Annotated in this window: 222 protein-coding genes, 2 tRNA genes and 2 pseudogenes (1 of these 226 running past the window's edge); 119 read left to right on the top strand and 107 right to left on the bottom strand. The window is 68.9% G+C overall.

Annotated elements, in window-relative coordinates; genetic code table 11:
* Positions 1–89: 89 nt before the first annotated feature.
* The gene (locus tag HNQ73_RS10650; RefSeq protein WP_183334818.1) at positions 90–698 is read right to left on the bottom strand and encodes a YqgE/AlgH family protein; all 609 of its coding nucleotides are present in this window, start codon (positions 696–698) and stop codon (positions 90–92) included.
* 127 nt (positions 699–825) lie between these two features.
* Here HNQ73_RS10650 and HNQ73_RS10645 point away from each other — a divergent pair, with 127 nt between their 5' ends.
* Both HNQ73_RS10645 and HNQ73_RS10640 read left to right on the top strand, forming a co-directional pair.
* Entirely contained in the window at positions 826–1,713 is an 888-nt protein-coding gene (locus HNQ73_RS10645; protein ID WP_183334817.1) for a protein-disulfide reductase DsbD domain-containing protein, read from the top strand.
* A gap of 49 nt (positions 1,714–1,762) precedes the next feature.
* Positions 1,763–2,248, top strand: coding sequence for a peroxiredoxin (locus HNQ73_RS10640; RefSeq protein ID WP_183334816.1), 486 nt, complete (start codon positions 1,763–1,765; stop codon positions 2,246–2,248).
* 22 nt (positions 2,249–2,270) lie between these two features.
* Here the strand turns inward: HNQ73_RS10640 and HNQ73_RS10635 are convergent, their stop codons facing one another.
* The 3 genes from HNQ73_RS10635 to HNQ73_RS10625 all read right to left on the bottom strand — a co-directional run bounded on the left by HNQ73_RS10635 (position 2,271) and on the right by HNQ73_RS10625 (position 4,646).
* Positions 2,271–2,918: a ribonuclease HII gene (locus tag HNQ73_RS10635; RefSeq protein WP_183334815.1), complete on the bottom strand. Its 648-nt coding sequence runs from the start codon at positions 2,916–2,918 to the stop codon at positions 2,271–2,273.
* Positions 2,919–3,000: 82 nt separating this feature from the next.
* Positions 3,001–3,441, bottom strand: a complete 441-nt coding sequence (locus tag HNQ73_RS10630; protein WP_183334814.1) for a VOC family protein — start codon at positions 3,439–3,441, stop codon at positions 3,001–3,003.
* An 11-nt stretch (positions 3,442–3,452) separates the two neighbouring features.
* Entirely contained in the window at positions 3,453–4,646 is a 1,194-nt protein-coding gene (locus tag HNQ73_RS10625) for a PA0069 family radical SAM protein (RefSeq protein WP_183334813.1), read from the bottom strand.
* Positions 4,647–4,987: 341 nt separating this feature from the next.
* Between HNQ73_RS10625 and HNQ73_RS10620 the strand changes: the two genes are divergently transcribed.
* Positions 4,988–5,494, top strand: coding sequence for a glycosyltransferase family 2 protein (locus HNQ73_RS10620; protein ID WP_183334812.1), 507 nt, complete (start codon positions 4,988–4,990; stop codon positions 5,492–5,494).
* Positions 5,495–5,515: 21 nt separating this feature from the next.
* On the opposite strand, the gene moaB is transcribed toward HNQ73_RS10620, so the two are convergent.
* From moaB to HNQ73_RS10595, 5 genes are all read right to left on the bottom strand, one after another.
* Positions 5,516–6,067, bottom strand: coding sequence for a molybdenum cofactor biosynthesis protein B (gene moaB / locus HNQ73_RS10615; RefSeq protein WP_183334811.1), 552 nt, complete (start codon positions 6,065–6,067; stop codon positions 5,516–5,518).
* A gap of 26 nt (positions 6,068–6,093) precedes the next feature.
* Positions 6,094–6,981, bottom strand: coding sequence for a KPN_02809 family neutral zinc metallopeptidase (ypfJ, locus tag HNQ73_RS10610; RefSeq protein WP_183334810.1), 888 nt, complete (start codon positions 6,979–6,981; stop codon positions 6,094–6,096).
* Between the two features lie 111 nt (positions 6,982–7,092).
* Positions 7,093–8,097: a cytochrome d ubiquinol oxidase subunit II gene (gene cydB, locus HNQ73_RS10605; protein WP_183334809.1), complete on the bottom strand. Its 1,005-nt coding sequence runs from the start codon at positions 8,095–8,097 to the stop codon at positions 7,093–7,095.
* A 10-nt stretch (positions 8,098–8,107) separates the two neighbouring features.
* On the bottom strand, positions 8,108–9,505 hold the full coding sequence (locus HNQ73_RS10600) for a cytochrome ubiquinol oxidase subunit I (protein WP_183334808.1): 1,398 nt from the start codon (positions 9,503–9,505) through the stop codon (positions 8,108–8,110).
* A 107-nt stretch (positions 9,506–9,612) separates the two neighbouring features.
* Positions 9,613–10,476 (bottom strand): uracil-DNA glycosylase, encoded by an 864-nt coding sequence (locus tag HNQ73_RS10595; RefSeq protein ID WP_183334807.1) that lies wholly within the window; start codon positions 10,474–10,476, stop codon positions 9,613–9,615.
* A gap of 200 nt (positions 10,477–10,676) precedes the next feature.
* Between HNQ73_RS10595 and HNQ73_RS10590 the strand changes: the two genes are divergently transcribed.
* From HNQ73_RS10590 to HNQ73_RS10580, 3 genes are all read left to right on the top strand, one after another.
* The gene (locus tag HNQ73_RS10590) at positions 10,677–12,353 is read left to right on the top strand and encodes an electron transfer flavoprotein-ubiquinone oxidoreductase (RefSeq protein WP_244650091.1); all 1,677 of its coding nucleotides are present in this window, start codon (positions 10,677–10,679) and stop codon (positions 12,351–12,353) included.
* A gap of 160 nt (positions 12,354–12,513) precedes the next feature.
* The gene (locus tag HNQ73_RS10585; RefSeq protein ID WP_183334967.1) at positions 12,514–14,295 is read left to right on the top strand and encodes a tetratricopeptide repeat protein; all 1,782 of its coding nucleotides are present in this window, start codon (positions 12,514–12,516) and stop codon (positions 14,293–14,295) included.
* A gap of 122 nt (positions 14,296–14,417) precedes the next feature.
* Entirely contained in the window at positions 14,418–15,329 is a 912-nt protein-coding gene (locus HNQ73_RS10580; protein ID WP_183334806.1) for a 4-(cytidine 5'-diphospho)-2-C-methyl-D-erythritol kinase, read from the top strand.
* Between the two features lie 4 nt (positions 15,330–15,333).
* Here the strand turns inward: HNQ73_RS10580 and HNQ73_RS10575 are convergent, their stop codons facing one another.
* A complete protein-coding gene (locus HNQ73_RS10575; RefSeq protein ID WP_183334805.1) occupies positions 15,334–16,350 on the bottom strand; it encodes a polyprenyl synthetase family protein in 1,017 nt (338 codons plus the stop codon).
* A gap of 143 nt (positions 16,351–16,493) precedes the next feature.
* On the opposite strand from HNQ73_RS10575, the gene HNQ73_RS10570 reads away from it, so the two are divergent.
* Both HNQ73_RS10570 and HNQ73_RS10565 read left to right on the top strand, forming a co-directional pair.
* Positions 16,494–16,718, top strand: a complete 225-nt coding sequence (locus HNQ73_RS10570) for a putative signal transducing protein (RefSeq protein WP_183334804.1) — start codon at positions 16,494–16,496, stop codon at positions 16,716–16,718.
* 25 nt (positions 16,719–16,743) lie between these two features.
* On the top strand, positions 16,744–17,490 hold the full coding sequence (locus HNQ73_RS10565; RefSeq protein ID WP_244650089.1) for a tRNA1(Val) (adenine(37)-N6)-methyltransferase: 747 nt from the start codon (positions 16,744–16,746) through the stop codon (positions 17,488–17,490).
* A 3-nt stretch (positions 17,491–17,493) separates the two neighbouring features.
* Here HNQ73_RS10565 and HNQ73_RS10560 read toward each other — a convergent pair whose 3' ends face one another.
* On the bottom strand, positions 17,494–17,817 hold the full coding sequence (locus HNQ73_RS10560) for a hypothetical protein (protein WP_183334802.1): 324 nt from the start codon (positions 17,815–17,817) through the stop codon (positions 17,494–17,496).
* A gap of 178 nt (positions 17,818–17,995) precedes the next feature.
* Here HNQ73_RS10560 and HNQ73_RS10555 point away from each other — a divergent pair, with 178 nt between their 5' ends.
* Complete coding sequence (locus tag HNQ73_RS10555) at positions 17,996–18,853, top strand: S49 family peptidase (RefSeq protein WP_183334801.1); 858 nt, start codon at positions 17,996–17,998, stop codon at positions 18,851–18,853.
* Positions 18,854–18,857: 4 nt separating this feature from the next.
* Here HNQ73_RS10555 and HNQ73_RS10550 read toward each other — a convergent pair whose 3' ends face one another.
* Together HNQ73_RS10550 and HNQ73_RS10545 are read right to left on the bottom strand one after the other, a co-directional pair.
* Positions 18,858–19,073 (bottom strand): hypothetical protein, encoded by a 216-nt coding sequence (locus tag HNQ73_RS10550; RefSeq protein WP_183334800.1) that lies wholly within the window; start codon positions 19,071–19,073, stop codon positions 18,858–18,860.
* 25 nt (positions 19,074–19,098) lie between these two features.
* A complete protein-coding gene (locus tag HNQ73_RS10545; protein WP_183334799.1) occupies positions 19,099–19,515 on the bottom strand; it encodes a hypothetical protein in 417 nt (138 codons plus the stop codon).
* Between the two features lie 253 nt (positions 19,516–19,768).
* Here HNQ73_RS10545 and HNQ73_RS10540 point away from each other — a divergent pair, with 253 nt between their 5' ends.
* From HNQ73_RS10540 to HNQ73_RS10530, 3 genes are all read left to right on the top strand, one after another.
* On the top strand, positions 19,769–20,686 hold the full coding sequence (locus HNQ73_RS10540; protein ID WP_183334798.1) for a glycine--tRNA ligase subunit alpha: 918 nt from the start codon (positions 19,769–19,771) through the stop codon (positions 20,684–20,686).
* Between the two features lie 116 nt (positions 20,687–20,802).
* Positions 20,803–22,935, top strand: coding sequence for a glycine--tRNA ligase subunit beta (glyS, locus tag HNQ73_RS10535; RefSeq protein WP_183334797.1), 2,133 nt, complete (start codon positions 20,803–20,805; stop codon positions 22,933–22,935).
* Positions 22,936–23,013: 78 nt separating this feature from the next.
* Positions 23,014–23,160: a DUF3096 domain-containing protein gene (locus HNQ73_RS10530; RefSeq protein ID WP_183334796.1), complete on the top strand. Its 147-nt coding sequence runs from the start codon at positions 23,014–23,016 to the stop codon at positions 23,158–23,160.
* Here the strand turns inward: HNQ73_RS10530 and HNQ73_RS10525 are convergent, their stop codons facing one another.
* Positions 23,161–24,039: a DMT family transporter gene (locus tag HNQ73_RS10525; RefSeq protein ID WP_183334795.1), complete on the bottom strand. Its 879-nt coding sequence runs from the start codon at positions 24,037–24,039 to the stop codon at positions 23,161–23,163.
* 116 nt (positions 24,040–24,155) lie between these two features.
* On the opposite strand from HNQ73_RS10525, the gene HNQ73_RS10520 reads away from it, so the two are divergent.
* The 5 genes from HNQ73_RS10520 (at position 24,156) to HNQ73_RS10500 (ending at position 30,180) form a co-directional block, all read left to right on the top strand.
* A complete protein-coding gene (locus tag HNQ73_RS10520) occupies positions 24,156–24,725 on the top strand; it encodes a MarR family winged helix-turn-helix transcriptional regulator (protein WP_183334794.1) in 570 nt (189 codons plus the stop codon).
* 117 nt (positions 24,726–24,842) lie between these two features.
* Positions 24,843–27,521, top strand: coding sequence for a pyruvate, phosphate dikinase (gene ppdK / locus HNQ73_RS10515; RefSeq protein WP_183334793.1), 2,679 nt, complete (start codon positions 24,843–24,845; stop codon positions 27,519–27,521).
* Positions 27,522–27,527: 6 nt separating this feature from the next.
* On the top strand, positions 27,528–28,388 hold the full coding sequence (locus HNQ73_RS10510; protein ID WP_183334792.1) for a potassium channel family protein: 861 nt from the start codon (positions 27,528–27,530) through the stop codon (positions 28,386–28,388).
* A gap of 185 nt (positions 28,389–28,573) precedes the next feature.
* Positions 28,574–29,782, top strand: coding sequence for a cell wall hydrolase (locus HNQ73_RS10505; RefSeq protein ID WP_183334791.1), 1,209 nt, complete (start codon positions 28,574–28,576; stop codon positions 29,780–29,782).
* Between the two features lie 107 nt (positions 29,783–29,889).
* Positions 29,890–30,180 carry a hypothetical protein gene (locus tag HNQ73_RS10500; RefSeq protein WP_183334790.1) on the top strand — a complete coding sequence of 97 codons (291 nt, stop codon included), beginning with the start codon at positions 29,890–29,892 and terminating at the stop codon, positions 30,178–30,180.
* A gap of 15 nt (positions 30,181–30,195) precedes the next feature.
* On the opposite strand, the gene nadC is transcribed toward HNQ73_RS10500, so the two are convergent.
* The 4 genes from nadC to HNQ73_RS10480 all read right to left on the bottom strand — a co-directional run bounded on the left by nadC (position 30,196) and on the right by HNQ73_RS10480 (position 34,785).
* Positions 30,196–31,053, bottom strand: coding sequence for a carboxylating nicotinate-nucleotide diphosphorylase (gene nadC, locus HNQ73_RS10495; protein WP_183334789.1), 858 nt, complete (start codon positions 31,051–31,053; stop codon positions 30,196–30,198).
* A 23-nt stretch (positions 31,054–31,076) separates the two neighbouring features.
* Positions 31,077–32,621: an L-aspartate oxidase gene (locus tag HNQ73_RS10490; RefSeq protein WP_183334788.1), complete on the bottom strand. Its 1,545-nt coding sequence runs from the start codon at positions 32,619–32,621 to the stop codon at positions 31,077–31,079.
* On the bottom strand, positions 32,618–33,676 hold the full coding sequence (nadA, locus tag HNQ73_RS10485; protein ID WP_183334787.1) for a quinolinate synthase NadA: 1,059 nt from the start codon (positions 33,674–33,676) through the stop codon (positions 32,618–32,620). Before nadA ends, HNQ73_RS10490 begins: the two co-directional genes overlap by 4 nt.
* A 200-nt stretch (positions 33,677–33,876) precedes the next feature.
* Complete coding sequence (locus tag HNQ73_RS10480) at positions 33,877–34,785, bottom strand: LysR family transcriptional regulator (protein ID WP_183334786.1); 909 nt, start codon at positions 34,783–34,785, stop codon at positions 33,877–33,879.
* A gap of 114 nt (positions 34,786–34,899) precedes the next feature.
* Between HNQ73_RS10480 and HNQ73_RS10475 the strand changes: the two genes are divergently transcribed.
* The gene (locus HNQ73_RS10475) at positions 34,900–36,144 is read left to right on the top strand and encodes an MFS transporter (protein WP_183334785.1); all 1,245 of its coding nucleotides are present in this window, start codon (positions 34,900–34,902) and stop codon (positions 36,142–36,144) included.
* Between the two features lie 14 nt (positions 36,145–36,158).
* Here HNQ73_RS10475 and HNQ73_RS10470 read toward each other — a convergent pair whose 3' ends face one another.
* Positions 36,159–37,112: a LysR family transcriptional regulator gene (locus HNQ73_RS10470; RefSeq protein WP_183334784.1), complete on the bottom strand. Its 954-nt coding sequence runs from the start codon at positions 37,110–37,112 to the stop codon at positions 36,159–36,161.
* Positions 37,113–37,368: 256 nt separating this feature from the next.
* Here HNQ73_RS10470 and wrbA point away from each other — a divergent pair, with 256 nt between their 5' ends.
* On the top strand, positions 37,369–37,968 hold the full coding sequence (wrbA, locus tag HNQ73_RS10465) for an NAD(P)H:quinone oxidoreductase (RefSeq protein WP_183334783.1): 600 nt from the start codon (positions 37,369–37,371) through the stop codon (positions 37,966–37,968).
* A gap of 48 nt (positions 37,969–38,016) precedes the next feature.
* Here wrbA and HNQ73_RS10460 read toward each other — a convergent pair whose 3' ends face one another.
* Entirely contained in the window at positions 38,017–39,042 is a 1,026-nt protein-coding gene (locus HNQ73_RS10460; protein ID WP_183334782.1) for an L-threonylcarbamoyladenylate synthase, read from the bottom strand.
* A 127-nt stretch (positions 39,043–39,169) separates the two neighbouring features.
* On the opposite strand from HNQ73_RS10460, the gene HNQ73_RS10455 reads away from it, so the two are divergent.
* From HNQ73_RS10455 to HNQ73_RS10440, 4 genes are all read left to right on the top strand, one after another.
* Positions 39,170–40,969: an acyl-CoA dehydrogenase family protein gene (locus tag HNQ73_RS10455; RefSeq protein WP_183334781.1), complete on the top strand. Its 1,800-nt coding sequence runs from the start codon at positions 39,170–39,172 to the stop codon at positions 40,967–40,969.
* A 5-nt stretch (positions 40,970–40,974) separates the two neighbouring features.
* Positions 40,975–41,841 carry an SDR family NAD(P)-dependent oxidoreductase gene (locus HNQ73_RS10450; protein WP_183334780.1) on the top strand — a complete coding sequence of 289 codons (867 nt, stop codon included), beginning with the start codon at positions 40,975–40,977 and terminating at the stop codon, positions 41,839–41,841.
* 3 nt (positions 41,842–41,844) lie between these two features.
* Positions 41,845–42,699 carry an SDR family oxidoreductase gene (locus HNQ73_RS10445; RefSeq protein ID WP_183334779.1) on the top strand — a complete coding sequence of 285 codons (855 nt, stop codon included), beginning with the start codon at positions 41,845–41,847 and terminating at the stop codon, positions 42,697–42,699.
* Positions 42,700–42,781: 82 nt separating this feature from the next.
* Positions 42,782–43,786, top strand: coding sequence for a magnesium transporter CorA family protein (locus HNQ73_RS10440; protein WP_183334778.1), 1,005 nt, complete (start codon positions 42,782–42,784; stop codon positions 43,784–43,786).
* A 29-nt stretch (positions 43,787–43,815) separates the two neighbouring features.
* Here the strand turns inward: HNQ73_RS10440 and HNQ73_RS10435 are convergent, their stop codons facing one another.
* Positions 43,816–44,286: a hypothetical protein gene (locus HNQ73_RS10435; protein WP_183334777.1), complete on the bottom strand. Its 471-nt coding sequence runs from the start codon at positions 44,284–44,286 to the stop codon at positions 43,816–43,818.
* A gap of 195 nt (positions 44,287–44,481) precedes the next feature.
* Between HNQ73_RS10435 and HNQ73_RS10430 the strand changes: the two genes are divergently transcribed.
* Positions 44,482–45,237: an SOS response-associated peptidase gene (locus tag HNQ73_RS10430; protein ID WP_183334776.1), complete on the top strand. Its 756-nt coding sequence runs from the start codon at positions 44,482–44,484 to the stop codon at positions 45,235–45,237.
* 3 nt (positions 45,238–45,240) lie between these two features.
* On the opposite strand, the gene HNQ73_RS10425 is transcribed toward HNQ73_RS10430, so the two are convergent.
* The 19 genes and pseudogenes from HNQ73_RS10425 to pdxH form a co-directional block, all read right to left on the bottom strand.
* Positions 45,241–45,537, bottom strand: coding sequence for a hypothetical protein (locus HNQ73_RS10425; protein ID WP_183334775.1), 297 nt, complete (start codon positions 45,535–45,537; stop codon positions 45,241–45,243).
* Positions 45,538–45,636: 99 nt separating this feature from the next.
* Positions 45,637–46,119: pseudogene (locus HNQ73_RS10420) on the bottom strand (GNAT family acetyltransferase); the annotation flags it as partial.
* A complete protein-coding gene (locus tag HNQ73_RS10415; RefSeq protein ID WP_183334773.1) occupies positions 46,083–47,501 on the bottom strand; it encodes an FAD-binding oxidoreductase in 1,419 nt (472 codons plus the stop codon). The gene HNQ73_RS10415 and the pseudogene HNQ73_RS10420, both read right to left, overlap by 37 nt.
* Positions 47,498–48,763 (bottom strand): class I SAM-dependent RNA methyltransferase, encoded by a 1,266-nt coding sequence (locus HNQ73_RS10410; protein WP_244650087.1) that lies wholly within the window; start codon positions 48,761–48,763, stop codon positions 47,498–47,500. Before HNQ73_RS10410 ends, HNQ73_RS10415 begins: the two co-directional genes overlap by 4 nt.
* Positions 48,756–49,481, bottom strand: a complete 726-nt coding sequence (locus tag HNQ73_RS10405; protein ID WP_183334772.1) for a TlyA family RNA methyltransferase — start codon at positions 49,479–49,481, stop codon at positions 48,756–48,758. The genes HNQ73_RS10410 and HNQ73_RS10405 overlap by 8 nt, the downstream gene beginning before the upstream one ends.
* 138 nt (positions 49,482–49,619) lie before the next feature.
* Positions 49,620–51,536: a 1-deoxy-D-xylulose-5-phosphate synthase gene (gene dxs / locus HNQ73_RS10400; RefSeq protein ID WP_183334771.1), complete on the bottom strand. Its 1,917-nt coding sequence runs from the start codon at positions 51,534–51,536 to the stop codon at positions 49,620–49,622.
* Positions 51,537–51,624: 88 nt separating this feature from the next.
* Positions 51,625–52,542: a pirin family protein gene (locus HNQ73_RS10395; protein WP_183334770.1), complete on the bottom strand. Its 918-nt coding sequence runs from the start codon at positions 52,540–52,542 to the stop codon at positions 51,625–51,627.
* 26 nt (positions 52,543–52,568) lie between these two features.
* Positions 52,569–52,823, bottom strand: coding sequence for an exodeoxyribonuclease VII small subunit (locus HNQ73_RS10390; protein ID WP_183334769.1), 255 nt, complete (start codon positions 52,821–52,823; stop codon positions 52,569–52,571).
* 127 nt (positions 52,824–52,950) lie between these two features.
* Complete coding sequence (locus HNQ73_RS10385) at positions 52,951–55,815, bottom strand: DUF2339 domain-containing protein (RefSeq protein ID WP_183334768.1); 2,865 nt, start codon at positions 55,813–55,815, stop codon at positions 52,951–52,953.
* Positions 55,816–55,917: 102 nt separating this feature from the next.
* On the bottom strand, positions 55,918–56,907 hold the full coding sequence (locus HNQ73_RS10380) for an NUDIX hydrolase (protein WP_183334767.1): 990 nt from the start codon (positions 56,905–56,907) through the stop codon (positions 55,918–55,920).
* A 6-nt stretch (positions 56,908–56,913) separates the two neighbouring features.
* Positions 56,914–57,429, bottom strand: a complete 516-nt coding sequence (locus HNQ73_RS10375; protein ID WP_183334766.1) for a tyrosine phosphatase family protein — start codon at positions 57,427–57,429, stop codon at positions 56,914–56,916.
* 103 nt (positions 57,430–57,532) lie between these two features.
* Positions 57,533–58,141, bottom strand: a complete 609-nt coding sequence (locus HNQ73_RS10370) for a YfbR-like 5'-deoxynucleotidase (protein ID WP_183334765.1) — start codon at positions 58,139–58,141, stop codon at positions 57,533–57,535.
* A gap of 185 nt (positions 58,142–58,326) precedes the next feature.
* Entirely contained in the window at positions 58,327–58,950 is a 624-nt protein-coding gene (locus HNQ73_RS10365; RefSeq protein WP_183334764.1) for a DNA-3-methyladenine glycosylase I, read from the bottom strand.
* Positions 58,951–58,968: 18 nt separating this feature from the next.
* Positions 58,969–59,847 carry a CAF17-like 4Fe-4S cluster assembly/insertion protein YgfZ gene (gene ygfZ, locus HNQ73_RS10360; RefSeq protein ID WP_183334763.1) on the bottom strand — a complete coding sequence of 293 codons (879 nt, stop codon included), beginning with the start codon at positions 59,845–59,847 and terminating at the stop codon, positions 58,969–58,971.
* 91 nt (positions 59,848–59,938) lie between these two features.
* Positions 59,939–60,196, bottom strand: a complete 258-nt coding sequence (locus HNQ73_RS10355) for a hypothetical protein (RefSeq protein ID WP_183334762.1) — start codon at positions 60,194–60,196, stop codon at positions 59,939–59,941.
* 180 nt (positions 60,197–60,376) lie between these two features.
* Positions 60,377–60,796 carry a TIGR02301 family protein gene (locus HNQ73_RS10350; protein WP_183334761.1) on the bottom strand — a complete coding sequence of 140 codons (420 nt, stop codon included), beginning with the start codon at positions 60,794–60,796 and terminating at the stop codon, positions 60,377–60,379.
* On the bottom strand, positions 60,793–61,236 hold the full coding sequence (locus HNQ73_RS10345; protein ID WP_183334760.1) for an NUDIX hydrolase: 444 nt from the start codon (positions 61,234–61,236) through the stop codon (positions 60,793–60,795). Before HNQ73_RS10345 ends, HNQ73_RS10350 begins: the two co-directional genes overlap by 4 nt.
* Positions 61,237–61,244: 8 nt before the next feature.
* Positions 61,245–62,000 (bottom strand): SDR family NAD(P)-dependent oxidoreductase, encoded by a 756-nt coding sequence (locus tag HNQ73_RS10340; RefSeq protein WP_183334759.1) that lies wholly within the window; start codon positions 61,998–62,000, stop codon positions 61,245–61,247.
* 44 nt (positions 62,001–62,044) lie between these two features.
* Positions 62,045–62,659: a pyridoxamine 5'-phosphate oxidase gene (gene pdxH, locus HNQ73_RS10335; protein ID WP_183334758.1), complete on the bottom strand. Its 615-nt coding sequence runs from the start codon at positions 62,657–62,659 to the stop codon at positions 62,045–62,047.
* A gap of 92 nt (positions 62,660–62,751) precedes the next feature.
* Between pdxH and HNQ73_RS10330 the strand changes: the two genes are divergently transcribed.
* The 6 genes from HNQ73_RS10330 to ribB all read left to right on the top strand — a co-directional run bounded on the left by HNQ73_RS10330 (position 62,752) and on the right by ribB (position 68,487).
* On the top strand, positions 62,752–63,204 hold the full coding sequence (locus HNQ73_RS10330) for an RT0821/Lpp0805 family surface protein (RefSeq protein WP_183334757.1): 453 nt from the start codon (positions 62,752–62,754) through the stop codon (positions 63,202–63,204).
* 94 nt (positions 63,205–63,298) lie between these two features.
* A complete protein-coding gene (locus HNQ73_RS10325; RefSeq protein ID WP_183334756.1) occupies positions 63,299–64,228 on the top strand; it encodes a DnaJ C-terminal domain-containing protein in 930 nt (309 codons plus the stop codon).
* Positions 64,229–64,479: 251 nt separating this feature from the next.
* Positions 64,480–65,310, top strand: a complete 831-nt coding sequence (fabI, locus tag HNQ73_RS10320) for an enoyl-ACP reductase FabI (RefSeq protein ID WP_183334755.1) — start codon at positions 64,480–64,482, stop codon at positions 65,308–65,310.
* The gene (locus HNQ73_RS10315) at positions 65,307–65,900 is read left to right on the top strand and encodes a histidine phosphatase family protein (protein WP_183334754.1); all 594 of its coding nucleotides are present in this window, start codon (positions 65,307–65,309) and stop codon (positions 65,898–65,900) included. The genes fabI and HNQ73_RS10315 overlap by 4 nt, the downstream gene beginning before the upstream one ends.
* 101 nt (positions 65,901–66,001) lie before the next feature.
* The gene (aroC, locus tag HNQ73_RS10310) at positions 66,002–67,117 is read left to right on the top strand and encodes a chorismate synthase (RefSeq protein ID WP_183334753.1); all 1,116 of its coding nucleotides are present in this window, start codon (positions 66,002–66,004) and stop codon (positions 67,115–67,117) included.
* A 68-nt stretch (positions 67,118–67,185) separates the two neighbouring features.
* Entirely contained in the window at positions 67,186–68,487 is a 1,302-nt protein-coding gene (ribB, locus tag HNQ73_RS10305; RefSeq protein WP_183334752.1) for a 3,4-dihydroxy-2-butanone-4-phosphate synthase, read from the top strand.
* A 57-nt stretch (positions 68,488–68,544) separates the two neighbouring features.
* Here the strand turns inward: ribB and HNQ73_RS10300 are convergent, their stop codons facing one another.
* A complete protein-coding gene (locus HNQ73_RS10300; protein ID WP_183334751.1) occupies positions 68,545–69,477 on the bottom strand; it encodes a histone deacetylase family protein in 933 nt (310 codons plus the stop codon).
* Between the two features lie 199 nt (positions 69,478–69,676).
* Between HNQ73_RS10300 and HNQ73_RS10295 the strand changes: the two genes are divergently transcribed.
* A complete protein-coding gene (locus HNQ73_RS10295) occupies positions 69,677–70,264 on the top strand; it encodes a L,D-transpeptidase (RefSeq protein ID WP_183334750.1) in 588 nt (195 codons plus the stop codon).
* Positions 70,265–70,270: 6 nt separating this feature from the next.
* Here HNQ73_RS10295 and HNQ73_RS10290 read toward each other — a convergent pair whose 3' ends face one another.
* From HNQ73_RS10290 to HNQ73_RS10275, 4 genes are all read right to left on the bottom strand, one after another.
* Positions 70,271–71,179 carry a metallophosphoesterase gene (locus HNQ73_RS10290; RefSeq protein WP_183334749.1) on the bottom strand — a complete coding sequence of 303 codons (909 nt, stop codon included), beginning with the start codon at positions 71,177–71,179 and terminating at the stop codon, positions 70,271–70,273.
* Positions 71,180–71,196: 17 nt separating this feature from the next.
* The gene (locus HNQ73_RS10285; RefSeq protein ID WP_183334748.1) at positions 71,197–71,409 is read right to left on the bottom strand and encodes a hypothetical protein; all 213 of its coding nucleotides are present in this window, start codon (positions 71,407–71,409) and stop codon (positions 71,197–71,199) included.
* Positions 71,410–71,646: 237 nt separating this feature from the next.
* Positions 71,647–73,074: an amidase family protein gene (locus tag HNQ73_RS10280; RefSeq protein WP_183334747.1), complete on the bottom strand. Its 1,428-nt coding sequence runs from the start codon at positions 73,072–73,074 to the stop codon at positions 71,647–71,649.
* 39 nt (positions 73,075–73,113) lie between these two features.
* Complete coding sequence (locus HNQ73_RS10275; protein ID WP_183334746.1) at positions 73,114–73,620, bottom strand: MarR family winged helix-turn-helix transcriptional regulator; 507 nt, start codon at positions 73,618–73,620, stop codon at positions 73,114–73,116.
* A gap of 200 nt (positions 73,621–73,820) precedes the next feature.
* Between HNQ73_RS10275 and HNQ73_RS10270 the strand changes: the two genes are divergently transcribed.
* Positions 73,821–74,603: a DUF1499 domain-containing protein gene (locus HNQ73_RS10270; protein WP_183334745.1), complete on the top strand. Its 783-nt coding sequence runs from the start codon at positions 73,821–73,823 to the stop codon at positions 74,601–74,603.
* A 3-nt stretch (positions 74,604–74,606) separates the two neighbouring features.
* On the opposite strand, the gene HNQ73_RS10265 is transcribed toward HNQ73_RS10270, so the two are convergent.
* Complete coding sequence (locus tag HNQ73_RS10265) at positions 74,607–75,518, bottom strand: MBL fold metallo-hydrolase (protein WP_183334744.1); 912 nt, start codon at positions 75,516–75,518, stop codon at positions 74,607–74,609.
* A gap of 202 nt (positions 75,519–75,720) precedes the next feature.
* On the opposite strand from HNQ73_RS10265, the gene HNQ73_RS10260 reads away from it, so the two are divergent.
* From HNQ73_RS10260 to HNQ73_RS10190, 15 genes are all read left to right on the top strand, one after another.
* Positions 75,721–76,290 carry a hypothetical protein gene (locus HNQ73_RS10260; protein WP_183334743.1) on the top strand — a complete coding sequence of 190 codons (570 nt, stop codon included), beginning with the start codon at positions 75,721–75,723 and terminating at the stop codon, positions 76,288–76,290.
* 29 nt (positions 76,291–76,319) lie between these two features.
* Positions 76,320–76,715: a helix-turn-helix domain-containing protein gene (locus tag HNQ73_RS10255; protein ID WP_183334742.1), complete on the top strand. Its 396-nt coding sequence runs from the start codon at positions 76,320–76,322 to the stop codon at positions 76,713–76,715.
* 85 nt (positions 76,716–76,800) lie between these two features.
* Entirely contained in the window at positions 76,801–77,706 is a 906-nt protein-coding gene (locus tag HNQ73_RS10250; protein WP_244650084.1) for a helix-turn-helix domain-containing protein, read from the top strand.
* Between the two features lie 67 nt (positions 77,707–77,773).
* A complete protein-coding gene (locus tag HNQ73_RS10245) occupies positions 77,774–78,796 on the top strand; it encodes a TRAP transporter substrate-binding protein (RefSeq protein ID WP_183334741.1) in 1,023 nt (340 codons plus the stop codon).
* Positions 78,797–78,826: 30 nt separating this feature from the next.
* Positions 78,827–79,336 carry a TRAP transporter small permease gene (locus HNQ73_RS10240; RefSeq protein WP_183334740.1) on the top strand — a complete coding sequence of 170 codons (510 nt, stop codon included), beginning with the start codon at positions 78,827–78,829 and terminating at the stop codon, positions 79,334–79,336.
* Between the two features lie 63 nt (positions 79,337–79,399).
* Entirely contained in the window at positions 79,400–80,680 is a 1,281-nt protein-coding gene (locus tag HNQ73_RS10235) for a TRAP transporter large permease (protein ID WP_244650082.1), read from the top strand.
* A gap of 24 nt (positions 80,681–80,704) precedes the next feature.
* Positions 80,705–81,547 carry a dihydroorotate dehydrogenase electron transfer subunit gene (locus HNQ73_RS10230; RefSeq protein ID WP_183334739.1) on the top strand — a complete coding sequence of 281 codons (843 nt, stop codon included), beginning with the start codon at positions 80,705–80,707 and terminating at the stop codon, positions 81,545–81,547.
* Complete coding sequence (locus HNQ73_RS10225; RefSeq protein ID WP_183334738.1) at positions 81,541–82,509, top strand: dihydroorotate dehydrogenase; 969 nt, start codon at positions 81,541–81,543, stop codon at positions 82,507–82,509. Before HNQ73_RS10230 ends, HNQ73_RS10225 begins: the two co-directional genes overlap by 7 nt.
* A complete protein-coding gene (locus tag HNQ73_RS10220; protein WP_183334737.1) occupies positions 82,506–83,783 on the top strand; it encodes a hydantoinase/carbamoylase family amidase in 1,278 nt (425 codons plus the stop codon). The genes HNQ73_RS10225 and HNQ73_RS10220 overlap by 4 nt, the downstream gene beginning before the upstream one ends.
* 1 nt (position 83,784) lies before the next feature.
* Positions 83,785–84,852 (top strand): dihydroorotase, encoded by a 1,068-nt coding sequence (gene pyrC, locus HNQ73_RS10215; protein WP_183334736.1) that lies wholly within the window; start codon positions 83,785–83,787, stop codon positions 84,850–84,852.
* Between the two features lie 30 nt (positions 84,853–84,882).
* Positions 84,883–85,554, top strand: coding sequence for an orotate phosphoribosyltransferase (locus tag HNQ73_RS10210; RefSeq protein WP_183334735.1), 672 nt, complete (start codon positions 84,883–84,885; stop codon positions 85,552–85,554).
* Between the two features lie 106 nt (positions 85,555–85,660).
* Complete coding sequence (locus HNQ73_RS10205; protein WP_183334734.1) at positions 85,661–85,975, top strand: hypothetical protein; 315 nt, start codon at positions 85,661–85,663, stop codon at positions 85,973–85,975.
* A 248-nt stretch (positions 85,976–86,223) separates the two neighbouring features.
* Entirely contained in the window at positions 86,224–87,198 is a 975-nt protein-coding gene (locus tag HNQ73_RS10200) for a tripartite tricarboxylate transporter substrate binding protein (protein ID WP_183334733.1), read from the top strand.
* Between the two features lie 102 nt (positions 87,199–87,300).
* Positions 87,301–87,777 carry a tripartite tricarboxylate transporter TctB family protein gene (locus HNQ73_RS10195; protein WP_183334732.1) on the top strand — a complete coding sequence of 159 codons (477 nt, stop codon included), beginning with the start codon at positions 87,301–87,303 and terminating at the stop codon, positions 87,775–87,777.
* Between the two features lie 7 nt (positions 87,778–87,784).
* Positions 87,785–89,287, top strand: coding sequence for a tripartite tricarboxylate transporter permease (locus tag HNQ73_RS10190; protein WP_183334731.1), 1,503 nt, complete (start codon positions 87,785–87,787; stop codon positions 89,285–89,287).
* Positions 89,288–89,362: 75 nt separating this feature from the next.
* On the opposite strand, the gene HNQ73_RS10185 is transcribed toward HNQ73_RS10190, so the two are convergent.
* From HNQ73_RS10185 to HNQ73_RS10155, 7 genes are all read right to left on the bottom strand, one after another.
* On the bottom strand, positions 89,363–90,751 hold the full coding sequence (locus HNQ73_RS10185) for a M20 family metallopeptidase (protein ID WP_183334730.1): 1,389 nt from the start codon (positions 90,749–90,751) through the stop codon (positions 89,363–89,365).
* A gap of 36 nt (positions 90,752–90,787) precedes the next feature.
* Positions 90,788–92,254 carry an amidase gene (locus tag HNQ73_RS10180; RefSeq protein WP_183334729.1) on the bottom strand — a complete coding sequence of 489 codons (1,467 nt, stop codon included), beginning with the start codon at positions 92,252–92,254 and terminating at the stop codon, positions 90,788–90,790.
* An 11-nt stretch (positions 92,255–92,265) separates the two neighbouring features.
* Positions 92,266–93,234 carry an ABC transporter ATP-binding protein gene (locus HNQ73_RS10175; protein WP_183334728.1) on the bottom strand — a complete coding sequence of 323 codons (969 nt, stop codon included), beginning with the start codon at positions 93,232–93,234 and terminating at the stop codon, positions 92,266–92,268.
* Positions 93,231–94,214, bottom strand: coding sequence for an ABC transporter ATP-binding protein (locus HNQ73_RS10170; protein ID WP_183334727.1), 984 nt, complete (start codon positions 94,212–94,214; stop codon positions 93,231–93,233). Before HNQ73_RS10170 ends, HNQ73_RS10175 begins: the two co-directional genes overlap by 4 nt.
* 4 nt (positions 94,215–94,218) lie before the next feature.
* A complete protein-coding gene (locus tag HNQ73_RS10165; protein WP_183334726.1) occupies positions 94,219–95,115 on the bottom strand; it encodes an ABC transporter permease in 897 nt (298 codons plus the stop codon).
* 1 nt (position 95,116) lies between these two features.
* The gene (locus tag HNQ73_RS10160; RefSeq protein ID WP_183334725.1) at positions 95,117–96,034 is read right to left on the bottom strand and encodes an ABC transporter permease; all 918 of its coding nucleotides are present in this window, start codon (positions 96,032–96,034) and stop codon (positions 95,117–95,119) included.
* Between the two features lie 193 nt (positions 96,035–96,227).
* Positions 96,228–97,751, bottom strand: a complete 1,524-nt coding sequence (locus tag HNQ73_RS10155; RefSeq protein ID WP_183334724.1) for an ABC transporter substrate-binding protein — start codon at positions 97,749–97,751, stop codon at positions 96,228–96,230.
* Between the two features lie 255 nt (positions 97,752–98,006).
* Here HNQ73_RS10155 and HNQ73_RS10150 point away from each other — a divergent pair, with 255 nt between their 5' ends.
* Together HNQ73_RS10150 and hemN are read left to right on the top strand one after the other, a co-directional pair.
* Positions 98,007–98,969, top strand: a complete 963-nt coding sequence (locus HNQ73_RS10150) for a LysR family transcriptional regulator (RefSeq protein WP_183334723.1) — start codon at positions 98,007–98,009, stop codon at positions 98,967–98,969.
* Between the two features lie 84 nt (positions 98,970–99,053).
* On the top strand, positions 99,054–100,403 hold the full coding sequence (hemN, locus tag HNQ73_RS10145) for an oxygen-independent coproporphyrinogen III oxidase (RefSeq protein WP_183334722.1): 1,350 nt from the start codon (positions 99,054–99,056) through the stop codon (positions 100,401–100,403).
* Positions 100,404–100,576: 173 nt separating this feature from the next.
* On the opposite strand, the gene HNQ73_RS10140 is transcribed toward hemN, so the two are convergent.
* The 13 genes from HNQ73_RS10140 to HNQ73_RS10080 form a co-directional block, all read right to left on the bottom strand.
* Positions 100,577–101,254: a helix-turn-helix domain-containing protein gene (locus HNQ73_RS10140; protein ID WP_183334721.1), complete on the bottom strand. Its 678-nt coding sequence runs from the start codon at positions 101,252–101,254 to the stop codon at positions 100,577–100,579.
* A 166-nt stretch (positions 101,255–101,420) separates the two neighbouring features.
* Positions 101,421–101,795 (bottom strand): response regulator transcription factor, encoded by a 375-nt coding sequence (locus tag HNQ73_RS10135; protein ID WP_183334720.1) that lies wholly within the window; start codon positions 101,793–101,795, stop codon positions 101,421–101,423.
* 127 nt (positions 101,796–101,922) lie between these two features.
* Entirely contained in the window at positions 101,923–102,552 is a 630-nt protein-coding gene (fixJ, locus tag HNQ73_RS10130) for a response regulator FixJ (protein WP_183334719.1), read from the bottom strand.
* Positions 102,542–104,080, bottom strand: coding sequence for a PAS domain-containing sensor histidine kinase (locus tag HNQ73_RS10125; RefSeq protein WP_183334718.1), 1,539 nt, complete (start codon positions 104,078–104,080; stop codon positions 102,542–102,544). Before HNQ73_RS10125 ends, fixJ begins: the two co-directional genes overlap by 11 nt.
* Before the next feature lie 111 nt (positions 104,081–104,191).
* Positions 104,192–105,178 carry an inositol 2-dehydrogenase gene (iolG, locus tag HNQ73_RS10120; protein ID WP_183334717.1) on the bottom strand — a complete coding sequence of 329 codons (987 nt, stop codon included), beginning with the start codon at positions 105,176–105,178 and terminating at the stop codon, positions 104,192–104,194.
* Positions 105,179–105,261: 83 nt separating this feature from the next.
* Positions 105,262–106,062 (bottom strand): 5-deoxy-glucuronate isomerase, encoded by an 801-nt coding sequence (gene iolB, locus HNQ73_RS10115; RefSeq protein ID WP_183334716.1) that lies wholly within the window; start codon positions 106,060–106,062, stop codon positions 105,262–105,264.
* 40 nt (positions 106,063–106,102) lie between these two features.
* Positions 106,103–107,002, bottom strand: a complete 900-nt coding sequence (gene iolE / locus HNQ73_RS10110; RefSeq protein ID WP_183334715.1) for a myo-inosose-2 dehydratase — start codon at positions 107,000–107,002, stop codon at positions 106,103–106,105.
* A gap of 71 nt (positions 107,003–107,073) precedes the next feature.
* The gene (iolD, locus tag HNQ73_RS10105) at positions 107,074–108,903 is read right to left on the bottom strand and encodes a 3D-(3,5/4)-trihydroxycyclohexane-1,2-dione acylhydrolase (decyclizing) (RefSeq protein ID WP_183334714.1); all 1,830 of its coding nucleotides are present in this window, start codon (positions 108,901–108,903) and stop codon (positions 107,074–107,076) included.
* The gene (locus tag HNQ73_RS10100; RefSeq protein ID WP_183334713.1) at positions 108,900–110,813 is read right to left on the bottom strand and encodes a bifunctional 5-dehydro-2-deoxygluconokinase/5-dehydro-2-deoxyphosphogluconate aldolase; all 1,914 of its coding nucleotides are present in this window, start codon (positions 110,811–110,813) and stop codon (positions 108,900–108,902) included. The genes iolD and HNQ73_RS10100 overlap by 4 nt, the downstream gene beginning before the upstream one ends.
* The gene (locus HNQ73_RS10095) at positions 110,813–111,592 is read right to left on the bottom strand and encodes an ATP-binding cassette domain-containing protein (RefSeq protein WP_183334712.1); all 780 of its coding nucleotides are present in this window, start codon (positions 111,590–111,592) and stop codon (positions 110,813–110,815) included. Before HNQ73_RS10095 ends, HNQ73_RS10100 begins: the two co-directional genes overlap by 1 nt.
* Positions 111,592–112,689 carry an ABC transporter permease gene (locus HNQ73_RS10090; protein WP_183334711.1) on the bottom strand — a complete coding sequence of 366 codons (1,098 nt, stop codon included), beginning with the start codon at positions 112,687–112,689 and terminating at the stop codon, positions 111,592–111,594. Before HNQ73_RS10090 ends, HNQ73_RS10095 begins: the two co-directional genes overlap by 1 nt.
* Positions 112,690–112,757: 68 nt before the next feature.
* Positions 112,758–113,702, bottom strand: a complete 945-nt coding sequence (locus HNQ73_RS10085; RefSeq protein WP_183334710.1) for a sugar ABC transporter substrate-binding protein — start codon at positions 113,700–113,702, stop codon at positions 112,758–112,760.
* Positions 113,703–113,894: 192 nt separating this feature from the next.
* Entirely contained in the window at positions 113,895–114,710 is an 816-nt protein-coding gene (locus HNQ73_RS10080) for a MurR/RpiR family transcriptional regulator (protein WP_183334709.1), read from the bottom strand.
* 108 nt (positions 114,711–114,818) lie between these two features.
* Between HNQ73_RS10080 and HNQ73_RS10075 the strand changes: the two genes are divergently transcribed.
* From HNQ73_RS10075 to HNQ73_RS17960, 3 genes are all read left to right on the top strand, one after another.
* Positions 114,819–115,937, top strand: a complete 1,119-nt coding sequence (locus HNQ73_RS10075; protein ID WP_183334708.1) for a Gfo/Idh/MocA family protein — start codon at positions 114,819–114,821, stop codon at positions 115,935–115,937.
* A 72-nt stretch (positions 115,938–116,009) separates the two neighbouring features.
* Complete coding sequence (locus tag HNQ73_RS10070) at positions 116,010–117,257, top strand: HTH domain-containing protein (RefSeq protein ID WP_244650080.1); 1,248 nt, start codon at positions 116,010–116,012, stop codon at positions 117,255–117,257.
* Positions 117,149–117,388: a glutathione binding-like protein gene (locus HNQ73_RS17960; protein ID WP_306415751.1), complete on the top strand. Its 240-nt coding sequence runs from the start codon at positions 117,149–117,151 to the stop codon at positions 117,386–117,388. The genes HNQ73_RS10070 and HNQ73_RS17960 overlap by 109 nt, the downstream gene beginning before the upstream one ends.
* A gap of 70 nt (positions 117,389–117,458) precedes the next feature.
* On the opposite strand, the gene HNQ73_RS10065 is transcribed toward HNQ73_RS17960, so the two are convergent.
* Positions 117,459–117,533, bottom strand: a tRNA-Gln gene (locus tag HNQ73_RS10065).
* A gap of 261 nt (positions 117,534–117,794) precedes the next feature.
* Here HNQ73_RS10065 and HNQ73_RS10060 point away from each other — a divergent pair.
* Positions 117,795–117,871: transfer RNA gene (locus tag HNQ73_RS10060), tRNA-Pro, on the top strand.
* Between the two features lie 244 nt (positions 117,872–118,115).
* Here the strand turns inward: HNQ73_RS10060 and HNQ73_RS10055 are convergent.
* Both HNQ73_RS10055 and msrB read right to left on the bottom strand, forming a co-directional pair.
* Positions 118,116–120,212, bottom strand: a complete 2,097-nt coding sequence (locus HNQ73_RS10055) for a S9 family peptidase (RefSeq protein ID WP_183334707.1) — start codon at positions 120,210–120,212, stop codon at positions 118,116–118,118.
* Between the two features lie 29 nt (positions 120,213–120,241).
* Positions 120,242–120,661: a peptide-methionine (R)-S-oxide reductase MsrB gene (gene msrB / locus HNQ73_RS10050; RefSeq protein WP_183334706.1), complete on the bottom strand. Its 420-nt coding sequence runs from the start codon at positions 120,659–120,661 to the stop codon at positions 120,242–120,244.
* 380 nt (positions 120,662–121,041) lie between these two features.
* Here msrB and HNQ73_RS10045 point away from each other — a divergent pair, with 380 nt between their 5' ends.
* The gene (locus tag HNQ73_RS10045; RefSeq protein WP_183334705.1) at positions 121,042–121,473 is read left to right on the top strand and encodes a Ros/MucR family transcriptional regulator; all 432 of its coding nucleotides are present in this window, start codon (positions 121,042–121,044) and stop codon (positions 121,471–121,473) included.
* A gap of 137 nt (positions 121,474–121,610) precedes the next feature.
* On the opposite strand, the gene HNQ73_RS10040 is transcribed toward HNQ73_RS10045, so the two are convergent.
* Positions 121,611–122,882 carry a GGDEF domain-containing protein gene (locus HNQ73_RS10040; protein ID WP_183334704.1) on the bottom strand — a complete coding sequence of 424 codons (1,272 nt, stop codon included), beginning with the start codon at positions 122,880–122,882 and terminating at the stop codon, positions 121,611–121,613.
* Between the two features lie 351 nt (positions 122,883–123,233).
* Here HNQ73_RS10040 and HNQ73_RS10035 point away from each other — a divergent pair, with 351 nt between their 5' ends.
* Positions 123,234–124,091 carry a DUF6456 domain-containing protein gene (locus HNQ73_RS10035; RefSeq protein WP_244650076.1) on the top strand — a complete coding sequence of 286 codons (858 nt, stop codon included), beginning with the start codon at positions 123,234–123,236 and terminating at the stop codon, positions 124,089–124,091.
* Between the two features lie 11 nt (positions 124,092–124,102).
* On the opposite strand, the gene HNQ73_RS10030 is transcribed toward HNQ73_RS10035, so the two are convergent.
* Both HNQ73_RS10030 and HNQ73_RS10025 read right to left on the bottom strand, forming a co-directional pair.
* Positions 124,103–124,534 (bottom strand): SufE family protein, encoded by a 432-nt coding sequence (locus tag HNQ73_RS10030; protein WP_183334703.1) that lies wholly within the window; start codon positions 124,532–124,534, stop codon positions 124,103–124,105.
* A 119-nt stretch (positions 124,535–124,653) separates the two neighbouring features.
* Positions 124,654–125,001 (bottom strand): hypothetical protein, encoded by a 348-nt coding sequence (locus HNQ73_RS10025; RefSeq protein WP_183334702.1) that lies wholly within the window; start codon positions 124,999–125,001, stop codon positions 124,654–124,656.
* A 354-nt stretch (positions 125,002–125,355) separates the two neighbouring features.
* Here HNQ73_RS10025 and HNQ73_RS10020 point away from each other — a divergent pair, with 354 nt between their 5' ends.
* The 3 genes from HNQ73_RS10020 to HNQ73_RS10010 are packed head-to-tail and all read left to right on the top strand — an operon-like array spanning position 125,356 to position 128,181.
* Positions 125,356–127,158: a sensor histidine kinase gene (locus HNQ73_RS10020; RefSeq protein ID WP_183334701.1), complete on the top strand. Its 1,803-nt coding sequence runs from the start codon at positions 125,356–125,358 to the stop codon at positions 127,156–127,158.
* The gene (locus HNQ73_RS18150) at positions 127,151–127,831 is read left to right on the top strand and encodes a peptidoglycan-binding domain-containing protein (protein WP_183334700.1); all 681 of its coding nucleotides are present in this window, start codon (positions 127,151–127,153) and stop codon (positions 127,829–127,831) included. The genes HNQ73_RS10020 and HNQ73_RS18150 overlap by 8 nt, the downstream gene beginning before the upstream one ends.
* Before the next feature lie 5 nt (positions 127,832–127,836).
* Positions 127,837–128,181 (top strand): DUF1491 family protein, encoded by a 345-nt coding sequence (locus HNQ73_RS10010; RefSeq protein ID WP_183334699.1) that lies wholly within the window; start codon positions 127,837–127,839, stop codon positions 128,179–128,181.
* Positions 128,182–128,207: 26 nt separating this feature from the next.
* On the opposite strand, the gene HNQ73_RS10005 is transcribed toward HNQ73_RS10010, so the two are convergent.
* The 4 genes from HNQ73_RS10005 to HNQ73_RS09990 form a co-directional block, all read right to left on the bottom strand.
* Positions 128,208–129,320 (bottom strand): DUF2336 domain-containing protein, encoded by a 1,113-nt coding sequence (locus HNQ73_RS10005; protein WP_183334698.1) that lies wholly within the window; start codon positions 129,318–129,320, stop codon positions 128,208–128,210.
* A 419-nt stretch (positions 129,321–129,739) separates the two neighbouring features.
* Positions 129,740–130,300, bottom strand: a complete 561-nt coding sequence (locus HNQ73_RS10000; protein WP_183334697.1) for a DUF1254 domain-containing protein — start codon at positions 130,298–130,300, stop codon at positions 129,740–129,742.
* Complete coding sequence (locus HNQ73_RS09995; protein ID WP_183334696.1) at positions 130,297–130,866, bottom strand: DUF1214 domain-containing protein; 570 nt, start codon at positions 130,864–130,866, stop codon at positions 130,297–130,299. Before HNQ73_RS09995 ends, HNQ73_RS10000 begins: the two co-directional genes overlap by 4 nt.
* 120 nt (positions 130,867–130,986) lie before the next feature.
* The gene (locus HNQ73_RS09990) at positions 130,987–133,215 is read right to left on the bottom strand and encodes a transglycosylase domain-containing protein (RefSeq protein WP_210305101.1); all 2,229 of its coding nucleotides are present in this window, start codon (positions 133,213–133,215) and stop codon (positions 130,987–130,989) included.
* Between the two features lie 143 nt (positions 133,216–133,358).
* Between HNQ73_RS09990 and HNQ73_RS09985 the strand changes: the two genes are divergently transcribed.
* Entirely contained in the window at positions 133,359–133,895 is a 537-nt protein-coding gene (locus tag HNQ73_RS09985) for a YcgN family cysteine cluster protein (protein ID WP_183334694.1), read from the top strand.
* Positions 133,896–133,916: 21 nt separating this feature from the next.
* On the opposite strand, the pseudogene HNQ73_RS09980 reads toward HNQ73_RS09985, so the two are convergent.
* Positions 133,917–134,376, bottom strand: a pseudogene (locus tag HNQ73_RS09980) (GFA family protein).
* Between the two features lie 82 nt (positions 134,377–134,458).
* Positions 134,459–135,226, bottom strand: coding sequence for a L,D-transpeptidase (locus HNQ73_RS09975; RefSeq protein ID WP_183334693.1), 768 nt, complete (start codon positions 135,224–135,226; stop codon positions 134,459–134,461).
* A gap of 505 nt (positions 135,227–135,731) precedes the next feature.
* On the opposite strand from HNQ73_RS09975, the gene HNQ73_RS09970 reads away from it, so the two are divergent.
* The 7 genes from HNQ73_RS09970 to HNQ73_RS09940 are packed head-to-tail and all read left to right on the top strand — an operon-like array spanning position 135,732 to position 140,672.
* The gene (locus HNQ73_RS09970; protein WP_183334692.1) at positions 135,732–136,037 is read left to right on the top strand and encodes a hypothetical protein; all 306 of its coding nucleotides are present in this window, start codon (positions 135,732–135,734) and stop codon (positions 136,035–136,037) included.
* Positions 135,973–137,280 carry a DNA-packaging protein gene (locus tag HNQ73_RS09965; protein WP_244650072.1) on the top strand — a complete coding sequence of 436 codons (1,308 nt, stop codon included), beginning with the start codon at positions 135,973–135,975 and terminating at the stop codon, positions 137,278–137,280. Before HNQ73_RS09970 ends, HNQ73_RS09965 begins: the two co-directional genes overlap by 65 nt.
* A gap of 21 nt (positions 137,281–137,301) precedes the next feature.
* Positions 137,302–138,513 (top strand): phage portal protein, encoded by a 1,212-nt coding sequence (locus HNQ73_RS09960; protein WP_183334691.1) that lies wholly within the window; start codon positions 137,302–137,304, stop codon positions 138,511–138,513.
* 8 nt (positions 138,514–138,521) lie between these two features.
* Positions 138,522–138,713: a hypothetical protein gene (locus tag HNQ73_RS09955; protein ID WP_183334690.1), complete on the top strand. Its 192-nt coding sequence runs from the start codon at positions 138,522–138,524 to the stop codon at positions 138,711–138,713.
* Positions 138,710–138,889: a hypothetical protein gene (locus tag HNQ73_RS09950; RefSeq protein ID WP_183334689.1), complete on the top strand. Its 180-nt coding sequence runs from the start codon at positions 138,710–138,712 to the stop codon at positions 138,887–138,889. Before HNQ73_RS09955 ends, HNQ73_RS09950 begins: the two co-directional genes overlap by 4 nt.
* An 11-nt stretch (positions 138,890–138,900) precedes the next feature.
* Entirely contained in the window at positions 138,901–139,446 is a 546-nt protein-coding gene (locus HNQ73_RS09945) for an HK97 family phage prohead protease (RefSeq protein WP_373284894.1), read from the top strand.
* Positions 139,443–140,672 (top strand): phage major capsid protein, encoded by a 1,230-nt coding sequence (locus HNQ73_RS09940; protein ID WP_183334688.1) that lies wholly within the window; start codon positions 139,443–139,445, stop codon positions 140,670–140,672. The genes HNQ73_RS09945 and HNQ73_RS09940 overlap by 4 nt, the downstream gene beginning before the upstream one ends.
* A gap of 7 nt (positions 140,673–140,679) precedes the next feature.
* Here the strand turns inward: HNQ73_RS09940 and HNQ73_RS09935 are convergent, their stop codons facing one another.
* Positions 140,680–141,465, bottom strand: coding sequence for a S1 family peptidase (locus HNQ73_RS09935; RefSeq protein WP_244650070.1), 786 nt, complete (start codon positions 141,463–141,465; stop codon positions 140,680–140,682).
* An 84-nt stretch (positions 141,466–141,549) separates the two neighbouring features.
* On the opposite strand from HNQ73_RS09935, the gene HNQ73_RS09930 reads away from it, so the two are divergent.
* From HNQ73_RS09930 to HNQ73_RS09815, 24 genes are all read left to right on the top strand, one after another.
* Positions 141,550–142,104, top strand: coding sequence for a head-tail connector protein (locus HNQ73_RS09930; protein WP_183334686.1), 555 nt, complete (start codon positions 141,550–141,552; stop codon positions 142,102–142,104).
* Position 142,105: 1 nt separating this feature from the next.
* On the top strand, positions 142,106–142,441 hold the full coding sequence (locus HNQ73_RS09925; RefSeq protein ID WP_183334685.1) for a head-tail adaptor protein: 336 nt from the start codon (positions 142,106–142,108) through the stop codon (positions 142,439–142,441).
* Positions 142,438–142,854 (top strand): DUF3168 domain-containing protein, encoded by a 417-nt coding sequence (locus tag HNQ73_RS09920; RefSeq protein ID WP_183334684.1) that lies wholly within the window; start codon positions 142,438–142,440, stop codon positions 142,852–142,854. Before HNQ73_RS09925 ends, HNQ73_RS09920 begins: the two co-directional genes overlap by 4 nt.
* A 37-nt stretch (positions 142,855–142,891) precedes the next feature.
* Positions 142,892–143,299, top strand: coding sequence for a phage major tail protein, TP901-1 family (locus HNQ73_RS09915; protein WP_183334683.1), 408 nt, complete (start codon positions 142,892–142,894; stop codon positions 143,297–143,299).
* 7 nt (positions 143,300–143,306) lie between these two features.
* Positions 143,307–143,639: a gene transfer agent family protein gene (locus tag HNQ73_RS09910; RefSeq protein ID WP_183334682.1), complete on the top strand. Its 333-nt coding sequence runs from the start codon at positions 143,307–143,309 to the stop codon at positions 143,637–143,639.
* A complete protein-coding gene (locus HNQ73_RS09905) occupies positions 143,636–143,884 on the top strand; it encodes a rcc01693 family protein (RefSeq protein WP_183334681.1) in 249 nt (82 codons plus the stop codon). Before HNQ73_RS09910 ends, HNQ73_RS09905 begins: the two co-directional genes overlap by 4 nt.
* Positions 143,881–144,456, top strand: a complete 576-nt coding sequence (locus tag HNQ73_RS09900; protein WP_183334680.1) for a phage tail tape measure protein — start codon at positions 143,881–143,883, stop codon at positions 144,454–144,456. Before HNQ73_RS09905 ends, HNQ73_RS09900 begins: the two co-directional genes overlap by 4 nt.
* A gap of 10 nt (positions 144,457–144,466) precedes the next feature.
* Complete coding sequence (locus HNQ73_RS09895; protein WP_183334679.1) at positions 144,467–145,108, top strand: DUF2460 domain-containing protein; 642 nt, start codon at positions 144,467–144,469, stop codon at positions 145,106–145,108.
* Positions 145,109–145,131: 23 nt separating this feature from the next.
* Positions 145,132–146,028 (top strand): DUF2163 domain-containing protein, encoded by an 897-nt coding sequence (locus HNQ73_RS09890; protein ID WP_183334678.1) that lies wholly within the window; start codon positions 145,132–145,134, stop codon positions 146,026–146,028.
* Positions 146,025–146,468: an NlpC/P60 family protein gene (locus HNQ73_RS09885; RefSeq protein WP_183334677.1), complete on the top strand. Its 444-nt coding sequence runs from the start codon at positions 146,025–146,027 to the stop codon at positions 146,466–146,468. Before HNQ73_RS09890 ends, HNQ73_RS09885 begins: the two co-directional genes overlap by 4 nt.
* Complete coding sequence (locus HNQ73_RS09880; protein ID WP_183334676.1) at positions 146,468–150,397, top strand: baseplate multidomain protein megatron; 3,930 nt, start codon at positions 146,468–146,470, stop codon at positions 150,395–150,397. Before HNQ73_RS09885 ends, HNQ73_RS09880 begins: the two co-directional genes overlap by 1 nt.
* A 27-nt stretch (positions 150,398–150,424) precedes the next feature.
* The gene (locus tag HNQ73_RS09875; protein WP_183334675.1) at positions 150,425–151,204 is read left to right on the top strand and encodes a glycoside hydrolase family 108 protein; all 780 of its coding nucleotides are present in this window, start codon (positions 150,425–150,427) and stop codon (positions 151,202–151,204) included.
* A 72-nt stretch (positions 151,205–151,276) separates the two neighbouring features.
* Complete coding sequence (locus tag HNQ73_RS09870) at positions 151,277–151,588, top strand: PepSY domain-containing protein (protein ID WP_183334674.1); 312 nt, start codon at positions 151,277–151,279, stop codon at positions 151,586–151,588.
* 22 nt (positions 151,589–151,610) lie between these two features.
* Entirely contained in the window at positions 151,611–152,276 is a 666-nt protein-coding gene (locus tag HNQ73_RS09865) for a response regulator transcription factor (RefSeq protein ID WP_183334673.1), read from the top strand.
* A 7-nt stretch (positions 152,277–152,283) separates the two neighbouring features.
* On the top strand, positions 152,284–153,666 hold the full coding sequence (locus HNQ73_RS09860; RefSeq protein WP_183334672.1) for an ATP-binding protein: 1,383 nt from the start codon (positions 152,284–152,286) through the stop codon (positions 153,664–153,666).
* A gap of 87 nt (positions 153,667–153,753) precedes the next feature.
* Positions 153,754–154,860, top strand: coding sequence for a c-type cytochrome biogenesis protein CcmI (gene ccmI / locus HNQ73_RS09855; RefSeq protein ID WP_183334671.1), 1,107 nt, complete (start codon positions 153,754–153,756; stop codon positions 154,858–154,860).
* Positions 154,857–155,336, top strand: coding sequence for a cytochrome c maturation protein CcmE (gene ccmE, locus HNQ73_RS09850; protein ID WP_183334670.1), 480 nt, complete (start codon positions 154,857–154,859; stop codon positions 155,334–155,336). The genes ccmI and ccmE overlap by 4 nt, the downstream gene beginning before the upstream one ends.
* Positions 155,337–155,342: 6 nt before the next feature.
* Entirely contained in the window at positions 155,343–157,316 is a 1,974-nt protein-coding gene (locus HNQ73_RS09845) for a heme lyase CcmF/NrfE family subunit (RefSeq protein ID WP_183334669.1), read from the top strand.
* Between the two features lie 4 nt (positions 157,317–157,320).
* Positions 157,321–157,794, top strand: coding sequence for a cytochrome c-type biogenesis protein (locus HNQ73_RS09840; protein ID WP_183334668.1), 474 nt, complete (start codon positions 157,321–157,323; stop codon positions 157,792–157,794).
* A 154-nt stretch (positions 157,795–157,948) separates the two neighbouring features.
* Complete coding sequence (locus HNQ73_RS09835; RefSeq protein WP_183334667.1) at positions 157,949–159,121, top strand: M20 family metallopeptidase; 1,173 nt, start codon at positions 157,949–157,951, stop codon at positions 159,119–159,121.
* Positions 159,122–159,238: 117 nt separating this feature from the next.
* Positions 159,239–160,759, top strand: coding sequence for a Do family serine endopeptidase (locus HNQ73_RS09830; RefSeq protein WP_244650068.1), 1,521 nt, complete (start codon positions 159,239–159,241; stop codon positions 160,757–160,759).
* Positions 160,760–160,884: 125 nt separating this feature from the next.
* On the top strand, positions 160,885–161,568 hold the full coding sequence (locus tag HNQ73_RS09825) for a response regulator transcription factor (RefSeq protein WP_183334960.1): 684 nt from the start codon (positions 160,885–160,887) through the stop codon (positions 161,566–161,568).
* On the top strand, positions 161,552–162,991 hold the full coding sequence (locus HNQ73_RS09820; protein WP_183334665.1) for a HAMP domain-containing sensor histidine kinase: 1,440 nt from the start codon (positions 161,552–161,554) through the stop codon (positions 162,989–162,991). The genes HNQ73_RS09825 and HNQ73_RS09820 overlap by 17 nt, the downstream gene beginning before the upstream one ends.
* A gap of 19 nt (positions 162,992–163,010) precedes the next feature.
* Positions 163,011–165,965: a bifunctional [glutamine synthetase] adenylyltransferase/[glutamine synthetase]-adenylyl-L-tyrosine phosphorylase gene (locus HNQ73_RS09815; protein WP_244650067.1), complete on the top strand. Its 2,955-nt coding sequence runs from the start codon at positions 163,011–163,013 to the stop codon at positions 165,963–165,965.
* 15 nt (positions 165,966–165,980) lie between these two features.
* Here HNQ73_RS09815 and HNQ73_RS09810 read toward each other — a convergent pair whose 3' ends face one another.
* The 3 genes from HNQ73_RS09810 to HNQ73_RS09800 all read right to left on the bottom strand — a co-directional run bounded on the left by HNQ73_RS09810 (position 165,981) and on the right by HNQ73_RS09800 (position 172,593).
* On the bottom strand, positions 165,981–168,284 hold the full coding sequence (locus HNQ73_RS09810; RefSeq protein WP_183334664.1) for a sensor histidine kinase: 2,304 nt from the start codon (positions 168,282–168,284) through the stop codon (positions 165,981–165,983).
* A gap of 196 nt (positions 168,285–168,480) precedes the next feature.
* Positions 168,481–171,114 carry an aminopeptidase N gene (gene pepN, locus HNQ73_RS09805; protein ID WP_183334663.1) on the bottom strand — a complete coding sequence of 878 codons (2,634 nt, stop codon included), beginning with the start codon at positions 171,112–171,114 and terminating at the stop codon, positions 168,481–168,483.
* Between the two features lie 24 nt (positions 171,115–171,138).
* Positions 171,139–172,593 (bottom strand): cation diffusion facilitator family transporter, encoded by a 1,455-nt coding sequence (locus tag HNQ73_RS09800; protein WP_183334662.1) that lies wholly within the window; start codon positions 172,591–172,593, stop codon positions 171,139–171,141.
* A 75-nt stretch (positions 172,594–172,668) separates the two neighbouring features.
* On the opposite strand from HNQ73_RS09800, the gene HNQ73_RS09795 reads away from it, so the two are divergent.
* Positions 172,669–173,109, top strand: a complete 441-nt coding sequence (locus HNQ73_RS09795; RefSeq protein ID WP_183334661.1) for a VOC family protein — start codon at positions 172,669–172,671, stop codon at positions 173,107–173,109.
* Between the two features lie 135 nt (positions 173,110–173,244).
* Here the strand turns inward: HNQ73_RS09795 and HNQ73_RS09790 are convergent, their stop codons facing one another.
* Entirely contained in the window at positions 173,245–173,406 is a 162-nt protein-coding gene (locus HNQ73_RS09790) for a hypothetical protein (RefSeq protein WP_183334660.1), read from the bottom strand.
* 177 nt (positions 173,407–173,583) lie between these two features.
* On the opposite strand from HNQ73_RS09790, the gene HNQ73_RS09785 reads away from it, so the two are divergent.
* The 7 genes from HNQ73_RS09785 (at position 173,584) to HNQ73_RS09755 (ending at position 181,960) form a co-directional block, all read left to right on the top strand.
* Entirely contained in the window at positions 173,584–174,639 is a 1,056-nt protein-coding gene (locus tag HNQ73_RS09785; RefSeq protein WP_183334659.1) for an aldose epimerase family protein, read from the top strand.
* A gap of 125 nt (positions 174,640–174,764) precedes the next feature.
* On the top strand, positions 174,765–176,237 hold the full coding sequence (gene xdhA / locus HNQ73_RS09780) for a xanthine dehydrogenase small subunit (RefSeq protein WP_183334658.1): 1,473 nt from the start codon (positions 174,765–174,767) through the stop codon (positions 176,235–176,237).
* Positions 176,224–178,641, top strand: a complete 2,418-nt coding sequence (gene xdhB, locus HNQ73_RS09775; RefSeq protein WP_244650065.1) for a xanthine dehydrogenase molybdopterin binding subunit — start codon at positions 176,224–176,226, stop codon at positions 178,639–178,641. The genes xdhA and xdhB overlap by 14 nt, the downstream gene beginning before the upstream one ends.
* 6 nt (positions 178,642–178,647) lie before the next feature.
* Positions 178,648–179,565 (top strand): xanthine dehydrogenase accessory protein XdhC, encoded by a 918-nt coding sequence (gene xdhC, locus HNQ73_RS09770; protein WP_183334657.1) that lies wholly within the window; start codon positions 178,648–178,650, stop codon positions 179,563–179,565.
* A gap of 130 nt (positions 179,566–179,695) precedes the next feature.
* Positions 179,696–180,619 carry a sugar kinase gene (locus tag HNQ73_RS09765; protein ID WP_183334656.1) on the top strand — a complete coding sequence of 308 codons (924 nt, stop codon included), beginning with the start codon at positions 179,696–179,698 and terminating at the stop codon, positions 180,617–180,619.
* Positions 180,620–180,695: 76 nt separating this feature from the next.
* Positions 180,696–181,091, top strand: coding sequence for a c-type cytochrome (locus HNQ73_RS09760; RefSeq protein WP_183334655.1), 396 nt, complete (start codon positions 180,696–180,698; stop codon positions 181,089–181,091).
* 80 nt (positions 181,092–181,171) lie between these two features.
* Positions 181,172–181,960 (top strand): enoyl-CoA hydratase-related protein, encoded by a 789-nt coding sequence (locus HNQ73_RS09755; RefSeq protein ID WP_183334654.1) that lies wholly within the window; start codon positions 181,172–181,174, stop codon positions 181,958–181,960.
* A 1-nt stretch (position 181,961) separates the two neighbouring features.
* Here the strand turns inward: HNQ73_RS09755 and HNQ73_RS09750 are convergent, their stop codons facing one another.
* On the bottom strand, positions 181,962–182,285 hold the full coding sequence (locus HNQ73_RS09750; RefSeq protein WP_183334653.1) for a c-type cytochrome: 324 nt from the start codon (positions 182,283–182,285) through the stop codon (positions 181,962–181,964).
* A gap of 222 nt (positions 182,286–182,507) precedes the next feature.
* Here HNQ73_RS09750 and HNQ73_RS09745 point away from each other — a divergent pair, with 222 nt between their 5' ends.
* Complete coding sequence (locus HNQ73_RS09745) at positions 182,508–183,344, top strand: IclR family transcriptional regulator (RefSeq protein ID WP_183334652.1); 837 nt, start codon at positions 182,508–182,510, stop codon at positions 183,342–183,344.
* 6 nt (positions 183,345–183,350) lie between these two features.
* Here HNQ73_RS09745 and otnC read toward each other — a convergent pair whose 3' ends face one another.
* The 3 genes from otnC to HNQ73_RS09730 are packed head-to-tail and all read right to left on the bottom strand — an operon-like array spanning position 183,351 to position 186,374.
* A complete protein-coding gene (otnC, locus tag HNQ73_RS09740; RefSeq protein WP_183334651.1) occupies positions 183,351–184,028 on the bottom strand; it encodes a 3-oxo-tetronate 4-phosphate decarboxylase in 678 nt (225 codons plus the stop codon).
* A complete protein-coding gene (gene otnK / locus HNQ73_RS09735) occupies positions 184,025–185,299 on the bottom strand; it encodes a 3-oxo-tetronate kinase (protein WP_183334650.1) in 1,275 nt (424 codons plus the stop codon). The genes otnC and otnK overlap by 4 nt, the downstream gene beginning before the upstream one ends.
* Positions 185,300–185,333: 34 nt before the next feature.
* Positions 185,334–186,374: a LacI family DNA-binding transcriptional regulator gene (locus tag HNQ73_RS09730; protein ID WP_183334649.1), complete on the bottom strand. Its 1,041-nt coding sequence runs from the start codon at positions 186,372–186,374 to the stop codon at positions 185,334–185,336.
* Between the two features lie 108 nt (positions 186,375–186,482).
* Here HNQ73_RS09730 and ltnD point away from each other — a divergent pair, with 108 nt between their 5' ends.
* Positions 186,483–187,403, top strand: a complete 921-nt coding sequence (ltnD, locus tag HNQ73_RS09725; RefSeq protein WP_183334648.1) for an L-threonate dehydrogenase — start codon at positions 186,483–186,485, stop codon at positions 187,401–187,403.
* Positions 187,404–187,434: 31 nt separating this feature from the next.
* The gene (gene otnI / locus HNQ73_RS09720; RefSeq protein ID WP_183334647.1) at positions 187,435–188,217 is read left to right on the top strand and encodes a 2-oxo-tetronate isomerase; all 783 of its coding nucleotides are present in this window, start codon (positions 187,435–187,437) and stop codon (positions 188,215–188,217) included.
* A 13-nt stretch (positions 188,218–188,230) separates the two neighbouring features.
* On the opposite strand, the gene HNQ73_RS09715 is transcribed toward otnI, so the two are convergent.
* Complete coding sequence (locus HNQ73_RS09715; protein ID WP_183334646.1) at positions 188,231–188,683, bottom strand: MarR family winged helix-turn-helix transcriptional regulator; 453 nt, start codon at positions 188,681–188,683, stop codon at positions 188,231–188,233.
* A 160-nt stretch (positions 188,684–188,843) separates the two neighbouring features.
* Between HNQ73_RS09715 and HNQ73_RS09710 the strand changes: the two genes are divergently transcribed.
* Positions 188,844–189,278 carry a VOC family protein gene (locus tag HNQ73_RS09710; protein ID WP_183334645.1) on the top strand — a complete coding sequence of 145 codons (435 nt, stop codon included), beginning with the start codon at positions 188,844–188,846 and terminating at the stop codon, positions 189,276–189,278.
* Between the two features lie 20 nt (positions 189,279–189,298).
* Here HNQ73_RS09710 and HNQ73_RS09705 read toward each other — a convergent pair whose 3' ends face one another.
* Positions 189,299–190,342, bottom strand: coding sequence for a LacI family DNA-binding transcriptional regulator (locus HNQ73_RS09705; protein WP_183334644.1), 1,044 nt, complete (start codon positions 190,340–190,342; stop codon positions 189,299–189,301).
* Positions 190,343–190,526: 184 nt separating this feature from the next.
* On the opposite strand from HNQ73_RS09705, the gene HNQ73_RS09700 reads away from it, so the two are divergent.
* The 5 genes from HNQ73_RS09700 to HNQ73_RS09680 are packed head-to-tail and all read left to right on the top strand — an operon-like array spanning position 190,527 to position 196,319.
* Positions 190,527–191,585, top strand: coding sequence for a sugar phosphate isomerase/epimerase family protein (locus tag HNQ73_RS09700; RefSeq protein ID WP_183334643.1), 1,059 nt, complete (start codon positions 190,527–190,529; stop codon positions 191,583–191,585).
* A 3-nt stretch (positions 191,586–191,588) separates the two neighbouring features.
* Positions 191,589–192,758 carry a Gfo/Idh/MocA family protein gene (locus HNQ73_RS09695; RefSeq protein WP_183334642.1) on the top strand — a complete coding sequence of 390 codons (1,170 nt, stop codon included), beginning with the start codon at positions 191,589–191,591 and terminating at the stop codon, positions 192,756–192,758.
* A gap of 4 nt (positions 192,759–192,762) precedes the next feature.
* Positions 192,763–194,313, top strand: coding sequence for a sugar ABC transporter ATP-binding protein (locus HNQ73_RS09690; protein WP_183334641.1), 1,551 nt, complete (start codon positions 192,763–192,765; stop codon positions 194,311–194,313).
* On the top strand, positions 194,306–195,313 hold the full coding sequence (locus tag HNQ73_RS09685; RefSeq protein ID WP_183334640.1) for an ABC transporter permease: 1,008 nt from the start codon (positions 194,306–194,308) through the stop codon (positions 195,311–195,313). Before HNQ73_RS09690 ends, HNQ73_RS09685 begins: the two co-directional genes overlap by 8 nt.
* Before the next feature lie 55 nt (positions 195,314–195,368).
* A complete protein-coding gene (locus HNQ73_RS09680) occupies positions 195,369–196,319 on the top strand; it encodes an ABC transporter substrate-binding protein (RefSeq protein WP_183334639.1) in 951 nt (316 codons plus the stop codon).
* Positions 196,320–196,364: 45 nt separating this feature from the next.
* Here HNQ73_RS09680 and HNQ73_RS09675 read toward each other — a convergent pair whose 3' ends face one another.
* Entirely contained in the window at positions 196,365–197,318 is a 954-nt protein-coding gene (locus HNQ73_RS09675) for a LysR substrate-binding domain-containing protein (protein ID WP_244650063.1), read from the bottom strand.
* Positions 197,319–197,415: 97 nt separating this feature from the next.
* On the opposite strand from HNQ73_RS09675, the gene HNQ73_RS09670 reads away from it, so the two are divergent.
* Positions 197,416–198,114, top strand: coding sequence for an FMN-dependent NADH-azoreductase (locus HNQ73_RS09670; protein ID WP_183334638.1), 699 nt, complete (start codon positions 197,416–197,418; stop codon positions 198,112–198,114).
* Positions 198,115–198,121: 7 nt separating this feature from the next.
* Here the strand turns inward: HNQ73_RS09670 and HNQ73_RS09665 are convergent, their stop codons facing one another.
* On the bottom strand, positions 198,122–199,090 hold the full coding sequence (locus HNQ73_RS09665) for a LysR family transcriptional regulator (protein ID WP_183334637.1): 969 nt from the start codon (positions 199,088–199,090) through the stop codon (positions 198,122–198,124).
* Positions 199,091–199,202: 112 nt separating this feature from the next.
* Here HNQ73_RS09665 and HNQ73_RS09660 point away from each other — a divergent pair, with 112 nt between their 5' ends.
* Both HNQ73_RS09660 and HNQ73_RS09655 read left to right on the top strand, forming a co-directional pair.
* Positions 199,203–199,823 carry an FMN-dependent NADH-azoreductase gene (locus HNQ73_RS09660; RefSeq protein ID WP_183334636.1) on the top strand — a complete coding sequence of 207 codons (621 nt, stop codon included), beginning with the start codon at positions 199,203–199,205 and terminating at the stop codon, positions 199,821–199,823.
* 98 nt (positions 199,824–199,921) lie between these two features.
* Entirely contained in the window at positions 199,922–200,749 is an 828-nt protein-coding gene (locus HNQ73_RS09655) for a deaminated glutathione amidase (protein ID WP_244650061.1), read from the top strand.
* Between the two features lie 400 nt (positions 200,750–201,149).
* Here HNQ73_RS09655 and HNQ73_RS09650 read toward each other — a convergent pair whose 3' ends face one another.
* The 4 genes from HNQ73_RS09650 to HNQ73_RS09635 all read right to left on the bottom strand — a co-directional run bounded on the left by HNQ73_RS09650 (position 201,150) and on the right by HNQ73_RS09635 (position 202,284).
* Positions 201,150–201,452 carry an I78 family peptidase inhibitor gene (locus HNQ73_RS09650; RefSeq protein WP_244650059.1) on the bottom strand — a complete coding sequence of 101 codons (303 nt, stop codon included), beginning with the start codon at positions 201,450–201,452 and terminating at the stop codon, positions 201,150–201,152.
* 69 nt (positions 201,453–201,521) lie between these two features.
* A complete protein-coding gene (locus tag HNQ73_RS09645) occupies positions 201,522–201,800 on the bottom strand; it encodes a hypothetical protein (protein WP_183334635.1) in 279 nt (92 codons plus the stop codon).
* Between the two features lie 154 nt (positions 201,801–201,954).
* Positions 201,955–202,104 (bottom strand): hypothetical protein, encoded by a 150-nt coding sequence (locus HNQ73_RS09640; protein ID WP_183334634.1) that lies wholly within the window; start codon positions 202,102–202,104, stop codon positions 201,955–201,957.
* Positions 202,105–202,146: 42 nt separating this feature from the next.
* Positions 202,147–202,284 carry a hypothetical protein gene (locus HNQ73_RS09635; protein ID WP_183334633.1) on the bottom strand — a complete coding sequence of 46 codons (138 nt, stop codon included), beginning with the start codon at positions 202,282–202,284 and terminating at the stop codon, positions 202,147–202,149.
* 280 nt (positions 202,285–202,564) lie between these two features.
* On the opposite strand from HNQ73_RS09635, the gene dusA reads away from it, so the two are divergent.
* The 3 genes from dusA (at position 202,565) to HNQ73_RS09620 (ending at position 205,058) form a co-directional block, all read left to right on the top strand.
* On the top strand, positions 202,565–203,575 hold the full coding sequence (dusA, locus tag HNQ73_RS09630) for a tRNA dihydrouridine(20/20a) synthase DusA (protein WP_183334954.1): 1,011 nt from the start codon (positions 202,565–202,567) through the stop codon (positions 203,573–203,575).
* A 92-nt stretch (positions 203,576–203,667) separates the two neighbouring features.
* Positions 203,668–204,117 carry a PaaI family thioesterase gene (locus tag HNQ73_RS09625; protein WP_183334632.1) on the top strand — a complete coding sequence of 150 codons (450 nt, stop codon included), beginning with the start codon at positions 203,668–203,670 and terminating at the stop codon, positions 204,115–204,117.
* Positions 204,118–204,203: 86 nt separating this feature from the next.
* Positions 204,204–205,058 (top strand): sulfite exporter TauE/SafE family protein, encoded by an 855-nt coding sequence (locus HNQ73_RS09620; protein ID WP_183334631.1) that lies wholly within the window; start codon positions 204,204–204,206, stop codon positions 205,056–205,058.
* Between the two features lie 3 nt (positions 205,059–205,061).
* On the opposite strand, the gene HNQ73_RS09615 is transcribed toward HNQ73_RS09620, so the two are convergent.
* Together HNQ73_RS09615 and HNQ73_RS09610 are read right to left on the bottom strand one after the other, a co-directional pair.
* On the bottom strand, positions 205,062–205,760 hold the full coding sequence (locus HNQ73_RS09615) for a retropepsin-like aspartic protease family protein (protein ID WP_183334630.1): 699 nt from the start codon (positions 205,758–205,760) through the stop codon (positions 205,062–205,064).
* An 8-nt stretch (positions 205,761–205,768) separates the two neighbouring features.
* Complete coding sequence (locus HNQ73_RS09610; protein WP_306415750.1) at positions 205,769–206,641, bottom strand: adenosylcobinamide-GDP ribazoletransferase; 873 nt, start codon at positions 206,639–206,641, stop codon at positions 205,769–205,771.
* Positions 206,642–206,729: 88 nt separating this feature from the next.
* Between HNQ73_RS09610 and cobT the strand changes: the two genes are divergently transcribed.
* Positions 206,730–207,782, top strand: a complete 1,053-nt coding sequence (gene cobT, locus HNQ73_RS09605) for a nicotinate-nucleotide--dimethylbenzimidazole phosphoribosyltransferase (protein WP_183334629.1) — start codon at positions 206,730–206,732, stop codon at positions 207,780–207,782.
* Positions 207,783–207,798: 16 nt separating this feature from the next.
* Here the strand turns inward: cobT and HNQ73_RS09600 are convergent, their stop codons facing one another.
* Positions 207,799–208,734, bottom strand: a complete 936-nt coding sequence (locus HNQ73_RS09600) for a LysR family transcriptional regulator (protein WP_244650057.1) — start codon at positions 208,732–208,734, stop codon at positions 207,799–207,801.
* 388 nt (positions 208,735–209,122) lie between these two features.
* Between HNQ73_RS09600 and HNQ73_RS09595 the strand changes: the two genes are divergently transcribed.
* Together HNQ73_RS09595 and HNQ73_RS09590 are read left to right on the top strand one after the other, a co-directional pair.
* Positions 209,123–209,656, top strand: coding sequence for a thermonuclease family protein (locus HNQ73_RS09595; protein ID WP_183334628.1), 534 nt, complete (start codon positions 209,123–209,125; stop codon positions 209,654–209,656).
* Between the two features lie 314 nt (positions 209,657–209,970).
* A complete protein-coding gene (locus HNQ73_RS09590; RefSeq protein ID WP_183334627.1) occupies positions 209,971–210,714 on the top strand; it encodes an MBL fold metallo-hydrolase in 744 nt (247 codons plus the stop codon).
* Between the two features lie 54 nt (positions 210,715–210,768).
* Here HNQ73_RS09590 and HNQ73_RS09585 read toward each other — a convergent pair whose 3' ends face one another.
* The 4 genes from HNQ73_RS09585 to HNQ73_RS09570 form a co-directional block, all read right to left on the bottom strand.
* Entirely contained in the window at positions 210,769–211,677 is a 909-nt protein-coding gene (locus tag HNQ73_RS09585) for an NAD(P)-dependent oxidoreductase (RefSeq protein WP_276513675.1), read from the bottom strand.
* 13 nt (positions 211,678–211,690) lie between these two features.
* On the bottom strand, positions 211,691–212,401 hold the full coding sequence (locus tag HNQ73_RS09580) for an ABC transporter permease (RefSeq protein WP_183334625.1): 711 nt from the start codon (positions 212,399–212,401) through the stop codon (positions 211,691–211,693).
* Positions 212,398–213,117 carry an ABC transporter permease gene (locus HNQ73_RS09575; protein ID WP_183334624.1) on the bottom strand — a complete coding sequence of 240 codons (720 nt, stop codon included), beginning with the start codon at positions 213,115–213,117 and terminating at the stop codon, positions 212,398–212,400. Before HNQ73_RS09575 ends, HNQ73_RS09580 begins: the two co-directional genes overlap by 4 nt.
* A 131-nt stretch (positions 213,118–213,248) precedes the next feature.
* Entirely contained in the window at positions 213,249–214,025 is a 777-nt protein-coding gene (locus HNQ73_RS09570) for an ABC transporter substrate-binding protein (protein WP_183334623.1), read from the bottom strand.
* Between the two features lie 201 nt (positions 214,026–214,226).
* On the opposite strand from HNQ73_RS09570, the gene apbC reads away from it, so the two are divergent.
* The 3 genes from apbC to HNQ73_RS09555 all read left to right on the top strand — a co-directional run bounded on the left by apbC (position 214,227) and on the right by HNQ73_RS09555 (position 217,858).
* Positions 214,227–215,348, top strand: a complete 1,122-nt coding sequence (gene apbC, locus HNQ73_RS09565) for an iron-sulfur cluster carrier protein ApbC (RefSeq protein ID WP_183334622.1) — start codon at positions 214,227–214,229, stop codon at positions 215,346–215,348.
* Between the two features lie 161 nt (positions 215,349–215,509).
* Complete coding sequence (locus tag HNQ73_RS09560; protein WP_183334621.1) at positions 215,510–216,598, top strand: TRAP transporter substrate-binding protein; 1,089 nt, start codon at positions 215,510–215,512, stop codon at positions 216,596–216,598.
* A gap of 171 nt (positions 216,599–216,769) precedes the next feature.
* Complete coding sequence (locus tag HNQ73_RS09555; protein ID WP_183334620.1) at positions 216,770–217,858, top strand: TRAP transporter substrate-binding protein; 1,089 nt, start codon at positions 216,770–216,772, stop codon at positions 217,856–217,858.
* Positions 217,859–217,940: 82 nt separating this feature from the next.
* On the opposite strand, the gene HNQ73_RS09550 is transcribed toward HNQ73_RS09555, so the two are convergent.
* The 5 genes from HNQ73_RS09550 to solA all read right to left on the bottom strand — a co-directional run.
* The gene (locus tag HNQ73_RS09550; RefSeq protein WP_183334619.1) at positions 217,941–219,770 is read right to left on the bottom strand and encodes a TRAP transporter large permease; all 1,830 of its coding nucleotides are present in this window, start codon (positions 219,768–219,770) and stop codon (positions 217,941–217,943) included.
* 29 nt (positions 219,771–219,799) lie between these two features.
* Positions 219,800–220,402, bottom strand: coding sequence for a TRAP transporter small permease subunit (locus HNQ73_RS09545; RefSeq protein WP_183334951.1), 603 nt, complete (start codon positions 220,400–220,402; stop codon positions 219,800–219,802).
* Positions 220,403–220,587: 185 nt separating this feature from the next.
* Positions 220,588–221,793: a multidrug effflux MFS transporter gene (locus HNQ73_RS09540; protein WP_183334618.1), complete on the bottom strand. Its 1,206-nt coding sequence runs from the start codon at positions 221,791–221,793 to the stop codon at positions 220,588–220,590.
* Positions 221,790–222,719 carry a DMT family transporter gene (locus HNQ73_RS09535; protein WP_183334617.1) on the bottom strand — a complete coding sequence of 310 codons (930 nt, stop codon included), beginning with the start codon at positions 222,717–222,719 and terminating at the stop codon, positions 221,790–221,792. The genes HNQ73_RS09540 and HNQ73_RS09535 overlap by 4 nt, the downstream gene beginning before the upstream one ends.
* Before the next feature lie 33 nt (positions 222,720–222,752).
* Positions 222,753–223,034: the 3' end of an N-methyl-L-tryptophan oxidase gene (solA, locus tag HNQ73_RS09530; RefSeq protein WP_183334616.1), read on the bottom strand. The gene runs 864 nt beyond the window's last position; the window shows 282 of its 1,146 coding nt (coding positions 865–1,146); its start codon lies off the right edge, out of view; the stop codon is at positions 222,753–222,755.

The raw sequence follows: 223,034 nt of genomic DNA, 5'->3' as shown, positions 1-223,034 counted from the left end.
GCCGGTTCTGGAATGCAGGGCAGGCGTCGCCGCGCCTCACCGGTGCGTGGCGCACCGTTGCGAACAGGGCTGATCGAGGGGTAGGGCGCTCACGCGTGCCCGGCGTCGCCGGAGAGCATGCCAGGGTCGATACCCAGCCTACGCAGGGCGCGGTCGTATTTCGCCTCCAGCGGCACGTTGAAGATCAGCTCCGGGTCGGCCGGGCAGTGCAGCCAGCCGTTGGCCTGGATCTCGCTCTCGAGCTGCCCGGCACCCCAGCCAGCATATCCGAGCGCCAGCAGGGCGCTGTGCGGGCCCTGGCCGCGGGCGATGGCGCGCAGGATGTCGATTGTCGCCGTCAGGCAGATGTCGTCGTCGATCGGCAGCGTCGAATTGTCGATGAAGAAGTCGGGCGAGTGCAGCACGAAGCCGCGCCCCGTCTCCACCGGCCCGCCGCGCAGCACGAGCACCCGGTCACGCTGGGGCAGGCGGATCGCCTCCTCGGCGTTGATGATGTCGAGCTGGACGAGAAGGTCGGGGAAACTGAGCTCCGTCGCGCGCTTGTTGACGACGATGCCCATCGCCCCCTCTTCCGAGTGGGCGCAGATGTAGATCACCGAACGGGCAAACCGTTCGTCCTGCATGCCCGGCATGGCGAGCAGCAGCTGGCCGTCCAGATAATCCTTGCCGGTCCCGGCCGACTTTCGCACGAGCGACATCAGCTCTCCTTCTCTCACAGATATGCTAAGGCGCGCCTATAGCTTTTCAATGCTTTTTGATGCCTTCTTGTTGCGCTTCACGGCTTCGTGGCTCGCCAGCGCAGTACGGGCAGGGTATTGGGCCGCCATGCTGAAGCGACATTCTTGTTACGCGGCCACCCGGCGGGCGCTGGCCATCTGCGGTGCCCTGGCCCTGTCCGCCGGTCTCACGCTCGCGGCCGATCTGGGCACGACCGCCCTTGCGCAGGCCGCACCCGCGGCGAGCGCCCGGGGCGAGCGCTCGTCCATCGCGCTCCTGTCGGCCGGCCGCCTGCCGGACGGCAGCTGGCGCGCCGGCCTCAGCATCGCCCTCGATCCCGGCTTCAAGACCTACTGGCGCGAGCCCGGCGATTCCGGCGTGCCGCCGGTCTTTGACTGGTCGGGCTCGCGCAACGTCGCCCGCGTCGAGGTGGAATGGCCGGCGCCCCGCCGCTTCTTCGACGGCGCGGGCTGGTCCATTGGCTACAAGGACGACGTGGTGCTGCCCCTGCGCATCGTGGCGAAGGATCCCGGAGCCCCTGTGGTGCTCGATCTGCGGCTCGACTACGCGGTGTGCGAAAAGCTCTGCATCCCGACGGGCGGGCACGTGGTGCGGGAGCTGACCGAATCGGCCGAGGACGCTGCCCTGCTCGCCCCCTTCGTCGCCCGCGTCCCGCGCGAGGTGGCGCCGGGCGAGGAGGCCGCCGGCCTCAGGCTCGAGACGGCGGGCATCGACGGGCAGGGGGACGACGTGACGGTCGTCGCCCTCATCGCCGGCGAGGGGCTGGAGGATGTGTTCATCGAGGGTGAGAGCGGCTGGTACTTCGACAGGGCCGAGTTGACGCGCGAGAGTGACGGCCGCACGCGCGTGCGCATCCCGGTTGCCGAACGGCCGAAGGACGCGGCCGAAAAGACCTCCGCCAGGCTCACGATCGTCGGCAGCGCCGGTGCGATATCCGTCACGGCAACGCTCGACGCCGTGCCCAAGGCGCGTTAACTCAGAAAAGAGCCCGTGGAGCGGGACCTTTCCTCAAAGGAGCGTTGTCATGACCATTGCAGTTGGAGACCGCCTGCCGCCCGTGACCTTCCGCGTCATGACGCCCGACGGACCGGCGCCGCGGACCACGGATGACATCTTCAAGGGCCGCAAGGTCGTGCTGTTCGCCGTGCCGGGCGCCTTCACGCCTACCTGCCACAAGAACCACCTGCCGGGCTTCCTCGCCAAGGCGGACGAGATCAAGGCTCGTGGCATCGATGCCATCGTGGTGACGGCGGTCAATGACGTCTTCGTCATGGACGCCTGGAGCAAGGCGACGGGCGCTGCGGGCGTCATCGAGTTCCTCGCCGATGGCAATGCCGATTTCGCCAAGGCGATCGGACTTGCCTTCGATGGCTCGGGCTTCGGCCTCGGCACACGCTCGCAGCGCTACTCGATGGTGGTGGAAGACGGCGTCGTCCGGCAGCTCAATGTCGAGGACGCGCCCGGCAAGGCCGAGGTCTCCGGCGCGGAGCACCTCCTCTCCCAGCTCTGAGGCTGCCGGCCGGCGGCCCCGCTCATTCCACCCGCAGGGGCGCGAAGCTCATGCGGTGGAACGGGGAGGGGCCGTGCGCGGCGATGGCGCTGAGATGAGCCTGCGTGCCGTAGCCGGCGTGGGACGAGAAGCCGTAGACGGGAAACTGCCGGCACAGCCGGGACATCAGCCGGTCGCGCGTGACCTTGGCGACGATCGAGGCCGCCGCGATCGAGGCGACCGTGAGGTCGCCCTTGACGACCGCCTCGGTCGGGCAGGGGGCATCGGGAGGGCAGTCCCTGCCGTCGACGAAGGCGTGCAGCGGCCGCACGGGCAGGCCGCGCAGCGCCCGCGCCATGGCGGCGAGCGTCGCCTGGCGGATGTTGATGCGGTCGATGACGCTGGCCGGCACGCTCGCCACCGAGACGGCCGCGCTCTCGAGGATGAAAGCGTAAAGTGCCTCGCGCCGCGCGGGCGTGAGCTTCTTGGAATCCGTGAGGCCCTCGGGGATGCGGTCAGGATCGAGCACGACCGCTGCTGCGACGACAGGGCCGGCGAGGGGGCCGCGTCCCACCTCGTCCACTCCGGCGACTGGCCAGAGGCCACGCCGGCGGCAGTCCTCCTCCCGCGCGAAAGAGGCTGGCGCGAAAGCCGGGCCTGCCGGCGAATCAGTGTCGTCGATACGCTTCATGCGGCCATCATGGCGCGCACGGGCGAAGGCTCAAGGCCGGAAGGTACAGTCCCGCGCCCGCGGCACGCGGGCGTACGGCGAGTCAGTCCGGCAGAACGAGCAGCCCGCGCTCGTCGAGTGGCATGAAGGGGTTGAACGCCACCTCCCACGGATGGCCGTCGGGGTCGGCGAAATAGCCCGAATAGCCGCCCCAGTCTGCCCTGGCGCCCGGCTTCAGCACGCGCCCGCCTGCGGCCACCGCCGCCTCGAGCGCAACGTCCACCGCCTGTTCGTCCGCCACGTTGATGGCGAGGGTGAAGCCGCCGAACCCTGGAGGCGTCGGCGGCAGCCCGGCATCCACGGCAAGCTGGCCCCGGTCCCAGAGGGCGAGCACGAGATTGTCGAGGGCGAGAAAGGTGATGGCGTCCTCGAAGGCCCGGGCCTTCGGCTGCCAGCCGAGCTTCTCGTAGAAGTGCCGGCTCGCGGCGCGGTCCGTGACGCCGAGGGTGATGAGGTTGACGCGGGCGGGAACGGCGGCGGACATCAGTCTTTCCTTCAGAAGAGGCTGAGCTGCTCGGCGCCGCGGCGGGGCGGGCAGAACAGGTCTGTCCGCAGCCGCGTGCGGCGCTTGTTGAAGCCGAGGCGCTCGGCCGCCATTTCGAAGCGCCGGCCGATCATCCAGGCATAGGGGCCGGAACCGACCATGCGCTGTCCCCAGCTCGAGTCGTAGTCCTTGCCGCCGCGCGTTGAGCGCACGAGCGACAGCACGTGCCTGGCCTTGTCGGGATAGTTGCTCATCAGCCAGTCGCGCACGATGTCGCGCACCTCGAGCGGCAGGCGCAGCATGACGTAGCCCGCCTCTCGCGCACCCGCGGCGTGGGCGGCGGCGAGAATATCCTCGATCTCCGCATCGTTGATGGCCGGCACGATGGGGGCGACGAGCACGGAGACGGGAATGCCGGCCTCACTGAGGCGGCGGATGGTGTCGAGCCGGCGCTGCGGCGTCGCGGCGCGCGGTTCCATGGTGCGGGCGAGCCTGGCATCCAGCGTGGTGACGGAGATCGCCACCTTGGCGAGGCCCCGCTCCGCCATCGGCGCAAGAAGGTCGATGTCACGCGCCACGAGGGCCGACTTGGTGACGATCCCCACCGGGTGCGAGGCCCGGTCCAGCACCTCGAGGATGCCGCGCATGAGGCGGAACTTGCGTTCGATGGGCTGATAGGGGTCCGTATTGGTGCCGATGGCGATCGTGCGCGGCACGTATCCGGGCCGGGACAGCTCCTTCTCGAGCAGCGCCGGCGCGTCCGGCTTGGCGAAAAGCTTCGACTCGAAGTCGAGCCCCGGCGACAGGCCCATGTAGGCATGGGTCGGCCGGGCGAAGCAGTAGACGCAGCCGTGCTCGCAGCCGCGATAGGGGTTTACCGAGCGGTCGAAGGCGATGTCCGGTGAATCGTTGCGCGTGATGATGGTGCGCGCCTTCTCGGTCTGCACCTCCGTCTTGAACGGCGGCAGGTCGGCAAGGCTCTCCCAGCCGTCGTCCACGTCCTCCCGATGGGTTGGCTCGTAGCGCGCGGCCGGGTTGCTGACGGCTCCGCGGCCGCGCCTGCGCTCCGGATCGATGCGGTTGCCGATGTGGGCGAACGGGTCCGCCGGGCAGACCTGCGGCAGCTCCTTCAGCGGATCGCGCCCCCGTCCGGCGCGCGGTGGCACGGCAGGGACAGGTGAATGAGAGACGGCTCGGGCCCGCATGGGCGCCTCCGATTCCAGCGATCGTGAATGAGAACATATAGAGAACAAATCGGGCGGTTGTCCAGCGGGCCGGCCTTGCGCAATGTGGAGAAGGTCTCGCGCAGCCGCGCCCGGCGTGACGGGCGCGACGGCCTGCAGGAACGATGCCAAGACCGCGGAAAGACAGGATGCCTGCGAAGGACATGTCGACAGCGCCAGATGGAGGCGTGAGAACACGGCGCACCTCCCCCGGCGGCAAGTGCCGCAGCCCACGGCCGGAGCGCGCTGCCTGCCATGCAGCCGCGGCCGCTAAGACAGCGTGCCGCAGCGCCACGCTTCCGGGCCTGCGCTAGGCTTTGCGTATGATTTCCGTCCTCATCATGGCCAACGGCGATACGGAGCGCCTCGGGGCGACGCTGGCCGCCCTGGTGCCCGGCGTCGCGGCTGCGGTCGTGCGCGAGGCCATCATCATCGATTGGCGGGAGGACCGGGAGACAGAGCAGGTGGCCGAGGCCGTCGGCGCTTCGCTCGTGCGGGCCGGATCCCCTGGGGAAGGCTGGAGCGAGGGCATCCGCGAAGCGCGCGGCCGCTGGCTGATGCTGCTCGAGGCCGGCGACGTGCCGGCGGCGAACTGGATCTCGGTGATGGAGCGCTTCCTGCGCCGCGAGGATACCGGCCGGGTCACGGGCTTCTGGCTCGGCGGCTCGTGCATCGTGCCGCTCGGCCGCCTGCGTTACGTGGCACGGGCCCTCCTCGGCGGAGCGCCGCTCGGCCCGCGCATGCTCCTGTCGAAGGCCCATGTGGTCGCCGGCCATCGCCGGCCGATGATGCTGCCGGCACTGCCCGTCACCTTCGAGGCGACCGTCTGAGGCCGGTGCCGTCCCGCCGGCTCAGCCGCCGGCGCCCCGCTTCAGGTGCTCGTCGAGCCGCGGCATGATCTCGACGAAGTTGCAGGGCCGGTGGCGATAGTCGAGCTGTGCGGCGAGGATGCCGTCCCACGCATCCTTGCAGGCACCGGGGGAGCCGGGTAGCACGAAGATGTAGGTTGCCCCCGCCACGCCTGCCGTCGCGCGCGACTGCAGGGTGGAGGTACCGATCTTGTCGTAGGAGATGCGGTGGAAGACGTCGGAAAAGCCGTCCATGCGCTTCTCGAACAGGGGCTCGATGGCCTCGGGTGTCACGTCCCGGCCCGTGAAGCCCGTGCCGCCCGTGGTGATGATGACATCGACGCCGGGGTCGGCGATCCAGCCCTTCACCACCTTGCGGATCTCCTCCACGTCGTCCGGCACGATGGCGCGGGCGGCGAGCCGGTGGCCTGCCGCCTCGATGCGCCCGGCGAGCGTGTCGCCGGAGCGGTCGTCTGCGAGGGTGCGTGTGTCCGAGACGGTGAGGACGGCAATGGAAACCGGGATGAAGGGGCGCGTTTCGTCGATGCGGGACATGGCCTCTGCCTGATGGGATGGAACCGTCACAGCCTGCTGGCGCCGAAGGTGTCGCACGCCTGCACGCGGCCGTCCTTGAGCCCGGTCATGAACCAGCGCACGCGCTGCTCGGACGAGCCGTGGGTAAAGGTCTCGGGCACGGCATAGCCCTGGCCGGCCTTCTGCAGGCGGTCGTCGCCGATGGCCTCGGCCGCGTTCATCGCCTCCTCCACATCGCCGGGCTCCAGTGCCTTCCAGCGCTGCTCGCTGTGGTTGGCCCACACGCCGGCCAGGCAGTCGGCCATCAGCTCCACGCGCACCGACAGCTCGTTCGCCTGGCGCTGCGAGACCTGGCGCTGCGCCTGCTGCACCTTGGGCAGGATGCCGAGCAGGTTCTCCACATGGTGTCCGACCTCGTGGGCGATGACATAGGCATAGGCGAAGTCGCCGCCCGCGCGGAAGCGCCGGCGCATGTCGTCGAAGAAGCTGAGGTCGATGTAGACCGTCTGGTCCAGGGGGCAATAGAAGGGGCCCATGGCCGACTGGGCGAAGCCGCAGCCCGACCGCGTGGCGCCGGAGAAGATCACCATCTTCGGCGCCTTGTAGGCGATGTTCGCCTGCTGCGGCAGCACCTCTGTCCAGACATCCTCCGTATTGCCCAGAATGGCGGCGGCGAACTGCCCGGCCTCGTCCTGCGGGGCGCCGCGCGTGCCGGTCTCCGCCTGCTCGTAGGACGAGCCGCCGCCCGAGAGCATCTCGGCACCGCCGATGAGGATGCGCGGGTCGATGCCGAGCGCCCAGCCGATGAGCCCGAGCACGAGAATCGTGCCGATGCCGAGGCCGCCGCCACGGCCCCCGCCGGGGATCTGAAAGCCTCCACCGCTGTAGCGCCGGTCCTCGACATTGTCCGACCGGCGAAAATCACCCCAACGCATGTCCTGCCTTCCATTGACGCACCTGCCGGCAACGGCAGGCTGGCCAGCATAGCCTGCCGCGATGCACCGGCCAACGACCGGCGGACATGGCGCGGCTGCAGGGAAGGCGGGCTAGTGGTAGCCCTCTCCCTCCTTCAGCTTGCCGCGGAACGTCCAGTACACGAAGACGGTGTAGCCCAGGATCATGGGCAGCAGCGGCAGGGTGCCGATGAGGACGAAGATCTGCGATGCAGGCACCGCCGCTGTGTCCCACACCGTCAGGGTGGGCGGCACGAGATAGGGGAAGTTGGAGATGGCGAGCCCGGCATAGCACAGGAGGAAGATTCCGATCGTGCAGAAGAAGGGCAGCGCCGTGCGCCCCCGACGCATCCCGTGCCAGGCGAGGAGGAAGAGGCCGGCTGTCGCGGCCGGCAGGAGCCACAGGAAGTAGATGTTCGGCGTCGAGAACCAGCGGTCGGCGATGCGTCCGAACGAGGCCGGCGTCCAGATGCTCACGAGCGCGGCGCAGATGCCGACGGCAGCGAGGAAGAGCGGGGCCAGCCGGCGGGCGTGGTCGGCGGTCGGGCCGTGCGTCTTCATGATCAGCCAGCAGCAGCCGATGAGCCCATAGCCGGCGACGACGCCGACGCCGCACAGCAGCGGGAACGGCGCCAGCCAGTCGAAGGCACCGCCGGCGAACTCCCGGTTCTCCACCCGTATGCCCTGCAGCAGGCCGCCGAGGATGACGCCCTGGGCGAAGGCCGCGACGATGGAGCCGCCGGAGAAGGCGAGGTCCCACATGCGGTGGCGGGGCTTGGCCACCCAGCGGAACTCGAAGGACACGCCCCGGAAAATGAGGGCGAGCAGCATCACGATGACGGGCAGGTAGAGCGCCGGCATGATGACCGCATAGGCGTGGGGGAAGGCGACCCACAGGCCGCCGCCCCCCAGCACCAGCCAGGTCTCGTTGCCGTCCCAGAAGGGGGCGACGGAGTTCATCATCTCGTCCCGGCGCGCCTCCTCCCGCGTCGTGGGAAAGAGTATGCCCATGCCGAGATCGAAGCCATCGAGGATGACGTAGAGCGCGACGGCCGTGGCAATCAGCCCGGCCCAGATGATGGGCAGATACCATTCCATGGCATGCTCCTCACGGTCCGGGTTGCATGGCGGCGCGGGCCGCCTCCTCGGCGGCCGACAGCGGGCGGTTGGGCAGGCCCTTCGGCTCGACGGCGACCTCGGGAGCGGGGCCCTTCACAATGAGCCGGTTGATGTAGCGGATGCCCATGGTGAAGACGATGCCGTAGACGACCACGAAGAGCGCCAGCGTGACGGCAACCGTGGCCGGGGCGACCGGCGAGCTCGCGTCCACCGTGCGCAGGATGCCCGTCGCCACCCAGGGCTGGCGGCCGATCTCGGCCACGAACCAGCCGGCGATGATGGCGACGAAGCCCGTCGGCCACGACCACGAGGCGATGCGCAGGAAGGGCCGCGAGGTGAAGAGCTGCCCGCGCAGCCAGAGATAGCCGCCCCAGAAGGCGAGCCCTATCATGAAGAAGCCGAGACCGACCATGACGCGGAAGGAGAAGAACACCGGCGCCACCGGCGGTCTGTCCTCCGGCGGGAAGGCCTTGAGGCCCGGATAGACGCCGTTCCAGTCGTGCGTGATGATGAGGCTGCCGAGATGGGGGATGGCGATCTGGAAGTCGTTGGTTTCCGTCCGCTCGTTCGGCCAGCCGAAGAGGACGAGCGGCGCCACCTCGCGCTCCGGCCAGTGCCCCTCGATGGCGGCGAGCTTCACCGGCTGGTACTCGGCCGTCTTGAGACCGTGCGCATCACCAATGACGGCCTGCAGCGGCGCGAGGATCAGGGTCATGCCGAGGCCCATGCCGATCATCGTGCGGCCGTGGCGCTCATGCACACCGGCCAGCAGATAGCGCGCCCCGACGGCGAGGACGACGATGGCCGTGGTCAGATAGGCCGCCGCCACCATGTGCGCGAGGCGCAGCGGGAAGGTGGGGCTGAAGACGATGGCGAGCCAGTCAACCGGATAGGCGATGCCGTCGCGCACTTCGTGCCCGGTCGGAAACTGCATCCAGCTGTTGGCGGAGAGGATCCAGAACGCCGACATGCAGGTGCCGACCGCCACCATGAGCGCCGCGAAGAAATGCAGCGCCGGTGGCACCCGGTTCCAGCCGAAGAGCATGATGCCGAGGAAGGTCGCCTCCAGGAAGAAGGCGGTCAGCACCTCGTAGCCGATGAGCGGGCCGATGGTGTTGCCGACCACGGACGAGAAGCGGCTCCAGTTGGTGCCGAACTGGTAGGACAGCACGATGCCGGACACGACGCCCATGGCGAAGGACACGGCGAAGATCTTCGTCCAGAAGCGGGCGAGCGTGCGGTAGTGTTCGTCGCCGGTATAGAGCCAGCGGCCCAGCAAAGTGGTGATGAAGGCAGACAGGCCGATGGTGAAGGCCGGAAAAATGATGTGGAAGGTGACGGTGAAGGCGAACTGGATGCGCGCCAGCATCGTCGCGTCGATATCCATGTCGCCGGCCCTCCGATGATCGGGCCTCCATCGAACCCGATGTGTAATACTACATCACAATTGTCGCGGCCGGGCTATGGAACCGTTGCCCCTTGCGGGCGGAATATTCAGCTCCTCAGAGCGACGCCGATTTCGTCAAGGACCTTGCGCAGGGCCCGCAGGTCGCGCCAGGCGAGCCGCTTCTGGGCCGGCTGGCGCAGCAGATAGGCGGGATGAAGCGTCGCGAGGGCGCGGATGGTGCGCCGGCCGGTGTCGTAGTCGAACCACTTGCCGCGCGTGCGCAGGATGCCCTCTCGCACCCCGAGCAGCGCCTGGGCCGACGGGCCGCCGAGGCAGACGAGCACGTCAGGATCGCACAGCTCGATCTGGCGCTCGATGAAGGGGCGGCAGATCGCTGCCTCCTGCGGCGTCGGGGTGCGGTTGCCGGGCGGACGCCACGGCACGATGTTGGCGATGTAGACGCTGCTGCGGTCGAGGCCGATCGCCGCCAGCATCCGGTCGAGCAGCTGTCCCGAGCGGCCGACGAAGGGCTTGCCCTGGATGTCCTCCTCACGCCCCGGCGCCTCGCCCACCAGCATCACGCGGGCGCCCGGCGTGCCGTCGGCGAAGACGAGATTCTTGGCAGTCGCCTTGAGCGCGCAGCCGTCGAAGGCCGCGAGTGCCTCGCGCAGCTCCTCGAGGCTTGTCGCCGCGCGCGCCGTGGCCCGGGCGGCGAGCGCCGTCTCGTCCGCCGAGGCCGTTGCATCGAATGCCGGCGCGGCTGCGGAACTTGCCTGAGCCGGTTGCCGTTGGACCGGGGAAACGGCAGGCGTGCCTGCCGGCGAAGCGGCCGGCTGGGGCCGGTCCGGCTCGGCGAAGCGGTTGTGCGGCGTCTCGTCGATGGCCAGATCGACGCCGGCCTCGACATAGAAGTCGAGGAGCGCCTCGAGGGCTGCCTCGCGGGCTCCAGGCTCGGCGGACGGGTGCGACATGCGTTTATTCTAAAGGCCGCGCCGGTGCCTTGCCAGTGCCGGATCGCCGCCGTCCTCCGCTTCGACAGGTCGCGCCCGCAGTGCAACATGCAGTCTGGAACGGCTCGAAGACTTCGCGTATCGATGATTGCGAGCCGTGAACTTTTGTTTGTATACAAACAAAAATCCGCAAAGGTGCCGATAGACCGAGGAGAGGCCTGATGGATCTGCCCGAACGGGAGAGGATGGACTACGACGTCGTGATCGTCGGCGCGGGCCCTGCCGGCCTCGCCGCAGCGATTCGCCTCAAGCAGCTTGCTGCCGAGGCGGGGCGGGAGGTGTCGGTCGTCGTCGTCGAGAAGGGCTCCGAGGTGGGAGCCCACATCCTGTCGGGTGCCGTGATCGACCCGATCGGCCTCGACCGGCTGCTGCCCGACTGGCGCGAGGATCCCGACCGGCCGCTGAAGACGCAGGTCAGCACCGACCGATTCCTCTATCTCGGCCCCGCCGGCGGCGTCAGGCTGCCCAACTTCATGATGCCGCGGCTCATGAACAACCACGGCAACTTCGTCGGCTCGCTCGGCAACGTGGCGCGCTATCTGGCTGCGCGGGCCGAGGCGCTCGGCGTCGAGATCTATCCCGGCTTCGCCGCGGCCGAGGTGCTCTACGGTGACAGGGGCGAGGTGGTCGGTATCGCCACCGGCGACATGGGCATCGGCCGAGACGGCAAGCCGAAGGCCGATTTCACCCGCGGCATGGAGCTGCGCGGCAAGTACACCCTGTTCGCAGAGGGCGCGCGCGGCTCGCTGTCGAAGCAGCTCATCAAGCGCTTCTCGCTCGACGAGGGGCGCGAGCCGCAGAAGTTCGGCATCGGGCTCAAGGAGCTGTGGCAGATTCCGCCGGAGAAGTTCCAGCCCGGCCTCGTGCAGCACACCTTCGGCTGGCCGCTCGACAACGGCACCGGCGGCGGCTCCTTCCTCTACCACTTCGACGACAACCTGGTTTCGATCGGCTTCGTCGTCCACCTCAACTACTCGAACCCGACGCTGTCGCCGTTCGACGAGTTTCAGCGCTTCAAGACCCATCCTATGATCCGTGGCATGCTGGAGGGCGGCAAGCGCATTGCCTATGGCGCGCGCGCCATCACGGAGGGTGGCTTCCAGTCGGTGCCGAAGCTCGTGTTCCCCGGCGGGGCGCTCATCGGCTGCTCGGCGGGCTTCGTCAACGTGCCGCGCATCAAGGGCTCCCACAACGCCATCCTGTCCGGCATGCTCTGTGCCGAGCACGTCTTCGCTGCGCTCGGCGAGGGGCGTGAGCACGACGAGCTCACCGGCTACGAGACCGGCTGGCGCCGCTCGGACATCGGGCGCGACCTGCATAAGGTGCGGAACGTCAAGCCGCTGTGGTCGCGCTTCGGCACCATGGTGGGCGTCGCGCTGGGCGGCATCGACATGTGGACGAACGAGCTCTTCGGCTTCTCACTGTTCGGCACGCTCGGCCACGGCAAGCCCGACCACGCGAGCCTGAAGCGAATCGACGAGGTCAAGCCCATCGTCTACCCCAAGCCCGACGGCGTCGTGTCCTTCGACAAGCTCTCGTCGGTCTTCCTGTCCAACACCAACCACGAGGAGGACCAGCCGGTTCACCTCAAGCTGGCCGATCCCGCCATCCCGATCGAGCGCAACCTGCCGCTCTACGGGGAGCCGGCGCGCCTCTACTGCCCGGCGGGGGTCTACGAGGTGGTGTACGACGACCCCCAGGCGCGCACCAATCCCCGTTTTGTGATCAACGCGCAGAACTGCGTGCACTGCAAGACCTGCGACATCAAGGATCCGGCCCAGAACATCAACTGGGTCACGCCCGAGGGTGGCGGCGGGCCCAACTACCCGAACATGTGAGGGGCGGGCGCCGGCCGGGCCATCGCACCTCGGCCGGCGGCTGCCGATTGCCGCGCCGCTATTGCCGATGCACCGCAAAAAGGTCATGTTGCATGGTGATACAAGAGACGCCGCGCCTCCCGGCCAGCGGCGCAAGAGCGGCAAGAGACACGTGACCCACATGACCTTCCGGCGCCTCTCGCGCATCGCCATTTCGGCTTGCTGCATCTTTTCCGTCATGGCCTTCGGGCATCCGGGCACGCTCTCGGCCAAGGCCGAGGATGCGGATCTTCTCGACAGCCTGCCGGGTCCGGCCGAGAGCGCCGCGGGCAACTATCTTGCCGCTGTCGTCGCCGGGGCAGCGCGGGACACGCGGGCGGCTGCGCTTTACTTCCGCGAGGCGCTGCGCGACGACCCCAACAACCCTGAACTTCTGGAGCGCGCCTTCGTCGCCCTTCTGGCGAACGGCGACATGCAGGAGGCCTTCTCGGCCGCGCGCCAGCTCCTCAAGCGCGATTCCAGCAACGGTCTCGCCCGCCTCGCCCTTGGCGTCGAGGCCATCAAGGCCCGCCGCTATGTCACCGCGCGCAAGTATCTTGGCAGCGGCGGCCGCGGCCGCGCGGCCGACCTGACGGCGACGCTGCTGACGGCCTGGTCCTGGGTGGGCTCCGGCGACCTTCGCCGCGCGCTCGACACGGTCGAGCGGCTCAAGGGCGAAACGTCCTACAACGTGTTCCGCGACTATCACGCCGGCCTCATCGCCGCCGTGGGCGGCAATCGCCGCGAGGCCGAGAACCGGCTGAAGGCGGCCTACGACGTCGAGCGCACGACGCTGCGCGTCGTCGACGCCTACGGGCGGCTGCTGTCGGTGCGCGGCGAGACAGAGGAGGCCCGGCGCGTCTACGAGGCCTTCGACCGGCTGCTGCCGCGCAATCCCATCGTGCAGGATGCGCTGAAGCGCCTCGACGCGGGCCAGACCCTGCCTGCGCTGATCGCCAACACCCAGGAGGGGGCGGCCGAGGTGCTTTACGGCCTCGGTGCCGCCGGCAACAGCCAAGGCGACGAGATCGCGGCGCTCATCTACCTGCGCCTTGCCACCTTCCTAGCCCCGAAGCACGAACTCGCCATCGTCACGCTCGGCGACATGCTGGAGCGGCTCAAGCAGTATTCCTCGGCCATCGAGGTCTTCGACACGATGCCCGCAGATTCGCCGCTGCGGTCGAGCATTGACATCCAGATCGCCATCTCGCTGGAGCTGATGGGCGAGAAAGACAAGGCCCAGAAGCATCTGGAGGAGATGATCGAGGCCAACCCCGGCGACGTGGAGGCGTTGATCGCGCTCGGCAACCTCCTGCGCTCGCGCAAGGAGTTCGCCGAGGCCGCCAAGATCTATACCCGCGCCGTCGAGGCCATCGGAACGCCCGACCAGTCGCGCTGGACGCTCTTCTACTTCCGCGGCATCGCCTACGAGCGGTCCAAGGAGTGGCCGAAGGCCGAGGCCGACTTCAAGAAGGCCCTGGAGCTCGCCCCCGAGAGTGTCGGCAGCGACCGCGCGCTGGTGCTCAACTATCTCGGCTATTCGTGGGTCGACCGGCACATGAATCTCGAAGAGGCCTTCGAGATGCTGAAGCGGGCAGTCGAGCTCAGGCCGCGGGACGGCTACATCGTCGACAGCCTCGGCTGGGCCTACTACCGCCTCGGCCGCTATGACGATGCCGTGCGCGAGCTGGAGCGCGCCATCGAGCTGCGCCCGGCGGATCCGACGATCAACGATCACCTCGGCGACGCCTATTGGCGCACGGGCCGCAAGCTCGAGGCGAAGTTCCAGTGGAACCACGCCCGCGATCTCGGCCCTGAGCCGGAGGATCTGCCGAAGATTCTCGAGAAGATCGAGAAGGGCCTGCCGGACGAGGACAAGCCGGCGGCGGCCGAGGCAGTCGAGAAGCCGCAGAACGGCGGGTGAGAACACTCCCCCGCTTGGTGCCGCCTCTGCAACTCCCCCGCGCGACGGATGGGGAGGGGCCGGCAGCGCCGTCCGCAATCCTCATCTTTAAACGAGAACCGGCTGCGGTTCGCTAGTCGCCGATGTCCCTGCCGCCCAGTCCGTACTCCGCCGGCGCCGGCCGTCTTCTCGTCGAGCGCGCACCGGCCAAGGTCAACCTCTCGCTCCACATCATCGGCCGTCGGGCGGATGGTTACCACCTGCTCGAAAGCCTCGTGGCCTTCGCCGGCTGCGGCGACCGCCTTTCTCTTGATCCCGGCCGGCCGCTCGGCCTTACGGTCTCCGGTCCGGGCGCTGAGGCCGCGGGGGCAGGGCCGGACAACCTCGTGCTGCGGGCGGCGAACCATCTCATGGCGCGGCGGCCGGGGCTCGTCGCCGGCCATTTCCATCTCGACAAGCGCCTGCCTGTCGCAGCCGGGCTCGGCGGCGGTTCGTCGGACGCGGCCGCAGCCCTGCGCCTCATGGCGCGCCTCAACGGCCTTGACCGCAACGATCCCGCCATCCTGGCCGCGGCTGCCGCGACGGGGGCGGATGTGCCCGTCTGCCTCGACGGCCGGGCGCGGGTGATGGCCGGCATTGGCGAGAGACTGTCGCCGCCGCTCGCCCTGCCACCGCTGTTCGCCGTTCTCGTCAATCCCCGCGTACCGCTGGCGACGGCTGACGTCTTCCGCAGGCTCGGGCTTCCTCCCGGCGCTATGAGGGATGCGGCGCCGCAGCCGGCGACGCCTGCCGGCGGATGTGACGGGAGCGAGGCTCTCGCCGTGCTCGCCAGGGCGCGCAACGATCTCGAGCCGCCGGCGAAGGCACTGTCGCCGGCCGTCGCGGAAGCGCTCATCCTGATGCGGGATCTGCCGGAGTGCCGCCTTGCCCGCATGTCCGGCTCGGGCGCGACCGTGTTCGGCCTGTTCGACGACTGCCGCGCCGCCACGCGCGCGCGCCGGCTGCTGGCGGCAGCGCGCCCTACGTGGTGGGTGCGCGCGACGGTGCTGCGCTAGCGGGTCAGTAGGCGCGGGCGATGCAGAAGTCCACTGCGTCGAGGAGAGCCCGCTTCATCGGCCCGTCCGGGAAGACTGACAGCGCCTCGCAGGCCGCATCGCCATAGGTACGGGCCCGCGCGATCGTGTCCTCGATGGCGTGGTGGCGGCGCATGATGCGCTGCGCCTGGGCGAGGTCGTCGTCGCGCACGTCCCCCTTCTCGAGCGTGCGCTGCCAGAAGGCACGCTCCTCCTCGTCGCCGCGGGCGAGCGAGAGCACGACCGGAAGGGTGATCTTGCCCTCGCGGAAGTCGTCGCCGACGTTCTTGCCGAGACTGGCGCTGGAGCCGCCGTAGTCGAGCGCATCGTCGATGAGCTGGAAGGCGATGCCGAGGTTGGTGCCGTAGCTGCGGCAGGCGGCCCGCTCATGGGCGGGGCGCCCCGCCAGGATGGGTCCCACCTCGCAGGCGGCGGAGAAGAGCGCGGCCGTCTTCGCCTCCACCACAGCGAGATAGCCCTCTTCGGTCGTCGAAAGGTTCTTGGCCGCCGAGAGTTGCCACACCTCACCCTCGGCGATGACGGCGGCCGCATCGGCGAGCACGGCGAGCGCGTCGAGCGAGCCGACCTCCACCATCATCTTGAAGGCCTGGCCAAGCAGGAAATCGCCGACGAGCACGCTCGCCTCATTGCCCCACAGCATGCGGGCTGCGAGCTTGCCGCGGCGCATGTCGCTCTCGTCGACCACGTCGTCGTGCAGCAGCGTCGCCGTGTGCATGAATTCGACGCTCGCAGCGAGCTTGACGTCGCCGTCACCCTCGTAGCCGCAGAGCTGGGCGGTGGCGAGCGTGAGCATGGGGCGCAGGCGTTTTCCGCCGGACGAGATGAGATGGTTGGCGACTTCGGGAATGAGCGCCACATCCGAGCCCATCCGCGACAGAATCAGCTTGTTGACGCGGGCCATGCCGGGGGAGACCAGCGCCACGAGCCTGTCGATACCGGTCTGCTCCTGAGCGCTTTCCTCCATGGGGACGACGACACCCACGCTCTCTTCCTCCAACTTGACGCCACCAGCAGCCGCGACAAATAGCGATATTTGCTGCACCTTGCACGCACCAATGACGAGCCGCAACGGGCTGGATTGCCGCAAGGCCGGCACCACGCGGCCGCGGGCAGGGGAAGGCGGGGATGAAGGAACTCTTGCGCACGAATGACATCGTCCTTCTCGGCGCCGCCGAGGCGCTGCTCCGGGCAGCGGAAATTCCCTGCTTCGTGGCCGATACGCATATGAGCATCCTCGAGGGATCGATCGGCGCCTTCCAGCGGCGGCTGCTCGTGGCAAATGATGATGAGACGAGGGCGCGGCAGCTTCTCTCGGACGCGGGCTTTGGAGCAGAGCTGCGCAATGCGTGACGGGAAATGCCCCGCTCACGGGGACGTGACCGAAGATGCGCTGCTCGACGGGCGCGTGCGGCTGGTGCAGCCACGACGGGGCCACCGTGCCGGGTCCGACGCCGTGCTGCTGGCAGCCGCCTGCGGCGAGGCCGATGGGGAGACAGTGGCGGATTTCGGCGCCGGCGTGGGCGCCGTCGGCCTGATGGTGGCGGCGCGTCACCCGTCATGCCGCGGTGTACTGGTGGAGAACGATCCCGCGCTGGCCGCCCTCGCGCGGCGCAATGTCGCGCTCAACGGTCTCGCCGACCGCTTCAAGGTCTGCGAGGCGGACATCCTCGCGCCGGCGTCTATCCGTCGGCAGGCGGGGCTGGAGGCCGGCTCGGCGGGGCTTGTGGTGACGAACCCCCCCTTCTGGCCGGCGGGGCGGGTGCGCACATCGCCCGATGCCGGGCGCCGGGCGGCGCATGTCATGGCCGACGAGGCCCTGGACGGGTGGGTGCGCGCCGCGGCCGACGTGCTCGCGCCGGGCGGGCGTCTCGTCCTCATCCACCGCGTCGACGGGCTCGCGGGGCTTCTCGCCACCCTTGCAGGCCGCTTCGGCGACATCGCGGTTCGGCCGGTTCATCCCCGTTGCGACAGGCCTGCCGTGCGGCTGCTCGTGGCAGCGCGCAAGGGCAGCCGCGCGCCGCTGCGTCTTATGCCGGGCTTCGTGCTCAACGGACCGGACGGCCGTTTCACGCCCGAGGCGGACGCCGTGCACAGGGGCACGGCGTCCATCGCGATGGAATGACGCTCACCGCCTCGGGCGGCAGATGCGGCGCGGCCCCCAATCCGTGAAGACGGTGCGGCAGACGACGCGCGAGCGTGGGGGTGGCGGGCCCCAGTGGCGGCCGCGCCAGGGGTTGCCGCGCCAGTGGCGGTGGTGGTGCCGCGGCGGGGGGCCCCAATGACGCCGCGGCGGGCCGTGGTACTGCACCCTCTCGATGTCAGTCGCCGTGGCGAGCCGGGCGGCGTCCTGCGACGCGGCGAGCGGGCTCGCCGCAGCCGGCTGGGCGGCAGCGAGGCCGATGAGGCCCGCCAGCAGAGCGCCTGCACAAATCCTGCTCGTTCGGAACATCACTTCCTCCTTTTCTCGCCTGCTCCGGAGAGCCTGCGGCGAAGTACGCGGGATCATCGGCGATGGCAGATGAACCTGAGATGTATGAACAACGCCGGCGGGCGCGCCTTGTTTCCCGCCTTGTTTCCCCCCGGGGGGCGGCTATGCTGGCGGCCCGGTTCGCGATCCCGCAGGTGTCATGGTTTCAGCGCCCCTGTTCATGAGACGCTTCCTGCCTGCGCGCTTCCGCGCCCGGCAGCCGCTGGTGCCGGTCGTGCGCCTGCAGGGCACCATCGGAATGCCGATGCCGCTGCGCTCGACGCTCACGCTGGAATCGGTGGCGCGGTCGCTCGAAACCGCCTTCGGCTTCGGTGACGTCGCGGCGGTGGCCATCATCGTCAACTCGCCGGGCGGCTCGCCGGTGCAATCGCATCTCATCATGCAGCGGGTGCGTGCGCTGGCCGACGAGAAGGGCGTGCCGGTCTTTGCCTTCGCGGAGGACGTGGCCGCGTCGGGCGGCTACATGGTGCTGCTGGCGGCGGACGAGATCTTCGCCGACAGCTTCTCGCTCGTCGGTTCCATCGGCGTCGTTTCGGCCGGTTTCGGCTTCGACAGGCTCATTGACCGCCTGGGCATCGAACGGCGCGTCTACACGGCCGGGGACCGCAAGATGATGCTCGATCCCTTCCGGCCCGAGCGGCCGGAGGACGTGGCGCGCCTCAAGGACATACAGGCTGAGATCCACCGCAGATTCATCGCCATCGTGAAGGAGCGGCGCGGTGCCCGCCTGACCGGCAGCGACGAGGAGCTGTTCTCGGGCGCGTTCTGGTCGGCGCAGGAGGCGCTCGATCTCGGCATCATCGACGGCATCGGCGACCTGCGTTCGGTGATGCGCCAGCGCTTCGGCGAGAATGTGCGGCTGCCGCTCGTGGCCGACAGGCGCTCGCTCTTTCCCCGTGGGCTGCTGGGCAGGGCCGGGGCTTCCGCCCTCCTCGACCCCGTCGAGGTCATCGCCGCGCTCGAGGAGCGAGCGCAGTGGGAACGCTTCGGCCTCTGACACCTCAGCGGTCGCGGCAGACCACCGGCTCGCCGTAGCCGGCATAGACGACGCGGATCGGCTTGAGGCAGGGCGCCGCCTGGGGCGCGCCGGGGCGGGAGGCGGCCGGTGTGCCGGCCGCCTCCGTCCTCGTCGGGGTCCGTCCCATGGCGCTGACGGCAAGAGGCGTCAGGGCCGCCGACAGCGCGGCGAGGGCGGTGATGGCGAGCAGGGTGCGCATGGTGTGTCCCCCGATCAGAGGTGGATCAGCGCCGAGGGAGCGGCTGGCAGGCGTACCAGAGGGCGTGTCCGTTGCGGTCGTAGACGACGCGCAGCGGCATGCCGCAGCTTTCGTCGACATTCACGGGCTGGATCTGCGGGGGCCGGCGCGGTGGCACGCGCCCGTTGCAGTTGGCGCCCGGCGTGCAGTTGGAGCTGTTCACGTGGGTGAGGCGATCCTGCGCCATGATGCGCCGGTAGATCGCGTGATCGTCGCCGCCTTCGCCGGAACCGGCCTGGCCGCCGGCACCCCCGGCGCCGCCACCGCCACCGCCACCGCCCTGCCCGCCGGCCGACTGGGCGAGGGCAGGGGAGGCTGCCGTGAAGGCAAATGCCCCGACGGCAGTGGTGGCGAGGGAGAGGGCGAGCATCGCAGCCCGTGTGGCTTTCGTCATCGTGGTCATGGCCGTTCTCCTGTCTTCCCGGCGGTTCGTTCCGCCTATGACAGGAGCATGCCGAGCAACGCCCGACGGCGATGTGCGCGGCTGCACGCGTTGGCAACGAGCGCAAGTTTGCGGATGCTGTCCTCAGGCCAAGAGGAAGCCGTTGACTTGAAGGGCCCGACGGCTAGGTTGCCGCGAGCCCGCCTGCGGGCGGATGGATGATCTCGATGAAGGGGCGGCGATGAGTGCGGCCGAACGGATGACTGATAGCCACATGAGCCCTGCGCGGTCCTTCCAGGGGCTGATCCTCACCCTGCAGCGCTTCTGGGCGGAGCGCGGCTGCGTCATCCTTCAGCCGTACGACATGGAGGTCGGCGCCGGGACCTTCCACCCGGCGACGACGCTCCGGGCGCTGGGGCCCAAGCCCTGGCGCGCCGCCTACGTGCAGCCCTCGCGCAGGCCGAAGGACGGCCGCTACGGCGAGAACCCCAACCGCCTGCAGCACTACTACCAGTTCCAGGTGATCCTGAAGCCGAGCCCGAAGGACCTGCAGGATCTCTACCTGCAGTCGCTCTACGCCATCGGCATCGATCCGGCGCTGCATGACATCCGCTTCGTCGAGGACGACTGGGAAAGCCCGACGCTCGGCGCCTGGGGCCTCGGCTGGGAGTGCTGGTGCGACGGCATGGAGGTGAGCCAGTTCACCTATTTCCAGCAGGTGGCGGGCTTTGAGTGTGCGCCCGTGGCCGGCGAGCTGACCTATGGCCTCGAGCGCCTCGCCATGTACGTGCAGGGCGTGGAGAACGTCTACGACCTCAACTTCAACGGTGGCGAGGGGGAGGACAAGGTCACCTACGGCGACGTGTTCCTGCAGGCCGAGCAGGAATATTCCCGCTACAACTTCGAGCACGCCGACACCGAGATGCTCTTCCGCCACTTCCGGGACGCGGAGGAGGAGTGCCGCCGTCTCATCGCCGCCGGGACGGCGGGCGAGAACGACCCGGACAAGCGCCACAAGCTCGCCCTGCCAGCCTACGACCAGTGCATCAAGGCGAGCCACGTCTTCAACCTGCTCGACGCCCGCGGCGTAATCTCGGTGACGGAGCGCCAGAGCTACATCCTGCGTGTGCGCGAACTCGCCAAGGCCTGCGGCGCCGCCTGGCTGGCGACGGAAGGCGGCGGGGCGGCCTGAAGAGGCGCGTCGTGACATCTTTCGCCGTGATGCTGGACACCATCCTTCGCACCCAGCATACCAAGCACTGAAACCCCGGCTCCTCCCGCGGGAGGGGCATGACAGGCGCTCGATCCATGCCCGACCTTCTCCTCGAACTGTTCTCCGAAGAAATTCCCGCCCGTATGCAGCGCAAGGCGGCGGAGGATCTGAAGAAGCTCGTCACGGACGCGCTGGTCGAGCGCGGCCTCGTCTACGAGGGTGCCAAGGCCTATGTGACGCCGCGGCGGCTCGCCCTGCAGGTCGTCGGCCTGCCGGCGCGCCAGCCCGACGTGCGCGAGGAGAAGAAGGGCCCGCGCGTCGGCGCGCCCGAGGCCGCCGTGCAGGGGTTCCTGAAGAGTGCCGGCCTCGCCTCGCTCGACGAGGCGAAGATCGTCTCCGATCCCAAGAAGGGCGAGTTCTACGTCGCCGTCATCGAGCGGCCGGGGCGCAACACGCCCGAGGTCATCGCCGAGATCATGCCGGACGTGATCCGCAATTTCCCCTGGCCGAAGTCGATGCGTTGGGGCAAGGCCTCGGCAGAATCCGGCTCCCTGCGCTGGGTGCGGCCGCTGCACTCCATCCTGTGCACCTTCGGCGCCGAGACGGAGATGCCGGACGTGGTGCGCTTCCAGGTGGGCGGCATCGTCTCCTCAGACGTGACCTTCGGCCACCGCTTCATGGCGCCGGGCCTCATCCTCGTGCGCCGCTATGCCGACTATGTCGCCTCGCTGGAGCAGGCCAAGGTCGTGCTCGACCTCGACCGCCGCAAGGACATCATCCTCAACGAGGCCAGGAACCTCGCCTTCGCGCAGGGGCTTGAGCTCGTCGAGGACGAGGCGCTGCTGGAAGAGGTGGCAGGCCTCGTCGAGTGGCCGGTGGTGCTGATGGGCTCGTTCGACGAAGCTTTCCTCTCGGTGCCGCCGGAGGTGATCCGCGCCACCATCCGCGCCAACCAGAAGTGCTTCGTGCTGCGAGACGCCAAGACCGGCAAGCTCGCCAACCGCTTCATCCTCGTCGCCAACGTCGAGGCCAAGGATGGCGGTGCCGCCATCGTCGCCGGCAACGGCCGCGTGGTGCGCGCCCGCCTGTCGGACGCCAAGTTCTTCTGGGAAACGGACAAGCGCATCAAGCTGGAAGAGCGGCTGCCAAAGCTCGATTCGATCGTCTTCCACGAGAAGCTTGGCACCCAGGGCGAGCGCGTCGCGCGCCTCGTGGCGCTGGCGCGCGAGCTTGCGCCGATCGTCGGGGCCGATCCCGCCAAGGCCGAGCGGGCGGCGCGCCTCGCCAAGGCGGACCTCGTCAGCGAGATGGTCGGGGAATTCCCCGAGCTGCAGGGTCTCATGGGCCGCTACTACGCCGCCGAGCAGGGTGAGGACCCCGCCGTCGCCGCCGCCATAGAGGAGCACTACAAGCCGCAGGGCCCGTCCGACCGGGTGCCCGACGCGCCGGTGAGCATCGCGGTGGCCCTCGCCGACAAGCTCGATACGCTCGTCGGCTTCTGGTCAATCGACGAGAAGCCGACGGGCTCCAAGGATCCCTACGCGCTGCGGCGCGCCGCTCTCGGTATCATCCGGCTGGTGCTGGAGAACGGTGTGCGGCTGAGGTTGCTGCAGTTCCTCGACGACCTCGTCGTCGTCGGCAAGCTGACATCGACCTACGAGCTGCCCGCCGGCACGCCGAAGGTCTCGACGCTGCAGGACCTGCTCGCCTTCTTCGCCGACCGCCTCAAGGTCTACCTGCGCGACAAGGGCGCGCGGCACGACCTCATAGACGCCGTCTTCGCGCTCGAGGGGCAGGACGACCTCGTCCTCATCGTCCGGAGGGTCGAGGCGCTCGGCCGCTTCCTCGACACGGAGGACGGGCGAAACCTGCTCGCCGGCTACAAGCGCGCCGCCAACATCCTGCGCATCGAGGAGAAGAAGGATGGGCGCACCTATGACGGGGCGCCCGATCTCACGCTCATCGCCAAGGCCGGACAGATCGAGGAGAAGGGCCTCGCGGTGGCGCTGGACGCGGCGCGGCGTGATGCCTCGGCCGCTGTCGCGCGCGAGGATTTCGAAGGCGCCATGCGGGCGCTTGCGGCGCTGCGGCCGGCGGTCGACGCCTTCTTCGACAAGGTCACCGTCAACGCCGAGGATGCCGCCCTGCGCGAGAACCGGCTGAAGCTGCTGAACGCCATCCGCGAGGCGACCCGCGAGGTGGCGGACTTCTCCCGCATCGAGGGCTGACAGCCCAGGGCCGGAACAGCCGGCGATTGCGGGGCGTTGCCTGGCGGGACGCGACTTCGCGCCCGTCAGGAGAGCGTCATGATCGCCAATCTCGTCGTCATCCAGCCGCTGGTGGCCCTCATCGCCGGCGTGCTGATCCTCATAGTACCGCGCCTGCTCAACTACATCGTGGCGCTCTACCTCATCGTCGTCGGCATCCTCGGCCTCTTCGGCGGGCGGCTGTGATCAGGCTGGGCTGCGGCGCGGCGTGACGAGAAAGACGCCGCCCGCGATCAGGACGAGGCCGGCGAGCATCGCGAGCGTCACCGTCTCGGCGAAGAGGGCCACCGCGATGGCGACGCCGAAGCCGGCCGCGACATAGCCGATCTGGCTGAGATAGACTGGCCCGGCAACACGCTGGAGCTGGAAGTAGAGCACGTACATCACTGCCGAGACGCCGACCTGGGCGGCGACGAGCGCGCCCGCCTCGCTCGTCGGGCCGAGGGCGAGGAGGTGCGCGCCGTTGGCAGTGACGAAGGGCGACAGCCACAGCGCAGCTGCCAGCAGCATGGCGGCGGCGAGCGCGAGCGGCGCCGAGCCCTTCGGCCAGTAGAGCGTGCGGTGCACGTTGCCGAAGGCGACAGAGAGCGGCACGAGCAGGGCGGCAAGCAGCCAGGCGGGCGACGTGCCGTCGGCCCGCGCCATCATGTTGGCCACCACGAGGGCCGTGCCGAAGCAGCCGAGCACCAGGCCCGCGACCCGCCTCGCCGAGGGGGCGTCGAGCCGGACGGAAACGGCAAGCGCATAGGTGATGAGCGGCGACAGTGCATAGGGCACGGAGGCATAGGCCGCGCCGGCGCGGGCTGCCACCTCGAAGCCGATGTAGTTGGGCGCCGCGACGGCGAGGAGGCCGGCGAGCGCATAATAGAGCAGGTGCTCCCGCGTCAGTGCCGGGCGCTCCCCGCGGGCGAAGGCGAGGACGAGCAGCACGAGCCCTGCACCGAGAGCCATCCAGAAGGCGAATTCCGGCCCCGCGATGCCGAGGGTGGCGGCCGCCTTGGCGAGATTGACCGTGAGGGCGATGAGAAAGCCGACGCCGACGAGCAGTGCGAGAGCCATGGGCATTGAGGGTTCCTCATCCGGCGCTGCTGCGCGCCCTTGCACCGCGCGGCACCTGGCGCCAGAATATCTTTAAGTCAATAATCTTGAATTCAATATAATTGTCAAGCGGACGACTTGCGATGGACGAGACGATCGGGCCGGAGCGCGCGGAGCGCATAGCGGAACAGTGGCGGCGGGAGCGGCCGGACATCGATCCTTCGCCGATGGTGCCCCTCGGCCACCTGTCCCAGGCGGCGCAGCTTCTGTCCGAGCGGCTGGGGGCGGTGTTCCGCCGGCACGGCCTCGGGCGGGGGGATTTCGACGTGCTGGCCTCGCTGCGCCGCGCCGGGGCGCCCTACGCGCTGACGCCCACGGCCCTGTGGTCGCAGCTCATGCTGACCTCCGGCACCATGACGAGTCGGCTCGACCGGCTGGAGAAGAACGGCTTCATTACGCGCGAGCCCTCGCTGCAGGACCGGCGCGCGGTGATCGTCCGCCTGACGCAGAAGGGGCTCGCCACAGTCGATGCGGCCGTGGTGGACCATGTCGCCAACGAGCGGCGCATCCTGTCCGTCTTCTCGCCGCAGGAGGTCGAGCAGCTGTCGCAACTGCTCGCGCGCCTCATCGTCTCGCTCGGCACGACGGAAGAAGAGGAGGGGGGCTGCGGCGACAAGACGCGCAACGGCGATTCCGCGGCAAAATCGATTTGATCCGGGGCGACAGGAACCGCCTCGCCGTTCGGTGCATTGCCTTTTGCGGCCGGATGCGCCAAGCCTTCAGCGCCTGTGCTGCAGGCGCGAAGAAAATGACCACGAACGGGGTCGGTGATGACTAAATGGGTCTACACCTTCGGCGATGGCAAGGCCGAAGGCGAGGCGGGGATGCGTAACCTGCTTGGGGGCAAGGGCGCCAACCTTGCGGAAATGTCGAACCTCGGGCTGCCGGTGCCGCCCGGCTTCACCATCACCACCGAAGTCTGCACCTATTATTACGACCACGACCGCAGCTATCCCGAAGATCTTCCCGCCCAGGTCGAGGAGGCTCTCGCCCACGTCGGCCGCCTGACCGGGAAGACCTTCGGCGATGCCCGCAACCCGCTGCTCGTCTCCGTCCGCTCCGGCGCCCGCGCGTCGATGCCGGGCATGATGGACACCGTGCTCAACCTCGGCCTCAACGACGTGACGGTCGCCGCCGTCGCCGCCGCGTCCGGGGACCAGCGCTTCGCCTGGGACAGCTACCGCCGCTTCATCACCATGTATTCGGACGTGGTGCTCGGCGTGGAGCACCACCATTTCGAGGAGGCGCTGGAGGACTACAAGGCGCGCAAGGGCTACGAGCTCGACACCGACCTCCTGGCCGAGGACTGGCAGGTCCTCGTCGCGCGCTACAAGGAAATCGTGGCGAAGGAGCTGGGCAAGCCCTTCCCGCAGGATCCCAAGGAGCAGCTGTGGGGCGCCATCGGCGCCGTCTTCGGCTCCTGGATGAACAACCGCGCCATCAAGTACCGCGAGCTGCACGGCATCCCGGCCTCGTGGGGCACGGCTGTCAACGTGCAGGCCATGGTCTTCGGCAACCGCGGCGAGACCTCGGCGACCGGCGTGGCCTTCACTCGCAACCCCTCCACGGGCGAGAAGGAGCTCTATGGCGAGTTCCTCATCAACGCCCAGGGCGAGGACGTGGTGGCGGGCATCCGCACGCCGCAGGACATCACCGAGAAGGCGCGGATTGCCTCCGGCTCCGACAAGCCGTCGATGGAAAAGGCGATGCCGGAAGCCTACGCCGAGCTGGTGCGCATCTACGAGCTGCTCGAGCGCCACTACCGCGACATGCAGGACCTCGAGTTCACCGTCGAGGAAGGCAAGCTGTGGATGTTGCAGACGCGCTCGGGCAAGCGCACGGCCAGAGCCGCCCTCAAGATCGCGGTGGATCTCGCCAATGAGGGGCTGATCACCCGTGAGGAAGCGATCACCCGCATCGACCCCATCGCGCTCGACCAGCTCCTGCACCCGACCATCGACCCCAAGGCCGAGCGACGCGTCATCGCCACGGGACTGCCGGCCTCGCCAGGCGCGGCCTGCGGCGAGATCGTCTTCTCCTCGGAGGAGGCGGAAGAGGCCAAGAAGGCCGGCCGCAAGGTCATCCTCGTGCGCATCGAGACGAGCCCCGAGGACATCCACGGCATGCACGCTGCCGAGGGCATCCTGACGACGCGCGGCGGCATGACCTCGCACGCTGCCGTCGTCGCCCGCGGCATGGGCAAGCCCTGCGTCTCGGGCGCCGGGTCCATCCGCGTCGACTACCGCGCGGGCGTGATGCTGGCCGCCGGCCAGACCTTCAGGAAGGGCGACATCATCACCATCGACGGCGCCACAGGGCAGGTGCTCGCGGGCGAGGTGAAGATGCTCGAGCCCGAGCTCTCCGGCGAGTTTGCCACCCTCATGGGCTGGGCAGACAGCGTGCGCCGCATGAAGGTGCGGGCCAATGCCGAGACGCCTCTCGATGCCAAGACCGCGCGCAGCTTCGGCGCCGAGGGCATCGGCCTGTGTCGCACGGAGCACATGTTCTTCGAGGGGGACCGCATCATCGCGGTGCGCGAGATGATCCTCGCCGACGACGAGGCCGGCCGTCGCGCCGCCCTCGCCAAGCTCCTGCCGATGCAGCGGGCCGATTTCATCGAGCTCTTCACCATCATGCAGGGCCTGCCGGTGACGATCCGCCTGCTCGATCCGCCGCTGCACGAGTTCCTGCCCCACACCGACGCGGAGATCGCCGAGGTGGCGGCCCGCTTGAAGGTGGATGAGGACAAGCTGCGCCGCCGCGCCAGCGAGCTGTCCGAGTTCAACCCGATGCTCGGCTTCCGCGGCTGCCGCCTTGCCGTGCGCTATCCCGAGATTGCGGAGATGCAGGCGCGCGCCATCTTCGAGGCGGCGGTCGAGGCGGGCAAGCGCACAGGCGAGCCGGTGGAGGTCGAGGTCATGGTGCCACTCGTCATGACGCGGGCGGAACTCGACCTCGTGAAGGGGCGCATCGATGCCATGGCCGAGGCAGTGAAGGCCGAGACGGGCGTTGCCGTGTCCTACAAGGTCGGCACCATGATCGAGCTGCCACGGGCGGCGCTGCGCGCCGGCGAGATCGCCGAGACGGCGGCGTTCTTCTCCTTCGGCACCAACGACCTCACGCAGACGACGCTCGGCATCAGCCGGGACGACGCCGCATCCTTCCTCGGCGCCTACACGGCCGGCGGCATCCTGCCCGCCGATCCGTTCGTGACGCTCGACCAGGAGGGTGTTGGCGAGCTCGTCAAGCTCGCCGCCGAGCGCGGCCGCGCGGTGCGGCCCGACCTGAAGCTGGGCATCTGCGGCGAGCATGGCGGCGACCCCGAATCGATCCGCTTCTGCGAGGGGGCCGGGCTCGACTATGTCTCCTGCTCGCCCTACCGCGTGCCGATCGCCCGCCTCGCGGCGGCCCAGGCGGTCCTCGGCAAGAGGGCTGCGAGCCAGGCCTGACGTGTCATGGCGCAGGGCAAGACGGCGAAGGGGCGCAGCGGCCGGGCCAGGAAGGCCAGGCACCGCCCTCTCACAGAAGCCGTCTCGCCCAGGCGGGCCAAATGGCGGCGGCATCTGGCGATCCTCTATTTCGGGGACAGCCGGCCGAGCTTCTGGTTCCGGATGGGGCTCATCGGCTTCGATGCCGTCACCATCCTCTATTTCCTGATCGCGACCGTCATCTACCCGGAGGGCGACCGCCACTGGATCGACTATCTCGTGGCGGCGCTCCTGACCCTCGACTATGCGGCGCGCATGGCGATCGCGCCGACGCCATGGCGCTTCCCGTTGCGTGGCGCATCGCTCATCGATGCGCTCGTCATCTTCTCGCTCGTCGTGCCGGTGCTGGCGAACAACTTTGCCTTCCTGCGCCTGCTGCGCATCTCGCGCTTCCTGCAGTCGCCCTACATGTCGCGCGAGATCGCCGCGGTCTTCCCGGCCTATCGCGAGAACGAGGAGGCGGTGAGGGCCGGCGTGAACCTCGCCGTGTTCATCCTGATGATCACCTCGGTCGTCTTCGTGTGGGAGTACGGCCGCAACCCGCGCATCAACAACTATCTCGACGCGCTCTACTTCACCGTCTCCACGCTGACGACGACCGGCTTCGGCGACATTGTCATGACGGATACGGTGGGCCGGGTGCTGACCGTGGTCACCATGGTCGTCGGCGTGGCGCTGTTCGTGAACCTGGCGCGCGCCATCTTCCGGCCGGCCAAAGTCTATCATGTCTGCCCTGCGTGCGGACTCGAGCGGCACGACGCCGACGCAGTGCACTGCAAGCACTGCGGGCGCGTGCTCAACATCGCCTCGGACGGCTTTCCCGACTGAGAGCCGCTTTGGCACAGCCCGCCCGGCGCCGCTTAACCCTCTCTCAACGTTACGACGCGATAACCTTGTCCGAGAGGGACGGGCGTTTGCCTGTGGCGTAGCCGCAACGCTCCCCGTCCCGCCGATGGTCGAGAGCGGCGTTGGGTGACATGCGTTTGCGTCGTGTACGTTGGCGGCGGTCGAGATTGGGCTGGATCTTCGGCACCGTCGCGCCGTGGGCACTGGCCGGCGGCATGCTTGTCTCGTTCACGGCGACCGCGGGGCAGGACCTGTCGAGCGGCATCAGCGCCGCCCCGCTCGCGCCCATCGTCGCGCCCAGGCTTGCCACCCTCGTGCCGTCTTCGGCCGCGCTTGGCGAGGCGCTGATGCGCGGCCCGGCCGGCGGCGCCGGCGAGCTGTTTGACATCGCCGCGCTCGACCACCTGTCGGAGCCAGATCCGGAGGCTGCCCTCGAGGCGCCGCCGCGCGACGAACTGAAGGCGCGTCCCCCTGCCTTTCCCGAAGTGGACCGCACCCTCAAGGGTGACCCGCCGGTGCCCCTGCGGCCCAGTCTCAGCCGTCTCGGCCGCAGCGAGCGCGAGACGCGCGCCAGCATGCTCTCGCGCATGCTGCTGTCGCGCGACGAGCGCCTGCTGCCGCCCACCCTCCTCATGCCGGGCGACCTCGAAATCCCGTCGCCGGACGACATGGCGGCCTTCGAGCCGTGGTCGGACGATGACACGATGACCGAGCGCTCCTTCGCTCCCGGCTCGCCGCCGGTCGCGGCAAGCGTCGGCACGGGTGTCACGCTCGCGGACGGGGCAACCCCCGCCGTCTCCCGCGCCGAGAGCCTCGCCTCCGCCACGCCGGCGCCCGCCGACGCGACGCCCATGCAGATCGCCGGCGCGCCCGTGTCCTATACCGCCGTACGCATCGGCGACGGTGTCTCGGCGATGGAGAAGAACCGGGAGCGCCCGCAATACGCCGATCTCATCGACCCGCAGCGGATGTCGAGTGAGCAGCGCTGCCTCGCCGAGGCCATCTATTTCGAGGCCCGGGGCGAGAGCGAGGCCGGGCAGGCTGCGGTGGCCCAGGTGGTGCTCAACCGTGTACGGTCGGGCCTCTATCCTTCGACTGTCTGTGGCGTCGTCTACCAGAACCGCCACCGCTACAAGGCCTGCCAGTTCTCCTTCGCCTGTGAGGGACGCGCCCTGCGTATCACCGAGGCCGCCGCGTGGCGGCGGGCGGTACGCATCGCCCGCGAGGTCACGGAAGGCACGACCTATCTCGCCGACGTGGGCGGGGCGACGCACTACCACGCCAACTACGTGCGTCCCTACTGGGCCAAGCGCCTGAAGAAGATGGATGTCATCGGGCGCCACGTCTTCTACCAGCTCCGGCCCGGCCAGCGCTGAGCCCCGGCTTTACCTTAACGAAGCGTTGTCGTTGCACCGGCGGCGCTTTCGGCCTTTCGTTGCGTGCGGGAAAGCGCAACGGGCGCCATACCCGGCCGGAGGCGTCGATGATCGTGCATGTGAGAATTGCGGCTCTCGCCGCGTGTCTGGTCGCCGCGCCGGGCGCGGCCCTGGCAGGCGGCTTCTACAGCGATGGCTGCCACCGCTGCGTCCATGGGGAATGGCCCGTTGCCGCCTGGCGCGGCGGCGGCGCAAACGTCCGCTATTCGGGCGGCGTGGTCTTCGCCAGGGACTATTGGCCGGCGCGCCGTCACCATGTGCACCGCCACTATTACGGGCAGCGCATCGTCACGAAATCGGCGCTGCCGCCGCCGCGGGTCATCTACGGCCCGCGGTAGCCGCAGGCGCGCCGGTCAGGGCGCGCCGCCCACGGCGATATCGAGCCCGATGTCCAGCACCGGCGCCGAGTGGGTGAGGGCGCCGACCGAGATAGCGTCGACGCCGGTCTCGGCAATGGCGCGGACGGTCGACAGGTCCACGCCACCCGAGGCCTCGGTGCGCATGCGCCCGCCCACCATGGCGACCGCCTCGGCCAGCATCGCGGGCGGCATGTTGTCCAGCATGACGACATCCGCCCCTTCCTCGATCACTTCGGCAAGCTGCTCGAGCGTATCGACCTCGATCTCGATCTTCACGAGATGGCCCGCAGCGGCCTTGGCCGCACGCAGCGCAGGCCGCACGCCGCCCGCGACAGCGATGTGGTTGTCCTTGATCAGGATGGCATCGTCGAGGCCGAAACGGTGGTTGAGCCCGCCGCCGCAGGCGACGGCATATTTCTCGAGCGCCCGAAGCCCCGGCGTTGTCTTGCGCGTGTCGCAGATGCAGGCGCGCGTGTGTGCCACCTCGGCCACGTAGGCGGCCGTCAGAGTCGCGATGCCGGAGAGGCGGCCGACAAAGTTGAGCGCCACGCGCTCGGCGGCCAGGATGGTGCGGGCCGGTCCCTCCACCGTGGCGAGGGCGTCTCCGGCGCGAAGCGCCTCGCCGTCCTGGCGGTGGGCGGTAAAGCGGATGCCCCCGTCCATCAGGCGGAAGGCGGCTTCCGCCGCCTCGAGCCCGGCGAGGCGGCCGTCCCGGCGCGCGACGAGCTGCGCCCTCGCGCGGCGGTCTGCGGGAATGCAGGCGGCGCTCGTGATGTCGCCGGTCCGGCCAAGATCCTCGGCGAGCGCGGCACGCACGATGTCGGCGAGAAGCAGGGGGTTGCCGAAGTGCATCGATGAGGTTCCTCGTTTGTGCGTCAGCCTGCCTGCCGCAGCCGCGGCTGCAGGGCATCCTCGAGCGCGTTGATCGTCGTCAGGGTGCGCTGCGCCGGGCCGGCAAAGGGCCTGTCGGCGCGGTAGTGGCCGCCGCGGCTCTCCTGGCGGAGCAGCGCCGCGGCGGCGATCAGGAAGGCGCAGTCGGCCATGGTCGCGAGGACGGGATCGGCGCCCGTGCGCATCGCGCTGATCTCGGCGAGCGCTGCCGCCAGCCCCTGGCCGTCGCGGACCACGCCGACATGGTCCTGCATCGTCCGGCGCAGGGCGGCGACGCCGGCCGGGTCGGCCTGCGGCGCTGGGGCGGAGGGCAGGTCAGCCATGGTAGCCTCGGCCGGCCCGCCCGCGTCGCGCAGGGTGCGTGCAACGTCCTGCGCCGTCCGGGCGCCGAAGACGACGGCCTCGAGCAGGGAGTTGGAGGCGAGGCGGTTGGCGCCGTGAACGCCGGTGGCGGCCACTTCGCCCACCGCCCAGAGGCCGGGCAGGCTGGTGCGCCCCCACAGATCGGTGGCGACGCCGCCCATGTGGAAATGGGCGGCGGGCGCGACGGGCAGAAGATCACGGGTCGGGTCGAGCCCGGCGGCGATGGCGGCCGCATGGACGGTCGGGAACCGCCCGGCGAACTCAGGGCCGGGTGCGGTGCGCGCGTCGAGGAAGGCCCCGTCGCCCCCGAGGATGGCGGCGTGGACGGCGCGCGCCACGACATCGCGCGGCGCAAGGTCGAGCGCCGGATGCGCGCCCTGCATCAGGCGGCGCCCGTCGCGGGTCACGAGCACGGCACCGTCTCCGCGCAGCGCCTCGGTGGCGAGCGGAGCGGGGTCGCGGCCAACGTCGAGGGCAGTGGGGTGGAACTGCACGAACTCCGGGTCCGCGACGAGTGCGCCGTGCCGTGCCGCCGCCGCGAGCCCCGCCCCCACCGCGCCGGGCGGGTTGGTGGTGACGGCATAGAGGCCGCCAATGCCGCCGGTGGCGAGCACGGTGGCCGGCGCCGTGACGGCGAGGCCCGGCCCGCCGTCGCGCGCGCGGAAGGTCGCCCCGCGCACGCGTCCGCCTGCGAGCGTGAGGTCGTCAAGCAGATAGCCCTCGATGACCGTGACTGTCGGCGTGCGGCGTATGGCCGCGATGAGCGTCTGGACGATGGCGAGGCCGCTGCGGTCGCCATCGACGGCGAGCACGCGGGCACGGCTGTGGGCCGCCTCGCGCGAGGGTTTCAGCCGGCCGTCGCCCGACCGGGCGAAGGGCACGCCGAGCGCGACGAGGTCGTCGATGCGCGCCGGCGCCTCGGAGCAGAGGATGCGGGCCGCTTCCTCGACGACGAGGCCGGCGCCGGCAGCAATGGTGTCGGCAAGGTGCAGGTCCGGCGTATCGTCGGCGCCGATGGCCGCGGCGATGCCGCCCTGCGCCCAGGACGACGCAGCGCCGTCGCCGAGGGGGTGGGGCGAGACGAGAATGACTGGCAGCGGAGCGAGCTTCAGCGCCGTGAAGAGGCCGGCCAGTCCCGCCCCGACGACGAGGACGGGGCCGCTCACTGGACGACCGCAGAGGGCTTGCCGGCCAGCGCCACCATGCGCTCGACGGCGCGGCGTGCCCGCGCGGCAAGCTCCGGTTCGACCGTGACCTCGCCGCTCATGTCCCGCAGGCAGGCGTAGATCTTCGGCAGGGTGATGCGCTTCATGTGCGGGCAGAAGTGGCAGGGCCGCACGAACTCGACATCCGGCACCTCGGCCTCGACGTTGCTCGCCATCGAGCACTCGGTGACGAGGACGACACGGCGCGGGCGCTCGCGCTTGACCCAGTCGATCATGTGCGCCGTCGAGCCGGCGAAGTCGGCGGCGGCGACCACGTCCGGCGGGCATTCGGGGTGGGCGATGATGCGCACGCCCTCGTGGATCTCGCGCAGGGCGCCGATGTCCTCGGCGGTAAAGCGCTCGTGCACCTCGCAGGCGCCGTGCCAGGCGATGATCTCGACCTTCGTCTGCGCCGCGACATTGGCGGCGAGGTAGCGATCGGGCAGGAAGATGACGCGCGGGGCGCCGAGGCTCTCGACCACATCGAGGGCGTTGGAGGACGTGCAGCAGATGTCGACCTCGGCCTTCACAGCGGCGGAGGTGTTGACGTAGGCGACGACGGGCACGCCCGGATAACGCTCGCGCAGCAGGCGGATGTCCTCCGGCGTGATCGATTCTGCCAGCGAACAGCCCGCCTCCCGGTCAGGGATCAGCACGGTCTTGTCCGGGTTCAGCAGCTTCGCCGTCTCGGCCATGAAATGCACGCCGCACTGCACGATGACGCGGGCCTCGATGCGGGCCGCCTCGCGCGCGAGCTGCAGGGAATCGCCCACGATGTCGGCCACGCAGTTGTAGATCTCGGGCGACTGGTAGTTGTGGGCGAGGATGACGGCGCCGCGCTCCCGTTTCAGGTCGTTGATCGCCTTGACGTAGGGCGCATGGAGCGGCCACTCGGCAGGCGTGACGATGTGGCGCACGCGTTCGTAGAGATGGGCCGTGGCGCGCTCGACTTCGGGCGTGAAGGCAAGCGGCGCGTCTTGGCCATTTGGCCCATGGAGCGCGACTTCCGCGTGCATGGCACTTCTCCTTATATGCTCAAGTTGAGCATATTGATGGTACACAAATAGACCGCTGAGGCGGTCGTGAATTTGCTCATATTGAGCATAACTATATTAACAGAAACCGCCTGCAGTGGCCAGCTTCGCGTGCCTGCACAAAGACGGTTTTCCGCCGGCAGCTTCGTTGCCGGGCGCGGGCGGGACGCTTGCTCGCGGCCCTATTCCGCGGCAGCAGCCACGGGTCCCAGCTCGCCGACGATGGCCTCTTCCAGGCGGGCGAGCGCATGGGCCGTGCAGGGGGCGATGTTGCGTCGCGCGATCATCCACACCGCGAGGCGGGCGTGAAAGTCGGACACGTCAAGCACCTTGAGCTGGTCGCGCCAGGGGCTGGCCGCGACGAGCCGGGCCGGGACGAGGCCGAGGCCGAGGCCGCGGGCGACAAGCGAGAGCTGCACGTCGACACCCCAGAGCTCAACGGATATGTCGAGCGTGTGGCCGGTCGCGGCAAGCGCCCTGTCGAGCAGGTGGCGGAAGCCGCAGCCGTCCGGATTGATGACCCACGCTTCCCTCGCGAGCGAGGAGAGTGGAATGCAGCCGGTGGCCGGATGATCGGCCCGCGCCACGACCACCACCTCCTCGGATGCGATGTGCCACAGCGACAGCTCCGGCATGTCGGCCGCGCTGCCGCGCCGCATCCCGATGACGGCGTCGAGCTCCTGGGCCGCCAGCTTGGCGACGAGCCGCTCGGTCCAGTCCACCATGACGACGAGCTTTGCCTGCGGCACCGTGCGCCGCACCGCGTCAATGCCAACGGACAGCACAGAGTCGGCGATGCCGCTGCTGATGCCGATACGCAGGGGCGGTTTGGCCTGGCTCGAGCGCAGTGCGCTGGCGAACTGGTCGGCCGCGCTCAGCACCTTGACGCCCTCTCGGTAGGCGTGTTCGCCTGCGGCGGTCAGACGGGCCGGCTTCTGCTCCCTGTCGAGCAGCTGCGCGTTCAGCTCCGCCTCGAGCCGCTGCAGGCGCCGCGTCACGGCCGGCTGGGTGATGTTCAGGCGGCTCGCCGCGCGGGCGAGGGAACCCGTCTCAGCAACGGCGACCAGGGCACGCAAATCTTCCAGATTCATGCGGAATCATCATGTTAAAAATGATAAACATTCAATATCATTATCATCCGTGAGGCGCTAGATTGCGCGGCACAAGTCGCGGCGCATGGAGCGGCGCGTCTCCCGGAGCTTTCCATGACTCAAACAGTTTCCGAGTCGCGCGAAGCGCAACGTGCCGTCCCGCCGGAGATCATCGTCGTCGCCGGCTGCCTCATTGCCCTCATCACCTTCGGGCCGCGTGCTGCTGCCGGCCTGTTCCAGATCCCCATGACGGAGGCTTATGGCTGGGGCCGCGACGTCTTCAGTCTCGCCATCGCCGTCCAGAACCTCCTCTGGGGCCTGGGCCAGCCCTTCGCCGGTGCCGTTGCCGACAAGTTCGGCGCAGTGCGCGTCATCTGCGTCGGCGCTCTGCTCTATGCCGCCGGCCTCGTCGTGATGGCCTATGCCACCTCCGCCGGCCTTCTCAACCTCGGCGCGGGCATCATGATCGGTTTCGGCCTGTCGGGCTGTTCGTTCAACCTCGTGCTCGGCGCCTTCGGCAAGCTGCTGCCAGAGCGCTGGCGCCCGCTCGCCTTCGGCGCGGGCACGGCCGCCGGCTCCTTCGGCCAGTTCCTGTTCCCGCCCATCGGCAACGCCCTCATCCAGGGCTTCGGGTTCGAGATGGCGCTGCTCGTCTTCGCCGCGAGCGTGCTGCTTGTTCTGCCCCTGTCGCTGGCACTGGCCACTCGCGACGCGGCGGCGAAGGCGGCCATCAACGCCGGGCCGTCCCAGTCCATTGCCCAGGCGCTGGCCGAGGCCTTCCGCCATCCGAGCTACGTCTTCCTCGTGCTCGGCTTCTTCACCTGCGGCTTCCAGCTCGCCTTCATCACGGCGCACATGCCGGCATATCTGAAGGACACGGGCCTGCCGGTGTGGGTCGGCGGCTGGACGCTCGCGGTCATCGGCCTCGCCAATGCGGCCGGTTCGCTCTTCTCGGGCTTCCTGTCCTCGCGCATGTCGAAGCGCTGGCTGCTCTCGCTCATCTATCTCGGCCGCTCCCTTGCCATCGCCGCCTTCATCCTGCTGCCGGCCACGCCGGTGACGGCGATCGCCTTCGGCATCACCATCGGCCTGCTGTGGCTGTCGACGGTGCCGCCCACCTCGGCGCTCGTCATGCTCATGTTCGGCACGCGCTACATGGCGATGCTCTACGGCTTCGCCTTCTTCTCCCACCAGGTGGGCGGTTTCCTGGGCGTCTGGCTCGGCGGCATCCTCTACGAGAGCATGGGCTCCTACACCTTTGTCTGGTGGCTGTCGGTGGCCCTCGGCGTCGCCTCGGCCATCATCAACCTGCCCATCAAGGAGCGGCCGGTGGAGCGAGCGGTGCCTCAGGCGGCATAGCGTCCGCCGCCCCGTTACTGCGCCGGCAACAGCTTCTCGCCTTCGATGACGACGCGGCGCCGGGCGATCTCGGCGCCGCAGAAGTCGAGGAAGGCGCGCACGCGCGGCGAGTGGCGCAGGTCTTGGTGGGTCAGAAGCCACAGGCCGGTAGAGAATTCCGGCGCCGGCGCCGTCAGACGCACCAGCGCGGGGCGCGTATCGGCGATGAAGCAGGGCAGGTGGCCGATGCCGATGCCCGCCTCGATTGCCTCGGCGAGGCCGAGAACCGTGTTGAGCTTGTAGACGATCTTCTCTGCCGGCACCTTGTCACGGACGTAGCGGGCGACGTGTATCATGCCGAAGTTGTCGCCGAGCGCGACCCACGGCCGCTCGAAGAGGGCGAGAAGATCGAGGTCGTGTCCCCCGTCGGGAAAATCCTCGCGCCGGCCGTAAAGCGCCCAGTGGATGGTGGCAAGGCGCCGGCCAATGAGTGTCTCAGGCGGCTTGTCCGTGGCGCGGATGGCGATGTCGGCGTCGCGCTTGGAAAGGTTCAGCGCCTGGTTGCCAATGACGATGTCGAGCCGGATGTTGGGATAGGCCTCGCGGAATGCGGCGAAGACCGGCGTCAGCAGGTGCATCAGCAGCGTGTCGTTGGTGGTCACGCGCAGCTCGCCGGCCGGCGAGACGGCACAGCCCGCAAGGCGCATGGAGACGCTGGCGAGATCCTCCTCGATACGCTCGGCGAGCGCGGTGATCTCCTCCCCCGGCGGTGTCGGCGCATAGCCGGCCCGGTGCCGGTCGAACAGCTTGACGCCGAGCTGCGCCTCAAGCTGGCCGAGACGGCGGAACACCGTGGAATGGTTGATGCCGAGCCGCTCGCCAGCGCCGGCCATACCCTTCGCCTCAGCAATGGCTTTGACGAGACGGATATCGTCCCAGGAAATCTGGTGAACGGCCGCCGTGGAGGCGAGAACGTTTTCTGGCGGCATCCTTGCGTCCGCGCAATGTTCTGCTTGCGATCATACTTGTAGCTTTGCGCGTAGGGAAACACAAAATGCCGGGAAGTTCGTGACCATCCCAACCAGTGCCCCCGGAGCCGCTGCCATCATGCTCGACACGCGTACCGCGCCCTACGGGCTCTTCCTGCTGCGCGTCTCGACCCTGCCGCCGGTGACAGCGCTGCCAGCCGTGGCCGCCTGATCCGATTTCCTTCCCCCTTGCTGAATGAACCAGAGGAGTATCGCCATGACCAAGGTTCTCGTTCTCTACTACTCGTCCTACGGCCACATCGAGACGATGGCGAAGGCCGTGGCCGAGGGCGCGCGCTCGGCCGGTGCCGATGCCGTCGTCAAGCGCGTGCCGGAGCTGGTGCCGGCCGAGGCGGCGGCGAAGGCGGGCTTCAAGCTGGACCAGGAGGCGCCCGTCGCGTCCGTGGACGAGCTGGCGGATTACGATGCCATCATCTTCGGCACGCCGACCCGCTTCGGCAACATGGCGGCGCAGATGCGCAACTTCCTCGACCAGACAGGGGGGCTGTGGGCCAAGGGCGCGCTCATCGGCAAGGTCGGCTCGGTCTTCACCTCCTCCGCCACGCAGCACGGCGGCCAGGAATCGACCATCCTGACCTTCATCCCCACCCTGATGCACCATGGCATGGTCATCGTCGGGCTGCCCTATTCCTTCGCCGGACAGACCGGCGTCGACGAGATCAAGGGCGGTTCACCCTATGGCGCCTCCACCATCGCCGGTGCCGACGGCAGCCGCCAGCCCTCCGCCGTGGAGCTGGAGGCCGCCCGCTTCCAGGGCCGGCATGTCGCCGAGATCGCGGCCAAGCTCAGGGGCTGACTCGTCCCGGTTTCCAGCGTGGACAGGCCCGGCTCGCCGGGCCTTTTCTCATCGCGGGGCTGCTGCCCGGCGCAGACGGTCGTTGATGGCCTCCCCGAGGCCGTGCGCCGGGATGGGGGTCACAGCGATGGCCTCCACCCCGGCATCGTCGATTGCTCGCAGGTACGCGAAGAGATTGGCGGCGGCCTCCACGAGGTCGCCGCTTTCGCTCAGATTGCGGACGGCGCGCGCCCCCTCGATACCCCGCGGCCGCCCGCTGCCAAAGAGCAGGGCGCCTTCGCCCGGCCGCACGTCGTCCGCCGCAAGCCTCACGAGTGCCCGCGGCGCGTAGTGGGACTCGAGCATGCCTGGCGCGCGCGGCGCTTCCTCATCCTTCGATGCGGGGCCATCGAGGAGCGTGCGCCCCAGCACCTCCTCGATGGCCTCACGCGGCACACCGCCGGGACGCAGCAGGCGCATCTCGCCGTTGAGGCAGGAGACGATCGTCGACTCGAGCCCCACGTTAGTTCCGCCGCCGTCGATAACCGCATCGATACGGTCGATGAGGTCGGCAAGCACGTGGTCGGACCGGGTAGGGCTGACACGTCCCGAGCGGTTGGCCGACGGCGCGGCCACCGGCCGGCCGACGAGGGAGAGCAGGTCGCGCGCAAGCGGCAGGCCGGGCACACGCAGGGCAACGGAGTCGAGCCCGGCCGTCGCAAGATCGCAGATGTGCGATGTCTCCGCCCGCGGCACCACCAGCGTCAGCGGGCCAGGCCAGAAGGCGCGGGCGAGCCGCATCGCGTCCTCGTCGAAGACGCCCTCCCGCTCGGCAGCCGCGATATCGGGCAGGTGCGATATCAGCGGGTTGAAGGAGGGGCGCTGCTTGGCCGCGTAGATGCCAGCGACCGCGCGCGGATTGGTGGCATCGGCCCCGAGGCCGTAGACTGTCTCCGTCGGGAAGGCCACGAGCCGGCCGAGCCGCAGGAGGTCGGCCGCGCGGGCCAGACCGCCGGCGTCCGCCGTCAGCAGCTCGGTGACACGTTGCCCATGCCCGTCTTGGGACGCAACGGGCGTTGATCGATCATTGTTCACGTTTAAACTGTCTCTGCTCTTGCCTGCCAGCCTTTGACGCGGCTTATGATGCGCGTCAATGGGCCGCGTGGCACGCACAAAATGCGCGGTCTCATATGGCCGCACGGATCAGGAAGAGGAAGCGGCGATGACCTATCGGGCACCGGTCGAAGACCTGGCCTTCACCATGCGGCATGTGGCCGGACTGGAAGAGGGCATCGCCGAAGGGCTGTACCCCGACCTTTCCCTCGATCTCGTGGAGCAGGTCCTGGAGGAGGCCGGCCGGTTCGCCTCCGAGCGTATCGCGCCGCTCAACGCGCCCGGCGACCGGGCTGGAGCACGCTTTGCCGACGGGGAGGTGACGACCGCCCCGGGCTGGAAGGACGTCTATCGCGACTGGACCGAGGCGGGGTGGAACGCGCTGCCATGCGATCCCGAGTGGGGCGGGCAGGGTTTGCCCAGCCTGGTGCAGACCGCCTGCGTCGAGTTCTGGAACGCCGCATGCATGTCCTTCGCCCTCGGCCCGTTGCTCACGGCCGGCGCCGTCGAGGCCATCACGACCCATGCAAGCGAGGATCTGAAGCGGCGCTACCTCGCGAAGCTCGTCTCCGGCGAGTGGATGGGCACCATGAACCTCACGGAGCCGCAGGCCGGCTCCGATCTCAACGCGGTCAGGACCCGCGCGGAGCGCGCGGACGACGGCACCTACCGCATCACGGGCTCGAAGATCTTCATCACCTACGGCGAGCACGACCTCACCGAGAACATCGTGCATCTGGTGCTTGCCCGCCTGCCGGATGCGCCGCCCGGCACGCGCGGCCTCTCGCTGTTCCTTGTGCCGAAGTTCCTCGTCAATGACGACGGCTCACTTGGCGCGCGCAACGACGTGCGCTGCCATTCCATCGAGCACAAGCTCGGCATCCACGCCTCGCCTACCTGCACCATGGTCTATGGCGACGCGGGCGGCGCGGTCGGCTGGCTGGTCGGTGAGGAGAACCGCGGCCTCGCCTGCATGTTCACCATGATGAACAACGCCCGCCTCGCCGTCGGCACGCAGGGCGTCGCCATTGCCGACCGGGCCTACCAGCAGGCCCTGTCCTATGCCCGCGAACGCCGGCAGGGGCGGGCGCCAGGCGCCGCCGCGGGAGAGGGCATGAGCCCGCTCGTCCTCCATCCGGACGTGCAGCGCATGCTGCTCACGATGAAGGCAATGACCCACGCGGCGCGCGGCATCTGCCTGATGACGGCGGCCGCCATCGACCGCGGCCGCCTCAGCGGCGACGCGGAAGCGCGTCGCAGGGGGCACGAGCTCGCCTCGCTGCTGACGCCCGTCGCCAAGGCCTTCTCCACCGACATCGGATGCGAGGTCGCCTCGCTCGGCGTGCAGGTGCACGGCGGCATGGGCTTCGTCGAGGAGACGGGGGCTGCCCAGCACCTGCGCGACGCGCGCATCGCGCCGATCTACGAGGGCACCAACGGCATCCAGGCCATCGACCTTGTCATGCGCAAGCTGCCCCTGTCCGACGGCGCCACCGTGCGCGGCGCCATCGCGGACATGCGCAAGGTCGGCGCCCGGCTCGTCGCCAGCCGCGACGAAGCCTTCGGCGCCTCGGCGGCGCGGATGCGCGAGGCGGTGGATGCGCTCGACGATGCCACCTCCTTCCTCCTCAAGGCGCTTGCCGGCAACAGTTCCGCCGACGTGCTGGCCGCGGCGACGCCCTATCTGCGTCTCTTCGGTATCGCCCAGGGTGGCACGGCCCTCGCAAAGGCGGCGCTCGCCGCGAGCGAGGCGCGCGCCGCCGGCGACACCAACCCCGCCCACGCCGGGCGCATCGCGCTTGCGCGCTTCTTTGCGGAGAACATTGCCACCGGCGCGCGCGGCCTCGCGCAGACTGTGATGGCGGGCGCATCCGCTCTCGCCGACGCCGAGGCAGCCCTCGCGGGCTGAACGACGTGGCGGGTGGGCCTCTCTCCGGCCGCATCTGCGTCGTCGCCGGCGCGTCCCGTGGCGTGGGGCGCGGCATTGCCCGCGGTCTCGCCGAGGCTGGCGCGACGGTGGTCGTGACCGGCCGGTCGAGCGAGGCCGGGCCGCGTACCGACGGGCGGCCGGAGACCATCGAGGAAACGGCGCGCCTCGTCGAGGCGCTCGGCGGCCGCGGCTATCCCTATCGGTGCGACCATACCGTGGAGCGCGAGGTCGACGGTCTCGTCGCCTGGATGCTGCGCCGCTTCGGTCGCGTCGATCTCGTCGTCGATGCCGTGTGGGGCGGCGACGAAGGGTTCGACGGCGAGCGCTATCCCGACGGTTCGGCGTGGGGCACGCCCTTCTGGCGCCGGCCGGCGGCGCGCCTCGGCACCGTGTTCGAGAGCGGCGTCTACGCCCAGCTGCTTCTCGCCAGGGCCTTCGCGCCTGTGATGGCGGGCGCGCGCGCCGGCCTTTTCGTCACCGTGCTCTTCGACGACGGTGGCGCCTATCTCGGCGATGTGTTCTACGATCTCGCCATGGCGTCGATGGCGCGGCTGACGCTCGCCATGGCGAGCGAGCTTGCGCCCCACGGCGTGACGGCGCTCGCCCTTTCACCCGGCTTCGTGCGCACAGAGCGCGTCGCCGGCTCATCCCTGGCGACGGAGGCCCAGGAAACTCCGCTCTATGCCGGACGAGCGGTGGCGGCGCTCGCGTGCGATGCGGACGTTACACGTCACGCGGGCAGGATCCTCCATGTTGGCGACCTCGCCAGCCTCTATGGCTTCACCGACGCGGACGGTCGTCGCCCGCCGCGCTATTCCATCGCCGAAAGAGCCGCTGACCGGGAGGATTGAGCCATGTCACTGTCCGGCAAGACCTTGTTCATCACCGGCGCCTCGCGCGGCATCGGCCTCGCCATCGCGCTCAGGGCTGCGCGGGACGGGGCCAATGTCGCCATTGCCGCCAAGACGGCAGCTCCGCATCCGAAACTTCCCGGCACGATCTTCACCGCTGCCGCCGATATTGAGGCTGCGGGCGGGCGGGCGCTGCCGCTCGTCGTGGACGTGCGCAACGAGGACGAGGTGGCTTCCGCAATCGCCCAGACGGCCGAGACCTTCGGCGGCATCGACATCGTCGTCAACAATGCAAGCGCCATCCAGCTCACCGGCACGCTCGAGACGGACATGAAGCGCTTTGACCTGATGCACCAGGTCAACACGCGCGGCACCTTCATGGTGTCGAAATACGCCATTCCCCATCTCGAGAAGGCGGAGAACCCGCACATCCTCATGCTGTCGCCGCCGCTTGACATGAAGGAGAAGTGGTTCGCCCCTCATCTTGCCTATTCCATCGCCAAGTACGGCATGAGCCTGTGCGTGCTCGGCCTCGCTGGTGAACTGCGACCCAGGGGCATCGCCGTCAATGCGCTGTGGCCGCGCACGACCATCGCGACGAGCGCCATCCGCAACCTCCTGGGCGGCGAGGCGATGATGGAGGCGAGCCGCACGCCCGAGATCATGGCGGATGCCGCCTATGCCATCTTCAACAAGCCCGCGCGCAGCTTCTCGGGCCACTTCCTCATTGACGACCTCGTGCTCGCGGCTGAGGGTGTGACGGACTTCGAGCAGTACCGCGTCGATCCCACGAAGCCCCTGATGCCGGATTTCTTCGTGCCGGACGATACGCCCCCGCCTCCCGGTTCGGCCCATTGAAGGCGGCTGTGCCTGCCGGATTTCTCCCGTGCGCCGGATGGGCTAGACAACAGAGCCGTTCGAGACTGGCGGAGCGCAGGAAATGATCGTCGTCTACCGCATGGTCGACCGCACGAAGCAGGACGCCGCGGACGTCTGCCGGCTCGAGCGGTACATTCTGCCGCCGGGCGAGCCGCTTCCGGCCGATGCCGTGTGGATCGATCTCGTGGCGCCGACCCACGCGGAGGACCGGGTGGTCGAGCAACACCTGGGCATCGAGATCCCGACCCGCGAGGACATGGAGGACATCGAGCCCTCCGAGCTGCTCTACAGCGAGAACGGCGCACGCTACATGACGGTGCGCCTGCTCTATGCCGCCGACAGCGCCGATCCGGACATCACGGCCGTCACCTTTATCCTCAAGGGCTCGACTCTCGTCACCGTGCGCTACGAGGAGCCGCGCGCCTTCACCATGTTCGCGCACCGGGCCGGCAAGCCGGGCGGCTGCGGCGCGAGCGCGGAGGAGGTCTTTGCCGGTCTCATCGAGACCATCATCGACCGGCTGGCCGAGATCCTGCAGGCGACAGCCAGCAGCATCGACAGGATCTCCCGCGACGTCTTCGACGTGGCCGACAAAACGGTCGGCCGCCATGGGGAATATCAGAAGACGCTGCGCGATCTCGGCCGTTACGGCACGCTGATTTCCCTGAGCCGCGAAAGTCTCGTCTCCATTGAGCGGCTGCTGCTATTCCTCTCGGTCGTCTACCGCGCCACGCGGGTGCCGGTCGAGCTGCGCGAGCAGGTGCGCACCACCCTGCGCGACCTGCAGTCGCTGGAGGAACATGCGAGCTTCCAGGCGGGAAAGATCCAGTTCCTCCTCGATGCGACGCTCGGCCTGGTCAACCTCGAGCAGAACAACATCATCAAGCTGTTCTCGGTCATGGCTGTGGTCTTCATGCCACCGACGCTGATTGCGTCGATCTACGGCATGAACTTCCGGGTCATGCCAGAGCTCGACCTGTGGTACGGCTATCCGGCGGCGCTCCTCGCCATGCTGGTGGCGGCCATCGCGCCCTATCTTTTCTTCCGCTGGAAACGGTGGCTGTGAGCGCCGGGCGCCCGTGGCGCGGCCTTTCCTCAGCCGCGCCCCCAGCGGGCCATGAGCCGGTCGATGGTGCCCTGCATCTCAGCGTAGCTGAAGCTGCGCCAGTCGCGCCCTTCGGTGCGGATGAAGCTGGCGGCGGCCTCGATCATGCGCCGCAGCAGGGAGGAGGCGGTGGCGGCGATGGTCGCGCGTTCCTCGACATCGCCGGCCTGCTTCAGCGCGCGGATGGTGCCAGTCACCACGTCGTCCATGGCAAGGCGCAGGTTCTCGAAGGCGAGCCGGCGCTCCGGCGCCAGCGCCTCGTAGGCCTTCAGCGCATCCTCAGCGAAGCGCAGCTGCGCGTGCTTGGCGAAGTGTTGCCGGTAGCTGCGCGGCTGCCATTCGTCGAGCGTCTCCATCAGCTCCGCATCATCGGCCACGAGCTCGATGATCATCAGCACTTCGTTGTACTGGTTGAGGAAGTCGGTGGAGAGGGACGGCGCGGGGGGCGCCTGCGTGGGCATGTCGCCGTCATCCCTGCCTGTGCCCGTGGACATGCCCGCAGCCACTTCCGTCCCTCGTCCTTCAACTGCGCAATCGGGTGCACGACGCTTCTGTGCACAACACCATGCCGAGCCCGCGTGAGTCTTGCCCAGCCTTTGCCATCACCAGACTGTGGCATCATCAAGCAAACAAATTCGTAACAGTCAGGAATCCCCATGTGCGGACGCTTCGCGCTGACACTCCTTCCCGAGCTGGTGCGCGCCGAGTGCGGCTATGAGGAAGAGGTCAGTTTTCCGCCGCGCTACAACATCGCGCCGACCCAGCCGATCGGCGTCGTCACGGCCGACACTGCGGGCCGCAGGCACTTTGCCCTGATGCGCTGGGGTTTCATTCCCGCCTGGGCGAAGGATCCGGCGGCGATGCCTCTGCTGTTCAACGCCCGAGGCGAGACGCTCGTGCAGAAGGCGGCCTTTCGCACGGCCGCCCGCCACCGCCGCTGTCTCGTGCCGGCCAGCGCCTTCTACGAATGGCGCCGGGACGGGACGAAAACCACGCCCTTCATGATCGAGCGCGCCGATGGCGGCCTCATGCTCTTTGCCGGCGTCTGGGAGACCTATGCGAGCCCGAACGGCAGCGAGATCGACACTGTCGCCATCGTCACGACCAGTGCCAACGGCGCGCTCGCGTCACTTCACCCGCGCATGCCTGTCATCATCGCCGCGAATGATGCCGGGCTGTGGCTCGACTGCTCGCAGCCCGGCCTCGAGGCGCTCGGCCTCGTGCGGCCTGCGCCGGACGACCTGCTGACGATGCGCCCCGTTTCAGCGAACCTCAACGATGCGCGTCGCGACGACGCGACGGTGCAGCAACCTGCGGCCGGCGAACCGCCGACCGCCGCCCGCGGCCAGCAAAAAGGCGGGCGCAAGCGCCCGCCCGATACGCAGCTGTCGCTGTTCGGAGACGGCGGCTGAGGCTCAGTAGCGCCGGCAGACACGCTCCATCTTGCAACGCGGCGGGCCGCGGCGCACCCAGCGCACCTCGTCCTCGCACACGCGGCGGGGCGCCATGCCGGGGCGGCGCACCATGCGGCAGTGGGTGACGACCTCGCGCACCGGCCGCGGCTGCGTGCATACCCGTTCCGTCCGGCAGACGGTCCGCGCTTCGGCGGAGGTCACGGCAGGGCCGGAGAAGCTGACAAACGCCGCTGCCGCGGCGCCGAGGACGAGGGGCAAACCGCGCTTCAGGGTTAAGGGCAGGGAAACAGACGGCATTTCGAATCTCCGCATCGTGGATCGTGAGGCGCTTTGCCTGTCGCCGTTGCTATCAAACAACGCACAAGATGAACGGAGGATGTACGCCGGCCGCCTTTTCTATCGCGGAGGCGGCTTTCGCGCCGGATCGAGCCATTTTTCCATGTAGATGCGTGGCTGAGCCTCGAAGCCGAGCCGCTCGTAGAAGTGCTGCACCGCCTCGTTGCCTGCCCGCACCAGCAGGTTGAGCTTCCACACGCCGCGCGCCCTGAGCCACGCCTCCGCCGCCGCCATGATGGCGCGGCCGTGGCCCGCTCCGCGCGCGGCCGGGTCGACCGCCACATAGTAGACGACGCCCCGGTGCCCGTCGTGGCCCACCATGCAGGCCGCAACGATGGCGCCGTCGGCCGCACGCCGCACGAGTACGTCGCCGTGGCCCGAGGCGCGGCAGAAGGCGATGTCCTCGGCCGGGTCGTTCCACGGCCGCGTCAGGCCCGCGGCCTGCCACAGGGCGACGACGGCCGGCAGCTCCGCCTCGGTCATCGGGCCGGCCGTGAACGGCCCTGTCACAGCATCGCTCCCGGATTGAGCAGACCGTCGGGGTCGAGCGCCGCCTTGAGCTTGCGCATGAGATCGAGCGCGACGGGATCCTTGACGGCCGGCAGCAGGTCACGCTTGAGGCGGCCGATGCCGTGCTCGGCCGAGATGGAGCCGCCATGCTTCAGGACGACAGCATGCACGGCTTCGTTCATCGCCTCCCAGCGGTCCAGGAAGGCCTGCTTGTCGGCGCCGACCGGCTGGCTGACGTTGAAGTGCACGTTGCCGTCGCCGAGATGGCCGAAGGGCAGCGGCCGGCAGCCGGGCACCAGGGCCTCCGCGGCCGCCGTCGCTTCCTCGAGGAACTGCGGCACCAGCGCCACCGGCACGGAGATGTCGTGCTTGATCGAGCCACCCTCGTACCGCTGGACTTCGGACAGTGCCTCACGCAGCTTCCAGAAGGCGTTGCGCTGGTCGAGGCTCGCGGCGATGGCGGCGTCGTCGACGATTCCGCGTTCCAGCGCCTCCCCGAGGATGCGCTCCATCACCTCGTCGAGGCCGCCCTCGGCCGCGGAGGACAGCTCCATCAGCACGTACCAGGCGTGCGGCCCGTCGAGTGGGTCGCGCGTACCGGGCGCGTGCCGCAGCACGAACTCGAGCCCGAGCCTCGGCAGGAACTCGAAGGTCGTCACCGCGCTGCCCGCTTCGGCCTTGGCGAGGGCGAGGAGGTCGAGCGCCGCCTGCGGCGAGGCGAGGCCGCAGAACGCGGTGGCCCGTCCCTTCGGGCGAGGGAAGAGCTTCAGCACCGCGGCGGTCACGATGCCGAGGGTGCCCTCCGAGCCGATGAAGAGGTTCTTGAGGTCGTAGCCCGTGTTGTCCTTGCGCAGCTTGCCGAGGCCGTTCCAGATGCGGCCGTCCGCCAGCACCACCTCAAGTCCGACGACGAGGTCGCGCGTGTTTCCGTAGGCGATGACGGCGGTGCCGCCGGCATTGGTGGCGATGTTGCCGCCGATGGTGCAGGAACCTTCCGAGGCGAGCGAGAGAGGAAAGAGCCGGTCTGCGGCCTCGGCCGCCTCCTGCGCCTTGAGCAGCGTGACGCCCGCCTCCACGGTCATCGTGTCCGTCAGGGCATCGACTTCGCGGATGCGGTCGAGCTTCTGCAGGCTGAGCACCACCATCGGCCGGCTCGCGTCCGGGATCTGCCCGCCGACGAGGCCGGTGTTGCCGCCCTGCGGCACGACGGCGACACCCGCCGCGCGGGCGCGGCGCATCACCTCGGCCACCTCCGGCGTCGTGCCAGGTCGAACGACGGCGAGCGCCTCTCCGCGGAAGAGGTCGCGCGGCTCGCGCAGGAAGGGCAGGATGTCGTCCGGCGCGCTCAGCACATTGCCTGGCCCGACCACCTCGGTGAGTGCCTTCAGGAAATCCTCCTTCGTCCCCGTGCTCACGAACGCCCTCCTTTGCCTTTCTTCTTCTGCTGTGTCGGGCGTGCGAAGACGCCGACGACCTCCACATGATGGGTGTAGCGGAACTGGTCGACCGGCACGACCCGGATCGGCTGCATGCCGGCCTCGACGAGGATGCGGGCATCACGCGCGAAGGTGCCCGGATCGCACGAGACGGAGACGGCGAGCGGCACCCTCGAGAGCGCGATCTGCCGCACCTGCGCCTCCGCGCCAGCGCGGGGCGGATCGAGCACCACAGCGTCGAACCGGTCGAGCTCCGGCGGCAGCAGCGGGCGGCGGAACAGGTCGCGCGCCTCGGTGGTAACCGGCTTCAGACCCTGGGTGTTGCGCACGGCCCGCTGCAGGGCCACGAGGGCCTCGGCGCCGTTCTCCACGGCATGCACCTTGGCCTGCCGCGCCAGACGCAGCGCAAAGGGACCGCAGCCGGTAAAGAGGTCGGCCACGTGGCGCGCGCCGGTGCAGGCTTCCATCACGAGTGCGGCGAGGGTCTCCTCGCCGGCTGCGGTCGCCTGCAGGAAGCTGCCGGGTGGCGGCACCACGGCGGCCGGCCCCATCGTAACGAGGGGCGGGCGACGCTCGATAAGGATGTCGCCGTGCAGCGACAGGCGCGCGAGGTCGAGCGCGCGGGCAGCGTCGACCAGCGCCGCACGCAGCCTGTCGTCGGCCTTGCCGAGCCCGCGGATGTCGATGTCGAGTCCGCCGGACGTGTCCGTGACCTGGATATCGAGCGGCTTGCCGCGCGGCAGGAGAAGGCCGGCCAGCGCCCGCGCCTTCTGTGGCGCCGAGGCGAGGCCGGGGGTCAGCACAGGACAGCTCTCGATGCGCACGAGCGCGTGGCTGCGCGCCGCCATGAAACCGACGGTGGCCTTGCCCTCGACCTGGCGGGCATGGAAGGTCACGCGTCGGCGCCCGGCCCCATGCGCATCGACGAGCGGCGACACCTCGGCCTCGACGCCGGCATGGGCGAGAGCGCGGAGGACGATGTCACGCTTCCAGCGGCTGTAGGGCAGCGGCGCCATGTGCTGGGCGGCGCAACCGCCGCAGTGGCCGAAGAGCGGGCACTCGGCGGCCTGCCGGTCGGGCGATGGCGTCTCGACGCCGAGGAGCCGGCCGCGCTCGCCCTCCACGTCGGCTGTCACGACCTCGCCCGGCAGGGCGAAGGGCACGTAGACCGGGCCGTGCGGTCCTTCTGCGATGCCGTCGCCGCGGGCGCCCAGGCGGGTGATGGTCAGCGTCTCAGTCACGGCGCGCCCCGATCAGATATTCCACGTTGCCATCCCCGCCCGCGATGGGGGAGGGCATGGTGCCGAGAACGGCAAGGCCGAGGTCGCCCACCAGGGCGGCGATCTCCTCCACCACCGCCGCCCGCACGGCCTCGTCGCGCACGATGCCTTTCTTGAGGTGCGCCCGGCCGGCCTCGAACTGCGGCTTGACGAGGGCGACGAGGTGGCCGCCCGTCGCGATGCGGCCCGTCACGGCGGGCAGCACGAGCTTTAGCGAGATGAAGCTGACATCCGCCACGATGAGGCCGACCGGCTCCGCCACGTGGGCGGCGGTCAGCTCCCGCGCGTCGAGCCCCTCGAGGGAGACCACGCGCGGATCGGCAGCGAGCCGCGGGTGAAGCTGGCCGTGGCCGACATCAACCGCATAGACCTTCGCAGCGCCCCGCGTGAGGAGCACCTCGGTGAAGCCGCCGGTCGAGGCGCCGACATCGAGGCAGACGAGGCCGGCAGGATCGATGATGAAGGCATCGAGCGCCGCCGCCAGCTTGACGCCCGCCCGTGACACCCAGGGGTGCGGCGCCTCGGCCACGATGACCGCGTCAACGGCCACGGCGTCGGACGCCTTGCGCACCGGGCGCCCGTCGGCCGTGACGCCCCCCGCGGCAATGGCCGCCTGCGCCTTGGCGCGGCTGTCGAAGAAGCCGCGTTCGACAAGAAGGAGATCGGCGCGTTTACGCATGGGTTGAGCTTGTCCGGCGAGCAGGGAAGCGTGTCCGCTGCGAGATCGGCTGCCCTTATAGAGCAGCGGCGGGCCGCGCGACATGGCAGCGCGCGGGATGCACAGTCGCAGGGACACGCCGGCCGAGGCGAGGGCAGGTCAGGCCGTCAGCGCCGCTGCATCCGACGCATCCGTACCGAGCGCGGCAAAAACCGTGGCGACGATGCCGGCGGCGTCGAGGCCCGCCTTCGCATACATCCGTTCCGGCTTGTCGTGGTCGATGAAGACATCGGGCAGCACCATGGTGCGCACCTTGAGGCCACGGTCGAGCGCGCCCTCGCGGGCCAGCAGGTGCAGCACCTGCGTGCCGAAGCCGCCGATGGAGCCTTCCTCGACCGTGACGAGGCATTCGTGCTCGCGGGCGAGGGCCAGCACCAGCCCGGCATCGATAGGCTTGGCGAAACGCGCGTCAGCGACGGTGGTGGGAAGGCCCCGCGCCTCGAGCTGCTCGGCAGCCTTGAGACATTCCGCCAGCCGCGTGCCGAGGGAAAGGAGCGCGATGCGCCCGCCCTCGCGCACGATCCGGCCTCGTCCGATGGCCAGCGGCACGCCGCGCTCCGGCATCTCGACGCCGACGCCCTCGCCGCGCGGGTAGCGGAAGGCGATGGGCCCCGCGTCATGGGCCGCTGCCGTGGCCACCATATGCACGAGCTCCGCCTCGTCGGCCGCGGCCATGATGACCATGTTCGGCACGCAGCCGAGGAAGGCGATGTCGAACGAGCCGGCATGGGTCGGCCCGTCGGCGCCGACGAGCCCCGCCCTGTCGAGCGCGAAGCGCACCGGCAGGTTCTGGATGGCGACGTCGTGGACGATCTGGTCGTAGGCGCGCTGCAGGAAGGTGGAATAGATGGCGCAGAAGGGCTTGAAGCCCTCGGCTGCGAGCCCCGCCGCGAAGGTCACGGCATGCTGCTCGGCGATGCCGACGTCGAAGGTACGCTGCGGAAAGGCCCTGCCGAAGATGTCGAGCCCGGTGCCCGACGGCATGGCGGCGGTGACGGCAACGATGCGGTCGTCCTGCTCGGCCTCCCGCACGAGGCTTTCGGCGAAGACTTTCGTATAGCTCGGCGCATTGGCCTTGGGCTTGGCCTGCGCGCCGGTGACGACGTCGAAGGTGACGACGCCGTGGTACTTGTCGGCGGCGGCCTCGGCCGGGGGATAGCCCTTGCCCTTCTGCGTCACGACATGGACGAGGATGGGCCCGGCCTCCGCATCGCGCACATTCTTCAGCACCGGCAGCAGGTGGTCGAGGTTGTGGCCGTCGACCGGCCCCACATAGTAGAAGCCCAGCTCCTCGAAGAGCGTGCCGCCCGTCCAGAAGCCGCGCGCAAACTCCTCCGCCCGCTGGGCCTTCTCGTAGATGAATTTCGGCAGCCGCCGGGCGAGCTGCTTGCCCACCTCGCGCAGGGTGCGATAGGTGCCGCCCGAGACGAGCCGCGCGAGATAGGCGGACATGGCACCGACGGGCGGCGCGATGGACATGTCGTTGTCGTTGAGGATGACGATGAGCCGCTCGTTCATCGCCCCGGCGTTGTTCATGGCCTCGTACGCCATGCCCGCCGACATCGCGCCGTCTCCGATGACAGCGATGACGTTGCGCTTCTCGCCCTTGAGGTTGCGTGCCACCGCCATGCCGAGCCCGGCGGAGATGGAGGTGGAGGAATGGCCCGTGCCGAAGGGGTCGTACTCGCTTTCGGCGCGCTTGGTGAAGCCCGAGAGGCCGCCGCCCTTGCGCAGGGTGCGGATGCGCTCGCGCCGCCCGGTCAGGATTTTGTGCGGATAGGCCTGGTGGCCGACATCCCAGATGAGCCGGTCGTGCGGCGTGTCGAAGACGTAGTGCAGCGCCACCGTAAGCTCGACGACGCCGAGCCCGGCGCCGAGATGCCCGCCCGTGACCGAGACGGCGTCGATGGTCTCGGCGCGTAACTCGTCCGCCACCTGTCGCAACTGTGCCTCGGGCAGGCGGCGTAGATCCGCCGGAAACTTGATGGTGTCGAGCAGCGGCGTATCGACGGGCACGGCAATCCCTCGCGCGCGTGGGTCATCGGCTGCAACCGGACATAGGGCCTCGTCCGGCGCCGGTCAAAGGTATCCGCTGCCGCAGGGCTCACAGTTCGGGCAAAGGAATGAACTCGTCGTCGCCCGGCACACCGCCGAAGCGCCCCATCTTCCAGTCCTCCTTCGCCTGCTCGATGCGCTCCTTGCGCGAGGAGACGAAGTTCCACCAGATGTAGCGCTTGCCGTCCATCGGCGCGCCGCCGAGCATCAGGAAGCGGGCCGGCGTCCGGGCCGTGACGGTGATGGCATCCCCCGGCTTGAAGACGAGGAGGCGGTGCGCCTCGAAACGGTCGCCGGCGATGTCGATGTCCCCGGAGACGGTGTAGATCGCCCGTTCCTCGGCCACGGGGTCGAACGGGATGCTCGCTCCAGCCGACAGCGCGACATCGGCGTAGATCGCCTCGCTGGCGGTAGCGACGGGCGATGTGGAGCCAAAGAGCGTGCCGGCGACGACGCGCACGTGCTTGCCCTCGCCGACGATGTCGGGCAGGGCGTTCTCGTCGTAGTGGCTGAAGGAAGGCGTGTCCTCCTCGCGGTCGGCGGGCAGGGCCACCCAGCTCTGGATGCCCGCCAGGCGCGTGCCGCGCATGCGCTCCTCGAGGCCCGTGCGCTCGGAATGGACGATGCCGCTGCCGGCCGACATGAGGTTGACGGCGCCGGGGCGGATGATTTCCTCGCTGCCCAGGCTGTCGCGGTGCACGATCGCCCCCTCGAAGAGATAGGTGAGGGTGGCGAGGCCGATGTGCGGATGCGGCCGCACGTCGAGCCCGTCGCCGATGGCGAAATCGGCCGGCCCCATCTCGTCCCAGAAGATGAAGGGGCCGACCATGCGCCGCCGCACGGTCGGCAGGGCGCGGCGCACGGAGAAGCCGCCGATATCCGAGACGCGCAGCACGACCACAAGCTCCACCGCATCGCAGGACGGCGCGTCGCCAGCCACAGGATCCTCGCCACGAAGCCAGCTCATCGCATCCTCCCCGTGCTGATGGAGGCTCAGCCCTCGACGTCGAGGGGCTCGGTTCCCGGCTTGCCGTCCGGCCCGATCGTGATCTTCTCGATGCGGGCCTCGGCCTTCTTCAGAAGCGTCTCGCAATGCTTCTTGAGCGCTTCGCCCCGTTCGTAGATCGCAATCGATTCGTCGAGCGGCACGTTGCCCTTTTCGAGCCGGTCGACGATCTCCTCAAGCTCCTTGAGCGCACGCTCGAAAGGCAGGGACGCGATATCGGACGGCGCGTGATCGCTCATCATGCATTCCTCAGGGGACATGTGCTCCAGATGAGCGTTATCGCGTTCCCTCGGGCAAGAGGCAACCCCATCAGGGTTGAAGCATCCAAAGGTTGCACACCGAAGAGGGGAACGGCCCGGCTCCCCGACTTCACGAAACCGTGTCATCGGCCACGGCCGCCCCGGCTCCGCCCCTGCGCAGCAGCTTCTGGTAGGCGAGGCCGATGCCGACGAGCACGAGGCCGAGGCCGATGAAGGACAGGGCCCTCAGGACGCCTTCGAGGCTCGACAGATCGACCACGAACACCTTGACCACGGCGATGAGGATGTAGGGCGCCGAGGCGAGGCGCGCGAAGCGCCAGTCGCGCCACAGGCCGACGGCGAGGATGGCGACGCCGATGACGACGAGCGCGGCCGAATAGGTCCACAGCTCGGCCTCGCCCGTCTGCCGCCAGTAGCCGATCTGCGGCCCCTGAAAGAGGAAGCGGATGACGTCGACGGTAAAGGCGAGGTGCAGCAACAGCGCAAGCGCCAGCGCGCCGCGCACGTACCACGCCGGTCGGTGCGCCCGCGCCATCCAGGCAAGGCCCGCCGCCATGACGGCCGGCACGAGATAGGCGAGGAAGAGGGTGTTGAAGACGGGGCCGCCGCGCACGGGCTCGTCGGTGAACAGCGGGTTCTCGCTCAGCAGCAGGCCGAAGCCGGCGAGGATCAGCGTCAGGACAGCGAAGGCGAGCCCGGCGAAGTGATAGACCGGGTCTGCCCGCCTCAGCTCGAGGCGCATCAGCACGAAGGAGAAGGCAAGACCCGCCGTGGCCATGAGACCCATCTCGACGAAACCCGAATCCGCCGCGAAGGGGTCTCCGCCGTGCAGGGCGTGGCGGATCTGGAAGAAGACCAGCAGGGCGCTGAAGAGGATGGCCAGGCTCTCGCACAGCTGGGTCACCCGGTCCCGCCCGCTCGCGGCGAGCACCCGGGCCGCGAGCGCGAAGGAGGCCGCCGGCACGCCATAGCCCCACAGCAGCCAGTTGAAGACCGGCGTCGTGCCCAGCGCATCGCCGGCGATGGCCGGGTCCCAGGCGATGCGGCCGAGGACCAGGAGGCCGATGGCCCCGACGGCATAGCGCAGCACCGGCAGCGCGATGCGCTGCGAGACGAAGGCCGTACCGAGCGCCGACAGGGCAAAGGCGACGGTGAGCATGCCCTTCTCGAGCGCGAAGGTGAGGCCGAGCGCAAGAGCGCCGAGCGCCGCCGCCGCCATCGCTCCCATCCCGAGCGCCGCGACGGGAGTGGCATTGTCGTCCGCGCGATGGAGCAGCCGGGACGCGCCCGTGAAGAGGAGGGCGAGGACGGCGGCAGCGAGGGCGAAGGGTACACTGGTGTCGAAGGCCGTCACGCGCCAGTAGGCGATGACGAGGAGGGCGAGGGGGCCAGTCGTCCCGGCGGCGGCATGGCAGGCGGCGCAGACGAGCGGCAGGTCCGCGGCGCGCATCAGCCGCCGCACGGCGGTCGCGAGGAGTGCCAGCCCCGCCGCCACGGCAAAGGCGAGATAGAGGCTGAGGGCCGCCGGCTGCTCGCCGGGCGCCAGCGCCGGCCCGCCGGGCATGGAGGCCCCGCCCGGCTCCAGCATCGCATAGCGGGCGACCGGCCAGAAGGCGAGGCAGCCCGCCGCGACGGCGGCGCCGATGAGGCCCGCTCCCGCCGCGGCGGCATAGGCGTAGCCGGTGGCGATGAGCAGGGCCGCCATCGCAGCCGAGAAGGTCGCGCGCCCGCCGCCGTCTGCGAGCTCGCCTGCCAGCACAGCGAGCGCGCCGAAGGCGGCAAGCACCGCGAGGGCGGGCAGGTCGAGCGGCCGGGTCCAGACGCGCGGCTGCGGCGCGGGCACGGGTGGCGCGGTCGCTTCGGCCCCGTCGCCTGCCTCTACGGCCGCCTTGGCTGTGGCCCCGGGAACATCCTCGGCTGTCGGCCGAGCGCCGCCGTAGGGCAGCGCGACGAGGAACACCACGGCGAGCGCCGCCTGCGCCAGCACCAGCGCCATGGCGGGCAGCGCGTCGGCGTTGCCGACGCTTGTCACCACCAGCCAGCACCAGACGAGCGCGCCGCCGGCTGCCGAATAGGCCAGCCACCGCCACAGGCGGAGGCGTGCGAGGCCACAGGCCGCCGCGACGACGGCGAGAAGATAGATGACGACCGGCCATGGCCGGGGATCGCTGCTCGAGACGAGGAGAGGGGCCGCCAGAGAGCCGAGAAGCCCGAGCGCGGCGAGCGCCGGCCCGTGCAGGGCGGCCGCGACCATGGTCGCGATGCCGATGAGGCCGAGCAGCACGAAGGCCGGCGCCGGGCCGATGAAGCCGTAGAGCGCATGGGCGGCGTAAACGCTGGCGAAGGCCGTCATGGTGCCGGCGGCAGTCAGCACGCTTGGCACGTGGGCCGGCGACGCGCCGTCGGCGGCCCCCTCCGCGCCGCGCTCGCGCCGCCGCAGCCATTCGCCGGCGGCAATCAGGGCGAGCGCCGTGACGAGGCCGGCGACGACGCGCGCGGCCGGACCGAAATAGCCCTCCTCGATGGAATAGCGCACCAGCAGGACGCCGCCGAGCGCCAGGGCGACACCGCCCACCCACACGGCCCAGCGCGAGCCGAGCCGTTCCTCGAGCCCCGCCTGCGGGGCGGCCGTCGCTGCCGCCGCAGGCACCAGGCCGGGCGCAAGCGTTTCCTCCGGTTCCTCCAGTGGCCGCGGCTCTTCTGCCGGTTCCAACGCCACCGTCGTGGGGGGCGGCGGGGCTTCGTCCCCTGCGGCCGGCTCCGGGGCCTGCGGCCCGGCAGCAGCTGCATCCGCCGCGGGAGGCGGCACGACGACGCCCGCCTCGGCCAGCTTCAGCTCCAGCGCCGCGAGACGCGCCTCGAGCGCCGCCGTGCGGCCGCGCAGCCTGAGCGCCATGAAGAAGCCGGCGATGGCGGCAACCGGCACCGCAAGCGCGATCAGGACGATGAGCGCAATGGCCGTATCTTCGCTCACGGCGAGCCCCCCGCTGACACCGCAGAACTTTGCCCCGGGATGGTGGGCGATGCAAAGCGCAGCCCGCTGTGCGCCGGCGCAAAGGACGGCGTGGTGACCGCATCAGGCGCGGGTGCCAAGGCGAAGGCCGGGGGCAGGACGCTCCTGCAGCACCTCGCGGCGGAAGCGGAAGAGGGCGGCGGGGCGTCCGGCCGTGGGCATCATCTCGCCCGTGGGCTCGACAAGCGAGGTCGCCTCGACGAGGCGCCGGAAGTTCTGCTTGTGCAGATGGCGGCCCGTGATGGCTTCCACGCTCGTCTGCAGGGCGGTGAGGGTGAAGCGCTCGGGCATCAGTTCGAAGACGACGGGGCGGTACTTGAGCTTGGCCCGGAGACGGCTGATGGCGGTGGCGAGAATGCGCCGGTGGTCGTAGGCCAGCGGCTTGCCGAGCGGCGGCAGGCGGCCGCGGGCGAGGGCGGCGGGGCGCCCGTCACGCGCCGCCTCGGCGACAAGGCCCGCCTCATAGAGGAGCTCGTAGCGCTCGAGCGCCTTTTCCTCGTCCCAGGGGCTGCCGTCGCAGCCGAAGCACAGGCGCAGCCGCTCCTCGCGCGTGAGCGCCCGGATCTGCTGGCCGTCGTCCGCATGGGGCGCCTTCGCCCATTCCTGGAGCTGCGGCAGGATCTCCGTCGCCAGAATGGCGGGCGGCCCGGTGCGCCAGTCCTCCCACGGGAAGAAGTCGTACCACGGCATGAAGGAGGCGCCGCCCGCAGGGGCCTGCTCCCCGGCGACGCGGGTGAGCGCCAGATAGCCGACGGATACGACGTGCGGGCCGGCGTCGCCCGCGGCCGCGCCGCGCCCCCGGTCCCCAAAGGTGTAGAGCTGCTCGACATAGCCGAGGGCAAGGCCAGTCTGCTCCCGCACCCAGGCACGCAGGCCAACCTCGAAGGTGCGGTGCGCCAGCGGGTCGAAGGGGCCGGCGGGCAGGGCCGGTACGTCCGAGCCGGGGGGATGCGCGACGAGGATGTGCGGCGTCTCGCCTTCGACGGTCACGATGGCTGCGGCGAGGCCGATCTCGATGGCAGGCCGCGGCAGGGGGAGGCTGGCCTCACTCATCGCCGTTCAACTGTCGAGAGGGAGGGCGAAGGGCGTGCCCTCGAAGGCGTCCACGCCGCGGCCGATGGCTGCGATGGCCTCGCTCATGCGGCCGCGTCGGCCGAGGAGCCTGTCCGCCGCCGCCACCAGCCGGGCATTGGGCGTCGCGCTCGGCGCGGCCCGGCGCAGGCGCTCGGCGAGAAGGAACTCGTCGAGGTCGGGCCGTAGCGCGCACAGGCCGATGTAGGCGGCGGCGGTGGAGCGGCTGATGCCTGCATAGCAGTGCACGACCATGGGCCGCTCCCGGTTCCATCTGCGCACGAAGCCGATGATTTGCCGGGCGTGCTCCTCGCCGGGCAGGATGTGCCCGTCCATTGCCTCGAGGATGTCGCTGACGCCGATGACGAGGTGGTTTTCCGGCCCGATGCCCTCCGGCCGCGGCACGGGTGTCGCGGCGTTGATCACGGTCAGGAGGTGGCTCGGCCGCACGGCGGCGACGGTTTCGGCGAGGCGCGAGAGGGGACACACGTGAAGGGCCGGCATCGATGTCGAACCTCCGCAGAACGCTCCCTGATCTCCAGAACGATAGTGGGGCGATTCGATGACGGCGACGATTCCCGACTGTGGATCGGCTGCCGGAACGGAATCAGAGCGCCGGAACGAGGGCGTTGAAGCGGGCGAGGAACCGCGCCTTGGCCTCCTCGGCCGACCAGGGCTCGAGGAAGCGGTCGATCGCTGCCGGCAGGGGCGCCGGGCGGCCGAAGAAGGCCAGCGCCTCCTCGCGGGCGAAGCCGGCAAGGCGCGTCGCCTCGAGGAAAGCAGCGATCCTGTCTGCGCGCTTGGTGGCACGCACGAGGGCGGCCGGAGCCGTGGCCGGCAGGCCGAAGCGCAGGTGGATCGCGGCCGCGAGCCGCTTCTCCACCTCCTTGTAGTTGCCCCCGAGCACCGCCTTGAAGGGCGAGATCATGTCGCCGATGACATATTCCGGCGCATCGTGCAGGAGTACGAGAAGGCGTGCCTTGGCGTCGAGCTCCGGGTGGATGTGCCCGGCGATCGCATCGACGAGCAGCGAGTGCTGCGCGACCGAGAAGATGTGCGCACCCACGGTCTGCCCGTTCCAGCGGGCGACACGGGCGAGGCCATGGGCGATGTCCTCGATCTCGACATCGAGCGGAGAGGGATCGAGGAGATCGAGCCGCCGCCCGGACAGCATGCGCTGCCAGGCGCGCGGTTCCTTGCCGGAGCGTCGGCTCATGGCTCGCCGCGCGCCGCAGGGGCGCGCTCAGCAGCCGGGCCGGGCAGGGAAAACGCGCGCGACGGTCCGTACAACAGGGCTCTCCTCTCCATGGCGGGCGAGGCGCCCTCGCGCCGCCCGGCGGTCCCTACCTAGCATCGTGGTGCGGCCGGGCAAGATGCCGGAGATGCGGCGGGGAAGGGCCTTCAGCGCGTGTCGCGGGCGAGGGCGGCGCATTCCGCGTGGCGGTAGCAGCCGACGAGATGGTCATTCACCATGCCCACCGCCTGCATGAAGGCATAGACGATGGTGGGGCCACAGAAGTTGAAGCCGGCCTGCTTCAGCGCCTTCGACATGGCGCGCGATTCGGCCGTCTCGGCCGGCACCTCGGCCATGCGCGAGAAGCTGTTCTGGCGCGTCCGCCCGTCGACGAAGCCCCAGAGGAAGTTGCTGAAGCCGCCTCGCTCCATGATGGCGAGCCAGGCGCGGGCACCCTGCACGGTGCCGAGAATCTTGGCGCGGTTGCGAACGATGCCAGGATCCTGCATCAGGGCCGCAAGCTTGGCCTCGTCGTAGCGGGCAATGACCTCGGGGTCGAAACCGTCGAAGGCCCGGCGAAAGTTGTCGCGCTTGCGCAGGATGGCGATCCACGAAAGGCCCGCCTGGAACCCGTCGAGGATCAGCTTCTCGAAGAGCGCCCGGTTGTCGTATTCTGGCACGCCCCATTCCGTGTCGTGATAGGCGACGTAGAGCGGGTCCACTCCGGGCCAGCGGCAGCGCCACCTGCCGTCCTCGTGCAGGATGAGATCCGCCTCCGCCGCCTCGACCATCGCCCCCTCCGCGCTTCGTCAGGACTGCGCCGTCTCCGCCGCCTCGCCGGGGAAGGCGAAGGTGGCGAAGGACGGCTTCTCGAGCGTGAGGGCGAGGCCGCCGGCCGTCAGGGTCAGCCCTGCCGCAAGCGCGTCCGCCACGCGGTCGAGCCGCAGCATGGCGAGGCCGCGGCCGCGGGCGCAGGAGCCGACATGGCCGAGCGTCCTCTCGCCGGCGACGACCGTTGCGCCATCCTCCGGCACGAAACCGTCGGTGAAGACCACGGGCACGATGCGCGTGCGGGCGGTGCCGCGGTGCTGCATGCGGGAGACCACTTCCTGCCCGATGTAGCAGCCCTTGTTGAAGGAGACGCCGCCCAGCTGGTCCATCAGCACCTCGTGCGGGAAGGCCTCGCCATAGGTGAAGTCCTTGCCCCCTTCCGGTACGCCGGCCGCGATGCGCATGGCGTGATAATCGGCGAGTGGCGCCTGCCCGAGGGCTTCGATCTCGGCCCTGGGGCCGATGGCGCGCCGGCCGAGGGCGGCAAGGCGCGGGTCGTCGTAGGTGCGGCCGGGCGCCTCCGTCTCGTCGCCCCACAGGGCGGCGACGGCGAGCGCCTCGCTCTCGTCGGTGATCGTGACCTTGGCGCGCAGCTTGTAGAAGGACAGGCGCTTGACGAGGTCCTCAGCCAGCGCCCGCGGCACGTCGAGAAGATAGCCGCCCCCCTCGTCCTCCGGCACGGCCAGGACCAGAAAGTCGACGAGAATCTTGCCCTGGGGTGTCAACAGCGCGGCCCAGCGCGCTGTTCCGGGTGTGAGGCTCGCGACGGTGCTGGTGACGATCCCCTCGAGAAAGCTGCGGGCATCCTCGCCTGCGACCCTGACGATACCCCTGTCCGGCAGAAAAGTCCTCGGCATTCGGCCCTCCGTCCGCACTCGCGGGAGAGATAGGGGGAGGGCGCGCGCCGCTCAACCCGGTTTGGCGGCGATGCCCGGCGGGCACGAGGCGTCAGTGCTTGCTGGCGGTGGAGAAGGCACCGCTGCGGATGCGCTCGGGCAGGCGCTCGGCGAAATCGGCCACCGCCTCCTCGCCGTAGGTGCTGACGAGCTCCTGAAAGGCGGCGAAGAGTGCTGCATGGGCCACGCAGTCACCGTCGAGGCCGTCGAGCTGCGCCTCGGCGAAGGCTTCGCTCAGATAGCTGAGCGCCGCGCGCTTCTCCTCGGTGGCCGCGAGGAAATCGTCGTCGTGCTGGTTGAATTCGTCCATGTTCCTGCCGTTACGCAACCCGTGGCGCAATGCCCCGGTCCATTCACTCTAGCAGCCCACGGCCGGCACTCTAGCGGCTTCTTTATGCGAGGTTAACAGCGCGGGGAAAATGCCTGCAATCCACAGGACACATAGCTCGAGATGGGCCTCGGGCAGCGGAAGGCGCCGGGCGAAGGCCAGTTACTGGCCGAAGCGACTCGCCAGCGTGCGCGTGAGGCGCTGGCCCTCGGCGGCATGCAGGTCGCGCGCGGCACGGGCCGCATCGGTGCAGCGCCGGTAGGTGAGAGCATAGCTGCGATAACCGCGGTTGTAGGCGCCGGCGAGGCGCTCGCGCCGCTGCGGGCTCGTGCCTTCGGCATCGAGCAGGTCAGCCATGCGCTCGCGCCATTGCTGCGGGTCGCCCTCGCCGCACAGTCCGTCGATGAAGGTGAGCACGCCGAGTACACGGGCGAGGCGCATGAGGTCGGCCTCGTAGGGCGGTGCAGCCTCGGCGCCTGCCTGCGGCTCTGTCGCTGCCGGGTTCTGCGGCTGCTGGGCATGCGCGGCTCCGTTGCAGAGGGCCGCAAGGGCGAGGCAGCAGGTGAGGACGAGGTATCTCATTGCGCGCCCTCGCCGAGGATGGCGGCAGCGCGGGCGACGATGGCGGCAAGGCCCGGCGTCGTGGGCAGCTGCGTCACCTCGCCCGGCAGGACCCAGCGCACGTCCCCCGCCTCGGGACCGGGCGCCGGCTCGCCCGCCCGCCAGTGGGCGGCGAAGGCAGCAATGACGAAATGGTGCACGACGCCCGTCGCGTCCCGCTCGATGATCTCGACATGGTCGACGAAGCCGGCGATCTCGGCCTCGACACCCACCTCCTCGCGCAGCTCCCGCAGGGCGGCCTCATGCAGGTGCTCGCCCGGCTCGACGAGTCCGCCCGGCAGGCTCCAGCGCGCCTCCATCGGCGGGCGGCCCCGTGTCGCGAGGAGCACCCGCCCGTCGCGGAAGGTCGCGACGCTCGCGGCGAGGAAGGGGCGTGCCGGATAGCGGCGGTCGTCGGACATCGCCGCGCCTATACGTGCTGGCCGCCGTTGATGTGCAGCTCCGCGCCGTTCACGTAGGAGGAGGCTTCCGTGCAAAGGAAGTAGATGGCCTTGGCCACCTCGTCGGGTGTGCCGAGCCGGCGCAGTGGAATCTGCTCGACGAGCTTTTCCGTGCCGGGCGACAGGATGGCCGTGTCGATCTCGCCTGGGGAGATGGCGTTGACGCGGATGCCGCGCGGGCCGAAGTCGGCCGCCATCTCGCGCGTCAGCGCGGCGAGAGCGGCCTTGGAGGTTGCATAGGCCGCCCCCGCGAAGGGGTGGACGCGCGAGCCGGCGATGGAGGTGACATTGACCACGGAGCCGCGCGTGCGGGCGAGCTCCTCCACGAGGCCGCGCGCCAGCATGATCGGGGCGAAGAAGTTGACCTGGAAGACCTGCTTCCAGTCCTCGAGGCGCGTGTCCATGGTGCCGAGGCGCGAGCCGCCGGGGCCCTTCGGCGAGATGCCGGCATTGTTGACGAGCGCGTGCAGAACGGAGCCCTCGGGCTCGAGGCGACGCTTGATCTCCTCGATGGCCTCCATGGTGTTGTCGGGATCGGCAAGGTCGACCTGGATGTGGTCTTCCGGTCCCATCTCCCACGGGCATTCCTCCGGGAAGGAGTGGCGCGAGCAGGTGATGACGCGCCAGCCAGCGGCCGAGAAGCGCTTGACTGTCGCATGACCGATGCCGCGGCTTGCCCCTGTCAGGAGCATCACGCGCCGGGTCGCATTGGTGGATGGGGGCATGGCGGTTCGTCCTGATGATGAAAGGCGCAGGGCCGGTGCGGGAATTAGGGATATAGGCGCTCGCGCTGCCACTCGCCATCCGGCTCCGGCCGGAAGAAGCGGATGCGGTCGTGCAGGCGGAAGGGCCGGTCGTGCCAGAACTCCATTGCCACCGGACGCACGCGGAAGCCGCGCCAGTAGTCGGGACGGGGAATCTCGCCGGCGCCGAACTTGGCCGTGTAGAAGGCAACCGCCTTCTCGAGCGCGAAGCGGCTCTCGAGCGGGCGGGACTGCTGGGAGGCCCAGGCGCCGATGCGGCTGCCGCGCGGGCGGGTGGCGAAGTAGGCGTCCGCCTCCGCATCCGTGACGTTCTCCACCGGGCCGCGCACGCGCACCTGCCGGCGCAGGCTCTTCCAATGGAAGAGGAGGGCGGCCTTTGGCACGGCGGCGAGCTCGCGCCCCTTGGCGCTCTCGGCGTTGGTGTAAAAGACAAATCCCTGCCCGTCGAAGCCCTTCAGCAGCACCATGCGCACGTCCGGCAGGCCGTCCGCGTCCACGGTGGCGAGCGCCATCGCGTTCGGGTCGTTCGGCTCGCTGGCCGTTGCTTCCTCGAGCCAGCGGGCGAAGAGCCCGAAGGGGTCGGTTTCGTTGGAGAAGTCACCGCTCGTTAACGCTTCCACGGCTTAAATTCCTGACGGATTCGATTGGATCGGCGAGAGGGCGGCTCGTGACCCGGGGCTATCTGCGCAGCTCTTATAAGAGAACAGCATCGTTGTGCGAAGGCATTCACGCAGGGCGTGGCGTCGCACTCGTTGCGACGTTCGTGGCGGCGCTTGCCGCTGGCGGCTGCAGCATCTCCTTTCCGCTCGGTTCTCTCCTCGGGGACGACGACGTGACGGCGACTAGCTCCGTCACGTCCGCGCCCTCGCCCCTGTCGCCCGAACTGACGGCGGAAGACTGGCGCCGTGCAAAGGCCGCGCTCGAGGTCGCGCTCGACCCCTTCGGCAACGGCTCCAGCGCATCGTGGGACAATCCCGAGACCGGCGCCAAGGGCGCATTCTTGCCGCTCGGCCAGCCTTATGTGAAGGACGGCGACGTGTGCCGCGCCTTCCTTGCCGACCTGACGTTGCAGGTGGGCTCCCAGGCCCTGCAGGGCACGGCCTGCCGGCCTTCCGGCGGGGGCTGGTCCATTCTCGAGGTCAAGCCCTGGCGCAAGTCGGTCTGAGGCGCTCGGACGCGCTCAAGAACGTTGCAGACGTGCAACAGTTGCCCCATATGGGAGGGGGTGGTTGCGGTCCCCGCTCCCTGACAGGTCATCCATGCGCGATCCATACAGTGTTCTCGGTATTTCCCGATCGGCGAGCGATGCGGAGGTCAAGAAGGCCTACCGCAAGCTCGCCAAGGCCTATCATCCGGACCGGAACAAGGATGATCCGAAGGCCAAGGAGAAGTTTGCCGAAGTCAACGCCGCCTACGAGATCCTCGGCGACAAGGAGAAGCGAGCCAAATACGACCGCGGCGAGATCGACGCGGAGGGCAAGCCCCGCTTCCACGGGTTCGAGGGCTTCGCGGGCGCCGGCGCCGGGCGCAGCACGCACGGCTTCGATTTCCGCCGCTACGGGCCGGGCGCGGGCGCGGGCTTTGACCCGCAGGACTTCTTCTCGGACCTGTTCGGCGAGGCGATGCGCAGCGCCAGCCGCTCGGCAGGGGCGGGGCGCAGCCGCACGCACCATCCGCGCGGCGAGGACGTGAAGGCTGACATCACCGTCACGCTCGAAGAGGCGGTGCACGGCGGCAAGCGGCGCATCAACTTCACCAACGGCCGGGAGGTGGAGGTCAACCTTCCCAAGGGCATCAGCGACGGCAAGACGATCCGCCTGCGCGGCCTCGGGGAGCCGAGCCCCTTCGGCGGCGAGCCGGGCGACGTGCTGCTCACGGTGCACGTGGCGCCGCACCCCCAGTTCAAGGTGGAGGGCAAGAACCTGCGCCTGCGCCTGCCGGTGCAGCTCGCCGATGCAGTGCTCGGCGCCAAGGTGCGCGTGCCGACCCTCGACGGCGCCGTCGCCATGACGATCCCGCCCATGTCGAGCGGTGGCAAGAATTTCCGCCTGCGCGGCAAGGGCATCCCGGACAAGGACGGGGCGGGCGACCTGATCGTCACGCTCGACATCGTCCTGCCCGACAAGGCAGACCCGGCGCTCGACGCGCTCATGCGCAAGTGGCGCGAGGCCGCCTCGGCCAAGAGTTGAGCTGCGGCCGGGGCTGAACCCGCTTCCGCCCGCTGTGTGATTCGCGGCGCGAGCGGCAATCGCGTTTTCCTGTGGAGCCGAATCGGAAGTCGGCAGGCACTGCCTGCCGATCTGCGCCCCGTGCCCGGCGCAAAAGGCTGCTTTGCGCAGAAGTCGCGCCCGAGGCTTCCGTCCGCCGCCGCTCTCGGATAATGATGCGCCTCCGCTCCGGAGCATCCGGCTTGTCAGAACAGATCAGAATTCGAACGGCCATGGCAGAGAACTCAGCGACACGCCCGCCCATCATGTCCGGCAAGCGCGGGCTCATCATGGGAGTGGCCAACAACCGCTCCATTGCCTGGGGCATCGCCAAGGCCGCCCATGCCCACGGGGCCGAGCTCGCCTTCACCTATCAGGGCGATGCCCTGAAGAAGCGCGTGGAGCCGCTGGCGGCGGAACTCGGCGCCGAGGTATTCGGGCATTGTGATGTCACCGACGGCGCCACCATCGACGCCGTCTTCGCCGAGGCCGAGAAGCGCTGGGGCAAGCTCGACTTCGTCGTCCACGCCATCGCCTATTCCGACAAGGACGAGCTCACCGGCCGCTATGTCGATACGACGCCGGAGAACTTCTCCAAGAGCCTCCTCATCTCCTGCTACTCGCTGACGGCCATTGCCCAGCGGGCCGAGAAGCTGATGAAGGACGGCGGCTCGCTGCTGACGCTGACCTACTACGGCGCGGAGAAGTGGATGCCGCACTACAACGTCATGGGCGTTGCGAAGGCGGCGCTCGAGGCGAGCGTGCGCTATCTGGCGGCCGACCTCGGCCCGCAGGGCATCCGCGTCAACGCCATCTCCGCCGGTCCCATCAAGACGCTGGCGGCTTCCGGCATCGGCGACTTCCGCTACATTCTCAAGTGGAACGAGTACAACTCGCCGCTGCGCCGCACGGTGACCATCGAGGAAGTGGGCGAGACGGCGGCCTATCTCCTCTCCGACATGTCCCGCGGCGTGACCGGCGAGGTCCACCATGTCGACGCCGGCTATCATGTCGTCGGCATGAAGAACCCTGAGGCGCCCGACATCGTGCTCGGCAAGGAATGAGCGCAAGGCCGCGTCTGTTCTTCGTCCGTCACGGCGAGACGGACTGGAACGCCGTGGGGCGTCTGCAAGGCAAGCGCGACACGGCGCTCAACGACACCGGCCGCGAGCAGGCGCGCACCGTCGGGCGCCTGCTGCGCGATCTCGTGCCCGATTGCGAAAGCCTGGATTTCATCGCCAGCCCGCTCGCGCGCACGCGCGAGACGATGGAACTGCTGCGCCAGGCCGTCGGCCTGCCGCGCGCGGGCTACAGGCTCGAGCCGTGCCTCGCCGAGATCTCCTTCGGCGAATGGGAAGGGCGGACGTGGAAGGAGCTGCGCGAGAGCGAGCCCAACCTCTACGCTGCCCGCAAGCGCGATTGCTGGCACTTCACGCCGCCGGGCGGCGAGAGCTATGCCGCTGTTGCGGCGCGCGTGCAGCCGCTTCTCGAAAGCCTGACGCGCGACACGCTCGTCGTCTCGCACGGCGGGGTCGCGCGGGCCGTGCTGACGCTTCTGTCCCGCGTCACGCCGGACGAGGCGCCGCACATCGACATCTGGCAGGGCCGCATTCTCGTCTTCGAGGGTGGCGCGCACCGCTGGGAGCCTTCCTGATACGAGCGCGGGAGCCGGTCGGGCTGGCACACCGGATGCGGGCGGTTTGACGATGCGCCCCCGCGCGCGTAAGAGGCGGCGAGCACAAGCGCGGCGAGATCATGTCCCACAACAGCTTCGGTCACCTCTTTCGTGTCACCACCTTCGGCGAGAGCCACGGGCCGGCCATCGGCTGTGTCGTCGACGGCTGCCCGCCCCGCATCCCGCTGACCGAAGCTGACATCCAGCGTGATCTTGACCGCCGTCGGCCCGGCCAGTCCCGCTACACGACCCAGCGGCAGGAGCCGGACCAGGTGCGCATCCTCTCCGGCGTCTTTACCGACGAGAAGACGGGTGTGCAGATGACGACGGGCACGCCCATCGGCCTGCTCATCGAGAACGTCGACCAGCGCTCGAAGGACTACGGGGACATCAAGAACAAGTATCGCCCCGGCCATGCCGACTACACCTATGACGTGAAGTATGGCATCCGCGACTATCGCGGCGGCGGCCGCGCCTCAGCGCGCGAGACGGCGATGCGTGTCGCCGCCGGTGCCATCGCCCGCAAGATCGTGCCGGGGCTCGTGGTGCGCGGCGCACTGGTGCAGATGGGCCCGCACAAGATCGACCGCTCCCGCTGGGACTGGGAGGAGGTGGGCCGCAACCCGTTCTTCTGCCCGGACGCGGAGGCCGCGGCCTTCTTCGCCGACTATCTTGACGGCATCCGCAAGAAGGGATCCTCCATCGGCGCCGTCATTGAGATCGTGGCCGAGGGCGTGCCGCCGGGCCTCGGCGCGCCTGTCTATGGCAAGCTCGATTCGGACCTCGCCGCGGCGCTGATGAGCATCAACGCGGTCAAGGGCGTCGAGATCGGCGCCGGTTTCGAGGCGGCGGCGCTGACGGGCGAGGAGAACGCCGACGAGATGCGGCTCGGCAACGACGGCAAGCCGCTGTTCCTCTCCAACCATGCCGGCGGCATCGTCGGCGGCATCTCGACGGGCCAGGCCGTGATCGCGCGCTTTGCCGTCAAGCCGACGTCCTCGATCCTGCAGCCGCGCCTGTCGGTCGACCGTTTCGGCGGCGAGACGGAGGTCATGACCAGGGGGCGGCACGACCCCTGCGTCGGCATCCGCGCCGTGCCGGTGGGCGAGGCGATGGTCGCCTGCGTCATCGCCGACCATTACCTGCGCCATCGCGGCCAGGTGGGCGAGACGACGCCCTGGCCGATGCAGGATTGAGTCCTGCTCAATCAGCCCTGACGAGATTTTAGTTGCACTAAAAATCTGCCAGGCGTAGCGTCGCCGCCATGAAACTGGCCGACTGGCTCGCCCGTGAGAAAATGACGCGCGTGGAGTTCGCCCGCCGCTTAGGCGTCACGCCCGGTGCGGTTACGCAGCTGTGCCGCGACGAGGGGGCGTGGCTGTCGCGCGAGACGGCGCGGCTCATTCTCGAAGTGACCCGCGGCGCTGTGACGCCCAACGATTTCATCGGCGCCCAAAGCGAGTCCGCTAGGCGCGAGGAGGCTTCCATGACCCAGACGGTGACCGAGGCGATCGAGGCCTTCGCCCGTGGCGAGATCGTCATCGTGACGGACGACGACGACCGGGAGAACGAGGGCGACCTCGTCGTCGCCGCCTCGCTCTGCACGCCGGAGAAGATGGCCTTCATCATCCGCCACACCTGCGGCATCGTCTGCGCGCCGCTGACCGCGGCCATCGCGCGGCGGCTCAGGCTCGATCCCATGGTGGCGGCCAACGACGCCCCGCTCGGCACGGCCTTCACCGTCTCGGTTGACGTGCGCCACGGCCTCACGACGGGCATCTCGGCCGAGCAGCGCAGCAACACCGTGCGCGCTCTCGCCAACAACAACATGGGCGCCGCCGATTTCGTGCGTCCTGGCCATGTCTTCCCGCTCATCGCGCGCGAGGGCGGCGTGCTCATCCGCTCGGGCCACACCGAGGCGGCGGTAGACCTGTGCCGCCTCGCGGGCCTGCCCGAGGTCGGCGTCATCTGCGAGCTTGCCAACGACGACGGCACGGTGATGAAGGGCCCGCAGATCGAGGCCTTCGCCAGGGAGCATGGCCTCAAGCGCCTCTCGGTGGCCGACCTCATCGGCTATCGCCAGGCGCGCGAGAAGCTGGTGGAGCGCGTCGCCACCTTCCCGGTGACGACCGCGATCGGCGAGATGACGGGCCACGCCTATGTGACGCCGTTCGACACGGTGAACCACTTCGCCTTCGTGTACGGCAGCATCGGCGACGGCCGCGGCGTACCGGCGCGGCTGCACCGCGCCAATGTGGTGGCCGACGTCTTCGGCGGCGCCACCACGCTGCACAAGGCACTGTCCCGGTTCGCGGAGGAGGGGCGGGGCGTGCTCGTCTACCTGCGCGACGGCACGGCCGGCGTGCCTCTCACCGTCGTCGGTGAGGACACGACGAGTTCTGAATTCGCCCGCACCCAGCAATGGCGCGAAGTGGGCCTCGGTGCGCAGATCCTGCGCGATCTCGGCGTGACCTCGATCCGCAACCTCGCCTCGACCTCGCGTGCCTTCGTCGGCCTCAGCGGCTTCGGCATCGAGATTGCCGACACCGTGCTGCTGGAGGGCTGACGGCGCGCTCTGCATTCCGCCGGCCATAAGCGGGCCGTTTGCTGCCCGCCGGTGCTGCTAGCCCCGCATCAGGCACTGCACATGGGCGGCGACGGAGGCCGCGAGGCCCTGCAGGTCGTAGCCGCCCTCGAGCAGCGACACGATGCGCCCGCCGCACTGCCGGTCGGCTATGTCCATGAGCTCGCGCGTCGCCCAGGCAAAGTCGTTCTCCGTCAGGTTGATGTTGGCGAGCGGGTCGCGCCAGTGGGCGTCGAAGCCGGCCGAGATGATGATGAGGTCGGGCCGGAAGGCGGAGATGCGCGGAAAGATCGCGATCTCCAGCGCCTCGCGGAAGCTCTCGCCGCCGTCGCCCGCCTGCAGCACGGCATTGACGATATTGTCGTGCTCTCCGCGCTCGGAGGCGGCGCCGGTGCCGGGATAGAGCGGCATCTCGTGCGTCGAGCAGTAGAGCACGCTGGCATCGTCCCAGAAAATGTTCTGCGTGCCGTTGCCGTGGTGCACGTCCCAGTCGATGATGGCGATGCGCTCGAGGCCGTGCCGCTTCTGCGCATATCGCGCTGCGATCGCCGCGTTGTTGAAGAAGCAGAAGCCCATGGCTGTTGCCTTCTCGGCATGGTGGCCGGGCGGCCGTACCGCGCAGAAGGCGTTGTCGGCCGTGCCGCCCACGACCTCGTCCACGGCGAGCAGGGCCGCGCCCGCGGCATGCACGGCGGCCTCCAGAGTGCCCGGCGACATCGTCGTGTCGCTGTCGAGGTTGACCAGCCCCTCGCGCGGCGAGGCGGAGATGAGGCTGTCGACGTATCCGGGCGGATGCACGCGGCAGATCGTCTCCCGGTCTGCCGCCGGCACGTCGCGGATGCGCACGAGATCGGCGAATTTCTCTTGCTCCAGCACCTGCTCGATGGCGCGCAGGCGGTCCGGCCGCTCGGGGTGGCCCGGCGGGGTCGCATGCGCCATCGAGGAGGGGGGCGAAACGAGAAGGGTTGTCACGGCGGGGTTCCAGCAGAGATTGCAGCTTTGCAGCCGGGAAACGTTGTGTCTATGTCACGCTCGGTGAGTAATTGCCAATCGGCGTTGTTTTCTGGCCGGCGGCCGTTGATACGCTCTTCGCATGTGCCATACAGCACAGCGAATCGGGCAATCGAATCACATTGTGCGCCGGGTTGATGATCCTTTGGGGGCGATTGGCATGGTCTTGAGGATGTTGGGTGCCGTCCTTGCGATCGGCGTTATGCTGGCCGGGTGCACTTTCAAGGGTGTGCCGGATCCCGAAGTCTCGGCCCGCGACCGGGAGTGGATGGCCCTCGTCCCCCAGGCCGATGTCTCTCCCGAATACGGCCGCTATCTGATCGACGATCCCACCGGCGAGCCCCCCGGCACCATCGTCGTCGACCAGAAGGCGAAGTTCCTCTACTTCGTTCTGCCTGACCGCAAGGCCATCCGCTATGGCGTCGCCGTCGGCGACGAAGCCTACGGCTGGACGGGGACGGCTGTGGTCGCCCGCAAGGCCGAATGGCCCGACTGGCATCCGCCGGCCGAGATGAAGGCCCGCTGGCCGCACGTGCGGTTCACCAAGGGCGGCCCGAACAATCCGCTCGGCGCCCGCGCGCTCTACCTCTACGAGAACGGCCGCGACACGCTCTATCGCATCCACGGCACCAACGAGCCCGAGAAGATCGGCCAGGCTGTATCCTCCGGCTGCATCCGCATGCGCAACATCGACGTGATCGACCTCTACAACCGCACCAAGGTGGGGGCGCGGGTCATCGTCAAGTAGGCGCCGTCACGTCAGCGGCCCCGGCAGGCCGCCGAGGTGGACGAGCACGAGCTCCGGCGGCACACCGAGGCGCATGGGCACGACGCTTGTGCCGAGCCCGCCGGAGACGATCATGGTGCGGCCGCGCTCTGCGACGAGCCCATAGGCATAACGGTTGCCGTAAGCGGACGGCACGATGGGCGAGTAGCCCATCACGCGCACCTGCCCGCCGTGGGTGTGGCCCGCCAGCGTCAGGCTGACGCGGGCCGGCACGGTGGGGAAGATGTCTGGCTCGTGCGCGAGGAGGATGACGGGCGAGCCGTCGTCGACCTGGGCGAGGGCTGCCGGCAGGTCGTCCACCCCGCGGAACATGCCCGGTCCGAGAATATGGGCAATCTGGTCGCCGAGGCCCACGAGCCAGAAGCCCCTGCCATCCTTCTCCAGCCGGACGGCGTCGTTCTCCAGCACGGGGATGCCGACGCCCTCGAGCGTGCGCCGCATGGCCCTCGCGCCGTCGGGCTGCATGCCCGGCGCCAGCGGATGCCACCAGTCGTGGTTGCCGAGAATGGAATAGACGCCGAGCGGTGCCGTGAGCTGGCCGAGCGGTTCGGACCATTCCTGCGGCTCGAGCCGGCGCGTCACGAAGTGGTGCGTGCCGATGTAGTCACCGAGCAGCACCGTCACGTCCGGCTTCAGGGCATTGGTTGCCGCAACAAGCTCCGCCACGCGGGCGGCCGGCATGTATGGCTCGCAGACGTGCAGGTCGGCGATGGCCGCGAGCGTGAGTTCCATATCCGCCGGCCAGCCGCGCGGCGTGATCCAGTAGCGCTTCACCACGAGCCGCATTCCCGGCTCGATGGCGAAGGCATAGGAAGCGAACCCTCCTGCAATGACGGTCCCGGCGAAAGCTTTGAGAAGAGTTCGCCGGGTCGGCATCCTTCAGGACGGTCCTGTCAGCTCGCGAATGGTCCGTTGCGCAGATAGTCGGGCAACCGCTCGGCCGTTCTCTGCCCGCTGCGGCGGAACTGTTCCACCGCAGCCGCCACCGCCGGAATTCCGATGGCACGAAACGTTGGCGCATCCGACTTGCCTTGGCAAGCGGGCTCGGCCACTGTCGCCACCGTCTTCTCGGCCTTGTCGTCGGAACGTGAAGGGATCTCGGTCATCTGCTCTGTCTCGTCGGTCTGCCGGCAGCCGCCGGCGGGGTGTGCCGCCCGCCGCACGGCACCACTTCGGCACCATCGCGAGGGATCTCGTCAGGCGCTTGACGGCACTGAGGCAAAGGCGTGTCACACCGCGTCCGCTTCCGCGGCAGCGTTAACAAACTCTTGCGTGGCGAGCACGCCGGGGAGGGAATGGGCGCCGCGATGTGCGCTGGCGTTCCGACAGGCCGGAAATGCTGCTCAGTCGCTCCGGCCGGGCGGCACGAAGCGGCAGCCGCGTTCCTCCAGCAGCCGCGCCACCGCGATGGCAGTCCCATCCGCCCATTCGGCCGCTACGATCTGCACGCCCGTCGGCAAGCCCGCCGCGGTGCGCATCACCGGCGCCACCGCCGCCGGCAGATGCGCAACGCTCGCGAGCGACGACCAGAGCAGGAAGTCGAAATAGGGCCGCGGCTTGCCGTTGACCGTGATGGTGCGGGCGTGGAGATCCGGCGTCTGGTCGTGGGGAATGGCCGTCACCGGGGCGGGTGGCATCAGCACGACGTCCCAGTTCGCGAAGAAGGCGGCCCATTGCTCCTTCAGCGCGCGCCGGCGCTCCAGCAGCCGGTTCCAGGTGGCGACGTCCAGCCGCGCACCACGCGCCTGCAGGGCCCGATGCGACAGGTCGCCGGGGCGGTAGTTGGCGGCGTCGGCCGCCAACCTGTCGCGCACTTTCTGCGGCAGGCCGGCCGCCACAATGGCGTGATTGAGCAGGGCGTAGACCTCGAACGCCTCGGCGAAGGAAAAGCCGGGCCGCGCCCGCTCGTCGACGATGGCGCCGGCCTCCGCCAGCAGGGCAGCCGCATGCGCCACCCCCTCCGCCACCGCTGCGTCGACCGGCGCGAAAGGCTCGTCGAGCCACACGGCGACCCGGAGCCCGTGCCCGTCGAGAGGCGGCACCTCGATGGAGCGCCCGTCGCGCGCGATGACGGGCAGGATCATCGCCAGATCGTCCGCCGAGCGCGCGAGCGGCCCGGCGACGACGAGGTCCCCCTCCCGGGTCACGCCCGGCGCGGGTGGCACGTGGCCAAGCGTCGAGACGAGCGACCACGTCGGCTTGAGCGCGAAAACGCCACAGGCATGCGCCGGCCAGCGCAGCGAGCCGCCGAGGTCCGAGCCGAGCTCGAAGGCGCTCATCCCGGTCGCGACGGCTGCCGCCGCCCCGCCGGACGAGCCGCCGGTGGAGCGCGTGAGGTCCCAGGGGTTGTTGGTGGTGCCGTGGACGGGATTGTAGGTCTGGAAGTCGCCGGAGAAGAGCGGCACGTTCGTCTTGCCGAGGATGACACAGCCGGCCGCGCGCAGCCGCGCCACGGCCGCGGCGTCCGCCTCCGGCACCCGGTCGCGGAAGCTCGGCGCCCCCGCTGTCGAGATCATGCCGGCGACGTCGAAGGCGTCCTTGATGGTGATGACGAGCCCGTCGAGCGGGCGGGCCTGCCTCGCGGCCCTGCGGGCGTCGCTCTGCCTGGCTGCGCTGCGGGCCGCGATCGTGTCGAGCGTCGCAATGGCGTTCAGGGCCGGGTTCTCGGCGGCGATGCGCGCAAGCGTCATGTCGAGCAGCTCGGTGCTCGACAGGTCGCCGCGCGCGAGGGAGGCGAGGATGACATGCGCGGGTTGCGTCAGGAGATCCACGGCCCCCTCCCAGGCTCCATCCAGTCCTTGCGCGGCCGGTCACTCGGCCGCGGGGGAGCGCAGGCGCGCCGGTCTGCCGGTGCGCGCGTTCCGCTCCTCGTCGTCGCGGCGCAGGATATCGCGCCAGGCGAGGAGCACACGCTCCAATTCCGCGATATCGGTTTGCGGAAGCGCGCCCAGGGTGCGTGCCACGTAGGCCCGCTGGGCGGCGATGCCGCGCTCGGCGAGCGTGCGGCCCTTTTCCGTCAGGTGGAGCGCATAGGAGCGGCGGTCGCCGGCAATGGGCTGGCGCACGACGAGGCCGTTTGCGGCGAGCCTGTCGACCAGGCCGGAGACGTTGCCCTTGGTCACGTAGAGGCGCTCGGCCAGCTCCTGCTGCGTGATGCCTTCACGCTCTGTCAGCGTGGACAGCACATCGAACTGGGGAATGGAAAGGTCGAGCTGACGCAGCTCCTGGCTCATGGCCGCATAAAGCCGCTGGTTCATGCGGACGAAGCGCAGCCAGGTTCGCATCAGCGCGTCGCCCTGCTGAACGGAGTCGGTCATCAGTGTCGGCTCGCCCCCTTGCCTGAATCAAGGCCTTAAACCATCTCGGCAGCGATGGAAACACTGCCGGACGGTTCCGTTGCCGCCCGAGACCGTCGGGACGCTTTGCCGGACATTGCGCCGGCCGCCGCACGATGCCATCCATGGACGTCGCGGCCGTCCGGCCGTCGGTCCGTCGTCTCCCTGTCGCGAGCCTTCCCATGCGCCGCCTGATTGTCGAGGAGCCTTTGTCGATAGCGGCCGTCTGGAGCCGCAGGATCGGCTGGTTCGCCCTGCTCGTGGCGGCGGCGGGTGTGCTCCTGACACGCCTCGGCCTCGTCGAATGGTTTTCCGGCCTGTCAGTCATCGCGAGCGCCGTGGCGCTGGCGCTCGTGGCGCTCGCCCTCGCGGTCACGGCCTTCGTCTTCGTCTGGCAGGAGGGGCAGCAGGGGCTGGGGCTGGCGGTGCGCGGCGCCTTCCTAGCCCTCGTCGTGCTCGGATGGCCCGCCTTCCTTGGCTTCAAGGCCATCGTCCTGCCGCGCATGAACGACATCAGCACCGACATCGTCGATCCGCCGGCTTTCTCGCGCTCGGCGCAGGTACTGGCAGCCCGCGAGGGGCACGTGCCGCGCGAGCTCAGCCCGCAGGAGCGCCTGCCGCAGCGCGAGGCCTACCCGGAAGTCGTGCCAATTTACGCCGAGCTGTCGCCGGAGGATGCGCTGTCCGTCGCGGAGCGGGCGGCGCGCACGCTCGGCTGGCAGATCGCCGAAGTGCGCCAGCCCGGCGGGCGCACCGGGCGCGGCCAGATCGACGCTGTTGACCACACGCTCCTGCTGCGTTTCCCGGATGACATCGTGATCCGGGTCACGCCGCGGGCCGAAGGTGCGAAAATCGATGTGCGCTCGGTCTCGCGCTACGGCATGCATGATTTCGGCGTCAATGCCGCGCGGATCGCCCGCTTCATCGCCGAGTTCGAGCAGCAGGCACGGACGGCCCAGTTCTGAGCGTCAGGCCAGCCGGTAGCGGGCGGTAAGTGTCGGCGGGCCGTCGCAGAGGACGAGCCCCCGCGCCACCAGATCCTCCAGGTGCGCGAAGACGGAGAGTCCCGCTGCGCCATGGAGCGCCGGCGCCAGCCCCTCGTAGAGCTGTGGGACGATCTCGGCGACGGTCTCGTCCCCTGCAGCGAGGCGGCTGAGAATGGCCGCCTCGCGCTGGCGCCGATGGTGGACGAGCGCGCGCAGGAAGCGTTGCGGCTCGCGCACGGGGCCGCCGTGGCCGGGCCGGAAGATCGTCTCATCCCGCGCCCTCAGCTTCGCCAGCGAGGCCATATAGGCCTGCATGGACCCGTCCGGCGGGGCGACGATGGTGGTGGACCATGCCATGACGTGATCGCCGGAGAACAGGGTGTTCTCCTCCGGCAGGACGAAGGCGAGGTGGTTGGCCGTGTGGCCGGGCGTCGCGAGCGCCTGCAGTGTCCATTGCGGGCCGGTGACGGCCTCGCCCTCCTCGAGCACAGCATCCGGCGCATAGCTGTGGTCGGCCGAGGCGTCGAGCGCATTGGCCTCGCCGTCTGCCAGCGGGCGCGAGGCGACATGGGGACCGCAACCCACGAGAAGCGCGCCGGTGGCCGCGCGCACGGCCGCCGCGGCAGGGGAGTGGTCCCGGTGTGTGTGCGTGACGACGACGTGGGTCACTGTCTCGCCGCGCACAGCGTCGAGGAGCCGCGCCACGTGGCCGGGATCGTCCGGTCCCGGATCGATGATCGCGACCCGCCCCCGGCCGACAATGTAGGTGCATGTGCCCCGGTAGGTGAAGGCGCCGGCGTTCGGCGCGACGAGCCGGCGCACGAGTGGCGTGAGCATCTCGACCTCTCCCGTCGGCGCCTCCGGCTCCTGCTCGAAGGGAATGGCTTGCGTCATCGATTCGGCTCCTGGGGCTGAGCGGCCGTCACGCCAGCCGCCCGAGCCGCTCTTGTAGCACGCGCGATTGGCAAGGCGACGGTCGACCATCAGCCGGCCTGCAATGCGTATGCGAATGGTGCTGGAGATGGCTCGCATTCTATGCAAGGTTGCATAAAATGCTATCAATATCGCACTGGTTGCATTGCTGCATGAGCATTTGATGGTCAGTTTTGAGGGGCAACTTACCGTCACGACGAAAGTCGAGAGAACTAAAATGATAAAACAAGATGGATCAAATGATGGTAATGTCATAAATATATCTACTTATAATGAAGTCAATAATGAGTTTTTGAATGATATATACAAGATAGCGGGTATCAAAAATTGCGAGTTTGTATCGGATAATCAATTTAATGCGACTATAGAGTGGATAAACTATAATGACATGCGCGTCTGCAACATGGTCTTGCCACCGGGGCGTCTGGTGCGCGAGGTCGCGCAGGTCGCGGGCAAGGCACCATGCTTCGTCGTCGTGGCGGCCCAGAACGGCGCCTTGCGCCTGACCCTGGAGCAGGGTTCCCACGACGTGGCCGGCGAGCGTATCGTCGTGTTCGATGCGCGCACGCTATCGTCGATCGACCTGATCGCCGGTGAGGACGGGCGGTGCACCTTCCAGTGGCTCGAGCTGTCCTCAATCACGGACTTCGCCGGCGCCATGAAGGGAGAGGCGGCAAGCATCGAATCCGTATCCCTGCGGGAGTATGTCCATTTTTTTCCCGCTTTCTCCTGAAGTACGGCAGCTCCCACATCTCCGACTATGTGGACGTCTCGATCCGTCAGAACATCGTCGAGATGCTCAAGACCTTCCTGCGCGATCAGACGGCGCGCAACGACGGTGGCAACAAGGCGCGGCTCGCCAACGACATCATCGAATATATCAAGAAGAACCTGGACAACCACGACCTTGGCGCCGGTCGCATCGCGCGTCAGTTCAACATATCGCAGAGAAAACTGTACAAGATATTTGAGGAATCAGGCCTCTCCCTGCGCGATACCATTCTGCATTACAGACTGGAGGCGGCGCGCAAGGAGCTGGCATCGTCGACCGACAAGAAGATCATCAACATTGCCTTCGACAGCGGCTTCAACGACGTCTCGACCTTCTACCGCAACTTCAAGCGCAAGTATGGCTACTCGCCGCGCAGTTCCCAGTAAGGCTGAAGGGCTCGGCGCGGGCTTGCTTCCCGTGTCGAGCCAGTCGCAACTGGCGCCGCCTATCCAAATTTGCTAGTTGTGTCTCATGAAAGAGAACAATTCGCGTTTTTTGGAGATAGGCCGGCGCCTGCGTGCCTATCGCCTCGGGCGTGGAATTACGGCCGAGCAGGTCGCGGACCGTCTCGAGATGTCGCGTGCAGCCATCTACCGCCTGGAGAAGGGGGAGGTGGTGAAGATTGAGACCATCCAGCGCATCGCAGACCTCCTCAACGTCTCGGTCGCCTCGCTGCTGGGTGTCAGCGTCGAGTACTACGACAATGCGGTGGCCTATTTCGAGCGCATGCGCCAGCTCGAGGAGGAGGCCGAGCAGATCCTCGCCCATTTCGCGCCCTTTTCCTACCTCCTGTCGTCTGACGAGTATGCGCATGCCGTAGAGCTCGCCATCCGCGAGACCGTCATCGGAGACGTGGAGGAGGGAGATGTCGCCCCGGAGGTCGAGGCGCTGGTCCGCATCCTGCGGGAGCGGCGCGACCATGCCAGCCGGCGGCGGCCCGGCATCGTCAGCATCGTCGGGTTGCAGGACATTGAGCGGCTGCTGCGCAGCGGTGTCGTGGGGCGGTTCGACTTGCCGGAGGAGGAGGTGGCCGAGCGCCGGGCGATCGCGCGCCGCGAGATCCTGCGCCTGGCCGACCTGCTCGAAGAGGAGCCCATCGGCATCCAGATCGGCATCGTCGAGGAAACCCTGCCGCAACAGACCTTCCAGATCTTCCGGCAGAAGGAGCGCACCTTCGTGGCGATGAGTCCCTACCGCTTTGCCGATCATCCCAATGTCCGCAACGGCGTCGCCATGGTGACAGAGACGCCGGACGCCGTGCAGCTCTTCGACAATCTCATCGCCTCCCTCTGGCGCCGGGCGGCCAAAGGGCGCGAGGGCGCCGAGCGCCTGCGGCATGCCGTGGCACGCGTCGGCTCAGGACTTCGCGACGCGTAAAAAAAATTAGACAACCCTCAAAAAAGCGATATCGTTTCAGCTTCCGTATAGCCGGAGGAAGAAACGGATGCTTACGCGCAGATTAGTTCTGCTCGCGGCTGGCCTGGTCGTTGCAGGGACCTTTGCCGCCCAGGCGCAGCAGGCCAAGTATGTCGCCAAGATCGGCCATCTCGAGGCTGCCACGCAGCCGCGTCACAAGGGGCTCGAGAAGGTTGCCGCGCTCGTCAAGGAGCGCACCAACGGCGAGGTTGAGTTCCAGCTTTATCCCAACTCGCAGCTCGGCAACGCGCGGCAGATGGTGGAGGGCGCCCAGCTCGGCTCGTCCGAAGGCACGGTGATGCCTGCGGCCTTCCTCGGCGGCTTCAACCCGGTCGTCTCGGTGCTCGACATCCCCTTCATCATGCCCGAGGACCGTGCCAAGTCGCAGGCGCTGCGCGAGGGCCCCTTCGGCCAGGCGATCCTCGACTCGTTCAAGAAGCGCGGTCTCGTCGCCATCGCCATCTGGCCGAACGGGCGCAAGAGCGTCACCTCCGCCAAGCCGCTCGACAACGTCGACAGCTTCAAGGGCCAGAAGTTCCGCGTGATGGATTCGCGGATCCTGATCGAGCAGTTCGCGGGCGTCGGCGCGGCCGCCATCTCCATCCCCTTCGGCGAGCTTTACACGGCGCTGCAGACGGGCGTGGTCGACGGCCAGGAGAACCCGCTCGATACCATCTCGACCATGAAGTACTACGAGGTCCAGAAGGAGCTCGTGGTCTCCAACCACGGCGCGATGGAAGACATCGTGCTCTTCAACCCGGCCTGGTGGGAGAGCCTGCCCGAGGGGCACCGCGACGTCATCGTCAAGGCCTTCCTCGAGGTGCGGCCGCAGGTCGAGACGCTGAAGGAAGAGGTGCAGTCGCTGGCCTTCAACCAGATCAAGGATGCGGGGCTGAAGGTGCGGGTGCTCGGTGACCAGGAGCGGGCCGAGTGGCGCGCCAGGATGTTCCCGCCGGCCCGTGACGCCTATCTCGAGCGCGCCGGCGCCGAGGGCAAGGCCCTCATGGAGATCTACGAGGCCGAAGCCAAGAAGCTCGGCATCACCAACTGAGCCTCGTGAAGAAAACCGAGGGCGCAACCCATGCTCCGCACAGTCCTGACTGTCCTGCGCACCTTTGAGCGCAACATCATCGGCCTGCTGCTCATCGTCATGTCGGCTGGCTATGTGGTCAACGTGCTCGTGCGTGTGATTGCGCCCTCGCTCTCCCTCCACTTCGCCTGGATGGAGGAGGCGACGCTGTTCATGCTGGCCTGGCTCGTCTTCCTCGGCCTCGGCCTCACGCTGGAACAGGGACGCCACATTGCCATGACGGCGCTCTACGGGCGCCTGCCGGCGGGCCTCCAGCGCATCCTGGCCTTCGTCATAAATGCCGTTGGCCTCGTCTTCTGCGCGTATCTGACGAAGGTCGGCTACGATTTCGCGCGCTTTATCGTCAATTCAGGCCAGACCAGCCCGACGCTCGATGTGTCCATGGTCTGGCTCTATGCGGCCCTGCCGGTCGGCTTTCTGCTGCTCGGCGTGCGCTATCTGCTCGAGCTCGTCGGCGTCGAGAACCGCTTTGCGCTCGCCGATCGCGGCCAGGACCACTGAACCAACCACCGGTCATCAACCCAAGCGGCACGACCCCGACGTAGCGTAAAGGGCGTTATTCCCGTGTTGATCCTGCTCTGTATCCTGGCTGCCCTGTTTCTCGTGCTCGGGTTCGAGATGCTGCTCGTCATGGGCGTGCCCAGCGTTCTCGCCCGCTTCGCGCAGTTTCCCAACCTGCCCGAAATCGTCATCGCGCAGAAGATGGTGGGTGGCGTCAACGTCGGCACGCTGCTCGCCATTCCCTTCTTCATCTTCGCAGCCGATCTCATGGCCCACGGCACCATTGCCGAGCGGCTCATGAACCTCGTCAAGAAGAACCTGGGTCACCGCACGGGCGGCATCGGCCACACCACCGTCGTCTCGTGCATGGCCTTCGGCTCGGTGTGCGGCTCGGCGCCGGCCACAGTCGCGGCCCTCGGGCGCTTCCTCCACCCCGAGCTGGTCCGCGCGGGCTACAAGGAGCGTTTCTCGCTCGGCCTCATCGCCTCGAGCGCGGAATGCGCGCTGCTCATCCCGCCGAGCATCACCCTTCTCGTCTACGCCTGGCTCACCGGCACGTCCGTCGCCGCGCTCTTTGCCGGCGGCCTCGTCGTCGGCATCGTGCTTGCGATCGCGTTCATGATCTACGTCACCATCGTGACGCGGCGCGACGGCATCCAGACGGCCCCGCGGGCGAGTGCGGCCGAGCGTTGGGAGGCGGTGAAGGCCTCCGTGCTTGCGCTCGGCATGCCCGTCATCATCCTCGGCGGCATCTATTCCGGCTTCTTCACGGCCACCGAGGCGGCGGCAGTCGCCGTGGCCTATGCCCTTCTCGTCGAGGTGGGCATCTACCGGCAGCTCGGCTGGCGGGACGTGATGCGCGTGGCGGAGCAGAGCGCGCTCACCATCGTCGCCATCTTCATCCTGCTCGCCGTCGGCTCGGTGCTGTCCTACTTCATCACGCTGGCGCGCCTGCCCGACCAGCTGCTGATGCTGCTGAGCGCATGGGACGTGAACTGGGTTGTCTTCCTGCTGGTCATCAATGTCGTGCTGCTGGTCGCGGGCATGTTCGTCGATCCCAACTCGATCATGCTCATCCTGCTGCCGGCCGTCTTCCCGGTGGCGACGGCGCTCGGCATTGATCCCGTCCACTTCGGCCTCGTGGTCTGCCTCAACATCTGCATCGGCATGATCACGCCGCCCTTCGGCCTCGACCTTTTCGTGACGTCGTCATCCTTGCGCAAACCCGTAGAGACGGTGATCGCGGGCATCTGGCCGTTCGTGCTCACGAACATCGCCGTGCTGCTCGTGATCTCCTACGTGCCGTCCATCTCGACGGCGCTGCCGCGGCTGCTGGGCTACTGACCCGGCCGGCCTGGGAGAAGAAACATGCTGCAAAGCCTCGAGACGCGGTCCGCATGGACCGCGAACGATGCCCCCGTTTCCGATGTCGAGACCATCGTGCTGAGCCACGAGGCCGTCAACGACGAGTACCGGCATCTGGTGCTGCGCGCCGGCCGGCCCGCGACGCTCGCGGCCCCTGGCCAATTCTTCCACCTCCTGTGCCCGGCGAGCGGGCAGGACAAGCCCTATCTGCGCCGGCCCATGAGCACCTACAAGGCCGACCCGGAGGCGGGCACGCTCGAATTTCTCTACAAGATCGCCGGGCTGGGCACGCGCGCCCTCACCACGCTGAAGCCGGGCGATTCCTTCCGCGTGCTGGGTCCGCTCGGTGTCGGCTTCACGCTCGACGACAGCTGGCGCAGCATCGTCGTGCTCGGCCGCGGCGTTGGCCTTGCGACGCTCGCGCCGCTGGCCGAGGCGGCGGCGCGCAAGGGAATCGGCGTCACTGCCATCCTGAGCGCGCGCCGGCCGGATCTTGTCATGTCCGCGGAGCGCTTCGCCGCTATCGGCGCCGACGTGCGCCCCGTGCTCGACAGCGACGGCTCGAGCGCGCCCGAGAACGTGCGCGCCATCCTCGGCTCGCTCGCGCGGGAGGGGAGGGCGGATGCCATCTTCACCTGCGGCTCCAACCGCCTGTTCCGCCTCGCCAAGGATTTCGCCACCGAGCAGGGCATCGCCGGCCAGGTGGCGCTCGAGCAGCAGATGGCCTGCGGGCTCGGCATGTGCTTCTGCTGCGTGCGTAAGTTCGAGGTCGACGGCGAGCTCGTCGACAAGCGCGTGTGCTGGGACGGGCCGGTGTTCGACCTGAAGGAGGCCACGTCATGGTAACGGCCGCATCTTCTTCCGCCGCCCCCGTTTCCCTCGGTGTCGAGGTCGGCGGGCTGAGGCTGCAGAACCCCGTCATGCCGGCGTCCGGCACCTTCGCCGAAGGGCTCGCCAGGGTCATGGATCTCAACCGCCTCGGCGCCTTCGTGACGAAGACGATCACGCGCGAGTTCCGCGCCGGCAACCCCGTGCCGCGGGTGTGCGAGACGACGGAGGGCCTGATCAACTCGATCGGCATTCCCTCCAAGGGGCTCGACTATTTCCGCGACAACGTGGTGCCCTTCTACCGGGCGTACTCGCCGCCGCTCGTCGTCTCCATCTCGGCACCGACGGTGGACGGCTTCGCCTCCATGGCGCGCGACCTGACGATACCGGGCGTCGCCGCCATCGAGGCCAACATCTCCTGCCCCAACATCGAGGAGGACGGGCGCTCCTTCGCCATGGAACCGCGCCTCACCGAGGCCGTCACGGCCGCCATGCGCCGGGCGACGGCGCTGCCGCTGTGGGTGAAGCTGACGCCGAACACCGGCGACATCGTCGCCGTCGCACGCGCGGCGGAGGCGGGCGGTGCCGATGCGGTGGTGGTGGCAAACACCATCCTTGCCATGCGTATCGACACGGAGACCTTCCGGCCCAAGCTCGGCAACGTGCTCGGCGGGCTATCGGGGCCGGCCGTGAAGCCGATTGCCCTGCGCATGGTCTACCAGTGCGCTGACAAGCTCGCCATCCCGGTCATTGGCTGCGGCGGCATCGCCACAGCGGAGGATGCCGTCGAGTTCATGCTCGCCGGCGCGCGCGCCGTCCAGGTGGGCACCACCACCTTCGTGCGCCCCATGGCGATGATCGAGATCATCGACGGGCTCGCGGCCTTCTGTGCCCGCCGCGGCATCGCGGACGTCAATGCGCTCGTCGGCGCCGTCGTCGACGGCAACGCTGCTCCGGAAGAGGCGGAGGCTCTGCTGTGAAACCGCTCGCTCATCCGATACGCAACGAGCGTGACTGGGAGGCGCTCGCCGTCGAGGTCTTCTCGGAGCTGCGCGAGCTCGGCTTCGACGGGGTCGGCATCACCCGCCAGGCCTTTGCCGAGGGCGAGACGGCGGCCATGGGCGTGATGGAGCGGCTCGCCGCGCGCGAGGGGCTCGTCGCCTCGCGCGATGCCGGCGACAACCTCGTCGTCTCGCTGCCCGACGAGGCGCCGGGCCCCTACATCCTCGTCGGCTCGCACCTCGATTCCGTGCCCCGCGGGGGCAACTTCGACGGAGCGGCCGGCGTGCTCGCCGGGCTGATGGTGCTCGCGCGCATGAAGAGTGAGGGGATCGCGCCGCCGCGGCCGGTGCGCGTCATCGGCCTGCGCGGCGAGGAATCGCCCTGGTTCGGCAAGCCCTACATCGGCTCCTCCGTCCTGCTCGGCGCGCTGAACCCGCAGGACCTCGACCTGAGGCAGCGCGACGGTGCGCGCAGCCTCGCGGAGGCGCTCGCCGGTGTCGGCATCGACGTCGCGAAGGTGAGGGAGGGCACCCCCCTCGTCGACAAGCGCGACATCGCCGCCTTCCTCGAGCTGCACATCGAGCAGGGCCCGGTGATGGTGGCGCGCGAATGGCCGACGGCGATCGTCACCGGCATCCGCGGCAACATCCGCCACCAGCGCATCGTGTGCCAGGGGCAGGCCGGCCATTCCGGCGCCGTGCCGCGCTGGCTGCGCAAGGACGCGGTCTTCGCCCTCGCCGAGCTCATCTCGCGGCTCGACGAGCACTGGCGCGTACTGCTGGAGCGTGGCCTCGATCTCGTCGTGACCGTGGGCGTCGTCGCGACGAACCCGGAGGAGCACGCCACCACGCGCATTCCCGGCGAGGTCGCCTTCTCCTTCGAGATCCGCAGCCAGAGCCGCGAGACGCTGGAAGCATTCTACGTGCTCTTCGAGACGGAATGCGCCAACATCTCCCGCGAGCGGGGCGTGAAGTTCATCTTTGACCGGCGGCAGGACGCGGCACCGGGGCGCATGGACGAAGGCTGGGTGAAGCGCCTGCTCGAGGCCTCGCGCCGCCTTGGCCTGCCGGCCGAGACCATCGCCAGCGGCGCGGGCCACGACGCTGCCGTCTTCGCCAATGCCGGCATCCCGGCGGCCATGGTCTTCGTGCGCAACGAGCACGGCTCGCACAATCCCGACGAGTCGATGGAGATTGCCGATTTCCTTGCAGGCGTCGATCTGCTCTATGAGGCCCTGACGAAGGAGCCGTAAGATGACCGAGACCATCACCATCCGCCGTCCGGACGACTGGCACGTTCACCTGCGCGACGGCGCCATGCTGAAGGCCGTGCTGCCCTTCACTGCCGCGCAGTTCAGCCGTGCCATCATCATGCCGAATCTCGTACCGCCCGTGACGACGACGGCGATGGCCGACGCCTACCGCGAGCGCATCATGGCCGCGCTGCCGGCTGGCAGCCGCTTCCAGCCGCTGATGACGCTCTACATGACGGACGACACCGACCCGGCCGATGTCGTCTCCGGCTACGAGAGCGGGCGTATCGTGGCGGTGAAGCTCTATCCGCAGCATGCGACGACCAACTCGCACTTCGGCGTCACCGACATCGAGAAGATCCATCCGGTGCTCGCCGCCATGGAAAAGGCGGGCGTGCCGCTGCTCATCCACGGCGAAGTCACGCGGCCCGAGGTCGACATCTTCGACCGCGAGGCAGTGTTCATCGAGACGGTGCTCGACCCGCTCGTCAGGCGCTTCCCCGGCCTCAAGGTCACGCTGGAGCACGTGACGACGAAGGAGGGCGTGGAGTACGTGACGGGCGCGCGCGAGCGCGTCGCCGCCACCATCACCCCGCACCACCTCATCTTCAACCGCAACGCCATCTTCCAGGGCGGCATCCGCCCGCACTACTACTGCCTGCCCATCGCCAAGCGCGAGGAGCACCGGCTGGCGTTGCGCAAGGCGGCCACCTCCGGCAATCCGCGCTTCTTCCTCGGCACCGACACCGCCCCGCATGCCCGCGCAGCCAAGGAAGCGGCCTGTGGATGCGCGGGCCTGTTCGTGGCGCCCGTCGCGCTCGCGTGCTATGCGCAAGTTTTTGAGGAGGAGGGCGCTCTCGACAAGTTCGAGGCTTTCGCGAGCCTCAACGGCCCGCGCCACTACGGCCTGCCCGTCAACGAGGGAACGATCACCCTCGTGCGCCGGCCGCGCGCGGTCGCCGAGGACGTTTCTCTTCCCGCGGGCGAGGCGGTGCACGTCTTCCGTGGTGGCGAGACGGTGTCATGGACGGTCGCCGACGCGGACAGCGCCGCTGCCGCCGTCGCCTGAGTGGACAATCGAACCGGGGGCCGAGGGACCATGGACAAGTCATTCATCGCTTCACAGACGGCCCGCATGATGCTGGAGGTCCAGGCCATCCAGTTCAACGCCGAGAAGCCCTTCATCTTCACCTCCGGCTGGGCGAGCCCCGTCTATGTGGACTGCCGCAAGCTCATCTCCTTCCCGCGCCTGCGCCGGCGGCTGATGGACTTCGCCGCCGAGCAGATCCTTTCCGAGATCGGCACCGAATCGATCGATGCCGTGGCCGGGGGCGAGACGGCGGGTATCCCCTTCTCCGCCTGGCTGGCGGACCGGCTGATGCTGCCGATGCTCTACGTGCGCAAGAAGGCCAAGGGCTTCGGCCGCAACGCACAGATCGAGGGTGATATCAAGGAGGGCGCGCGCGTCCTGCTCGTCGAAGACCTGACGACCGACGGGCGCTCCAAGCTCGCCTTCGCCGAGGCCCTGCGCCGCGCGGGCGCCGACGTGCAGCACACCTTCGTCATCTTCCACTACGGCATCTTCAAGGAGAGCACGGCGACGCTCGCCGAGCACGGCATCAAGATGCACGCCCTCGCCACGTGGTGGGACGTCCTGGCCGAGGCGCGCGAGCGCGGTTATTTCGCCGCCAGTACCCTCGACGAGGTGGAGAAGTTCCTGCACGCTCCCGCCGAATGGTCGGCGAAGCACGGCGGCAAGGCGGACTTCTGAGGCTTCGGACGGCACCCGGCGAGGACGGCCGGGTGCCGTCTAAAAAATTTGATCCGTGTCGCCTTTTGGGATAGCGTCCCTTTTTAACGTGCACTGTGAGGGAGCGATGGACACGCGCGCGTTGCTTGAGTGGTTCCGCCAGCAGAACGAGGGGCTGAGGACGTACTCGTCGCTGCGAGAATTGTGCGCCAAGGATATGGCTCCGGGTGCTCCCGACGCGGCGCTGCGGCAGCTTCTCGTCTGCGCGCTCGACGGGTTCATCGACCGCTATTTCGGCGAGCCCTTCACCAGCGAGGTGGCGCGCACGGCACGCGAGAACACGCTCAAGCTGCTCGAGGAAGCGGCGGCTGCGAGCGAGGCCGACGCGGCGGGCAAGGTCGCCGCGCTCGACAAGCTGGCCTTCCGCCAGATCGTCGACTGACCGCCCCAAGCATCCATTTTTGCCGAAGCCGTGACCGCTGACCGCGGTCGCGGCTTTCTGCATTCTGAGGGCCCCCGCCCGTCAGGCAAGCTGCCCACGGACGAGGCTGTGATTTTTGCGAAAGCCGCTTGAACAGCACCGCGGGCCTACCCTATTGTAACGATTTAAAGAAACCAATTCGCCGCAAGGCGATGACAGGGTGCCGCCAGGGCGCCCACGGGACCGGAAACACTCGAGAGGAGACCTTGATGCGCAGGACCTTCCTGAAAACGCTTGTCGCCGCGGCGGCTGCCGCCACGCTCGCCCTGCCGGGTGCGGCGCAGGCGGCCTATCCGGAGCGGCCGATCACGATGATCGTGCCGTGGGGGGCGGGCGGCGGTACCGATGCGACAGCTCGCATCGTCGGCTCGCTCCTCGAGAAGGAACTCGGCCAGCCGGTCAACGTCGTCAACCGCACCGGCGGCTCGGGCGTGGTGGGGCACGCGGCCATCGCCGACGCGGCGCCGGACGGCTACACCCTCGGCATCATCACGGTCGAAATCGGCATGATGCACTGGCAGGGGCTGACCAAGCTCACCTATGCCGACTACACGCCCCTCGCCCTCATGAACTTCGATCCCGCCGGCGTGCAGGTGCGCGCCGACGCGCCCTACAAGGACGTCAAGGAGCTGCTGGCTGCGATCAAGGCGAACCCCGGCAAGTACAAGGCATCGGGCACGGGCCAGGGTGGCATTTGGCACCTCGCGCTCGCTGGCATGCTCGCCATGAGCGATATCCCGCCGTCCGCGGCCCCGTGGGTGCCGTCGAACGGCGCCGCTCCCGGCCTGCAGGACCTCGTCGCCGGGGGTGTCGAGGTGGTGACCTGCTCTGTGCCGGAGGCGCGCTCGCTCATCGAGGCCGGCCGCGTCAAGAGCCTGGCCATTATGTCGGACACGCGTAGCGAGCTGTTCCCCGATCTGCCCACGCTGAAGGAGGCCGCGGGCATCGACTGGACGCTCGGCGCCTGGCGCGGCTTCGCCGCTCCGAAGGGCCTGCCGGCCGACATCCAGGACAAGCTCGTCGCCGCGCTCGAGAAGATCTACAAGAGCGCCGAATTCCAGGACTTCATGAAGAGCCGCGGCTTCGGTGTCTCCTGGGCAGCGAAGGAGGACTTCGTCGCCTACATGAAGAAGAGCGACGAGTCGCTCGGCACGGTCATGAAGGAACTCGGGCTCGCCAAGTAACGCGAGTCGGGACTCTGTCGCGGCGCCGGACCCGGTCCGGCGCCGTCGTTATCCGGCGAAAACCACCGGGTTGGCTGCCGCCACAGTCGCGAGCCGTAGTCTATGGTCAAATCCGACATCATCATCGGCCTCATCCTGACAGTGCTCGGGGTGGCGGTCATCCTTCATGCCCAGTCCTTCCCGGACATTCCGGGCCAGGAATACGGCGCTGCCGTCTTTCCTGTGATCGCCGCAAGCGCCCTGGCGGCCTGCGGCCTCCTGCTCGCCTTCAAGGCCTTGAGACGGAGGGCGACTGTGCCGGAGGGTGTCGACGTCGCGCACAGCATGGCCGGCATCACGCCCGCCGGATGGCTGAAAGGTCTGGCGACCATTGCGCTGGTGCTTTTCTACTGCCTCTTTTCAGACCAGCTCGGCTACATCATCGCGATGGGGCTGGTACTCGTTGGCGGCATGATGCTCCTGGGCGTCCGCTGGTGGGTGGCGATCCTGATCAGCGCCATCGCCATCTTCGCCATCCACGAGCTCTTCGTCGTCCTGATGCGCGTTCCGCTGCCGCGCGGAACCATCATCCCCTTCTGAGGCGCCCATGCTCGCCATCGAAAAAGCCGTCGGGCTTGTCGCCACGCCGAGCGTCCTCATCTCGGTCTTCATTGCATCCGTCTTTGGGATGCTCGTCGGGGCCATTCCCGGCCTCACCGCCACCATGGCCATCGCGCTGCTGGTGCCATTCACCTTCTTCATGGATCCGCTGCCCGCGGTCGGCGCCATGATCGCCTGCTCGGCCATGGCGATCTTCGCAGGCGACATTCCGAGCACGCTTCTGCGCATCCCGGGTACGCCCGCCTCTGCCGCCTATACGGACGAGGCCTACGCGATGACGCGCAACGGCCAGGCGGAGACGGCGCTGGGCGCCAACCTCATGTTCTCGGCCATCGGCGGGCTCTTCGGCACGGCCGTGCTCATCGTCGCTGCCCCGGCGCTGGCGGAAGTGGCGCTGCAGTTCTCGTCCTTCGAGTACTTCTGGCTCGCGGTGCTCGGGCTCACCTGCGCCATCTTCATCGGCGCCGTGTCGCCGCTGAAGGGGCTCATCAGCCTGTTCATCGGCCTTCTGGTCTCCACCATCGGCCTCAACAATCCCGCGGGCGTGCCGCGCTTCACCTTCGGCTACACGGAGCTGATGGGCGGCATCGAGTTCATCCCCGCCATGGTCGGCCTCTTCGCCGTCTCCGAGGTGCTGCGCGCCATGGTCCACGGCGCGATCGACCTGCCCATGACCCAGCGCAAGATCGGCAACCTCTTCGCCAACTGGGGCAAGATGGTGAAGACCTACTGGCGCCAGCAGCTGCGCGGCAACACGCTCGGCACCGCCATCGGCATCCTGCCAGGCGCCGGCGCCGACATCGCCGCCTGGGTCGCCTATGCCCTTTCGAAGAAGATGTCCCGCACGCCGGAGAAGTACGGCAAGGGCCACGTGGAGGGCATCATCGAGAGCACGTCGGCCAACAATGCCGCGCTCGGCGGCGCCTGGGTGCCGGCGCTCGTCTTCGGCATTCCCGGCGACTCCATCACCGCCATCGTCATCGGCGTGCTCTTTATCAAGGGGCTCAATCCGGGGCCGACGCTGTTCATCTACAACCCCGAGAACATCTACGCGGTCTTCCTCATCTTCATCCTCGCCAACCTGTTCATGATCCCGCTCGGCTGGGCGGCGATGAAGGGAGCCGGCTATATCCTGCGCGTGCCGCGCCGGGTGTTGATGCCGCTGATCCTCGGCTTCTCGATCGTCGGTTCCTTCGCCGTCAATAACGCCACCTACGGCATCGTCATCATGCTCGTCTTCGGCGTGCTCGGCTTTCTCATGGAGGAGAACGAGATCCCCGTGGCGCCGTGCATCCTGGGCATCGTGCTCGGCCCGCTGGTGGAGGAAAACTTCGTGACGTCGATGATCAAGTCGAACGGCAGCTTCCTGGCCTTCTTCGAGCGGCCGATCGCGGGCGTCCTCGGGGTCTTCACCATCCTTGTGGTGCTGAGCCCGCTCATCGGCATGGTGGTCCGCCGCATGCGGGGGCCGGCGACGAAGACGGCGTGAGCAGCCGACGGCACAAGCCAACGAAAAAGGGCCCGCGAGGGCCCTTTCTCTTGTCTGCGGCGCTCGGCGCGCACCTTACAGCGGCGGCGTCTCGCCCGTGCCGAGGTCCCAGTAGAGGCCGGCCATGAGGCCCAGCGCCTCACGGGCGATCGCGACCGGAAGGTGCTCGTTCGGCGCGTGCTGCGAGCAGCCGGGATAGGAGTGCGGCACCCAGATGGTGCGCAGGCCGAGGATCTCGGAGAAGATGTCGTTCGGCAGCGAGCCGCCGAGATTGGGCAGGATCGCCGGCTTCTTGCCCGTGGTGCGCGCAATGGAGCCCACGGCCCAGGTCACCCACGGATCGTCCGGATCAAGGCGGGTGGCATGGAAGATCTCGTCGCGGCTCTTATCCACCTTCACCATGGGGAAGCCGTGGCGGACAAGGTGTCGACGCAGGGCCGGCAGCACCTCCTCGGGGTCGACACCGACGACGAAGCGCAGCTGGCAGCGCGCCCAGGCGCTCGGCGGCACGGCGTTCACCGGCGTCTCGGGATTGCCGGCCTTCATGGCAAGAATGTCGAAGGAGCACCAGCCGAAGACTTGCTCGGCCGGGCTGAGGCCGGGCTCGCCCCATTCGGGGGCGATGGTCGGGCCGTCGGGGCCGCCGTCCACCTCACAGTCGGCGAGCACGCGGCGCACGTTCTCGGGCAGCTCCTTCGGCACCCACTCGTGGATGCGGATCTGGCCCGTCGGCGAGACGATGGTGGAGATGGCATGGGCGAGCTGGATCGCCGGATCCGAGAGGAGGCCACCCCAGTTGCCGGAATGGTGACCGCCTTCGCGGGCCTCGATCGACATGTCGAAGGTCACGCCGCCGCGCGAGCCGAGGAAGACCGTCGGCCGCTCGGCGTTGAGCCGCGGCCCGTCCGAGCCGATGAGCACGTCGGCCTTGAACAGCTCCTTGTGCTCGGCGCACAGCTCGCGCAGGCCGGGCGAGCCCATTTCCTCGCCCATCTCGATGAGATACTTGGCGTTGAAGCCCAGCTTGCCGCGCGTCTCGAGCACGGCGCGCAAGGCCGCGATGTTGATGACGTGCTGACCCTTGTTGTCGACCACACCGCGGCCGTACCAGCGGTCCCCCACCTCCGTCAGCTGCCAGGGGGAGAGGCCCTCCTTCCAGTCCTTGTCGAGGCCGCGGATGACATCGCCGTGGCCATAGCCGAAGATCGTCGGCAGGGCCGGATCCTCGATGCGCTCGGCGAAGAGGAAGGGGGCGCGCGCCTTCGGATGCTCCAGAATGCGGCAGGAGAAGCCGAGCGCCTCGAGCATGGGCACCATCTCCTTGACGAGATAGTCGCGCAGCACGGGCGCGCGCTCGGGGTTCTGGCTCTCCGTCGGCATGGCGACGAGGCGGGACAGATCGGTCTTGAAGGCTCCGGAATCGAAGTACTCTTCGGCGCGAGCGATGGCCGCTTCACGGGTCATGGTGGTGGGGACTCCTTGCGGGTGAAACGGCGGGGCTCAGGGCGCCACCGCCGGGAAGGGGGTGATCTGCTCGTAGGTGCGCACGAGCTGCAGCACGGAAAGGTCGTCACGCGGACGTCCGACGATCTGCATGCCCATGGGCAGGCCATCGGCGTTGAAGCCGACCGGAACGGAGGCGACGGGGCAGCCGGAGAGCGTGGCGGGTGCCACGACCTCCATCCAGCGGTGATAGCTGTCCATCGGCCGGCCGGCGATTTCCCGCGGCCATTCTTCCTCGACGGGGAAGGGGAAGACCTGCGCCGACGGCAGCGCGAGATAGTCGAAGCGCTCAAAGAGCCGCAGCACGCAGGCATACCAGGCCGTGCGCACGGTGCTCGCCTCGTAGAGCCTGTAGGCGCTCAGGCGCTCGCCGCCCTCGATCTCCCAGCGTGCGGCGAACTTGAGTTTCTCGCGCTTGGCCGGGTCGTCGTAGAGGGGCTTCAGCTTGCCGCCGACCATGAAGTGGCGCAGCGTGACAAAGGCCTGCCATAGAGTCTCGAAGTCGAAGGCCGGAACGTGCGGCTCGACGACGAGGCCGGCGTCGGTGAGATGGCGCAGGCCGCCCTCGCACAGGGAAAGGATGCCGTCCTCCATGGCCAGATGCCCGCCGAGGTCGCCGAGCCAGGCGATGCGCCTGCCCTTGAGATCGGCATCAAGCAGGGCTTCGTAGCCGCGCGCGGCGCCGTCGAGCGACAGCGGCGCCCGCGGGTCGTAACCCGCCTGCACGCTGAGGAGGCGGGCGAGATCGGCTGCATTGCGGGCCATCGGCCCCTCGGTGCCGAGCTGGGAGAAGAAGCCTTCCGGTGCGGGCAGACTCGGCACGCGGCCCTGGGAGGGGCGGAAGCCGAAGACGTTGTTGTAGGCGGCGGGATTGCGCAGCGAGCCGCCGAAGTCGCTGCCGTCGGCGACGGGCAGCATGCGTGTGGCGAGTGCCACGGCTGCGCCGCCACTCGAGCCGCCAGCCGTGCGCGCCGGCTCATAGGCGTTGCGCGTCGCGCCGAACACGGGGTTGTAGGTGTGGGAGCCGAGACCGAATTCCGGCGTATTCGTCTTGCCGATGATGATGGCGCCGGCGGCGCGCATGCGGGCGACCATGATGGCGTCGGTCGTCGGCACGAAATCGGCGAACAGCGGCGAGCCGAAGGTCGTCGTGATTCCCTTCGTCGGCGCAAGGTCCTTGATCGCCTGGGGGAGGCCGTGCAGTGGCCCGGCCGCCTCGCCACGGGCAAGGGCCGCATCCGCCGCATCGGCATCGGTCAGGATTTCCTCGCGCGGGCGCAGGGAGACGATGGCGTTGTAGGTGGGGTTGATCGCCTCGATATGGTCGAGGAAGGCGCCCACCACCTCGCGCGCCGAGACATCCCGCCGCGCGATGAGGCGGCAGAGCGTGCCGGCATCGAGACGGCACAGTTCCGGCGCCTTGCCTGTGACGTCGCCCCCGGGGTTCGTTGCAGCAAGGCGCATGGCGCTTCTCCTCAGTGGGATGCCGGGGCCCGCGTGTGGAGGTGGCAGGCGACGGTTCCCTTCTCGTCGCGCAGGATCTGCGGCACCACGCTGGCACACTGTGGCAGCCTCTCGGGGCAGCGCGGGTGGAAGGGGCAGCCCGAGGGCGGATTCAGCGGATCGGGAAAGGCGATGCCGAGCCCCGTGTCCGGAATGCCAAGGCCGGGCTCCGGTGTCAGGACGGAGGCGAGCAGCGCCTTGGTGTAGGGGTGGCGCGGCTCCTTGAAAAGCGACCGCGTCTCGGCCAGTTCGACGACGCGGCCGAGGTACATCACCGCCACGCGCGTCGCGATGTGCTCGACGACGGCGAGGTTGTGGCTGATGAAGACATAGGTGAGGTTCAGCTCGCGGCGCAGGTCCATCAGCAGGTTGAGGATCTGCGACTGCACCGAGACGTCAAGCGCCGAGGTCGGCTCGTCGCAGACCACGACCTCCGGCTTCATGACGAGCGCGCGCGCGATGGCGACGCGCTGGCGCTGGCCGCCGGAGAGCTCCCTCGGGTAGCGGTCGGCGAAACGCTGGGGCAGGCCGACCTTGTCGAGCATCTCGATGGCCATCCTGCGCCGTTCGGAGGGCGTGCCGATGCCATGCACCTCGAGCGGCAGGGCCACGATGGAGGCGATGGTGCGGCGCGGATTGAGCGAGGAGTAGGGATCCTGGAACACCGGCTGCACGCGCCGGGCCATGCCCTTGCGGCCGAGGTTGCGGATATCCTGGCCTTCGAGCGTGATGGTGCCGGCGCTCGGCGGCAGCAGGCCGAGCAGCATGCGTGCGAGGGTGGACTTGCCGCAGCCCGACTCGCCGACGATGGCGAGCACCTCGCCCTGGCGTATGTCGAGCGAGATGCCGTTCACCGCATGGAGCGTGCGCTTGCCCTTGAACAGGCCGCGGCTCACCTCGAAGGAGCGGGTGAGGTCGTGCGCTTCGATGAGAGCCGTCATGCTGCGTTCTCCAGAATGCAGCGCCAGCGGTGGCCGTCCGCCGTCTCGCGCACCGGCGGGGCGTCGAGGCAGGCGGGGGTGGCCTTGCCGCAGCGGTCGCGGAAGCTGCAGCCGCGCACCTCGCCCACGAGCGAGGGCACGACACCCGGGATGACGCCAAGCCGTCCCCCCGGCTCCGTGCGGCCGGGGACCGGGATGCAGGCGATCAGACCCTGTGTGTAGGGATGGCGCGGGGCGTTGAAGAGGGAGGCCGTCGGCCCTTCCTCCACGATCTGGCCGGCATACATCACCGCCACGCGGTCGGCGATGCGCGCCACGATGCCGAGATCGTGCGTGATCAGCACCATCGCGATGCCGAGCTCGTTCTGCAGATCGACCAGAAGGCGCAGGATCTGGGCCTGAATGGTGACGTCGAGCGCCGTTGTCGGCTCGTCGGCAATAAGCAGCTCGGGCCCGCACATCAGCGCCATGGCGATCATCACGCGCTGGCGCAGGCCGCCCGAGAGCTGGTGCGGATATTGCCCGAGGCGTTCGGCGGCATTGGCAATGCCGACCTTGCCGAGCAGGAAGACGGCGCGCTCCCGTGCCTCCGCCTCGGAGGCACGCTTGTGCAGCCGGTAGGCTTCGACGAGCTGGTTGCCGATGGTGTAGGCGGGGTTGAGCGCCGTCATCGGCTCCTGGAAGATCATCGACATCCGGTTGCCGCGCAGCGCGTTGATGCGGCTCCTGCCGGCGCGCGAGAGGTCCTCGCCCGCGAAGGCGAGGCGCCGGGCCGTCTTCTTCGCGGCCTTCGGCAGCAGGTCCATGATGGCGAGCGAGGTCATGGACTTGCCGCAGCCGGACTCGCCGACGAGGCAGAGCGTCTCGCCGCGCTTCACGGAGAAGGAGATGTCGCGCACCGCATGCAGCGTGCCGCCCGGCGTCGCGATGTCGACGCTGAGGCCGTCAACCTCCAGAACGATGTCGCTGGAATGGGCCATGGCCTCAGCTCCGTCCTTCGGGGGCGATGATGTCGCGCAGGCCGTCGCCGGCGAGATTGATGGCGAAGATGAGCAGCGCCAGCGCCGTTCCGGGGATGGCGATGAGCCAGAACGAGAAGAACATGTAGGCCTTCGCCTCGGAGATCATGAGGCCCCAGGAGGGCAGCGGCGGCTGCACGCCGAGGCCGAGGAAGGAGAGGGCGGCTTCGAGCAGGATGGCGCTTGCCGCCTCAAGCGTGGCGACGACGATGAGATGCGGGGCGATGTTGGGCAGCACCTCGCCGAGCACGATGCGCGTCGTCGATGCGCCGGCCGCCTCGGCTGCCGCCACGTAGTCGAGCGAGCGCACCTGCTGGGTGGCGCTGCGCATGACGACGGCGAAACGGTCCCATTTCAGGAAGCCGAGCACCAGGATGACGATCCAGAGCGAGCCGCCGATCATGGCGACGACGGCGAGCGCCACGAGGATCACCGGCATCGACAGGCGCGTGGTGACGAGGAAGGTGACGAGCATGTCCACCTTGCCGCCGAAATAGCCGGCAGCGAGCCCCAGTGCCGTGCCGATGATGCCGGAGATGATGACGACGCTGATACCGATGAGGAGGGAGATGCGCGCCCCGTAGATCACCCGCGAGAGATAGTCGCGCCCGAGCGGGTCTGTGCCGAACGGGTGCACCCAGGAGCCCTTGGCGTACCAGACGGGCGGCACGTTGCGAGCGCTCAGGTTCTGCAGATAGGGATCGTGCGGCGCCAGGAGCGGCGCGAACAGCGCAATGAGCACGATCGTCGCGAGGATGCCGACGCCGATGACGAATGCCTTTTGCCCCAGCATGCGGCGCACGAGGCGGGAGAAGGCGGAGGGTTCCGCCGCGGCGGGCAGGGAAAGCGGTTCGCTCGTCATGTCAGGCCACCCGGATGCGCGGGTCGAGCCAGGCGTTCGCGATATCCGCCGCGAGCGTCAGCAAGACGTAGAGGACAGACAGCAGCAGGACGATCACCTGCATCACAGGGAAATCCTTGTAGGTGATGCTCTGGTAGGCGAGGTAGCCGAGCCCATCGAGGGCGAAGATGGTCTCGATGACGACCGAGCCGCCGAGCAGGAACCCGAGCTGCACGGCCGTGAGCGCGACCACCGGCACCACCGCGTTGCGCAGCGCGTGCTTGAAGATGACCGTGCGCGTCGGCAGGCCCTTGGCCCGCGCGGTGCGGATGTAGTCCGCCGACAGCACCTCGATCATGCCGGCGCGGATGAGCCGCATGAAGGCCGGCGCCACGTAGTAGCCGAGCGCGATGGTCGGCATGATGAAATGCGCCCACGTCTTGGAGCCGGACACCGGCAGCCAGCGCAGCGTGATGGAGAACAGCATCACGAGCAGGAGGGCGAAGAAGAAGTTGGGCAGCGCCTGCCCGACAACGGCGATGGCAAGCGCGAGCCGGTCGATCCAGCTGTTGGCATAGACGGCGGCGAGCACGCCGAGCGGGATCGAGACGAGCAGCGCAAAGCCGAGGGAGAGGACGCCGAGCAGCAGAGTCGTCGGCAGCTTGGCGAAGACGAGGGGCGCGACGGCGGTCTTGAAGTAGATCGAGGTGCCGAAGTCGCCCCGGAGCGTGTTCCACAGCCATTCGGCATATTGCACGAGCAGGGGCCGGTCGAGACCGTAGGTGCGCCGCACCAGCTCGATGTCCTCCTGCCGCGCGCCCTCGCCGGCGATGGCGATGGCGATGTCGCCAGACATGCGCAACAGGAAGAAGGCGATGGCCGAGACGGCGAGCGCAACGAGCACCGCCAGGCCGAGCCGTTTCAGGATATAGCCGATCATGGGCCGTTCTCCGGGCCGGGTTGCCGCTGAAGGTCGCTTCCGCCCCGTTCCCTCGGGTGAGAGGCGGGCCATGCCGGCCCGCCGGGATCGCCGGCCTCCTGCCCCGCCCCTTGCCCCTTCCGCGGAAGGAAAGGGGCAGGGCGCAGCGCAGGGCGGCCGGCGATCGTTGTCGCGGGGCCTTGCAGCGGGAGAGTTAGTTCTTCCAGGTCATCTCCCAGAAGCGCGGCATCTCGTCCGGATAGGCGCGGAAATCGAGATCCGCAGTGGCGACATAGTAGACCGGCAGCGAATAGAGCGGCACGGCATAGGCCTTCTCGGCGATGCGGACCAGCGCTTCCTTGTAGGCGGCGTTGCGCACGGCCGGGTCGACCGAGTTGTCTCCCCTGTTGAGAGCATCACGCACCTCGGGGTCGCGCGTGATATCGTCGTCACCTCCGGCGAAATAGACCGGCGTGGAGGCGGAGACGTCGTTGACCGAGAACGAACCCCACGTCTGGTGCGTCAGCATCGCCTTGTTGGCGCGGATCTGCTCACGCATCGCCGCATACTGCAAGAAGCGCAGGTTGGTCTTGATGCCGACCGCCTGCAGGTAGCCGATGATGGCCTCGGTCTGGTTGCGCTCGCGATAGGCGACGATGTCGAGCTCAAGCCCGTTGGCGTAGCCCGCCTCGGCCAGCAGGGCCTTGGCTTTTTCCGGATTGTACTCATAGCGCGGCGCGCCGTGGTCGGTGCAGCCGAACTGCGTGGGGAAGCAGATGGTGTGGATGACGCGCGCGCCCTTGCCGACGATCTCCTTCACCATCGTATCGCGGTCGATGGCGTGGTTGATGGCCTTGCGCACGCGCTCGTCCTGCAGCGCGGGGGCGGGCGTGCCCTCCTGCGAGTTCATCTGCATGAAGACGATGCGCATCGTCTCGCCGGAGACGACCTGCAGGTGCGGCACGGACTCGAGCTGCTCGGCCTGATCCTTCGGCACATGCATGATGAAGTCGACGCCGCCCGAGATGGCCTCGGCCATCTGCGTCTGCCGGTCCGGAATGAAGCGGATCTCGATCTTCTCGATGGTGGGCTTGGGCTTGGGCGATTCGGCAAAATAGTCCGGGTTCGCCACGAGGGTGATCGACTTGCCGGGGTCGTACTGCGCCACCTTGTAGGGGCCGGAACCCACGGGCTTGTCGTTTTGCCCGGCGGGGCCGACCTTCTCGTAATACTCGTTCGGGTGGATGACGACCGGTCCGGCGAGATATTCGATGGCTGCCGGGAAGACCTTCTTGGTCGTGATGCGCACCTTGTACTTGTCGAGCTTCTCGGCCTTCTCGATCCAGCTCACGTTCTGCTGGGTGGTGACCTTGTTCTCGGGCTTCGACACGAAGTTCAGCGTGTAGACGACGTCGTCCGCGTCGAACTCCTCGCCGTTGTGGAACTTGATGCCCTCGCGCAGCTCTACCTCAAGCGTGCGGTCGTCGACCCACTTCCAGCTCTTGGCAAGCTGGCCCTTGTAGTCGTTGGTGATCGGGTCGCGATAGATCAGCGTGTCCCAGACGTGCTGGCCGATGATGACGCCGATGCGGACGTTGTTGAAGAACGGATCGACGCTTTCCGGCGCCTGGTCATAGGCCATGACGACAGAATTGTCGCTCTTGCCGGCATAGGCCGGGGCCGAGAGCGCCAGGGCGCTGACCGCGGCAAGGGTCGTGAGCTTGATCAGGTTGCGCATGTTCACCCTCTTGATCGGCGGAACGTGGCACCCGAGAGCGGCCATGACACGCCTGATCGCGCCAATTGCGCGGCGGCGCAGCCATAGGCTTTTACCGGCTGTTCCCCGTTCCCTGGCTGAGGGGGTGCTTGCCCCCTCTGTTGCGAGCCGGCGGAGCCGGATCGTGCGACACATTTTCAGAATACCGCGACACTTTCTGCAATTATATTGTTTCGAAACTTTCATTGCCGAAACGGCAAAGCATAGAGGGCGCACATGCACGGCACGGCCCTGCGCTATTTTCTCGAGGTGGCGCGCACCGGCTCGGTGAGCGAGGCTTCGAGCCGGCTCAACGTGGCGGCGTCGGCCGTGTCGCGGCAGATCGCCAAGCTGGAGCGCGACCTCGGCAGCCGCCTGTTCGAGCGGCGGCCGCGCGGCATGGTGTTGAGCGAGGCCGGCCGGCTGCTCGCCACCTATGCGCGCCGCATGACGCTCGAGGGCGAGCGCGTGGTGAGTCGCATCCGCGAGCTCGAGGGCCTCGCCCGCGGCGAGGTGCGGATCGCGACGACCGAAGGCTTCGCGCTCGACCTGATGCCCGAGGCGATCGTGGCCTTCCGCCGCCGCTACGAGGGCATCCGGTTCGATCTTGCGGTCGTGCCCTTCGCCGCAGTGACACGGCTCGTGCAGAACGGGGACGTCGACATCGGCGTCACCTTTGGCCTCGCGCCCTCACCGGATGTGAAGGTGCAGAGGGCATGGCCGGCGCCGATTCTCGCCGTGATGACGCCGGACCATCCGCTCGCCGCCCGTGAAAGCCTGATGCTGCAGGACCTGCGCGACCATCCCATCACCTTGTCGGAGGCGAACACGACGTTGCGTCAGCTCGTCGACATGGCCTGCGCCGACGAGGGCGTGGCGCTGGAGCCCGTGCTCGTCACCAACTTCGTCTCCGCACAGCGGCGATTCGTCGAGACGGAGGGTGGCGTGCTCGTCGCCGCGCCGCTGTCGATGGTCTCGGGGCTTCTCTCCGGCAGGCTCGTCGCCCGTCGCATCCGTTCGCCGCTTCTCCATCGTCGCCGTTTCGAGATCCAGACCATGCTTGACCGCACCCTGCCGCGGGCCGCCGAGGCCTTCGTCAGCTTTCTCAGCGAGCACATCGACAGCAACCTTGCCGCACTCACCACGGTGCTCGGCTCTCGGGCGGATGCAGGGCCTCTGGAAGCGGGCGAGGGGATTTGATCGACCGCAAGGAAATCGGACACCGCGGCGGCCATGGTCGGGATGCCGGACCTCCGCACCGGTAGTCCTTCGAGGGTATTGTCGATGAACGAGGAAAAGGCGTCCGCCTACGGCGACGAGCGCCTGCCGCGCTATACGAGCTATCCCACCGCGCCGCATTTCACCGCTGCCGTCACGCCGGAAGTCTATGCGCGCTGGCTGGGCGAACTGTCGCCGGACCTGTCCGCTTCGCTCTATCTGCACGTGCCGTTCTGCCGGCAGATGTGCTGGTACTGTGGCTGCAACACCACCGTGATGCGGTCGGACGCGCCAATCGCGGCCTATGTCTCCCGGCTGCTTCGGGAGATTGAGACGGTGGCCGGCTGCATGCCGCATCCGCTCAAGGTCGCCCACGTCCATTTCGGCGGCGGCACGCCGACCATCGTCGCCCCGCAGGATTTCCTGTCGGTGATGGAGCTGCTCAACCGGCACTTCGACCTGCTGCCGGATGCCGAGATCGCTGTGGAAATCGACCCGCGGCGGCTCGACCGGCCGATGGCCCGTGCCTTGCGGGAAGGCGGCGTCAACCGGGCGAGCCTTGGCGTGCAGAGCTTCGACCCGGCGGTCCAGCAGGCGATCAACCGCGAGCAGAGCTACGCCGTCACTGCCGCGTCGGTCGAGATGCTGCAGGAGGCGGGCATCACCGCGGTCAATTTCGACCTGATCTACGGGCTGCCCCACCAGACCGTCGCCTCCTGCCGGGAGACGGCGCGCCAGTGCCTGACGCTGCGGCCGGCGCGGCTCTCCGTCTTCGGCTATGCGCACGTGCCCGGCTTCAAGACACACCAGCGGCTCATCGACGAGGCGGCGCTGCCGGACGGGACCGAGCGGCGGCGGCAGGCGGAGGCGATCGCGGAGGTGCTCTGCGCCGGTGGCTACCGTCGAATCGGCTTCGACCATTACGCCCTGCCGGACGACGAGCTGTCCGTCGCCGAGCGGGAAGGGCGGCTGCACCGCAACTTCCAGGGCTATACAAGCGACGCCAGCGACGTCCTCCTGGGCTTCGGCGCCTCTGCCATCGGCCGCCTGCCCCAGGGATACGTGCAGAACGAGCCGCTGCCTCGCCGCTATTCCAATCTGGTCGAGGCGGCAGGGCTCGCCACCGTCAAGGGCTACGCCCTGACGGCTGACGACAGGCTGCGCGCCGACATCATCGAGCGTCTGATGTGCGACATGGTCGTGGATGTGGGCGAGATCTGCGCCCGGCACGGCACCAGTCCCGAGCCGCTCATGAGCGCGCCACGCCTCGCCGAGGTGGTCCACGACGGCCTCGCCAGTGTCGAGGGCTGCGTCGTGCGCGTGCCTGAGGAGGCCCGCTTCTTCGTGCGCAACATCGCCGCCGCCTTCGACGCCTACCTCGGCCAGGGAGGCCGCACGTACAGCCGCGCCGTGTGAGAGAAGGACTTCGCTGGATCCGTGCCAGACGCAGGGCGCGGCGGACAGTGGCCGCCGCGCAGGGCGGCACAGCGGCAGAGCGTTGCCGGCCTCATGTTTCAGAAAAAAGATCGTCCGAAGGCTTGTGCCTTCGGACGACCAAGTTGCGGCCGTGCGGGGCCGAAAAGGCGGGTTCAGCCGTTGAGACGGGCGAGAGCGGCCTTGTCGCGCAGCACGATGGTGCGGCGGCTGGCCGGCACGTGGATGATGCCCTTGCGCTCGAGCTCGGTGAGTGAGCGCGACACTGTCTCGATGGTGAGGCCGAGGTGGTCGGCAATGTCGAGGCGCGACATGGGGAGCTCGATGGCGTCGTCGCCGTCGAGCCGCTCGGCCATGTCGACAAGGAAGGTGGCGATCTTCTCGATGGCGGACTTGCGCCCGAGCAGCAGCATGTGCCGCTGGGCCCGCTCGAGCGCATGCATCACCGCATCCAGCACCTCGCGCGAGAAGGTCTCGTCGAAGTGGAGTTCGTCGAGATCGCGCCGGCGGTAGGCGATGACGGTCGCGGCCGTGGCAGCCTCGGCGCTGAAGCGGTGCTCGTCACCGGCCTCGACACCGAAGACATCGCCCGGGAAGTGGAAGGCGTCGATCTGCCGGCGGCCGTCGCTCAGCAGCTTCGACGTGCGGATGACCCCCTCGGTGACCCGGTAGAAGAACACGGCCGGATCGCCTTCGGCGAACAGCTCCTCATCCTTCTCAAGGACGCGCACGGAGCCGACCCCGCACGAGCGCCGGCCCTGCGCCGCCATGGCGCGGGACAGCATGCCGGCCTCGAAATGCCTGGCAATTGGAGCGTTCGTCACGGTCTGCATCTGCACCTCCTCGAGGGCAACCCAAATGCCTTGTGGCTTCATGGGTACCGCCGGGAGGGCAGGGGAAAAATCCGCTCGATACCTAAGGGAAACTCCTGATGACCTCCTGTCGCAGCCCGTACGCCAGCCGCCGTTCGGCGCTGTGGGCCCCGCGAGTGCGGCGAGGTCAGGACGCTGCGAGCGCCGTGCGGATGCCGTCGAGAAGCTGGCTGCCCTCCAGCGGCTTCTCCAGCACCTGGAGGAAGCCATGGCGTCCGGCCTGCCGGCGCAGGTCGTCGCTGACCTTGCCGGAGATGAGGATGGCGGGCAGGCTGACCTGGCGCAGGCGCAGGGCTTCCATGAGTTCGAGGCCACTCATGCCGGGCATCGAATAGTCGATGACGATGCAGCCGTGCCGGGGCAGCGCCTTTTCCGCCAGAAGCTGCGGGGCACTCTCGTAGAGGCGCACCTCGAGCCCCTCGAGCTCGAGCGCGAATTTGAGCGAGGCGCGGACCGCCGCATCGTCATCGACGATAAGGACCGGTCCCCCAACCAGCGACATCGACACGTCCCGTAAGTCGCGGCGTTCGGGAGCACCCTACGCCGGCTATGCGAGCAACGGCTTGATGTGCCTCAAGCTGCAGCCCGGCTCCAATTACGGAAATCTACCTATAGGGGGACCGCGCAGGTCAGATCGCGCGCTTCTCGCCGGCGCCCTCACCAACGAGAACCATGCGCACGAGCTGGGACAGGCTCGTGGCCTGCATCTTGGCCATGACGTTGGCCCGGTAGATCTCGACCGTGCGCGGGCTGATGCCGAGCTCGTACGCGATGACCTTGTTGGGCTTGCCGTCCACGAGCCCATCGAGCACCTGGCGCTCGCGCTCGCTGAGCGCCGCGAGACGCTCGTTGAGGGCATTGGCCTCGGCAGCGCGGCGTGCTTCCTCCGCATTGCGGTCGAGCGCCGTGCGCACGGCGGCGAGGAAGACATCATCGTCGAACGGCTTTTCGAGAAAGTCCACGGCGCCCGCCTTCATGGCCGCGATGGCGAGCGGTACGTCCGCATGCCCTGTCATGACGATGACTGGCAGGGTGCTGCCGCGGCGCTTCAGCTCCTGCAGAAAGGCGATGCCGTCGAGCCCGGGCATGCGCACGTCCGTGACGATGCAGCCCGCATTCCCGTTGACGGCGCTCTCGAGAAAGGCGGTGGCGGACTCGTGCAGCCGCACCGGCAGGCCCTCGGAGGCGAGGAGGAAGGACAGCGACTGGCGTACGGCGAGATCATCGTCGACCACGTGGACCACCGCCTCAGGCGCCATGGCTCATTTCCTCCTCTGCGACCGTGCGCAACGTGAAATGGAACGTGGTGCCGACGCCGGCTTCGGTGTCGGCCCAGATGCGGCCCCCGTGGGCCGCGACGATCGTGCGGCAGATGGACAGGCCGACGCCCATGCCGTGCTGTTTCGTCGTCACGAAAGGCTCGAACAGGTGGTTGAGCACCTCCTCCGCCAGGCCCGTGCCGGTGTCGGCAACCGAGATCTGAACGAAATCCCCGCCGGACAGCGCGCGGGTGGAGACCGACAGCTCGCGCACCGGCGCATCCTGCATGGCCTCGATGGCGTTGCGGATGAGGTTGAGCAGAACCTGCTGGATCTGGATGCGGTCGGCAAAGATGTGCGTGGCTGCCGGGTCGAGGTTGAAGGTGACGCGCACGCCCTTTTCCCGGGCGCCGACCAGGGCGAGCGCGCTCGCCTCCTCGATGAGCTTGGGCAGGTTCTCCCGGCACTGCTCGCTCTCTCCGCGGGCGACGAAGTCACGCAGGTGGCGGATAATCTGCCCCGCCCGGAGCGCCTGCTCGGCCGCCTGGCCCACGCCGTCGCGCAGAAGCGCGATGCGCTCGCCCTCCATCTGCGCGAGCAGGCGGTGGCAGCCCTTCAGATAATTGGTGATGGCGGTGAGCGGCTGGTTGATCTCGTGCGCCAGTGTCGAGGCCATCTCGCCGAGGGCCGTGTAGCGCGACATGTGGACGAGTTCGGCCTGCAGCTCCTGCAGCCGCGCCTCTGTTTTCTGCCGCTCGGTCAGGTCGCGGATGAAGCCGGTGAAATAGCGCGCTCCGCCCGACACCATTTCGCCCACCGCGAGCTCCATGGGGAAGGTTGAGCCGTCGCTGCGCTGACCCACGACGACGCGGCCGATGCCGATGATGCGCCGTTCGCCGGTTTTCAGGTAACGCTCGATATAGGCGTCGTGCTTCTCGCGGTAGGGCGAGGGCATCAGGATGCTGACGTTGCGCCCGACAGCCTCCGCCGCGGACAGGCCGAACAGCCGCTCCGCCGCCACGCTGAAGGACTGGATCAGCCCCTGCTCGTCGGTGACGATCATGGCATCGGGCACTGTCTCGAGGATCGAGCGCAGATGCGCCTCGCGCGCCTTGAGCGCTTCCTCGGCCGCGGCGCTGGCCGAGACATCGAGGATGACGAGGGCGAAGCCCATCGGCGCGTTCCTGTCGCCGAGCGGCGTCAGGCTCGCTTGGGCGATGAAGGAGCCGCCGTCCCTGCGTTGCATCGGGCGCCGGATCTCGTGCCGCCCGTCGGCGGCCGCGGCCGCGAGCGCCCGCGCGGGCAGGCCGGCGGCCACGTCTTCGGCCGGGAGAAGCTTCGCCCAGCTCTCGCCAAGCAGCTCGTCCTCTCCCCAGCCGGTGATGGCGCGCGCGCCTGCGTTCACCGTCGTGATCACGCCTTCGGTGTCGAGCACGAAGAGCGCGATATCGACGACGGCGTCGATCAGGAGCTCGGCACGCTCGCTGCGCGAGGCAGCGAACGCCGGTCTGGCGGTAGCTTCGGTCAAGCTGTCCCCCGGACGGTCGGTCACGCCGATTGTATAACGCCGTGCTCGGCCGGGGGCCACCGTTGCGGGTGCGTCAAATCCTTGCGGCGGCGCGTCGCACGTTTGGGAAAATCAAAGCTTGACCGACTGGCCGGACGTGAGCGACGCGACCGCCGCATCGGCGAGCTTCAGCGCGGCAAGGCCGTCCTCGCCCGTCGGCACGGCAATGTCCTCGCCGGCCGCATACCGGCAGAAGGCCGCCAGCTCGAGCCGGTAGGCCTCGGCATAGCGCTGCATGAAGAAGTCGAGCAGCGGGTCACTGGTGAAGCCTGCTGCACTGGCGCGCGTCAGCGTCGTCGCCGTCTGGTTGCCGGCCTGGATCATGCCCTTCTCGCCATGCACCTCGATGCGCTGGTCGTAGCCGTAGGTGGCGCGGCGTGAGTTGGTGATGACGGCAATGCGTCCGCTCGCCGTGCGCAGCGTCGCCGTCGCCGTGTCGACGTCGCCCGCGCCGCCGATGGCCGGGTCGACGAGGGCGGAGCCGGTGGCGAAGACCTCCGTCACCTCCTCGCCAAGGAGGAAGCGCGCCATGTCGAAGTCGTGGATCATCATGTCGCGGAAGAGGCCACCGGAGCGCCTGATGTAGTCGACAGGCGGCGGGGCGGGGTCCCGGCTCGTGATCTGCACGAGCTCCACCTTGCCGATCACTCCGGCCTCCACCTCGGCCTTCAGACGGGCGAAGCTCGGGTCGAAGCGGCGGTTGAAGCCCAGCATCAGCCTGGCCTTTTGCTCGCGCACCACTGCGAGGCAGGCTTCGGCGCGGGCGCTGGAGAGGTCGATGGGCTTCTCGCAGAAGATGGCCTTGCCCGCGCGCGCCGCCTGTTCCACCTGGCTCGCGTGCAGGTCCGTGGGCGTCGCCACGATGACGGCGGCGATGGTCTCGTCCGCCAGGATGTCCTCGACGCTGGCGCGGCGGGCGCCCGTCAGCGCCTGGGCCGCCTCGGCCGCCGCATCGACGGGATCGAAGACGGCGGTGATGCGTGCGTCGGGAAGCGCACTCACCGCCCGGGCGTGGGTGATGCCGATGCGGCCTGCGCCGAGCAGTCCGATGTTGAGCATGGGTGTCGTCCTTGTTCGGGCCCTGTCGCGGCGGCAGGCCGCCGTTCCGATGGTTCCTGTCCGCCGATGCCGGGGCCGGGTCCTCACTTGTCGCGCTGGAAGATCCAGTCGTGGTCGGGATGGTTCTGGAACCGCCACTTGCGGATGGGGCCGGCCATGACGTTGAGGTAGTACATGTCGTAGCCGTAGGGCGTGCCGCAGGGATGGTGGCCGCGCGGCACCAGCACCACGTCGCCGTCGCTGACCGCCATCGTCTCGTCGAGCGTGCCGTCCTCGGTGAACACGCGCTGGAAGCCGAAGCCCTGCGGCGGGTTGAGGCGGTGGTAGTAGGTCTCCTCGAGATAGGTCATCTCGGGATAGCGGTTCTCGTCGTGCCGGTGCGGCGGATAGCTGGACCAATTGCCCTGCGGCGTGAACACCTCCGTCACCAGGAGGCTGTCGGCCACGTCGCTCTCCTCCATGGCGATGGGGTGGATGTAGCGCGTGTTGGCGCCCTTGCCGCGCGTGACCTTCTCGATGCCGGTCAGCACCCGGGCCTCGTGGCCGCCCTTGCCGGGCGCCGTGCAGACGGCGAGCGTGCAGGCCGTTGTCGCCCGCGCCGACCAGTCGGTGCCGTTCGGCGCATAGACGCAGTGCGGCGGCGTGCCCTCGAAGACGTTCATGCGTTCGCCAAGCTCGCCGAAGCTCCTGCCGCCGACGGCGATCTCGGCCTTGCCCTCGACGAGCACGAGGATGACCTCGTTGCCGCCGGTCGGCTCGGCGGCCGTCTCGCCTGGGGCCAGCTTGTAGAGGCCGAAGCCGACATAACCCCATCCCGCACTCTTGGGGGTGATGTCATGCACCTTGCCCGAGGTGCCGGTGGGCTTGCGCAAGAGCTGGGTCATCGTGTCGTCTCCGCCTGGTCCGGGGCGCTCCGTCCTGTCGTCATGCCTTGTCGAGCCCGGCCTCGCGCGCCATCGCCTTGAGCGCCTTCAGGCCCATGGACTGGTATTCGTACGGGTTGCGCACGGCGGGATCCTGCTCGGCCTCGATGACGAGCCACCCCTGGTAGCCGTGCTCCGCGGCGATCCTGAGCACCGGAAGGAAGTCGACACCACCCTCCGGATCGCCCGGCACGGTAAAGACCCCGCGACGCACGCCTTCGAGGAAGGAGAGGCCCTCCTTCTCCACCTCGGCGCGGATGGCCGGGCGCACGTTCTTGGCATGGATGTGGGCGACGCGGGCCATGTGCTTGCGCGCGACGCGCTCCGGGTCGCCACCCGCGAACCAGCAGTGGCCGGTGTCGAGCAACAGGTGCGTCGCCGGCCCCGTATGGGCCATCAATGCGTCGATCTCGTCCTCCGTCTGCACCACTGTGCCCATGTGGTGATGATAGACGAGGGTGAGGCCCTGGCGTGAGCAGTACTGCGCGATCTCCTCCACGGCGGCGCCGAAGGCAGGCCAGCGGTCGGCTGGCAGGACGGGGCGGTCTCTCAAGGCCACCTTGTCGTTGCCGTGGATGGCGTTCGATGTCTCGCAGACGATGCAGACCTTGCAGCCCATCGCCTTGAGCAGGTCAAGGTGCGGCTGGATCGCCTGCTTCTCGTCCTGCACCGAGTGGGCGAGCAGATTGAGCGAGTGCCAGCCGGAGACGAAGGCGAGCCCGTGCGGCACGAGCGCGGCCTTGAGCGCCGCGGGATCCGTCGGCATCTTGTGGCCCTTCTCGATGCCGTCGAAGCCGATCCGGCCAGCTTCGCTGAGGCACTGTTCGAGGCTGATGTTGGCGCCGAGGCTCTGGTCGTCGTCGTTGGACCAGGCGATGGGATTGGTGCCGTAGAGGATCATTGCGCTATCCGCATGGGGCTGGGGTGAGAAGCTGCTGCGCCCGACCGGGGCGCGCTCCGGGATGCCCGGCGTCAATCCGCCGGGCGCTGGTTCTTCAGGTTCCTTTCATAGCCGGCGCGGGCCGCGTTGACCTGCGGCCGCGCGGAGACCTCCGGCACCGGCACGTCCCACCAGTGGCCGCCGGCCTCGGTGGTGGGCATCGGGTCCGTGTCGATGACGATGGCGCTCGGCCTGTCGGCCTTGCGGGCGCGGGCGAGCGCCTCCTCCAGCTCCGCAATGCTCCCCACCTTCTCGGCAATGGCACCCATGGAGGCGGCATGGGCGGCGAAGTCGATGGAGGAGGGAACCACGTGGCGGGCGGTATCGAGCAGGTTGTTGAAGCTCTCGCCACCGGTGGCGCGCTGCAGGCGGTTGATGCAGCCGAAGCCGCGGTTGTCGAGCACGACGACGATGATTTTCTGGCCCAGCATCACCGCCGTGGCGAGCTCCGAGTTCGCCATCATGTAGCTGCCGTCGCCGACCATCACGACGACCTCCCGGTCGGGCCGTGCCATCTTGACACCGAGCCCGCCGGCGATCTCGTAGCCCATGCAGGAGAAGCCGTATTCGAGGTGGTAGCCGTTCGGGCGACTGGCCTTCCACAGCTTGTGCAGCTCGCCCGGCAGGCCGCCGGCGGCGCAGACGAGGATGGCATCCTCGCCGACGCTGCGCTGCACGGCGCCGATGACCTGGGCGTCCGAGGGCAGCACGTTGTCACCGGGCGCGGCGGTAGCGGCATCCACCGCCTTCAGCCACTCGGCCTTCAGCTGCGGCTCGGGCGGTGTCGCCCTGTGGTCACCAAGAGCCGCCGAGAGTGCCTCAAGCGCCACTTTCGCGTCTGCCACGAGGGGGATCGCGCGGTGCTTGCCGGCGTCGTAGGCTGCGACATTGATGGCGAGGATCCGCCGCTCGGGATTGCGGAAGAGCGCCCAGCTGCCGGTCGTGAAGTCTTGCAGGCGGGTACCGACGGCGATGATGAGGTCCGCATCCTGCGCGATGGCGTTGGCCGCCGAGGAACCGGTCACGCCGATGGAGCCGAGGTTGAGCGGATGGTCCCATGGCAGGGACGACTTGCCAGCCTGCGTCTCGGCAACCGGGATCTGGTGCTTCTCCGCGAAGCTGCGCAGCGTGTCCGTGGCGAGCGAATAGAGCACGCCGCCGCCGGCGATGATGATCGGCTTGCGCGCGCGGCGGATAGCCTCCGTCGCCTCGGCGAGCTCTTGCGCGTCGGGCTGCGGGCGGCGGATGTGCCAGGTGCGCGGGGCGAAGAAGGTCTCCGGCCAGTCGTAGGCCTCCGTCTGCACGTCCTGGCAGAAGGCCAGCGTCACCGGGCCGCACTCGGCCGGATCGGTCATCGTCGCCATGGCACGGGGGAGGGCGGTGAGCAGCTGCTCCGGCCGCACGATGCGGTCGAAATAGCGGCTGACGGGCCTGAAGCAGTCGTTGGCGCTCACCGTGCCGTCGCCGAAATCCTCTACCTGCTGCAGAACGGGGTCGGGGGCGCGGTTGGCGAAGACGTCTCCCGGCACCAGCAGCACCGGCAGGCGGTTGACGTGGGCGAGCGCAGCGGCGGTGACGAGGTTGAGCGCGCCGGGGCCGATGGAGGTCGTCACCATCATCGCCCGCCGGCGGTTGAGCGCCTTGGCATAGGCGATGGCCGCATGCGCCATGGTCTGCTCGTTGTGGCCGCGCCATGTCGGCAGCGCGTCGCCTGCCCCATGCAGGGCCTCGCCGATACCGGCGACGTTGCCGTGTCCGAAGATGGCCCAGCAGCCGGCGATGAAGGGCTCGCCTTCAGGGGTCTTCTGCGCGGCGAGCCAGCGGACCATGGCCTGCGCGGCCGTGAGACGGATGGTGCTCATGACGCTTGTCCCTTCTGCGTGCGGACGCTGTCCCAGATGTCGCACAGCTTGCGGTATTTCTCGGCCATCTCGGTGACGGCCTCCTCGTCGCCTATCTCGCCGGCGAACCAGCGCCGCGCTGCGTCGCCGAAGATGGTGCGGCCGACGGCGAAGCCCTTCACCAGATCGAAGGTCGCCGCGAGGCCGAGGCTCGCCGACAGCTCCTCGATGGGAGCATCGAGCCCGAGGACGACGATGCCGCGCGTGTGGGGATCGTTACGCGAGACGGCCTCGACCGCATTGCGCCAGGCAGCCTCGCTGCGCAGCGGCTCCAGCTTCCACCAGTCAGGATAGACGCCGATCTCGTAGAAGCGCTCGATGACGCGCGCAGTCGTCGTGTCGTCCACCGGCCCCGCCTTGGAGGCGATGATCTCCAGCAGGAACTCGAGGTTGTTGCGCCGTGCCGCCTCGGCGAGGCGCTTCACCGTCTCCTCCTGCCGGGCCTTGAGGCCGTCGTCGTCGTCCGGGTGGTAGAAGCACAGCACCTTGACGACATGCTCGAGCGGCCATTCGGCCAGGGCGGTGCCATAGTCGAGGCCGAGCTCCGGCTCGAGCTCCAGCGGCCGCGAGCCCGGCCGCTCCACAGGGCGGCCGATCCACAGGCCCGTGCCGGCTGCGGCATGGAGCGCGTCGCGCCCCAGCCTGCCGTCGCACAGGATGCCGTAGCCCGGCTTGCCATCGGCGACGCGCTGGGCCGCCCTCAGGCACAGGGCCTTGAACAGCCCGATGCGCTCGCGCGGGGCACCGAACCTGTCGGCCATCTCCTCGAGCTGCATGCGATGGTCGAAGGCGAAGACGCGCATCTGCGGCCACTTGCCCTTGCGCGTCGTGGCCCAGTGGATCTGCTCGAGCTCACGGTCGTGGCGCAGGGCGGGGGTGACAATGCCGCGCTTGAGGAAGAACTGCAGCTCCTCCCAGCTCGGATAGGAGGGCGTGCAGCCGTGGCGCGAGACGGCGAAGGCACCGCAGGCGTTGGCGTAGGTGAGGCTCGTCACCCAGTCCTCGCCGGTGAGCCAGCCGCGCAGGAGGCCCGCCATGAAGCCGTCACCGGCGCCGAGCACGTTGAAGACCTCGATGGCAAAGCCGGGGCCGGAGATGCCCTCGTCGAGGCTGTCGGGAATCTCGCCCACGAAGGCGGCAGCCCCCATTGGCCCGCGTTTGCACACGAGCGTCGCCTTGGAGACGGCGCGGACGGCGCGCAGCGCGGCAATGGTGTCCGTCGTGCCGCCGGCGATGTGGAACTCCTCCTCCGTGCCGACGATGAGATCGAAGAGGTGAAGCGTCGACTGCAGCTTCCGCGTCACCGCCTCGGAGGGGATGTAGCGGCTCTCGCCGGCGCCATGGCCGGCAAGGCCCCACAGGTTGGGACGATAGTCGATATCGAGCGCCGTCCGGGCGCCGTTCTCCCGCGCGAGGCGGACGGCCTTGAGCACGGCCGCCTCCGTGCGCGGATGCGACAGGTGTGTGCCCGTCGCCGTCACGCACCGGGTGCGGGCGATGTAGGCGGGGTCGATGTCGTCCTCGCAGAGCGCCATGTCGGCGCAGTTCTCGCGGTAAAAAATGAGCGGAAACTGGTGCTGGTCGCGGATACCGAGGATGACGAGGGCGGTCAGCCTCTCCGGATCGGTCTTCACGCCCTCGACGTCGACCCCTTCGGCAATGAGCTGCTCGCGGATGAAGCGCCCCATGTGCTCGTCGCCGACGCGCGTGATGAGCCCCGCCTTGAGGCCGAGCCGCGCGGCCCCCGCGGCGATGTTGGTGGGCGAGCCGCCGATATACTTGCGGAAGCTCGCCATGTCCTCCAGCCGCCCGCCGACCTGGGCTCCGTACAGATCGACCGACGAGCGGCCGATGGTGATGACGTCGAGCATCACACGGTCCCTCCGAGCGAGCTTTCGAGCTGGGCGAGTTCCTGGCCGCCGGCCATCAGGTCCTGCAGTTCCTCGGCCTTGATTTCGCCGCGAATCGCCGTACCCAGTGTCTTGCCGCGGTTGAGCACCGTGAAGCGGTCACCGACCGCCATGGCGTGGCGCACGTTGTGGGTGATGAAGACGATGCCGATGCCCTCCTTGCGCACCCGGTCGATGGTGGCGAGCACGTTCGCCGTCTGGCGCACGCCGAGCGCGGACGTGGGCTCGTCGAGGATGAGCACCTTGGCGCCGAAATAAACGGCGCGGGCGATGGCCACCGTCTGGCGCTCGCCGCCCGAGAGGGTGCCGACCGCCTGCTCCGGCTCGCGCAGGTTGATGCCCATGCGCCTCATCTCCCGCATCGTCACCTCGTTCGCCTTGGCGAAGTCGATGGTCTTGAACGGGCCGAAGCCTTTCAGCGGCTCGCGGCCCATCCAGAAATTGCGCGTCACGCTCATGAGCGGGATCATCGCCAGATCTTGATAGACCGTCGCGATGCCGGCCGCCATGGCGTCGCGCGGGCTCTCGAAGACGACTTCCTTGCCCTCCACGAGGATGGTGCCGCGCGTCGGCTTGTGCACGCCCGACATCGTCTTGATGAACGTGGACTTGCCGGCGCCGTTGTCGCCGAGCAGGCAGTGGCATTCGCCGGCGCGCACGTCGAAGGAGACGCCCCCGAGCGCGATCACCGCGCCGAAGTGCTTCTCGATGTTTCGCATCTCGATGATGGGAGTGGACATCAGCGCTCTCCCGTGATGAGGCGGCGGATGTAGGTGTTCATGATCACGGCGAGGATGAGGATGGTGCCGAGGAAGACGCGGAAGAGCGAACTTTCGGCCCCTGCGAAGAACAGGCCCTGCTGCACGACGCCGAAGATGAGCGCCCCGAGCGCCGCCCCGATGACGGAGCCGTAGCCGCCGGTGAGCAGCGCCCCGCCGATGACCACGCAGATGATGGCCTCGAACTCCTTGAGGAGGCCGCGGTCGGCTGCCGCCGAGCCGAATTCCATCACCTGGCACATGGCAAAGACGGTGGCGCAGAAGGCCGTGAACATGAACATCAGCACCTTCACGCGGTTGACCGGCACGCCGACATAGCGCGCGGCCTGCGCGTCGCCGCCGGAGGCGAAGATCCAGTTGCCGAAGCGTGTCCTGGAGAGGAGCCAGTGGCCGAAGATGATGAGGCCAAGCGCCCAGACGATGAGCATCGGCACGCCCTCGACCACCGGCTGGCCGGCGCGCGCGCCGCGGGCGAAGGTCTCGAGCAGGCCGATCTCGCCCAGCCAGCGGAAGAAGCCCTTGAAGATGACGCCGCCGAAAAGGGCGGCGAGCCAGTCACCCTCGGCTGCCTCGCGCACGCCGCCGATGATCGTCTGGCGCGTGGTGAGGATCGACAGCCAGATGGTGAGACCGCGCAGGATGTAAAGGAAGGCGAGGGTGACGATGAAACTCGGCAGGCCGGTGCGGATGACGAGCAGACCGTTGATGGCGCCGAGGCCGACGCAGATGGCGAAGGTGACGAGGATGGCGAGCCAGGCCGGCCAGCCCCATTGCACCGTGAGGATAGCCGTGATCACGCCGGCGAAGCCGATCATGGAGCCGACGGAGAGATCGAACTCGCCCGCGATCATCAGAAGGCAGGCACCCACTGCGATGATGGCGAACTGCGCCGAGACGACGAGCCAGTTCTGGAAGCCGGCAGGCGCGAACATGCCGCTGTCGCCCGCCACCATCAGGAAGAAGGCGAAGACCAGGATGACCCCGCAGATCGCTCCAAGCTCCGGCCGGATCATGGCGCGGCGCAGCGATGAGACGGGCTTCAGCCGCTCGTCCGTCATGACGTTCCCTCGTTGTCGGTTGTCGCTTGGCGTGCGGGGCGCGGGGCGTCCCGCCGCAGGTGTGCGCCTCAGCGGTATTCGCCGGCGAGCTTCTCCACGAGCGCGATGTTGTCCTTGGTGATGAAGCCCGGGCCGGAGTTGATGGCATTTGGCGGAATGACGCCGTAGCGGGCATAGTTTGTCAGCAGCACGACGGGCAGATAGCCCTGCAGGAAAGGCTGCTGGTCGATGGCGAAGCTGATGGTGCCGTCCTTGATGGCCGCCGAGATGTCGGCCGAGAGGTCAAAGGTACCGAAGAAGATCTGGCCGGCGAGACCGTTCTCCTTGAGCGCAGCGATCGTCGGTTCGGCGGAGTTCGGGCCGAGTGCGATGATGCCGTCCGTGTCGGGGTTGGCGCGCAGGTAGGCGGACACCTTGTTCTTGACCTCGGACGGATCGAGACCGGTGTCGATCATCTGGCTGCCGAGCGGCACGCCGAGCCCGTCGGCAAAACCCTGGCACCGCTGCACGGAGGCCGGGTTGGTGATGTAGTGATTGACGCACAGGAACTTCTTTACGCCGGCGGCCTTCGCCCGCTCGCCGGCGGCGAGCCCGGCCGCGTGTTCAGGCTGCCCGACGTGCATAAGGGCGCCGATCTCCTTCGATTCCTCGATCGTGCCCGAGTTGACGGTGATGACCGGGATGCCCTGCTCCACGGCCTTTGTTAGCGGGCCCTTGAGCACATTGAAGTCGGCGATGGTGGAGATGATGCCCGTGGGGTTGGACGCCGCCGCCTGCTCGATGATGCGGGCCATGTCGGCGAGGTCGCCCGTCGGCGGGTTGCGGTACTCCACCGTCACGCCGAGCTGGCTGCTTGCCTCCTTCAGGGCGTTCTTGATGGTGTTCCACCAGCTATCGCTGTCGGGCGCGTGGCTGACAAAGACGAAACGCTCGCCTGCCGCATGGGCCGGAGCCGCCACGCCGCCGACGAGTGCGAGGGACGCGACGGCAAGCGCCGCAAGAGTCTTTCTCATGGTTCCTCTCCCAGACTTCGGAAGTGTTCAGTCTGCAGAGCGTGCGCGGTTACCCGCCCGGAGCAGTCCCGCTTGTGCGGTGTCTATGTGCGCCGGGAGCTGCGGCCGCCATCATGACGGCTCCGCTCGCAGGCTCTTGTTTGGAAATTTTGTTCCAAAGAAAAGAGAATGCAATAGAAAAATTCCATATCATCATGCCTGCCGCGCCGCACCCACTGCTACAGCCAGGGTGATGGCGAGCGAGAGCGTGGCCGACAGCGCCCGGAAGGAGCCGACATCCACCTCAGAGACGTGGAGGGTGTGGGCGCCGAGGCGCCGCAGCGGACTGGTGACGGCATCGGTAATGGCGACGACCTCGTTGCCGCGCTCGCGCGCATAGGTCGCAAGATCGATGGTTTCCTGCGTGTAGGGCGCGAAGGAGATGGCGACGACGACGTCGCCCGGACGGATGGCGTGGCGTCGCTCCAGCCTGCCGACGCCATCGTGCAGGTTGGCCGGAATGTCCATCTTCTCGAAGGCGTAGCTGAGATAGATGGCGACGGGGAAGGCCCGGCGCATGCCCACAACATGGATGGTGGGGGCGGCCGCGAGGGTTGCCACGGCGGCGTCAAGGGCCTGCGCATCGACGGTGGCGGCGAGGCGCTCCAGAGACAGGCGCCCGGCCTCGACGAATTCGGCGAGCAGGGCCGAGGGGCTCTGGCTGCCTGCGGCGCGCAGGTTCTCGAGCCGCGTGGCATAATCGGGCCAGCGCTGTCCGTAGCTGTCACGGAAAAGCCGCTGCATGTCGCTGAAGCCCGTGAAGCCGAGAAGCTGGCAGAAGCGCATGAAGGCCGAGGGCTGCACGCCCGCGGCCGCCGCCAGCTCCGCCACAGTGGAAACGGCGATCTTGTCCGTGTTGTGCGCCACGAAGTCGGCGCACTGGCGCAGGCGCTTCGGCAGCGTGTCGGCGATCTGGACGAGCCGCTCCTGAAACTCGTCGACGGAGGCGGGGGCGGCGGGCTTCTGCATGCTGTCGTTCCTCGGGAGTGCCGGATGGTGTCGCTTGACAGAACTGGCGTTCTATAATCATCGATTGAATGGAATATAAATTCCATTCGCGCGGGAGGGGAGCCAAAAATGGAAAGCCTCGGCATCGGCCTCATCGGAACGGGGTTCATGGGCAAGTGCCATGCACTCGCCTTCGGCGCGGTGAAGGCGGTGATGGGCGACGTGCCGACGCCGCGGCTCGAGCTCTTGTGCGACACGCCCGCCGACAAGGCTGCGGCCATGGCCGAACAGTTCGGCTTCGCCCGCTCCACGGACGACTGGCGCACGCTCATCACCGACCCGGCCGTCGACATCGTCTCGATTACGACGCCCAACCGCCTGCATCACGAGATCGCCATGGCGGCGATCGCGGCGGGCAAGCATGTCTACTGCGAGAAGCCGATGGCGCTTACCCTGCAGCAGGCAGAGGAGATGGCGGCGGCCGCGCAGGCTGCCGGGGTGAAGACCATCGTCGGCTACAACTACATCAAGAACCCGGCCTTCCTGCACGCGCAGCGCCTGGTGGAGGAGGGGGTGATCGGCCGCATCGTGCACTTCCGCGGCTGGGTGGACGAGGACTACCAGGCCGACCCGGACCTGCCCTGGACATGGCGCGCACGCCACGCCGAGGCTGGGCTCGGGGCGCTCGGCGACCTCGGCTGCCACCTTGTCTCGATGGCTTACGGCCTCGCCGGCCCCATCGAGAGCCTCGTGGCCGACATGCAAACCATCCACCGCACGCGCCCGCTGCCCGACGGATCGGGCGTGGCGGAAGTGGAGAACGAGGACGTCGCCACTGCCCTGGTGCGCTTCAAGGGGGGCTTCCTCGGCAGCCTCACTGCCTCGCGCAGCGCCTGGGGGCGCAAGAATCGCCTCGGCTGGGAGGTGCACGGCACGCGGGGCATGCTGATCTTCGACCAGGAGCGGATGAACGAGCTGCAGCTTTATGAGAACGAGGGCCCCGGCGCGCGGCAGGGCTTCAAGACCATCCTCTCCGGACCGGCCCACCCGCCCTTCGGCGCCTTCGTGCCGGCGCCGGGCCACCAGCTCGGCTTCAACGACCTCAAGGTCATCGAGGCGGCCACCCTCCTGCGCGCCATTGCCGAAGACGGCCGGGCCGAGCCGGATTTCGCCACAGCGCTCGCCTTCGAGCGCGTGATCCACGCCATCGCCGAAGCAGCGCACACGGACCGGCGCGTGACGCTGTAGGCGTGCAACGTTTCGCGGCGCCCCGGCATCCATGCTGACATAATTCGTCAGCGTGGATGCTATGCTGCCGTCATGTCGCGCACGCACCGCCTCTTCGATCTCCTGCAGATGCTGCGCCGTCACCGCCGGCCGGTGAGCGGCGCGGCGCTCGCCCAGGAGGCCGGCGTCAGCCTGCGCACGCTCTACCGCGACATTGCCGCGCTGCAGGCCATGGGCGCCGAGATCGAGGGCGAGCCGGGCGTCGGCTATGTGCTGAAGCCGGGCTTCCTCCTGCCGCCGCTCATGTTCTCTCCTGACGAGATCGAGGCTGTCGCGCTCGGCCTCAAATGGGTGGCACGGCGCACGGACGAGAGCCTGGGCGCGGCGGCGCGCGACGCGATGGCCAAGATCGGTGCCGTCCTGCCCCCGGACCTCAGGACGCGCATGGAGGATGATGCCCTCGTCGTCGGGGCGGGCTGGGAGCGCCCGAAGCAGGTGGAGCTTTCCGTGCTGCGGCAGGCGCTGCGCGAGGAGCGCAAGCTCGCGCTCACCTATGTGAACGAGGCCGGCATCCGGTCCGAGCGGACCGTCTGGCCCGTGACCATCGGCTTTTTCGAGGCCACACGGGTGATGGTGGCCTGGTGCGAGCTGCGCAATGCGTTCCACAGCTTCCGCACCGACCGCATGCTCGCGGCGGAAATCCTCGCCGAGCGCTCTCCGCGGCCGCGGCGTCAGCTGATGAAGGAGTGGCGACAGACGCTGCTGACAAAAACTGTCAGCGGGCCGGCGTATCCTAATGCCTCATCGAACGACATCACCAGGGGCAACGAGGAGTTCGCCATGGCCAAGGAGTTGATTTTCTATACGAACCCGCAGTCGCGCGGATATATCGTGCACTGGATGCTGGAGGAGGTCGGCTGCCCCTATACCGTCAGGGTGCTCGATTTCGGCACGACGATGAAGGCGCCCGAATACCTGGCCATCAACCCGATGGGCAAGGTGCCGGCGATCGTGCATGGCGACCAGGTCGTGACGGAGGCGGCGGCGATCTGCGCCTATCTGGCGGAGGCCTTTCCCGAGGCGGGTCTGCTGCCGGCGCCCGAGCATCGCGGCGCCTACTACCGCTGGCTGTTCTTTACCGCCGCCTGCCTCGAGCCGGCGGCATCCAACCACGCCGAGGGATGGGATCCGACTCCTGACCGGCAGCGCAGCTTCGGCTACGGTTCCTACGAGTGGTCCTCGATACGCTGGTGGGGGCACTCAGGGGCAGGCGTTACATCGCCGGCGACCGGTTCAGCGCGGCAGACGTCTATCTCGCGAGCCACCTGCAGTGGGGCATGATGGTGGGCGTGATCGAGAAGCGTCCGGAGTTCGAGGCCTATTGCGCGCCACTTGTCACGCGCCCGGCGGCGCTGCGGGCGGATGCCGAGGTCAAGAAGCTCCAGAGCCAGAAGGCATGGTCCGCCGCCTGAGGGATGGGGCCGAGGGTGATCCCGCCAGTCCCGCCGCTGCCCGGCGGGGCTGCGCCGTACGCGGCGGATCTGGCTGGGGCGGCAGGATTCGAACCTGCGAATGGCGGTACCAAAAACCGCTGCCTTACCACTTGGCGACGCCCCAACTGCGTCCCGGCGCGGCGGACCATAATTCGAGCGCCTGCCCGACGCAACGCCGATGCCGCAGCCAGGCGGGGGGCGCGAGCCGGCTTGCGCGTTGTCCACAAGCCGCTCACGGGCGCGCAAGCGCTCCGCGCCGCCCGTCTCCCGGTCCGGGCACAAAGTACCGTACTGGAGCATGTGGATGCATGAAAAGAAGTTGCGCGAGGGCGCTTGCCGGCCGCAGATGGCGAGTCTATAAGACCGCCAGCCGACGGGCACATGTCGGAGTGTAGCGCAGCCTGGTAGCGCACCTCGTTCGGGACGAGGGGGTCGCAGGTTCAAATCCTGCCACTCCGACCATTCTTCCTCACCAGCCGCCCACGGCGACCATCTCCCCTTCTTCCGAGAATCTCCGGTTCAGCAAGCGAGTCGGCCGAGGCGCGTCTTGGCAGCGCGCGCCGCACCCGTGATGGCGGAGCCTTCCGGGGGGCCGGTGAGTCCGCGTGGCGGTTGTGATGAAATTCCGCGCCTGAAGTGCCGCATCCTGGGGACGGGATGAAGCGGGCGCCGCTCCGCCTCATCATCAAAGCCGTCCCTCAGGGCATCAGGGCAGGGGCTCGTCGCTCGCCCCGGTCTGCTGGATCGCGAAGGCATAAAGGCGCGCTACCTCTTCCAGCCGCTCGAAGCGCCCGGCGGAACCGCCGTGGCCGGCGTCCATGTTGGTGGAGAGGACGACCGGCCCGCCGCCCTTCATGCGCGCGCGCAGGCGCGCAACCCATTTGGCCGGCTCCCAGTAGGTGACACGCGGGTCCGACAGGCCGGCGACGGCGAGGATGGCGGGATAGACCTGCGCCTTCACCTGATCATAGGGCGAATAGGAAAGGATGCGCCGGAAAGCGGCCTCATCCCGAATGGGGTCGCCCCATTCCGGCCATTCGGGCGGCGTCAGCGGCAGGCTCTCGTCGAGCATGGTATTGAGCACGTCGACGAAGGGCACTTCGGCGAGGATCACACGGAACAGGTCCGGCGCCGCGTTGGCCACGGCGCCCATCAGCATGCCGCCGGCGCTGCCACCGTGGGCGACGAGACGCTGCGGCGACGTATAGCCGAGGGCGGCGAGGTGCCGGCCGGCGGCGATGAAGTCGCTGAAACTGTTCGTCTTCTTCTCGCGCTTGCCGTCCGTGTACCAGCGCCAGCCCTTCTCGGTGCCGCCCCGGATGTGGGCGATGGCATAGACGAAGCCGCGGTCGACGAGCGACAGGCGGTTGGTCTCGAAATCGGCCGGAATGGAGATGCCGTAGGCGCCGTAGCCATAGAGCAGGCAGGGCGCCGTGCCGTCGAGGACGAGGTCGCGGCGATGCAGTATCGAGATCGGTACCGTCTCGCCATCTTCAGCCGTGGCGAAGAGGCGCCTGGTCACGTAGCGGGCCGGATCGTGGCCGGAGGGCACTTCGCGCCGCTTGATCAGCTGGCGCTCGCGGCTGGCCATGTCGTAGGCATAGGTTTCAGCCGGCGTCGTCATCGACGAATAGGTGAAGCGCACCACCGACGTGTCGTATTCGTAGCCCGGCTCGTAGCGCAGGGAATAGGCCGGCTCGTCGAAGGCGATGGTGTGCTCCTCGCCCGTGGCGAAGGCACGCACGACGAGGCGCGGGTTGGCGTTCTCCCGCTCCAGCCGCAGCAGGAAATCGCGGAAGGCGGTGTGCTTCAGCAGCATGACGCCCGGCCGGTGGGGCAGGAGCTCGCGCCAGTTCTCGCGGTCCGGGGCAGCGAGCGGCGCGCTCACCAGCTTGAAGTCCTCCGCGCCGTCGGCATTGGTGGCGATGATGAGTTCGTCGCCCCGGTGCTCGACGCTGTAGCGATGCCCCGTCTCGCGCGCGGCGACGAGGCGCGGCCGCGCGGCAGGGTCCGCGAGGTCCAGCAGGTGCACCTCACTCGTCTCGTGGTCTGAGACGATGATGAGACCGAAGGCGCCGGACTGGGTGCGCGACAGGTGCACGAACCAGCCCGCCTCGTTCTCCCGGTAGATTTCCTCGTCGGTGGCCGGATCCGTGCTGAGAACGTGGCGAAAGACGCGCGAGGGCCGGTGATTCTCGTCAAGGCGCACGTAGTAGAAGCTGCGCGAATCGGCCGCCCACACCACCTCGCCCGTGGTCTGCTCGATGACGGTGGCGTCGTCCTCGCCAGTTGCGAGATTGCGCAGGCGGATCCTGTGCAGCTCGCCGCCCGTCTCGTCGGCGCTCCATGCCAGGAGACGATGATCGGGCGAATGCTCAGCCTCGGCCAACTCGAAGAAGGCCTTGCCTTCGGCGAGCGCGTCGGCATCGAGCAGGACCGTCTCGTCCCCGCCGTCGCGCGGCCGGCGGCAGACGAGCGGATGTTGCCCGCCCTCGCGGTAGCGCACGTAGTAGCTATAGGGCCCGTCCGGGCTCGGAACAGAGGAATCATCCTCCTTGATGCGCCCGCGCATCTCCGCGACGAGCCGGCGCCTCAGTTCTTCGCACGGAGCGAGGATCGCGTCGGCATAGGCGTTCTCGGCCTCGAGGTGGGCGCGGATGTCGGCTGGCAGCAGGCCAGGGTCGCGCAGCACGTCGCGCCAGTTCTCCGCGCGCAGCCAGCCGTATTCATCGACGAGTTCAACTCCGTGCACCGTCCGGGTGACGGGGCGGGCCTGCGCGCGCGGCGGGAGGGGCTGTGTCATCGCTCGTTCCGTCTCGTCTCGTCCGCTCCTCAGTCGTTCCCCTGAGGCTCGAAGGCAAGAGCTCCGCCATTGGTGCAATAGCGCAGGCCCGTCGGCAGCGGTCCGTCCGGGAAGACATGGCCGAGATGGGCGTCGCAGCGCGCGCAGCGAATTTCCGTGCGCGGCATCGCAAGCTTGTGATCGGGCGCTTCGGTGATCACATCCTCGCTGACCGGTGCGAAGAAGCTCGGCCAGCCGGAGCCGGAATCATACTTCGTATCGCTCGAGAACAATGCTTGGCCACAGCAGACGCAACGGTAAATACCACGTCGTTTTTCTGTATAATACGGACTGGAAAACGGTGGTTCCGTACCGCCCAGGCGGGTGATGCGATACTGCTCGGGTGTCAATTCGGCGCGCCATTGCGCCGCAGTCTTTTCCACCTTGTCGTTGCGATCCGTTGCTGGCATGGGTTTCGCTCCGTCGTTAGCGCCCACGATATGTTCCTGTGCCAAGGCCGGCGCAAGCCGCTGCGCGCAAATTGCGCGGCGTTTGTTCGCAGGACTGCGCACGCGCGGAGGCGCCGATTCCGGAGTTCCTGCTTTTCAGGGGTGTTCAAAACGGTGCTACTGATTACCTGAATTTTGAAGAAGTGAAAAACTTGTCTTGCGAAATTCTCAACTTTGCCATACTTCATGAGTGTGATTGGAACACGAAAGATGCCAGTGTTCGCTGGGCGATTGTTCAGCTGTCGCCCGCGCCACGGTAGGCGGTGTGGTGTTGTCACCGGTTACCCGCCGAGCTTGGCTGGTATCCGGATAGTCGGGATAAAAAGAGGAAAACGGGTTCAATGAACGACAATGCAGCGTCAGCGAACTATATCGAGCTCGCGGCCGATATCGTTTCCGCCTACGTGAGTAACAATTCTGTCGCGTCCTCGGACCTGCCCGCACTCATCGGCGAAGTGCACGGCGCGCTCATGCGCGTCGCCGGCGGCGCCGTCGAGGCACCGGTCGAGGCGCCGAAGCCGGCTGTTCCGATCAAGAAGTCGGTCACGCCGGACTTCATCATCTGCCTGGAAGACGGCAAGAAGTTCAAGTCTCTGAAGCGTCACCTGCGTACGCAGTACAACATGACGCCAGAGCAGTATCGCGAGAAGTGGGGGCTGCCGGCCGACTATCCGATGGTGGCGCCGAACTACGCCAAGGCCCGCTCCCAGCTCGCCAAGGAGATGGGCCTCGGCCAGCAGCGCCGCAAGCGCCGCACTTCGAGCCGCGGTTGACGCGCCCGGCTGCACCGCAGCCGGTGATCGCGAACGGACGTGGGGCAGCCTCGGGCTGCCCCGTTTGTTTTTTGGGGGGCTGCAGGACGCGGCGGCTTCAATCGGCCGTGCCGCCTGCAGCCGCCATCATGCCGGCTTCAGGCGTCGTATTCTGCACTTACGGCGTGATTGCCGATGACCCTGTCGCGGCCCTGGCGCTTTGCTTCGTAAAGATGCCCGTCGGCGTGGGCGACAAGCTCGCGAATGGTGGCCGCGTCGTCGGGAAAGGTCGCGACGCCGATACTGACCGTCGGAGCCGCCTCGAACTCCCGCGCCAGTATCCGGTGCAGCGACTGGCGCATGCGCTCGGCTGAGGTCAGGGCGGCGGCGTGCGTCATGTTCTCCCACAGGATCACGAATTCTTCGCCGCCGTAGCGAAAGACGAAGTCCTCGGCCCGGATTTCCGACCGTACGCATTCGACCACGCGCTGCAGCACCTCGTCGCCCGTGACATGGCCGTAGCGGTCGTTGATGCTCTTGAAGTGGTCGACATCGAGGACCGCGAGGCTGACGGGCCTGCCGGCGGCGCCGTTGTGGCGCAGGATGGCCGGGCCCAGCGTCTCGAAGCGTTCGCGCGTCAGTGCGCCGGTCAGCGCATCGCGGCTCGTCCTGCCGAGCAGCTCCTCGTACTTCTGGCGGTAGGTGAGCTTGTTGAAGATGTCCGAGACCGCCTGCGGCGCCACGCAGGGGGCGTTCTTCTCAAAGAAGGCGAGATACAGCCCGATGAGCGCGCTGTAGACGACGGCCGCTCCGATCTTCGCGATCCAGCCGCCAGGGAGCGCGTCGAAGGGGGGAGCCGTGACCACGCGCAACCCAATGAAGAAGAAAATCTGGTCGAAGGTCAGGATCACCGCTAGGGTGACGCAGGCCCGCAGGACGATCGACCTTCTCAGGAACGAGCGCAGCTTCTCGTAGAGCAGGATCAGCGCGATTGCGTCGATGAAAAGCAGCGTCGTGCCCCAGATCATCAGCGCGCCCATCTGGTCGATGAGCACGAGATCGGGATTGTAGCCGGGCAGCGGCACGGGCGGCGGGCCGGCGATGCGCAGCGTCGTCACCAGGGCGACCATGAGGAAGTTGCCGATGAGCAGCCCGTAAATCGGCTGGCGAACGGTTTCGGCATCCTCGCGGATGTAGAAGAGCAGGATGATCGCCAGCTTACCCGCGAACAGGACTGTCGAGCCCGGCGAGATGAGGCCGAACGGCAGCTCAATGAAGAAGACGGCCGCCAGATATGTCTCGAGAAAGTGCATCACGCCGAGGACGCACAGGAAGGGACCAAGGCCCAGCCGGTCACGCATCCGGAACAGCGTGGCCATCGTGGCGAAATAGAGCAGTGCCTGGGAGAGAAGAAGGACCGTGCCTGACATCGATTCCGGCCGCCGGACGGGAAAGAATGCCTTACAGCACGAAGAGGGGCGCCGGAGTCAACCGTCCGCGGGCACATTGATCCCATTCTGTGGCGCGCTGTGCCTTGCAGGGCACGGTTGTCGAGCTGTGCAGCCCGAGGACGCCCCTCCTGATCCGAATCGCTTGCCCGGCTGATATTAAGAATATATACCTATATCTGCATCGCCCGCTGGCGGCGGTGCGTGATTGCGATTGGAACATATAGTGAACATGATTGATGATCCGGCGCAATGCCTCGTGCCGGCAGGCGCTTCCCGGGGAAGTGTCGCACCGGTGCCGTCGGCTTTGCGTCTCGGCGAAAGGATGGGACGATGCCAGGACACGACGAGAAGCTGAGCGCAGCCTGCCGACGCCTGCTCCTGCACCTGGCCGGCGAGGAAGAGGCCTTTGCCCGCGTGACGGCGGACGAGCCCGGCCACGTCACGCTCTATCTGCGGCGCGGCAAGACGACGCTCGGCGCGGGCCGCGTTGCCGTCGCCGCGGCCGAGCGGCTGGTGGCGGAAGATCTGGCCTGTTGGGAGCGGCCACCGCGCGGTTGCCGCCTGCTGGTCGCGACTGGCGCGGGCCGTGCCCGCGCCGCGCGGCTGTGCGCCGGCGGCGGCACCGAGGGCTTCCTGGCCCAGCATCGGGAGATTGTCGAGGCAGTCGAGAAGCAGCCCGCAGGCGGGGAGACGCGGCGGCTGCGCGTCAACGCCGCCGAGAGCCCCCTGCAGTTTCTGGCGCGCCGGCGCGGGCGTGGCGGCAGGCCGCTTATCGATGCGGCCGGGCTTGAGGCGGGCGAACGGCTGCGGCGGGACATCACCATGGGGCAGATCCTGCCGAGCGTCACCTCAAGGTGGGACCCGGTGGGCGGGCAGGGGGCAGGAAACCTGCGCGATCCTGCCAGTGCCAGCGATGCCGTCATCGCCGCCCGCCAGCGCGTGCAGCGCGCCCTGAAGGCCGTCGGGCCGGAATTCGCCGATTTGCTGCTTGACGTCTGCGGCTTTCTCAAGGGCCTCGAGACGGTGGAGCGCGAGCGTGGCTGGCCCGCCCGTTCCGCCAAGCTGGTGCTCGGCATGGCGCTTGCACGGCTCGCGGAGCATTACGGGCTCGCTGTCGAGGCGCGGGGGCCGGTGAGGGCTCGCACCACACGGCTGTGGCGGGAGGAAGGAGCGGCGGCCCGGATCTAGCGAGGCAGCGTTCAGGCGGCAGCCAGCGCGGCGCGGGCCTCGCTCTTGATGCGCTCCACCATGGAACGCAGCCCGTTCGACCGCTGCGGCGTCAGGTGCTCCGACAGGCCGAGCTGCTTGAAGATGGCGAGGGCGTCCGTCTCGAGGATCGTCCTGGCGGGGCGGCCCGAGAAGATGGCGAAGGCGAGCGCCACCAGCCCGCGCACGATGTGGGCGTCACTGTCGCCGAGGAACTCGAGCACAGGTTCCTGCCCCGGCTGTCTGACCACGCGGGTGTCGAGCCAGACCTGGCTGGCACAGCCGCGGACCTTGTTGGCGTCGGTGCGCGCCTCCTCCGGCAGGGGCTCGAGCGTGCGGCCGAGTTCGATCAGGTAGCGATAGCGATCGTCCCACTCGTCGAGCAGTTCAAAGTTTTCCAGGATCTCGTCGAGAGAAGGCTGCATGGCCGATGTCATCCGTATGCCGGTGCGCCGCAACGCGACGCCCGCGCCCCGGCACTCACGCTTATATAGACCATCGGCGCGGGATTGCACGGTTTCCGCGGCGGCGAGCGGGCTTTCGGTCAGCCCCGGCCGGCGTCGGGGCCGCGCCAGGGCACGGCGCGGTCGAGCTCGTTCAGCGTATCTCGGCCGCCGGGGCGGGATGCGGACGGGGCCTGCTCCGCCCGCCAGCCTGTCAGGGCCTCGACGAGGCGGCGGCGGGTCTCGTCGTCGAGCATCTGCCACAGGGCGAGCGCCCGCTCGGCCGTGTCCGCCGACCCCGCAACCTCGGCCAGGCTCTCGTTCACGGCGGCCAACGGCCGGGTGCCGACCTGCGATGTGGTGGAACGGTCTTCCTCCGCTCCCTCCCGCACCGGGGAGAGAAAGAAGATCACGCCAATGAGGAGCGCACTGCGCAGCAGAAAGCTCATGGGTCGCAGGTCCGTGCCCTCGCCGGGTACAAGGGCGGCTGGGTGCGCCAAGCTTGCCGGCCCTTCGGCAAGGGCCGATGAACGCGACCGCTACAATTCGAGCAATCCGGGAAGGCCGGCCTGGGCAGGCATTGCAGCGCCCGCTCCTTGCGTGGCAAACCGTTGCCGGGCTTTGAGATTCTCCCTTCACCCTTCGTTAACGGCGATAGAAGCTGCGTCCGGTCCGCGGCCTCGCCGCGGCCGCCCTTTGCGGCACTTTCCCGGCCGCCTTTAGGGTTCGCTTAATCGGGCAGTGGCAAGCTGCAGCGACGAGTTGAAGGAGCGCGCGAGAAGCCTCGTGCGTACGTGTGTAGAGTGGCTGCAGCGCAGATCCTGTCGATCCTCCGGGCGCGCATCGGCGTCCTCGTCCACCCGGCGGTGGAGGACGAGGACCTGCGCCGGCGCCATGTGGACTTCATGCTGGCGCACCTGGGGGCGGGCCTCGCCGCCCTTGCGCTGGTGCCTATCTATCTCGTCGGCTGGGGCGCGCCGGGGGGACTGACGGCCCTTGCACTGTGCTGCCTTGCGCTGCCGGTCGTCGCCGCCGCCGTCCTGTCCCGCACCGGGCGACTGCTGCCCGCCTGCGCCGTTTCGTCGCTGGCGATCGCCGGTCTCATCCTCACGGTCAGCCGCGGCACGGGCGGCATCGGCTCTCCCGCGCTGCTCTTCCTGCCGCTGATGCCGCTGACGGCTCTCGTCTGGGGCGAGCGGGGGACCGCCCTCGTCGCGGCAGCGATCGCGCTCTCTGCCGTCGTGGGCGTATTCGTTATCGAATCGCTCGCCAATCCTGCTGCCGATCTTCTTTCACCCATGGTCGCATGGCCGCTCTCGGCGGCCGCGGCGATCGCCTGCGCGACGGCCCTGGTGCTGCTCGCCCAGCGGCGCGACCGGGAGAGGCAGCGGCACGAAACGGCGCGCCACCTGCGCGACCGCGCCGTGCTTGGAGCTCTCAACGATCTCGTGACGTGGCACGACGCCGCCGGGCAGGTGGTGTTCGCCAGCGACGCGGCGCGCGCCCTTCTCGGCGAAGGGCCGGAAAGCCTCGTGGGCCGCGGCTTCTTCGAGCGCGTGCACGTGGCGGACCGGCCCGCCTTCCTCAAGGCGCTGGCGGATGCGCGACACCTCGGGCGGCCGGTCGAGGTCCGATATCGCCTCATGGTCCCGCCGCCGGAGGGGCGCGGCGCCCCGACGGTGCGCTGGGTCGAAATGCGAATCGCGCAAGCCGACTGCGACGCGCCCGACGGCTGTGCCGTCATCGCGGTGACGCGGGACGTCAGCGAGCAGTGCCGGCGTGAAAGCGAGCTCGAGGAGGCGCGCCACGCCGCCGTCTCGGCGAACGAGGCCAAGGACCGTTTCCTCGCCGTCGTCAGCCACGAGCTGCGCACGCCGCTCAATGCCATCATCGGCTTCTCGGACATGCTGGCGAGCGATTCGCTGTGCCCCACGGACGAGGCGCGCCGGCGCGAATATGCCAGCATCATCGCCGGGTCGGGTCGCCATCTGCTGGACGTGGTCAACACGCTGCTCGATGTCTCGCGCATCGAATCGGGCAACTTCACCATCGCCCCGGAGCCTTTCGACCTCGCCGCACTCATGCGCGACTGCTGCGACCTCATGGAGGTCAAGGCCCGGGCTGCGGGCGTGCAGCTGCGCCGCGAGATTGTGGAGCCTTGCGTGATCGTGGCTGACCCGCGCGCCTGCCGGCAGATCCTTCTCAACCTGCTCGGCAATGCCCTCAAGTTCACGCCGCGAGGTGAGGTCACAGTGCGGCTCAAATCCGCGGGCGCGCAGGTTGCGCTCGTCGTCAGCGACACCGGCATCGGCATCGCGGAAAGCGATCTTGCACAGCTCGGCAAGCCTTTCTTTCAGGCGCACTCGTCCTATGATCGCCCGTATGAGGGAACCGGTCTCGGCTTCTGCGTGGTGCAGGGCCTCGCGGCGCTGCACGGCGGGACGGTCGAAGTGGCGAGTCGCAGCGGCGAAGGCACGACGGTGACGGTTCTGCTGCCGCGTGACGGCGCCGGCGCCCGGCCCGCTGCCACCTCCGTCGTCCAGTCCATTGCGCGTGCGCGCGGCCCGGTGTCCCCCTTCAAGGAAGAGATGAAGAAAAGTGCGTGAAGCCCTCGCCCGTTCGGACCACGACTTCGTGCTCTACGAGCGCCCCCAGGGGCGGACGCAGCAGCGCGGGCGGATCGTGGCCGCTTCCCGGCGGCACATTCTGACAGATTACCTGAAGAGCCTTCTGCTGCACCGCCCGGGGCGCACGCTCGGCGTCGTGATAGCGGGCGGCTTCGCCATCACCGTTGCGGTCAACGCCCTCGTCATGCAGCCGCGGCCCCATCCCGCGCCGCTCTTCACGGCGCGGCAGAAGCCCGTGCCGGTCGTTGCCGCTCCTCCCGCCCGTCCGGCACCGCCGCCGTCCGCCGCGGCAGGCGGCGACCTGGCATCCGCCACGGGGGCGACAGAGGCGGAGCCGCTGCCGCCGTCGCGCCCGTCTGCCCTGACGCAGCATCTCATGGAAGCCAGCGGGGAGGTGAAGCCTCGCCCGCGTCCGGCCGACCCTATCGGCGATCTCATCCGCAGCAGCCTCGGCGGCGACAGGGCCGTTCTCGACGCCCAGAGAGCGCTCGCCAAGCTCGGCTACAACGTGACGCCGGACGGTCTGTGGGGGCCCCAGACCCGCCAGGCCATCGAGCAGTTCGAGCGTGACCGCGGCCTGCCGGTGGCCGGGGAGCTCACCGAAAAGATGCGTTCCCTGCTCGCTGCCGCGGCCGGCAACGCCAGCCGGTGAGCGGGGTGCGACTGCGCAGCGACATCTGGGTATCGGCCTACATGCGCCGGTGCCGCATCGAGGGGGCCTTCGCCTATCTGCGCCGGCGCGGCGCAGAAGAAGCCGGCGCCATCTTCATCAAGGTCGATTCGCTTGACGGCATGGTGCGGCTCTTCGGGCCAGCACCCCAATATGCGGTGGAGGACAGGGACGCCGATCGTCTCTTCGTCGAGCTGCCGCTCAAGGGCGACATCCCGGCGCTCGCTGCGGAGGAGAGGTTGCAGCGCGAGATCTCCTTTGATCCCGACCTGTGGGTGGTCGAGGTCGAGGACCGGCAGGGCCGCCACTTCCTTGATGTCGTCGAGGTCTGAGGCGGTCGCCGGCCTCGCCCGGTCCGTCATCCCTGCCGACGCATCGTATCTTGCTCGACCGCCGGAGAGAGCGGGGCACCCTTCGCCCCGCGCTCCGGCGTCCCTGACGGAGCCATTGCCGGCACGTGGCTGGCACTGCGGCCTGCCGCGCGGTCGAGATGCCTGCCGAGGCAGGCTTCAAGCGCGAGGCGCGCGGTCTCGGCGTCCGTCGTGCGGACACGGTCGGCGAGGGTGAAGATCGTCTCCACCGAGCGGGCGAGGGCGGGATCGAGGGTGAGAAAGACGCGCACCGCCTCGTCCGAGGTCAGGCCCGCGATGATGAGCGACAATGCCAGAAGCTCGCCCGACGGGTCGGTCAGCACGCGCGCGGCGACGTCGGCATCGAGCCCGATCGCCTTCGCGATGAGGACGCCGAAGCCGAGCTTGTCACGGCGTGCGGCATGATCGAGCAGGGCCCGGGCCACGGCCGAGCCGGCGGGGCGTGTCCGGCGCGGCGCGACGCGGGCCTGGCCGGCGAGCCGCGCGAGGATCTCCTTGCGTCGGGCAGGCGGCGCAAGCGGCAGGAGGGCCGCCGCGTCGATCGCCGGCAGGTCGGAGCGCGCGAGCAGGGCCTCGGCGAGGGGGGCGTTGCGCCGGGCACGAACCACGAGGTCGCGCAGAACATCATCCGGCACGGCAAGGGCGCTGTTACGCGCGAGCGCCAGCATGACCGCGTCGTCCGCCCGGGCAGCGAGTTCCCGGACAACGGCGGCCGGCAGGTCGGGGCGCGTCGCGAGCGCGACGAGAAGGGAGGGCTCGCCCGATGCCAGCACGGACTCTCGCCACTCCTGAGGCAGGGCGGGCATCGCCGCGACGACCGCGGCGGCCGCTGCGCCGCCGCTGTGCAGAAGCGCTTCAAGCACCGCTCGCGGCGCGGCCGGATGGGGTGCCAGGGCCCGTGCCACGACGGCCCTCGTGTCCGGATCGACGAGCGGAATCAGGCCGCACGCCAGGGTGGCGAAGGTCTCGACGTCCTCGTGCGAATGGGGGGCAGCATCGAGGAACAGCCGCGTCTGGACGCGCAGCAGCGCCGGGCGTGCCTCAGCCGCGCCGGTGCAGGCGAGCCTGGCCAGGCCCGACAGATCGCAATCGCGCAGCAAGGACTCATCCATCGGGGTGAAACGAAACCGTGAACGCGGCGACTGATAGTGGCCGCCGTTGCTTAGCGCCCGGTTAACCATCGCGGGTCCGGCAGCGGATGCGCGCGTCAACGATTTGTTAACCTTGACAAATGCCTAATGACGGGGCTGTCGGCGTGGGCTTCCTCGAACCGGCCTGGAGGGCGACATGAGCGACATCACCGGCCCCGGTGCAGACAATCTCGTCCTCTTTCCGATTACGCGCCGTCTCGGGCGCGCGCCGGTTCCACCGCAGGAGTGCGGCAGGATCCTTCTGTTCACGGGCGTGCGCTACAGCCGCCGGGGAAGCGACGATGCCGGTCCTGCCGGCCGCAGCGGCGGCCGCGCGCGCCGGCGGTCCGCCCGTCCCGGATGCGGCGTCGTTCGCAGGTCCTGAGCTTTCAGTCGTTAGCGGACATGCATTCCATCGCCGCGGCGCGCTCGCGCGCCTCGGGCAGGCTGCTCGGATAGGGGGCAAGGGCGCGCACCACCACCAGCCCCTGCAGGCGCGGCGAGACGAAGCGCAGCTCCTGGCTCGCCTCGTCGCTGCGGCCAGCGGCCAGCGCCTCATCGTGCTGCTGCCGGGTCATCACCACGAGTGTGACGACGCCGTTGACGGCAGTACGGTCGGTCACCGAATAGAGCACAGTGCCGTCGCGGCCATGGACCGACAGCGAGCCGAAGCCCTCCGGCATCGGCGCCTCGACGCGCAGCGGCCCTTCGGTGATGTCAAAAGCGCAGACTGCCATCGCCACGGCCGGATCGGCGAAGGGCACGTCGTTCCCGTCCTGCTGGGCGACGAGCAGCCGCGTCTCGCCGGGGGAGAGGGCAGCGGCATGGCGGTGGAAGGCGGTGTTGCCGGCCAGCATCGGCATGGCGAGGACCATGGCAAGATGCGTGATGCCGCCCAGCACGAGGCCCGCCGCGAGCACGATTGCGAGCGATCCAGCAACACGTGTCACGAGCAGTCTCCCCGGACGATGCGCGGCATGGTGGCCGGCTCAATGGCCGCCGGATCGGCGGACTGGGGAGAGTCGTAGAGCCGCAGGGCGAGGATGAAACGGCCCGAGGGAGGCAGCGGCAGCCAGTTGCCCGGCAATGCGCGGCGCGAGAGGGTGATGTCCACTGCGCCGTCTGGTCTTCGCAGTACCTCCGCGGAGGTCAGGCCGGCCCGCTCCCCCTGCGTCCCGCCGGAGGGGTCGTAGACCGTGAGCGTCCAGGCGCGAGCTGCCGGCATAGAACCGCTGACGGTGTAGTTGCAGGAGACGTGCAGCGGCTGGCCTGCGTCGTCACGCGAGGCGAGGAACTCGATGCCCTCGCCGGTCCCCAACGGCAGCGCGCCCGAGCGCACCGTGATTGCACGCGCATAGGGGTCGACGTCCCGCCCGCCGAGCGCCGGCCAGGTGACCCAGGGCCCGATCGACAGGGCGCCCAGCGGCGGGCGGCCGGAGGTCGCCCAGTCGACCGTGGTGACACCGACCAGCGCCGCAATCGCGAAGGTGGCAAGAATGCAGAGGATAGCAGGCACGGATCTCGTCGCATGAGGGACGGAAGGCAAGCGAGGGGCATACCAGCCGCTTGCGCGGCCCTTCGTCAACAGCCTCGCAGGGGCCTTTCCGGCGTCGGCTCGGGCGATCACTGCAGCGTCTCAGGGCAGGGCGATACGGCCGCCGACCGCCCGCACGCCTTCCTGTGCCATCCGGGCGGCAGCTCGCGCGCCGGGGAGGCCCGCCTGCCGGTCGGAGCGCGCCGGCTGGCGCAGGAGGTTGCCGATGCTCTCGATAACCTCGAAGGAGCGGCGGGAGAGATTGCCGCCGCTCGCCTGCTCGGGGCCGGCCTTCTGGGTGTTGCCCGCCTTGGCGACGGTGGCGGCCCCACCGTCGAGACCGGGCAGTGGCGGCGTCTCGACGCCCTGGTGCGCGAAGGACATCACCTCGTGCCAGACCATGGCTGGCAGCGTGCCACCCGTCATGCGGTTGGTCGAGGTATAGTCGTCGTTGCCGAACCACACGGCCGAGACGAGACGGCTCGTGAAACCGACGAACCAGGCATCGCGATAGGCGTTGGTCGTCCCGGTCTTGCCGCCCGCCTGCACGCCGTCGATGAGGGCGCGCCGGCCGGTGCCGGCCTCCACCACCTTGTTGAGCATGAAGTTCATGTCGGCGATCACGGAGGTCGCCACCACCTGTTCGGCGGGCTTGGCATCGGTGTCGTGCCGCCAGATCGTCTCGCCGCGGTTGTTGCGCACCTCAAGAGCGGCATAGGGCCGGGCACGCTTGCCACCGTTGGCGAATACGGCATAGGACGCCGCCATGTCGAGAACCGTCACCTCGGCGGCGCCGATTGGCAGGGAGGTCGTGTCCTTCAGCTCGGTGGTCAGCCCCATGGCCCGGCACATCTCGATGATTTTGGCGCGGCCGGCCTTGGCGTTGCCCTTGCCGAGCGCCAGCGACATGCGCACTGGAATGGTGTTGATCGACCGAGCGAGGGCGGATGTGAGCGACATCGCCCCGGCGTAGGAGCGGCTGTAGTTGTTGGGGCACCAGTTGCCGATGCAGACCGGGGCATCGACGACCGTGCTGCTCGGCTTGTAGAGGCCGGCCGCGAGCGCCGCGGTGTAGACGAAGGGCTTGAAGGCCGAACCAGGCTGGCGGAGCGCGTCCGTGGCGCGGTTGAACTGGCTCGTGCCGTAGTCCCGACCGCCGACCATGGCGCGCACCGCCCCGTCCGGATCGAGCACGACGATGGCACCCTGCTTGGCACCGTAGGTCTTGCCGTACTGGCGCAGCCCGTTCTCGAGCGCTTCCTCGGCGCGCTTCTGGATGGCGGGATCGAGCGGTGTCTTGACGGTCAGCACGCGTTCATGGCCGAAGAGGCCCTCGCGCGCCATCTTCTGCACCTCGCTGAAGGCCCAGTCGAGATAGTAGTCGGGGCTGAGATCGCGCTGCCGGTCCACCGGCGTTGCCGGATTGCGGCGCGCCGACAGCATCTGGCCTTCGGAGATGAAGCCGGCCTCGACCATGTTGGCGAGAACATCGTTGGCCCGAGCGCGTGCCGCCGGCAGGTTGACGTGCGGGGCAAAGCGCGTCGGCGCCTTGAAGAGGCCGGCCAGCATCGCCGCTTCGGCGATGCTGATGTCCTTGACGTTCTTGCCGAAGTAGAACTCGGCCGCCGCCGCCACGCCGAAGGTGCCGCCGCCCATGTAGGCGCGGTCGAGATAGAGCTTGAGGATCTCGTTCTTGGTGAGGCGCGTCTCCAGCCAGAGGGCGAGGAAGGCCTCCTTGATCTTGCGCTCGATGGAACGCTCGTTGCTGAGGAAGAGGTTCTTGGCGAGCTGCTGGGTGATGGAGGAGCCGCCCTGCACCACGCCGGAGGCGCGGGCATTGGCCGACAGCGCCCGCAGCGTGCCAATGAAGTCGATGCCGAAGTGGCTGTAGAAGCGCCGGTCCTCGGTGGCCAGCACGGCCTTGATGAGATGGTCGGGAAACTCCTCGAGCTTGAGGGAGTCGTCGTGCAGGATGCCGCGCTTGCCGATCTCGTTGCCGTATCGGTCGAGAAAGGTGACGGCCAGCTCCTGCTGCTTCAGCCAGTCCTCGCTCGTCTCGCGGAAGGCCGGCAGCGCGAGCGCCAGCATGAGGACGCAGCCTGCCGTGCCGATGTTGACCGCCTCGCTGAGCCCCTCGAAGAGGAGACGCCAGCCTCCGCGGACGGCGAAACGGTCGAAGACGCTGGAAAAATTGACCCAGGCCTCGCTCGCGCGCTGGCCGGCGGTGTAAAGGGAGGCGTCGATCCACGAATCGATGGCGAGCGCAGCGCGCTTGATGCGCATAAGAAGCGTTGTCTCGCCGAAGAATGCCACGGTGATCAGCTCTCGCATCGGTTGCAGAGGGGCAGCGCCGATCCGACGCACCACTCTGCTGATAGCAGCGCTTATCGTATTGTGCGACGGACGCTAAGGCAAAAGGTGCGTTCACGCAGTAGTGAGAGAAAAAGGAGCGGCCGCAGGCTGGCCGGGCATCGATGAAGGACGACACGCCCTTCTGGCGTCGCAAGACGCTGGAGGAAATGACGCCTGGCGAATGGGAGAGCCTGTGCGATGGCTGCGGCCGCTGCTGCCTCGTGAAGCTGGAGGACGAGGACAGCGGTGAAATCCTCTTCACCGACGTGGGTTGCACGCTGCTCGACGGGACAAGCTGCCGGTGCCGCAACTATCCCCAGCGGCAGTCCATTGTGCCCGATTGCGTGCGCCTGACACCCGATGTGGTGCGGACGCTCACCTGGCTGCCGCCCACTTGCGCCTACCGCCTGGTGCGCGAGGGCAGCGATCTTTACTGGTGGCATCCGCTCGTCTCGGGCGATCCCGAGACGGTGCATGCGGCGGGCGTCTCCGTCAGGGGGCGCCTCTCGGCGAGCGAGGATGACGTCAGCCTCGAGGACATCGTCGACTACATCGTGACCTGGCCGATGCGCGTGCCCAAGGCGGCGCGCAGCAGGGACGGGGCGAAGGCGAGGCCGGACCCGCACCGAAGGGAGCGGCGCCGGTCACGGCAAGGATGAGGAGCGCGGCCGGCGGGCCGCTCAGCCGGCCCATTGCGCATAGGCCTGCATCAACTCTTCGTACTGGTGCGGTTCCGGGAAGGTCTCGAAACTTCTGACGGCGCCCGTCTCCGCGAACGGCAGTTTTGTCGAGACACAGGTTTCGATAAAGGGGGCGAAACCGGCTGACGTCGTCGAACAGGTTCGGCCGCACGTTGACGGACCAGTCCATGCCCTCGGGCCTGGTGAACATCCACGTCATGCAGTGGCCGCAGAAATAGTGGTGGAGGTCCGGCCCGTGCAGGCCACCGATCACCGGCTCGCCCTTCGTGATCTCGAAGCCGTCGGCGGGAATGATGGCTGTCAGGGAATAGGCCGAGGACGACATCTTCTGGCAGCCGCGGCAGTGGCATGCGCTCGTTGCGAGCGGCGGTTTCCTGATGCGGATTTCCACCCGCCCGCAACGGCACGAGCCCGAAAGCGGCAACCGGATCGGCTTCATGCCAGTCCCTCGCGTCGGGAGCGGGGCCGCCGCCGCGCGGCTGCCACTCAGGCCGCCTTCATCCCATGTCCCCCGGCCTGCATCAACGCCAGACGGCGATCTGTGCCTGACCATCGACCACCGGAACGTCGGTGACCGGCAGGTCGGGGTCAAAGCCATCGCCGGGGAAGGTCCCTGCCGCCGAGGCCACCCGCGGGCTGCCGGAGGAGAGCACCGTCACGCGCGTGCCGATGGGAACGCGCCGGTAGAGGTCGATGATGTCCTGGTTGATGAGGCGGATGCAGCCACTCGAGACAGACTGGCCGATGGACCACGGCTCGTTGGTGCCATGGATGCGGTAGAGCGTGTCGCGGTCGCCCTGATAGAGATAGAGGGCGCGGGCGCCGAGCGGGTTGTCCATGCCACCGGGCATCCCGCTCGCCCATTCGGCGAGCTCGGGCTGCCGGCGGATCATCGACGCAGGTGGCGTCCAGGTGGGCCACACGGCCTTGCGGCGGATGGTGGCATCGCCACTCCAGCCGAAGCCCTCGCGTCCGACGCCGACGCCGTAGCGCAGCGCCTTGCCACCTTCCATCACGAGATAGAGGAAGTGGCGATAGGGGTCTACGACGATCGTGCCTGCTTCCTGCGGCCCTGCGAAGGCGACCACCTGGCGCAGGTAGATCGGATCAATCTGCGTCAGATCCACGGCCGGAACCGAATAGGGCTCCGTTGTGATCTCGCCGTACATGTCGAAGTACATCGGATCGATGCGAGGGCCCTGCACGGGTGGAGGCGGAGCCGTCGTCGTGCAGGCGGCCAGCGCTGCCGGCGCGCCGACCAGGAACGAGCGGCGGCTGATGGAATGCATGTGGTATCACCTCGATCGTTTCTTCGGTTCGTATCGGCGGTGAAAAAGCCGACAATGGGGCGAGGGCGCCAAAACCCCGAGCCAGCATGGTGAATGGCCCATGCGGCACGAAAGTTCCAGCACCTGACAGCATGAACCATGCCCGCAGAGGCATGGAGCGACTTTGCATCCCATGCCGGCAAGCATTGGACGAGGTGCGTTGACCGAACCTTGCAGGCAAGAGGGTGCGCAAGCCGGAGGGTAGCAGATTCACTCAAACGTGATGGCCACTGACCAGCGATAGGAATTCAGTCATTGACAAGCGCGCGGTTGTAGGATAGTGTTCATGCATGCTCCAGACGTGTGCCCTGGGCAGTCTGGTTCCCTCCGTCGCCCCGCGATGCTCCGTCCTGTCGGGGTGCGGGGGCAAGAGGCGAAATCCGTAATGACGAAAGACGACCGTGAAGCCGCGGGGCGCCGGCCTGGCCGCTGCGCCCGAGGGGCTGGCGAGGCGAAGCGGCGGGCGATGCTTGTCGCCCGCCTGTGGCGTGCCGCCGAGCGTCAGGTGCGCGAGATCAAGGCGAGGGCAAAACTGGGCAGCCGCGACGCCGCCGAGGCCGAACGCGATGCCCGGGCCTTGGCGACGCTCGCCCGCACCTTGCGTGAACTGGTGGAATTCTCCGGCGAGGCCGGCAGCGCGCCGGCCGAGCGGGAAGGAGACGAGGATGGCGGGGCATTCCGCGAGCTCGAGGATTTCCGACGCGAGCTTGCGCGCCGGCTTGATCGACTGCGCGAGGAACGGGCAGCTGCCGGCGCTTCTCGGCAGTTGTGACGGGCCGCTGCTGGAATGGATAGCGCATCACTGGCCTTTCTTCGCGCGGCCGGACCAGCTCGCACCGCCCGGCGAGTGGACGGTGTGGCTGGTTCTCGGCGGGCGCGGTGCAGGCAAAACGCGCACCGGCGCCGAATGGGTGAGGGCGCAGGCGCTCGGCCGCGACGGGGCGCTCCCCGTCTCGCCCATCGCCCTCGTCGGCGAGACGATGGCCGACGTCCGGGACGTCATGGTCGAGGGCGTTTCCGGTCTGCTCGCGATCCATCCGCGGAGCGAGCGGCCGCAATGGATTCCGACCCGCCGCCGACTCGAATGGCCGAACGGCGCGGTGGCGATGGTGTTCTCCGCCGAGGATCCAGACGCCCTGCGGGGGCCGCAGTTCGCCGCGGCCTGGGCGGACGAGCTGTGCAAGTGGCGCCATGGCGAGGAGACGTGGGACATGCTGCAGTTCGGCCTGCGTCTCGGCAGGCACCCCCGTGAGGTCGTCACCACCACGCCGCGACCCACGCCGCTGCTGAAGCGGCTGATGGGCGATGTCGGCACCGTCGTCTCCCGGGCGGCGACGCGCGACAATGCCCTCAATCTGGCACCGTCCTTCCTCGAGGCGGTGGTCGGCCGCTATGCCGGCACCCGGCTGGGGCGACAGGAGCTCGACGGCGAGCTGATCGAGGAGAGGCCCGACGCCCTCTGGTCGCGGGCCATGATCGAGGCGGCGCGCATCGATGTCACGCCCCCCCTGGAGCGCGTGGTCGTCGCCGTCGATCCGCCGGCCTCCTCCGGCCGCCGGGCGGATGCATGCGGTATCGTTGCCGCCGGTCGCGACGGGGCGCGGACGATCTACGTGCTCGAGGATGCGACGCTGCTCCGTGCCCGACCGCTCGCCTGGGCCGAGGCGGCCATCGCCGCCTACCACCGACACGAGGCCGACGCCCTCGTCGTCGAGGTCAATCAGGGCGGGGAGATGGCCGCTGCCGTGCTGCGCGACGTCGACCCCTCCGTGCCGGTCACCAGCGTCAGGGCGACGCGCGGCAAGTATCTGCGGGCCGAACCCATCGCCGCGCTGTCGGCGCAGGGCCGGCTGAAGTTTCGCGGCGCGTTCCCGGCCCTCGAGGATGAGATGACCGACTTCGGGCCTGGTGGCCTGTCGAGCGGGCGCTCGCCCGACAGGCTCGACGCGATGGTATGGGCGGCGACGGCCCTGCTCGGCGCCGGCGGCTCCGGGCCGCGCGTGCGCCGCATCTGACGCCATTCAACGAGAGACGACATGATTGCAGCCTGGTTCGACCGCTGGATGCAGCGGCGCGCCGCCGTGCGCCCTGCCGACGCCGCGCCGGAGACGAAAGCCTCGCGTGTGGCGCCCCTTCTCGCCATCTACGGCGTCGGCAGGCCCGTCTGGACGTCGCACGAGTTCGAGGCGCTCGCCCGCGAGGGTTTCTCGCGCAACCCCGTCGTCCACCGCTGCGTCAAGCTGGTGGCGGAGGCGGCAGCCTCGGTGCCCTGGATCCTGCGCGACGGCGCGATGGAGCCGGAGCGGCATCCGCTGCTCGACCTTGTGCGGCGGCCGAACCCGCGCGAGGACGGCGGCTCCTTCCTGGAGAGCCTTTTCGGCCACCTGCTCGTCGCAGGCAACGCCTATGCGGAGGCGGTCTGCGTGGGCGGTGTACCGCGGGAGCTCTATGTGCTGCGGCCCGACCGCATGCGCGTGGTGCCCGGCAGTGACGGCTGGCCCGCCGCCTACGACTATACGGTAGGTGGACGCACCGTCCGCCTGGCGCGTGAAGGGGGCTGCCCCGTCGATCCCGTCCTGCACCTGCGCCTGTTCAATCCCGTCGACGACCATTACGGCCTGTCGCCCATGCAGGCTGCGGCGGGCGCCGTCGACATCCACAATGCCGCAAGCGCCTGGAACAAGGCCCTGCTCGACAATGCCGCCCGGCCGTCAGGCGCGCTGGTCTACAGGGGCCCGGACGGAATAGGCCTGACTGACGCGCAGTTCGAGCGCCTGAAGAGTGAACTCGAGCAGCAGTTCCAGGGACACGAGAACGCCGGCCGGCCGCTGTTGCTCGACGGCGGGCTCGAGTGGCGACCGCTGTCGCTCTCGCCCAAGGACATGGACTTCGTGGAGGCGAAGGCCGCAGCGGCGCGCGAGATCGCGCTCGCCTTCGGCGTGCCGCCGATGCTGCTCGGCCTGCCCGGCGACAACACCTATGCCAACTTTGCGGAGGCCAACCGCTCCTTCTGGCGCCAGACGGTGATCCCGCTCGCCCAGCGCGCGGCGGCAAGCTTCGCGCATTGGCTCGGCCCGGCCTTTGGCCGTGACCTGCACTTCGAGATTGATCTCGACCGCATCGACGCCCTGGCATGCGAGCGCGAAGCCCTGTGGCGACGGGTGTCGGCCGCCGACTTCCTGAGCGACGACGAGAAGCGCGAGGCTGTCGGCTATGGGCGGCGGGAACGCTTCACACAGAACGAGTGAGGGCAGCCATGGGCGCCGTGACCGACAGCATCATCGCGCGCGGCGACCTCGCGCATCTCGCCCTGTTCCTGTGGGCGAGCGGCGCGTCCGCCCTGGCCGGCCTCGCGCTGCGCGAGCTCGCGGCGGCGAACCGGCGCTTTGACCATTTCGTGCGCGAGCTCGCGCGCTTCAACAGACGCTATTCAGGAGACGATCCATGAACCGCAAGCGATCGAGCGGCCCGGCGCGCCGGCGTGCCGAGGCCACGGCGACCGTCCAAGCCGCGGAGGCGCGCTTCAGAGAGACGATTGCCGGTTTCGTCCGCACGCTCGAGAGGCTGGACGGCGAGAGGCGCCGCAGCGCGTCGCCTCCGGCCCGGCCAGGGTCGGCGCGTTGAGGGCCCGCCCGATGATGCCCGGCGCCTGCAGCTCGGGCGACGATCCCATGGTCTTCGAGGGCTATGCGAGCAGGTTCGGCGTGCCCGACCTCGGCCGGGACGTGGTGGAGCGCGGCGCCTTCGCGGCCAGCCTCGCCCGGCGCGGTGCGGGCGGCATCCGCATGCTCTTTCAGCATGATGCCGCCCAGCCGGTCGGCACCTGGCTGCTGTTGCGCGAGGACGCGCACGGCCTCTTCGTGCGCGGCCGGCTCAACGCCGGCGTCGCCCGAGCCCGCGAGATCGCGAGCCTCATCGCCGAGGGCGGACTCGACGGGCTCTCCATCGGCTTCCGCGTGCGGCGGGCCGTCAACGATGCAAGAGCCCGGCTGCGCCGCATCCTGGAACTCGACCTCTGGGAGATCTCGCTCGTCACCTTCCCGATGCAGCCGGGCGCGCGGGTCATCGCGCGTCCGGCCCTCCGCAAGGGCTTGGCGCACGGCGCCGATGCCGGAGGCCTCGCGTGCCTCATTCGGCACGCCGCGCAACGCATTCATCCAAGCGAAAGGACCGCTACATGACCAACGCACTGGAGACGAAGGCGCTCGGCACGGATGTCAGCGCGGCCTTCGAGGAATTCTCACGCGCCTTCGAGGCCTTCAAGGAGACCAACGATCAGCGCCTTGAGGCGCTGGAGGCGCGCCGGCCGGTCGACATCCTGGTGGAGGAGAAGCTCGCCCGGATCGATGCGGCGCTGGACGAGACCAAGAGCAGGCTCGACCGGATGGCGCTCGACCTGCGCAGGCCGCCGCTCGGCGGTCCGGTCGCGCCCGCAGTGGACGAGCACAAGAGCGCCTTCCACACCTATGTGCGCACCGGCGAGGCCAGCGGTCTCAAGGCACTGGAGGAGAAGGCCCTCAGCGCCGGCTCCGGCCCCGACGGCGGCTATCTCGTGCCGGCGGACGTGGAAGGCGAGGTGCTGCGCCGTCTGGCTGCCATCTCGCCCATCCGCTCCCTGGCCACCGTGCGCCTCATCTCGGGCGGCACCTACAAGCGCGCCGTAGCAACGGCCGGGCCAGCCACGGGCTGGGTGGGCGAGCAGGAGCCCCGTCCTCAGACGAACGGGCCGACGCTCGCCGAGCAGACCTTCCCGGCGATGGAACTCTACGCCATGCCGGCCGCGACGCAGACCCTGCTCGACGATGCGGTGGTCGACATCGATGCCTGGCTTGCCGAGGAGGTGGAGACGGCCTTCGCCGAGCAGGAGGGCGTGGCCTTCGTCAACGGCAACGGCGTCAACAAGCCCAAGGGCTTCCTGGCCTACGAGCGCGTCGCAAACGCCAACTGGAGCTGGGGCAAGATCGGCACCATCTCCACCGGAGCCGCCGGCGCCTTCGCCGACGAGGCGCCGGCCGACGTGCTCCTCGATCTCGTCCACGCGCTGAAGGCCGGCTACCGCCAGAACGCGTCCTTCATCTTCAACCGCAAGACGCAGAGCGTCATCCGCAAGATGAAGGACGAGGAGGGCCGGTATCTGTGGCAGCCGCCAGCCGGCCCCGGCCAGCACGCGTCGCTGCTGTCCTTCCCGGTGGTCGAGGCCGAGGACATGCCGGACATCGCGGCCGATGCCCCGGCGGTCGCCTTTGGTGACTTCCGTCGCGGTTATCTCGTCGTCGATCGGGCCGGCGTCCGCGTGCTGCGCGATCCCTATTCCGCCAAGCCTTACGTGCTCTTCTACACGACGAAGCGCGTCGGCGGCGGCGTGCAGGATTTCGACGCCATCAAGCTGCTGACCTTCTCGGAGTGACGGCCTCTCACTCAGCCCAGTCGGCCCGGCGTCCCCAGCGCTCAAGCGTTGCGTCGATGAAAGCCCGCTCGGGTGCGACGAGCGTGCCCTGCGTCATGGCACCGCAACGGTCGCGGCCCTCGCCGCGGGCGAAGCCGGTCACGGCGACGACGAGGCCCCCGGCGTCGGCGATGGGGCCGCCGGAGTCGCCTTCACAGGCGCCGGCACGGCGCTTCGTGCCGTTCGCCAGCCAGACGAGGATGCGTCCCGGCCCGTAGGGCTCCACCACCGTCATCTCGAGCACGCGGAAGGTGCCGGTGCTGCGGTGGTCCCCCTCTGCGGCAACGCCCCAGCCGCCGATCGTCAGCCGCGCGCCTTCCCGCGGCGGCGCCGCACGCGACAGGGCTGCCGTCGCGAAGGACTGCGGCAGCGGCTGCGGCAGCCGCACCAGGGCGATGTCCACCGATCGCCGGCGGGCCTTGATGGCGTCGCGGTCGTAGCGCGGGTGGACGACGATCTCACGTGGCGTGATCAGCACAGGTTCGCCGGTCCTGTCACGATAGTGCACGCGGTAGGCCTCGGCGCCGGTCACGCAATGGGCGGCCGTCAGCACGACGTCGGGTGCGAGGACGATGCCGCTGCACACGCCGCCGCGCGCGTTCAGCACCATGACGCTCGCCCGCGCGAGCGGCCCGGCGTCCTCCCGCCCACCGATCACGGCTTCGGCCGGCCCATGCAAAGGGCCGAGCAGGCCGGCGGCCAGGAGGATCGTCGGGATGAGGCGCCGGATGGCGCGAGGCGAGCGCCGTTTCACGAACCAAAGTCCTTTCGTCGGTCGCGCCAGCCTTAGCGGCGGCTTCGATCGGCGCAAGAGGGCGCGCACCATTTTGAGGTTTTCATGACCCCCATCCTGCTGCAGCCGCCTGCGGAGGAGCCAGTGGCTCTCGCCGAGGCGCGGGCCTTCGTACGTCTTGACGATACGGCGGAGGACGGGCTCCTCGCGGCGCTCGTCACCTCCGCGCGGTTGACTGTCGAAGCCGTAAGCGGGCTGGCGCTCGTCTCCCAGACCTGGCGTTTCGTGCTCGAGGCGTGGCCGGGAGCGGGCGTGCTGCGCCTGCCGATGGCACCGGTCGACTCCGTCCTGTCGGTGCGCGGCCGCGACATGGCCGGCGCCGAGCTCGCCGTGCCGGAAGGGGTCGTCTCGCCGGCCGCGACGGTGGAGCGCGATGCCCTCTACTTCGACCGGCTGGCGGCCCCGCCACGCGCCGTCGAGGTTGACGTGCGGCTGGGTTTCGGCGGGGCTGATGACGTGCCGGGTCCGCTGCGCCAGGCAATCCGCCTGCTGGTGGCCCACTGGTTCGAGAACAGGGGCGATGAGCCGGTCGCGCACAAGCCGCCTCTGCCGCCGGAAGTCGTCGCTCTTCTCGCGCCCTGGCGACGGACGAGGTTGTGACATGGCCGCCCTTGCGCTTGGCCGCTTGCGCCACCGGGCGGCTCTGCTGCGGCCGAATGAGAGCCCGGACGGCACCGGCGGCGTCGACCGCGCCTTCAAGGTCGACGGGCATCTCTGGTGCTCGCTCGACGGTGTGACGGCGGGCGACGACGAGCAGGAGCGGGCCGACCGGCGCCATCTCGCCGCACGTTTCCGGGCGGAGATGCGCTGGCGCGCCGATGTCGACGGCTCCTGCCGCCTCGCCCTCGGGGGGCGGACCTTCGCCGTGCTGTCCGCCGTCGACCCCGACGGCCGCCGTCGCCGGCTCGTATGCACGCTGCAGGAGGTAACGCCGTGAAGCCGTCCTACATCGCGCTGCGGGAAGCGGTCGTGTCCCGCCTGTCCGCCGACGCTGACCTCGTTGCCCTCCTCGGGGGGGCGCGCATTTTCGACGAGGTGCCGCGGGGCCTCGACGGCCTCTACTGCGTCATCGGCCCCTGGAAGGCTCGCGACTGGTCGACAGGCACCGACGCCGGCGAGGAGCACGACATCACGCTCACCGTCTGGGCCCGGGGCGGCAGCGCGCGCAGCGCACTCGAAAGCGCCGGCCGTATCGATGCGCTGCTGGGCGAAGCCTCGCTGCCGCTCGACGGCCACCGGCTCGTCGCCATCCGCACCGTCGAGACCGAGGCCCGCCGCGACGAGCGGGCGGACCGTGCGCGCGTGACGCTGCGCCTGAGAGCCGTGACGGAGCGCCTGCCGGCGCCGTGACGACGCCATCACCGACCGATCCACCGGAGACCACAACATGGGTGCCCAGAAAGGCAAGGACCTGCTGCTGAAGCTCGACATCGGCGGCACTTTTGTCACGGTCGCCGGGCTCAGGGCCCGGCAGATCGCATTCAACGCCGAAACGGTTGACGTCACGCATGCGGAATCGGCCGGTCGCTGGCGCGAGCTGCTCGCCGGCGCCGGCGTGCGCCGGGCCGGCATCAGCGGCTCGGGCATCTTCAAGGACGAGGCATCCGACGCCTATGTGCGCGAGCTGTTCTTCGACGACGACATCCGGCACTGGCAGGTCGTGGTGCCGGATTTCGGCACCATCGAGGGACCATTTCAGGTGACGGCCCTCGAGTATCGCGGCGACCACGCGGGCGAGGTCACCTTCGAGCTCGCGCTGGAATCCGCCGGCGCGCTCACCTTCTCGGCCCTGTGAGGCAACCATGGCCAATGCACGACGCGGAGAGATCACGGCCGACATCGGTGGCGAAACCTTTGTGCTCTGCCTGACGCTCGGGGCGCTGGCCGAGCTGGAAGAGGCCTTCGGCGTCGAGGATCTCGCGGCCCTCGGCGAGCGCTTCGCGCGCGGCCGCCTGTCTGCCGGCGACATGATCCGCCTCCTCGGTGCCGGTATCCGCGGCGGAGGGCGGCAGATGAGCGACCGGGAGGTCGCGGCGCTGCCAATCGGGCAAGGCCTCGAGAACCTCGCCTCCATCGTCGCCCGGCTGCTCGCAGTGACATTCGGAGCCGGGGAGGGGCCCCGGCCAAACCCTTGACCGCCGCAGGGCGCCCCGAGGCTGGCGCCTGCCAGCCCTTTCCCTGGGACGTGGTGCAGGCCTTCGGCTTCGGCGTCCTGCGGCTAGGCCCGGACGCCTTCTGGCGTCTGACACCGCGCGAGATAGCAGCGGCCGCACGTGCACTCGGTATCGGCCGCACCGCCGCGCCGGGGCGGGCGGATCTCGACGCGCTGATGCGCGCTTTCCCCGACACTTCGACCACGGAAGGAGCCAGCGTGTCATGACGAGCGACCATTCGCAGGATTTGGGCATCGACCTCGATCCCCTGCGCGAGGCAAACCGGCTGGCGGCGAGCTTTGGTGCCACGCTCGTCAAGGCCTTCTCGTCGAGTGTGGTAGAGGGCCGGCGCTTCGAGGATGTACTGCGCAGCATCGGCCAGCGTCTGGTCGACATCGCGTTGCGGGCTGCGACGAAGCCGCTGGAGAGCGCGCTGGGCAGCGGCATCGAGGCCGTGCTCGGGGGCCTGTCCGGCGTCTTGCCCTTTGCGAAAGGCGGCGTGATCTCGCGCGGCCTCGTGCAGCCCTTCGCCGAGGGGGGCGTCGTCGCAAGGCCGACCTACTTCCCGCTCGCCGGCGGGCTCGGGCTGATGGGCGAGCGCGGCCCCGAGGCGATCATGCCGCTCGCTCGCGGGCCGGATGGCAGGCTGGGCGTGCGGGCCACGGGTGGCCGCGGCGCTGCGCCGACGCAGGTCACAGTCAACATCACGACCAACGATGCCGAAAGTTTCCGGCGCTCGGAAGCGCAGGTGACGGCGGCGCTCGCTCGCGCCGTCGCCCGCGGCCAGCGTGCGCTTTGAGGAAGACGCGATGGGCGCGTTCCACGAAGTCAGGTTTCCCATCGATATCTCGCTTGCAAGCAGCGGCGGTCCCGAGCGGCGCACGGATATCGTCCTCCTCGGCTCCGGGCGCGAGAGCCGCAACGCGCGCTGGTATCATTCCCGCCGGCGCTATGAAGCAGGCTACGGCATCAAGACGCTCGACGCGTTAGCGACAGCGCTCGCCTTCTTCGAGGAGAGGCGCGGGCGGCTTTACGGCTTCCGCTGGCGCGACCGCCTTGATTTCAAGTCCTGTCTCCCGTCGCAGGAACCCGCGGCGACGGACCAGGTGATCGGGACCGGCGACGGGCAGAAGGCCACCTTCCAGCTCCTCAAGCGGTACGGCGGTGCCCATGCGCCCTACGAACGGCCGATTCTCAAGCCCGTCGATGGCAGCGTCCGCGTCGCCATCGACGGGACGGAGCTCACCCCCGGCCTTGATTTCTCCTGCGACGCGACGACGGGCGTCGTCACCTTCGCCGAGAGTCGCGTCCCGGCCTCCGGCGCGGTTGTGACGGCCGGGTACCTGTTCGACGTTCCGGTCCGCTTCGACACCGACCGGCTGGAGATCGATTGCGCGGCCTTCTCGGCAGGCGCCATCCCCAGTCTGCCGGTGATTGAGATCGTTCCCTGACGGCAGTTTCCGAGGATGCTCTCATGCGCGACATCGCTCCGGCCCTGGCAGGGCACATGGCTGAGGGCGCGACAACGCTGTGCCATTGCTGGAAGCTGCTGCGCCGTGACGGCGTGGTTCTCGGCTTCACCGATCACGACCGCGATCTCGTCTTCGCTGGCGTCACCTTCGCCGCTTGCAGCGGTCTCGAGCCATCGGAGATCTCGGCGGAGCTGGGCTTTGCCGTTGCGACGAGCGAGGTTGCCGGCGCGCTGAGCGCCCTGTCCCTGACCGAGGCGGATATCGTCAGTGGGCTTTACGACGACGCCACGGTCGAGACGTGGCTGGTCAACTGGGCCGATCCGGAGGGGCAACGCCTTCTCCTCGACGTCGCCTCCATCGGCGAGATCAAGCGCACTGACCACGCCTTTCTCGCCGAGCTGCGCGGCATCATGCACCGTCTCGACCAGCCCCAGGGGAGGCTCTATTCGCTCGCCTGCGCCGCTGACCTGGGCGATGCCCGCTGCGGCATCGACCTGACGCTGCCTGCCTTCTGCGCCGAGGGCAGCGTGGCGGCGACGGACGGGCGGCTCCTCGTGCAGGCGGGCGACCTCGGCGATTATGCCGACGGCTGGTTTACCGGCGGTCGGCTGGTCTGGACGGCCGGAGCGAATGCCGGCGCCGCCGCAGTGGAGGTCAAACACCACCGGCGCGATGGGCACAAGCACGTGCTCACCCTGTGGCAAGCGCCCGCCGCGACCATTGGCGCGGGCGACGCCTTCACCGTGACGGCGGGCTGCGACAAGCGCCACGCCACCTGCCGGGACCGCTTCGCCAACGTCGTGAACTTCCGCGGCTTCCCGCACATGCCGGGCAACGACTTCGTCGTCGCCTATCCACGCGAGGGGGAAGGCCACGACGGCGGGAGCTTCTTTCGATGAGAGCGGGTATCGAACGGGCCGCCATCGTCGCCGCGGCCCGTGGCTGGATCGGCACGCCCTACCGCCACCAGGCCTCTCTCAAGGGCGTCGGCTGCGACTGTCTGGGCCTCGTGCGCGGGGTGTGGCGCGAGGTGGTGGGGCCGGAGCCCGAGGCAGTGCCGCCCTACGCGCCCGACTGGGCCGAGGCCGGCCTGCGCGAGACAATGGCAGAGGCCGGCGAGCGCCATTTCGTCCGTGTCCCGATCGGGCAGGCGGGGGCGGGGGATGTCCTCCTCTTCCGCTGGCGGGCGCACCTGCCGGCCAAGCACGCGGCAATCATGACGGATGCCGCGAGCATGGTGCACGCCCATGACGGCGCCGCCGTTGCCGAGGTGCCGCTGTGCGGCTGGTGGCGCCGGCATCTTGCCTTCGCCTTCCGCTTCCCGGGAGTAACCGACTGATGGCCACGATCGTCCTGCAGGTTGCCGGCTCGGCCCTGGGCGGGCTTGTCGGCGGGCCCGTCGGCGCCATCGTCGGGCGGGCGCTCGGAGGGCTTGCGGGGGCGGCCATCGACAGCGCCCTCATCTCGCGCGCGGGCGGCGGCACCCGGCGCGTCGTCGAAGGGCCGCGCCTCCAGGATGTCGAGGGCATTACCTCGACGGAGGGGGCGCCCATCCCCCGTGTCTACGGCCGGGCGCGCGTCGGCGGACAGCTGATCTGGGCGACACGCCTGAAGGAGGAGGCGGTAACCACCGTCACGCGCACGCCCTCGTCCGGCGGCAAGGGCTCGTCGCCGAAGACGACGACAATCGAGACGACCTACAGCTACTACGCCAACATCGCCATCGGCCTGTGCGAGGGCCCCATCGCCTTCGTCCGCCGTGTCTGGGCGGACGGCAAGGAGATCGACCTCACGCGGGTCAACATGCGCGTCCATTGCGGCAGCGAGAGCCAGGCGCCCGATCCGCTCATCATCGCCAAGGAGGGGGCGCAGAACGCGCCCGCCTACCGCGGCCTCGCCTATGTGGTGTTCGAGCATCTGCCGCTCGGGCCCTATGGCAACCGCATTCCGCAGTTCTCGTTCGAGGTGGTGCGTCCGGTGGAGGGGCTCGGCAGCGCCGTCCGTGCCATCAACCTCATCCCCGGCGCGAGTGAGTTCGGCTACATGCCGAGGCATATCACGCAGGTGGTGGGCCTCGGTGCGAGCCAGTCGGAAAACCGCCATCAGCTCATGAGCGGCGTCGATGTCGTTGCCTCGCTCGACATGCTGACGGCGCTGTGCCCCAACCTGGAACGCGTCGCGCTCGTGGTGAGCTGGTTCGGGGACGACCTGCGCGCCGGCTCCTGCACGATCGCGCCGCGTGTCGAGGCTGCAGACAAGACGACCGAGGACGGAAGCGGCCTGCTGCCGTGGCGGGTTTCCTCCCTCACACGCGGGACGGCGCGCGTTGTCAGCCATGTCAACGGCCGGCCCGCCTACGGCGGCACGCCCTCCGACGACAGCGTGGTCGCGCTCATCCGGCACCTGAAGGCGCGCGGCCTGGAGGTCGTGCTCTATCCCTTCGTCATGATAAACGTGCCGGCCGGCAACAGTCTGCCCGATCCCTGGACGGGAGCCGCCGGGCAGCCGGCCTATCCCTGGCGAGGCCGCCTCACATGCCATCCGGCCCCGGGCCGGCCGGGCTCGCCCGACGGAGGGCCGGCGGTCGAGGCTCAGGTGCAGGCTTTCTTCGGTAACGCCCAGCCACACCATTTCACCCGTTCGGGGGATGTCGTCTCCTATCACGGGCCGCCGCAGTGGTCCCTGCGCCGGCAGGTCCTGCATTACGCCCATCTTGCGGTGGCGGCGGGCGGCGTGCATGGCTTCGTCATCGGCTCGGAGTTCGTCGGCCTGACGCGGCTGCGCTCCGCCTCGGGCCACTATCCGGCAACATCGGCCCTCATCGCCCTGGCGGAGGCGGTGCGGACAATTGTCGGCGAGGGCACGGCCATCACCTATGCGGCCGACTGGACGGAATACGGTGCCCATGTGCTTGAGGGCGGTAGGGAGGTGCGCTTCCCGCTCGATCCCCTCTGGGCATCACCCGCCATCGACGCCGTGGGGATCGACTTCTACCCGCCGCTGAGCGACTGGCGCGACGGCACCGGCCATGGCGATGCGGCCGAGGCCCGCTCCATCTACGACCGCGATTACCTGCGCAGCCGGCTGACCGCCGGCGAGGCGTACGACTGGTATTACGCGAGCGAGGAGGATCGCATCGCGCAGCGCCGCAGCCCCATCACGGATGGAGCCTACGGCAAGCCGTGGCTGTTCCGGCAGAAGGATCTGGCCGGCTGGTGGGCGAACGAGCACATCGAACGCGTGGATGGTGTCGAGACCGGTCCCACGGCCTGGCAGCCGAGGTCCAAACCCGTCTGGCTGACGGAGTTCGGGGTGCCCGCCGTTGACAAGGGCACGAATGCGCCCAACGTCTTTCCCGATCCGAAATCGGTCGACGGGGGACTCCCGCCCTTCTCCTCGGGAGGGCGTGACGACCTCATCCAGATTCGGGGGCTCGAGGCGATGCTCGCGGTCTATGGCGAGCCCGGTTCGGCAAATCCCGTCTCGCCGGTCTACGGCGGTCCGATGGTCGCGCCCGGCCATGCCTTCGTCTGGGCGTGGGATGCGCGCCCTTTCCCGGCCTTTCCGCAGATGCTCGGCGTCTGGTCCGACGGGGAGAACTGGCAGACCGGCCACTGGCTGACCGGGCGGCTGGAGAGCGTGCCGCTCGACAGGCTGGTTGCGGCCATACTGCGCGACTTTTCCGTCGACCTGCCGCAACGGCTCGATATCGACGGCATGGTCGATGGCTATGTGGTGGACCGGACGATGTCGGCCCGCCAGGCGCTGGAGCCGCTGGCGCAAGCCTTCGGCTTCAATGCGCTCGCCAGTGGCGGCGTGCTGCATTTCGCCATGCACGCCCGGCCCGTGGCGGCGAGCCTCGGTGAAGACGATCTCGTGCCCGACGACAGCGGCGCACTCGTCGCCCTGCGGCGCCAGCAGGAGACCGAGCTGCCGCGCGAGGTGCGCATCGGCTACAGCGATAGCGAGCGCGATTTCCGTCGCGCCGCGGCCCGGTCGCGACGGCTGGAGGGGATGAGCCGGCGTGAGGCGAGCGCCGATCTCGCCCTTGTTATCCGTGCCGGCGAGGCGATGAGGCTCGCCGAGATCTGGCTGCAGGATCTCTGGGTGGGGCGCGAGACAGCCGAGTTCTCGCTGGCGCCGCGGCTCGCGGGCCTCCAGGTCGGCGACATTGTTGCCCTGCCGGTGCTGCCGGCGCCGCAAACCTATCAGATCACGCAGCTCACGGATGGCACGGCCCGGCGCGCCACGGCCCGCAGGATCGAGCCTTCTGTTTTCTCGCTGCCTGCCGTCCATCAGCCGCCACCGCCGAAGCCGGCGCCGTTGCTGCCGGGCCGTCCCCACGTTGTGGTGCTCGACCTGCCCGCGGTCGTGCAGGATCCGCCCGTCCTCCAGCATCTTGCCGTGGTCGCGGACCCGTGGCCGGGGCGGGTGGTCGTCTGGCGGTCGGAGGACGGGGCGAGCTTTGCCCCGCTCGCCGAAACGGCTCTTCCGGCCGTCGTCGGCCAGACGCTCGATCTGCTGCCGCCGGGGCCTGTCTGGCGCTGGGACCGGCAGAGCCGGCTGACATTGCGGCTCCACGGGGGGGGGCTCACCAGCGTCGGCAAGGGCGCGGCCCTTTCCGGCGCCAACCTCATGGCGGTGCGGGGCCCCGACGGCGCATGGGAGATCATGGCCGCAGCCGAGGCCGAGCTTGTCGAGGCTGATGTCTACCGCATCGGCTGCTTGCTGCGCGGGCTCGCCGGCTCGGATCTCCTGGCGACGCGGCCCGTCCCGGCAGGGGCGAGCGTCGTGCTGCTCGACCAGGCGCTCGTGCCGTTGACGAGCCGGCTCGACGACATCGGCCGCCATGCCTATTACCGCGCCGGCCCGGCGACGCTCGACCACGGCGACCCCGCCTATGCCGCCTTCGGCGCACAAGCGACGGACGTCGCGCTACGGCCCCTGGCGCCGGTGCACCTCAGGGCACGACGCCTCGCTGCGGGGATCGAGATCTCCTTCATCCGGCGCACGCGCCTGAACGGCGACGGCTGGGATGTCGCGGAGGTGCCTCTCGGCGAGGACGTGGAGGCCTACGAGATCGACGTGTTCCGGGACGGTGAGCCGGTGCGCCGGCTGCGCACGCCCGAGCAGCGCGCCCTCTATGCAGTGGAACAGGAGCTGGCCGATTTCGGCCAGCCCCAGCGGCGCCTCGACATCGCCGTAGCCCAGCTCAGCGCCGTCGTCGGCCGCGGCTTTGCCCGGCGCGGCGTGGTCGAGGTGCGTTGAGCCTGCCCCTCCTTGCGAGAGAAGCCCATGGCCATCGCCAGTTTCGACGAGGCGCTCGAATCCGTCTTCGCCTTCGAGGGCGGCTACGTGGATCACCCGCTCGATCCGGGCGGCGCCACCAAGTTCGGCATCACACGGGCCACGCTGCGCCGCGTGCGGGGCCGTGACGTCGCGTTGGCCGAGGTGATGGCGCTGACGCGGCACGAGGCGGCGGTGATCTACCGGCAGCACTACTGGCTCGCCGTGCGCGCCGATGAGCTGCCTGCGGGCGTCGACCTCGTGGTTTTCGACGCGGCGGTCCATTCGGGCCCGGCCCGTGCCGTACGTCTGCTCCAGCAGGTGGCGGGCGTGGCTGCCGACGGGCGCGTGGGGCCGGTGACGCTGGCGGCGGTGGCGGCGCAGCCCGCCATCCCCCTCATCGAGCGCTATTGCGCGGCGCGCCTCGGCTTCCTCGAGCAGCTGCGCCATTTCCGTTTCTTCCGCCGCGGCTGGCGCCGGAGGGTGGAGCAGGTCGAGAAGCGGGCGAAGCAGCTCGCGGCACAGGCAGCCGCGACGCCCGGAACGATGTCCAGTCACACAGCAGGGAAAGGAAGAGACATGTCGGATACGAAGTCGATCTTCATGAGCCGCACGGTCTGGGCCAATGCCGTCGGCATGGTCGCCATTCTCCTGTCGCTCGTCGGCGTCGAGACCGACGGCATCGACACCGGCGCGTTTACGGATGCGCTGCTGCAGATCGTCGCCGGTGTCAGCTTCGTCGTCTCCACCGTCTTCCGCGTGATCGCGACCAACCGCCTCGGGCGATGAGGTGGTTCGGCGCGGCTGCAGCTGCCAGGCATTCAGGGAATGTTCAGTCCTCGGCCGTCATATTTCGGCTCCATGTGGGCAGCTAGGACCATCTTTGCGGCGATCGCGCTTCTTGCCGGACTCGCCTGCTTCAAGGCTGCGGCGCAGGGAGCTTGCCTTTCGCCGGAGGAGACGCGCGTCGCCGTGGCACAGGGGGGGGTGGTGGCGCCTTCCCGTGCCGTCTCGGCCGCCCGGGACGCCGCCTCGGGTGGCGAGGTGGTGCGGGCGGAGCTCTGCCGGCAGGGCGGAGGCTACGTCTACCGCATCTCGGTCCTGCGCCGCGACGGCCGCGTCATGCGCGTCGTCGTGGATGGCGGCAGCGGCAAGGTTCTGGAAGGGCGCTGAGCGCCGGGATGGGGGAGCGCGCGTGCGGCTCTTGGTTGTCGAGGACGACAGGGACATCAACAGGCAGCTCGCCGACGCGCTCGTGCAAGCGGGCTATGTGGTGGACCGCGCCTACGACGGCGAGGAAGGGCTCTTCCTGGGCGAGACAGAGCCCTATGACGCCGTGATTCTCGACATGGGCCTGCCGAAACTCGACGGCCAGTCGGTGTTGACGAAGTGGCGGCGCGCGGGGCGGGACATGCCCGTGCTGATCCTGACGGCCCGTGACCGCTGGAGCGACAAGGTCCAGGGATTTGATGCCGGCGCCGACGACTATGTGACGAAGCCCTTCCACATGGAGGAGGTGCTGGCGCGGGTGCGCGCGCTGCTGCGGCGTGCCGCCGGCCATTCCTCCAGCGAGATCGTCTGCGGGCCGGTGTGCCTCGACACGCGGGCGAGCCGGGTGACTGTCCGGGGCGAGCCCGTGAGGCTGACCTCGCACGAATACCGTCTTCTCGCCTACCTCATGCATCATGCCGGGCGGGTCGTCTCGCGGACGGAGCTGGTGGAGCACCTCTACGACCAGGATTTCGACCGCGATTCCAACACGATAGAGGTCTTCATCGGTCGCCTGAGGCGCAAGCTGGGCGTGGATGTGATCCAGACCGTGAGGGGGCTCGGCTACCGGCTCGAGCCACCGGCGGAGTAGCCGGCCCGTGCCGACAGGCTTCTTCGAACGCCGCTCCATCGCAGCGCGTCTGCTGATCCTCGGAGCGCTGTGGACCGGCGTCGTCCTGCTTCTCGGCGGGCTGGCGCTGTCCCAGGTCTACCGCCGCACCAGCGAGCGCGCCTTCGACGAGCGGCTGCAGGTCTATCTCACCGACATCGTTGCCGATCTCGCCGGCCCAGAGCCGCTCGACGACAAGGCGCTCGGCACTCTCGGCGAGCCGCGCTTCGACCTGCCCCTCTCTGGCTGGTACTGGCAGGTGATCCGCGTCGACCCCGGCAGCAAGGGGGAGATGCGGGCTTCCAAGTCTCTCTTCGGCAGCAGGCTGCCGCCGCTCGCGGAACTCGGGGCGCCCGCGCGCGAGGGCGATGCCCGCGAGGCCTATTACGACGGCGTGGACGGGCGCCGGCTGCGCGTCGTCGAGCGTGTCATCGACCTCGGTGACGAGGGGCGCTACCTCGTCTCGGTCGCGGCTCCGGCTGACACCATCGAGAGCGATATCCGCCAGTTCGAACTGGTCGTGGCGGCGACCTTCCTCACCCTGGCGCTCGTGCTCGGGCTGACGACCCTGCTGCAGGTGCGCTACGGCCTGCGCCCGCTCGTGCGGCTGCGTCGTGCGGTCGGCGCCGTCCGCCTCGGCGAGGCCGAGCGCATTGCCGGCACATTCCCCGACGACATTGCGCCGCTCGCGGGCGAGCTCAACCTCCTCATCGACAGCAACCGTGAGATCCTGGAGCGCGCCCGCACCCAGGTGGGCAACCTCGCCCATGCCCTGAAGACCCCCCTGAGCGTCATTCTCAACGAGGCCGATGCCCGGAACGATCCACTCGCCGTCAAGGTGCGCGAGCAGGCCCTCGTCATGCGTGACCAGGTGAACTACTACCTCGAGCGCGCCCGTGCGGCGGCGCTCGCGGGCACCCTGGGTACCATCACGGAAGTTGAACCGGCCGTCGCCGGCATCGTGCGGGCTCTGGAGCGCATCCATGAGCGGCGCGGCCTTTCCCTGACGCTCGAGGTCGAGCCGGGCCTGCGCTTCCGCGGCGAGCGGCAGGATCTCGAGGATATGGTGGGCAACCTTGCCGACAACGCCTGCAAGTGGGCGGCCAGCCGCGTCCGGATCCGCGCCAGTGCCGTGCCGGGCAGCGAGCCGCCGGTTCTCCTCGTCCTCGTCGATGACGACGGTCCGGGTCTCGGCGAGGCCGAGCGCCAGGCGGCCGTGCAGCGCGGGCGACGTCTCGACGAGAGCAAGCCCGGCTCCGGCCTCGGCCTTGCCATCGTCAGCGAGCTGGCCGGACTCTACGGCGGCGCGCTTGAACTCGGCGTGGCGCCCGAGGGGGGATTGCGCGCCAGCCTGCGGCTGCCACGGGTGTGAGACGGATCAATGTCTTGCATGCTGCGTGACCTTATGTCGCCGCATCGTGACATGAGCCGGCCACAGGCCTTGAGCTAAACAGAGCTCATGCTGATCTGGCTTGTCTTTGCCCTGATGACCGGCGCAGCCGTGCTTGCGGTGCTGTGGCCCCTGTCGCGCGCCGAGCCGGCCGATGCGGCCGAGGCCGGCGACGCGGCCTTCTTCCGCCAGCAGATGGCCGATCTCGAACGCGACCGCGAGGCGGGCCTCGTCTCCGAGAGCGAGGCCGAGGCGCTGCGCGCCGAGATCGGCCGGCGCCTGCTGCGCGCGTCGCGCGCGGACGGGCGCAGGGGCCCCGAGGGGGAGCCGGCCCTGCGCCGGCGTCGTGCCGCCTCGGCCATCGCGCTCTCGACGATTCCGCTCCTCGCGCTCGCCACTTATGGCGCCATGGGCTCGCCGCACCTGCCGCAGGTGCCCTTGGCCGCGCGCATGGACGGCAAGGAGTTTGACGTCGGTGCCGCCGTCGCGAAGATCGAGGCGCATCTTGCCCAGAACCCCGGCGACGGCCGTGGCTGGGAGGTGCTGGCCCCGGTCTATCTGCGGGCGGGACGCTTCGGAGACGCGGCACGTGCCTATCAGTCGGCCATCGACATCCTGGGCGAGACCCCGTCGCGCCTCACCGATCTGGGAGAGGCCGTGACAGCCGAGGCAGGCGGCATCGTCGACGCGCGGGCACGCGCCGCCTTCGAGCGCGCCCTTGCGCTCGATCCGGCCAATCCCAAGGCGAGATACTACCTCGCGCTCGCCGCCGGCCAGGACGGGGACAGCGCCAGAGCGGCCGACATGCTGCAGAAGCTCCTGGCCGATGCGCCGGCCGACGCGCCCTGGCGCGGCGCCGTCGAGCAGCGGCTTGCAGCCCTTTCGGCCAGCGCCAGTGCCAATGCCATCGTCTCGCAGCCGCAGGAAGAACAGGCGCGGGCCATCCGCGGCATGGTGGAGGGGCTCGCCGCCCGGCTCGAGGCGGACGGATCGGACGCTGCCGGCTGGGCCCGGCTCGTGCGCTCCTATGTCGTCCTCGGCGAGAAGGACAAGGCCCGCGAGGCTCTGGACAAGGCACGGAAGCAGCTTGCGGCCGATGCCGCCTCGCTCGATATGTTGACGGCGCTCGCGCGCGAGCTGTCACTCGAAACCGACGGGACCGGAGCGCGGCAGTGACCCGCAAGCAAAGACGTCTCACGCTCATCGCCGCGGCCCTGGCCGTGCTCGGGGTGGCGCTCGGGCTCGTGCTGTTCGCCATGCGCGACAGCATCGTGTTCTTCTATTCACCGACGGATATCGAGGCCAAGGCGGTCGCGCCCGGCACGCGCCTGCGTCTGGGCGGCCTCGTTGCCGCGGGCTCGGTGGTGAAGGGCGAGGGCCAGAACGTGACCTTCGCCGTGACCGATACGAACCGCAGCATCACCGTGCGCTATACGGGCCTGTTGCCGGACCTCTTCCGTGAGGGGCAGGGGGTCGTGGCAGAGGGGGTGCTCGAAGGGCCGGGACTGTTCCGGGCTGACAGCGTGCTCGCCAAACACGACGAGAACTACATGCCGCGCGAGGTCGCCGACAGCCTGAAGGAGCAGGGGCTGTGGCAGCACAGCGGCAAGGCGGATGCGCCGGCCGGCAGCCCAACCACGGCGAGCGAGTGAGGCCTGATGTTCGTCGAAACGGGGCACTATGCGCTGACCCTCGCCCTCGGGCTCTCGCTCGTGCAGTTTCTCATGCCGCTGTGGGGGGCCACGGTGCGTGACGGCGCGCTCGCGGCCATCGCCACGCCGGCCGCGCTTGCCGCCTTCGCCTGCGTGGCACTGGCCTTCTCGGCGCTGACCTATGCCTATGCGACGTCGGACTTTTCGCTGGTCAATGTCGTCGAGAACTCGCACTCGCTGAAGCCGTTCGTCTACAAGCTCACGGGCGTATGGGGCAATCACGAGGGTTCCATGCTGCTGTGGGTGCTGATCCTCACCCTGTTCGGCGCCATGGTGGCCCTGTCGCGTCGCGCCGTGCCGTCGCGCCTGCGCCACCTGACGCTCGCCATACAGGGCGCGGTCGCCTTCGCCTTCCTCGCCTTCATCGAGTTCACCTCAAACCCCTTCCTGAGGCTGGACCCGGCGCCCTTCGAAGGGCAGGACCTCAATCCGATCCTGCAAGATCCCGGCCTCGCCGTTCACCCGCCGCTGCTTTACATCGGCTATGTCGGCTTCTCCATTTCCTTCGCCTTCGCGCTGGCGGCGCTCATCGAAGGGCGCATTGATGCCGTCTGGGCGCGCGCCGTGCGGCCGTGGACGCTCACGGCCTGGCTCTTCCTTACGCTCGGCATCGCGATGGGCTCCTACTGGGCCTATTACGAGCTGGGCTGGGGCGGCTGGTGGTTCTGGGATCCGGTGGAGAACGCGTCGCTGATGCCGTGGCTCGCAGGCACGGCGCTGCTGCATTCCACGATCGTGATGGAAAAGCGTGATGCGCTGAAGGTCTGGACCATCCTGCTCGCCATCCTCACCTTCTCGCTGTCGCTGCTCGGCACCTTCCTCGTGCGCTCGGGCGTGCTGACCTCTGTGCATTCCTTCGCCACGGACCCGACGCGCGGCGCCTTCATCCTCGCCATTCTCGTCGTCTTCATCGGCGGGGGCTTCGCCCTGTTCGCCTGGCGCGCACCGCTGCTGCGCCAGGGCGGGCTGTTCGCGCCGGTCTCGCGGGAGGGGGCGCTCGTCGTCAACAACCTGCTGCTCGTCACGGCCTGCGCCACCGTGTTCATCGGCACGCTCTATCCGCTGGCGCTGGAGGCGCTGACGGGCGCCAAGATTTCCGTCGGCGAGCCCTTCTTCAACGCGACCTTCCTGCCGATCGTGATGCCGCTGCTCGCGCTTATCCCCATCGGCCAGACGATTGCCTGGAAGAGAGGCGATCTGCTCGGCACGCTGCAGCGCCTGTGGGTTGCCTACGGTGCGGGCATCGCCGGCGCGCTCGTCGTCCTCGCCCTCGTCCGCGGCGGGCCGGTGCTCGCCCTCGTGGGTATCGGGCTCGGGGTCTATCTCGTCGTCGGCTCGGCGGTGGACATCTTCCACCGCGCCGGAGGGGCGCGCGTCGCTCTGCCCGTCATGCTGCGCCGTGCGCTCGGCCTGCCGCGTTCGGCCTGGGGCACCGCCATCGCCCACGCCGGTGTCGGCATCACTGTCCTCGGCATCGCCGCCCAGGCCTGGAGCACCGAGACGCTGGCCGTGGTCAACCGCGGCGATCTCGTCAGTGCCGGTGGCTACACGCTGCGGCTCGACGCCGTCTTCCCGCGCACGGCCCACAACTACCGCGAGGACGTGGCGCGCTTCACCGTTCTGCGCGACGGACGCATCGTCGGCACCGTCGAGGGGGCGAAGCGCCTCTATGTGACGCGCGGCATGCCGACCACGGAGGCCGGCATCATGACGCTCGGGCCGAGCCAGCTCTACGTGAGCGTCGGCGAGCCGCAGCCGTCCGGCGGGCTCGGCGTGCGCATCTACTGGAAGCCCTACGTGCTCTTTGTCTGGCTCGGTGCCGTTGTCATGGCCGCCGGCGGGCTCCTTTCCCTGACGGACCGGCGCCTGCGCGTCGCCGCACCTGCGGCTGCCCGCGCCCGGATGGTTCCGGCGGAGTAGGGCGATGCGACGGTTCCTGCCCGTCTTTGCCGCCGTTCTCCTCCTTGCCCTGCCCGCGCTCGCGGTGCAGCCGGACGAGGTGCTGCGCGACCCGGCGCTTGAGGCGCGGGCGCGGGCTATCTCCGCCGAGCTGCGCTGCCTCGTCTGCCAGAACCAGTCCATCGACGATTCCGATGCGCCGCTCGCGCGCGACCTGCGCATCCTCGTGCGGGAGCGCCTCAGCGCGGGAGACAGTGACGAGGAGGTGCGCAACTTCGTCGTGGCCCGCTATGGCGACTTCGTGCTGCTGCGTCCGCCGTTCAACTGGCAGACGGCCTTGCTCTGGGGCGGTCCTTTCCTCGTGCTCCTCGCCGGCATCGCTGCGATCGTGACCGCGGCGCGGCGCCGGCGGACGGAAGTCGCGGCTATCGCACCGCTGAGCGACGAGGAGAAGGCTCGCCTCGCCGCCCTGCTCGAAGGGCGCGATCAGGACGCCTGACAGCCGCTCGGTGCCTTTTCCTGTCCTCGGCCGAATGGTCCCGGCCGTCGTCATGCGCTGCCGGCAGATGCACCGCCGGGCACGATGGCGCATGCTGGCGCCTCTGATCGGCCGCGCGATTCATGTCGCGCGGCAGCCGAGGGGGAGTGGAGCCATGACGCGAGGCGTCGGAGCCGAGGAAGACGTGTGCCGCTGGCTGGCGGAGCGGGAGGGCGAGATGCTGGCCCTCCTCGAAGAGGTGGTGAACATCGACAGCGGTAGCTACGACAAGGCCGGTGTCGACGCCGTGGGTGAGCGCTTTGCCCGCTTCTTCGCCGACCATGGCATTCCCGTTTCCTGGCGGCGGGGCGAGACCTACGGCGATGCGCTGCGCGCGGAGCTCGCCTGCCCCGGCAGCAATCTCAAGCCGGTCCTCCTTCTCGGCCATCGCGACACGGTCTTCCCCAAAGGCGAGGCGGCGCGCCGGCCCTTCAAGATTGTCGACGGGCGTGCCTACGGCCCGGGCGTCGCCGACATGAAGGGCGGGCTTGTCATCAATGCCTTCGTTCTCGCCGCGCTCGCGGCGCGGAATGCCGCTCCTGGGCCGGTCGTGGTGCTGATGACGGGGGACGAGGAAATCGGCTCGCCCTTCTCCCGCAAGATCATCGAGGAGGAGGCGGCGGCGTCGCGCGCCGTGTTCAACGGCGAGCCGGGCCGCGCCTCCGGCAACATCGTCAGCGGTCGCAAGGGCGGCGTGTTCCTACACCTCGAGGTCTTCGGGAAGGCGGCCCACTCGGGCGCCAACTTCGGCGATGGGGCGAGCGCCATCGGCGAGCTCGCCCACAAGATCGTCGCCCTGCATGCGCTGACCGATCTTGAGGCCGGCATCACCGTCAACGTGGGCACCGTGCGCGGCGGCCAGTCGGTCAACACGACGGCGCCCTACGCCGAGGCAGAGGTCGACATGCGATACGTGACACCGCATCAGCGCGCCGCGCTCGTTGCGGAGGTGGAGCGCATCGTGGCTGCATCCACCGTTCCCGGCACCCACGCGCGCTTCACCACGCGCGGCGACTTCCTGCCTCTCGTCGCCACGCCCGAAAGCGAGCGCATGATGGCGACCTACAAGGCTGCGGCCGCCGATTCGGGCCTTGTCGTCGAGGGGGAGTTCACCGGCGGCTGCTCTGACGCCGGCTTCTCGGCGGCGGTCGGAACGCCCACGCTCTGCGGCCTCGGGCCGGTGGGCGGCAAGGCGCACTCGCCGGAAGAGTACATGGAGGTTGCCTCGCTCGTGCCGCGCGCCCAGGCGCTGGCGCGCGCCGTGATGCGGTGTGAGGCGGGGCGCTGAGGCCGCCGGCACCCTTACGAAGATTTCATGTCCTCGTGAGGCTGCCGTAAGGCGCGGTTGGCCATCTTCGGTGGCGAAAACGGGCTGAGCCCGAGAATTTCGCCAACGGAGATGGCTATGCACGAGAAAGACCACAGCGAAGCCCTGAAGGCCCGCATCAAGTCCCCGAAGCGCGCCAGCCGGCGCATGTCCATGCTGCTGGGCGCCGTCGCCCTCGGTGCCCTGACCACCGGGGCAATGCTGCAGAGCAGCTTCGATGTCGGACCGACCCCCGCCTATGCACAGAACCTGTCGGCCCAGGTGCCGGCGGCGACCTCTGCCGGCTTCGCCGATGTCGTCGACCACGTGAAGCCCGCCGTCGTGTCCGTGCGCGTGAAGGTGGCGGTCGAGGGGGCGAGCGCCGAAGGGTTCGACCTGCGCCAGTTCGGCCTGCCTGAGGGCAGCCCCTTCGAGAAGTTCTTCCGCCGTTTCGGCGACGAAGGCCAGCGGCCCGCTCCGCGCCGCTACGGCGAGGCCCAGGGTTCCGGCTTCTTCATCTCGGCCGACGGCTATGTCGTCACCAATAACCACGTCGTGGAGAAGGCGCGCGAGGTCGAGATCCAGACCGACGACGGCAAGACCTATTCCGCCAGGATCGTCGGCACCGATCCCAAGACCGACCTGGCGCTGCTCAAGGTCGATGCCGAGGGCGGCTTCCCCTATGTCAGCTTCGCGCGCAATGCACCGCGCGTGGGCGAGTGGGTGCTCGCCGTCGGCAATCCCTTCGGCCTCGGTGGCACCGTGACGGCGGGTATCGTCTCGGCCCGCGGCCGCGACATCGGCGCCGGCCCCTACGACGACTTCCTGCAGATCGACGCGGCTGTGAACCGCGGCAACTCCGGCGGGCCGACCTTCAACGCCGCCGGTGAGGTCGTGGGCGTCAACACAGCCATCGCCTCGCCCTCGGGCGGCAATGTCGGCATCGCCTTCGCCATCCCGGCCGAGACGGTGCAGAAGGTCGTCGCCGAGATCAAGGAGCACGGTGCGGTGCGCCGCGGCTACCTCGGCGTGCAGATCCAGCCCATCAGCAAGGACATCGCCGAAGGGCTCGGCCTCGACGACGCCAAGGGTGCCATCGTCGCCCGCGTCGAAGGGGGGAGCCCGGCCGAGAAGGCCGGCATCAAGACCGGTGACGCCATCCTCGCCGTCGATGGACACGAGGTGAAGAACGCCCGCGAGTTGGCCCGCGACATCGCCGGCTTCGCGCCGGGCAAGTCGGTGGACGTTACCGTCTGGCGCGACGGCAAGAAGCGCGAGATCTCCGTCACGCTGACGAAGATGCCCGGCGAGAAGACCGCGAGCGCCGAGACCGGCGAGGAGCAGGGCGGCAAGCTCGGCCTTTCGCTGGCGCCCGCCAGCTCGGTGGACGGCGCCGACAAGGAAGGCGTCGTCGTCGTGGGGGTCGAGCCGGGCAGCCCAGCCGAGGAGCGCGGCCTGCGCTCGGGTGACGTGATCGTCTCCGTCGGCGGCAAGAAGGTCGAGACCCCGCAGGACGTGCGCGAGGCCGTCAAGGAGCTGCGCAAGGAGGGGCGCAAGGCCGTGCTGATGCAGGTCGAGTCGGCCAACGGGGCCCGCTTCGTCGCGCTGCCCATCGCCTGATCCTCGGGAAGGGGCGGCGGGCCGCCTGTCGCCCACAGACCGTCGCCCCCTCCCGCACGGCGGCAGGCCGGACATCCCCGCGTCCGGTCTGCCGTTTGCATTTCGGAGTTGCTACCATGAGCGCCATGAAGATTCTCGTCATCGAAGATGATCAGGAGGCCGGCGCCTACATGGTGAAGGCCTTTCGCGAGGCGGGCCATGTGGCGGACCACGCGGCCGATGGCCTCGATGGCTACGCCATGGCGCGCGAGGGCGAATACGACGTTCTCGTCGTGGACCGCATGCTGCCCAAGCTCGACGGGCTGTCGCTGATCCGCTCGCTGCGCGAGCAGAACGTGGATACGCCCGTGCTCATCCTCTCCGCGCTGGGGCAGGTGGACGACAGGGTCAAGGGCCTGCGGGCGGGCGGCGACGACTATCTGCCCAAGCCCTACGCCTTTTCGGAGCTGCTGGCGCGGGTCGAGGTGCTCGCCCGCCGCAAGAAGGGTGCGAACGGCGAGCCGACCAGTTACCAGGTGGGCGACCTCGTGCTCGACCGCCTGTCGCATCGTGTGACGCGCGGCGGGCAGGAGATCGTGTTGCAGCCGCGCGAGTTCCGCCTGCTCGAGTATCTCATGAAGCACGCCGGACAGGTGGTGACGCGCACCATGCTGCTCGAGAACGTGTGGGACTATCACTTCGACCCGCAGACGAACGTCATCGACGTGCATGTCTCTCGCCTGCGCTCGAAGATCGACAAGGGCCAGGACGTGCCGCTGATCCAGACGGTGCGCGGAGCGGGATACATGATCCGTGACGGGTCTCGGTAAGCTCTTCCGCACGACAGCCTTCAAGCTGTCGGCGGCCTATCTCCTCGTCTTCGTCCTCTTCGCGGGCTCCATCCTGGGCTATGTTGCGTGGAACGCGCGGCGCGTCCTCGACGACCAGATCCAGGGCACTATCGACGCCGAGCTGCAGGGGCTGGCCGAGCAGTATCGCATCGGCGGCATCCGCCGGCTCGTCAACATCATCGACCGGCGCTCGCGGGCGCCGAGCGCCTCGCTCTACCTCGTCACAACAGTCACCGGCGAGCCGCTGGCGGGCAATGTCGTGGACGTGCCCTTCGACGTTCTCGACGAACCCGGCTCGCGCGAGATCGCCTACAGGCGCAGCGACGAGGCGGGCGACCGGGAGTTCCGCGCGCTCGTGCGCGTCTATGTGCTGCCCGGCGGCTTCCGGCTCCTCGTCGGCCGCGACGTCGAGGAGCGGTTGCAGCTGCAGGCCGTCATCCGCCGGGCGCTGGCCCTGTCCATCGGCCTCGTCACCGTGCTCGCCTGCCTCGGCGGCTGGTTCATCACCCGGCGCGTGCTCAAGCGCGTCGACGAGATGACCGAGACGACACGCACGATCATGGAAGGCGACCTCGACGGGCGCCTCGCCGTGACGGGCACCGGCGACGAGCTCGACCGTCTGGCGCGAAACCTCAACGACATGCTCAGCCGTATCGGCGAACTGATGGCCGGCATGCGCGAGGTATCCGACAACATCGCCCATGACCTCAAGACGCCCCTGACGCGCCTGCGCAACCGCGCCGAGGAAGCGCTGCGCGCGGCGAAGTCACCGGACGAGTACGCCGCCGCGCTCGAAGGCATCATCGACGAATCCGACAATCTCATCCGCATCTTCAATGCGCTTCTGATGATCGCGCGGCTTGAGGCCGGCAACGCCACCCCCTCCATGGGCGATTTCGATGCCGCCGAGATCGCCGGCAGTCTCGCGGAGCTTTACGAGCCCCTCGCCGAGGAGGCGGGCATGCCGCTCGTCGCGGACATCGAGCCGAACCTGCCGGTGCACGGAAACCGCGAGCTCATCAGCCAGGCGCTCGCCAATCTGATGGACAACGCCCTCAAATACGGCACAAGCTGCGAAACGACGCCGGAGGTGAGGATCCGCGCCCGGCGAGTCGGCGACATGGTGGAGATCGCGGTGAGCGACCGGGGGCCGGGCATTCCCGAAGGAGAGCGCGAACGCGTGCTGGAGCGTTTCGCGCGCCTGGAGAGCGCGCGTTCCAAGCCCGGCTTCGGCCTCGGCCTCAGCCTCGCCTCGGCCGTCGCGCGCCTGCACGCGGGGGCGCTGCGGCTCGAGGACAACGGGCCGGGCCTGCGGGCCGTGCTCGCCCTGCCGCTGGCGAAGGGCGGGATCAAGGCCGGCCATGTCGGCGCCGAGGCGGCGCTCGCGCGACCATCGCTATGAAACAGGCAGAAAACAGAACGTGACAGGGCTGGAAACGACCTCTCTCGCCGCCGCGGTCCGCTGCTTGCCGGCACCCCCTGCCAAGGCCGCCGTCGCACGCTTGAGGGCTGACCTGGCGGGCGAAGGCGAGACCTTCGACGCACTCGGCCGCCTTTTCGCAGCTCATCCGCAGCTGCAGAAGCTCACTGCCGCCTTCGCCGACTACTCACCCTTCCTGTGGCGGCTGGTGACGACGAAGCCGGAGCGGTTCCTGGCCCTCGCGGAGGCCCCGCCGGATGAGGTCCGCGCCCGCATCCTCGCCGACGTGAAGCGGGCGGGGGAGGAGGCGCAGGAGACCTCTGACATCATGCGCCGCCTCCGGCGTCTGCGCGCGGAGTTCGCGCTCTTCGTCGCCTTGTGCGACTGCGGTGGCGTGTGGGACCTTCCGCAGGTTACGCGTGCGCTCAGCGATTTCGCTGACGCCTGCGTGGCGGCCGCCGTCACCTTCCTCCTGCGCGAGGCGCGAGAGGCGGGGCGCCTCGTCGCCGCGGACGGGGACGGGCCGGGCTTCGTCGTGCTGGCGCTCGGCAAGCACGGCGCGCGGGAGCTCAACTATTCGAGCGACATCGATCTCGTCGTCTTCTTCGACCCCGAGGCGCCGCTGCGCGAGGGGCTGGAACCGGCCCCCTTCTTCGTGCGCCTGACGCAGGGGCTGGTGAAGATCCTGCAAGAGCGCACCGGAGACGGCTATGTCTTCCGCGTCGACCTGCGCCTGCGGCCCGACCCCGGCTCCACGGCCGTCGCGGTGTCGCTGCCGGCCGCCTTCTCCTATTACGAGAGCGTCGGCCAGAACTGGGAGCGCGCCGCTTTCATCAAGGCGCGCCCGGTGGCCGGCGACATCGCCCTCGGCGAGCGCTTCCTCGCCGATCTGCGCCCCTTCGTCTGGCGCAAGTACTTCGACTTCGCCACCATCGCCGACATCCACGCGATGAAGCGGCAGATCCACGCCGTGCGCGGCCACGAGGCCATCGCGGTGGCGGGGCACGACATCAAGCTCGGTCGTGGCGGCATCCGCGAGATCGAGTTCTTCGTGCAGACGCAGCAGCTCGTCTTCGGCGGACGTCGCCCCTCGCTGCGCGGCCGCCGGACGCTCGAAGTCCTCGACGCTCTCGTCGAGGAAAAGTGGATCACGCCCGAGGCGCGTGACGACATGGCGGCAGCCTATGTCTTCCTGCGCACGGTCGAGCATCGGTTGCAGATGGTGGCGGACGAGCAGACGCAGCGCCTGCCGGACGACCCGGAGGCGCTCGCGCGCGTCGCCCGCTTCTGCGGATTCGCGACGGTGGAGGCCTTCGGCAAGGCGCTGACCGCCCATGCGCGCAAGGTGCAGGGCCACTACGCCATGCTGTTCGAGGAGGGGCCGGAGCTGGCAGCCGAGGCCGGCAGCCTCGTCTTCACGGGCACGGGCGATGACCCCGAGACGCTGGAGACCTTGCGGCGGCTCGGTTTCGCCGATCCGCCCCGCGTCGCGGAGACGGTGCGCGGATGGCACTTCGGCCGCCGCGCGGCCGTCACGAGCGCGCGTGCGCGCGAGGTGCTGACGGAGCTGACGCCGGCGCTCCTGACGGCGCTCGGCCAGACCGCGGCGCCCGACGCGGCCCTGGCCGCACTCGACGAGGCCTTCGGCCGCATGCCTGCCGCGGTCGAGCTGCTCTCCATTCTGCGCTCCAACGAGCGGCTGCTGCGCCTCTTTGCCGACCTTCTCGGCGGCGCGCCGCGGCTTGCCGAGGTCGTTTCGGCCGGTCCGCACGTGCTCGACGCAGTTATCGACCCGACCTTCCTCGACCCGACGACCGACGAGGCCGCCATCGAGGCGCGGCTCAGGAGCCTCGTCGGCACGCCGGCGGGCTACGAGGACTTTCTCGACCGGCTGCGCGAGGCGGTGCGGCAGGAGAACTTCCTTGTCGGCGCGCGCTTCCTGTCCGACATCCTGTCGCCGCCGCGGGCGGGCGAGGCTTTCGCCGCCGTGGCACAGGCCGCCGTGCGCCTCAGCCTGGACGCCGCACAGGCGGCCTTCGCCGAGGAGCATGGCCGGGTGCCCGACGGGCGCGCTGTCGTCCTGGGTCTTGGCCGGCTCGGCGCGCGCGAGATGACGGCGACGTCGGATCTCGACCTCGTCGTCATCTACGATTTCGATCCCGACAACCGGGAGAGTGACGGGCGCCGTCCCCTCGATGCCGTGGTCTACTACAGCCGTCTGACACAACGCCTCGTGAGCGCGCTGACGGTGCCGACGCGCCGCGGTGGGCTCTACGAGGTCGACATGCGCCTGCGCCCCTCGGGGCGCAAGGGGCCGGTCGCGACGCAGTTCGACGGCTTCCTGGCCTATCAGAGGACCGAGGCCGAGACGTGGGAGCACATGGCGCTGACGCGTGCCCGCGTCATCGCCGGCGACCCGTCCCTCGCCGCGGAGGTGGAGGAGGCGATCGCGTCGGTGCTGCGTGAGAGCCGCGACCGGGAGAAGCTCGCCGCGGACATCCGCGACATGCGTGCGCTCATCGCGCAGGAGAAGGGTGATGATCCGGGGGACCTCAAGCTCGCTGCCGGCGGGCTCGTGGACATCGAGTTCATCGCCCAGTTCCTGATCCTGGCCCATGCGGCGGAGGAGCCGGCCCTGATCGTGCCCGGCACGGCGCACGTGCTCGCCCGCGCGGCTGAAAAGGGCATCCTGCCGCCGGGGCGGGCCGACGTGCTGCGCCCAGCCTACGACCTGCTGTCGAGTGTCTTCCAGTGGCAGCGCCTGACGGTGGAGGGGCGCTTCGACCCGAAGACCGTTGCTCCCGCGATTCAGAAGCGCATCGCCACTGCCGTTGGGCTGCCCGACCAGAAGGTGCTGGCCCGGACGCTAGACGACACGCGTCGCCAGGTGCGCACCGTCTTCAACGAGCTGCTCGGCGCCGGCGACGCGGGCAAGGCGCACAAGGCAAAGGATTAGGGCGCCGCCCGGTCCTCACGCGGCCTTGCGCTGCTCCGCCTGCGGCAGATGCACCATGACGATGGTGCCGGAGCCGGGGGTGGAGCGGATGCGCAGCGAGCCTCCGTGCAGCTCCGTCAGCGAGCGGGCGATGGCGAGCCCGAGGCCCGAGCCCTTGTAGGTCTTGTTGTACTCGGTCTCGACGGTGGTGAAGGGCTGGCCGAGTTTGCCGATGGCCTCGCGCGGAATGCCGATGCCGTTGTCCTCGACATAGATGTTGACGGCACCCACAGCGTTGCGTGCGCGCAGGGCGACGCGGCCGCCTTCGGGCGTGAACTTGACCGCGTTGCGCAGCAGGTTGACGAGGACCTGCCGCAGGGCCCGCGGATCGGCGTCGAGCATCCGGGACGGCAGTGTCTCGAGCTCGAGCGTGATGTTCTTCGCCTCCGCGGCCTCGCTCACGGAGCGCATGGCCTCCGTCATCACCTTGTCGAGGGGGAACCACTCCCTCTCCAGCTTGTGGCGACCGGCCTCGATGCGCGACATGTCGAGGATGTCGTTGATGACGGAGAGCAGATACTGTCCGCTCTGGCGGATGTCCTGGCAGTACTCGGCGTACTTCTTGTTGCCCAGCTCGCCGAAGATGCCGTTCGCCATGATTTCCGAGAAGCCGATGATGGCATTGAGCGGCGTGCGCAGCTCGTGGCTCATGTTGGCGAGGAACTCGGACTTGGCGCGGTTGGCGTCCTCCGCATGGGCCTTCTGCTCCAGATAACGTTCCGCGAGGTCGGCGAGCTGCTGGGCCTGGATCTCGAGCTTCTGGCGCGAGCGCTTGAGATCCATCACCGTGGCGATGAGGCGGCGCTCGGAATCAAGCAGCTTCTCCTCGTGGCGCTTCAGGGCGGTGATGTCGGTGCCGACCGAGACATAGCCGCCGTCCTTTGTGCGGCGCTCGTTGATCTGCAGCCAGCGGCCGTCGGCAAGGCGCGCCTCGAAGCTGCGCGCGCCGATGTCGGTGTGCTCGCCGGTGAGGGACTGCGTCGTGACGACGAGCGGCCGGCTAGCGTTCATGATTTCGGTATAGGTGCGCCCGGCCTGGGCAATCTCCGGCGTCAGGCCGTGCAGCTTCTGGAACTTGGAGTTGCACATCACGAGGCGGTTGTCGGCGTCCCACAGGACGAACGCCTCGGAGATGGTCTCGATGGCGTCGCGCAGGCGCATGTCCGCGGTGGCGGTGCGCTCCGCGAGGCGGCGCTGCTCGGTGATATCGACGGCGATGCCGACGAGATGGGGGCCCTCGGTCGGATCCCCGTCGACGATCTCGGCGCGTGCGTTGATCCAGACCCACTCGCCGTTGGCGGCACGGATGCGGAAATCGTGGTCAATGGCGGTGGTGCGCGAGGCCGCCAGCATGTCTGCGAGGCCGTAGAGATCCGTGTCGTCCGGGTGGACGAGGCTGTTGACCTCGCCGAAGGACAGGAACTCGTCGCGCCGCCGGTACCCGAGGATGGCGTACATGGAGTCGGACCAGTAGATGCGTCCGCGTGCGATGTCCCAGTCCCACAGGCCGCAGCGGCCGCGGTTGAGGGCGGCGTCCACCCGCTCCTTCACCTTGTCGCAGATCTCATCGGCTGCCTTGGCGCGCCCGGCCTGCATGAAATAGGCGGCCGAGATGGCGAGCAGCACGAAGGCGGCGGCGGCGATCAGCGTCATCTGGCTCCAGGTCTGTGCCCGCCAGTGAGCGAGCGCGCCGGAGACGGGCTGCACCACGGCCAGCTGGCCGCCGCTGGCGCCGATGTTGCGCACGGTGGCCAGTGCATCTGTGCCGCCGGCAATCGTCAGGCGCAGCACGCCCGCCCGGTCCGCGAAGGTGGTGAGGGGTTGCGACGCACCGAGCACGTCGACCAGCAGCTGGCCGGTGGCGAGCTGGGCCGGAATTGCGCCGATCACGGCGCCCGTGGCGTCGGCGAGGAGGAGGCTGCGGCCGTTCGCCAGCATCGCCGCCGGGATCTGGCGCTCGAAGGCGGCCACGATGTCTTGCACCGTGGCGGGGCTGCTGTCGCGCGTCACTTCGGCATCGAGGACGCGCGCAGCGAGGGAGGCAAGGGTGTCAATCTCGGCAGCGGCGGCGTTCAGCGTCTCCTTGCGGGCGTCGATGGCCTGCAGCGAGGCCCCCGTGACGAGCGAGACGAGGAAGACGACAAGCAACGCCGGAACGGCAAGGCGCAGCCAGGGTTCTGCCAGAACGAGCCTTCGGTAGGCGGGATGTGCTATGGAGCGCGCAATCCCGAGAATCGTGCCCGCGCGCGCGGGCACGTACGTCGCGTCGACGCCCGCCATTGAATGCCCCCTTCGGAGTCCAAACGTCTCATCGGAAAGACGTGCCGCATCTCACCGAATCACCAACATCTGAATCCCGAAGGGGCCGTTTGTCCAGAGTCTTTATGATTGGTTGACACGACGCGGGAAATGCTTGTTGTGCAGATGCTTTTCCGCTGACGCGCCCTCTGGACTACTTCAAACTACATTTAGTATCTCACGACAGGGATCGGCCCGATATGTCGGCGACATCGGGCGAGAGGCCAGGCGTTTCGGCGACGCGGCGCAGCGCCTTCTCGGCGAGCGCCCTGCGTCCGGGCTCCAGCATCTTCCACGTGCGGAAGGCTGTGAGCAGCCGTGCCGCCACCTGTGGATTGCGCGCGTCGAGCGCGATCACGATGTCGGCGAGGAACTCGTAGCCGGCGCCGTCGGGCCTGTTGAACTGGGTGAGATTGCCCATCGCAAAGCTGCCGATGAGCGAGCGGACCCTGTTGGGGTTGCCCATCGAGAAGGCAGGATGGCTCATCAGGCCGCGCACTCGCTCCAGGGTCCCCGTCTCGGGGATCATCGCCTGCAGCGAGAACCACTTGTCGAGGACGAGCGCATTGTCTCGGAAACGCTCCGCGAACTCGGCGAGCGCTGTCTCGCGCGCTGTGCCCGGCAGGTGCGACAGAACGGAGAGTGCCGCGAAGCGGTCCGTCATGTTGTCGGCGTCGCGGAACTGGTGCAGGGCGAACGCCTCACCCTCGGCCGGCCGGCCAGCCGCGAGCAGGTCGAGGCACGCATTGCGCAGCGCCCGCCGGCCCGCACCGGCTGCGTCGGGCGTGTAGGGCTCGCGCGTGGTCAGGCGGCCATAGAGCTCCGCCAGCTCGTCGCCGAGCGCCGCGCCGATCTCGGCCTTCACCAGCCGCCGCGCGTGGTGCACTGCATCCGGATCCACGTCGTGGCCGATCTCGCGCGCGATATCGGCTTCCGTCGGCAGGGCGAGCACCTGGGCGGCGAAGGCGGGGTCGCTGGCAGCGCGCATGGCGAGGAAGTGGCGAAGCGCATCGGCCATGCGATGGTCGGCGGCGCGCTTGTCGCCCGCGACAGCGCGCAGGATCGCCCGCGTCGCGACCGTCTGGGCGGACTGCCACTGGTTGAAGGGGTCGCTGTCGTGGCGGAAAAGGACGAGCAGATCCTCCTCCTCAAGGTCGATCTCCAGCCTGACCGGCGCCGAGAAGCCGCGCAGAAGCGACGGCACCGGCTTCTCGGGCACGTCGGTGAAGGTCAGTGTCGCCGACGGGCCGTCGAGCACGAAGACGCCCGGCGCGTGGCCCTCGGTGGCCGGCGGCGAGAGGGGGATGTCTGCCCCGCTCGCGCCGACGAGCCCGAGGCTGATCGGGATGACCTGCGGCGACTTTTCCAGCTGCCCCGGCGTCGGCGGCGTCGCCTGGGTCAGCGTCAGGCGATAGACCTTCGCCGCCGGGTCGTAGTGGCCGCGGGCGGTGACGGTCGGCGTGCCGGCCTGCTCGTACCACAGGGCAAAATGGCCGAGGTCGCGGCCGCTTGCCTCCGCGAAACAGGAGAGAAACTGCTCGATCGTCGCCGCCGTCCCGTCGTAGCGGTCGAAATAGAGGTCCATGCCGCGGCGGAACGCTTCCTCGCCGATCAGCGTCCGCAGCATGCGGATGACCTCCGCGCCCTTCTCGTAGACCGTCGCCGTATAGAAGTTGTTGATTTCGCGATACTGGCGCGGGCGCACGGGGTGGGCGAGGGGGCCTGAATCCTCGGCGAACTGCTGCGACCGGAGCACGCGCACGTCGGCGATGCGCTTGACCGCGCGGGAGCGCTGGTCGGCGGAGAACTCCTGGTCACGGAAGACCGTGAGCCCTTCCTTCAGGCAGAGCTGGAACCAGTCCCGGCAGGTGATGCGGTTGCCGGTCCAGTTGTGGAAGTATTCGTGGGCGATGATCGCCTCGATGTTGGCGTAGTCCGTGTCGGTGGCCGTCTCCGGGCTGGCGAGTACGTACTTGTCGTTGAAGATGTTGAGGCCCTTGTTCTCCATCGCCCCCATGTTGAAGTCCGACACGGCGACAACGTTGAACACGTCGAGATCGTACTCGCGGCCGAAGACGCGCTCGTCCCACGCCATGGAACGCTTCAGCGCGTCGAGGGCATAGGCCGCATCGCCGGCCTTGCCCGGCTCGACATAGACGGCAATATCGACGCGCCGCCCCGACATGGTCGTGAACGTGTCAGCCACCTTGTCGAGGCGCCCGCCGACGATGGCGAAGAGATAGCAGGGCTTGGGAAAGGGATCGTGCCAGACAGCGTAGTGGCGGCCGCCGCCGGCGTCACCTGCCTTGACCGGATTGCCGTTGCCAAGCAGCACTGGCGCCTCGTCCCGATCCGCCTCGATGCGGGTGGTGAAGACAGAAAGGACGTCCGGCCGGTCGAGGAAATAGGTGATGCGACGGAAGCCCTCGGCCTCGCACTGGGTGCAATAGGCGCTGCCCGACCGGTAAAGCCCCATCAGCTTGGTATTGGCCGTGGGGTCGATCTCGGTCTCGATGGTCAGCGTGAACGGCGATGCCGGCGGGGCGTGGATGACGAGGCGCTCGGGCGAGGCCTCGTAGGCGTCCGGGGCGGCGGGCCGGCCGTCGATGGCGAGGGAGATGAGGCGCAGCTCGTCGCCGTCGAGCACCAGCGGAGCCGACGGCCTGCCGGCGGCATTGGCGCGCAGGTGCAGCGTCGCGCGGACGCGGGTGGCGTGCCGGTCGAGCCGGATGTCCAGTTCCGTGCGGTCGATCAGGTAATCCGTCGGCCTGTAGTCCTCCAGCCTGATGACGGCGCCGCTCTCGTCACGCATCAGCACTCGCTCCCGTAGCTTGTTTCAACGATAGCTGCTCGAGCCACCCGCCGCGATGTCTCTTCCGGCAGGGTCCTGCGGCCGCGGCTCTGCATGGCCGACGATTCGGCCGATTTCGGGGTGGTCGATGCGCATTCTCCGGTCGAGCTCGTCGACCATATCGTGCACGGTCGCGATGTCGAGGCCGGGATCGAGCCGGCAGTGGTAGTTGACGACGTGGCCGGCCGGCGTCTCGCGCACCCGCACGCTGTGCACGCCGGTGATGCCGTTGCATTCGCGTGCATGGTTGGCAAGGGAGAGGGCGATGCCGGCAACGGTCTCCGCATCCGCCTCACGCCCCTCGAGATGCTGCACCACGAGCGGCTCGATGTGGCTCTCCACCTCCACCTGCGGGCCGAGCTCCTCGACGAGCGCCGCCTCGAGGCGGCTTGCCACCTCGTGCGCCTGGGCCAGCGTGAGCCGGGCGTCGACCTCGATGTCGAAGCTCACCGACAGGCGGTTGGCGAGGTTCTGCACCGTCACATGATGCACCGGCACGCGCAGGCGCGCGGCGGTCAGCATCACCCGCTCGAGGATGGTCTCGTCGTCAATCTGCACGGGCGTTGTCGAGATCGTGAACTCGCTGTCCGGCAGATCCGTACGGATGGCGCCGAGCACACGCTCCTTGATCTGGGTGACACGGTCGAGCGGTAGGGTGCGCGAGACGAAGATGCCTACCTCGCCCATGATCTGCGAGCCGGAGGAGCGCACACGCACCCGCTCCACGCCAACGACGCCAGGCACCTTCTCGGCCAGTCCCGTCACCCGCTCGGCGAGGCCCTTGGGCGCCGTGTCGAGCAGGGTGTCGATGGTGCGTCGGGCAAGCCTGAAGCCGGCGATGGCGATGAAGAACGAGACGCCGATGGCGATCAGCGCATCTGCCTGCGGATAGCCGAGATGGGCCGCCGCGAAGGCAACGAGCACGCAGGCGGAGTTGACGAGATCAGACGAGAAGTGCAGCGCGTCGGCCGCCAGCGCCTCGCTGCCCGTCTCGCGGGCTACGCGGGCTAGCCCCCACCAGCGCCAGCCGTCGACGAACATCGAGCCGACCACCACCGCAACCGCCGGCCAGGAGAGGAAGATCTCCGTCTGTCCGCTCGACAGCCGCCGCACGCCCTCCACGGCGATGATGCCCGAAAGGAGAAAGAGGAAGGCCGTCTGCACCAGCGCGGAGAGGGACTCGAACTTGCCGTGGCCGTAATGGTGCCGCGCGTCGGCCGGCTTGTGCGCGGCGCGCACGGCCAGCCACGTCATGGTCGTGGCTGCCACGTCGAGCAGGCTGTTGGCCGCGTCCGAGATGAGGGCGAGCGAGCCCGTGGCGTAGCCGGCGACGCCCTTGCCGATGGTGAGCCCGGCACTCGCCAGGATCGAGACGAAGGCGGCGCGCTCCTTGCGACGCTCGCTGCGCCGCCGCTCCGGCGAGATGGACGGTGGACTCATGGCACCTATTCCGCTTGCGGGTTTGACTTGCCCGCGGCATCGACGATCCTTTCCGCAGCGGACGGGAGAGGATCCATGCGATATCTGCACACGATGGTGCGTGTCTCGAATCTCGAAGACTCGCTGGACTTTTATTGCAACAAGCTCGGCCTCGTCGAGGTGCGGAGGGTGGAGAACGAGAAGGGGCGCTATACCCTCGTGTTCCTCGCCGCGCCGAAGGACATGGAGGCGGCCGCGAAGAGCCAGGCCCCGCTGCTCGAGCTCACGTACAACTGGGATCCCGAAGAATACACGGGCGGGCGCAACTTCGGCCACCTGGCCTATCGCGTCGACGACATCTACGAACTTTGCGACCGGCTGATGAAGGCGGGTGTCACCATCAACCGCCCGCCGCGCGACGGCTACATGGCCTTCATCCGCTCACCGGACGGCATCTCCATCGAGCTCCTGCAGGAGGGTGAGCCCAAGCCTCCGGCCGAGCCCTGGGCCTCCATGCCAAACACCGGAACTTGGTGAGGCCGGCGGCGGCGCTGCCATCCCTCCGGCGACCGGCCGCTGCGGCGCGATGCCGGGCGGCCGGTGAGCCGGAGAGGCGCCATGGTCCGGAGCCTTCAGGCTCCGCTTGCAGAGCGGGAAGGCGGGCGAAGCCCCTCAGTCTACGGCGTAGGGGTCGTTGTCGGGGTCGATCAGCTGCCCCGGCGCCGGATGGGGCATATAGGAATGGGGGGCCTGCGTGCGCGTGCTGGACGAGGAACTGCAGGCGGCGAGCACCAGGCCGAGGAGCGCGGCGACGACGATGATGCGCATGGACATCCCCTTGTGATCCGTTGCGTTCGCTCTTCAGGGGCGAGGTGCCCCAGACGGGCGGTGAGGTCAAGGTGTGAGGCCGGGTATCGGGGTAGGATCCGGAGTTTGGCAAGATCGACGTCGTGGGAGTAATGGTAGCCGGGCCGGGATCATGATGCCGGGCGCGCGAGGAACGGAGCGGCAATGAGCGTCAGGGAATTCGGAGTGGCCGACGGCGAGCCCGTCCGCGAGATCACCATTCGCGCTCCCAAGGGCAGCGCGCGGGCCAAGGTGCTGACCTGGGGCGCCGTGCTGAGGGACATGCTGGTGCCCCTGCCTTCGGGTGAGCTGCAGCGCGTCGTCCTCGGTTTCGACAGCCTCGACGCCTACATTGCCCATTCCCCGCACATGGGGGCCATTGCCGGCCGGGTGGCGAACCGCATCGGCCACGGCCGCTTCACCATCGACGGCACAGTCTACGAGGTCGACCGCAACCAGGACGGCCGGCATACGCTGCACGGGGGAACGAAGGGCTTCGGCAAGCGGCCCTGGCAGCTCGCCCACCACGACGACAGCAGCGTCACCCTCACGCTTCTCTCGCCGGACGGCGATCACGGCTTTCCGGGCAACGTGACCGTCACCTGCGTCTATCGCCTGCTCGAGCCGGCGACGCTGCGCATCGAACTCTCGGCGACGACCGACAGGCCGACGCCCGTCAATCTCGCCCACCATTCCTATTTCAATCTCGACGGCTCGCCCTCGATCCTCGACCACCGCATGCGCGTGGAGGCGGATTTCATCACGGCGACGGATGCGGACCTCATCCCCACCGGCGAGATCCGCTCGGTCGAAGGCACGCCCTACGACTTCCGCGGCAACCGCTCCATCCGCTTTCCCGACGCCGAGACGGGCGCGCCGGTGCACTACGACATCAACTTCGTCCTGCGCCGCACCCGGTTGGAGCCGTCCGGCATTCCCGGCATGCCGCTGGCCCATGCCGCCCTCGTCACCTCGCTGCGCAACAACCTCGCGCTCGACGTGTGGACGACAGCCCCCGGACTCCAAGTCTATGACGGGCGCAAGATCGACCTCAGCGGCATCCCCGGCCTCGACGGCGCCATCTATGGCTCGAATGCCGGTCTCGCGCTCGAGCCGCAGCACTTTCCCAACAGCATCAACATTCCGCACTTCCCCTCGGTCCTGCTGACACCCGGCGACGTCTACCGGCAGGTGAGCGAGTTCCGCTTCCACGCGGGCTGAGGCAGGGAGGGCTGCCTCGGCGGCCCGCGGGCCTCGATGCCGTCCGGCGCCGGCCGCTCTCGTTTCCTCTGTTGCACGGCTCCCCGAATGGGGCACACTCGGGCCAACAGAGGGGACAACACTATATGCGCCGAACAATCCGTTTCCTGCGAAAGGGCGAAACGGTCGAGGTCGAGCAATTCGCACCACGCACAACGCTGCTCGACTGGCTGCGCCTGAGTGAAAGGTCCACCGGCACCAAGGAAGGCTGCGGAGAAGGCGACTGCGGGGCCTGCACGGTCGTGCTGCGCCGCCTCGTCGATGGGCGCCTCGTCCCGGCGCCCGTCAATGCCTGCATCCTCCTCCTCGGCCAGGTGGACGGCAGCGAGGTGCTGACGGTCGAGGATCTGGCAGCGGAGGGGCGCCTGCATCCCGTGCAGCAGGCGATGGTGGAGCACCACGGCTCCCAGTGCGGCTTCTGCACGCCCGGCATCGTCATGAGCCTCTTCGCGCTCTACGAGGCCGGCATGGCCCCGGACCGGCAGGAGGTAACGGACGCGCTCGCCGGCAACCTCTGCCGCTGCACGGGCTACCGGCCCATCGTCGACGCGGCCTTCGATGCCCTCGCGCGGAGGGAGGAGGACCCGTTCGTCGCGCGGCGGCAGCAGGTCGCGGGGAAACTTGCAGCCCTCGCCGACGAGGCGGATGTCTTCGTCGGCAGCGACCAGTCCTTCTTCGCGGCGCCCGCGAGCATCGAGGCCCTGGCGCAGCTCTGTCTCGCGCACCCCGATGCGACGCTCGTCGCCGGCGCCACCGACGTCGGCCTCTGGATCACCAAGGCGCTTGCCGAATTGCCGAAGGTCATCTGGCTTGGGCGGGTCGCCGGGCTCGACGCGGTGGCGGAGGACGGCGAGACCGTGACGCTCGGCGCCACCGTCCCGCTGTCGCGGGCGCGTGACGTGCTCGCCGGGCTCGATCCCGATCTCGGCGAGCTAATGCGCCGCTTCGGCTCGCGGCAGGTGCGGGCCTCGGGCACGGTTGGCGGCAACGTCGCCAACGGCTCGCCAATCGGCGATCTCGCGCCCGCGCTCATCGCGCTCGGCGCGACGCTGCACCTGCGGCGCGGCGCGGAGCGCCGCAGCCTGCCGCTCGAGGACTTCTTCCTGGACTACCGCAAGCAGGACCGGCGCCCGGGCGAATTCGTCACGGCCGTCACGCTGCGCAAGCCGGCTGGCCGGCACTTCCGCGCCTTCAAGGTGAGCAAGCGCTTCGACGAGGACATCTCCGCCGTCATGGGCGCCTTCTGCCTCGACATCGCGGACGGGACGGTGCGCGAGGCGCGCATCGCCTATGGAGGCATGGCCGGCATCCCGAAGCGTGCACGAGCCGCGGAAGCGGCGCTCGCCGGCGCCACCCTTGCCGACGGCGCCGCCATGGAGCGGGCGGTCACCGCGCTCGCCGGCGACTTCTCGCCTCTCAGCGACCATCGCGCCAGCGCCGGCTATCGCCGCCGTGTCGCCGGCAACCTTCTGCGCAAGGCGCTGACGGAGATCGCGACGGGCGATGATGCCGCAACCCGTCTCATCGGCCACCGGGAGATCCGCCATGCGGCAGAGTGAAGGGACGGAAAACCTCACCTCACGCGGGGCGACACCTCGCCCGTCGATGCGCGATGCCTCTTCCCGCCCGCCGGCCACGACCGGGGGGGCGGCCGTGGCGCCCGTCGCGGGCGACGACGGCACCACGCTGCGCTACGTCCATCGTCCGCTGCCGCACGATTCCGGGGTGCGTCACGTCTCGGGCACCGCGCTCTACATCGATGACATCCGGGAGCCGGAAGGAACGCTCCATGTTGCGCTCGGCCTCAGCCCCGTCGCGCGCGGGCGCCTCAGGGGGCTTGATCTTGCAGCCGTGCGCGCGGCGCCGGGCGTCGTCGCCGTGCTGACGGCGGCAGACGTGCCCGGCCGCAACGATATCTCCCCGGCGAACGGCGACGAGCCGGTCTTCGCCGAGCAGGAGGTGCTCTTCCACGGCCAGCCGGTCTTCGCCGTGGTGGCGACGACGCGGGACGCAGCGCGACGTGCCGCCCGGCTCGCCACCTTCGACATCGAGGAGGAGCCGCCGAGTATCACGGTGGAGGATGCGCTCGCGCGCGGCGAGACGGTGCTGCCGGACTACACCTTCGGCCGCGGTGACGTCGAGGCGGCGCTCTCGGCCGCTCCCCATCGCCTCGAGGGGGTGCTGCGCATCGGCGGGCAGGAGCATTTCTACCTCGAAGGCCAGGCGGCGCTCGCGGTGCCGGGCGAGGAGGGGGACATCCTCGTCCATTCCTCCACCCAGCATCCGAGCGAGGTCCAGCACATCGTGGCGCGGGTGCTCGGCATCCCCGACGCCTTTGTCACCTGCGAGGTCCGGCGCATGGGCGGCGGCTTCGGCGGCAAGGAGACGCAGGCGACGCAATGGGCGGTGATCGCCGCGCTCGCCGCGCGGGCCACCGGCCGCCCGTGCAAGCTGCGCCTCGACCGCGACGACGACATGGTGGTAACGGGCAAGCGCCACGACATGCGGGCGGATTGGCGCGTCGGCTTCGACGGCGACGGACGCATCCTCGGCTACGACATCGTGTTCAACGCCCGCTGCGGCTGCTCGGCCGATCTCAGCCAGGGCGTCGTCGACCGCACCATGTTCCATGCCGACAACGCCTACTTTCTGCCTGCGGCGCGCATCGCCTCGCGGCGGCTCAAGACCAACACGGTCTCCAACACCGCCTTCCGCGGCTTCGGCGGGCCGCAGGGCATGCTCGCCGTCGAGCGCGTGATGGACGAGATCGCCGCCCGCCTCGGGCGCGACCCGCTGGACGTGCGCAAGGCGAACTTTTACGCGCCGGGCCGTGACGAGACGCCCTACGGCCAGACCGTGGAGGACACGGACGTGCTCGCCGCGCTCGTGGCGCAGTTGGAGGCCGATTGCGACTACCGCGCCCGCCGCAGGGCGGTGACGGCCTTCAACGCGCGCTCCCGCGTGCTGAAGAAAGGCCTTGCGCTGACGCCGGTGAAGTTTGGCATCAGCTTCACGCTCACCCACCTCAACCAGGCGGGCGCGCTGGTGCACGTCTACCAGGACGGCTCGATCCACCTCAACCACGGCGGCACCGAGATGGGGCAGGGGCTCTTCATCAAGGTCGCACAGGTGGTGGCGGAGGAGTTCGGCGTCGGCATCGAGTGCGTCCGCATCACGGCGACGACGACGGCCAAGGTGCCCAACACGTCGCCAACCGCTGCCTCCTCGGGCTCGGACCTCAACGGCATGGCGGCGCGCATAGCGGCCGCCACCATCCGCCAGCGCCTCGTCGAATTTCTCTGCGAGACGTACGACGTCGCCGAGGGCGAGGTCACGTTCCGCGACGATCGCGTCTTCTTCGGCAACGAGAGCCTCGCCTTCGCCGATCTGGTGAAGAAGGCCTACCAGGCGCGCATCCCGCTCTCCGCCACCGGCTTCTACCGCACGCCCGCGATTCACTGGGACCGCGCGGCGGGGCGGGGGCGGCCCTTCTTCTACTTTGCCTACGGCGCGGCCTGCGCCGAGGTGACGATCGACACCCTGACCGGCGAATACAGGCTCGACCGGGTCGACATCCTGCACGATGCCGGCCGTTCGCTGAACCCGGCCATCGACATCGGCCAGATCGAGGGCGGCTTTGTGCAGGGCATGGGGTGGCTGACCACCGAGGAGCTGGTCTTCGACGCCAAGGGGCGCCTCGCCACCCATGCACCCTCCACCTACAAGATCCCCGTGGCCTCGGACGTGCCGCAGGACTTCCGCGTCAGGCTGTTCACGAGCGCCAACCGGCAGCCGACCATCTACCGGTCCAAGGCCGTGGGCGAGCCGCCGCTGATGTTGGCGAACGCGGTTTTCTGCGCCATCGCCGATGCAGTGCGCGCCGCGCGTGGGGACGGGCTCGCGCCCCTCGACGCGCCGGCGACGCCCGAGGCCGTGTTGCGTGCCATCGTTGGCGCGCTGTGAGGCATCATGCCCGTCTGGCGGACATTGCGGGATTTCGTGCAGGACCATGGCGGTGCGGCGCTCGTCACCCTTGCCGAGGTCAGGGGCTCGGCTCCGCGCGAGGTCGGGGCCCGCATGGTGGTGCGGCCCGACGGCGCCTTTCACGGCACGATCGGCGGCGGACGGCTCGAATGGGAGGCGCTTGCCGAGGCACGCCGGGCGATGGCGGCCGGCCGGCGTGCGCTGACGCGGCTCGACCTGGCGCTCGGCCCCGATCTCGGCCAGTGCTGCGGCGGGCGTGTCACCGTCCACGTCGAGGTGTTCGGCCCGGAGGATGCGGACGAGCTCGCGGTGCTCGCAGCGGCGGAGCAGGAGGGGCCGTTCTCGGTCGTCGCCATGCCGGACAGGACCGGCCGTGTGCTGCGGCGCATCGGCGGGCAAGCGCCGGCCGGCGCCTGGCGGGAGCACTACGGGGAGGCGGCGACGCCGGTCCTTCTCTTCGGTGCCGGGCATGTCGGGCGAGCGCTCGTCCTGGCGCTTGCCCCCCTGCCGTTTGCCGTGCGCTGGCTCGATGCGCGCCCCGACGCCTTTCCGCCCCACATTCCGGCCAACGCGACCGCCGCGGTCTTCGCCGATCCGCAGAAGGAGCTTGCCGCCGCGCCAGCCGGCGCGTTCGTCCTTGTCATGACGCACGACCACGCGCTCGACCTCGCCGTCGTGTCGGCGGCCCTGCGGCGCCCGGACATTCCATACATCGGCCTCATCGGCAGCGAGACCAAGAGGGCACGTTTCGTCGGCCAGCTCGCCCGGGCGGGGCTGGAGGAGACGGACATCGCCCGCCTCGTCTGCCCGATCGGAATTGCCGGCATCACGGGCAAGTCGCCGGCCATCATCGCCGCGGCGACGGCGGCGGATCTCCTCCTGCGGAGCGAGGTGCTACGATAAGCGAAAAGGCCTTACACTTTTGGGCGCCATGGTCTAGACAGCCGCGACCGGGGCCGGATCCGTCGGCGCGGCCGGGCCTGGCCGGCGCATCCGCCCCTGAATCCTGGAAGAGAGACCGGAGAGTCCGTTGATGGCCGCCTTCGACATCCTGGCATTCGGCGAACCGCTGATGGAATTCGCCCAGCTCGACGATACGCGGCGGCACTATCTGCCCGGCTTCGGCGGCGATACGTCGAACGTCGCCATCGCCGCGGCCCGGCTCGGCGCGAAGACCGCGGTCTTCACCGCCGTCGGGGACGATTCCTTCGGCCGGGACTTCCTGAAGCTGTGGGACGAGGAGGGTGTCGATCGCTCCTCCGTCATCACCATGCCCGGCGAGCGCACAGGCATCTACTTCATCAGCTACGGCCCGAACGGCCACGAGTTCAGCTACTATCGCGCCGGCTCCGCCGCGAGCCTCGTCACCCCTTCTCTTTTGCCTCTCGATCTAATCGGTTCAAGTCGGGTCCTGCACCTCTCCGGCATCAGCCAGGCGATCTCGGTCTCGGCCTGCGATGCCTGTTTCGCGGCGGTGCGTCACGCCCGCGAGAAGGGTGTGGTGGTGAGCTATGACACCAACCTGCGCCTGCGGCTGTGGCCGCTCGACCGGGCGCGTGCCGTCATCAATGCGACGGCCCAGCTCGCGGACATCGTCCTGCCCGGCCTCGACGACGCGCGCCAGCTCACCGGGCTCGACCGGCCGGAAGACATCTGCGACTTCTACCTGAAGGGCGGCGCCCGCGTCGTCGCCCTCACGCTCGGCAAGGACGGCACGATGGTCGCCGTGCCGGGCGAGCGCAGGCTGATCCCGGGCCGCCCGGTCAAGGCCGTCGACGCGACGGGCGCGGGCGATACCTTCGACGGCGGTTTCCTCGTCGAGTGGCTGCGCTCGGGCGACCCCTTCGCGGCCGCCGCCTACGGAAATGCCGCTGCGGCGCTCTCCACCCTCGGCCATGGCGCCGTGGCGCCCATGCCACGGGCGGCGGACGTTGCCACCTTCATGGCGCAGGGCTGATCTGCCGACGAAGAGGCTGGGCCTCGTTTTCCGGTTCCGGGCCGTGGCCCGGAGCCGGTGTACAGGGAGTTCTCCGATGATTGTCAGATCGCTGCTGGCGACCGTCTTTCTCGCGGTCGCCCTGTCGCCGGCCGCCGCGGCCGGCGACGTGAAGGCCGGTGAGCGTGTCTTCCTCAAGTGCCGCGCGTGCCACCAGGTGGGAGAGAATGCGAAGAACGTCGTCGGCCCGGTGCTCAACGGGCTCTTCGGTCGCCCGGCAGGCTCCGCGCCCGGCTACAGCTATTCCAAGGCCAACAAGGAATCCGGCCTCGTCTGGGACGAGGCGACCTTCCGCGAGTACATCGCCGACCCGAGGGCCAGAATCCCGGGCACGAAGATGGTCTTCGCCGGGCTCAAGAAGGAGCAGGAGATCGACGACCTCGTGGCCTATCTCAAGACCTTCAGAGCCGACGGGACACGCGTGGCCGAATAGTTTGCGCGCAGGCGGCTGAGGCGATTGCGCCTGCGCGCGCCAGCCGCCATTCTCCCGCAAACGAGCCGGGAGGACGCTGCGTGAGCGAGAGCCCCATCATCTTCGAACGGGCGGAGGGCATCGCCTCCATCCGCTTCAATCGGCCGAGCGTGCTCAACGCGCTCGACGAGGCCATGGTGGCCGCCCTGCGCGCGTCGGTGGAGACAGCGGCGCGCGATGAGCGGGTGCGCGTCGTCGTTCTCTCGGGCGAGGGGCGCGGCTTCATGGCCGGGGGCGACGTGGGGCGCTTCCACGCGGCGGGACCGGAGGCGCCGTCCCTGGTGCGGCGGGTGATCGAGCCGTTCCACGCGGCGGTGGCGCGCCTCGCAGAGATGCCGAAGCCGGTCGTCGCCAGCCTGCACGGACCCGTCGCCGGCGCCGGGCTCAGCTTCGCGCTGCTGGCCGATCTCGCCATCGCCGCGGACGATGCACAGTTCACGCTGGCCTATGCGCGCATCGGCGCGAGCCCGGACGGTTCGGCCACATGGTCGCTGCCGCGCATCGTCGGGCTGCGCAAGGCGCTGGAGCTGGCGCTGCTCGCCGAGACGATCGATGCTGCAGAGGCGTTGCGGCTCAATCTCGTCAACCGCGTCGTCCCGCGCGAGCATCTGGAGGGGGAGACGGCGGCGCTCGCCGCCCGTCTGGCCGCCGGGCCGGCGCTCGCCTATGGCAGGATCAAGCAGCTGATGCGCACTTCTTTCGACAGGAGCCTCGCCGAACAGTTCGCCGAGGAGGCGGCCGCCTTCACCGCCCTGGCTGCGAGTGCCGACTTCGCGGAGGGCGTCAGCGCCTTCGTCGGCAAGCGCCCGCCCCGCTTCACCGGCCGCTAGGCTACTGTTCCAGCGTCTTCAGATAGGCGATGAAGTTGTCGATGTCGTCGGGTGCGAAGGTCACCTCCGGCATGTCGGGATGCAGGGTCACCATGCCCTCGGCCAACGCCTCCTCAAGGCCGTCGACCGGGTAGCGCTGGTGCAGGGTGCGGAAGGGCGGCGCCTCGGGTTTCGGGCTCCTGTCCGCCCTGTCGAGGGCATGGCATGCCCCGCAGTGCTTCTGGGCCAGGGCCCGGCCAGCCGTCACGTCTCCGGCGCGGACCACTGACACCGTTCCGAGCAAGATCGTTGCAGCGAGGCCGATGATCAACCAGCGGGCATCCATCGTGCGTCTCTCCAGTCCCGTGCCCGACGCCCACGATGGTAGAGCAATATGGCTCCGCTGCGTCGCGGCACGGCGTCGTCCGGGGTGTGGATTTTCGGGCAGGTTTCCGGCGGCATTGGTCCGATATGTGAACCGTAAATGCCTAGATTGAGCGGCGCGCGGTTGCGTGGCCGGTCGAAATGGCTACTCTCATGAGTTTCAAGGAATAGTCGGAGGCGTCGCTTGATCCGCAGTGTGGATCGTGGCAGCAGCAGGTCGGACGGTGCGCAGAGCGTCGACAGGGCGCTGGCGCTTCTCATGATGGTCGGCGCCCGTCGGCGGGAGGGCGCGCGGCTCGCGGACCTGGTGGCCGAGAGCGGGCTCAACAAGCCCACCGTCCGCCGTCTGCTGCTGTCGCTCATGCGCGCAGGCCTCGTCGAGCAGGAGGCTGCCGGCGGGCGCTACCACCTGGGTCCCGAGAGCTACGTTCTCGGCACCCTCGCGGAGGAGCGATTCGGCCTGCACCGCCTGTCGCTGGAAGGCGTGGCGCGCCTCGCCGCCCGCACGGAGGACACGGCCTTCGTCTCCATCCGGCGCGAGAATTACGCCATCTGCCTGCACAGGGAGGAGGGGGCCTTTCCCATTCGCACGCATGTGCTGATGCCGGGGGACCGGCACCCGCTTGGCGTCGGCTCCGGCTCGCTCGCCATCCTGGCGGCGCTGCCGGACGAGGACGTCGAGGCGGTGATCGCCGCCAACAGCGCCGTGCTGGCCGAGCGCTATCCGCAGTTCACCCCCGAGCTGCTGCGCGCCAGCGTGGCCGAGACGCGGGCCGCCGGCTATGCGCTCAATCCCGGCCTGCTGATGCAGGGCTCCTGGGGGATGGGGGTCGCAGTGCGCGACGGTGCCGGCCAGCCGGTCGGCGCGCTCAGCATCGCGGCCATCGAAAGCCGCCTCGGCCCGGCCCGCCAGGCGCAGGTCGCCGCGCTCCTGCAGGAGGAGGCGCGGCGACTCGAGATGAAGCTCGCTGACTTTGGCCGCGGGCGCGAGGCGAAGGGGCGCGCGGCCCGCAGGACCTGACGCGCCTCAGTGGTCGTGCCCGTGATCGTGGTCGTCCTCGGGCCAGGGCTCCAGCTTGAAATGCGCGATGAGATCGCGCACCTGGGCCGGCGAGAGCATGCGCGGGTTGAGATTGCGCGTGAGCAGGTGGAGCTTTGCCGTCTCCTCCAGCTCCTCGGTGGCGTAGACGGCCGCCTCCAGCGTGTCGCCGGCCACCACCGGCCCGTGGTTGGCGAGCAGCACGGCGCTGTAGCGGCCGGCGAGGCCGCGGATCGCATCGGCCACGGCCGGGTCGCCGGGGCGGTAGTAGGGCACCAGCGCCGTGCGACCCACGCGCATCACCGAATAGGCCGTGAGCGGCGGCAGCACGTTGCGCGCGTCGATGTCAGGCAGCATGGACACGGCCACCGAGTGCGTCGAATGCAGATGTACGATGGCCCGCGCGCTGCCGCGCGTCTCGTAGAGCGCGGCGTGCAGCGGGATCTCCTTGGTAGGCGCATCGCCGTCGAGAAGGCGCCCCTGCGCGTCGAGGCGCGAGATACGGGCCGGGTCGAGAAAGCCGAGGGAGGCGTTCGTCGGCGTGACCAGCCAGCCGCCGTCGTCGAGCCGCACCGAGATATTGCCCGACGAGCCGGGCGTGAGCCCGCGCTCGAAGAGCGAGCGGCCGAAGCGGACGATCTCCTCGCGCAGCTTCGTCTCGTTCATGCCGCGCCTCCAGCCGCCTTGCCGGCCAACACGGCGGCCGCCTTGTCGAAGAAGTCGGGCGCGCCGAAGTTGCCGGACTTGAGCGCCAGCGCCAGTGGCCCGTTGCGCGTGCCCGACAGCGCCGGCACGCCGGGGTCGATCTCCGGGCCGATGTCGAGCCGGTCGATCTCGAGCGCGCTGACGACGGCGCCCGATGTCTCCCCGCCGGCGACGACGATGCGGTTCACGCCCCGGTTGTTGAGGATGACGGCGAGCTCGCCGAAGAAGCCCTCGATTGCCTCGGCCACCGCCTCGCGGCCGTAGCGGTCCTGCATCTGCTTCACCTCCTCGGGCGTCGCGGTGGAGTAGCAGATGGGCGTGAGGCGGATTCGCTCCATGAGGAAGAAGGCCGCCTGCTCCGGCGTCAGCGTGCCGCTCATGATCTTGTCGATCTCAAGCGCGAGGCCGGGATGCTTGCCGGCGTGGATCCGCACCTGCTCGCGCGTCGCGCCCGAGCAGCTGCCGGCCAGCACCACCGCTGGACCGTCGACGGGCGTGAAGGCGGAGCCCTGGCCGGAGAGGAGGCCGGCCTTGCGGAAGTTCTCGGGCAGGCCGAGGGCGATGCCCGAGCCGCCGGTCACGAGCGGTGCGCCGGCGAGCGCCGCGCCGATGGTGAGGAGGTCGGCGTCGGTGATCGCATCGACGATGACCAGTGTCTCGCCGCGGCCGGCCGCCTCGTTCAGCGCCGCCGCAACGGCCGCGGCGCCGGCATTCACCGTGGTCCACGGTACGTGGCCGACGGGCGTCTTCGTCTGCAGGGCGAGGAAGCGCCGCAGGTCGGGATCCGTCATGGGCGTCAGCGGATGCTTCTCCATTCCCGACTCGGACAGGAGACGGTCCTTCACGAACAGGTGGCCCTGGTAGATCGTGCGCCCGGTGGTCGGAAAGGCCGGGCAGGCGACCACCCCCTTGGTGCCGAGCGCTTCGGCGAGCGCCTCGCCCACCGGGCCGATGTTGCCCTGCGGCGTGGAATCGAAGGTCGAGCAATATTTGAAGAGGAACTGCCGGCAACCCTGCTGCTGCAGCCATTTGAGCGCAGCCAGCGACTGCGACACCGCCGTTGCGGCCGGGATGGAGCGGCTCTTCAGGGCGACGACGCCCGCCTCGCAGTCGGCCGCCGCCGGCCCGGACGGCACGCCGATGAACTGGGTCGTGCGCATGCCGCCCTTGGCCAGCGTGTTGGCGAGGTCGCTCGCGCCTGTGAAGTCGTCGGCGATGCAGCCGAGAAGCATGGGATTTTCCTCTCTTGTCGTGATGCCGGGCCGGCTAGGCCGTCTCTCCGGCGATGAGCTCGAAACCGACATCGATGGTTGCTGGGCTCGCCGGGCCAGCCGCGTCCTGCCGTGTCAGGATCTGCTCGGCCGCCAGCTGGCCGATGCGGTAGCGCGGCGAACGCACGGTGGTCAGCCGCCGGGGCAGCTCCTGGCCGATGTCGAGGCCGTTGAAGCCGGCGATGGCGAGGTCGTCCGGCATGCGGATGCCGTTCGCCTCGCAGTGGAAATAGCCTCCGACCGCCATGTCGTCGTTGGAGAAGTAGACGGCGTCGAGGTCGGGCTGGGCGGCGAGCAGTGCGGCGAGCCCGGCCCGGCCGGCGGAGACGGAGGAGGGGCCGGGCACCATCTGGCGTGCGACCAGATCACCCCCCCGCCGGGCGAGCTCGGCGGCAAAGCCGTCGAGGCGCTTGCGCGCACGGATGTCGCGAGAGATGTCGTGGCCGACATAACCGAAGCGGCGGTGGCCGCGCGCCACGAGGTGCGCCGCCATGGCCGCGCCCGCCGCCCCGTGCGAGAGGCCGACGCGCCGGCCGAGCGCCGGCTCGCTGCCGTCGATGTCCATCATCTCGACAACGGCCGTGCCGTTGGCGGCGAGCAGGTCGCGCACGCGCGGCGTATGGTCGATGCCGGCGATGACGATGCCGCGCGGCCGCCAGGCGAGCAGGGCGGAGACGATGCGCTCCTCGCGCGCGAGGTCATAGCCCGTGACGCCGATGACGGCCTGCAGCCCGGCCTCCTCCAGCTTTTCGGTGACACCGCGCAGCACCTCGGCGAAGACGATGTTGTCGAGCGACGGCACGACAACGCCGACGAGGGCGCTGCCCGTCGAGGCGAGCGCGCCGGCCAGGCGATTGGGCACGTACCCCAGCTCCTCGGCCGCCTTCAGCACGGCGGCGCGCGTTGTCTCCGCGATGGGGCCGATGTTGCGCAGCACGCGCGAGACAGTGCTCTCGCTGACGCCGGCGCGCGCCGCAACCTCGGCGAGGCGCAGCGGGCTCGCGGGCGTCGGCACGGTCTCGTCACGGATGGTCATGGGCGGGCCCCGGCGGCTGATGGCCGCGTAGATAGCATCTATGCAAGCGCTGTCATCCATTATATTGCTTGATTGACAGCGCTTGCACAAGCCGCACGGAGAAAGCTCATGTCGCAGGAGGAAACAAAGAAGGGGCGCGTCGGCGTGGTCGGTCTCGGCGCCATGGGCTTCGGCATGGCGACGTCGCTCGTTCGCGCCGGCTTCGATGTTGCGGGCTTCGACCTGTCTGCGGAAGCGGTCGAGAAATTCGTCGCCGCCGGCGGCCGTGCCGCCGCGACGCCGGCCGCCGCGGCCGAGGGGGCGGACGCGGTCGTCTGCGTCGTCGTCAATGCGGCACAGACCGAGGACGTGCTCTTCGGGGCGGGCGGGGTAGCAGCCGCCCTGCCGGAGGGGGCGGTCTTCATCTCCTGCGCCACCATGGCGCCGGAGGCGGCGCGCGCGCTTGCCGCCCGCCTCACCGCGACGGGGCGCCACTATCTCGATGCGCCCATCAGCGGCGGAGCGAAGAAGGCCGCGGAAGGCGCCCTGACGGTGCTCGCCTCCGGTGCGCCCGCCGCCGTCGACAAGGCCCGCCCGGTGCTCGCCGCCATGGCCGCGACCGTGCACGAGCTCGGCGACGAGCCGGGCACGGCGGCCGCCTTCAAGATGGTCAACCAGCTCCTGGCCGGCGTGCACATCGCGGCTGCCTGCGAGGCCATCACCTTCGCGGCGAAGCTCGGCCTCGACATCCGCAAGGTCTATGAGGTGATCAAGGGTGCGGCGGGCAACTCCTGGATGTTCGAGAACCGGGTGCCCCACATTCTCGAGGGCGACTACACGCCGCTGTCGGCCGTCAACATCTTCACGAAGGATCTCGGGATCATCATGGACATGAGCCGGGCAAACAACTTCCCGGTGCCCATCGCGGCCACGGCGCTGCAGCTCTTCACCATGACCTCGGCGGCCGGCATGGGCCGCGACGACGATTCCTCCGTTGCCCGTTTCTATGCGCAGACCGCCGGCGTGACGCTGCCGGCAGCGAAATCCTGATCCTCCCGAACCGCGAACGCACGAGGCCCCGATGCCGCGCTTTGCCGCCAACCTCTCGATGATGTTCAACGAATGGTCGTTCCTCGACCGCTTCAAGGCGGCGGCGGATGCGGGCTTCGACGCCGTCGAGTATCTCTTTCCCTACGAGCACGCGCCGGAAGACGTGGCGCGCGCCCTCTCCGACAACGGCCTGACGCAGGCCCTGTTCAACTGCCCGCCCGGCGACTGGGGCAAGGGCGAGCGCGGCATTGCGGCGCTCGCGGACCGGCAGGAGGAGTTCCGTGAGTCGATCGCCACGGCGCTGCGCTATGCCGAGGCCACGGGCGTGAAGCGCCTGCACTTCATGAGTGGCCTGGCCGACCCGGCCGATCCCGTCGCCGCGGCCCGTTATCGCGATGCTGTCGCGTTTGCCGCCGACAGGCTCGGCGAGAAGGGCATCGACCTCATGCTCGAGCCCATCAACGGCCGCGACATGCCGGGCTACTTCCTCAACGACTTCGGCCGCGCCGTCGCCCTCATCGAGGCACTGGGGCGGCCCAACGTGAAGCTGCAGTTCGATATCTACCATCGCCAGATCATGCATGGCGACGTCACCATGGCGTTGCGCGCGCTCCTGCCGGTGACGGGACACATCCAGATCGCGAGCGTGCCCTCGCGCAACGAGCCGGACGGAGAGGAGCTGAACTACCCCTTCCTCTTCGCCGAGCTGGACCGCCTCGGCTACGCCGGTTTCGTCGGCTGCGAGTATCGCCCGCGGGGCGGCACCGTCGAAGGGCTCGGCTGGTTCGCGCCCTACCGGGCAAGGCGGGCGTAACCCGCCGCACGGGTCAAGACAGCGCCTGCAGGTCGGCCAGCAGGCGCGCCGCGTCCTCACCGGGGAAGCGGCTCACGAGCTTCGCCTGGCACTCCTCCCAGTAGGGATAGGCGGCGGCCAGCGCCCGCCGGCCCTCGTCGGTGAGGATCAGGCGGCGGCTGCGCTTGTCCCTGGGATCGACGCTGACGACGAGGAAGCCGCGCCGTTCCAGAGGCTTGAGGTTGGCCGTCAGCGTCGTGCGGTCCATGGCGAGCAGGGCGGACACCTCGCCGATCTTCGGCGGATCGGGCCGGTTGAGCGACATCAGCAGCGAGAACTGCCCGCTCGTCAGCCCCACGGGGCGGAGCGCCTCGTCGAAGCGGCGAGCGAGCGCGCGCGCTGCACGCTGCACGTGCAGGCACAGGCAGTTGTCGCGCACGTGCAGCGTGACCTCGTAGGGCAGGATCGTTTCGGCCGGCGCGTCCATCTTTGACATGGCCTATTAATGTTGATATCAACGTAAAAAAGCAATGGGCGAGATTGCCGCATGCCTGCCCAATGCGATGCTGGCGGCTCTTAGCCGCCGGGTCGACGCCCCGCAAGACGGCTGCGGCGCGACATAACGGCCGGAACAGGGGAGAGGCAGGATGGACGGGAGGCAGAGTCTCGTTCCCCATCTCGTGGTCGATGGGGCCGCCGCAGCGATCGACTTCTACCGCCGGGCCTTCGGGGCTGAAGAGGTGATGCGCGTGCCGGCCCACGACGGGCGGCGCCTCATGCATGCGGAACTTCGCGTGAACGGTGCCAGTGTCTATCTCTGCGACCATTTTCCGGAGTTCTGCAGCGAGGCGAGCGGCGACGCAAAGGTCGCTCCGCCACCCGTCATCGGCGGCACGGGCGTGACGCTTCATCTCGATGTGCCCAGCTGCGACGAGGCGGTGGCTAAGGCTGAGGCGGCCGGTGCGACCGTCACCATGCCACCGCAGGATACCTTCTGGGGCGCTCGCTATGCCCGTATCCGCGACCCCTTCGGCCATTCCTGGAGCATTGCCCATCCGCTGGCCGGTGGCCGGGCGGGGTGAGCCTCCGGCATGGTGCCGGATCATTCCGGGGGGCGGGTGCTCTCCCTGACCACGAGCTCGATCGGCAGCAGCCGCCGCTCGCCTGACAGCACGGGCGCCTTTGCCTCCTCGCTTTTCGCCATGAGGGCGAGGAGCATGCGTGCCGCGGTGGTGCCGATGCAGTCGCGCGGCTGGCGCACGGTCGTCAGCGCCGGCACGTAGCGGGACGCCGTCTCGATGTCGTCGAAGCCGACGACGGAGACGTCGCGCGGTACGGACAGGCCCATGCGGTGCAGCTCCGAGATGAAGCCGAAGGCCATCTCGTCGCTCGCGCAGAAGACGGCCGTCGGCCGCTCGGCGCAGGCGAGCCAGCGGTGCGCGGCGGCGGCGCCGCTCTCCATGGTGAAGTCGCCGGGCAGGAGCCATTCCTCGCGCGGGCAGATGCCGGCCTCAGCCAGCCCTTCCAGCGTGCCACGGCGGCGCTCGATGGTGAGCACGTTGGTCGGCGGCCCCATGATGTGCGCGATGCGCCGGTGCCCCAGCCCGACAAGATGCCGGATGGCGAGGCGCGCCCCCTCCGCATTGTCGATGACCACCGAGGGCGTGGCGAGGCCGTCAATCCACTCGCAGGCGAAGACGAGCGGCGGCAGCGAGCGCGAGACGCCGATGTCCTGCCGGAGCTCGCCGGGCAGGTGGCCGTCGAGCAGGATGAGCCCGTCGGCCCGGTTGTTGCTGAGATAGCCGAGCATGCGCTCGTCGTCGCGCTCCTGCCCCTGCGGCGCCGTGTCGGCGACGAGCACGTTGTAGCCGGCAGGCGCGATCTCGGCGGCGATGGCCGAGAGGATCTTGGAGAAGAACGGGTTGGCGAGGTTCGGCACCAGGACGACGATGGCCCCTGTGCGCCTGCGCCTGAGGTTCCGGGCCGCGTGGTTGATGGTGTAGCCGGTGGCGTCGATGGCGGCAAGGACACGCTCGCGCGTCTCGCGTGAGACCTGCTCAGGGTGTGACAGCGCGCGGCTGACCGTGGCGGTCGAGACGCCGGCGGCCAGGGCGACGTCCCGGATGCGCGGCAGGGGCTTGTTCATAGGCTTGTTTCAACTCCTGGCTGCCTTTTGTCCGCCTTTTTGGAGGAAGGCAAACAGATTTTCGGCCGCCCGGAGCGCCCGCTTGTAAACGATTACAGTCTAGCGTATGACTGGTTGCAACCGATTACAACAAAACGGGCGGCACCGACCGCCCGCAGGGCACCAAGCCCTTCGGGAGGAAACGATGAAGACGATTAAGGGCCCCGCGCTCTTCCTCGCCCAATTCGCGGGCGACACAGCCCCCTTCAACTCGTGGGATTCCATCACGCGCTGGGCCGCGGACTGCGGCTACATCGGCGTGCAGGTGCCGAGCTGGGATGCGCGCCTGTTCGACCTCGACAAGGCTGCCGCCTCGCGCGACTACTGCGACGAGTTTCTCGGGAGGGCGCGGGAGAACGGCGTGGCCGTGACCGATCTCTCCACCCATCTGCAGGGACAGCTCGTCGCCGTCCATCCGGCCTATGACGAAGCCTTCGACGGTTTCGCCGCCCCGGCCGTGCGCGGCAATCCGAAGGCCCGGCAGGAATGGGCGGTTGATCAGGTGAAGAAGGCGATCACCGCCTCGCGCAATCTGGGTCTCACCACGCTCGCCTCCTTCTCGGGGGCTCTCGCCTGGCCTTTCGTCTATCCCTGGCCGCAGCGCCCGGCGGGGCTGATCGAGACCGCCTTCGACGAGCTCGCCCGCCGATGGCGCCCCATCCTCGACCATGCGGAGGATAACGGGGTCGATATCTGCTACGAGATCCATCCGGGGGAGGATCTGCACGACGGCATCACCTTCGAGATGTTCCTGGAGCGGGTGGGCGGCCATCCGCGCGCGAACATGCTCTACGACCCGTCGCACTACGTGCTGCAGTGCCTCGACTATCTCGACAACATCGACATCTACCGTGACCGCATCAAGATGTTCCACGTCAAGGATGCGGAGTTCAACCCGACCGGCCGGCAGGGCGTCTATTCCGGCTACCAGAGCTGGGTGAACCGTGCCGGGCGCTTCCGCTCCCTGGGCGACGGGCAGGTCGATTTCGGGGCCATCTTCTCCAAGATGGCGGCCAACGACTTCGACGGCTGGGCCGTCGTCGAGTGGGAATGCGCCTTGAAGCATCCGGAGGACGGGGCGCGCGAGGGGGCAGAGTTCGTCCGCCGCCACATCATCCGCGTGACGGAGAAGGCTTTCGACGATTTTGCCGGCGCTGGCACGGACGAGGCCGCCAACCGCCGCATGCTCGGGCTGGAGGGGTGAGCGATGGCGATCGAGGCTTCCCGCGAGAGTGCACCTGCGCGTATCCGTCTCGGCATGGTCGGCGGCGGCAAGGACGCCTTCATCGGCGCCGTGCATCGCATCGCCGCCAGGCTCGACGGTGAGTTCGAGCTCGTGGCCGGCGCGCTCTCCTCCACCCCGGACAAGGCCCGTGAATCCGGCCGCCTCCTCGGCCTCGCCGAGGACCGCATCTACGACAACTTCCGCACGATGGCAGCGCGCGAGAAGCGGCTCCGGAACGGCATCGAGGCAGTCGCCATCGTCACGCCCAACCACGTTCACTACGAGGCGGCGCGCGAATTCCTGAAGCGCGGCATCCACGTCATCTGTGACAAGCCGCTGACCTCGACGCTGGCCGATGCGAAGCGCCTTGCGGCGCTCGCCGAGAAGTCGGACGCATTGTTCATCCTCACCCACAACTACACCGGCTACCCGATGGTGCGGCAGGCCCGCGAGATGGTCGCCGCCGGAGAGCTGGGCGAGCTGCGCCTGGTGCAGGTGGAATACGCGCAGGACTGGCTGACGGAACCACTCGAGCGCACCGGCGCCAAGCAGGCCGAGTGGCGCACCGATCCGGCCCGCTCGGGCGCAGGCGGAGCCATCGGCGACATCGGCACCCACGCCTTCAACCTCGCCACCTTTGTCACCGGCCTCACGCTGGAGAGCCTGAGCGCCGACCTCGACAGCTTCGTGGAAGGCCGGCGGCTCGACGACAACGCCCATGTGCTGCTGCGCTTCTCCGGCGGCGCCAAGGGCATGCTGTGGGCGAGCCAGGTCGCGCCCGGCAACGAGAACGGCCTCAGGCTGCGCGTCTACGGCACGCGCGGTGGCCTCGAATGGAGCCAGGAGGAGCCGGACCGCCTGTGGTTCACGCCTTTCGGCAAGCCCAAGCAGCTGCTGACACGCGGCGGCGCCGGTGCCGGAGCGGCGGCACGGCGCGTCACGCGCACGCCCGCCGGACATCCGGAAGGCTACCTCGAAGGTTTCGCCAATATCTATGCCGAGGCCGCCCGCGCCATCCTCGCCCGCCGCGAGGGGCGGCCGGTGCCGCGGGATGTCGTCTTCCCGACGATCGCGGACGGCGTCGCCGGCGTTGCCTTCGTCGAGGCCTGCGTGCGCTCGTCGAAACGCAACGCCGCCTGGGTCACGCTCTGAGGCGATGGCCGTGGCTGCGCCCGCCGCCTCGGCTGCTTCCAACCCGGTCGCCGCTCCGGTGCTGGCGCTCGCCGGCGTCGGCCGTGCCTTCGGCCCCGTCGAGGTGCTGTTCGACATCGACTTTGACCTGAAGGCCGGGGAGGTGCACGCCCTCATCGGCGAGAACGGCGCCGGCAAGTCGACCCTGATGAAGATCATGGCCGGCTACCTCGCCCCAACGAGGGGCGAAGTGCTGCTCGACGGCGCGCCCGTCACCTTCGCCTCGAGCGAGGAGGCTGAGGAGCGCGGCATCGTGCTCATCCACCAGGAGTTCAACCTCGCCCGCCAGCTCTCCGTCGAGCAGAACATCTTCCTCGGCCGCGAGCTGAAGCGCGGCCCCTTCCTCGACCATCGCGCCATGCGCGAGAGGGCGCTGGCGCTGCTCGCCGAGCTCGAGACGCCGGTCGATCCCGCGGCCATCGTCGCCGACATCTCGGTGCCCGAGAAGCAGATGGTGGAGATCGCCAAGGCGCTGTCGCGCAGGGCGCGCGTCATCATCATGGACGAGCCCACGGCGGTCCTGACGCGCAAGGAGGCGGAAGTGCTCTTCCGCCAGATCGAGCGCCTCAGGGCGGCGGGCACGGCGATCCTCTATACCTCGCACAAGCTTGACGAGGTGGCGCGGCTCGCAGACCGTGTGACGGTGCTGCGTGACGGCCGGCACGTCGTGACGGCGCCGCGCGGCGCCCTGAGCGAGGACGCCATGGCCGAGGCCATGGTGGGGCGCGAGCTGTCCCACCTCTTTCCGCCCAAGGTCGAGCCGGCGCCCGGCCCGCCGGTGCTGGCGGTCGAGAGTTTCAGCGTCGAGGGCTTCGCCGAGGACGTGTCCTTCACCCTCGCGCGCGGCGAGGTGCTGGGCTTCGCCGGTCTCGTCGGCTCCGGGCGGACGGAGCTGATGGAGGGGCTCGTCGGCCTGCGCCCGGCGCGCGGCAGGGTCACGCTCGCCGGCCGCCCGGTGCGCATCCGCTCTCTCGAGGAGGCGCGCCGCGCTGGCATCGCCTACCTCACGGAGGACCGCAAGGAGCGCGGCCTCTTGCTCGGCCAGCCCATGCGGCCCAACCTGACCCTGCTCGCGCTCGCCCGCTTCGGGTGCTTCCTCATCGACCGCAAGGCAGAGGAGAGGGCGCTCGACAAGGCCATTGCCGAGTTCGACATCCGCGCCCCGACGCGCGACATCCCGGTCGGCAACCTCTCCGGCGGCAACCAGCAGAAGCTGCTGCTTGCCAAGACCATGCTGGCGGAGCCCGACATCGTCATCATCGACGAGCCGACGCGCGGCATCGACATCGGCACCAAGCAGCAGATCTACGGCTTCGTGCAGCGCCTCGCCGCCGCAGGCAAGAGCATCATCCTCGTCTCGTCGGAGATGGCCGAGATCATCGGGCTCGCCACCCGCGTCTGCGTCATGCGCGCGGGGCGCCTTGCCGGCGTCGTGAGCGGGGCGGACATCAACGAGGACACCATCGTGCGCCTCGCCATGGGGCTCGAAGCAAGGAGGGTCGAGGGCAATGGCTGACGCCACGACCACGCGTCAGGGGCCGCGCAAGGCGCACCGGCCGGCGGTCAACCTGCACGTCATCGGACCGCTCGTCGCGCTCGCTGCCCTCGTCATCGTCGGCGTGCTGCTGAACCCAAATTTCCTCAGCTACGGCAACGTCACCAACGTGCTCGCCCGCTCGGCCTTCATCGGCATCATCGCAGTGGGCATGACCTTCGTCATCACCTCCGGCGGGCTCGACCTTTCCGTCGGCTCCATGGCGGCCTTCATCGCGGGGCTGATGATCCTCGTCATGAACGCGCTGGTGCCGACGCTCGGCGCCGGCTGGCCCGTCATCCTTGTCGGCATGGCGGCGGCGCTCGTCTTCGGCTTCCTCGCCGGCCTCGGCAACGGCCTCCTCATCACCAGGGCGCGCATCGAGGCCTTCATCGTCACGCTCGGCAGCATGGGCATCTTCCGCTCGCTCATCACCTGGCTCGCCGATGGCGGCACGCTGTCGCTGAACTTCCAGGTGAGGGATGTCTACCGGCCTGTCTATTATGGCGGCATCCTCGGCATCTCCTGGCCGATCATCGTCTTCCTTGTCGTGGCCGTGGCCGGCGAGATCGTGATGCGACACACGGCCTTCGGCCGGCATTGCGCCGCCATCGGCTCCAACGAACAGGTGGCGCGCTATTCGGCGGTGCACGTGGAGCGCGTGCGGCTCGCCACCTATGTCATCCTCGGCATGCTGGTGGGCCTCGCCACCATCATGTACGTGCCGCGCCTCGGCTCGGCCTCGTCGGCGACGGGCGTGCTGTGGGAGCTCGAGGCCATTGCGGCCGTCATCATCGGCGGAACGGTGCTGAAGGGCGGCTTCGGCCGCGTCTGGGGCACGGTCGTCGGCGTGCTCATCCTCAACCTGATCCAGAACATCCTCAACCTCACGGACCTGGTGAGCCCCTACCTCAATGGAGCCATCCAGGGCGTGATCATCGTTCTTGCCGTCGTGCTGCAGCGCCAGAAGAAGGCGCTCTGAGCGGACGGCGCCAACGCCCGGCGACAGGGCTGTACAACAGAGAGGGAGAAGAACGATGGGAGTGGTCAAGGCTTTCAGGGCGCTGGCGGTAGCGGCGGTCCTCGCCGCGCCGGCCGCGCAGGCGCAGGACAGCAAGGTCATCGGCGTGTCCATCCCCGCCGCCACGCACGGCTGGGCGGGCGGCATGAACTATCATGCGCAGGAGGCGGTGAAGCGCCTCGAGAAAACCTATCCGCAGCTCAAGTTCGTTCTCGCGACGGCGGGCGACCCGGCCAAGCAGGTCAGCGACATCGAGGACATGATGGCGACCCGCAACATCGATGCGCTCGTTGTTCTGCCCTTCGAGTCGGCGCCGCTCACCGGCCCGGTCAAGCGTGTAGCCGAGGCGGGCAAGTGGGTCACGGTCGTTGATCGCGGCCTGGCGGAGGAGGGGATCGAGGACCTCTATGTGGCCGGCGACAACCCCGGCTTTGGCCGTGTCGCGGGTGAGTTCTTCCGCGAGCGGCTGCCGAATGGCGGCAAGATCGTGGTGCTGCGCGGCATCCCGACCACCATCGACAACGAGCGGGTCGAAGCCTTCCAGAAGGCCATTGAGGGCAGCGGCATCGAGATCATCGGCATGGAGCACGGCAACTGGAACCGTGACAATGCCTTCACCGTGATGCAGGACTTCCTCTCCAAACATCCCAAGATCGACGCCGTCTGGGCCTCCGACGACGACATGGCCGTCGGCGTGCTCGAGGCCATCAACCAGGCAGGCCGGCAGGACGAGATGTGGGTGCTCGGCGGCGCGGGCATGAAGGAGATGATCAAGCGCGTCATGGACGGCGACACGCGCGTGCCGGCCAATGTCACCTACCCGCCGTCGATGATCGCCACGGCCATCGAGATCACGGCGCTGCGTTTCGTCTCCAACGCGCCGGTCTCCGGGCGCTTCGTCATCGGCTCGGAGCTGATCACGAAGGACAACGCCAAGGACTTCTACTTCCCCGACAGCCCCTTCTGACCAGAGCGGGCCACCTGCGTGCGGCCCCGCGAGGGGCCGCTTTCTTCATGCCGCTCCCGCCAGCGGCAGGGTGCGTGCCGCCTCGATGCGGATCCAGCGGCGCAGGGCCGCAATGCGTTCCGGATGCGGCGGATCGGCCGGGTACACGAGGCGATAGTCGTAGCCGCGCAGCCGCGGCCCGAAGGGCACGACGAGACGGCCGGCGGCGATCTCGTCCGCCACCAGCACCAACCCGGCGAGGGCGACGCCCTGGCCCGCCACGAGCGCCTGCACCGCCTGGTTCTCGTCACTCAGGGTCAGCTCGGCCCGCGGCACGAGGCCGGCGAGACCCGCCTCGGCGAGCCAACGCTCCCAGACGGGATTGTCCCTGTGCGGACGCCGCCACTCGAAGTGGATCAGCGTATGGTCGGCGAGATCCTCGGGGCGCCGCAGGCCGAGGGCGGGGCTGCACACCGGCGCGAACGCGTCCTCGAAAAGCAGGTCTCCGACGAGGCCGGCGGGCACGGCCCGGCCGTAGCGCACGGCAGCGTCGGCCGTGCCGGCGAGAAGATCGACGGGATCGTCGGAGGCGTGCAGCTTGAGGTCCAGCCCCGGATTGGCCGCATGGAAGGCCGCGACGCGCGGCACCAGCCAGCGCGCCGTGAAGGCGACCGTGGCCGAAAGCGTGACGACCGGCTTGAGCCGCTGGCCACGCAGGCGGCCGATGACCTCCTCGAAGGCGTCGAAACCGTCACGCAGCACGGGATAGAGCATGCGCCCCTCCGGCGTCAGTGCCACGCGCCGCGGCCGGCGCAGGAACAGCCGGACGCCGAGTCCGTCCTCGAGCTGCCGCACCTGGTGACTGATCGCTGTCGGCGTCACCGCCAGCTCCTCGGCGGCGGCCTTGAAGCTGAGGTGGCGGGCTGCGGCCTCGAAGGCCCGCAGGGCGGGCAGGGGCGGCAGGCGGCGACCGGGGCGGCTGTCGATCATGATGACGAGGCTGAAAATAGATGAACCCAAATCATCTATAAGCTGAGAATTTCGCGTTTGCCATCGTTTGCATCAGACGGGACCATCGTCGGCATCAACCCTCAATGAAGATGAGGACATATCATCCATGCCGACGCTTTTGCATATCGATGCCAGCGCCCGCCCCGCGGGGTCCGACCTCACCACCTTCGGATCCCACACCCGCCGGCTCGGCCAGCGCTTCCTTGCCCGCTGGCGCGAGCTGAGGCCGGGGGACACGGTGCTCTACCGGGATGTAGGCCTGACGCCCCCGGCGCCCGTCTCCGCCTCCTGGATCCACGCGGCGTTCACGCCCGAGGAACGCCGAACGCCCTGGATGCGGGCGGTGCTCAGGGAAAGCGACATGTTGGTGGACGAGTTGATCGGCGCTGACGTCATCGTGGCGGGCGTCCCGATGTACAACTTCGGGGTGCCGGCCCAGTTCAAGGCCTACATCGACAACATCGTGCGCGTGGGGCGCACCTTCGGCTTCGACCGCACGCGAGCGGGCGAGCCCTATTGGCCGCTGCTCGCGGATATGGGCAAGCGGCTCGTCATTCTCTCCTCGCGCGGCGACTTCGGCTACGACGAGGGCGGGCGCATCGCCCACATGAACCATGTGGAGCCGGCCATCCGTACCGCCTTCGGCTACATCGGCATCACGGACGTGGCGACCGTGGCTGTCGAATACGATGAGTTCGCCGGCGAGCGCCTCGCGGCGTCGATCGCGAATGCCGAGCGCGCCGTTGACGCCCTTGCCGAGCGTCTGGCGGCCGCCGTCGGTGTCTCGGAGCGCGAGGCGGCCTGAGCCGCGCTCAGCCGGACGCGATGCAGTCGGCCGCGGCCGGTTCCGACGCCTGCCTGCGCCGCAGTCGGTTCAGGAGGCAGGCATCCCAGTAGGGCTCGCCGCCGAAGCGGGCGGCGAGCGTGTCGATGAGCAGCCGGACCTTGGCCGGGAGATAGGAGCCCGGAGGCCGCACCACGTAGATCCCGGCCTCCGGCATCTCGTAGTTGGTCAGCAGCGGCACCAGCGTGCCCCTGTCGATGTCCTCGGCGGCGAGGAAGGTGGGCACCACTGCGATGCCGAGGCCCGCCCGTGCCCATTGCAGGATGGCCTCGCCGTTGTCGGCGAGGAGGCGCCCGCGCGGACGCACGCTCGTCCAGCGCGTGCCGCAGCGGAAGCGCAGGTCAGGGTCGCTTGCGGCCGTATAGACGATGCATTCGTGGCGCATCAGGTCGTCCGGCGTTCCGGGCCGGCCGTGGCGGGCGATGTAGTCGGTGCTCGCCAGCACGACAGTGTAGACCGGCGCGATCTTGCGGGCGATGAGGCTCGAATCGCGCAGGTAGCCGATGCGGATGGCCGCATCGAACCGCTCCCCGATGAGATCGACGATGCGGTCGCTGTAGGCCACGTCGATGCCGAGCCGCGGGTGGGCGGCTGCCATCTCGGCGAGCACCGGCGCCACGTACCTGACGCCGAAGGAGAGGGGGACCGACAGGCGCAGGGTGCCCACGATGCCGTTGCCGTGCTGCGCGACGGCGTCCCGTGCCTCCGCGAGATCGGCGAGGATGCGCTCGCTGCGCATCTTGAACTCGAGCCCAGCCTCCGTCGCGCTGATGCCGCGCGTGGTGCGGGTGAGCAGGCGCGCGTCGAGCTCCGCCTCCAGCCGGGCGATGCGGCGGCTGACGATGGACTTGGCGATACCGAGCCGCTTGGCCGCGCGGCCGAAGCCGCCGCTGTCCACCACCTCGATGAAACACCTGATGTCTTCGATGTCCGGCATCGCCTGTTCCTCTTTCAGCAACGCCTTGGTGCTAAATGAGAGGATACCGGTGCGGCAAGAGAACCGCCAGTTATCCGGCACGCCTTTGTCATCCGTTTCGGAGAAGCAGTCCATGACCACGGTTCTCGCCATCACCAGCAGCGCCTCGGGCGCGCAGTCCGTTTCCGGCCGCCTCGTTGCCGAAGCAGTCGAGGCGCTGAAGGCGAACGGCGGCGTCGACCGCGTCATCACGCGCGATGTCGGTTCCGACCCCATCCCGCACCTGACGGCCGAGACGGTCGGCGCCCTGCGCACGGGCGAGGTGAAGACCGAGGCCGAGCGTGCGGCCATCGCCCTGTCTGATCAGCTGATCGGCGAACTGCGCGAGGCGGACGTCATCGTCATCGGCGCGCCGATGTACAACTTCGGCATCCCCTCCACGCTCAAGGCCTGGTTCGACTACGTGCTGCGCGCCGGCATCACCTTCCGCTACAGCGAGAAGGGGCCGGAAGGGCTTCTCAAGGGCAAGCGCGCCATCGTCATCGAGAGCCGCGGCGGGCTTTACAGCGAGGGGCCGGCGCAGGCCATGGATTCGCAGGAGCCGCACTTGCGCACGCTGCTCGGCTTCATCGGCATCACGGACGTGGTCTTCGTGCGGGCCGAGCGGCAGGGCTTCGGGCCGGAGGCGAGCGCCGAGGCCGTGGCTGCCGCGCGCGGTGAGCTTTCCCGCATCGGAGAGCGCCTCGCGGCTTGACGCCGGCGCTCGGATGGTCGCTCATTTCGGCGCGGCACATGGCCGGGCGCGAGAAGCCCGGCCCCCGCGACGAAACGCAAGATCCCGAGGAAGCCGGCATGAGTTCTCCGTCGTCCATGCGTCCGGTCATCAAGGTGGCGCTCGGGCAATTCGCCGTCGGGCGGGAATGGCGGGAGAACGCCGCGACCGTCGTGCGGCTGATGCACGAGGCGGCGGATGCGGGCGCCAGGCTGCTCGTCCTGCCCGAGGGCATCCTGGCGCGAGACATCGCCGATCCCGACATCGTGCTCAAGGCGGCGCAGCCGCTCGACGGGCCCTTCATGCAGGAGGTGCTCAGCGCCAGCCGCGGCAGCGACCTTGCGGTGATGGGCTGCATCCACGTGCCGGCCGGCAATGGGCGCGTCTTCAACACGCTGGTGACCGTGCGCAACGGCGCCGTCATCGGCGCCTATCGCAAGCTGCATCTCTACGACGCCTTCAGCGTCAAGGAATCGACCCATGTCGCCCCCGGCGACGAGATTCCGCCGCTCATCGAGGTGGCGGGGCTCAAGGTCGGCACCATGACGTGTTACGACCTGCGCTTTCCGGAGATGGCGCGGCGCCTCGCCCTCGACGGGGCCGATGTCATCGCCGCGCCGTCGGCGTGGCTGCGCGGCCCCGGCAAGGAGGCGCACTGGGAGGTGCTCGTCACCGCCCGGGCGCTCGAGAACACCTGCTACGTGGTGGCGACGGGCGAATGCGGGGAGCGCAACATCGGCGCGAGCATGGTGGTGGACCCGCTGGGCGTCGCCATCGCCCGCGCCGGCGAGGCGCCGACGCTGCTGTTCGCCGACATCGACCCGGCCCGCATCGCCCATGCGCGCAGCGTCCTGCCGGTTCTGGCCAACCGCAGGTTCACGGCTCCGCAGCTCGCTCGTGGTGAATGACCGGGCCGCGACCTGTGCCTCGCGGCGCCGCGCTCAGTGACTGCCGTCGATGTGGGCTTCGTCCGACAGGGCAGGAGTGCCATGGCCAGGCAGACAGGGGCCATGAGCCATGTCGGCGGGCGGATGCACTCGTAAGCCGGCGCAGTGGCTGAGGAATTCGCCCACGAGGCGCTGGGCCTCGGCAATATGACGCATCGCGCTGAGCAGCTGCTCCTGCACCGCCGCGTATGCCCCCGTACGCCCCCGGTCCATCGGCATGCCCCCTCGCGTATGACTGCTCAGGCTTGGCCCGACGGCGGCCTGCCATTTTTTACTTTTTCTTAGTATAGCAGCCTTTCAGGGGGGCAGGATACGGCTTTCTGCCGACGCTGCGGAGCGCGCGGGGCGAATGGCAGGCACCCTATCCGCAGGCCGCGCGCAGCACGCGGCCTGAGCGGGGGTCGGTCTCGATTGTCACGCGGGCGGGCGAGTAGTCCATCGTCACCGGCTGGCCCGGCCTGATCTGGCGCACGACGGTGGCGCCGGTGAGCCGCCGTGCCTCGTCATCGGCAGGTTTCGGCTGGCCGGCGAGCGCGCTCGCGGCATCGGGGCGGCAGGGGCCGGGCGCCGCAGCCGGCTCAACCGGTGACGACGCGGTGCAGGCCGGCATCAGCAAGCCGAGGCTCACGGCCGCAAGGGCCGGGTAAAGGCGCGCTCTCGTCATCGCCCTTTCTCCGCTCGCGCCCCGGGGAAGGTGCCGCCCGCAGCCCGGCCGCCCGGCGCGTCAGGCGGCTCAATCCGCCGGCGTCTCCCCGGCACGGCCCGTCTGCCGGCCGATGAAGGCGCCGCTCTGTGCATCGGTGATGATGATGTCGATCAAGGCGCCGTCCGTGGTCTGCAGGCGCGCCCCGCCCGACCGCCAGGCGCGCAGGATGACGTCCCGCGGAGCCCCGAGCCTTCCGCGATATTGTCGCGTTCGGTCCCTGGCTACCGTGCCATCGATCGAGAAATCGACATCGCTGACGCGCTGTCCGCCGAAGAAGAGATCGCCCCGCTCCGATCGCATGGTCATCTCCCTCCCGATGGCCATGGGCCGAGATGCGAGTATGTGCGCAGAGAATGCGACAGGCAACCGACCGCCGGTGCCCGAGCGGGCACCATTGCGCGAGGTGGTGGGTGGAGGGTCAGAGATCGCTCGCTCCCCATGCGAGGGGGCGCCGCCGGGCCTAGTGGGTGACGGGCGAGCGGCGCCGCCCCTTGGTGAGGCGCACGCCGGCGCCCTCGGCGATCGTCGCCAGCGACTGGTCGATGATCTCGCGACTCGTTTCCGCAATCCTCGCCTTGATCGCTCCATCCAGTTCTCCGAGGACGATCAAGGCGCGCTCCTGCGCCGCGGAGGCGAACGTCTCGAATGCAGCCTAGCGGTCCGATTCGATTTCGCTCGAAATAGCCTGGATGAAAGCATGAGAATACGCTTCGACAACCTGATGAACCACAAGCTTCAGCATCGCTTCCTTCACTTCCGGAGCCTTGTGCCTCGGTTCATCAACGGTCATGTGCGTCCTCCGGCTTTTTTACTCGTACTTCAAGTTGCGGAAACAATCGTGGCGGAATTGCGATCACAACAATTTTACGAAACGGGGCTTGCCGGAAGGTGGTGTGCACCGGTCCTCGCGTTCGGAGGCGATCCGGGCTAGACAGGGGGCGGGCCGTTCCCGCATGCGGGCGGGGATGGCGCCGGCCGTGCTATGAAAAGTGCCTGCCGGCCGCCACAGGGTGGCACGCCTGACGATACGGCAAATAGGACAACGCTGGACGCTGAAGAAGGTGAAGGAACTGATCTCCCACAGCTTTTCCGTCGCGCCCATGATGGACTGGACGGACCGGGACTGCCGCGTGTTCCACCGGCTGATGACGCGCCATGCGCTGCTATACACGGAGATGGTGACAACAGGCGCTGTCATCCATGGGGATCGGGAGCGTCTGCTCGGCTTCGACGCGGTGGAGCAGCCGCTCGCCGTGCAGCTCGGCGGCAGCGAGCCAGCCGAGCTAGCCGAAGCGGCGCGCATCTGCGCCGCCTTCGGCTACCGCGAGATCAACCTCAACGTCGGCTGCCCGTCGGACAGGGTGCAGAACGGGCGCTTCGGTGCCTGCCTCATGCGCGAGCCGGAGCTGGTGGGGGCCTGCGTCGCGGCGATGAAGGACGCGGTCGATGTTCCCGTCACCGTCAAGTGCCGCATCGGTGTTGACGATCAGGATCCGGAGGAGGCGCTCGACAGGCTGGCTGACGCCGTCGTCGCGGCCGGGGCGGATAGGCTCGTCGTCCATGCGCGCAAGGCCTGGCTGCAGGGCCTCTCTCCCAAGGACAATAGGGAGATCCCGCCGCTCGACTACGACCGCGTCCACCGCCTCAAGGCACGCCTGCCGCATGTGCCGATTGTCCTCAACGGCGGTCTCGCGACGCTGGAGGCGGCCCAGGCCGCGATGTATCCGGCGGAAGGGCCGGCGCTCGACGGCGTCATGCTCGGCCGCGCGGCCTACCAGAACCCGGAGATCCTGCTCGGCGTCGATCCGCTGTTCTTCGGCACGCCGGCACCGCTTGGGGACGCCTTTGCGGTCGTCGAGGCCTATCTGCCCTATGTGGAGCGCAGGCTTTCGGAGGGTGTGCGCCTCAACCAGCTCACGCGGCACATCCTTGGCCTCTTTCCGGGCCGGCCCGGCGCGCGCCTGTTCCGCCGCCACCTTGCGACGGAAGCCTGCAAGCCCGGCGCGGGGCCGGAGGTCATCGTCGATGCGGTTGCCCACGTGCGGCGGGAGATGGCGCGGCGCGAGGCGGAAGCCGCCTGAAGCGCGTGCGCAACAGCCAAGGGCGCTTTGCACGCCTTTGGCTTGCGGCCTTCCTTGCCTGGTCCCGACAATGAGAGGGGAAGGAACGGGGCATGCACCAGCCGCAGGATCCGGATTTCGAGGCGCGCGTGCGCCGCAGCTTCGCCAGGCAGAGCGTGATGGAGACCATCGGCGCGCGCCTCACCCGCGTTGCGCCGGGCGAGACCACGGTCGAGCTCGCGGTCGCGCCGCACATCAGCCAGCAGCACGGTTTCGTCCATGCCGGCGTCGTCTCGACGATTGCTGATTCGGCCTGCGGCTATGCCGCCCTGTCGCTGATGCCGCCAGGCGCAGGCGTCCTCACCGCCGAGTTCAAGATCAATCTCCTCGCGCCCGCGGCCGGCCAGCGGCTCGAGGCGCACGGGCGCGTCGTGCGCGCGGGGCGCCTGCTGACCGTGGCCCAGGCCGACGTGGAGGCTGTCGATGGCGAGCGACGCAAGACCGTCGCGGTGATGACGGCCACGCTGGTGACGCTTGAGGGGCGCGAGGGCATAACAGACTGAGCCAGGCGCCGGCCGGCCATGCGGCAGCGGCGCTTGCCTTCGCCGCCCTTATCGCGCACGAGTGGGCTCCTGCCGCGGGGGCCTTCATGTTCGCTGCCATTCCCACATCCGATCTGGTCATGCTCGCCGGTGCGCTGCTGGCGGCCGGCGCGCTCACGGGTATTCTGGCCGGTGTCTTCGGCGTCGGCGGCGGTGCCGTGGTGGTGCCGGTGCTCTACGAGCTCTTCCGTGTGGTGGGCGTGCCGGAGGAGGTGCGCATGCCGCTGGCCGTCGGCACCTCGCTCGCCGTGATCATCCCGACCTCGATCCGCTCTTTCAACGCCCATCGCGCACGGGGGAAGGTCGACATGTCCATCGTGCGCATCTGGGCCGTGCCGGTCGTCGCCGGCGTGGCGCTCGGCAGCCTCATCGCCCGCTACGCGCCGGCAGACCTGTTCAAGGCCGTCTTCGTCCTCGTCGCCGGCATCTCGGCCGTGCGGCTCCTCTTCGGCAAGGACAGCTGGCGCTTCGGCACGGAGGTGCCCGGCAAGCTCGTCATGCGCATCTACGGCGTCCTCATCGGCGTGCTGTCGTCCCTGATGGGCATCGGCGGCGGACAGCTGTCGAGCCTGTTCATGACCTTCTACGGCAGGCCGATCCACCAGGCGGTGGCGACGTCCTCGGGCCTCGGCGTCCTCATCTCCATTCCCGGCGCCATCGGCTATGTCTACGCCGGCTGGCCGCGCGCCGCCGAATATCCGGATGTCGCGGCCCTGCAGTTTCCCATGGCGCTCGGCTACGTCTCCCTCATCGGCTTCGCGCTCTTCGTGCCGACGAGCATCTACACGGCGCCCATTGGTGCCCGTCTCGCCCACTCGCTGTCGAAGCGGCGGCTGGAAGTGGCCTTCGGACTCTTCCTCCTCGCCGTCTGTGCGCGCTTCGCCTGGAGCCTCCTGACCTGAGCCTCACCCGCCGCGCCCGCGCAGGATCAGCCTGTCGCCGCGCACCTCGAAGGAGGCGAGCCGGTCGAGAAAGGTCATGCCGAGCAGGCTCTGCGACAGGCTGCCCTCGCGGGCGACGAGGGCGGGCACGCTCCGCTCGGTGATGCTGCCCACGGTGAGCTCGCGTATGGTGGTGGCCGCCGCCATCGTGCGGCCGTTCGCCGTCGACACCGGCTGCGTGTAGAAAAGTGTCGCGGGATCGATGCCGGCGCGCGCCGCATCTTCGCTCGTCAGCACCACTGCCGAGGCGCCGGTGTCGAGGACGAAGCGCGTCGGCACGCCGTTGACGGCCCCGTCGATGACGAAGCTGCCGCCCGCCTGGCGCGTGACCTGCACCTCTCCGCCGGCGAGCGTCACGGTATAGCCCGGCGCCACCTCGCCGAGCAGGCGGTTGGCAAGGCCCTGCAGCTCGAAGCGGTAGCTATAGACCCCCACCAGCATGACGATCATCGCCAGCCAGAAGGCCATGGCCTCCAGGGCGCGCGTCCACTGCCCGCGGAAGTGCTGCGCCACCCAGCCGAGGGCGATGATGCCGACGGCCCCGAGCCCCGCGAGCGAGGCGATGAGGTCCGGCCGCAGCCCGAGCATGGTCTCGTTACCGCCGAAGAGGACGAGCACTGCGATGGCGGCGATGATGATGGCGAGGGCGACGAAACCGCGCATGGGCTGCCTCACGAGGCGGCGAGCGCCGCTTGCGACAGCGGCGTGAGGGCGGTGAGGCCGGCGAGGAAGGCGATTTCGCCCACCTGCTGGGCCGCCCCGGCGATATCGCCCGTATGCCCTCCGATCTTGGCGCGCGCGATGCGCGACACGCCCGCGCCGCCGCCGGCGGCGAGGAGGAGGGCGAGCACGATGGCGAGAAGGCCGAAGCCGGCGGGCAGCAGCAGGAGGAACGAAATGAGAGCCGAGCCAACGGCCGTTGTGGCGAAGGCGGCCGCCGTCGGCCGGCCGGCCGCGTGCGAGGCGCCGTCGCTGCGGGCGGGCGTGAGCAGCAGGAAGGGCATCAACCCCACCGTGCGCGAGACGGCCCCGGCCGTGACGATGGCCAGAGCCGTGGCGAGGGCGGACATGCGCCCGGCAAGCGCGGCGATGAGGCCGACACGAATCATGAGGTCAAGCGTGAGCGCCGCCGCGCCGTAGGAGCCGATGCGGCTGTCGCGCATGATCTCGAGGCGCCGCTCCGGCGTCGAGCCGCCCCATAGCCCGTCGGCCGTGTCGGCGAGGCCGTCCTCGTGGAAGACACCTGTCGTGGCGAGAATGGCCGCGAGGGCGGCGCAGGCCGCAAGATAGGGCCCGAAGCCGAGGCCCGACGCGACCAGGAAGGCGAGGGCACCGACGAGGCCGATGGCGGCCCCTGCGAGCGGCAGGGCCCGGACGACGCGGGAAAAGTCCGGCATGGCATGCGGCGCCGCCTCGAAAGGCAGGACAGGCACGGGCAGGCGGGAGTAGAATCGCAGGCACGCTGCCGCATCGGCAAGGAAGGCGAGCGCCGGGCCCGCTTCCGATCGCGCCTGCGCCGGTGGCTTCTCGTTTTCCTGCATCATCTTCACCTTGGCGCGCGGCGTGCTATTAGCACCGGGCCCTCACAGCCGCGACCCTTGGCCGGCCATAACGACATAGTGGAGAATTGTGATGGATGCGACGGCAACCGGCCTACCGTTTGATGACGTGAGGCGGCTTTTTTCGATGTTGCCCGACGCCGATGAGGCGGCCATCGATGCCGTGCGCCGCCGGAATGCGGAGCTGACGAAGCCGCCGGGCTCGCTCGGCCGGCTGGAGGAGATCGCCGCCTGGGTGGCCGGCTGGCAGGGCAAGGCTCGCCCGAGCGTGATGCGCCCGCTCGTGTGCGTCTTCGCCGGAAACCACGGCGTTGTGCGACACGGCGTCTCGCCCTATCCGCAGAGCGTCACCCGCCAGATGCTGGAGAACTTCGCTGCGGGCGGGGCTGCCATCAACCAGATCTGCGCCACCTACGAGCTCGGCTTCAAGGTTTTCGACCTGGCGCTCGACCTGCCGACCGGGGACATCGCCACCGAAGCCGCCTTCGACGAGAAGGCCTGCGTCGCCACCATGGCCTTCGGCATGGAGGCCATCGCCGGCGGTACCGATCTTCTGTGCCTCGGCGAGATGGGCATCGGCAACACCACCATCGCGGCCGCCATCTATGCTGCGCTCTACGGCGGGCCGGCGACGCACTGGGTAGGGCGCGGCACCGGGCTCGACGATGCCGGCCTCGCCCGCAAGGCGGCTGTGGTGGAACAGGCCCTCGCCACCCATGCCGGCCATCTCAGGGATCCGCTCGAGGTCCTGCGCCGGCTGGGTGGCCGCGAGGTCGCGGCCATTGCCGGTGCCATCCTGGCGGCGCGGCTTGAGCGCATCCCCGTCATTCTCGACGGTTACGTGGTCACGGCGGCGGCTGCCATCCTGCACGCCATCGACCCGCGATCCATCGCCCATTGCCTCGCCGGCCACCGCTCCGCGGAGGGGGCTCACGGCGAGGTGCTCGAAAGGCTCGGCCTGACGCCCGTGCTCGACCTCGGCATGCGCCTGGGCGAGGCGACCGGCGCCGCGCTGGCTGCCGGCATCGTCAAGGCGGCGGTGGCCTGCCACAACGACATGGCGACCTTCGCCCAGGCAAAGGTCGACACGGCGGAGACGGGGGAGCGGCCCGAGCGCCTGCAGTGACACGGACACGGCAGCCTCAGGCGACATCGCGCTGCTGAGGCTCCGTCTGCCAGCGGTCCCACGCCGGCTCACCGGCGAAGTGGCTGACCAGCCGGTCGATGAAGAGCCGCACCTTCAGCGGCAGGTAGCGCGCCTGCGGGTAGACGGCGTAGATGCCGGCATCCGTCGGGGTGTAATCGGGCATCAGCGGCACGAGTGTGCCGTTCGCGATCTCAGGCCCGACGACAAATGTCGGCGACAGGATGATGCCGAGGCCGCGCAGCGCCGCTTCCCGCAGCATCAAGCTGTTGTTGACGATGAGGCGCGGCTGCACGCGCACGCTCTCCTCACCCTCCGGCCCCTGGAAGGTCCAGTTCGACTGGCTCTGCCGGTAGGCGTAGTCGAGGCAGGAGTGCTGGGCGAGGTCGGCGGGCAGCAGGGGCTCTCCATGCTCGGCGAGATAGGCCGGGGCGGCGCACAGGGCAAAGCGGCAGGGCGCGAGCCGGCGCGCGATGAACGATGAGTCCTTCAGCCGTCCGATGCGGACGGCGAGATCGACGCCCTCCTCGATGATGTCGACAATCATCTCGTTGAGGGTGAGGTCCACCTGCACTTCCGGGTGCTCCCTCAGGAAGCCGTCGATGACGGGCATCAGATAGGTCACGCCAAAGGTCATCGACGCGTTGATGCGCAAGGTGCCCTTCACCTGCTCCTGGATGGAGCTGACGCCATGGCGCAGGTCGTTGACCTCCTCGAGTATCGGCACGCAGCGGGCGTAGAACTCCGCGCCGGCCTCCGTCAGGTTGACGCGCCGCGTCGTACGGTTGAGCAGCCGCGCACCCAGCCACTCTTCCAGCATCTGCACGTGCTTGGTCGCAGCCGCCGGAGAAATGCGAAAATGCCGTGCAGCTTCTGCAAAGCTGCCATTAGCCGCGACGCGGGCAAATACTGCCATCATCATCAGCTTGTCCATGAAAACCTCGCTTTATGAAATACGCTATAATAAAAGATATTCTTATCATTCATATTCATGGAGCATCCATTATCTCTTTCGCAATTCATTATAAAATCACAATTTAATAAAATCCTACACATTCATTTATTATTTCTAGCGTATAAATTATTTGTGTATCGAGAAAAATATTTTCGCGGTTTGCAGTTTTGTTGGTCGTTGGACGGTCTGCGGGGCCGGAATCCTTGCCGGGGTGGCGCGCATATCTGTGTTGCAGGTGTTGCCAATCGTGCGGCAGGCTCTGCGGCCGTGCGGCATGGTTGCCGGCCCGTTGCCGCTGGTGGCCTTTCCGGCGGCCATGGCCGTCGCCGTTAAGGTCCTCCTCAGGGAACTCGGCTAGAAGGCGCCCATGCGACGGGGCAGAGTTTCTGTGGTGCGGGGCAGGCAGCGCCATGTGGAATGGCGGCTGCGCGATCTGCTGCGGGCCGTCGCGGTGCTCACGGTGCTCCTGATCGTGCTTGCGGTTCTGCTGTGGCGGGAGGAGACGCACATCGCCGGGCCCGTCGACGTGATCGACGGCGACACGTTGCGCCTGGCTGACGGACGGCCACTGCGGCTCGAGGGGCTCGATGCGCCCGAGATCGACCAGTTCTGCGAGCGGCCGTCCGGCACCTATGCCTGCGGCCGGGCGGCCCGCCGCGCGCTCTTCCGTCTGGTTGCGGGCGCCAACGTCACCTGCGTCGCCCACGGCCGCGATCGCTACGACCGTCTGCTCGGGCGGTGCAGGGCGGGTGAGGTGGACATCGGCGCCAGTCTGGTCGCCGCAGGCTGGGCCGTGGCGAACGGGCGTTATCGGGTCGAGGAAGCCGCGGCGCGCACGGCCGGCCGCGGGCTGTGGCAGGGCAGCTTCGAGCGGCCGGCGGACTGGCGGGCGCGGCATTGAGGCCGCGTTAACGCCGTTTCACTAACCCTTTGCCCATGTGTTCTGGCGCACATCGGGAACAAAGGCCGGGGCCTACAGTTATCGACATCAAGGACCTCCCTCCCTGACCCCTCCTCGGGCGCGGCTCAACACCGCGCCCTTCTTTTTTGTGAACCCGGGCGTCCGCCCTGTCGGGGCGATTGACGGGTGCAGACGGCGGTGGTCGACTTGCCCAAAGGGGCGATTGCCAGCCGCCGCAGGAGGAATCGACGATGCGCGCAAGCGTTGAGCAGGAACCGGTGCGTCAGCAGGCGCCGGCGCAGGAGGGCTGAGCGATGCGCCTGACGTTTATCGGCAGCGGTGATGCCTTTGGCTCGGGCGGGCGCTTCAATACCTGCCTCCTGGTGGAGGCGGGCCGCACCACGATGGCAGTCGATTTCGGCGCCACCTCCCTGGTGGCGCTGAAGCAGCGCGGCATTTCGCCCAACGTGATCGACACCGTGGTGCTCACGCACCTGCACGGCGACCATTTCGGCGGCCTGCCGTTCTTCCTTCTCGATGCCCAGTTCGCCTCGAGTCGCAAGGCGCCGCTCACCATTGCTGGACCGCCGGGCACGCGCGCGCGGCTGGAGGCGGCACTCGAGGTGTTCTATCCGGGCGCCGTCGGCAACGACTGGCGCTTCCCGCTCAAGGTCATCGACCTGCCGCTGCGCACGCCGTGGACCTTCGGCGAGGCTAAGGTGGAGTCCTACGAGGTCGACCATGCCTCCGGCGCGCCGTCGACCGGCGTGCGCGTGACGGCCGGCGGGCGCGTGCTAGCCTATTCTGGCGACACGACCTGGACCGACGCACTCGTCGACATCGCCCGCGATGCCGACCTGTTCGTCGTCGAGTGCTACCGCCCGTCCGGTCGCACCGCGAACCATCTCGACCTCGAGACGCTCATCGCGAATCGCGACCGGCTCACGGCGCGCGCCATCATGCTGACCCACATGAACGAGGCCATGCTGGCCGTCCGGCACAAGGCCACGGAGGCGGGCTTCCTGCTTGCCGAGGACGGGCTGACGCGCGAGGTCTGACGCTCCGCGCCGCCGCGGAGGAGGGCTGCGGGCGGCTGCGGCCCGCAGGCCGTTTCAGCGCTCCAGCAGGGCGATAAGGGACGAGGTGTCCCACCGGTTGCCGCCCATGCGCTGCACTTCGGAATAGAACTGGTCGACGAGGGCGGTGACGGGCAGATGGGCGCCGTTGCGCCGCGCCTCGGCCAGGCAGATGGCGAGATCCTTGCGCATCCAGTCGACGGCGAAGCCGAAGTCGAACTTGTTTTCGTTCATCGTCTGCCAACGGTTCTCCATCTGCCACGACTGGGCGGCCCCCTTGGAGATGACGGAGATCACGGCCTCCACGTCGAGCCCCGCCTTCTTGGCGAAATGGATGCCCTCCGAGAGGGCCTGGACCAGGCCGGCGATGCAGATCTGGTTGACCATCTTGGTGAGCTGGCCGGCGCCAGACGGGCCGAGCAGCCGGCAGGCGCGGGCATAGCTGGCGATGACCGGCTCCACCCTGGCGTAGTCGGCCTCGTCACCGCCGCACATCACCGTCAGCACGCCGTTCTCGGCACCAGCCTGGCCGCCGGAGACCGGCGCATCGACGAAGCCGAGGCCCATCTCCCGGGCCTTCGCATAGAGTTCGCGCGCCACCTCGGCCGAGGCGGTGGTGTGGTCGACGAAGATGGCGCCCTTCTTCATGCCGGCGAAGGCGCCGTCGGGGCCGATGGTGACGGAGCGCAGGTCGTCGTCGTTGCCGACACAGGCGAAGACGATGTCCTGCCCCTCGGCCGCGGCCTTCGGCGTGGCTGCCGCGCGGCCGCCGTTCTCGGCCACCCATTTCTCGGCCTTGGCAGCCGTGCGGTTGTAGACGGTGACCTCGTGGCCCTTGTCCTTGAGGTGCCGTGCCATGGGATAGCCCATGACGCCGAGCCCGAGAAAGGCAACCTTCATGTGTTCCGCTCCCGATGAATTGAGGGGCGATGACGCCCATCGCACCCGTGCCGGCTGATCAGACCGGCTTCAGATGCCGTGTCAGCCGCCGCTCGGCGGCCGCCCACAGACGACGTACCGCCTCGACGAGGATGAGGTAAAGGGCTGCTGCCCACAAATAGACCTGGAAATCGAAACTGCGCGAGAAGGCGAGCCGCGTCACGCCCATGACGTCGTAGATGGTGATGAGCGAGACGATGGCGCTCGCCTTGATCATCAGGATCAGCTCGTTGCCGAGCGGGCGCAGGGCGGTGACGAGCGCCTGCGGGAACACCACCTTCACATAGGCCACCCAGCGCGGCAGGCCGAGCGCGAAGGCCGCCTCGCTTTGGCCCCTTGGCACAGCCTGTATGCCGCCGCGAAAGATCTCCGCCTGATAGGCCGCCGTGTTCAGCGTGAAGGTCAGCAGCGCGCAGAACCAGGCGTCGCGGAAGAAGGTCCACAGCCCGACGGCCTCGAAGGCACCGCGCAGCTGCCCCGCACCGTAATAGACGAGGAAGACCTGGGCGAGCAGCGGCGTGCCGCGGAAGAAATAGACATAGCCATAGGCGAGGGCGCGCAGCACGCCGCTTTTCGAGAGGCGCGCGAGCGCCACCGGCACGGCCAGCAGCCCCCCGAGGAGGAAGGAGATCGCCACGAGCTGCAGCGTGACGACGACACCGTCCAGGAAGCGCGGACCGTAGCGCGCCATGAGGTCGAGATTGATGACGCTGCCGATGATTTCGGTCATGCCGCCCCCCGCGTCTGGCCGCGCCCAAGGCGCTCCTCCAGCCGTCCCAGCAATCCGCCGGACAGCATGGAGAAGAACAGGTAGACGAGGCAGGCGACGAAATAGAAGAAGAGCGGCTCCTTCGTCGCCCCGACGGCGAGGTTCGTCTGGCGCATCAGATCCGCGAGCGCGATGGTCGAGACGAGCGACGTGTCCTTCAGCAGCACTAGCCAGTTGTTGCCGAGGCCGGGCAGGGCGATGCGGATGAGCTGCGGCAGCACGACGAGGCGGAACGAGAGCCCGGCGGACAGGCCCAACGCCCTCGCCGCCTCGCGCTGCCCGTCGGGAATGGCGTTGAAGGCGCCCACCCATACCTCGCTTGAGAAGGCGGCGAGCACGAGCCCCAGCGCGAAGAAGCCAGCGAGGAAGGAGTTGATCTGGATCTGCGCGCCGTAGCCGAACAGGCCGGCCACCTTCTGCAGCAGGATCTGGCCGCCATAGTAGACGATGAAGAGCGTCAAAAGCTCCGGCAGGCCGCGAAACACGGTGGTGAAGGCGATGGCCGCCTTGTGCGCCAGGCGGTTGCCTGACCGCTGGCCCAGCGCGACGACGAGGCCGAGGATGAGCCCGAAGGGCAGCGTGACGAGCGCGAGCGAGATGGTGACGAGCGCTCCGCGCGCCAGCTCGTCTCCCCAGCCGCCGGGGCCGAACGAGAGAAGTTCGAGATAGTGGTTCATCCAGTCACCGCGAGTGCCGCAGCAAGGGCGGGAGAGCCCCCTCCGCGGGCGGCTTCATGCGGGCCTCGCCCGAAGGGGCGGCAGGCGGCCGCCCCTGCCGGCAGGCAGGAGCGACGCGGGCCCGGGGCAGATCAGTAAATGTCGAAGTCGAAGTACTTCTCGCGGATCTTCTGATAGGTGCCGTCGGCCAGCACCTCGGCGATCGCCTTGTTGAACATTTCCTTGAGGTCAGTGTCTTCCTTGCGCACGGCAGCGCCGACACCGTTGCCGAAAAAGCGGACGTTGGCCTCGCGGTCGACGTCGCCGGCGAGCTTGCAGCAAGCGCCGTTGTCGGTCTTGAGCCACTCGGACAGCACGGTCTTGTCGGCGATGATAGCGTCGAGCCGGCCGCTGGCCAGGTCGGCGTTCGCCTCGTCCTGGGTGGGATAGAGCTTCACCGAAGCGCCGGCGTCGGCGAAGACCTCCTCGGCGTAGTTGGCGTGGATGGTCGAGGACTGGGCGCCGATCGTCTTGCCCTTGAAGGTGGCGGGATCGACGTTGTCGATCGGGCTGTCCTTCGGCACGGCCACTGACGGCGGCGTCTGGTAGTACTTGTCGGAGAAGTCGACCTTCTGCTTGCGCTCCTCCGTGATCGACATCGACGCCATGATGGCGTCGTACTTGCCCGCGAGCAGGGCGGGAATCATGCCGTCCCAGTCCTGGGCGACGATCGTGCACTTCGCCTTCATCTTCTCGCAGAGCGCCTTGGCGAGATCGACCTCGAAGCCCTGCAGGGTGTTGTTCGAATCGAAGAAGTTGAAGGGCGGGTAGGCCCCTTCGGTCGCGATGCGGATTTCCTTCCACTCCTTGGCGGAAGCGGCCCCTGTCAGGGCAAGGAAAACGGCGGCGACAGCGATCGGCAGACGCATTTCGGACCTCTGGAATCTTGTTTGGTGGCGCGGCCGCTGCATGCGGCTGGCTCTGTCGTGATGTTTCCACGATCGCGGCAATTCCGGCAAGGCGTGTGGATGTCGCGCTGCCGAACCGGGCCCGACCCGGGCAGGCGGGGCAGGCCCGCTGTTGACCGGGTGGGCCACCGGTCGCAATGTGCGCCCGTTTCAGGGAGACGCATGATGGTGACGCGGGAGACGATTCTGGAGCATCTGGCGAAGGTGGCGGGACCGGACGGCAAGACGCCCCTGCCGCAATCGGGGGCGCTGTCGGAAATCGTCGTACAGGACGGCAAGGTCTATTTCTCCATTGCCATCGACCCGGCGCGCTCCATGGAGCTCGAGCCCATGCGCCGGGCGGCGGAGGCGGCGGCGGCCTCGGTGCCCGGCGTCAGCCAGGCCATCGTCACCCTGACGTCGGACAGGCCGGCGGGCTCGGGGCCCGCGGCCCAGCCCCCGCGCCAGCCGGGGCCGCGCGCGGCTGCGGCGCAGGCGAAGGTGGCCGTGCCAGGCGTCAGGCACATCATTGCCGTGGCGAGTGGCAAGGGCGGCGTGGGCAAGTCGACCACCGCCTGCAACCTCGCGCTGGCGCTCGCCCGCACCGGCCTTTCCGTCGGCGTGCTCGATGCCGACATCTACGGCCCGTCGATGCCGCGTCTCTTCGCCCTCAAGGGCCGCCCGCAGGTCATGTCCGGCCGCACGCTCAAGCCGCTCGAGGGCTACGGCCTCAAGGTCATGTCCATCGGCTTCCTCGTGGACGAGGAGGCGGCCATGATCTGGCGCGGGCCGATGGTGATGTCCGCCATCCAGCAGATGCTGCGCGAGGTGGCCTGGGGCGAGCTCGACGTGCTTGTCGTCGACATGCCGCCGGGCACCGGCGATGCCCAGCTCACCATGGCCCAGGCGGTGCCGCTCGCCGGTGCCGTCATCGTCTCGACGCCGCAGGATCTCGCACTCATTGATGCGCGGCGCGGCATCGCGATGTTCCGTCGGGTCGACGTGCCCATCCTCGGCATCGTCGAGAACATGAGCACCTTCATCTGCCCCCATTGCGGCAATGCCTCCGAGATCTTTGGCCACGGCGGCGCGCGGCACGAGGCCGAGCGGCTTGGCGTGCCCTTCCTCGGCGAGGTGCCGCTGCACATGACGATCCGCGAGAAGTCCGACGCGGGCTTGCCTGTCGTGGTCAGCGAGCCCGACGGTCCGCACGCGCAGGCCTATCTCGACATCGCCCGCAAGATCGCGGCCGCTCTCACCGGCGGCACCACAGGCCGCGCTGCGCCGCGCATCGTGATCGAGTGACGCGCGACAACCTGGCGTGCCGTGCGAAAAATCCAGTGGCCCAAGACGAATTTCCGTCTTGAAACGGCGCGCGGACTGGCTTCTTGTGGCACGCCATACAGAGGAGAGCGGCAACAGAACCGCCAGGGCCAAACAGGAAAGCTCAGAGGAGAAGAACGGATATGAAGCGTCGCCAGTTTTTGACTGCGGCAGGCACGGGGCTTGCCGCCGGTGCGGTTGCCATGCCCGCCATCGCCCAGTCCATGCCGGAGGTGAAGTGGCGGATGACGTCGAGCTTCCCCAAGTCGCTCGACACCATCTTTGGTGCTGCGGAAGTGTTCGCTAAGGCCGTCTCGGAGGCGACGGACGGCAAGTTCCAGATCCAGGTGTTTGCGGCCGGCGAACTGGTGCCGGGCCTGCAGGCGCTCGACGCGGTGCAGAACGGCACCGTCGAGATGTGCCATTCCGCGTCCTACTACTATGTCGGCAAGGATCCGACCTACGCGCTCGGCACCGCCGTGCCCTTCGGCCTCAACGCCCGCATGATCAATGCGTGGTTCTACCACGGCGGCGGCCTCGAGGTGCTCAACGAGTTCTACAAGAAGTCGGGCATCTACATGCTGCCGGGCGGCAACACCGGCACGCAGATGGGCGGCTGGTTCCGCAAGGAGATCAAGACGGTCGACGACATCAAGGGCCTCAAGATGCGCATCGCCGGCATCGCCGGCCAGGTGCTGGCCAAGCTCGGCGCCGTGCCGCAGCAGATCGCCGGTGGTGACATCTACCCGGCGCTTGAGAAGGGCACGATCGACGCGGCCGAGTGGGTCGGCCCCTACGACGACGAGAAGCTCGGTTTCCAGAAGGTCGCACGCTACTACTACTACCCGGGCTTCTGGGAAGGCTGCGCTGCGCTCAACTTCTTCTTCAACGACGCGAAGTGGAACGAGCTGCCGCCGATCTACCGTTCCGTGCTGACGTCGGCCGCCGCGCGCGCCAACGTCGACATGCAGGCGAGCTACGATGCCAAGAACCCGGGCGCGGTGAAGCGGCTCGTGGCGAGCGGCGCCCAGCTGCGGCCCTTCCCGCAGGAGGTCATGGAGGCCTGCTATAAGGCGGCCAACGAGATCTACGAGGAGATCTCGGCCACCAACGCCGACTTCAAGAAGATCTACGACCACATGCGCGCGTTCCGCAACGACGAGTACCTGTGGTTCCAGGTGGCCGAGTACACCTACGACAATTTCATGATCCGCGCCCGCGCGCGCGGCTGATTGCCTGCCGCAAGCCGGCACTGAAGGCCCCGCCCTGGCGGGGCCTTTTGCTTTGCGCGCCGGGGGGCGCGGGCCTTTGCCCTTTTTCGGCCGGAGGGGAGCGATACCCACGGACGGGAACAGACTGCAGCGCATCCGTCACGACGAGCACGTCCTGAAGGAGGTCGAACGATGAAGCGTCGTCAGTTTCTGCAGACGGCCGGCGCCGGCCTCGTCGCCGGCACGGTGGCATCGCCGGCCATCGCGCAATCGGCGCCCGAAATCCGGTGGCGCCTGACCTCGAGCTACCCCAAGTCCCTCGACACGATCTACGGCGGTGCGGAGGTGCTGGCACGGGCCGTCTCGGAGGCGACGGACGGCAGGTTCCAGATCCAGGTCTTTGCGGCGGGCGAGATCGTGCCCAGCCTGCAGGCGCTAGACGCGGTACAGAACGGCACGGTCGAGATGTGTCACTCGGCGCCCTATTTCTACGTCGGCAAGGACCCCACCTTCGCCTTCGGCACAGCCGTGCCCTTTGGCCTCAACACGCGCCAGCAGAATGCCTGGTTCAACCATGCCGATGGCATGACTCTGCTCAACGAGCTCTTCGGCCGGTTCGGTGCCTACGGCCTGCCGGGCGGCAACACCACGGCCCAGATGGGGGGCTGGTTCCGCAAGGAGATCAAGACGGTCGACGACCTCAAGGGGCTCAAGATGCGCATCGGTGGCCTTGGTGGCCAGGTGCTTGCCAGGCTCGGCGTCGTGCCGCAGCAGATCGCCGGCGGCGACATCTATCCGGCGCTCGAGAAGGGTTCCCTCGACGCGGCCGAATGGGCCGGCCCCTACGACGACGAGAAGCTCGGCTTCCAGAAGGTCGCGCCCTATTACTACTATCCCGGCTTCTGGGAGGGGGGCGCCTCCATCCACTTCTTCATCAACAAGGCGAAGTGGGAGGAGCTGCCGAAGAACTACCAGGCCATCGTGCGGCAGGCAGCGGCATTCGCCAACGCCGACATGATGGAGAAGTACGACGCCAGGAATCCGGCTGCGCTCAAGAGCCTGGTGGCAGGCGGGGCGCAGCTTCGCCCCTTCTCGCAGGACATCCTGGAGGCCGCATTCAAGGCGACCAGCGAGATCTTTGACGAGATCGCCGCCCGCAACGACCTGTTCAAGCGCACCTACGAGTCGATGAAGCGCTTCCGCAACGACGAGTACCTGTGGTGGCAGGTGTGTGAATACACCTATGACAACTTCATGATCCGCAACCGCACCCGCGGATGACGGAAGCCCTCTGCACGGCTCTGCCCCGGCCGTCCGCTGCGGTGAAGGAAAGGCCCCGGGATCCGGGGCCTTTTCGTTCGCGTCACTCGATCTTCGGCGGGCCGAGGTCCAGCGGCGGCGCAAGGTCGTCGAACCCCGGCGCGAGATTCTCGAGCTGCTGCTCGAGCTGCTGCTCGTCGAGCTGCACACCCGCCGACCGGTAGTGCATGACCATCTGCGGGAACAGGATGACGAGCGCGACCATGATGATCTGGATGACGACGAAGGGCACCGCGCCCCAGTAGATCTGGCCCGTCGTCACGGGCTCCATGCGCTTGCCCGTCACCTTGTCGATGTAGCTCGTCTTCGGCGCGACTGAGCGCAGGAAGAAGAGCGCGAAGCCGAAGGGCGGGTGCATGAAGCTCGTCTGCATGTTCACGCCCAGCATAACGCCGAACCAGATGAGATCGATGCCGAGGCGCTCCGCCGCCGGCCCGATGAGCGGGATGGCGATGAAGGCCAGCTCGAAGAAGTCGAGGAAGAAGGCGAGAACGAAGACGAGGATGTTGACGACGATGAGGAAGCCGGTCTCGCCGCCGGGCAGCGCCAGCAGCAGCTCCTCCACCCACTTGTGCCCGTCGACGCCGTAGAAGGTGAGCGAGAAGACGCGTGCGCCGAGCAGGATGAAAAGCACGAAGGCGGAGAGCTTGGCCGTGGAATAGGTGGCCTGGCTCACGAGGTCCAGCTTGAGACGCCCCTTGAACAGGGCGAGCAGCAGGGCACCCGTGGCACCCATGGCGCCGCCTTCCGTCGGCGTGGCAACGCCGATGAAGATCGTGCCGAGGACGAGGAAGATGAGGCCAAGCGGCGGCACCATGACGAAGGTGACCTGCCGGGCGATGTTCGAGATCAGCCGGATGCCGGCGAAACGGGCGAGAAGGCCCGCGACGAGGGCATAGACCGTGCCGGCGATCAGGGCTTCCGTCGCCAGGGCCGCCGTCAGCCAGCCACCCTGACGCAGGACGACGTAGATGCCGACGAGGACGGCGGCGGCCACGGACGTCAGCACCACCCGCTGCGCGCCCAGGTAGTGGTCGAACAGCGCCGAGAGGAAGGCGACGACGACCGCGACCGACATGGAGAGCACGACGAAGTCGGCGCCGCCGCGCACCTCCGTCTGCGTCATCACGTAGTAGCCGACGAGGGCGGAGAAGATGACCAGCACCACGAGCTGCCAGATGCCGCGGGCTCCGTTCGGCTCCCGGTAGCCGATCGCCTCCGGCGGCAGGCCCGGCGCCATCTTCGGATTGATCATGCTTGAGAGGAAGATGTAGCCCGCGTAGAGCCCCGTCAGCACCAGGCCGGGGATGAAGGCGCCCTGATACATGTCGCCCACCGAGCGGCCGAGCTGGTCGGCCATGACGATGAGCACGAGCGAAGGCGGAATGATCTGCGCGAGCGTGCCCGAGGCTGCAATGATGCCGGTGGCCAGCCGCCGGTCATAGCCGTAGCGCAGCATGATCGGCAGCGAGATAAGGCCCATGGAGATCACTGAGGCCGCCACCACGCCCGTCGTCGCGGCCAGCAGCGCGCCGACAAACACGACGGCATAGGCGAGGCCGCCGCGCACCGTGCCGAAGAGCTGGCCGATGGTGTCGAGCAAGTCCTCCGCCATGCCCGACCGCTCGAGGATCAGCCCCATGAAGGTGAAGAAGGGGATGGCCAGCAGCACGTCGTTGTTCATCGTGCCGTAGACGCGCTCGGGCAGGGCCTGCAGGAAGTCCGGCGCGAAGAGGCCCAGCTCGATGCCGATGAGGCCGAAGATGAGGCCGTTGGCCGCCAGCGCGAAGGCCACCGGGTAGCCGAGCAGAAGGAAGACGACGAGCGCCGCGAACATGATCGGCGCCATGTTGTGGATGAAGAACTCCACCATGGAGAGGCTCCTGAAGCGTTCGCGGATTGTCAGGATCGGCCGGAGCCGGGATCGGCCCTGAGCTCCTGAATGAGCTGCTCCGCTTCCGCCAACTCGGGCGGAACGTCGGCGTCGGCATGGGGATCGTCGATGTCGCCGCGCAGCACCGCGATGCGCTTGATGAGTTCAGAGATCGCCTGCACCAGCAGCAGGGCAAAGCCCAGCGGCACCAGCATCTTGGCCGGCCATTGCGGCAGGCCGCCCGCATTGAGCGACTGCTCATTGATGGCGTAGGAGCGCTCGGCGAACGGGATCGACGTGAGCAGCATCACGATGCACAGCGGCAGGAGGAAGAAGATTGTGCCAAAGAGCTCGATCCACTGTCGCACGCGGGCCGAAAGGCGGGCATGCACCACGTCGATGCGGATGTGCTCGTTGACGATCAGCGTCCACGGCGAGCACAGCAGGAACACGGCGCCGAACAGAACCCACTGAAGTTCGAGCCAGGCATTCGACGATATGTCGAACGCCTTGCGGATGACGGCATTAACAGCAGAGATGGCGATCGCGACCACGATCAGCCAGGCAAGCCAGCGGCCAATGCGCGTGTTGACCGCGTCAATGGCCCGCGAAATCGCAAGTAGAATCGACACGTGACATCCCTTCTCGGACCGTTTCCTACCTCTTGCCCGAGGTTTTCCTCTGGAAATGGCGGCCATTCAACGGGTCTGGCGCCCGCCGCCCGCAGGGGGTGGTAGCGCATCCCCCGGTTACGTACAAGATATGCGCCGGCCCTGTCCTGCACCGATGGCAGGCATATTAGACTATCGTCTAAAGCCTATCGGCTGCGCCCGGCGCGGCCGAAGCGGTGGCCGGCGAAGCTGGCGACGATGCAGATGGCCATGACGGCGATGAGCGCCGTCGGCGCCGCGACCACCACCGCACCGGTGATGAAGGAGACGAGCGCGCCGAGCCCGAGCTGCAGCGCGCCAGCGACGCCAGAGGCGGTGCCCGCCGCTTCCGGCCTTGCCGACAGGGCCCCGGCGGTCGCGCCGGGCATGGTGAGGCCATTGCCCACGGCATTGACCACGAGTGGCAGGAACAGCGTTGTCGGCGTCCAGGGCATCGCCGCAATGAGGGCGATCTCGGCGAGGATGGCGGCGAGCGAGAGCACGGTGCCGATCGTCACCATGAGGTCCGTGCCCATGCGCAGCGCATAGCGGCCGGAGATGAAGTTGCCGACCATGTAGCCGAGGGCTGTCAGCGCAAAGAAGGCGCCATAGACATCGGCCGAGTGGCCCATGCTTTCCACCACCACGAAAGGCGCACCGGCGATGAAGGCGAAGAAGGACGCACTCGTGAAGGACAGGGAAAGCGTGTAGCCGAGGAAGCCGCGGTCGCCGAGCAGGAGAGGGAAGGCGCGCAGCATGTCGCCAACACTGGTCAGATGCGTCTTCGGCGCCGTCTCGCCGAGCACGGCGAGCGCATAGACGAGCACGGCGAGGCCGAACACCGCCTTCGCGCCGAAGATGGCGCGCCAGCCGAGCTGCGCGTCGATCACCCCGCCGACGAAGGGCGCCACCATCGGCGCCACCACCATCACCATGGTGAGATAGCCGATGCGGCTCGCCGCCTCGTCCCTGCCGGAGGTGTCGCGCACGATGGCGCGCGCCAGGGCGAAGGCGGTGCCGCCACCGGCCGCCTGGACAACGCGGGCGGCGAGCAGGGTCACGGTGTCGATCGCGAAGGCGCCCGCAAGGGAGCCGATGGTGAAGAGGACGACACCGCCGATGACGCAGGGCCGGCGGCCGAAGCGGTCGGAGATGGGGCCGATCACCACCTGCGTGACGGCGACGGCGAGCAGATAGAGCCCGAGGGTGAGCTGGATTGTGGCGTAGTCGGTGGAGAACGTGCGCGCCAGTGCCGGCGTCGCCGGCGCGAGCACGTTGAGCGCGAAGGGTTGCAGAGCCGACACCGCCACCAGCACCGCGAGGCTTGGACGCGGCGGCGCCGAAACCTCTCCGGGCGGGAGGGGCCGGTTCACGGCTGCCCCGCCGGCACGGGTTCGGCCTGTCGCTGCGCGGCTTCCCTGGCGCGCGCCTCCCGCATGCGCACCCGCTCGCGGTGGATCGTGTAGACACCGGCGGCGACAACGAGGCCCATGCCGGCCATGGAAAGCACGTCGGGCAGTTCGCCCCAGACGAGGAAGCCGACCAGGATCGCCCACACGACGACGCTGTAGCGGAAGGACGAGACGAGCGAAACGTCCGTGCCGCGGCAGGCGACGATGAGGCAGTAGTTGCCGACGGAGACGAGCACCGCCGCCACCGCGAGGAAGATGGTCGCCCGCGTGTCGAGAGGCTGCCACTCCTGCGTCGGTGCCAGGACCAGGCCGACGAGGGGGACCGCGATGGCGCTGGCGATGGTGACGAGACCGGTCGAGACGTCCGCCCGGATCTGGCGCGTGACGAGGTCGCGCATGGCTGCGAGTGCCGAGGAGAAAAGGGCGATCAGCGCCCAGGCGTCGAAGCCCGTCATGTCCGGCTTGACGATCAGAACCACGCCGCAGAAGCCGACGAAAATCGCGCACCAGCGCCGCCAGCCGACGGTCTCGAGGCCGAGGACAGCGGCGAACAGCGTCATCAGGATGGGCGTCGCCTGCAGGATGGCGGTGATGTTGCCGAGCGGGATGCGGGCGAGCGCGGTGATGAAGGTGAAGGCCACGCCCGCCTCGAGGAAGGCGCGCAGCAGGAGCATCGGGTTGCCGAGGCTGCGCCACTTGCCGACCTGGCCGAGCGCGAGGGCGAGCACGATCGCTGCGACGACGGCGAAGACGCCGCGCACGACGAGGATCTGGCTCGCCGGATAGGAGGTGGTGGCGAGCTTCACCAGCGTGTCGTTGCCGCAGAAAAGCGCCATGGCGCTCAGCATCGCGACGATGCCGCGCCGGTTGTCGGCAGCCGTGGCCAAGACAGACTCCTCGAGCGATACTGCGGGCGATGATTACGCCGCTTTGCCCAGCCGGTCGAGCTTGAAGAGGTCGAGGTCGAATGCAGGGCGTGCACCGCAGGCCAGATCTGCGAGAATATCTCCGATGGCGCTGGCGAACTTGAAGCCGTGGCCCGAGCAGGGCGAGGCCACGACGACGCGCGGGTCGCCCGGCAGCGTGTCGATGACGAAATGCTCGTCCGGCGTGTTGGTGAAGAGGCAGCCGCGCAGCGACATCACAGGCCCGTCGGCGGCCGGGAAATAGTGGCGGATGCCCGTGCGCAGCGCTTCCTCGTC

The organism is Chelatococcus composti (assembly GCF_014201415.1).
In the GTDB taxonomy this organism is placed as follows: domain Bacteria; phylum Pseudomonadota; class Alphaproteobacteria; order Rhizobiales; family Beijerinckiaceae; genus Chelatococcus_A; species Chelatococcus_A composti.
This window is presented reverse-complemented; position numbering and strand designations above follow the sequence as displayed.

Bases quoted from the DNA above. Each gene is read 5' to 3' on its own strand.
- HNQ73_RS09875 (WP_183334675.1), top strand. From the start codon at position 150,425: ATGGCCATCGCCAGTTTCGACGAGGCGCTCGAATCCGTCTTCGCCTTC.
- nadC (WP_183334789.1), bottom strand. From the start codon at position 31,053: ATGCACTTCGGCAACCCCCTGCTTCTCGCCGACATCGTGCGTGCCGCG.
- HNQ73_RS09680 (WP_183334639.1), top strand. From the start codon at position 195,369: ATGGGAGTGGTCAAGGCTTTCAGGGCGCTGGCGGTAGCGGCGGTCCTC.
- HNQ73_RS10070 (WP_244650080.1), top strand. From the start codon at position 116,010: ATGTCGCGCACGCACCGCCTCTTCGATCTCCTGCAGATGCTGCGCCGT.
- HNQ73_RS10645 (WP_183334817.1), top strand. From the start codon at position 826: ATGCTGAAGCGACATTCTTGTTACGCGGCCACCCGGCGGGCGCTGGCC.
- ypfJ (WP_183334810.1), bottom strand. From the start codon at position 6,981: ATGCGTTGGGGTGATTTTCGCCGGTCGGACAATGTCGAGGACCGGCGC.
- HNQ73_RS10275 (WP_183334746.1), bottom strand. From the start codon at position 73,620: ATGACCGACTCCGTTCAGCAGGGCGACGCGCTGATGCGAACCTGGCTG.
- HNQ73_RS09715 (WP_183334646.1), bottom strand. From the start codon at position 188,683: ATGGACGCGCCGGCCGAAACGATCCTGCCCTACGAGGTCACGCTGCAC.
- HNQ73_RS10095 (WP_183334712.1), bottom strand. From the start codon at position 111,592: ATGTCCACTCCCATCATCGAGATGCGAAACATCGAGAAGCACTTCGGC.
- HNQ73_RS09985 (WP_183334694.1), top strand. From the start codon at position 133,359: ATGAAGGACGACACGCCCTTCTGGCGTCGCAAGACGCTGGAGGAAATG.
- HNQ73_RS10355 (WP_183334762.1), bottom strand. From the start codon at position 60,196: ATGGACGAATTCAACCAGCACGACGACGATTTCCTCGCGGCCACCGAG.
- cydB (WP_183334809.1), bottom strand. From the start codon at position 8,097: ATGGAATGGTATCTGCCCATCATCTGGGCCGGGCTGATTGCCACGGCC.
- HNQ73_RS10520 (WP_183334794.1), top strand. From the start codon at position 24,156: ATGGACGAGACGATCGGGCCGGAGCGCGCGGAGCGCATAGCGGAACAG.
- HNQ73_RS10180 (WP_183334729.1), bottom strand. From the start codon at position 92,254: ATGCGCCTTGCTGCAACGAACCCCGGGGGCGACGTCACAGGCAAGGCG.
- HNQ73_RS10340 (WP_183334759.1), bottom strand. From the start codon at position 62,000: ATGCCCCCATCCACCAATGCGACCCGGCGCGTGATGCTCCTGACAGGG.
- HNQ73_RS10230 (WP_183334739.1), top strand. From the start codon at position 80,705: ATGCTGCAAAGCCTCGAGACGCGGTCCGCATGGACCGCGAACGATGCC.
- HNQ73_RS10560 (WP_183334802.1), bottom strand. From the start codon at position 17,817: ATGTTCCGAACGAGCAGGATTTGTGCAGGCGCTCTGCTGGCGGGCCTC.
- HNQ73_RS10295 (WP_183334750.1), top strand. From the start codon at position 69,677: ATGGTCTTGAGGATGTTGGGTGCCGTCCTTGCGATCGGCGTTATGCTG.
- HNQ73_RS10170 (WP_183334727.1), bottom strand. From the start codon at position 94,214: ATGGCCCATTCCAGCGACATCGTTCTGGAGGTTGACGGCCTCAGCGTC.
- HNQ73_RS09880 (WP_183334676.1), top strand. From the start codon at position 146,468: ATGGCCACGATCGTCCTGCAGGTTGCCGGCTCGGCCCTGGGCGGGCTT.
- HNQ73_RS10030 (WP_183334703.1), bottom strand. From the start codon at position 124,534: ATGCAGCCTTCTCTCGACGAGATCCTGGAAAACTTTGAACTGCTCGAC.
- HNQ73_RS09700 (WP_183334643.1), top strand. From the start codon at position 190,527: ATGAAGACGATTAAGGGCCCCGCGCTCTTCCTCGCCCAATTCGCGGGC.
- iolB (WP_183334716.1), bottom strand. From the start codon at position 106,062: ATGACCCAGCTCTTGCGCAAGCCCACCGGCACCTCGGGCAAGGTGCAT.
- HNQ73_RS10375 (WP_183334766.1), bottom strand. From the start codon at position 57,429: ATGCCGGCCCTTCACGTGTGTCCCCTCTCGCGCCTCGCCGAAACCGTC.
- ppdK (WP_183334793.1), top strand. From the start codon at position 24,843: ATGACTAAATGGGTCTACACCTTCGGCGATGGCAAGGCCGAAGGCGAG.
- xdhA (WP_183334658.1), top strand. From the start codon at position 174,765: ATGCGCCGAACAATCCGTTTCCTGCGAAAGGGCGAAACGGTCGAGGTC.
- wrbA (WP_183334783.1), top strand. From the start codon at position 37,369: ATGACCAAGGTTCTCGTTCTCTACTACTCGTCCTACGGCCACATCGAG.
- HNQ73_RS09575 (WP_183334624.1), bottom strand. From the start codon at position 213,117: ATGAACCACTATCTCGAACTTCTCTCGTTCGGCCCCGGCGGCTGGGGA.
- iolD (WP_183334714.1), bottom strand. From the start codon at position 108,903: ATGAGCACCATCCGTCTCACGGCCGCGCAGGCCATGGTCCGCTGGCTC.
- HNQ73_RS10185 (WP_183334730.1), bottom strand. From the start codon at position 90,751: ATGACCCGTGAAGCGGCCATCGCTCGCGCCGAAGAGTACTTCGATTCC.
- HNQ73_RS10475 (WP_183334785.1), top strand. From the start codon at position 34,900: ATGACTCAAACAGTTTCCGAGTCGCGCGAAGCGCAACGTGCCGTCCCG.
- otnK (WP_183334650.1), bottom strand. From the start codon at position 185,299: ATGCTTCTCGGCTGCATCGCCGACGACTTCACAGGCGCGAGCGACCTC.
- HNQ73_RS10550 (WP_183334800.1), bottom strand. From the start codon at position 19,073: ATGCGCACCCTGCTCGCCATCACCGCCCTCGCCGCGCTGTCGGCGGCC.
- HNQ73_RS09930 (WP_183334686.1), top strand. From the start codon at position 141,550: ATGACCCCCATCCTGCTGCAGCCGCCTGCGGAGGAGCCAGTGGCTCTC.
- HNQ73_RS09810 (WP_183334664.1), bottom strand. From the start codon at position 168,284: ATGGCGGGCGTCGACGCGACGTACGTGCCCGCGCGCGCGGGCACGATT.
- HNQ73_RS09830 (WP_244650068.1), top strand. From the start codon at position 159,239: ATGCACGAGAAAGACCACAGCGAAGCCCTGAAGGCCCGCATCAAGTCC.
- xdhC (WP_183334657.1), top strand. From the start codon at position 178,648: ATGCCCGTCTGGCGGACATTGCGGGATTTCGTGCAGGACCATGGCGGT.
- HNQ73_RS09595 (WP_183334628.1), top strand. From the start codon at position 209,123: ATGCGACGGGGCAGAGTTTCTGTGGTGCGGGGCAGGCAGCGCCATGTG.
- HNQ73_RS10500 (WP_183334790.1), top strand. From the start codon at position 29,890: ATGATCGTGCATGTGAGAATTGCGGCTCTCGCCGCGTGTCTGGTCGCC.
- HNQ73_RS10200 (WP_183334733.1), top strand. From the start codon at position 86,224: ATGCGCAGGACCTTCCTGAAAACGCTTGTCGCCGCGGCGGCTGCCGCC.
- nadA (WP_183334787.1), bottom strand. From the start codon at position 33,676: ATGCACGCGGAAGTCGCGCTCCATGGGCCAAATGGCCAAGACGCGCCG.
- HNQ73_RS10440 (WP_183334778.1), top strand. From the start codon at position 42,782: ATGATCGTCGTCTACCGCATGGTCGACCGCACGAAGCAGGACGCCGCG.
- ltnD (WP_183334648.1), top strand. From the start codon at position 186,483: ATGTCGCAGGAGGAAACAAAGAAGGGGCGCGTCGGCGTGGTCGGTCTC.
- HNQ73_RS10590 (WP_244650091.1), top strand. From the start codon at position 10,677: ATGGATCTGCCCGAACGGGAGAGGATGGACTACGACGTCGTGATCGTC.
- HNQ73_RS09765 (WP_183334656.1), top strand. From the start codon at position 179,696: ATGGCCGCCTTCGACATCCTGGCATTCGGCGAACCGCTGATGGAATTC.
- HNQ73_RS10240 (WP_183334740.1), top strand. From the start codon at position 78,827: ATGCTCCGCACAGTCCTGACTGTCCTGCGCACCTTTGAGCGCAACATC.
- HNQ73_RS10205 (WP_183334734.1), top strand. From the start codon at position 85,661: ATGGACACGCGCGCGTTGCTTGAGTGGTTCCGCCAGCAGAACGAGGGG.
- HNQ73_RS10150 (WP_183334723.1), top strand. From the start codon at position 98,007: ATGCACGGCACGGCCCTGCGCTATTTTCTCGAGGTGGCGCGCACCGGC.
- HNQ73_RS09620 (WP_183334631.1), top strand. From the start codon at position 204,204: ATGTTCGCTGCCATTCCCACATCCGATCTGGTCATGCTCGCCGGTGCG.
- fixJ (WP_183334719.1), bottom strand. From the start codon at position 102,552: ATGGCGCCTGAGGCGGTGGTCCACGTGGTCGACGATGATCTCGCCGTA.
- HNQ73_RS10155 (WP_183334724.1), bottom strand. From the start codon at position 97,751: ATGCGCAACCTGATCAAGCTCACGACCCTTGCCGCGGTCAGCGCCCTG.
- HNQ73_RS10325 (WP_183334756.1), top strand. From the start codon at position 63,299: ATGCGCGATCCATACAGTGTTCTCGGTATTTCCCGATCGGCGAGCGAT.
- HNQ73_RS09825 (WP_183334960.1), top strand. From the start codon at position 160,885: ATGAAGATTCTCGTCATCGAAGATGATCAGGAGGCCGGCGCCTACATG.
- HNQ73_RS10470 (WP_183334784.1), bottom strand. From the start codon at position 37,112: ATGCCGCCAGAAAACGTTCTCGCCTCCACGGCGGCCGTTCACCAGATT.
- apbC (WP_183334622.1), top strand. From the start codon at position 214,227: ATGATGGTGACGCGGGAGACGATTCTGGAGCATCTGGCGAAGGTGGCG.
- aroC (WP_183334753.1), top strand. From the start codon at position 66,002: ATGTCCCACAACAGCTTCGGTCACCTCTTTCGTGTCACCACCTTCGGC.
- HNQ73_RS09975 (WP_183334693.1), bottom strand. From the start codon at position 135,226: ATGCATTCCATCAGCCGCCGCTCGTTCCTGGTCGGCGCGCCGGCAGCG.
- HNQ73_RS09790 (WP_183334660.1), bottom strand. From the start codon at position 173,406: ATGTCCATGCGCATCATCGTCGTCGCCGCGCTCCTCGGCCTGGTGCTC.
- HNQ73_RS10195 (WP_183334732.1), top strand. From the start codon at position 87,301: ATGGTCAAATCCGACATCATCATCGGCCTCATCCTGACAGTGCTCGGG.
- HNQ73_RS10080 (WP_183334709.1), bottom strand. From the start codon at position 114,710: ATGCAGAAGCCCGCCGCCCCCGCCTCCGTCGACGAGTTTCAGGAGCGG.
- HNQ73_RS10390 (WP_183334769.1), bottom strand. From the start codon at position 52,823: ATGATGAGCGATCACGCGCCGTCCGATATCGCGTCCCTGCCTTTCGAG.
- moaB (WP_183334811.1), bottom strand. From the start codon at position 6,067: ATGTCCCGCATCGACGAAACGCGCCCCTTCATCCCGGTTTCCATTGCC.
- HNQ73_RS09655 (WP_244650061.1), top strand. From the start codon at position 199,922: ATGAGTTCTCCGTCGTCCATGCGTCCGGTCATCAAGGTGGCGCTCGGG.
- HNQ73_RS10040 (WP_183334704.1), bottom strand. From the start codon at position 122,882: ATGTCAGGCACGGTCCTTCTTCTCTCCCAGGCACTGCTCTATTTCGCC.
- HNQ73_RS09650 (WP_244650059.1), bottom strand. From the start codon at position 201,452: ATGACGAGAGCGCGCCTTTACCCGGCCCTTGCGGCCGTGAGCCTCGGC.
- HNQ73_RS10405 (WP_183334772.1), bottom strand. From the start codon at position 49,481: ATGCGTAAACGCGCCGATCTCCTTCTTGTCGAACGCGGCTTCTTCGAC.
- HNQ73_RS09730 (WP_183334649.1), bottom strand. From the start codon at position 186,374: ATGACCATCCGTGACGAGACCGTGCCGACGCCCGCGAGCCCGCTGCGC.
- HNQ73_RS10035 (WP_244650076.1), top strand. From the start codon at position 123,234: ATGCCAGGACACGACGAGAAGCTGAGCGCAGCCTGCCGACGCCTGCTC.
- HNQ73_RS09970 (WP_183334692.1), top strand. From the start codon at position 135,732: ATGCTTGTCGCCCGCCTGTGGCGTGCCGCCGAGCGTCAGGTGCGCGAG.
- HNQ73_RS10290 (WP_183334749.1), bottom strand. From the start codon at position 71,179: ATGCCGACCCGGCGAACTCTTCTCAAAGCTTTCGCCGGGACCGTCATT.
- HNQ73_RS09950 (WP_183334689.1), top strand. From the start codon at position 138,710: ATGAACCGCAAGCGATCGAGCGGCCCGGCGCGCCGGCGTGCCGAGGCC.
- iolE (WP_183334715.1), bottom strand. From the start codon at position 107,002: ATGATCCTCTACGGCACCAATCCCATCGCCTGGTCCAACGACGACGAC.
- HNQ73_RS09615 (WP_183334630.1), bottom strand. From the start codon at position 205,760: ATGCGCGGTTTCGTCGCCCTCGCCATCATCATCGCCGCCATCGCAGTG.
- hemN (WP_183334722.1), top strand. From the start codon at position 99,054: ATGAACGAGGAAAAGGCGTCCGCCTACGGCGACGAGCGCCTGCCGCGC.
- HNQ73_RS09835 (WP_183334667.1), top strand. From the start codon at position 157,949: ATGACGCGAGGCGTCGGAGCCGAGGAAGACGTGTGCCGCTGGCTGGCG.
- HNQ73_RS10265 (WP_183334744.1), bottom strand. From the start codon at position 75,518: ATGACGCAAGCCATTCCCTTCGAGCAGGAGCCGGAGGCGCCGACGGGA.
- HNQ73_RS09940 (WP_183334688.1), top strand. From the start codon at position 139,443: ATGACCAACGCACTGGAGACGAAGGCGCTCGGCACGGATGTCAGCGCG.
- HNQ73_RS09885 (WP_183334677.1), top strand. From the start codon at position 146,025: ATGAGAGCGGGTATCGAACGGGCCGCCATCGTCGCCGCGGCCCGTGGC.
- fabI (WP_183334755.1), top strand. From the start codon at position 64,480: ATGGCAGAGAACTCAGCGACACGCCCGCCCATCATGTCCGGCAAGCGC.
- HNQ73_RS09750 (WP_183334653.1), bottom strand. From the start codon at position 182,285: ATGGATGCCCGCTGGTTGATCATCGGCCTCGCTGCAACGATCTTGCTC.
- glyS (WP_183334797.1), top strand. From the start codon at position 20,803: ATGCCCGACCTTCTCCTCGAACTGTTCTCCGAAGAAATTCCCGCCCGT.
- HNQ73_RS09670 (WP_183334638.1), top strand. From the start codon at position 197,416: ATGCCGACGCTTTTGCATATCGATGCCAGCGCCCGCCCCGCGGGGTCC.
- HNQ73_RS10530 (WP_183334796.1), top strand. From the start codon at position 23,014: ATGATCGCCAATCTCGTCGTCATCCAGCCGCTGGTGGCCCTCATCGCC.
- HNQ73_RS10620 (WP_183334812.1), top strand. From the start codon at position 4,988: ATGATTTCCGTCCTCATCATGGCCAACGGCGATACGGAGCGCCTCGGG.
- HNQ73_RS09800 (WP_183334662.1), bottom strand. From the start codon at position 172,593: ATGAGTCCACCGTCCATCTCGCCGGAGCGGCGGCGCAGCGAGCGTCGC.
- HNQ73_RS10100 (WP_183334713.1), bottom strand. From the start codon at position 110,813: ATGCTCGACGTCATCACCATCGGCCGCTCGTCGGTCGATCTGTACGGA.
- HNQ73_RS10135 (WP_183334720.1), bottom strand. From the start codon at position 101,795: ATGTCGCTGGTTGGGGGACCGGTCCTTATCGTCGATGACGATGCGGCG.
- HNQ73_RS10370 (WP_183334765.1), bottom strand. From the start codon at position 58,141: ATGAGCCGACGCTCCGGCAAGGAACCGCGCGCCTGGCAGCGCATGCTG.
- HNQ73_RS09795 (WP_183334661.1), top strand. From the start codon at position 172,669: ATGCGATATCTGCACACGATGGTGCGTGTCTCGAATCTCGAAGACTCG.
- iolG (WP_183334717.1), bottom strand. From the start codon at position 105,178: ATGCTCAACATCGGACTGCTCGGCGCAGGCCGCATCGGCATCACCCAC.
- HNQ73_RS09915 (WP_183334683.1), top strand. From the start codon at position 142,892: ATGGGTGCCCAGAAAGGCAAGGACCTGCTGCTGAAGCTCGACATCGGC.
- HNQ73_RS09625 (WP_183334632.1), top strand. From the start codon at position 203,668: ATGCACCAGCCGCAGGATCCGGATTTCGAGGCGCGCGTGCGCCGCAGC.
- HNQ73_RS10595 (WP_183334807.1), bottom strand. From the start codon at position 10,476: ATGTCGCACCCGTCCGCCGAGCCTGGAGCCCGCGAGGCAGCCCTCGAG.
- ribB (WP_183334752.1), top strand. From the start codon at position 67,186: ATGAAACTGGCCGACTGGCTCGCCCGTGAGAAAATGACGCGCGTGGAG.
- HNQ73_RS10160 (WP_183334725.1), bottom strand. From the start codon at position 96,034: ATGATCGGCTATATCCTGAAACGGCTCGGCCTGGCGGTGCTCGTTGCG.
- HNQ73_RS09760 (WP_183334655.1), top strand. From the start codon at position 180,696: ATGATTGTCAGATCGCTGCTGGCGACCGTCTTTCTCGCGGTCGCCCTG.
- HNQ73_RS09705 (WP_183334644.1), bottom strand. From the start codon at position 190,342: ATGAACAAGCCCCTGCCGCGCATCCGGGACGTCGCCCTGGCCGCCGGC.
- otnI (WP_183334647.1), top strand. From the start codon at position 187,435: ATGCCGCGCTTTGCCGCCAACCTCTCGATGATGTTCAACGAATGGTCG.
- HNQ73_RS09840 (WP_183334668.1), top strand. From the start codon at position 157,321: ATGCGACGGTTCCTGCCCGTCTTTGCCGCCGTTCTCCTCCTTGCCCTG.
- HNQ73_RS09610 (WP_306415750.1), bottom strand. From the start codon at position 206,641: ATGATGCAGGAAAACGAGAAGCCACCGGCGCAGGCGCGATCGGAAGCG.
- HNQ73_RS09635 (WP_183334633.1), bottom strand. From the start codon at position 202,284: ATGACCGTTGATGAACCGAGGCACAAGGCTCCGGAAGTGAAGGAAGCG.
- HNQ73_RS10430 (WP_183334776.1), top strand. From the start codon at position 44,482: ATGTGCGGACGCTTCGCGCTGACACTCCTTCCCGAGCTGGTGCGCGCC.
- HNQ73_RS09900 (WP_183334680.1), top strand. From the start codon at position 143,881: ATGACGAGCGACCATTCGCAGGATTTGGGCATCGACCTCGATCCCCTG.
- HNQ73_RS10395 (WP_183334770.1), bottom strand. From the start codon at position 52,542: ATGAGCTGGCTTCGTGGCGAGGATCCTGTGGCTGGCGACGCGCCGTCC.
- HNQ73_RS09665 (WP_183334637.1), bottom strand. From the start codon at position 199,090: ATGCCGGACATCGAAGACATCAGGTGTTTCATCGAGGTGGTGGACAGC.
- HNQ73_RS10285 (WP_183334748.1), bottom strand. From the start codon at position 71,409: ATGACCGAGATCCCTTCACGTTCCGACGACAAGGCCGAGAAGACGGTG.
- xdhB (WP_244650065.1), top strand. From the start codon at position 176,224: ATGCGGCAGAGTGAAGGGACGGAAAACCTCACCTCACGCGGGGCGACA.
- HNQ73_RS10585 (WP_183334967.1), top strand. From the start codon at position 12,514: ATGACCTTCCGGCGCCTCTCGCGCATCGCCATTTCGGCTTGCTGCATC.
- HNQ73_RS10190 (WP_183334731.1), top strand. From the start codon at position 87,785: ATGCTCGCCATCGAAAAAGCCGTCGGGCTTGTCGCCACGCCGAGCGTC.
- HNQ73_RS10175 (WP_183334728.1), bottom strand. From the start codon at position 93,234: ATGACGGCTCTCATCGAAGCGCACGACCTCACCCGCTCCTTCGAGGTG.
- HNQ73_RS09890 (WP_183334678.1), top strand. From the start codon at position 145,132: ATGCGCGACATCGCTCCGGCCCTGGCAGGGCACATGGCTGAGGGCGCG.
- HNQ73_RS09550 (WP_183334619.1), bottom strand. From the start codon at position 219,770: ATGGTGGAGTTCTTCATCCACAACATGGCGCCGATCATGTTCGCGGCG.
- HNQ73_RS09570 (WP_183334623.1), bottom strand. From the start codon at position 214,025: ATGCGTCTGCCGATCGCTGTCGCCGCCGTTTTCCTTGCCCTGACAGGG.
- HNQ73_RS10540 (WP_183334798.1), top strand. From the start codon at position 19,769: ATGAGCCCTGCGCGGTCCTTCCAGGGGCTGATCCTCACCCTGCAGCGC.
- HNQ73_RS09710 (WP_183334645.1), top strand. From the start codon at position 188,844: ATGGACGGGAGGCAGAGTCTCGTTCCCCATCTCGTGGTCGATGGGGCC.
- HNQ73_RS10445 (WP_183334779.1), top strand. From the start codon at position 41,845: ATGTCACTGTCCGGCAAGACCTTGTTCATCACCGGCGCCTCGCGCGGC.
- HNQ73_RS10140 (WP_183334721.1), bottom strand. From the start codon at position 101,254: ATGCAGACCGTGACGAACGCTCCAATTGCCAGGCATTTCGAGGCCGGC.
- HNQ73_RS09960 (WP_183334691.1), top strand. From the start codon at position 137,302: ATGATTGCAGCCTGGTTCGACCGCTGGATGCAGCGGCGCGCCGCCGTG.
- HNQ73_RS10260 (WP_183334743.1), top strand. From the start codon at position 75,721: ATGGTCAGTTTTGAGGGGCAACTTACCGTCACGACGAAAGTCGAGAGA.
- HNQ73_RS09660 (WP_183334636.1), top strand. From the start codon at position 199,203: ATGACCACGGTTCTCGCCATCACCAGCAGCGCCTCGGGCGCGCAGTCC.
- HNQ73_RS10480 (WP_183334786.1), bottom strand. From the start codon at position 34,785: ATGAATCTGGAAGATTTGCGTGCCCTGGTCGCCGTTGCTGAGACGGGT.
- HNQ73_RS09685 (WP_183334640.1), top strand. From the start codon at position 194,306: ATGGCTGACGCCACGACCACGCGTCAGGGGCCGCGCAAGGCGCACCGG.
- HNQ73_RS10525 (WP_183334795.1), bottom strand. From the start codon at position 24,039: ATGCCCATGGCTCTCGCACTGCTCGTCGGCGTCGGCTTTCTCATCGCC.
- HNQ73_RS09560 (WP_183334621.1), top strand. From the start codon at position 215,510: ATGAAGCGTCGCCAGTTTTTGACTGCGGCAGGCACGGGGCTTGCCGCC.
- HNQ73_RS09645 (WP_183334635.1), bottom strand. From the start codon at position 201,800: ATGACCATGCGATCGGAGCGGGGCGATCTCTTCTTCGGCGGACAGCGC.
- HNQ73_RS10225 (WP_183334738.1), top strand. From the start codon at position 81,541: ATGGTAACGGCCGCATCTTCTTCCGCCGCCCCCGTTTCCCTCGGTGTC.
- HNQ73_RS10245 (WP_183334741.1), top strand. From the start codon at position 77,774: ATGCTTACGCGCAGATTAGTTCTGCTCGCGGCTGGCCTGGTCGTTGCA.
- HNQ73_RS10270 (WP_183334745.1), top strand. From the start codon at position 73,821: ATGCGCCGCCTGATTGTCGAGGAGCCTTTGTCGATAGCGGCCGTCTGG.
- HNQ73_RS10075 (WP_183334708.1), top strand. From the start codon at position 114,819: ATGGAAAGCCTCGGCATCGGCCTCATCGGAACGGGGTTCATGGGCAAG.
- HNQ73_RS10085 (WP_183334710.1), bottom strand. From the start codon at position 113,702: ATGAGAAAGACTCTTGCGGCGCTTGCCGTCGCGTCCCTCGCACTCGTC.
- HNQ73_RS09690 (WP_183334641.1), top strand. From the start codon at position 192,763: ATGGCCGTGGCTGCGCCCGCCGCCTCGGCTGCTTCCAACCCGGTCGCC.
- HNQ73_RS09895 (WP_183334679.1), top strand. From the start codon at position 144,467: ATGGGCGCGTTCCACGAAGTCAGGTTTCCCATCGATATCTCGCTTGCA.
- HNQ73_RS09555 (WP_183334620.1), top strand. From the start codon at position 216,770: ATGAAGCGTCGTCAGTTTCTGCAGACGGCCGGCGCCGGCCTCGTCGCC.
- HNQ73_RS10425 (WP_183334775.1), bottom strand. From the start codon at position 45,537: ATGCCGTCTGTTTCCCTGCCCTTAACCCTGAAGCGCGGTTTGCCCCTC.
- HNQ73_RS10570 (WP_183334804.1), top strand. From the start codon at position 16,494: ATGAAGGAACTCTTGCGCACGAATGACATCGTCCTTCTCGGCGCCGCC.
- pyrC (WP_183334736.1), top strand. From the start codon at position 83,785: ATGACCGAGACCATCACCATCCGCCGTCCGGACGACTGGCACGTTCAC.
- HNQ73_RS10455 (WP_183334781.1), top strand. From the start codon at position 39,170: ATGACCTATCGGGCACCGGTCGAAGACCTGGCCTTCACCATGCGGCAT.
- pepN (WP_183334663.1), bottom strand. From the start codon at position 171,114: ATGCGTGACGAGAGCGGCGCCGTCATCAGGCTGGAGGACTACAGGCCG.
- HNQ73_RS10600 (WP_183334808.1), bottom strand. From the start codon at position 9,505: ATGGATATCGACGCGACGATGCTGGCGCGCATCCAGTTCGCCTTCACC.
- HNQ73_RS10630 (WP_183334814.1), bottom strand. From the start codon at position 3,441: ATGTCCGCCGCCGTTCCCGCCCGCGTCAACCTCATCACCCTCGGCGTC.
- HNQ73_RS10025 (WP_183334702.1), bottom strand. From the start codon at position 125,001: ATGAGCTTTCTGCTGCGCAGTGCGCTCCTCATTGGCGTGATCTTCTTT.
- HNQ73_RS09945 (WP_373284894.1), top strand. From the start codon at position 138,901: ATGATGCCCGGCGCCTGCAGCTCGGGCGACGATCCCATGGTCTTCGAG.
- HNQ73_RS10435 (WP_183334777.1), bottom strand. From the start codon at position 44,286: ATGCCCACGCAGGCGCCCCCCGCGCCGTCCCTCTCCACCGACTTCCTC.
- HNQ73_RS10580 (WP_183334806.1), top strand. From the start codon at position 14,418: ATGTCCCTGCCGCCCAGTCCGTACTCCGCCGGCGCCGGCCGTCTTCTC.
- HNQ73_RS09580 (WP_183334625.1), bottom strand. From the start codon at position 212,401: ATGACCGAAATCATCGGCAGCGTCATCAATCTCGACCTCATGGCGCGC.
- HNQ73_RS09955 (WP_183334690.1), top strand. From the start codon at position 138,522: ATGGGCGCCGTGACCGACAGCATCATCGCGCGCGGCGACCTCGCGCAT.
- ccmI (WP_183334671.1), top strand. From the start codon at position 153,754: ATGCTGATCTGGCTTGTCTTTGCCCTGATGACCGGCGCAGCCGTGCTT.
- HNQ73_RS09600 (WP_244650057.1), bottom strand. From the start codon at position 208,734: ATGGACAAGCTGATGATGATGGCAGTATTTGCCCGCGTCGCGGCTAAT.
- HNQ73_RS10365 (WP_183334764.1), bottom strand. From the start codon at position 58,950: ATGGTCGAGGCGGCGGAGGCGGATCTCATCCTGCACGAGGACGGCAGG.
- HNQ73_RS10380 (WP_183334767.1), bottom strand. From the start codon at position 56,907: ATGAGTGAGGCCAGCCTCCCCCTGCCGCGGCCTGCCATCGAGATCGGC.
- HNQ73_RS10545 (WP_183334799.1), bottom strand. From the start codon at position 19,515: ATGACCACGATGACGAAAGCCACACGGGCTGCGATGCTCGCCCTCTCC.
- HNQ73_RS10345 (WP_183334760.1), bottom strand. From the start codon at position 61,236: ATGTCCGACGACCGCCGCTATCCGGCACGCCCCTTCCTCGCCGCGAGC.
- HNQ73_RS10165 (WP_183334726.1), bottom strand. From the start codon at position 95,115: ATGACGAGCGAACCGCTTTCCCTGCCCGCCGCGGCGGAACCCTCCGCC.
- HNQ73_RS09695 (WP_183334642.1), top strand. From the start codon at position 191,589: ATGGCGATCGAGGCTTCCCGCGAGAGTGCACCTGCGCGTATCCGTCTC.
- HNQ73_RS09870 (WP_183334674.1), top strand. From the start codon at position 151,277: ATGTGGGCAGCTAGGACCATCTTTGCGGCGATCGCGCTTCTTGCCGGA.
- HNQ73_RS09590 (WP_183334627.1), top strand. From the start codon at position 209,971: ATGCGCCTGACGTTTATCGGCAGCGGTGATGCCTTTGGCTCGGGCGGG.
- HNQ73_RS10210 (WP_183334735.1), top strand. From the start codon at position 84,883: ATGGACAAGTCATTCATCGCTTCACAGACGGCCCGCATGATGCTGGAG.
- HNQ73_RS10650 (WP_183334818.1), bottom strand. From the start codon at position 698: ATGTCGCTCGTGCGAAAGTCGGCCGGGACCGGCAAGGATTATCTGGAC.
- HNQ73_RS09925 (WP_183334685.1), top strand. From the start codon at position 142,106: ATGGCCGCCCTTGCGCTTGGCCGCTTGCGCCACCGGGCGGCTCTGCTG.
- HNQ73_RS09785 (WP_183334659.1), top strand. From the start codon at position 173,584: ATGAGCGTCAGGGAATTCGGAGTGGCCGACGGCGAGCCCGTCCGCGAG.
- HNQ73_RS10090 (WP_183334711.1), bottom strand. From the start codon at position 112,689: ATGACGGACGAGCGGCTGAAGCCCGTCTCATCGCTGCGCCGCGCCATG.
- HNQ73_RS10510 (WP_183334792.1), top strand. From the start codon at position 27,528: ATGGCGCAGGGCAAGACGGCGAAGGGGCGCAGCGGCCGGGCCAGGAAG.
- HNQ73_RS10315 (WP_183334754.1), top strand. From the start codon at position 65,307: ATGAGCGCAAGGCCGCGTCTGTTCTTCGTCCGTCACGGCGAGACGGAC.
- HNQ73_RS09910 (WP_183334682.1), top strand. From the start codon at position 143,307: ATGGCCAATGCACGACGCGGAGAGATCACGGCCGACATCGGTGGCGAA.
- msrB (WP_183334706.1), bottom strand. From the start codon at position 120,661: ATGCCAGCAACGGATCGCAACGACAAGGTGGAAAAGACTGCGGCGCAA.
- cobT (WP_183334629.1), top strand. From the start codon at position 206,730: ATGGATGCGACGGCAACCGGCCTACCGTTTGATGACGTGAGGCGGCTT.
- HNQ73_RS10640 (WP_183334816.1), top strand. From the start codon at position 1,763: ATGACCATTGCAGTTGGAGACCGCCTGCCGCCCGTGACCTTCCGCGTC.
- HNQ73_RS10635 (WP_183334815.1), bottom strand. From the start codon at position 2,918: ATGAAGCGTATCGACGACACTGATTCGCCGGCAGGCCCGGCTTTCGCG.
- HNQ73_RS10055 (WP_183334707.1), bottom strand. From the start codon at position 120,212: ATGACACAGCCCCTCCCGCCGCGCGCGCAGGCCCGCCCCGTCACCCGG.
- HNQ73_RS09990 (WP_210305101.1), bottom strand. From the start codon at position 133,215: ATGCGAGAGCTGATCACCGTGGCATTCTTCGGCGAGACAACGCTTCTT.
- HNQ73_RS09845 (WP_183334669.1), top strand. From the start codon at position 155,343: ATGTTCGTCGAAACGGGGCACTATGCGCTGACCCTCGCCCTCGGGCTC.
- ygfZ (WP_183334763.1), bottom strand. From the start codon at position 59,847: ATGCCGAGGACTTTTCTGCCGGACAGGGGTATCGTCAGGGTCGCAGGC.
- HNQ73_RS10250 (WP_244650084.1), top strand. From the start codon at position 76,801: ATGAAAGAGAACAATTCGCGTTTTTTGGAGATAGGCCGGCGCCTGCGT.
- HNQ73_RS10625 (WP_183334813.1), bottom strand. From the start codon at position 4,646: ATGCGGGCCCGAGCCGTCTCTCATTCACCTGTCCCTGCCGTGCCACCG.
- HNQ73_RS10555 (WP_183334801.1), top strand. From the start codon at position 17,996: ATGGTTTCAGCGCCCCTGTTCATGAGACGCTTCCTGCCTGCGCGCTTC.
- otnC (WP_183334651.1), bottom strand. From the start codon at position 184,028: ATGAACGAGACGAAGCTGCGCGAGGAGATCGTCCGCTTCGGCCGCTCG.
- HNQ73_RS10350 (WP_183334761.1), bottom strand. From the start codon at position 60,796: ATGAGATACCTCGTCCTCACCTGCTGCCTCGCCCTTGCGGCCCTCTGC.
- HNQ73_RS10045 (WP_183334705.1), top strand. From the start codon at position 121,042: ATGAACGACAATGCAGCGTCAGCGAACTATATCGAGCTCGCGGCCGAT.